The following is a 216,081-nucleotide window of genomic DNA, read 5'->3' as shown; positions in this document are numbered from 1 at the left end:
ATAGCCCGCCTCAAACGCCACCGCGGCGTCGCCACTCGCTACGACAAGTTAGCCGTCCGCTTCCAAGCCGTCCTGACCATCACCATCATCAGCGAGTGGCTCTGACCGGCTTTTGAAACACGCCTTAGGTGGGTTTCTCAGCGGCGTCACAGCACGCCCGGAGCACGATGGCTGCACACAACGGGAGGTGGACATCGTGAGTGTCTTCAAGTCGAGGCCGGCGCTGCGCTGGCTGGTTCCGACTGCTGCGGCGGTCGTCGTCATCGGGGGTGGCGCCGCGGCGGGCACGATCGCGGCGAGTGCGGATCCGACGTTGCCCGAGCGCAGCGCGGCTCAGCTGCTGGTGGATGTGCAGAACGCGAAGGTCGAGGGGCTGTCCGGCACGATCGTGCAGACCGCCGACCTGGGACTGCCGTCGCTGCCGGGGGTGACCGGCGGGGCCAACGGCGCCGAGCTGATGAAGCTCGTGGCCGGGAGCAACACCGCGCGGGTCTGGTACGCCGGGGAGGACAAGGTCCGTCTCGCGGTCCTGGGCACGCTCGGTGAGACCGACGTGATCCGCAACGGTTCGGACGTGTGGCTGTGGCGCAGCAGTGCCAACTCGGCCACGCACTTCACGCTGCCGGCCGACGCGAAGGAGAAGCGGCGCACCGCGCTGCCGCAGGGGGTGCCGTCGACGCCGCAGGAGGCCGCCGACGCCGCGCTCGCCGCGATCGACCCGACCACGGCGGTCAGTACGACCGGCGCGGCGAAGGTCGCCGGGCGGGACGCGTACGAGCTGGTGCTCACCCCGCGTGACACCGCGTCGCTGGTGGGGCAGGTACGCCTGGCGATCGACGCCGAGCAGCACATCCCGCTGGGTGTGGACGTGTACGCCAAGGACGCCACCAGCCCGGCCGTCCGCATCGCGTTCCAGCAGGTGAGCTTCGAGACGCCGGACGCCGAGCAGTTCACCTTCAACCCGCCGCCGGGTACGAAGGTGGAGACGCCCAGCCAGGCCGAGATCGAGAAGGAACAGCAGAAGGCGATCCAGGAGCACGAGAAGGCGCTCAAGCGGGGCCCGGGCGGCAAGCCCGAGGCGCCCGAGGGCACCAAGGTCGTCGGCAAGGGCTGGACGTCCGTCCTGGTCGCGAAGCTGCCCGCCGGCGACGCCGGCAAGCAGGACGGGAAGGGCGTGCAGCAGCTCGAGGCCATCTCCGGCGCGCTGCCGAAGGTCAACGGCGCGTGGGGCAGCGGCCGGCTGCTGCAGAGCGCACTGTTCAGCGCGCTGCTCACCGACGACGGCCGGGTCCTGGTCGGTGCGGTCGCCCCGGAGAAGCTGTACGAGGTAGCGGGTCAGTGACCGACCTCGCGGTCGCCTCGCAGGGGCTGACCAAGCGGTTCGGCAGCCAGGTCGCGGTGGACGCCGTCGACCTGGCTGTCCCCCGCGGCGCGGTGTACGGCTTCCTCGGCCCGAACGGCTCCGGCAAGACCACCACGATCCGGATGCTGCTCGGGCTGATCAGCCCCACCGCCGGCGGTCACGACCTGCTCGGGGCCGCGATGCCCGACCACGCCGCCGACGTGCTCCCCCACGTCGGCGCGCTGGTCGAGGGTCCGGGGTTCCACCCGTACCTGTCGGGGCGCGACAACCTGCGCCGCCTCGACGCCGCCGACCGTACGGCCGAGGCCCGTACCTCGGGCGCGCGCATCGACGCCGCGCTGGACCGGGTCGGGTTGTCCGCGGCGGCCGGCAAGCGCTACCGGCTCTACTCGCTGGGCATGAAGCAGCGGCTCGCGATCGCGGCGGCGCTGCTGCAGCCCCGGCAGCTGCTGGTGCTGGACGAGCCGACGAACGGTCTCGACCCGCAGGGCACCCGCGAGGTGCGCACGCTGGTCGGCCAGCTCGCCGCGGAGGGCGCGACGGTGCTGCTCAGCACCCACCTGCTCGCCGAGGTCGAGCAGGTCTGCACCCACGTGGGCGTGATGCACCGGGGCCGCCTGGTGGCTCAGGAGCCGCTCGCCCAGCTGCGCTCCGACGCGGCACCGCGGGCCCGGGTGCTCACCGACCAGCCGGCCGAGGCGGCCCGCGTGCTGCGCACGCTGGGGCTCACGGAGATCGCGGAGAGCGCCTCGGAGGCCTCCGGGCAGCTGGGTGCGGTGGCGCCGGAGAAGGTCGTGGCGTCGCTGGTGCACGACGGGGTGGCGGTCCGCGGTTTCGCCGTGGAGGCACCCAGCCTCGAGGACGTGTTCGTACGCCTGACCGGGCGGGGGTTCGATGTCTCAGGCTGACGTGCGGCGGCGGGTGTCGTCGCGCTTCCTGACCTCCGAGCTGCGCCTGATCGCCGTACGCCGGCGCAACCAGGTGGGTCTCGCGGCGCTGGCCGCCGTACCCGTGGTCCTGGCCGTGGCGATGAAGGTCGCCTCCCCGGAGGGACCACCCGACCGGGGCGACGGCCCCAACTTCTTCTCCCAGATCCTCGGCAACGGCTTCTTCGTGGCGCTCGCCGCGCTGGGTGTCGAGCTGACGCTGTTCCTGCCGATCGCGGTGTCGATGCTGGCCGGCGACGCGGTCGCCGGCGAGGCCAACCAGGGCACCCTGCGCTACCTGCTGACGGTCCCGGTCGGCCGCACCCGGCTGCTGGCGGTGAAGTACGCGGGCATCGTGATGGGCGCGTTCGTGGCGCCGCTGACGGTGGCGGTGTCCGGGCTGGTCGTGGGCCTGCTGCTGTTCGGCGGCGGGGACGTGACGACGCTGTCGGGCACGCAGATCGGCTTCGGCACGGCGGTGCTCCGGCTGCTGCTGATCTGCCTGTACCTCGGGGTGTGCCTGTCGGCGCTCGGCGCGATCGGCCTGTTCCTGTCCACGCTCACCGAGCAGCCGATGGGCGCCACGATCGCGCTGGCCATGCTGACGGTGACGAGCTGGATCCTCGGTCAGATCCCGCAGCTGGACTGGCTGCACCCGTACCTGCTGACCCGGCACTGGACGGACTTCGGCGAGCTGCTGCGCGACCCGGTGTCGCCCGGCGGGCTGACGCCGGGGCTGCTCAGCGCGGGGGCGTACATCGTGGTGTTCCTGTCGGCGGCGTGGGCACGCTTCGCCGGTCGCGACGTCACGAGCTGACCCCGGCAGTCTCCGCGCGGACCCGGGCCAGGATCTCCACGAAGCGGTCCGGGCGCTCGAACATCACGCGGTGACCGGCGCCCGCCACCACATCCAGGTGGCGGGCCGGGGCCTGCAGGCGCGCGTACCAGTCGGCGAAGACCACGGCCAGGCCCCGCATCTCGTCCGCGCCCTGCACGAAGTAGACCGGCACCTGCAGGCGCAGGGCGTCGGTGCGCAGGTCGATGTCCTGCATGCGCGGGTACAGCGCGTCCCAGGTGTCGAGGATCGCGGTCAGCGTGTGCGCCTTCTGCAGCAGCGTGTACTCGGGCACGCCGACCGTGAACGCGCCGGGGCGCTGGCCGTACGCCTCGGGCCCGAAGGTCATGATCGACTCGTAGCCGTAGACGCCGCCGTAGGGCGGTGGCCCCTGATCGGCCATCCGCCGCGCCAGGCCGGTGCGGCCGGTCGCCCGGGCCCACGCGAGGATGTCGGCGTAGAAGAGCCGGTCGCTGTCGGTCAGGTCGACGGCCTGGCCGGTGCCGATGTACGCGCGGTAACGCTCCGGACGGTCCCGCACGGCCAGCACGGCCAGGACCGAGCCGCCGGAGTGCCCGAGCAGGTAGATCCGGTCCTGCCCGAACCGCTGCCGCAGGTAGTCGGCGACCACCCCGATGTCGTCGACCGCGCTGCCGACGGTCACCGTCGACGTCGGATCGAGAGCCGGGTACGAGGACCCGCCGCCGCGCCGGTCCAGCGTGGCCACGACGAAGTGGCGTTCCAGGCCGGCGAGGTGCCGCCGCATCGCGCCGAACTCCGAGCCCCCGGGCGCCCCCGGCACGAAGAGCAGGACGGGCAGCCGCCGGGAGGCGCCACGGATCATGACGCCGAGGTGGCGCTGCCCCACGGTGGCCAGCTCGGCGACGCCGCCGGGGATCGGTGCGGTCCGGGCGGGCACCGCCACGGCCACGGTGAGCAGCGCCATCGCGGCGGTCAGCACGCCGATCACCACGTATCGCCTCTGCCTGGCCGCGGCCGCTCCCACGATCATCGGCACGACCGTCAGCAGCGCCTGCACTCCTCGCCCGGTGACGAACGCGAGCACCCCGAACGGGCTCGGGTGGAAGGCGTCCACGGACGGCCCCCGTACGCCCGTCCGGGAAAGCTCCATCGCCACCCAGAACGCGGCCGGCGCGGTGAGCATCGCCCACCGGGACCGGCCCACCCGGCCGGCCAGCACCCCCACCCCGGCGCTGACCAGGATCGACGTCACGGCCTGCCCGCCCGTCAACGGCCCCCGCGGCATGACCCACGCCGCCCCGATCCCCCACACCGCGCCCGCCAGGACGCCCCACCATCGATGCATGGGCCGACCCTGCCGGGCCCGCAGCACCCGCACATCGGGCCGGGGGCGGGGCCGCGCACCCTACTTTGGTCGTTGTCCACAGGGCACTCATGACGCTCCCCGGGCGGGCCCGGGGAGCCGTACGCTCCTTCGCATGCCCGGTCTGCCGCTCGCCCTCCTGGTGCCGGACGCCGCGGGTCCGCGCGGCGTGGTGCTGCGGGACCGGGTGGCCGACGGGCTGGCGGTGGCGTGCGCCCTGGGGTACGGCGCGGTCATGGTGCCGCTCGGCGACGCCCTGTCGCCACGGGCCGCGATCCCCTGGCAGGCCGACGTGGTGCTGGGCGTCATCTGCTGCCTGAAGCTCCTGCTGCGGCGCCGCTACCCGGTCGCGCTCGCCGCCACGATCACGCCGGTCGCCGCGGTGTCCGTCATGGCGACGGGGGCGGTCGCGGTCGCGCTGTTCACCGTCGCCGTCCGGCGCCGGGCGAGCGTCGCGCTGGTGCTCTTCGTGGCGTACGTGGCGACCGGACCGGCGTACCACCTGCTGCACGGCGACCCGGGCTTCCCGGCCTGGGTCGACGTCGCGGCCCGCGTGGTCACCGGGGCGGCCGCGCTGGGCTGGGGCATGTTCGTGCAGGCGTACCGCAGGCTCACCGCGTCGCTGCGCGAGCACGCCACCCGCCTCGAAGCCGAGCAGGAGATGCGCGTCGACCAGGCCCGGCTCACCGAGCGGGCACGCATAGCGCGGGAGATGCACGACGTGCTCGCGCACCGCATGTCGCTGGTCAGCCTGCACGCCGGCGCGCTCGAGGTGCGCCCCGACGCGCGCCCGGAAGAGATCTCCATCGCGGCCGGCGCCATCCGCACCGGCGTCCACGAGGCGCTGCAGGAGCTGCGTACGGTCATCGGCGTGCTTCGCGAGGGCGCGACCGGCCCGCCCGAACCACCCCAGCCCGGCCTCGCCGACCTGCCCGCCCTCATCGACGACGCCCGCTCGTCCGGCATGACGGTCCGGTTCGACGACCCCGTGCCGGCCCCCGGACCCCCGGTCGTGGCCGGCCGCACGGCGTACCGGGTGGTCCAGGAGGCGCTGACCAACGCCCGCAAGCACGCCCCCGGCCAACCGGTCACCGTCCACCTCGCCGGTGCGCCGGGCACGTCGCTGCGGATCACGATCACCAACCCTTTGCCGGGTACGGGGGTGAGCGCGGTTCCCGGTTCCGGGCTGGGCCTGGTCGGCATCGAGGAACGGGTGGGGCTGGCGGGCGGCCGGGTGGAGCACGGCGCCGGTGCGGACGGGTTCAGCCTGCGGGCATGGCTGCCGTGGCCGGCGTGAGGACGGGCCCCGCCCGCGGGCAGGGCCGGCGTGTGGCCGCCGGTGGGCGGTCGCCCGGCGTGGTCGTCACGCCCGACGTGGGGTCGCCCGTCGGCGCTCAGCTGCGGGCTTGGTCGCGGTGACCGGGATGGGGCGGCCCGTCCGGCTGGCCATCGTGGACGATGACCCGCTGGTCCGCGCCGGGCTGCGGATCCTGCTGGGCGGCTCCCCCGACATCGAGGTGGTCGCGGAGGCCGGGGACGGCGCGCAGGCCCTGACGGTCGCCGACACCCACGGGCTCGACGTGGTGCTCATGGACCTCCGCATGCCCCGCGTCGACGGGCTCGCCGCGACGCGACGCCTCCGGTCCCGGCCCTCGCCGCCGCAGGTCATCGTGCTGACCACGTTCCACGCCGACGAGCACGTCCTCGACGCGCTGCGCGCCGGGGCCAGCGGCTTCCTGCTCAAGGACACCCCGCCGCGCGAGATCATCGAGGCCGTCCGTACGGTCGCCGCCGGCGCCGCGACCCTGTCCCCCACGGTGATCCGCCAGCTGATCGACCACGTCGCCGACCCGGCCGCCGGCCCTCGCCGCGACCGGGCTCGCGCCAGGCTGACCCGCCTGACCGGCCGCGAACACGAGGTGGCGGTGGCGGTGGGACAGGGACGCTCCAACGCGGAGATCGCCCGGGAGCTCGGCATGAGCGTGGCGACGGTGAAGGGGCACGTGTCGCGGCTGCTCACCAAGCTGGACCTCAACAACCGGGTGCAGGTGGCCCTGCTGGTGCACGACGCAGGCCTGGTCTGACGAGCCGGCGCGGGTCAGTGGTCGTGGCGGGTCCACTGCATGGAGATGCCCGTGGCGGCGCGTTCCGTGCGGATCTCCATGACCGTGCCGAGGATCGTGGCGCGGTCGTAGAGGATGGGGCGGTTGTCGAGGCCGTACGTGACCCGTTCCGACACGAACACCGGCTGGCCCGCGGCCTGGTGCAGGTGCGCGGCGGTCGGTTCGTCGAGCAGTGCCGGGCGCAGCACCTCCGACGCCCGGTGCACGACGATGCCGTGCGCGGCGAACACCGCGTACAGGGAGGCGCCGCTGTAGTCCAGGTCCGCCAGGGGAAGGCCGGGGCGGCCCGGGGCCCAGGACAGCTGGTGGACCGCCGGGCGCCCGGACAGCAGGCGTACCCGTTCCAGTCGCAGCACGCGCCGGGTCGCGGGAACCTCGAGGTGCGCGGCGATCGCGGCCGGGGGGCGGCGCAGCTCCTGGCCCAGGATCAGCGTGCTGACCTCCTGACCTTGGGCTTTCAGGTCCTCCGCGAGCCCGCGCAGCGAGTCGAGCCGGTACATGAGCCGGGGAGACGCCACGAAGGTGCCGCGGCCGGGTTCCTGCGAGACCAGGCCGTCGTCCTCGAGCTGCTGCAGGGCCTGGCGGAGCGTCGCGAGGGTCACCCCGTACCGGGCGCTGAGGGTTTTCTGGGGTGGCAGCATCGTGCCCGGTGCGAGGTCGCCGGCGCGGATCTTCGCGGTCAGGTCATCGGCGATCACCTGATACTTCGGCGTACGGCGTTCCAGAGGACACCCCCAGGTCGAGTGCGGTGCGCAGGGCCGCGACGGCGACGCGCAGGTCGTCCGGGGTGGCCCCGTCCAGCACCCTACGCATCAGGGCCGACGCGACGATCACCCCGTCCCCGGCGCGTCCCGCCTCGGCGGCCTGTTCCGGCGTCGACACCCCGAACCCGATCAGCACGGGAAGCCGCTCCGGACCGTCCGGATCGGGCTGGTGATGCTTGACGCGGCGGACCAGCTCCACCGCCGTCGCGGGGAGCGTGTCCCGTTCGCCGGTCGTGCCCATGACGCTCACCGCGTACACGAAGCCCCGGCTGCGCCGGCGGATCTCCCGGAGCCGGTCGTCCGGGGTGGACGGCGCGGCCAGCAGGATCAGGTCGATGCCCGCCTCGGCGGCGGCGGCTTCCAGCGCCGCGGACTCCTCGAGCGGCAGGTCGGGCACGATCAGGCCGCGGACGCCGGCCGCCGCGAGGCGGGGCGCGCCGAGCCGCAGAGCCAGGTTGGCGTACGTCATGACGATCAGCGGGACGCTCAGCCGCCGGGACGCGGCCTCGATGCCCGCGAGGATGCCGCCGATCGTGGCGCCGCGGGCGAGGGCGCGGTCCGACGCCCGCTGGATGGTGGTGCCGTCGAGCATCGGGTCGGAGAACGGCAGGCCGATCTCGATGGCGTCCGCGCCGGCGTCCTGGCACGCGTCCAGGTAGTCAGTCCAATTGGCGGTCAGGCCGCCCGTGACGTACGGGATGAGCAGCGGTCGCCCGGCGGCCCGCAGCGTCGCGCCCAGCGTGCTCATGCGGGGCCTCCCGTCAGCGCGGCCATGTCGCTCAGCTGGATCATGTCCTTGTCGCCGCGGCCGGAGAGCGTGAGCAGCACCGTCGACCCGTGGGGCAGCTCGTCCGTGCCCGCCGCGCGCAGCACCCACGCCACCGCGTGCGCCGATTCGAGCGCGCAGATGATGCCTTCGGCGCGGGCGAGCCGGCGTACGGCCGTCAGCACCTCGCCGTCGGTGACGGTCTGGTACTCGGCGCGGCCCGCCGCACCCAGCTGGGCGTGTTCCGGGCCGATGCCCGGGTAGTCCAGACCGGCCGCGATGGACTGTGCCTCGGCGATCTGGCCCTCGTCGTCCTGCAGCACCATGGACCGGGAGCCGTGCACGATGCCCGGGGTGCCGTGGGTCATCGCCGCGCCGCCTGCCGCCTCGACGCCGACCAGCCGGGCGCCGGTGCCGACGAAACCGGCGAACGTCCCGGCGGCGTTCGACCCGCCGCCCACGCAGGCCACGACGACGTCCGGGACGCCTGTGCTGAGCTCCGCGGCGCATTGCCGCCGCGCCTCCTCGCCGATGACGCGCTGGAATTCCCGGACCATCCACGGGTACGGGTGGGGCCCGGCGACCGACCCGAGGCAGAAGTGGGTGTCCTCGACCGCCGCGACCCACTGCCGCAGCGCCTCGTTCGTGGCGTCCTTCAGCGTCCGGCTGCCGCTGGTGACCGGCACGACCTCGGCGCCGAGCAGGGTCATCCGGAACACGTTGAGGGCCTGGCGTTCGATGTCGCGTTCGCCCATGTAGACGGTCGCGCGCAGGCCGAAGAGCGCGGCGGCGGTGGCCGTGGCGACGCCGTGCTGGCCGGCCCCGGTCTCGGCGATGAGCCGGGTCTTGCCCATCCGCCGCGCGAGCAGCGCCTGCCCGAGCACATTGTTGATCTTGTGCGAGCCGGTGTGCGCGAGGTCCTCACGCTTGAGGAGCAGCGTGATGCCCAGCTCGGCGGAGAGGTTCCAGGCGGGGGTCAGCGCGGTCGGCCGGCCCGCATAGACCGTACGGAACATGTCGAGCTGACCACGGAACGCGGGGTCGGCCCACGCCTCGCGGAACGCTTCCTCCAGGGCCTCGCAGGCCGGCACCAGAGACTCGGGGACGAACCGTCCGCCGAAGGCGCCGAACCGGCCCGCCGCGGCCGGATCCCGCATCACGCTCATCGTCATCGCGACTCCAAGTGTTCTAGAACTGTGTGGCCATCATGCCACAACTCTGCCCATCGTTCTAGAACTCTTTATCGGTATACTGCACCCGTGCAGCCCGTTGAGCTGGTGTGCGACGAGTCGGGGTACGAGGGCGAGAAGCTCATCGGCACCACCACGGACGTCTTCGCCCACGCCGGTGTCCACCTCTCCGCAGCCGTGGCCGCCGGATGCCTGGCCGAACTGCGCCGCCGCATCCGCTCCCCCGCGACCCAGTACAAGGCGAACCACCTCCAGCGCGAGAAGCACCGCTCGGCGCTGGTGTGGTTCCTCGGCCCGTCCAGCCCGCTGTTCCGCGCCGCGCACGTGTACCTGATCGACAAGGCGTACTTCCTGATCGGCACCCTCGCCGAGGTCCTGCTGGGCCCGCCGGGCGGCACGGGGACCGGGTGGTGGCAGTCGGGCCCGGACGGCGGCCGGGCGCGGGAGGTGTCGGACGAGCTCTACCGGCGGCACGCCGCGGACGGCCCGGAGCCCGCGTTCCTCGTCGCGGCGAACAACCTGATGCGGGGCAAGGATCGGCGGGATCTGGCGGGGCCGGTGGACGCCTTCTTCGACGTGGCGGGCGGCTCCGACGGCTTCCGGAGGGACAGCGCGGAAGCTCTGCGCGTACGCCTGCAGGCGGATCCCTCGCTGTCCGTCCTGGACCCGCTGATCCCGGCGCTGTTGCGTGCCGTGGCGCGGTGGGGTGACGGCGGGCGGCCGGTCACGATCGTGCACGATCGGCAGACGATGCTGCCCGCCGAGCGGGTGGCGCGATTGCAGCGGGCGTTGCGGCATGCCGGTCTGGTGCTCACCCGGGTGGAGCTGGCCGCGGCCGAGTCGGAGCCGAGGGTGCAGCTGGCCGACATCCTCGCGGGGACGGTACGGCAGATCGCGCAGGACGAGCTGCACGGCCGGGGCGACGCGGAACTGCTCGCGCTGGCCCGGCCGTACGTGGACCCGCTCTCGATCTGGGGCGACCGGCGCAGCTGGGCGACCATCACGGGCACGGCCCGCAGCTGACCGCAGCCGTCAGGCGCCGACCGGCGGCCTCGGGGTGCGGGCCAGCAGATAGGCCTGCGGCAGCTGCTCCGCCGCGCCCTCCTGATCGGGCGCCCGGACCGATTGCAGGCACAGGTCGAAGCCGGCCTCCCGCAGCACGCCGGCGACCCGCTCGGGCTGCCGCCGCAGGAACGTGATGTCCCGGACGTGCCGCGCCTCGTCACCCACCTGGAACGCCAGGAAGACGTACCCGCCGGGGCGCAGGACGCGCCGGAATTCCGTGAGGACCGCGGGGAGCTCGTCGTCGGGGACGTGGATGATCGAATACCAGGCGAGGACCGCGGCGAGGGCGGCGTCCGGGTGGGCGAGGGCGGCCATCGTGCCGACATCGAAGGTGATCGACGGGTGGTCACGGCGGGCGGCGGCGACCATCTCCGGTGCCAGGTCGAGACCCGCGATGTCCAGACCGAGGCCGTGCAGGTACGCGGTGATCGTGCCGATGCCGCAACCCACCTCGAGGACCGGGCCGGGCTCGGCGCGCACGAGCTCCGCGAAGCCGCCGAGCATGGTGCGCTCCCACACGTTGCGGGCCAGGACATCGCCGAAGAGGTCGGCGTACTCGGCGGCGAAGCGGTTGTAGCCGTCGCGGGTCTCCGTGAGGTACGCGGGCTCGCGGAGCCGGTCGCGCACCGCCTCCCGCTCGGCCTCGGTGATGCCGATGCGGCTCAGGTACGCGGGCACACCGCCGTACGCGCGCTCCAGATGCTCGAAGGTGTTGAGCATGACGGCGGCCGGGGAGTCCCCGGTGAGCGCGTAGTCGCCGGCGATCACGTCGGGCGCGACCCCGGCGACGCTGAGCGCGAGGGCCACGAGGACGCCCGTACGGTCGCGGCCGCCGCGGCAGTGCACGAGGACACCGCCGGGCGGGGCCTCGGCGATCGCGCGGAAGGCCGCCGCGACACGCGGCTGGTTGTGGTCCAGCAGCGGACCGTACGAGTCGTCCGGGTACTCGTACGTGACGACGTCCAGCAGGACCGGCGTGGGCAGGTAGCCGGGGTCGCCGGCGAACGGGCTGGGGTACGCGTCGCGTTCCACGTCCCGGCGCAGGTCCAGCACGCGGCTGATCCCGGCCGCGCGGACAGCGGCGATGCCGGCGGGGGTGAGCTCGGTGTGGTGGCCCGAGCGCAGCAGGGCGCGGGGACGGATGGCCGAGCCGTCGACGGTGGGCAGGCCGCCCACGTCGCGGGCGTTGTGGCAGCCGGGCCAGTCCAGGGTCACCATGCGCACTCCATCTCTGCGTCAGCCGCGGTGTCTCTGCGTCAGCCGCGGCATCTCTGCCTCAGCCGCGGTGGCGGGCATGCCGGACCGGGCGACCCGGCGGGTTCGCGGATCCGGAGGCCGGGCCGCCGTGGGCCGGGCCACCGGAGGACGGGCCGCCGGACGCCGGACCACCGCCGGGTTCGGCGACGAGCGCGGCCAGGGCGGTGGTGATCGGGACCGAGGCGACCAGCCCGATCGTGCCCACGGCCGTGCGCAGCACCTCCTGGGCGAGGAACTCGCCGGTCAGCAGCTCCCCCACCGGTTCGCTGCCCGCGGCGATGAGCAGCAGCAACGGCAGCGACGCGCCCGCGTACGCCAGCACGATCGTGTTGACCGCCGACGCGACGTGCGCGCGGCCGACCCGGATGGCCGAGCGGTACAGCGCCCAGCGGCTCGTCGCGGCGGGCGTCATCTCGGCCACGGTCACCGCCTGGGTGACCGTGACGTCGTCCAGGACGCCCAGCGCGCCGATCACGATGCCCGCGAGCAGCAGGCCGCGCAAATCCAGCCCAGCGCGGGTGACCGACAGGTACGAGCTGTCGTCGCTGCCCGCCCCGGTCAGGTGCATCGCGGCGGTGAACAGCGCGCCCAGCAGCCCGGTGAGGACGAGGCTGGCCAGGGTGCCGGCCACCGCCACGGAGGTGTGCACGTTGACGCCGTGGGTGAGGTACAGGGCGGCGAACATGATCGCGGAGGCGCCGACCACGGCGACCAGCAGCGGCGGCGAGCCGTCCAGGATGGCCGGAACCACGAACAGCAGGAGGAACCCGAAGCTGACCGCCAGGCCGGCCAGCGACGTGACGCCGCGCAACCGGCCGAACGCGAGGATCACCACGACCGCGAGCGCCACCAGCCAGATCATCGGCGTGGACCGTTGCCGGTCGACCACCGAGTACGCCCGGCCGCCGGGCACCGCGTCGGGGAAGTACAGCAGCACCACGTCGTCGCCGGCGTGCAGGCCGGTCGATCCGGGTCCCTGGGGCAGGTCGACGGCCTGCCGGGTGCCGGTGCCGGGGCCGTCGGTGACGCGTACGGTGGCCGAGCCGCACCTTTGCTGCGGGGAGCCGGCGGGGCAGGTGCGCTCGTCGACGGCGGTGACCGTGCCGAGGGCGCGCTGCCCGCCGGCGAGGTCGGCGGTGCCGCGGACGCTGCCCGGCCACAGCAGCACCAGCGCCACGAGCGTGACCAGGGCAGCGGGCACGAGCACGGCCGTCACGACGCGCCGCGTACGCCGGGACGACGCGGGCGCCGGCCCGTGGTGGTGCCCGTGGCTCATCGCGGCGGTTTCCCTGATTCCTTGTCGGCCGCCTCCGGGTCCTTCCACGCCTCGCGGAGCTCCCGCTTCGAGTCGGTCCACCACTTCTTCAGCTCGACGCGGAAGTTCTGCAGGTCGCGCCCCAGCATCTTCACCGCGTGCATGTAGCCGGGGTCGTCCAGGCGCGCCCCGAGCAGCTCGGCGAACCCGCCCGCCCACAGCACGGGGACGCCCGCCAGGGCCGGCACCGTGAGCCACCAGACGCCCGTCGCGGCGTACGCGAACAGCAGCGCGACCATCACCGCCACCGTGGCCGCCCCCGTGAGGGTGGCGCGGCGCAGCAGCCAGGGCACCAGCCGCAGGCAGCGCCACGGCAACCGGCCGGCCGGGACGAGCACCCGGACGGCGAACCCGGCCACGACGAGGCCGATCAGGACAGCGAGGACGCGCGCCGGCAACGCCGCCGGGGCCCACACCGTCGCGACCACCGCGGCGGCGGTGACGAGCAGGACCGCCACGGAGAACCAGCGGCGCAGCGCGCTGAGCAGGCTGCGGATCGGCCACGTCATCGAGATGACGTCGGGGCGGGCCGGGTTCTCGTGGGCCACGTCGCGCAGGGCCCGCATCGACCGGCGGACCCGTAGCCGTTCCGCGTCGAGCATCGCGAGCAGCCAGCGGCCGTACGAGTTGTCCGGCTCGAGGGCGAGCGCCGCCCGCGTCGCGCGTTCCGCCTCGTCGCGGTTGCCGGCGTCGCGTTCCAGGTCGGCGATCGTCAGCAGCGCCTCCACCGACTGCGGGGCGAGCGACTGGCCGTGCCGCGCGGCGGCGCGGGCCGCGTCGTACCGCTTGGCGGAGGTCAGCGCGCGGGCCAGCACCAGGTGGCCGCCCGGGTCGTGGGGGCGCAGCCGGATCGCCTCGCCGGCGGCGACGATGGCCTCCTCGTCGCGGATGAGGGCGATCAGCGACTCGGCGCGTTCCGCGTGGGCGTCGGCGAGGCCGGGGTTCGCGGCCAGGGCGGCGTCGCACGCCTGCAGCGCCGCCACGTAGTCGCGCTGCTGGCGCAGCACGTACCCGAGCAGGGTGAGCAGGTCGGCGTCGCCCGGCTCGGCGCTCAGGGCCGCGCGCAGCTTCGCCTCGGCGTCGCCGTGCCGGCCGACCTCGGCCAGGTGCCGGGCCTGACGGTACGCGTCCAGCCCGGTCACAGGAGCTTGCGCTGCTTCAGGTACGCCGCGAGGTCGTCGTAGTCGCCGCTCGCGTTGCCGAACAGGGCCACGTTGCGCGCGGTGGCGAACCAGGCGTCCGTGGAGGGCCGGACCTCGCGGACCGCCGCGGTCATGTCCGCCTGGCTGATCATGCGGACCTCGCCGGTGCTGATGGCGTCGCGCATCGCGAACTCGGCGGCGGTCTCGCAGACGTGCGCCAGGTCGGCTCCCGAGAAGCGGTCGGTGGCGGCGGCGAGCCCGGCCAGGTCGATCCCGGCGACCGGCCGGTCCCGCAGGTGGTACTCGAGGATCGCGGCGCGTGCCGGCTCGTCCGGCGGCAGCACGAGCAGCGTCCGGTCGAGCCGCCCGGGCCGGCGCAACGCGGCGTCGATGTCCCACGGCGCGTTGGTCGCGGCGAGCACGAACAGCCCGTCGTTGTTGCCGTCGACCCCGTCCAGCTCGGTGAGCAGCTGGTTGACGAGCGTCCGCATCGCCGACGAGCCGAGCTGGCTGCGCTTGTGCCCGAGCGCGTCGATCTCGTCGAGGAACAACACGCACGGCGCATGCCCGCGCGCGGCGGCGAACAGCTCGTGCAGGTTGCGCTCGGAGCTGCCGATCCACATCGCGAGCACGTCGGTGATCGACAACGACACGAACGCGGCGCCCATCTCCCCCGCCACGGCCCGCGCGAGGAACGTCTTGCCGCAGCCGGGCGGCCCGTACAGCAGGAGCCCGCCGCGCAGGCTCTTGCCGAACAGCGTGCGCAGCTTCGGGTTGCGCAGCGGTCCGAGGAAGGACAGCTCGAGGCGGTTCTTGACCTCCTGCATGCCGCCGACGTCGGCGAGGGTGACGACGGACCGCTCGACGTCGAACGCCCGGTCGTCGTGGCCACGGACCGGCTCGGGCTCGTCGGCCGCGGTGAAGCGCGGCGGGACGACGCCCTCCAGCTCGCTCTCGAAGGCCGCCCAGTCGACGCCGCCCGGCGGCCGGGCGGGCGGCTCCCCGGACGACGTGGGGCCGGGACCGGGCGCGGCGGGCCCGGCGGGCGACGGCGGCGCGGCCGGGCCGGAGGACGGCGGCGCGGTGGAATCGGGCGGCGACGGCGGCGCGGCCGGGCCGGAGGACGGCGGCGCGGTGGGCTCGGGCGGGGAAGGCGGGGCACCGCCCGGCGCGGTGCCGAGGGCGGCGGCCATGATGCGCTGGGCGGCCCGGTCGTCCGGGTCGCGGGCCAGCAGCTGGGCGGCGTGCCCGATCGCCTCGGCGGGCCGGCCGGCGGCGACGAGCAGCTCCGCGAGGTGCTGCCGCAGGGGCAGGTCGTCCGGCCGCGCGCCGACCGCCGCGGTCAGGCTGTCGATCAGGGCGTCGCTCATGAGAGGCGATTATGCCCGGCCCCGTCGACACTTCCGACGCCCACGCGGTCCGTCGCCCCGAGCCCGCCGCCGTCCCGATTTTCCGCGCCCCTTTCTTGGATGCCCGGCAACCCGGCCGAATGGAGGACCGGCACCCGGTGACCGGGCGCACCGCCGGACGACGAGGGACAGCAGCGTGAGCCATCCGACGATCGCGAGGGCCGTACGGTTCGCGTGCGGGGACGGCGCCTGGTGGCGCATCCCCCTGTCCGTGGTGCCGTTGACCGCCGTCATGTACGCGGCCGGCTGGGGCGCACCCCTGGCCGTCCTGCACCTCGGGCTCGTCACGGCGTACGTGTCGGCGTGCGGTTCCCGGGCGTGGAAGCCGGTGGCGGCGGCGGCCGTCGCGGCGATCGGCGCCGGGCAGGCGCTGATCGCCGGCGGTGTACTGGACAGCCGTCTCGACGCGCCGCAGTCGCACGTGCTGGCGGCCCTCGTGGCCGCCGTTGTCGTCGCGGGCGCGTGGACCCTGGGGCGGTTCGCCGAGGACCGGGAGCGGGCCGAGGCGTCCGCGCGGCGTGGCGAGGAGCGGCTCCGGGCGCTGGTCCGCGACGGCTCCGAGGTGATCACGCTGTGTGACGCCTCCGGCGACGTGACGTGGGTGAGCCCCGCGGCGCGGCCGGTGCTCGGGTACAAGCCCGAGGAGCTGCGCGGGCAGGTGCTGCGTGGCCTGTTCCACCCGGAGGACGAGGCCGCCTCGGTGGAGCTGTTCGCGCGCCTGCTCACCTCGGACAGCACCGTCGAGCACTCCGCGGAGCTGCGCGTACGGCACGCGAACGGGTCGTGGTACTGGCACGAGATCGTCGCGCGCAACATGCTGGCGCACCCGTCGGTGCAGGCGATCGTCACCCATCAGCGCGACATCACCGACCGGCGGGCGGCGCAGGACCGGATCGCGTACGCGGCGTCGCACGATGCGCTGACCGGCTTGGCGAACGGGGCGACGCTGGAGCGGGACCTGGCCCGGGCGCTCGCGCAGGGCACCCGGTACCAGCACCCGGTGGCGATGCTGCTGTGCGACCTGGACGGGTTCCGCGCGATCAACGAGACGTACGGTCACGATGTCGGCGACCGCCTGCTGCAGACGGTCAGCGGCGTGCTCAAGCGCACGACGCGGGAGACGGACACGGCCGGCCGGCGCGGCGGCGACGAGTTCGGCGTGCTGCTGACCCACGTGCGCGGCGCCGACGAGGCGATGACGGTGGCGCGGCGGATCATCGAGGGCGTCTCGGCCAGCGCGGCGGTCGCCGGGCTGCGGCTCGAGGTCGGCTGCACCGTCGGGGTGGCGCTGGCCTACCCGGGCGGTACGGACGCGAAGACGCTGATCCGGCACGCGGACCGGGCGATGCACCGCGGCAAGGACACGGGCCGCGACACCGCGGTCCTGTACGTCGAGGACGAGATCAGCGCGCCCTGGGCCTAGGGTCTGCTTCGTACCCGGGGTCGGAGCGAGGCGGAGTCCAGATTTCGTCTGCGTGCGGCCCGGGGAAGCCTGGATACCGGTGTTGTATCCCGGCTTTCGCGGGACGTGCGCAGGCGGGATCTGGGCCCGCCGCAGCCCGGCCTCCGGGTGCGAAACAGACCCTGGCGGGTGCCCGGTCGTACGATCGGGGCTGTGACCAGCGAGCACCGCCGCGATCTGGTCCGGCTGCGCCGCGTGCGGGACCGGATCGACCGCGAGTACGCCCAGCCGCTGGACGTGGCGGCGCTCGCCCGTGGCGCGCACATGTCCGCCGGGCACCTGAGTCGCGCTTTCCGCGCCGCGTACGGCGAGTCCCCGTACAGCTATCTGATGACGCGGCGGATCGAGCGGGCGATGGCGCTGCTGCGGGTGGGCCGGCTCAGCGTCACCGAGGTCTGCTTCGCGGTGGGCTGTTCGTCGCTGGGCACCTTCAGCACCCGCTTCACCGAGCTGGTCGGCATGCCACCCAGCGCGTACCGGAAGCGGGCGGCCGAGGCGCCCGCGGACCTGCCGCCGTGCCTGGCGAAACAGGTGACCCGGCCGGTCAGGAATCGAGAAGCGCCGGCCCTCGCGCCGCCCTAGCGTGAGCCCATGGACCTCACCATTTCCGCGAGCTTCCTGCCGCACGACGACCCCGATGCCGCCCTGGCCTTCTACCGTGACACCCTCGGTTTCGAGGTGCGCGCCGACGTGGGCTCGGGCCCGATGCGCTGGATCACCGTGGGCCCGCCCGGGCAGCCCGGCACGTCGATCCTGCTGGCGCCGCCGGCGACCGACCCGGGCATCACCGACGACGAGCGGCGCCTCATCACCGACATGATGGCCAAGGGCACGTACGGCTGGATCCTGCTGGCCACGAAGGATCTCGACGGCACGTTCGAGCGGCTGCGCGCCGCCGACGCCGAGGTGGTCCAGGAGCCGGTCGAGCAGCCGTACGGTATGCGCGACTGCGCCTTCCGGGATCCCGCCGGGAACCTGATCCGCATCCAGGAGCTGCGCTGAGCCCCCGGGCGGTTCAGGACAGCCGGGACCGCAGCGCCAGGGCCACCTCGAGGGCGCGGCCGGGCCGGGGCACGCCGCCGTCCGCGGTCCACACCTCCGACAGCACCGCCTGCGCGAAGCCCCAGGCCACGACGCGGTCGAGCGGCATGCCCAGGCCGTCGGCGAACTGTTCGACGCGGCGCGGGAGCAGCCGGAGCGTGGGTTCGTCGCCGTCGAGGGGGTTGTAGAGCGCCGGGCCGAGCTCGGCGCCCGGATCGCCGGCCACGCCGTGCGGGTCGATCACCAGCCACGGTTCTCGCCCGGCGGCGAGGACATTCTCGTGGTGCAGGTCGCCGTGCAGGACGACGCGGCCGGTCGCGGACGCGCACAGGTCGGCGTGCAGGCTCATCGCCTGGTCGACGAGGCCCGGCGGGAAGGGGTCGAGCCCCCGGTACCGCTCCTTGTGCCCGGCGAAGTCCTCCAGGCGCTGTTCCAGCGGTTGCAGGCTGATGCCGGGCGGCGCCGGCCGGTGCAGGCGGCGCATGGCGGCGATGAGGACGGCCGTGGCCTGCTCGTCGTGCTCCCGCACAAGGGTGCGCAGCGTGGTGCCCGGTTCGGCGCGTTCGATGAGCAGCGCCCCGCGCTCGTGGTCGCGGCGCAGCAGCCGCACCGCGCCGGCTCCGCCGAACGCCTCCAGCGCAATCGCCTCGCTGCGCAGATGCCCGGATTCGGGGACGCCGAGCTTCAGCACCGCCGCGGAGCCGTCGGCGCGGCGCGCGGGGGCCACCCAGTTGAAGGTCAGCGGGTACGGGTCACCGACCGTGAGGTCCCACTCGTGGGCGACGGCGGCGACGAGGTCCGGCAGCGTGGCGAGCCATCGGCGGCCGATGTCGCCCCAGGCGCTGGTGACGTTGCGGGTGAAGACGGCGGGGTGCACGCCGGACAGTGTGCCGGAAAGGAAAAGCCGCCACGGGCGGTGGCGGCTCTCCGGTGGTGCGGTGGTGGTCGGCCGGCTCAGCCCGGTCGGCGGATCGCTGTGATCGCGCCGCTGCGGTCGATGCTGGCCATGCGGACGTGGTCACCGGTGTGGGGTGCGTGCACCATGGTGTTGCCCCCCACGTAGATGCCCACGTGGTGCACCGGGCTGCCGTAGAAGATCAGGTCTCCCGGTTGCAGCTCGCTGCGGCTGACGGCCCGTCCGGTGTGGACCTGGTCGCCGGTGAAGTGCTCGAGGTGCACTCCCACGGCCGCCCACGCCACCTTGGTCAGGCCCGAGCAGTCGTACCCGTTGGGTCCCTCGGCACCGAAGATGTACTTGATGCCGATCAGCGAGCACGCCTTCTGGGCCGCGCGTCCGCCCTTGTCGTTGGTGTAGTCCACCGGACACGGGCCGGTCCGCAGCGGACCGTCGCTCGCGCCGCTCTGACCGTAGGCCCTGATCCGCAGTTTCTGCAGATCGTCGACCTTCTTCTGGATCTCCTTCTTCCGCGCGGCGAGGTCCTTGTCGCGTGCCGCCACGGCGTCGGTGAGAGTGGTCAGAGCCTGCTGGTCCTTCGCGTACTTGTCGCGCAGCTTCGCCACGCCCGCGATCTGCTGCTGCTGGTGCCGGGCGATCTGATCGAGGAACGTGAGCTTCTCGGTCAGGCCGGTGGGCGAGCCACTGACCAGCATCGCCTGCATCGCGCCGGGCGATCCCTGCTTGTACGCGTCGGCCGCCATGCCGCCCACCTGCGACAGGGCGAGATCGACCTGCAGCTGCAGGGGCTGCAGCCGCTTGTTGATCTTCTTGAGCTGTGCACGGTTCTTGATCAGCTGGTTGTGCACGTCGTTGTACTGCTCGATGACCGGTTCGAGCTTGTTCCACTGCTCGTCGATCTGCTTCTCGATGCTCGAGGGCGACGGTGTCGCGTGTGCCGCGGTGGGGACAAGCATCACCCCGGTCGCGGCGATGACACAGAGCAGGCTGCGCAGAATCGCGGCGCGTCGCGTCCCGATCCGTTTCACGTAGGTGCAGTGTCCTTTCTTCCCTCGGCCGCCGACCGGGTTAGCTGTCGGGTTCGGGCGGGAAGCGCGCCCGGCCGCGATGGTGCCGCGGCTTCACCCCGGGGTCGTGGGTCCCCGGCTCGTGCTGGGCACGATTAGGCGGTGACCCGCCGGGTCGCCCGGTTTGGACGAGGGGGGACCGACGAGCCGGGCACCACCGTACTCCCGATCACGGCGGAACTGAACCCGGCCTCCCCGTTACGGAGGGTCATTAAGGAAGACTTAAAGGGGCCACGCCGAGAGCGCCCGGTCGAGCCAGGGCACCACCAGGATCACTGTGGGTAACACCAACAATGCGATGGCGGCGGCCACCGCACCGGCCGCCACGGGCGCCGAGCGGGGATCGTCGCCGGTCAGGCGGGACAGGCGTCGCCGCCGCTCCTCGCCGGCGTCCCCGGCCGCTTCCGCGGGCCCGTCGGGGCTGACGGCGTCGCCGAGCACCGCCAGCGCGCTCCTCAGCGGCGCGGCTCCGCAGCGGCGCCGGGCCGCGTCGTCGGCCACCATCTCCAGCAGGAGGTGGACGGCGTCCAGCGGCGCCCGGCTGCGCAGCGGCCCGGGGACCGCCCGGTAGAACGCCGTGAAGGATTCCATCACCAGGTCGTGCCGGTGCCGGAGGTGCGCCTGCTCATGGGCGATGACCGCGCCCACTTGAATCCGGTCGAGGACGCGCAGCGCTCCCCCGCTGAGCACGACCCGCGGGCGGCGGCCCGGCAGGCAGTACGCGAACGGCAGCGGGCCGTCGAGCACCCGCAGCCCGGCCGGCACCTCGTCGGGCAGCTCGCCGTGGCGCTCCGCGGTGTCGAGCAGGTCGACGAGCATCCGGTGCCGGGCCCGGCGGGTGCGTGACCGGTGGGTCACCCCGGCCAGCGAGGCCAGCAACCGGATGATGATCACCGCGGCCACCGCCAGGGCGGCGAGCAGGGCCGCGACGCCGGCCGGGGTGCCGGAGCCCAGCGCGCCGACCAGCTCCTGCGGGGCGGCGAGCACGACGCCGAGCGCGCACAGGATGCCGGTCAGGGTGATGCTCTGCCACAGCACGACCGCGGCGGCCGGCGCGCGGGCCGGCCAGCGGGCGGTGGCGAGGACCCCCGGCACGACCAGCGACAGCGTCAGGCCCAGCGCGCCGAGCAGCAGCGCGGTCACGACTCCGCGGCCGATTCCTTCCGGGCCGCCTCGATCGCGGCGGTCAGCGCCGAGGGGTCCAGGCGCCCGACGAAGTGGGCCAGCGCCGCGTCGCGTACGCCGTCGGGCGCGGCGCTGAGCGCGTCGAGCATCAGCGCGGCCGTCATCTCCTCGCGCGACTGCGCGGGTGCGTACCGGTAGGCGCGGTCGGCCTTCTGCTGGGTGACCACACCCTTCTTGGCGAGGCGGTCGAGCACGGTCATGACGGTCGTGTACGCCAACTCCCGCCGCCGGCTCAGGCGCTCGTGCACCTGCCGCACGGTCAGCGGCTCACCGGCGTCCCACAACTGCTGCATGACCTCGCGTTCGAGGTCCCCGAGTGCCATGTGACCCACTCTACTCACGACGTCGTACTACGCGCCGTAGTATCTACTACGAGACGTCGTAGAAGGGGACCCGGCATGGACGTGCTCGACCTGACCCGGCTGCAGTTCGCGGTCGTGACGATCTACCACTACTTCTTCGTGCCGCTGTCGATCAGCCTCGCCGCCACGGCCGCCGGCCTCCAGCTCACCTGGCTGCGCACCGGCGACGACAAGTACCGCGACCTCACCAAGTTCGTGGGCAAGCTGCTGATCGTCACCTTCGCCGTCGGCGTGGTCACCGGGCTCGTGCAGGAATTCCAGTTCGGCATGGGCTGGAGCAGCTTCGCCCGCTTCTACGGCGACGTCTTCGGCCCCACGCTCGCCATCGAGGGCATGCTCGCGTTCTTCCTCGAGGCCACGTTCCTCGCGCTGTGGTACTTCGGCTGGGACCGGCTGCCCCGCAAGGTGCACGCCGCCACGATCGTCGTCGTCGCGCTCGGCACCGTCATGAGCGCCTTCATCATCCTCGCCGCCAACTCGTTCATGCAGAACCCGGTGGCGTACACCCTGGACCCGGTCACCGGGCGCGCCCGGCTCGACGACTTCGGCGCGCTGCTGCTCAACAAGGTCAACCTCGCCGCGTTCCCGCACACCCTCGCCGGCGCGCTGATGGCCGGCGGATCGCTGCTGCTGGCCATCGGCGTGTGGCGGCTGCGCGCCGCCGGGGAGGCCGGATTCCGTACGCTGGCCCGCCTCGGTGCCTGGCTCACCGTGGCCGGTGGGGCGCTGACCGCGCTGACCGGCGACCACCTCGGCAAGGTCATCACCGAGGTGCAGCCGATGAAGATGGCCGCCGCCGAGGCCCTGTACGCCACCACCACCGGCGCGCCCTTCTCCGTCTTCGCCCTCGGCAGCCCGGACGGCGGGGAGCCGTTCCTCAGCGTCGAGATCCCCAAGCTGCTGTCGATCCTCGCCGCCGGCAGCCCGGGCGCCACCGTGCAGGGCCTCGACGACCTCCAGGCCCAGTACGCCGCCCAGTACGGCCCCGGCAGCTACATCCCGATGGTCCCGGTGGCGTTCTGGACGTTCCGGCTCATGATCGGCATCGGCATGCTCGCCGCCGCCGTGGCCGCGTACTACCTGTGGAGCACGCGCAAGGGGCGCAGGACCCACCCGCTGGTGCTGCGCTTCCTGCCGCTGATCCCGATCCTGCCGGCGGCCGCGAACACCTTCGGCTGGATCTTCACCGAGACCGCCCGGCAGCCCTGGCTCGCGTTCGGCATCTCGCGGGTCGCCGACGGCATCTCCCCCGGCCTCACCCGCGGCGAGGTCCTCGCGTCGCTCATCGGCTTCGCCGTCGTCTACGGCATCCTCGCGGTCGTCTGGCTGCGCCTCGTCCGCCACCTCTCCCGGCAACCCCTCGCCCCGGCGCCAGCCGCCGAGCCGGCCGCCGAGAAGATCCCCGCCCCGGTCTACTGAGGAGCGTCACGATGGTCACGGTCTGGTTCTCGCTCGTCGTGCTCTGCTGGGTGCTGTTCTTCGTCCTGGAAGGCTTCGACTTCGGCGTCGGCGTGCTGGGCCCGGTGCTCGGCCGCGACGACCACGAACGCGGAGCGATCGTGCGCACGGTCGGTCCGTTCTGGGACGGCAACGAAGTGTGGCTCGTCGCCGCGATCGGCGTCACCTTCGCCGCCTTCCCCGACTGGTACGCCGCCCTGCTGTCCGGCCTCTACCTGCCCATGACCGTCCTCCTGCTGCTGCTGGCCGTCCGCGGCGTCGCCCTCGAGTTCCGCGGCAAGGGCGACGGTGAACGGTGGCGCCGCCGCTGCGACACCGCCCTCGCCGCCAGCTCCACGGCCATCGTGCTGCTCTGGGGCGCGGTGCTCGGCGTACTCACCCACGGGCTCGCGCTGGGCGCGGACGGGCAGGTCACCGGCAGCGGCCTGAACCGCAGCCTCGGCCCGCTGCTCTCCTGGCCCGCGCTCGCGGGCGCCGGCCTCGCGCTCTACGCCGCCCTGCTCATCGGGGCTGCCTTCCTCGCGTTGCGCACCACCGGGCCCGTGCATGCCCGGGCACGCCGGTGGAGCGTACGCGTCGCCGCCGTCGGGACGGTCTCCCTCGGCGGGGCCGGCTTCGCCACCGGGAGCCGGCTCGTGCTCGCCGCGGCGGTGCTGTGCATGGGCATCACCCTGGTGGCCCGGCACGGCCGCGAGCTCGTCGCGTTCGGCGGCACCGCGCTGGGCGTGGCCGCCGCGGTCGTCGCAGTGTTCACCGCACACGGCGACGTCGTCCTGCGCAGCACGCTCGACCCCGCCTGGTCGCTCACCATGACCGGAGCGGCGGCCACGGATTCGGCGCTGCGGCTGCTCAGCGTCGTCGGGGTCGTCGTGCTGCCGGGCGTGCTCGTCTACCAGGCGTTCTCGTACTGGGTGTTCCGCCGCCGGGTCGCCAGCGAGCGGGTGCCCTCGTGAGCCGCGCGCCCCTGGACCCCCGGCTGCTGCGGCACGCGCGCTCCGGGCGTACGGGAATCGCGCTCCTGTCCCTGATCGGCGCCGGACAGGCGGCCGTCACCGTGACCGTCGCCGTCGCCCTGACCCGCATCGTCACCGGCCGCGACGCGATCGGAATGCTCGCCGCGGCGCTCCTGGCGCGGGCCGCCCTCACCTGGGCCGAGCAGATCGCCGCCCAGCGCACCGCCGCCCGGGTCACCGACGAGCTGCGGCGCGGCACGCTCGCGGCGGCGCTGCGACACGGGCCGGCCTGGGTCGCGAGCTACGGCAGCGGCCGGCTGAGCGCCGTGCTGACCGGCGGGCTCGACGCGCTGCGGCCGTGGTTCACCGGATACCTGCCCGCCCTGACGCTGGGCGTGCTGCTGCCCCCGCTCGTCCTGACCGCGATGGCCGTCGTCGACCCGCTCTCCGCCCTGATCGCGCTGCTCACGCTGCCGCTGGTACCGCTGCTCGGCGCGCTGGTCGGCTGGGCGACGCAGCAGCGCGCCCGGCAGGCGTGGCAGGCCGACGCCCGCCTGGCGGGCCACTTCCTCGACGTCGTACGCGGCCTGGCGACCCTGCGGGTGTACGGCCGGGCCGAACGCCAGACCGCCGTCGTGCGCGACCTCACCGACCAGCACCGGACCGCGACCGTACGGGTCCTGCGCGTCGCCTTCCTGTCCTCCACCGCGCTCGACCTCGTCGGCACGCTGTCCGTCGGGCTGATCGCGGTGGAGGCCGGCCTGCGCGTCGCGAGCGGCGGCATGGGACTCGGCGACGCCCTGCTGGTGATCCTGCTGGCCCCGGAGGCGTACCGGCCGCTGCGCGAGATGGCGGCCCGCTACCACGCGAGCGCGGACGCGTCCGCGGTGATCGGAGAGGTGGACGAGGTGCTGAGCGACGACGCGGCGTACCTGCCCACGACCGGCGGCGGCGACCGCCCCGCGGTGTACGCGACCGCCCTGCGCGCCCGCTACCCCGGCGCCGGGCGGGACGCGCTGGTCACCGGCCCCCTGGCGGTACGCGACCACGAGCTGGTGGCGGTGCGCGGCCCTTCCGGCGCGGGCAAGACCACGCTGCTGCGCGTCCTCGCCGGGTTGCAGCCGGCCGACGAGGGCCACGTCGAGCTGTCCGGCCCCGGCGTGCTGTACCTGCCGCAACGGCCGACGCTGCCGCACGTCCGTACGGTCGCCGACGTCTTCCCGGGCGCGGCGCCCGCCGAGGTCCGGGCCGCGCTGCGCACGGTCGGCCTGGACGACGAGGTCACCCCGGAGACGATCCTCGGGGAGCTGGGCAGCGGCGTGTCCGCGGGACAGCGCCAGCGGCTGGCACTCGCCGCGCTGCTGCGGGCCGCGTCCCGGCGCCCGGTCGTACTGCTGCTGGACGAGCCGACCGCCCACCTCGACGCGGAGACGGAACGACTCGTCGTGGCCCAACTGCGCACGGCAGCGGCCCAGGGCTGCGCGGTCCTGGCGGTCGCGCACCGGCGGGCGCTGCTGACCGAGGCGGATCGGGTCATCGACGTGGCCGCGCCCGCCCAAGCAGTCCCGTCCCCGGCCGGCCGAGAGACGCGGCCTGCCGCACACCCCGTAGAGCATCCTAGGAAGACAGCCTGGTTGCCGCGGCGAGCGGGCACCGCCGTCGCGCTCGGTACGGCGTCGTCGCTGGCCGGGCTGGTCCTGACCGGCGCCGCCGCCTGGCTGCTCGTCCGTGCCTCGTTCCTGCCGCCGGTTCTCACCCTCTCCACCGCGGTCGTGCTCGTCCGCGGCTCGGCCGTCGCCCGGCCGCTGCTGCGCTACCTGGAACGGCTCGTCGCGCACGACGTGGCGTTCGCGCGGCTCGGCGAGTGGCGGTCGCGGGTGTTCGCCGACCTCGTCCCCCGGGTGCCCGGACCGCGGCTGCGGCGCCGCGGTGACCTGCTGGGCCGCGTGGCCGGCGACGTGGACCTGCGGGTCGACGGGCTGCTGCGCGGACGGCTCCCCGCCCTGTCCGCCGCGGTGACGGTGCTCGCCGGGGTCGCGGTGGCGGCCGGGGTGTCGCGGTGGACCGCCGTACCGCTGGGCCTGGGCGTCCTGGTCTCGGTGGGTCTCGCTCCCGCGCTGGCCGGGTGGCAGGCGGGGCGGGCCGAGGCGGCGACCGGAACCGCCCGTGCCCGGCTACGGGACGCCATGGTGGAGACCGTGGACGGCGTGGAGGAGCTCGCGGTGCGGGGCGGGGACGCGCTGGGCGTACCCGACCGGCGGAGCCGGGCCCTGGCCACCCTCGAAGCTCGAGCCGCCCGCGCTGCCGGCGCGGCGTCGGCCCTGAGCCTCGCGGGGTGGGCGGTGGCCGTCGCCGGGACCGCACTCGTGCTGCGCGACGCGGGCGGGCTCTCCGCCGAGTGGTCGGCCGTGCTGCTGCTCGGCGTCGTGGCGCTCGGCGAGCCGGTCGCCACGTTGCCGGACGCCGCGGTGGCGAGGCGGCGCGCGGACGGTGCCCGGCACCGGCTGGACGAGATCGCGACGCAGCCGCCGAGCGCCACCCGTACGGTCCCGCACGCCGACCGGCTGACCGTCGGCGGCCTCGTCGCGGGGTGGGACCCGGAGCGGCCGCCCAGCCTGCGGGGCGTGGACCTCGACGTGCCGCGCGGCGCGAAGGTGGCCGTGCGGGGACCCTCCGGCGGGGGCAAGTCGACGCTGGCCGCCGTGGTCGCCGGGCTGCTCGACCCGCGCGCCGGTACGGTGCACCGTCCACAGCGGACGGTCCTGGTCGGCGACGAGGCGGACCACGTCTTCGCCTCGACCGTACGGGAGAACCTGCGCCTCGCCGACCCGGCCGCGACGGACCCGCAGCTGGCCGCGGCCCTGACCCGGGTGGGCCTCGGCCCGTGGCTCGCCGGGCTGGACGACGGCCTGGACACCCTCCTCGGCGCCGCGGGCAGCACCGTGTCGGGCGGTCAGCGCCGGCGGCTGGCGACCGCACGGGCCCTGCTCGCCCGCCCGGAGCTGCTCATCCTCGACGAGCCCACCGAGGGGCTGGACGAGGCGGCCGCCGAGGAGCTGATGACCGACCTGCTCGGCGCCGCCGACGGGCGTACGGTGCTGCTGCTCACCCACCGCACCGAGGGGCTCGACCTGGTGGACGCCGCCTACGAGCTGCGCGACGGGCGGTTCGCGCCGGTCTCGTTGACGCCGGCATTGCTGCTGCCGTGCGCGGGCGTGGTCGGCGCCGGCGCCTCGTCGGTCAGGAAGGAGCCCTCCTCCTCGTAGCCGGAGATCTGCTGGTCGGTGCTGCTGCCCGAATCGGTCACCGTGGTGGGCACGTTCTCGTTCTGCTCGCTGGTCATGACCGTCCGAGTACCCGCGGACGGCCGGGTGATTCGGCGCCACGCGGGGTGAAAGACTGATCGTCATGGGACTGTTCACGCCCGATGAGGCGCAGGCCGAGCTGGCCCGGCTCCGGCCGGTGCTGGACGAGCTGGTGGCCGTCCGCGCCGACATGGTGGAACTGTCGGCCGCGCTCACCCCGGGCGGCCAGCCGTCCCCGCTGGGCGGGCTCGCGGAACGCAAGGCGGCGGAGGCCCGGCTCGACGAGCTCATGACCGAGGTGCAGCAGACGGGCGCCGAGCTCAAGGGCGTGGCGCCGCTGCTCGTCGACTTCCCGGCGACGCTGGACGGCGTACCGGTGCTGCTGTGCTGGCTGGAGGGCGAGGCCGAGCTCGGCTGGTACCACCGCCTGGATCTCGGGTTCGCCGGCCGCCGCCGCCTGCCCTGAGCAGCGGGTCATGCGGCGAGCTGGGACATCCCGGCGGTGACTGTGAAGATCTCGGCGCGGCAGGCGGACGTGGCGGTGAAGAGGCAGGCTCGCAGGCCGAGCGCGGCGGCGGCCGCGACGTTGTCCGCCCGGTCGTCGACGAAGACGACGTCGGCGGGTGCGGCGCCGAGCGCCCCCAGCGCGGCGGTGAAGATGGCCGTATCCGGCTTGACCAGGCTCAGGTCGGCGCTGAACAGCAGGTGCGCGAAGGGCCTCAGGGCGGGGTGCCGCTCCAGCTCGCGGGCCAGCTCCCGCGGTGCATTCGACAACAACGACATGGGTACGCCCGTAGCATGCACCTGGTCCAGCAGGGCGAGCGTGCCGGCGTCGAGGTGCAGCCAGCTCGCGACGTCCCGGGCGACGAGGCGGCGCAACTGCGCTTTTCCGGGCTCATGGCCGAGCACGGCGGTCCAGTAGCCGAGCGCGCTCGCGCCACGGTCGTAACCGGGCCGGTGGGCCCAGTAGCGCGCGGTGAACTCGGCGGCGGGCAGCCCGGCGTCGACCGCCAGCGCGGCGACGGCGGCGGCCGGCTGGGCGAGGCTGATGACCTCGCCGAAGTCGATCAGCAGCTGCCGGGCTCGGATGGCGGGCATGGCCTGCTCATCGGCCGGCCCCGACCGTCTTGTAGTAGAAGCTGCAGGCCTTGAGCCGGCCCTCGGGCCCCGCGGCATAGTCCGGGACGACGCCGTACCGCTGCCAGCCGGCCGAGCGGTAGAGGTGGTCGGCGGGGCTGTCCGTCTCCGTGTCCAGCAGCAGCAGCGTGATGCCCTCAGCCGCGGCGGCCTCCTCCGCGGTGGCGAGGAGTTCGCGGCCCACCCCGCGGCCCCGCTCGACGTGATGCACCGCGAGCTTGACGATCTCGGCGCGATGGCGGGCGTTGGGCTTGCCCGCGTACGCGAGACTGATCGTCCCGGTGATGCCGTGCGGGTCGCGGTGCACCCACACCGCGAGGCTCCCGTCCGCGACGGCCGCGGCCCGCTCCTGCCACCACGCCGTGGCCGCCGGGCGGTCGAAGCCGGCGAGGAAGCCGACCGAGGCTCCCCCGGCCACCGCGTCGACCAGGAGGTCCGCCAGGTCCGGGACGGCGGCAGCGAACGTGACGGACGTCAGGCGTTCGATCACGGCAGGACCACCACGACGGCGTAGCGGACCGGCTCGGAGCCCGGGTTCCGGAAGCGGGTCGGCCCCCACAGGCGGAACCGCAGGCAGTCGCCGGTCTCCAGGTCGTGGGTGGTGTCGCCGTCGGTGAGCTGCAGCGCGCCGGCGAGGACCCAGACGTGCTGTTCGAGGCCGGCGACGGGCGGGGCGTCGTACCGGATGTCGGCGCCCGGGTCGAGCACCCCTTCGATCAGCTCGCCGCGCAGCCCGGCGTGCGGCGGCGACACCACGCGGCGGGTGAAGCCCGAGGCGTCGTCGCGCCAGACGCTCTGGTCGCCGGCCCGGACCACGGGCGGTGGCGCGGCCTCGACGTCGGCGAGCAGGCGGGACATGGTCCAGCCGTACGCGGTGCACAGCTTGCCGAGCAGGGACGCGGTGGGGCTGATCTCGCCCCGTTCGAGGCGGGACAGGGTGGAGCGGCTGACGCCGGTCCGGCCGGCCAGGTCGTCCAGCGACCAGTCCCGTTGCACCCGCAACGCGGCGAGGCGCGCGGCGAGGCGGTCGTCCAGGGCTTCTCTCACATGCGGGATGCTATCCCATATCTGAGAGGCAGGTCTGAGCGGCTCAGTCGGTGAGGAGGTCGAGGACCGCTTCCTCGGTCGGTTCGTCGACCGTCTCACCCTTCTCGTACGCCTCGACCACGCGCGGGTCCACGTACGAGGCGCGCGCCACGGCCGGGGTGTTCCCGAGCAGCTCGGCGACCTCTTTCATCGCGTGCGACACGGCCTTCTTGCGGGCGGTCTTCGTCTTCTGCGGTCCCGCCTCGGCCAGCTCCTCGGCGGCCTTGACGGTGCCGTGCCACGTACGGAAGTCCTTCGCGGTCATCTGCGTACCGCTGATCTCGCGCAGGTACTCGTTGATGTCGTCGGCGCGGACCTCCCGCCACCGCTTCTGCCCCTTGTCGTAGTACGCGAACAGCCGGTCCTCGCCCGAGCGCCGCTTCCGCAGGTCGCGCAGCACCTGGCAGACCTCGCCGTCCTCCACCGGCCGGGCGTGGTCCTTGCCGGACTTGCCGACGAACTCGAGCACCACGCAGCCGCGGCCGGTGCGCACGTGCTCGGGGCGCAGCGTGGACAGGCCGAACGACGGGTCCTCGTCGCGCTGGGCGTACTGGTCGCTGCCGACCCGGAACATGCCCATGTCGAGCAGCCGGGTGACGGCGGCCAGCACCCGGGCGCGGGTGAGCCCCCGGCTGCTCAGGTCCGCGCAGAGCCGCGAGCGGATGTCCGGCAGCTTCTCGGCGACCTCGAGAGCGTGGTCGAACTTCGCCTCGTCGCGGGCCGTCCGCCACTCGGGGTGGTACACGTACTGCTTGCGGCCGGCCGCGTCGACGCCGGTGGCCTGGACATGCCCGCGCGGGTCCGGGCTGATCCACACGTCGGTCCACGCCGGCGGTATGACGAGCGCCTTGGCCCGCTCGACCTCGTCGGCGTCCTTGAGCGGCTTGCCGTCGCGGTCCAGGTAGGCGAAGCCCTTCCCGCTGCGGCGGCGGCCGTACCCGGGCTTGGTGAGATCGCTACGCCGCAGCCGCATGGCGTTCCACCTCGCCGGCCGCCTCGAGGACCTCCTCGACCCGTACGGCGAGCAGCGCGGGGTGCACCGGTCCCGGCCGGTCCCCCGGCTCGGAGCGCGTCCCGTGCCAGATCGCCCGGTGGTACGCCCGCTCCGGCGGCGGGCCCCATCGCGCCGGCGACATCGGGCCGAACAGCACCACCGACGGCGTCCGGTACGCGGTCGCGAGGTGCGCGATGCCGGTGTCGCCGCTGATCAGCAGCCGGGCGTGGGCGACCAGCCCGGCCAGCTCGCCGAGGCTGGTCCGCGCGACCGCCTCGGGGCCCAGGCCGGCCCGGGTGGCGACCTCGGTCGCGATCTCCCGTTCCCCGCCCGAGCCGGTGACCACCACCCGGTGGCCGGCGGCCGTGAGTTCGCGGGCCACGGCGGCGTAGCGTGCCGTGGGCCAGCGCCGCGACGGCGACTTCGCCCCCGGGTGGACGACCGTCACACCCCGCGGGACATCGGCGTCCGGGACCCGCAGGGCCAGGTCGGACGGATCGGCGGGAACGCCGTAATGGCGCAGGAGCCGGCACCAGCGATGCACCTCGTGGTCCTCCTCGGCCCAGATCGGACCGTCGTGATGCCCCGCCGCCGGGCTGGCAAACGCCCACAGCTTGGCGGGTTCCGCCGCCCGCAGCAGCCGGTGCGACTGCGGGCCGCTGCCGTGCAGGTTGACCGCGACCTCGATGCCGCCCAGGTCCGGCAGCGGCTCGTCCAGCCCGTTCGCGGGCACGACCCGGTCCACCCCGCCGACCAGGTCGATCAGCGGGGTGAGCCAGGTGGGCGCGGCCAGCGCGAGGGTCCGGCCGGGAAAGGCGGCGCGGGCCGCGCGGATGGCCGGTACCCCCGCGGCGAGATCGCCCACGCCGAGGGCACGCAGCACGAGGATCACGGGTACGAGCTCTCCTGCTCGGCGGCGATGACGAGCTCGCGCACCGATGAGCCGGCGGGCTGACTGAGCGCGAACATGACCGCGTTGGCCACGTTGGCCGGGTCGTTGAGGATCGCGTCCGGGCCGGGCTTGTACTGCGCGTCCCGGTCGTCGAAGAACTTCGTCCTCATCCCGCCCGGGATCACCAGTGTGACGTTGACCTGACCGGCCAGCTCGGCCGACAGCGCCCGGGTGAACCCGACGACGCCGAACTTCGCCGCGCAGTACGCCGTGGCGTCGCTGACCGCCTTGACGCCCAGCGTCGAGGCGATCGTGACCACCCCGCCGTGCGACTGCTTGAGGGCGGGGATCGCGGCGCGGATCACCGCGGCCGTGGCGAGCAGGTCGATCGTGACGATCCGGTCCCAGGTCTCGCCGGGGATGTCGGCGAGCGCACCCGGCACGTCCATGCCGGCCGCGGTGACCACGCCGTCGATGCTGCCGCCCGCCTTCTCGATGAGCTCGCGGGTGGCGGCCTCGGCGGCCCGGGTGTCGGCGAGGTCGCACTCGACCCATGCGACGCCGTCGCGGGGCGGCTGCCGGTCGATGACGAACGGCCGGCCGCCGGCCTTGACCACCGCGTCGACGACGGCGGCGCCGAGCCCGCTGGAACCGCCGGTGACGATGACTGCGTCCATGTGTGACTACCTCCTGGTGGCGGCGGACTGCGCCGCGGCGATGGTGTTGGTGGTGGAACGGCCGTCGAGATAGGGGACGATCACGGTCTGGCCGCCCCAGCGGTGCATGAGCTCGGCCTCCGGCAGGTCCGGGCCGCCGTCGGCGTAGTCGCCGCCCTTGACCCAGACGTCCGGGCGCAGCCAGGTCAGCACCGCCTCGGGCGTCGGCTCGTCGAAGATCACGACGGCGTCGACGCAGTCCAGGGCGGCCAGCAGCCGGGCCCGGTCGGCCTGCCTGGTCAGCGGGCGGTCCGGCCCCTTGAGCGCCGAGACGCTGCTGTCGGAGTTCAGGCAGACGATGAGGCAGTCGCCCAGCTTGCGGGCGGCCTTCAGGGTGGCGAGGTGTCCGATGTGGAGCAGGTCGAAGCAGCCGCCGGTGGCCACCACCGTGCCCCCGCGGGCGCGGACGTCGGCCAGCAGCCGGCCGGCCTCGGCGGCACCGATGCGCTCCTGATCGTCCGGCTTCTCCTCCGGGGCCAGCGCCGCAGTGACACCGCCGGCCGCGACGTACGCGGTGGCCGCGGCGACCGCCTCCTGCACAGCCTCGGACACCAGGGCGCCCCGGGCCAGCGACAGTGCGGCGGTGGCGGCGAACCGGTCCCCCGCCCCGCAGGTGTCCCCGTCGGCCTCGGTGGGCGTGGGGACGACGAGCGGCGTCGGTCCCGCGTGGCACAACACGGCGCCCGCCGCGCCGACGGTCACGGCGACCGCCCCGGCCCGCCAGCGCTGGCGCAGCTGGTGCCCCGCACGCTGGACGGTCGCCAGCATGGAGCCGGCGCCGGCGTCACCGGTGAGCCGGCGTACCTCGGACTCGTTCGGGGTGACCAGGCGGACGTTGGGCACCGGTGCCGGCCCGTTCGGGTGCGGGTCCCACACGATCGGCGCCTTGGCCGCCTCGAGCGCGCGGCGCAGCTCGGGGTGGCGGGCCACACCGCGGCCGTAGTCGCTCACGAGGATCGCGGTGGCGTCCCGCAGCACCTGCAGGGCAGCGTCCGGTGCGGCGCCGGGCGCGACCGGGTCACCGCCGCGGTCCAGGCGCACGAGGACCTGGCTGCCGGCACGCAGGCGGATCTTCTCCGGGGTGGCGCCGGGCAGCGGGAGCGCGTACACCTCGATGCCCGCGGCGGTGAGCAGCTCGCTGAGCCGGGCCGCAGCGGGGTCGTCGGCGAGCGCCGTGACCAGCGCGACGTCGTGGCCCTGACCGGCGGCCAGCAGGGCGGCGAGCCCGGCACCGCCGGGACGGTCCGAGACGGAGCGCTCGTCGAGCACGGGCGCGGGGGCGTCGGGCGCCACGCGGTTCACCGCGCCCTCGATGTCGCGGTCGAGCAGGGTGTCGCCGACGACGACCAGCAGGGGACGGCTCATGACACCAGCACCGCCTCGCGCCGGACCGCCGCGGCTTTTCCCAGCACCACCGGCAGCGCCCGGTCCAGGTACTCGCACATCACGTGCACCGAGATCAGGTGCAGCTCCTGCACGACCTGCGAGTCGTCGGCGGGGCAGCACAGCGCCTCGTCGCACGCCTCGGAGAGCGGGCTCGGGCCCTTGCCGGCCAGCGCCCACGTGCGGACGCCGATCTCGCGGGCGGCGTGCGCGGCCCGGACCAGGTTGGGGCTGCGGCCGCTGGTCGACATCAGCATGAGCACGTCGCCCGGGCGGCCGTGGGCGCGTACCTGCCGGGCGAAGACCTCGTCGTAGCCGTAGTCGTTGCTGATCGCGGTGACCGCCGACGAGTCCGGGGTCAGCGCGATCGCGGACAGCGGCATCCGCTCGTCGCGCAGCCGGCCGACCAGCTCGGCGGCGAGGTGCTGCGCCTCCGCGGCGCTGCCGCCGTTGCCCGCGACGAGCAGCCGGCCGCCGGTGCCCAGGTGCTCGGCGAGCTCGGCGCCCCAGTGGGAGAGGCGACCGGAGGCCACGGCCCGGTACGGCCCCAGCGCCTCCGCCATACCGCGCAGGTGAGAGTCCAACAGGTCCATCACACAACCGCCTCTCGGGGGGAGTCCGTGGTGATCGGGGTACGGCCGGCCACGGTCGCGTAGACCGCCGTCAGCCGCGCGGCGATGCGCCGCCACGAGTACGAGTGCAGGGCCCGGTCGGCGGCGGCGGCCGCGTACGACACCCGCCGCATGTCGTCGGCGAGCAGCCGGCGCAACGCCGAGCCCAGGGAGCGGAAGTCGCGGGCCGGCACGAGGTCACCGGTCATGCCGTCGACGATCGTGTCGGTCAGTCCGCCGACAGCCGTGCCGACCACCGGTACGCCGCACGCCATCGCCTCGAGGGGCGTCAGGCCGAACGGCTCGTACCAGGGCGCGGCGGCGAGCACGTCCGCGGAGCGGTACCAGCGCGGCATGTCCGCGGACCCGGCCGGGCCTGCGAGGTGGAAGCGGCCGGACACCCGGCAGCTGTCCGCGAGGGCGCGCAGGCGGCGGGCGTACGGGTCGTCGTCCAGGCGGCCGTCGGGCGGGCCGCCCACCACGACCAGCTCGGCGTTCGGCACCGACGGCAGGGCGCGGATGAGGTCCTCGTAGCCCTTGCGCTCGACGAGGCGTCCCACGGTGAGGATTCGCGGGCGGTCGGCGTCGCGCGGCTCCGCGGGCCCTTCCGGACGGAACCGGTCGGTGTCCACCCCGGACGGCACCAAGGCCATCTGCGAGCGGGGTACGCCCATCCGGACCAGCTCCTGGACCTCGTCCTGGCACTGCACGACGACGCGGTCCACGACCCGGCCCAGCTGGCGCTCGTACCCGACCCGGTGCGGCGGGCTGGTGTCGTTGGCGCCCTGGTGGCGGCGCTTGACCGTGCCGAGCGCGTGGTACGTCTGCACGACCGGCACGTCGCAGGCGCGCCCGGCGGTGACGGCGGCCAGCCCGCTCATCCAGAAGTGCGCGTGCACCACGTCGGGCAGCCAGGCCGAGCGCCAGTCCGCGGCGGTCCACTCGGCGAAGTCGCCCATGTACGGCAGCAGGTCGTCCTTGGGCAGCGTCATCGCCGGACCGGCCGGGACGTGCACCACCTCGAAGCCGTTCATCGCCACCACCGGCGGCAGGTCCGGGTCGTCGCGGCGGGTGTAGACGCGGACCTCGTGGCCCTGCTCCGCCAGCGCCGCCGACAGCTCGGCGACGTGCCGGTTCTGCCCGCCCGCGTCGACGCCGCCGAGGGCGGACAGCGGGCTGGCGTGCTCGGAGATCATCGCTATGCGCATGTTTCCTCCTCCAGGAGGCGGTCCCAGTCCGCGAGGAAGCGGTCGAGGCCGTAGCGTGCCAGGGCGACCTGCCGGGCCCGCTCGCCGAGCCGCCGGGCGGCCTCCGGCTCGTCGATCAGCCACTGCGCCGCCTCCACGAGGGTGTCGGCGCGGGTGGACAGCACGCCCGCGTCGTTCGGCACGGCGGCGATGGCCTCCGTGGTGGCCAGGGCCAGGACCGGCATGCCGATCTGCATGGCCTCGATGAGACTGAGCCCCAGCGAGGTCCAGCGGCACAGGTGCAGGTACGCGCGCCGCTTCGCGATCTCCTCGTGCATCCGCGCCTGCGGCGGGTCGTCGTACGCGGTGACCCGGTCGAGGTCCAGGCCGGCGACGCCCATGCCGTACACGTCGAGGGGCGCGACCGGCGTGAAGCGCGGCATGAGGTCGGTGCCGGTGACGCGGTGGCGGCGTACCGGCTCGTTGGTGACCACGGCGAGGCGCTCGAGTTCGCCGGTGTAGCGCGCCTTCGGCTCCACGACGCCGTGCTCGATGACCGCGGTGCGGGTGCCGCCGGTGTCCCAGAACAGCTCGTTGAAGTGGGTGACGTGCGCGACGACCAGGTCGTCACGGTCGGCCATCGGGTGCCGCGAGTTCGGTACGTCGCCCTTCGGCGTGTTGTGCTCGACGTAGATCCTCGGCGCGGGCAGGTGCGCGACCCGCTCGAGCTCGTCGGGGCGCTGCAGAATGATCACGTCGACGTCGTCCGGCGTCAGCGCGCCGACGTCGACCTCCTCCACCGTCTCCGGCCAGTCGAAGGTCCGGGCGCGGCCGAGGCCCCACGGATCGCGGGCCGCATTGATGGGCACGAGGTAACGGTGCTTGCCGTGGACGAACGACGTCGTCCAGGACCCGTGGACGTGCCAGAGCAGGATGTTCACGCGGCGACCTCTTCCGTTCGGGGGTGCTGCGCCCGTACGCCCAGCAGCCGCAGGGCGGCGAGCACGTCGGCGGGCGCGATGCTGGACAGGCACGGGTGGCCCGGCACCGGGCAGCGGGTGGCGCGGGTGTCCCGGCAGGGTGCGGCGGCGTCGCCGAGGCGCACGTACGGCACCCGGTACGGCCCCCACTGCCCGAAGGGGACGGTCGGGGCGTAGAGGCTGACGACCGGGGTGCCCACGGCGGCGGCCAGGTGCGCGGGCCCGGTGTTGGCGACCACCACGGCGGACGCCCCGGCCAGCAGGCCCGCGAGCTCGCGCAGGCTCATCAGGCCCGCGTCGGTGCCCGCGTCGCCGGCCACGTACGCGGCCAGTTCCCGCTCGTCCGGCCCGCCGGTGACCAGCACCTCGTGCCCGTCGGCGGCGAGCGCGGCCACGATCGCGCGCATCGTCGCGGGCGGGCAGGAGCGCGCCTCGACGGACGCGCCGGGGTGGACGACAACGTAGTCATGGCCGCCGCGCACGGGTCCCGTCTCGACACGCAGCCCGCCGTCGTCGGTGGCGGGCAGGGCGAACCCCGCGGCGGCGGCGACCGACCGGGCCCGCTCGGCCTCGGGCAGCCCGGCCGGTACGCGGTGCCGCACGTCCAGCAGCGATCCCGGGTAGTCGTCGCTGATCGCGGTGATCCGGCCGACCCCGGCGGCGCGCAGCAGCAGGGCGAGCGGCAGCGCGGACTGGTGGAAGGACGTGAAGATCACGGCCTCCTCGGCACCGGTCGCGGCCAGCCGTTCCGTGAGGTCGCGGACGAACGCGGCGTCCACGGGCGACGGCTGCGGGTCGATCCACGGCAGCCGCGCCTCGATGATCTCGTCGACGCCGGGCAGCAGCTCGGCGGCGGCGCGGCCGCGGGGGCCGCACAGCAGCACGACCCGCTCGGCGCCGGCGGCGACCGCCCGGATGCCGGGCCCGGTGATCAGCATGTCCCCGGCCGAGTCGGACCGGACCACGAGGACCGTGCCCGCCCGCTCGCGCGTCACGACGGGGGTGACGAGGGCCTGCCGTTCGAGGATGAGGCCGACCGCGCCGGCGAGGTCCGCGGCGCCCGCGGGGGCGGCGGCGACCTCCGGGGTGAGGGTGACGTCGGTGGGCACGATGATGCCGGTGGCACCGGCGGCGCCCGCGGCGACCATGTCGCGGCCGATGTCGCCGACGACGACGCAGCGCTGCGGGCTGGTGCCGAGCGCGGCCGCGGCGTCCTCGATCAGGCCGGGCGCGGGCTTGCGGCACCGGCAGCCGGCGGTGTCGTCGTGCGGGCACATCTGCCAGGTGTCGAACGGCCCGAGCAGCTCCTCGACCCGCGCGTTGACCGCCGCGAGCTGCCCGGCCGTGAAGTACCCACGGGCCAGGCCGGACTGGTTGGTGACCACGCCGAGCTTGATCCCGGCGGCGCGCAGCCGGTCGAGGGCCTCGCGGGCGCCGGGCATGGGCTCCACGAGCGCGGGGTCGCCGTTGTACGGCACATCGACGATCAACGTGCCGTCTCGGTCGAACAGGACGGCCTCGTAGAGCCGGCTCACCGCTGCGGCTCCACCGGGCGGGACCCGCGCCACCGTACCCAGCCGCGCAGCCAGTGGACGGTGGCCACGGGCGGGATGACGGCGCTGGTCAGCAGCATCGTGGCGACCTCGCGGGCGTCGCGGGGCCCGGGCGCGATCCGGGCGGCGGCGAACTCGGCGGTCCCCGCGGCCCACAGCGCCGTGGCGGCGGCCGCAGCCACACCCCAGCCCCGCCGGCGGGTGAGGGCCGCCGCGACGGCGAACGCGCCCGCGACGGTCACCGCGACGTGCCGCGGCCGGCGGCCGGGCGGAATCTCCAGGGCGGTACGCCAGCCGGGGCCGTACAGGTGCCGCAGCAGCGCGTCGTCGGCGTTGCCGCGCTGGGTCCGTACGCTGACCCACCGGTTCTCCGGGCGCACCGGGTGGGTGACCGTCCGCGCCCCCTTGACCAGCTCGAACCCCGCGTTGCGCACCCGGTGCGCGAGCTCGGCGTCCTCCCGGAACGCCCGGGGCAGGCGCTCGTCGAAGCCGCCGGTGGCCTCCAGCGCCGAGCGCCGGTACGCCATGTCCGCGGTGATCCAGGCACCGTCGGCCAGCCCGGCGGTGACCCGCTCCCAGTCGGTGGGGCGCCGGTCGGAGGGCAGCGGCACGCGCAGGTTGCCCTGCACTCCCCCGACGTGCGCGGCGGCGGTGCCGAGGTCGGCGTGCAACCGGGCGAGCCAGTCGGCGTCGGGCAGCACGTCGTCGTCGAGGAACGCCACCCACTCGTGGCTCGCCGCCTGCCAGCCCACGTTGCGCGCGGCGGCCGGCCCGGCGGCCCGCCCGGTGAGCACCTTCACCTCGATGCCGGGCGGTATGGGCAGCTCACCGTCGGCGTCGGCCCGGTCATCGACCACCAGGTACTCCACCGGCATCGGCGCCCGGGTGCCCGCGGCCAGGGCCGTCAGCAGCGCGGTCAGGCTCGGCCGTCCGAGGGTCGGAACCACCACGGAGACGCCGGTCATCGACCGTCCCCGAAGGCCGACGCGCGGTGCACGGCGAACGGCCCGAGGGCCAGCAGGTCCACCGGCGCGGAGCCGAACAGCTCCATCGCCTCCCGCGGAGTGTCCACCATGGGCCGTCCGGCGGTGTTCAGCGAGGTGTTGACCACGACGGGCAGCCCGGTGAGGCGCTCGAACTCGGCCAGCATCTCGGCGACGACCGGCTCGGTCTCGGTGTGCACGGTCTGGACCCGGGCGGTGCCGTCGACATGGGTGACCGCCGGGATGCGGTCCTTCCACTCCGGCTTCACCGTGTGCACGAACAGCATGTACGGGCTCGGGTAGACGCCCTCGAAGATGTCGGCGAAGCGTTCGGCCCGGACCATCGGCGCGATCGGCCGGAACTGCTCGCGGCCCTTCACGTTGTTCATCCGGGTCTGGGTGTCCTGGTCGCCGGGGTGCGCGAGCAGCGAGCGGTGGCCCAGCGCGCGGGGGCCGTACTCGCTGCGGCCCTGGTACCAGGCGACGATGCCGTTGTCCGCGAGCACCTTCGCGGCCTCGGCGGCGATCGAGGCGGGCCGGGTGTACGGCAGTGCCGCCCGCTTCAGCTCGGCCTCCAGCTCCTCGTCGCTCCAGCCTCGGCCGAGGTCGGCGCCGGCGAACGGGGCGACCGGGCCGCCGCTGCGGGCGACGGAGAGCGCGGCGCCGAGCGCGGTGCCGGAGTCGCCCGCGGCGGGCTGCACCCAGACCCGGTCGAACGGGCCCTCGGCGGCGATGCGCGCGTTGGCCACGCAGTTCAGCGCGGTGCCACCGGCCATGGTGAGCGTCTTGACGCCGCCCGAGGCCTCGTACGTCCACCGGGCCAGGTCGAGCAGCACCTCCTCGAGCCGTACCTGCACGCTGGAGGCGAGGTCGGCGTGCGCCTCGGTCATCTCCCCGTCGGCCGTGCGGGCCTTGGTCAGCGCGGACCAGTCGATGCGCTCCACGGTGAAGCCGCCGTCGGCGTTGGCGTGCACCCACTCGCGGAACAGGTCCAGGTACTTCGGCTTGCCGTACGAGGCGAGGGCCATCACCTTGTATTCGTCCGACGAGTGCATGAAGCCGAGGTGGCGGGTCAGGTCCTCGTACAGCAGCCCCAGCGAGTGCGGCAGCTGCTGGCTCGCCAGGGTGGTCAGCTGCCCGTCGCGGTACACGCCGGCGAGGTGGCTGGCGACCTCGCCGCGGCCGTCGAGCACCAGCACAGCGCTGTCCTCGGGCACCGACAGCCCGGCGGAGGCGGCGTGGGCGACGTGGTGCGGCACGAAGCGCACCTGCTCGGGGTCGAGCCCGGGCAGCGCGGCGGCGAGGAACTGCGGCGCGCGCCGGGCGTAGTCGACGCGCAGGTGGTCCCACGGGTCGTTGAGCCCGAGCTCAGCGGCGTCGCGGGCCATCCCCGGGTCGAAGGAGTAGGCGACGGCGTCGAGGTCGCCGGGCTTGAGGCCGGCCTCCTCGAGGCACCAGGCGGCGGAGAGGTCGGGCAGTTCCCAGGCCGAGAAGGGCACCGGCCGCTTGCCGTGCTTGCGGCGGCTGAAGCGCTCCTCCTCCGCGGCGGCGACGACCTGACCGTCGACGATCAGAGCAGCGGCCGGATCGTGGAAGATCGCATTGATTCCCAGGACTCGCATGGGCCGCCGGATACCCCTGGATCACCCGGCTAACCGAGTGATCATCGACTTCTTCTCCACTTCTTGAGATCACGCTCTAGCTGCACTGATAGCTGATCTCAGCAAGTTTGTATCGGCCCCCGCGGGGAAAGCGGCGGCCATGAATGACGTGGAACAGCTGATCGGTGGCACCTGGGGAACCGGCGGCTCGGACCGTACGCTGACCGTTTCGAACCCTATGACCGGCGGGCCGGTGACCACGGTGCGCGTGTCGTCGGAGGCCGATGTGGCGGCGGCCGTCAAGGCGTCCCGGGACGCGGCGGCCGGTTGGGCGCGAACGGCGCCGGCGGCCCGCGCGGCCGCCCTGCACGCGGCGGCGAACGCCGTCGAGGCGGCTGCCGACGAGCTCGCCGAGCTGATGAACCAGGAGATGGGCAAGCCCGTCGGCGGCGCGCGGGACTCGATCGGCGCGGGCGTCGGCACGCTGCGCCAGTACGCCGAGCTGGGCCCCGCCCACCGCGGGCGCAGCCTGGCCGGCAACGACGAGGCGATCGACCTGATGGCGTACGGCCCCCGCGGCGTCGTCGCCGTCATCACGCCGTGGAACGACCCGGTGGCGGTGTCCTGCGGCCTGCTCGGCGCGGCCCTGGTCACCGGCAACACGGTCGTGTACAAGCCCAGCGAGCGCACCCCGGCCACGGGCTGGCGGCTCGCGCAGATCCTCGCCCCGCACTTCCCCGCCGGCGTGCTGTCGCTGGTCAACGGCGACGGCCCGGTCGGCGCGGCGCTCGCGTCGTCCGAGGTGGACGTCGTCGCGCACGTCGGCTCCACCGCGACCGGCCGGGCCATCGCGGCGGCCTGCGCGACGACCGGCGCCAAGGCGCTGCTGGAGAACGGCGGCAGCGACCCGCTGATCGTCGACGCGGACGTGGACCCGCGGTGGGCGGCCGAGCAGGCGGCCCTCGGCGCGTTCGCGAACTCGGGGCAGATCTGCGTCGCCGTCGAGCGCATCTACGTGCACCGCGACGTGACCGGGCCGTTCCTCGAGGCCCTCGCAGAGCAGGCGCGTACGTGGGCCGGCGACATCGGCCCGCTCGTCGACACCCGGCTGCGCGACGGCGTGCACGCCCAGGTGGCGGCGGCGGCCGAGGCGGGCGCGCGGGTGCTCACCGGCGGTGAGGTGCCGGACGGGCCGGGCGCGTACTACCCGCCGACCGTGCTCGCCGACTGCACCGACGACATGGCCGTGCTACGCGAGGAGACGTTCGGGCCGGTGGCAGCGGTCGCGACCGTCGACTCGTTCGGCGAGGCACTGGCGCGGGCGGCGGACTCGCCGTACGGGCTGGCCGCCACCGTGCTGACCGGCTCGATGAGTCACGCGCAGCAGGCGTGGCGGGAGCTGCCGGCCGGCACGGTGAAGATCAACGCGGTGTTCGGCGGGGCGCCGGCCGGCGCCGCGCACCCGCGCCGGGGCAGCGGGCAGGGCTTCGGCTACGGCCCGGAGCTGCTCGACGAGATGACCGTCACCAAGGCCGTGCACATCGAGGCCCCGCCGGCCGGCTGGTGACGGGGCTCAGCACCCGAGCGTGACGAGCTCGCGTTCGACGTCCTGGGGCAGCGCCCGGCGTTGCCCCAGGACCCGCGGCAGCAGCCTGACCGCGTCGGCCAGGCCGCCCCGGTCCGCACGCCACGCCGCTGCCATCTCCCGCCGCACGACCGCCGGCGGGCGCCGCAGCATCGCGGTCAGGACGCGGTTGCGCACCTCCATGCGGCGCCGGGCCCCCGGGTTCCGGCCGCTGGGCAGCGGCAGGTGCCGCACCGTGAGCTCGGGCGCGTACGCCAGCCGGTGACCCGCCGCGGCCAGGTCCATCGCGAGCAGCGCCTCTTCGCCGTACACGTGCAGCATGGGGTGGAAACCGCCGGCCGCGAGGTAGGCGTCGCGCCGGACCACGACGGCGCAGGCCAGGAAGCCCAGGATGGACGGTCCGGGCGCGTCGGCGCGGACGCCGAGCGGCGCCGCGGCCATGGCCGCCGAGACCGGGTCCTCCCGGCCGTCCGCACCGACCAGCACGCGGGCCGAGATCAGCGCGGTCCCCGGGTACGCGTCCAGCAGCTTCGCCGCCGTCGCGAGCGAGCCGGGCTCCCAGTACGAGTCGTCGTCGGCGAACGCCACATACGGGGTGCGCGCCCGCTCGACCCCCACCGTGCGCCCCGCCGCCCCGCGGTTCTCGCCGAGCCGGACGATGTCCACGCCGGGCGCCTCGTCCGGCCCGCCGTCGTCGGAGCCGTTGTCCACGAGGATCACCGGGGCGGCGTGCCGGGGCAGCGTCTCGCGCAGCCGCTCCCGCCGGTTGCGGGTCGCCACGACAACGGTGATGTCCTCGGTCTCCGGCGGCGTCGCGGCCCCGGCGGCTCCGGCGGGGTCCAGCTGGATCGTCATGGCCCGGCCATACCCCCGATCCGGTGTGTCAATACACTTACTCTCAGTGATCGGGCGTGCTGGTGCCGATCAGGACGGCACGGCCGGCGGTGTGCGGGATCAGCAGGATGTTGAGCATGGCGAGGCTCGCGCCGGGCGGTACGTCGAGCCGGTCGACCGTCAGCGCCGTCACGCAGACGAACATCCGGTGTGTACCCGTGCCCGGCGGCGGCTTCGCCCCCGAGTACCCGGCCACACCGAGGTCGTTCGGCAGGTGCACGGCACCCGGCGGCAGGTCCGAAGCCGCGCCGCGGGCCAGGCCGGGCACGGTGGCGGGGATGTCCTTGACGGCCCAGTGCCACAGCCCGCCGGGAATGGGCGCGTCCGCGTCGAACGCGGTCACCACCAGGCTGCGCGTCCCCTCCGGCAGCGGACCCCACGTCAGCTGCGGAGACTCCCCCGCCGACCCGCCCGTGGCGTAGGCCCCGGCCGGCAGCGGACCGCCCATCGCGAAGTCCTCGCTGCTCAGCGGGAAGGAGGCCGCCGGGAAGGCCAGGGCGTACGGGTCATAGCTCATGCGTGTCTCCCGAATCGATCTACAGGCTTGCTGTACAACTGTGACTGTACAGCAAGCCTGTATTGTTCTGCCATGAGCGTGAGCGAGAACCCGGTTCGGGCCGCGGAGGAGTTGCGGTCCGCGATGGGCGACTTCGTCCGGTACGTCCGCGAGCACGACACGATGCCGCGCAGCCAGACGGCGGTGCTCGGGCATCTCGACCGCAGCGGGGCGCTGCCCATCGCCGAGCTCGCCCGCCGCGAACGGGTGCGCCACCAGTCCATGACGCGGACGGTCGGGCTGCTCGCCGAGCAGGGCCTCGTCGCGCTGGCCCCCGGCGAGACGGACCGCCGGCAGGTCGTCGTCACGATCACGCCCGCGGGGGTACGCCGCCTCGACGCCGAACGGCGGCACCGGGCGGCGTTCATCGCGGCGGGCCTGGACACGCTGAACGGCGAGGAGCGGGCCGTGGTGGCGCGCATCCCCGCCGTTCTGCGGAAACTGATGGGTGACTAGAGGGCGCGGAGCTTGTCGCCCAGCTCCTTCTGGAAGAAGTCGATGAAGCCCTCCGGGTCGGGCCCGGCGTTCTGCAGCACGATGTGGTCGTAGCCCGCCGCGAGGTACTTCTTGACGGCCTCGACGTACGGCTCGGCGTCCGGGCCGACCGCGAACTGCTCGCGGATGTCCTCCTCGCGCACCGTCTGCGACGCGGCGTCGAAGTTCACCGGGTTGGGCAGCTCACTCATGACCTTCCAGCCGGTCACCGCCCAGCGGGTGGTCTTCAGTGCCTCCTGCACGGCCGCCTCCTCGGTGGGAGCCCAGGCCATCGGCACCTCGGCGTAGCGCGGCCCGCTTCCGCCGGCGCCCCGGTACGTCTCCACAAGGTCGCTGCGGGGCTCGGTGGCGAACAGCCCGTCGCCCAGTTCGGCGGCCATGGTCGCGGCGCTCTTCCCGCCGGCCGCGACGGCAATGACGGGCAGCTGGTCCGGCAGGTCGAAGACGCGGGCGTCCTCGAGCTGCAGGTGCTTGCCCTCGTACGACTGGTAGCCGCCCTGCCACAGCAGCTTGATGATCTCCAGCGCCTCGCGCAGCCGCTCGTGGCGGCCGCGCACGCTCGGGAAGCCCTGGCCGACGACGTGCTCGTTGAGCCGCTCCCCCGCCCCGATGCCGAGCGTGAAGCGGTTGTCCGAGGTGATCTGCAGCGTCGCCGCGGCCTGCGCGATGATCGCGGGGTGGTACCGCACGGTCGGGCAGGTGACGCCGGTGGCGAGCCCGATCCGCTCGGTCCTCGCGGCCATGGCACCGAGCACGGTCCACGCGAACGGCGAGTGGCCCTGCACGTCCAGCCACGGGTGGTAGTGGTCGCTGATCTCCACGAAGTCGAACCCGGCGCGCTCGGCCTGGACGGTCTGCTCGATCAGCTCCTTGGGGCCGAACCCCTCGGCGGACAGCTTGTATCCGAACTTCATGCTGGCTCCCTCGTCGTCTGCTCCCTGCCAGGTGCCCCCGGCAGGGAGCGACAAACGTGGGGCGTACGCCCTAGGAGCGGGCGTCGGCGACGGCCTGCTTGCTCTGCTCCTTGGCGTCCTGCGCCGAGGACTGAGCCTGCTGCTTGGTCGTCTGGGCGGCGTCCTGCGCGGTCTCCTTCAGCTGGCCGGCGGCCTGCTGCACGGTGCCCTGGACGTCGTCCTTCAGCTCGCTCGCGACGTCCTTGACCTTGTCGGTCAGGTCGCCGCTGTGCTCCTTGAGCTGCGCACCGGCGCGCTTCTCGGCGTCGGTGGCCGGGATCAGCGTCGCGGCCAGCATGCCCACGCCGAACGCGATGATGCCGGCGGCCAGCGGGTTGCCCTGCGTCTGCTGGGTCACCGCCTGCGGGGCGCTGCGCACGGACTCGGCCACGCCGTGCGCCTTGTCCTGCACGGTCCCGGCGACGTCGTGCGCCTTGTCCTGCACCGTGCCGGCCACGTCGTGCGCCTTGTCCTGCACGGTCCCGGCCACGTCACGCGCCTTGTCCTGCACGGACCCGGCGGTGCTCGACGTGCTGTAACGGGCCTGTTCGGTGCTACCCATGACCTTCTCCTTCACCGCGGTCCAGCGCCGCTTCGCGACCTGCTTGGGGCTGGTCTTCTCGGCCAGCATGTCCACGTCGCGCGTCAGCGAGGCCCGCGTCGCCTCGATCTCCTGCCTCAGCCGGTCGGGTTCTTCAGCCATTGCGCGTCCTCCTTGAGCGTCTCGACGGTGCGGTGCGGGGTGGGGTCGACGGTCTTGAGCTTCTTCCGGCCGTTCGCGTAGAGAACGCCCGCGATGATCGCCCAGATGGCGGCGACGATCAGCGCGGCCCAGCCCGGGTCCATCACGTTGCTCAGGGCGGCCACCAGCGCGAAGCTGAGCAGCACGACCACGAGGTAGCCGGCGAAGGCGGCGCCGCCGAGCATGCCGCCGGCCTTCCCCGCCTTCGACGCCTCCTGCTTCAGCTCCACCTTCGCGAGCTCCACCTCCTGGCGGAACAGCTGCGACAGGTCGTTGCTGATGTTGCCGATCAGCTCGCCGACCGAGGTCTCGGAGACCTCCTCGGAACGGCTCTCACCGGTGGGGTACGGCGCGGTCATCTCGTGCCGCCCGGGTACTCCTCTTCCACGACCAGCGGCGTGCCGGTGCCGGTCGAGGCGTACTCCGTGCCGGAGGTGGTGTAGCCGGGGTCCACGCTCGGGTCGACGTAGCCGGTGCCCGTCGTGGCCGGCGTACCGGTCGTCGTCGGGTACTCCCCGCCGGTGGTGCCGGTCGCGTACCCCGTGCCGGTCGTGCCGTAGCCCGCACCGGTCGTGGTGGTGTCGTACCCGGTGCCGTACGAGGTGCCCGTCCCGGAGACGAAGCTGTCGGTCTGCGGCTTGCCGGCGGTGTCGTCCGCCTTGGCGACGCCCTTGCCGAGCCGCCCGACCACGAAACCGGCGGCCAGGGCGCTCGCGAGGAACGCGCCGGGACGCCGCCGGGCGAAGTCGCTGACCTCGCGCAGCACACCCTCAGGCCCGTTGCGGTCCAGGTAGTCGGCGAACTGCCGGCCACTGTCGGCGATCCGGGAGACGACCGTCGCGGCCGGCGAGTCCTGCCGGTCCCCGCGCATCTCGTCGAGGTGGTCGGCGGTCTGCCGGATCGAGCTCACGAGCTTGTCGTTCTGCGTACGGGCCTGCGTACCGACCCGGTCGCGGACGTCGGAGGCGATGTTGCGAGCCTGCGCCTTGGCCTCCGAGCCGACGCGCTGCGCCTGCTCCTTGGCGGTGTCCTTCACCTCGGCGGCGGCCTGCTTGGTGGCGCCTGCCGTCTCCCCCGCAACCTGCTTGGCCTGCTCCTTGGCGCCCGAGGCGTCACTGGAGCCCGTCGTACCGCCGAAACCGCGGTCGTCGCCGGTGGTCAGGCTGTCCTGGGTCACACCCGTGGCCGGGTAGGTCTCCCCGGCCGGGTAGGTCTCGACCGGCTGAACCGGCACCTCGCCATAACCGGGCGTGGCGTCCGGGGCGCGTGCACCCGTGTAGGGGTCACTCATCGCTACCTCCATGATGGTTCGTCCGTTGGTGCATCACCACCTGAGCTACCCCCGCCACCCCACGCTCATACATCTTCGTCGCTGCACAATGAGGCGAATTTTCCCTGCATAGATCCGCTGGAAGCGGGTATCCACGCGGGCCGGCCCTTCTCCTACAGCATCGATCGATTCAGCACGTTTTACCGATCACCGAGGGTGTACACAGAGGAGCGAAGGTCCCCCGCCGGCCGGGCCCGAAAACTGGCCGGGCACACGACTCATCCCATCGGGACCCCGCCGGCTGGACCGGAACCGGCGGGCCGGACACACGCTTTCCCCCGCCGCGACCACCGCCGGCTTCGCCGAGACCGGCCGGCGGACACACTTCCTTCCACCGCAACCCCCACCAGCCGGGCCGGAACCCGCCGGCCGGACACACGCTTTCCCCCGCCGCGACCACCGCCGGCTTCGCCGAGACCGGCCGGCGGACACACTTCCTTCCACCGCAACCCCCACCAGCCGGGCCGGGACCCGCCGGCCGGACACACGTTCCCCCCGCCGCGACCACCGCCGGCCGGGCCGGGACCGGCCAGCCGCGCACACTTCCTCCGCCGCCGCAACCGCTCCGGCTGACCGCCACAGCCGCGTCCACGCCCGCGGCCGCCCGGCCCGCTCGGCCCGCTCGGCCCGCTCGGCCGCAATGGTTCCCCTCCCGCGGCACCGACCCGCCTTGGCTGACCGGTCGGCCGCGGGACTCATCGTCAAGCGCTGCCGCAAGATGTGTTCTCCGTATTCGCCACGAACGCCTGGATGCGCGATTTCTCGACCGCGTGTGATTCCGCGATGTAACGCCTTCCCGGGCTTTTCCATGCGCGGCCGACAGTGGCGATTCGAACTCGCTCGAAGAACATTTCCATGAGCAATTTCAACCGCCGCCACCAGCGACTGTGCCGAATCGGCGGGAGTAACGGCCTCAACCGCCGCTGACTCACCCAATGTTCCGCCCACCACCACCGCCGACCCACCCGCCGCCACCGCCGGCCCACCCGCCGCCACCGCTGACCCACTCGCCGCTACCGCCGGCCCGACCGCCACCACAGTCGACCCACTTGCGACCACCACCGGCCCGACCGACAGCACTACTGATTCACCCGCCGCCACCACCGACTCGCCGGTGGCCGCACTCGACACCACCGAATCGCCCGCGGCCCCAGTCGACACCGCCGCAGGCTCCGCCGTATCGGCGCCCGGCATCGCCGTCACCTGCGCAGGACCGCGCGGAGCCGCGACCGGAACGGGCCGCACCGCCCCACGCTCCGACCCGGACGCCCCCACCAGCCCGCCGCCGCCGCAATCACCGCGCAGGCGACGCAGCTTCGCAGCGTGCCGTTGCGCCAACCCCCACACCCGATGGCGCGCGTGCTCGCGGCGAAACTCCTCCCGCGCCGGAGAATAGCGACGCGACGCCGACCGGTCGCGCATTGTGGCCAATTCCGCGGCGGAAAACAACTGGAGCTGCTGCATACGGAAATTGTCCCGCAACCGCGTCCATCACTCCACTGAACGATCACCGCAGAAAAGCGACGATCGCCACATCAAAATAGCCAGACCCCGCGTGGACGATATTGAATGGACCCCGGTATAAATTGTGCCTCCGGAGCACCGGCAGCGATCAGGAGCAGCCACCTTGCTCTCCACCTGAGCCGCGTAATGAAGGGGGCGACGTGACCGCATCGACAGGGCGGCTTTTGCGATGCTTTGGGAGGTCCACCGGTGGACGCCGGCGCCGTCCGGATCGCCGCGCGTGGACGGGAGCCTCCGGACCGGCTCGGTTCGACGATCACCAGGGCAGGGCCGTGCGCACGCCGCCGGATGGTGCGCCGCCAAGCGGATTCGGGCATGCCGGGGTCAGCCGTCGCCCGCGCAATCGCCCCAGCACGGCCATCTCGGCCGGCCCGGCACCGAGGGTCACAGCCCAGGTCAACCGCCGTCGTGCGACTGGCCCCGACTCAGCCGTGCCAGGTACGCCACAGTGCCGCGTACGTTGCGCCTGCTGCGACCAGTTCGTCGTGGGTGCCCAGTTCGACCAGCCGGCCCGCCTCCATCACCGCGACCCGGTCCGCGTCGTGTGCCGTCTGGAGGCGGTGGGCGATGGCGATCACCGTACGGTCGTGCAGCACCGCCGCCAGCGCGCGCTCCGCGTCGCGGGCCGTTGCCGGGTCGAGCAGTGCTGTTGCTTCGTCCAGGACCACCGTGTGCGGGTCCGCGAGTACCACCCGGGCCAGGGCGAGCTGCTGGGCGTGGGCCCCGTCGAGGGCGAGGTCGTCGCCGCCGAGGCGGGTGTCGAGGCCGTACGGCAGCTCGGTGACCCAGTCCGCGCCGACCACCGCGAGGGCCGCCAGCAGCTGCTCGTCGGTGGCGTCCGGGGCGGCGATTGTCAGGTTGTCGCGGATGGCGTCGCGGAAGACGTGCTGTTCCTGGGTCACCAGCACCACCTGGCGGCGCAGCAGGTCGGGTGGGAGGTCCGCGATCGGGACGCCGCCCACGGTGACGGTGCCGGCGCCCGGGCGGTCCACGCCGGCGAGGAGGCGGCCCAGCGTGGACTTGCCCGCGCCGGACGGGCCGACGACCGCGAGGCGTTCTCCCGGCCGTACCGTCAGGTCCACGTCGCGCAGGACGGCGCGGCCGCCGTCGTAGGCGTACCGGACGCCGCGGACCTCGATGCGGTCGCCGGCCGGGGGCGGGCCGCCGACCGGGACCACCGCGGGCAGGCCGGCCAGGCCTTCGACGCGGGCGAACGACGCGCCGGTGCTCTGCAGCTGCTCGAGCCAGATGAGGATCGCGTCGAGCGGCACCGCGAGCTGCCTCAGGTACAGCGCGGCGGCCGCGACGGCGCCCAGCGTGATCCGCCCGTCGGCGTAGAGCGCCCCGCCGAGCAGCAGCACCGCCACGACGGGGACCACGTAGGACAGGTCCACCACCGGGAAGAGCACGCTGCGCAGGAACAGCGTGCGCAGCCGGGTGCGCCGGGCCCGGCCGATCGCGGCGCGGCCGGCGGCGAGGCGGCGGTGCTGCAGGCCGAAGGCTTCGACGGTACGGGCACCCGCGATCGTGGACGCCAGCTCGTCGGCCAGCACCGACCCGGCCGCGCCCTCGTCGAGGTACGCGCTGCGGGCCCGGCGCAGGTACCAGCGGGTGGCGACCGCGATGCCGGACAGCCCGGCCACCCCGACCGCCCCGAGCAGCGGGTTCAGCAGGAACACCGCGGCCAGCACGAACGCCGCCTGCGCCGCGGCGATGAGCACCTCCGGTACGGCGTCGCGCAGCGTGAAGGCGACCGCGCCGACGTCGGCGGTGCCGCGGGCTGCCAGGTCACCGGCCGGTACCCGCTCGACGACCGCGGCGGGCAGGGCGAGGACCCGGTCGAGGAAGCGTTCGCGGATGCGGGCCGCCGTACGTTCGCCGAAGCGGTGACCGGCCACGAGCGCGGACCGGGACAGCAGGATCTGGCCGAGCGTGCACAGGAGGATGCCGAGGGCGAGATGGTCGACGGCGGCGACCGAACCGGTGCCGGCGGCGACCGTGTCGATGACCCGGCCGAGCAGCCACGGTCCGGCGAGCCCGGCGACGGCGGCCAGGCCGTTGAGCGTGATCATCAGCGCGACCGCGCGGGCGTCGGCGCGCATCAGCCCGGCGGCCGCGCGGCGCACCCGGTCGCGCCCGGCGACCGGAAGCGCGGTCACCGCCCACTCCCGGCGACCGCCCCGGCCGTCATCGCACGACCCCGGCGACCGCCCCCGGCCGTCACAGCACGGCTCCGGCGACCTCCCCCGGCCGTCACAGCACGGTCCCGGCGACCGCTCCGGCGGTCATCGCACGGCCCCGGCCGGGGCGTCCTCTCCGGCGGCGCGGGTGACCAGCGCGCGGTAGCCGGGCTCGGCGGCGAGCAGCTCGCGGTGCGTGCCGGTCGCGGCGACCCGGCCGGCGACGAGGTAGTGGACCACGTCGGCGAGTTCGAGCAGCGCCGGCGACGTGGTCGTGATCAGCGTGGCCCGGCCGATGCGGGCGGCGGCGAGCCCTTCGGCCACCGCCGCCTCGGTGTGCGCGTCCACTGCCGAGGTCGGCTCGACCGCGAGCAGGATCTCCGGGTCGGCGTGCAGCGCGCGGGCGAGGCGTACCCGCTGGCGCTGGCCGCCGGACAGGTTGCGGCCCTGGGTGTCCAGGACGGACGCCGTGCCGTCGGGCAGTCCGGCCACGATGTCGCCGGCCGCCGCCGCGGCGAGAGCGCGCGCCACGGCGTCGTGGTCCACCTCGTCCCGGCCGGCGACGACCTCGGCGAGGGTGCCGGTGAACAGGTACGCGTCGTTGTCGGCGACGAGGATCCGGTCCCGGACGTCCACCCCGGCCACCGGCACGCCGTCCCAGGTGACGGACGTGGGGCCGTACCGGCCGAGGCGGTCCACGACGGCGGCCGCGTCACCGGGGCGGGCGGTGGCGAGCGCGGTGAGCCGGCCGGGTGCGACGTGCACGCCGGACTCGGGGTCGTGCAGGGGCGCGGGTTCGCCCGGGCCGCGGCCGCGGGCGGGCGGGTCGGCGGGCAGCCGCAGGAAGTCGAGCACGCGCCGGCCGGCGACCAGCGCCCGGCCCACGTCGAAGCCGCCCTCGATGAAGAAGGCAACGGGGACGACGAGCATCGCCGCGTACCCCCAGACCGCGACGAGCTCGCCCAGGCTGATCGTGCCCTGCGCGGCCATCCGGGCCGCCAGCCAGATCACGACGGCCAGGAAGAGCGCGGGCAGGCCGGTGCCGAGAGCCTGGATCCAGCTGGTCACCGCGCCCACGCGGTAGCCCTCCTCGACCACGAGCCGGGAGTCGCGCCGGTAGCGGGCCGCGTACGCCTGCTTGCCGCCCAGGCCGTTGAGCACCCGCAGGCCGGCGACGATGTCGACGAGCCGGTCGGCCAGCCCGCCCTGCCGTTCGCGGTAGCGGGCGCCGGCGCGGTGCAGGCGGCGCAGCATCGGCCCGACCACCAGCGCCAGCACCGGCACGCCGGCCAGCACCACGACGGCGAGCAGCGGGGAGATCTTGAGCAGCAGCACGGCGACGACCACGTACGCGACCGCCGCGCCGAGCCCCGGCCCGGTGACGGTCAGCGCCTGGGCAAGCACCCACACGTCGGCGACGCCGATGGTGACGACCTCGCCGGCGCCGATGCGCCGGGGCAGGGCGGCGCCCAGCCGGGTCGCGTGGGCCAGCACCGCGCCGATCGTGCGGTACCCGCCGTCGAGCCGGATCTTGGTCATGGTCCGGTGCCGCAGCATGGCCAGCACCGCGTTGACCGCGCCGGCCAGGAACAGGGCGCCCACCCAGGCGGCGAGCACGGCCAGGTCGCGCCGGCGCAGGCCGTCGTCCACGGCCTGCGACAACAGGTACGGCGGGAGCGTCAGCCCGACCATCCACGACGACCCGAGCACCGCCCCGGCGACGATGCGTCCCTTTTGCCGCCGGATCAGCCACCACAGGTACCGCAGGGGACTCCGCAGGTCGGCAACCGCGAGTCCCGCTTCCGTCACCCCTTGCACCCTAGAGCGCCGCGATCATCAGCGGGAGCCCCCAATTCGCGCACTTCAGGTGCCGGGTTAGTCTCCGGGCGTGAGCCACTACGCACCCCCGCTGATCAGTGCCGAGCGGGTCATCGGCGGCCGTGCCTACGACTTCTCGCAACGGGTGGCGGTGATGGCCATCGTGAACCGCACCCCCGACTCCTTCCACGACCGCGGCCGCACGTTCGCCCTGGAGAAGGCGACCGAGGCGGTCCGCGCGGCGGCCGAGGCGGGCGCCGACTGGATCGACATCGGCGGCGTCCCGTTCGCGCCGGGCCCGTACGTCTCGGCCCAGGAGGAGCTCGACCGGGTGCTGCCGGTGGTCGAGGCGGCGCAGGGCCTGGCGGTGGTCTCGGTGGACACGTACCGCCCGGAGGTGGCCCGCGAGGTCATCAAGGCGGGCGCGGGCGTCGTCAACGACACGTCGGGCCTGCGCGACGTCGCGATGGCCGACGCGGTGGCGGGCACGGACGCCGCCCTGGTGATCACGCACAGCCTGGCGGAGCCGCGGACGCCGTACCCGGGCCCGAGCTACGACGACGTCACGGCGGAGGTCTCGGGCTTCCTGCGGGACCGCGTACGGCTGGCGCTGGAGCACGGCGTCCGCCCGGAGCAGATCATCATCGACCCGGGCCACGACCTGAACAAGAACACGTACCACACCCTCGAGGTGACCCGCCGGCTGCGCGAGATCGCGGACATCGGGCATCCGCTGCTGGCGGCGGTCAGCAACAAGGACTTCATCGGCGAGACCCTCGACCGTCCGCAGGGCGAGCGCCTGCCCGGGACCCTGGCCGCGGTGGTCTTCTGCATCCTGCAGGGCGCGCGGATCGTCCGGGTCCACGAAGTACGGGCGGCCGTCGAGGCGGTGCGGATGACGGAGGCCATGCTGGGGTTGCGCGAGCCGGCGTACACCCGGCACAACATGGCCTGAGCTCAGCGCTCCGCGAGGGTGAGCAGGTAGTCGAACCCCCACGGCCGCGCCCGGCCCACGGCCGGGACCTCCCACGACCGGCCCGCCTGCATCCGGACGACGCGCTCCACCACGAATGACCGCTCCGCATCGGCCACCATCGGATCGCCGGGATCGAACTCGTCCACGACATGCGGCTCGGCGACGCTGAGGCAGCCCCGGACGAGAAGCGGGGAACCCGGCGACGGCGGGCCGGCGGTCGCCTCCGTGACGAAGACCGTCAGGCCGCCGGCGGTGAAACCCCAGGCGCTCCAGGAGCCGACGCCACGGGAAACCCCCACGAGGTCGTACCGGCCGCGGCGCGAGGGATGGTCGTACGTCCCGCTGCGGAAGACCACCGGCTCGGCCGGGTCGTCACGCCACCTCACCCGTCAGCGCTTCTTGGGGCCGAGCAGCTCGGTCATCCACGGTTCGGGCGGCACGGCGTGCGGACCGGCGATCCCCATCGCCCCCAGCACCGTGAGCAGCATCCCCATCGCCAGGAACTCCCGCGCCTCGTCCTCGCCGGCGCCGGTCAGCTCCCGCACCGCCAGGTAGATCCGGCCGAAGCACTCGCGCACCACCGGACCGATCGCCGGGTCCGCCCCGGCTGCGAACCCGTGCAGCAGCACGGTGATCAGCTCCCGCTCGGCCAGCAGGTCGTCGTACGCCTCCCCCAGGCTCTCCAGGGTCGCCTCGCGGGCGGCGGCTTCGCGGAAATGCGCCTCCACCCGGGCGCCGGCGTGCTTCACCGTCGCCAGGAAAAGCTCCTGCTTGCTGCCGAAGAGCCGGATCACGTACGGCTGGGAGACACCGGCGATCCGAGCCACCTGGTCGGTGGTGGTGCCCGCGTACCCGCCGGTGGTGAACGCGGTCAGGGCGGCGTGGAGCAGCTGGTCGTGGCGTTCCTCGGCGGTGAGGCGGGAACGGGTGCGGGGCGGGGACACAAGCGCCAGGTTATCAGCCGATAACTTCCGCGGCGGCGTGCGGTTGACAAGTTATCAGTCGATAACTACTTTGGCGGACAGCTAGTTATCAGTTGATAACAACAAGGAGTTCCGATGACCACCCTCGCCTCGCCGCCCCCGGCGCCGGCCGTCGCGCCGCCGCGGTCCCGGCCGCTCGCCGCCGTGCTGGCCGCCGTCGGCATTCCGATCTTCATGGTCACGCTGGACAACCTCGTGGTCACCACCGCGCTGCCGGTGATCCGTACCGAGCTGGGTGCCTCGCTGGCGGACCTGCAGTGGTTCGTCAACGCGTACACGTTGCCCTTCGCGGCCTTCCTCCTGACCGCCGCCGCGCTGGGCGACCGGATCGGGCGCCGGCGGATGTTCCTGGCCGGGATCACGCTGTTCACGCTGGCGTCCGCGGCGGCGGCGCTGGCGACCGAGCCGTGGATGCTCACCGCCGCGCGGGCCGTGCAGGGGCTGGCCGGCGCGGCCGTCGCGCCGCTCTCGCTGACCCTGCTGGCCCAGGCCGTGCCCGACCGGATGCGCAACGCCGCCGTGGGGATCTGGGGCGGGATCAGCGGGCTCGGGGTGGCCGTCGGGCCGGTGGTCGGCGGGGCGGTCGTCGAAGGGCTGCACTGGTCGTGGATCTTCTGGCTGAACGTGCCGGTCGGCGTGGTGGCGGTCGTGCTGGCCGCGACGGTGCTGCGCGAGTCGCACGGTGGTGCGCCCCGGCTCGATCCGCTGGGTCTGGTGCTGTCCGCCGCCGGGATGTTGCTGCTCGTGTGGGGCGTCGTGGACGGGCCGGACCGCGGCTGGACCTCGGGCCGGGTGCTCGGCATGCTGATCGGCGGCGGCGTGCTGCTGGCCGCGTTCCTCGCCTGGCAGTGGCGCAACAGCACGCCGATGATGCCGCTGTCGCTGTTCCGGTCCCGCGGGTTCGGGCTGGTCAGCATGGTGACGCTGACGTTCTCCGCCGGCACGTTCGGGTCGGTGTTCCTGCTCGCCCAGTTCTTCCAGGTGGTTCAGGGGCTCAGCCCGCTGGACGCGGGTGTCCGTACGCTGCCGTGGACGATGGCGCCGATGGTGGTGGCGCCGCTCGCCGGGATCTTCGCCGACCGGCTGGGCGTCCGGAACCTCATCGTCGCCGGCCAGGTGCTGCTCGGTGCGGGCGTGCTGTGGATCGCGCTGGCCACCACCGCGACCGTCTCGTACGGCGACCTCGTGATCGCGTTCGTCCTCGCCGGCGTCGGCATGGGCCTGACCTTCGCACCGATCAGCACGATGGCGCTGGCCAGCGTCACCCCGGGCGAGCGCGGCGTGGCGTCGGGCGCCAACAACACGATCCGCGAGCTCGGCGTCGCGGTCGGGGTGGCGGTGCTGGCGTCGGTGTTCAGCTCGTACGGCGGCTACACCAGCGCCCAGTCGTTCGTGGACGGTCTCGTCCCGGCCGTCGTCGTGGGCGCGTCGGTGATCGCGGCGGGGGCGGTGGTGGCCCTGTGGCTGCCCCGTAAGCCCACGCCCGCCGACAACTGAGAAGTTATTTCAACACTTCGTTCGAATCTTGCGACAATGTGTCGCATAATGCCACGATGACCGTCCCCCCGCGGCTTTCCCGCCGTACCCTCCTGACCGCAGCCGCCGCCGGAACCGCCGCGCCCCTCATCCCCGGGGGCGCGGCGGCCCTGGCCGCATCCCCGCCCGGCGACGTCGTCGGCGCCGTCACCGCCGGCTACCAGGGCTGGTTCTCCTGCCCCGGCGACGGCGCGCCGATCGGCGGCTGGTGGCACTGGTCCCGCGACCGGTTCCAGCCGCCCTCGCCGTCGAACACCACGATCGTCAGCTGGCCCGACCTGTCCGACGTCGATCATGGGTATCCGACGGCGTACCCGAACCTCGGCAACGGGCAGCCGGCCCGGTTGTTCTCCTCCTACGACCAGCAGACCGTCGACACGCACTTCCGGTGGATGCGCGAGCACGGCATCGACACGGCCGCGCTGCAGCGCTTCAACCCGTTCGGCGACGAGGGCCCCACCCGCGACGCCATGACGGTCAAGGTGCGTGCGGCGGCCGAGGCCACCGGCCGCAAGTTCTACGTCATGTACGACGTGACGGGCTGGACGTCGATGCAGTCGCAGCTCAAGCAGGACTGGTCGGCGAAGATGTCGGCACACACGGCGTCCCCGGCGTACGCGCGGCAGAACGGCAGACCGGTCGTCTGCGTCTGGGGCTTCGGCTTCGACGACCCCGGCCGCCCGTTCGAGCCGGCCGCCTGCCTCGACGTGATCGCCTGGCTCAAGGCGCAGGGCTGCTACGTGATCGGCGGGGTGCCGACGTGGTGGCGGCAGGGCATCAACGACTCCCGCGCCGGCTTCTCGGAGGTCTATCACGCGTTCCACGCGATCTCGCCGTGGATGGTGGGCCGCGCGGCCACCCCCGAGGACCTCGACTCGTACTACGCGAACGTCAACGTGGGCGACATGGCCGACTGCGCCGCCCATGGCATCGACTACCTGCCGTGCGTACTGCCCGGCGACCTCTCGGCGGGCCACCGCCGGCACGGCGACTACTACTGGCGCAGCATCTACAACATGGTCCGGCTCGGCGCACAGGGCCTGTACGTGTCCATGTTCGACGAGTTCAACGAGGGCAACCAGATCGCGAAGACGGCGGTCTCGGCGGCCTGGGTGCCGGCGGGCTCCGGCATCCGCGCGCTCGACGAGGACGGCACGGCCTGCTCGGCGGACTACTACCTGCGTCTCACCGCCGACGGCGCCCGGATGCTCAGGAAGCAGATCCCGCTGACCGCGACCCGCCCCACTCCCCCGGTCGCGGGCACCCCGCCGCCGGCGGACCTCGCGCTGCGGCGGCCGGCGACGGAGAGCAGCCACACCCAGGCGTACGGCGCGGCGAACGCTGTCGACGGCGACGCGGGCAGCTACTGGGAGAGCGCCAACAACGCGTTCCCCCAGTGGCTCCAGGTGGACCTCGGCGCGGCGGCCACCGTGTCGCGGGTGGTGCTGGGCCTGCCGCCGGGCTGGGAGCGGCGTACGCAGACCGTGCAGCTCCAGGGCAGCACCGACGGCAGCTCGTTCAGCACACTGGCGGCGCCGGCGGGACGCACGTTCGACCCGGCGAGCGGCAACCGGGCGACGATCTCGTTCGCCGCGGCCACCGCCCGCCACCTGCGCGTCGTCTTCACCGCCAACTCGGCCTGGCCCGCCGGCCAGGCGTCGTCGCTGGAGGTGTACGCGGCCTGACGTCAGCCGATCTGGACCCAGGCGTCGTCGAGGCGGCCGTGGAACTGGTCGTTGTCGGTGCCCGTGCCCTTGCCGCCGAGGCTGAGCGGCTGGGTGGTCACCACCGACAGCGCTGCCGGGATGGTCCGGCTGCCCTGGGCCTTGGCGTCGACCAGGATGCTCAGCGTCGTGCCGGTCCGCCGGCACTCGAGCGTGTGCCATGCGCCGTCCGCCATGGACACCGCGCTCTTCGCCACGTAGATCGTCGTCGAGGACTTGTCGCTCATCACGCAGCTGGGCCGGCCCGAGACGCCGTCGACCTGGAGCTTGTACTGGCCGCCCGAGGTCGAGTAGCCCTTCTGGAGGATGTTCTCGCCGGTCGAGGTCTCCGCCGCGGACAGCAGCACGTACGCGCCCCAGCGCAGGTCCTTGGCGCCCGGGTTGAGGTCCGGCGCGTCGGCGGCCTGCAGCACCACCCGCGGGCAGTCGGTGCCGCTGCACTTCGGCGGGAACTCGACGGCCTGCCCGCTGCCGTGCGTCACGGTCTTGAGGACCGCGCCGTTGACGGCCTTGGTCCGCAGCACGTGCCCGTTGCCGGAACCGTCGTCGTACGTCCCGTCGGCCACCGTCGAGTCGAAGTTGTACGAGGCGACGTACGGCGACGGCGGCGCGGGCGGCACCGAGGCTCGGGACGTCGGCCCGCCGAAGGAGGCGTAGCGCTTCTGCGTGACCCCGGCGACCGTGGTGAAGTCGCCGCCGACGCTGAGCAGCCCGTTCGCCGGGTTGGCGACCACGGTGCGTACGCCGACCACGCCGTTGGCCTGCGGCGCCCACGAGGTGAGGTTGCCCGTCCCGTCGACCGCGGCGAGCTTGATGCGCGACACGGACCCGTCGGTGCACACGCCTAGGGTGCCGTTGTTGGTGGTCGTGCAGGCGTTGTCGAAGTGCCCGCCCACGTAGGTGATGCCGCCGAGGGTGGCGATGGCCTGGGCGTCACCGTCGAAGACCCGGGTCCACCGGGCCAGCCCGGCGAACGTGTACGCGATCGCCCGGCCGCCCTGCCCGCCCAGCGCGGCGTAGACGCCGTTGCCGTCGGTGGCCAGCGCGAACACCTGCGAGACCGGCTTGGGCAGGAACCCCTTGTCGAGGACGCCGGTGATCCCGTCGACCGCGGTGAGGCGCAGTGTCGAGCTGATCCCGTTGGTGCGGTGGAAGCTGCCGCCGAGGTAGACGCGGCTGCCCTGCACGGCGAGCGCGTTGACGGTGTCGTCCGTGGTGGGCGCCCAGCCGTCGAGCGCCCCGGAGGCGGTGCTGAAGGCCGCCAGGTTGCTCCGCGGCGAGCCGTCGACGCCGGTGAGCCGGCCGCCGACGTACACCCGGCCGTTGCCGACGGCGAGGGCGTTCGGCTGGCCGAGCACGGTGTGCTTGAGCGTGCCGGGGGTGCCGGTGGTCGCGTTGAGGTCGGCGACCGAGTCGCGGGTCAGCCCGGCGATCTTGGTGAAGTCACCGGCGGCGTAGACCGTGGTGCCGTCGGCGGCGAGCGCCCGCACGGTGGAGTCCGCGCCCGGGTTCCAGTCCAGCAGGGCGCCGGTCTGCGCGTTGAACGCGGCGAGGCGGGCGCGGGGGATGGATTTGCCGCCCACCACCGCGCCGGTGAAGGAGCCGCCGACGTACACCACGTCGCCGAGGTGGGCGACCGCGTACACGGGGCCGTTGAACGACGGGGCCGGGCTGGGGGTGCTGGAGACCACCTCGGCCAGCGCGGCGCCACCGGCGGCGACAAGCACGGTCGCGGCGCCGATCATCACCAGCCGGCGACCGGCGGATTTCAGGCCATTTCGGTTATTGAGCACACCAGCGGCAACGGCGCTCGCGCCCCGGAGGACGCGAGCACCGGTACGCAATACCGCTATGGAGTGACAGTGAAGGTACGGCTGGCGCCGGTGAACGGGGTGATCGCGCCGGTGACGCCCTTGGCGTCGCCGTGGTGCACGATCCGGTACGTGCCGGGCTCGGCGTCCGCGGGCACCGTCCAGGTGATCTGGGCCGTGGAGACGCCGAGGTACTCGCGCTTCCAGCGGTAGATCGTCTGCCATTCGGCGTCGGTGGAGACCGTGGTCCAGGTGCCGCCGGTCTGCCGCTGCACCTCGAGGAACGTGCCCTCGTCGCGCAGGTTGTTGTTGGGATGGCCGGTCACGAAGTCCACCCGGACCGTGGCGCCGCGGGCGTACGACGCGGCCGGCTGGGTGATCACGCTGCCGAAGGACTTGCCCAGCGGCGGCGTGTCCAGCACCACCCCCGGCCGCACGCTGATCCGGTTCTGCGGCAGCGCCGGCGGCTGGACCGCGCTGGGCGTGGGCTGCCCGTCGCGCAGCGCCGCCGCCAGCTTCGCCAGCTCCTGCTGGTACGCCGGCCCGGTATAGCGGCCGAAGTGCGTGGCCGCGCCCTCGTAGTGCTGCAGGTCGTACTCCTCGGGGGTGGCGACGTAGCCCGCGTAGGCGTTCGCGTACCCGGCGAGGATCTGGTGCGTCACCGCACCGGGGAGCTGGGCGCCGACCGCGTCGCGCACCCGCTGGCCGGCCACGATGGTGAACTCGCCCGGCGCGGTGGTGATCGCGAGCTGCCCGATGCGCAGCACCTGCAGCGGCATGATCTGCGGGGTCCACGGCGGGTTCTGGCTGCCGCTGCCGAGGAAGACGTCCTTGGGCGCCTGGCACACCCGGACCTCGGCCGGGGTCGGGTTGACCACGATGCCGGCGACCAGCAGCAGCGGGTTGGTGCTCAGGTCGCCCTCGTCCACGATCGGCGGCCCGGGACCGTCCTCGGCGCCGGCGGTGAAGTTCTGCCCGAGCGCACCGGGACAGGTACGGTGCGGCTGCCCGTCCGGCGTGTACGCGCCCGCGACCTGGACGGCGGAGAAGTCGACGTAGCGGCCGCGGGCGTCGACCGGTCCGGTGAGCTCCTCGGTCGCGGAGTCGAAGAGCTGCTGCGCCTTGTCGGCCTGGAGCTTGCCGATGATGCGGGTGTTCTCGAACTCGTCGTCGGTGGGGCCCTGGGCGCCGCCGTTGCGCAGGTTCGGCGACATGTCGCCCGCGTTGGTCTGCGCGAAGGCCGCCACGAAGCCGCCGCGGTGCGCCCAGTCGACGCCGTGCACGCCGTCCTCGATGAGGTGGGCGGCGTACCCCTTGTTGTCGGCGCTGATGAGGTGGTTGGCGGGCGTCATCGAGGTGCCGTGGGTGGCGAAGAACGAGAGCAGCCCGATGGGCCGGCCGCCCTGCTCGAAGCGGAGCACGGTCATCCGGGTGTCGACCGCACCGGGGAACCGGGCCCTGTCGGCGGCCGGGTCGGCGTTGAACGCCGGGAGCGAGCGGTTGACGTTCGCGCCGGTCAGCGTACCCTCGGCGATCTTGACCGTGCCGGGCGCGAGCCGGGCGTCGGCGGCGTCGATCGCGCGCACGATCCCGGAGACGATCGCCTCGAAGATCGGCGCCTCGAAGCCGAGGGTGGTCAGGTTCCACATCGTGTACTCGGAGAAGCCGCCCGGGCCGGAGTGCGTGTGGGTCGCGGTGAGCACGACGTTCTGGTCGGTGTACGTGCTGCCGTGCCGGGCCCGCAGGCGCTTGAGCACCTCCATCTGGACGGCCTGGGTGACGAAGTCGATCTCGGCGCTGACGAAGGCGACGTGGTGCCCGGCGGGGTCGGCGACCACGAAGGCGCGCGCCCATTGCCGCGAGGCGATGCCCGAGGTGGTCTGGGCCGGATCGGCGTAGCCGAGCATGCCCACCTCGGCGGCCTCGCCGGTGATGTCGCCGATGCCGGCCCCGACGGAATATCCGGCGGACGGCGCGGCGGCTTCCGCGACGGATGCGGGAGCGGGTAGGAGGAGGAGAAGACTCGCGGTAAGGCCTGTGAGCAGGCGTCGAGCGGACAAGGGCACCTCCGGGCAGCGACAGAGGTCGATGGATATCCGGAGATGCTAATGCGATTCATGTTTTCCCGCAGCGGGTGTGGAATACTTCCGAGACTCGATCCCGAAACTTACGTAGGAGGCGTCCGTGGCCCGCGTGACCATCGCCGCGATCGCCCGGGAGGCCGGCGTGTCGGTTCCCACCGTTTCCCGTGTCCTCAACGGGCGCGCCGACGTCGCCCCGCAGACCCGCGAGCTGGTGGAGAACCTGCTCAAACAGCACGGGTACCGGCGGCGCGCGTCCCGCCAGCCGACCGGCAAGGCCGCCCTGGTCGACCTGGTCTTCAACGACCTCGACAGCCCCTGGGCGGTCGAGCTGATCCGCGGCGTCGAGGACGTCATGCACGCCGCGGGAGTCGGCACGGTCGTCTCCGCCGTGCACCGGCGCTCCGCGGCGACCCGCCAGTGGATGCAGAACCTGTACGCCCGCCAGTCCGACGGGGTCATCTTCGTGACCTCGGACCTGACCACCCCGGTCTACGCGGAACTGCAGCGGCTCAACATCCCGGTCGTGGTCATCGACCCGGCGGGCGGCGCGCCCCTGGACATCCCCACCGTGGGCGCCACCAACTGGGCGGGCGGCCTGTCGGCGACCCAGCACCTGACGTCGCTGGGCCACCGCCGCATCGGCTTCATCGCCGGCCCGAAACACCTCATCTGCAGCCGGGCCCGCCTCGACGGCTACCGCACCGGCCTCGAGTCGGTCGACGAGTCGCTCATCCGCCAGGGCGACTTCCTGTACGAGTCCGGCTTCGCCGGCGGCATGTCGCTGCTCGAGATGGACGACCGCCCGACCGCCATCTTCGCCTCCAGCGACACGATGGCCCTCGGCGTGTACGAGGCCGCCCGGCACAAGGGCCTGCGCGTGCCCGACGACCTCAGCGTGGTCGGCTTCGACGACCTGCCGGAGGCCCGCTGGGCGTCCCCGCCACTGACCACGGTGCGCCAGCCCCTCGCCGAGATGGGCGGCCTGGCCGCGCGGACCGCGCTGCGGCTGGCCCAGGGCGAGGACATCCAGACCCCCCGCGTGGAGCTGGCGACGGAGCTCATCGTGCGCGACAGCACCGCCCCGCCCAAGAACGCGCCTCAGGACTGAGGGTCAGCGGAACGGGAAAGCGACGTCGCAGACGAGGTCGTCCGGACCGGCCGTCCCCGGGTCGGCGGGGTAGCCGTACACCTCGCGGGGCGGGGCGACCACGGTGTGGCCGTGCTCGCGGACCCAGCGGGCGACGGTGTCGTAGACCGAGAGGATCTGCGGCGGCTCGAAGTGACCCTTGACCACCGGGATGTACGCCTCCCGGTGGGCCGGTTCCGTGCGGACGGCGGCGTCGGGGCGGACCGGTACGCACACCTCGACCGGCCCGTCGGTGTCCTCGCCGACGTCGCCGTGGAAGACCACGAAGCGGGGACCGGCCGGTCCCCCGCAGCGCTCGGCCACGCCGGTCAGCCGCGCGGTCGCCTCCCGGATCCAGCCGAGGTCCGGGGCGGTCACGTAGCGCATCTCGCTCAGGACGTGCTGCTCGGCGACGTCGCGGACCGACACCGGCCAGGCGCCGTCCGGGGCCGGCGTCTCGGCGGCGAGGTTGCGCACCAGGCGGTCGGCGAGCTCGCGCTGCGCGGCGAGCCGGCGTTCCACCGCGGTCCAGTAGCCGGCGAGCCGGTCGGCGGCCTCGGGGCCGGGCGCCCCGACGATCTCGGTGATCTGGGTGAGCGGCATGTCGAGCCGGCGCAGCAGGGCGATCAGGCGGGCGGCGTAGAGCTGACGGCCCGCGTACCGCCGGTATCCGGTGGCCGGCACCACCTCGGCCGGCTGCAGCAGCCCGATCCGGTCGTACAGCCGCAGGGCCCGGATCGACAGCCCGGACCGGCGGGCGAACTCGCCGATGGTGAGCAGGCCGGGCCCGGCGGCCATCAGGCGACCGGGAAGGCGACGTCGAAGACCTCGTCGTCGCCGGTGGCGGCGCCGAAGTCGGTCCAGTAAATCTCGCGCGGCGCGTGGGCCACCGTCAGCCCGTTGTCGAGAACCCATTTCTCGACCGCCTCGTAGACCCCGCCGAGCTCCCCGGTGACGACCTGGGACTTCGTCACCCGGGCGTACGCCTCCCGGTGGGCCGGAACGGTCCGGTCGCCACCGGCCGCGACGGTCGCGCAGACCTCGACCTCGGTCGGCGCCTCGTTCGGGTTGCCCTCGTAGATGGTGACGAACACCGGCTCGTCGGGGTGGGCGGGCCGCTCGAGGAAGGGCCAGTCCCTGGTGCCGAGCAGCCCGCCCGCGGCGCGGGCCCGTTCGGCCACCCGTGCCATCGCACCGGGCAGCCACGCCTGCAGGTCGGCCTGGCCGACCACCCGCATCTCCGTCACGACGTGCTGGTCGGGCACGTCCCGCAACCGGATCTCGACCATGAGCCACCTCCGCGTCCCCGGCGGCGCACCGTGCGCCGCCGGAGATCAGGATGGAGTCTCCACCAGGGTCCGGGTCAAGCGAACCTGCCAGGATGTCAATCGGTGACCCGCGGTGCGGTCTTCGCCGCTTCCTTCAGGGCCTTCGCCGCGCTCGAGTACGGGTTGTATGTGTACGACCGCGCCGGCGTCCCCGGCACGGTGAAGTACTCCACCGAGAGCTTCGCCGGGTCGGTGGCGAGCTCGCCGCGGCCGGGCAGGTCGTCGCCGTCGTCCCAGCCCCACGGCGCGTTGGCCGAGTTGGTGCCGCAGGAGAACGTGCCCACACCGCAGCCGCCCGAGGTGTCGCCGGCGAACGTGCCCAGGTTGGCGAAGAGGTCGGCGTTCGCGCGCTGGGCCCACAGGCCGCCGTCGGCGAAGATGTCGATGAGGGCGTACTGCACGTCGCGGTCGTTGGTGCTCGAGGGCGTCTGGGCGGTGGTCGACGGGTAGTAGACGAGCCCGTCGCCGTTGATCGTGTACTGCGGGTACGCCTTGAGCCCGTGCCCGCGCGCCTCCTGGGCGGTCACCGGGTGCTGGAACGAGTCGTGCGGCGAGCTCTGCATCTGCAGGGTGCCGTCGATGCTCTCCCGGCCGCTGGTCCAGGTGCTGCCCGCCGGGGCGTACGAGTAGAAGTTGGTGTGCGCGACCGTGACGGCCGAACGCAGCACGCCGTACTCGGTGTCGTTCTTCTCGATCGCGAGCATGACGCCCTCGCCGTCGTTCTCGTGCTCGGTCTCGAAGAACGGGTGGTCGATCCAGTCGCGGGGGTGGAAGAAGAAGTACGTGATGTACCAGTGGCTGCCGGTCTCGACGAGGGAGTAGTAGACGTGCGCCGCGAACGACGCGCCGGACTGGGCGGCGTTGTCCCAGTTGTTGCGCCCGCGGAGATCGCCGTCGAAGTCGACCCTGGTGAGGTAGTCCGACTTCCCGCCCAGCGCGTGGCTGCCGGTGGCGTCGACGTCCTGGTAGTGGATGGGGGCCCAGCGCAGCGCGAGCTCGGCCCGGCTGACCGCCGCGTGCGCCGGGGCCGGCGCGAAGAGGCCGGTGGTGGCGAGTGCGGCGGCCAGCGCGGCCGCGATCCTGCCGACGGACATGTGTTCTCCCGCGATCGAAGAGATAGATCGCGAGCAATCTATGAGATCAGCGGCTTCCGGTACATGTCCGCTGGACGACGTACGGGTGGAGCCCTGCCGACAAATCCGCGGCGGCCTCCGCGCCGAGGTCCTTGCGCACCAGATGCAGGCACAGGTCGACCGCGGCGCGCTGGTCCGGCGCGGTGAGCACCGGGTCGTCGTCGACGAACCGTACGCCCGCCGCGACGCGAACCCGCGGGAACCGCCGGGTGAACGCGGCCGCCTGTCCCTCGTGGACGGCGACCCGCCGGCCGTCGAGCAGGCCGGTCGCCGCCAGGCTCGCGACGGCCGGCCCGGCGGCCAGCACCCGGCAGCCGCGCCCGGCAGCCGCGCGGAGCCGGGCGGCGAGCCCGGGCGCGCAGCAGCCGGCCGGCGCGACCGCCACGATGTCGGCCTCCTCCAGCACCGCCGTGGCGGTGAACAGCGGGCCGGCGAACACCGTCCGGTAGACCGCCACGAAGTCCGCGCGGGTGGCCGGCGGGGCGAGCACCGCCACGGTGGTGGTCATCGGCCGTACGCCCGGCTCTCCGGCGGGCCGAGGTAGCTGTACTTCACCCCGCCGGTGTCGACGACGAGCTTCTGCAGGATCACCGTCGGGTCCACCATCCAGAACTTGAGGGTGTGCGTACCCGCGCGGTCGATCGTGTGCGTGGTCGTCGTGACGTTGACATTGTCGGACGTGTTGCGTTCCCACTGCCGGTTCATCGTGGTGGCGTTGGCGCCCGTGGCGGCGGTGATGTCCACCGTCTGCGGCGCCTGGTCGTCGACCGAGATCGCGTACCGCAGGCCGGGGGTGGGCAGCGTGTCGTTGCGCGGCGAGAGCACGGCGGAGACACGGACGGGTCCGGTGGTGGTCAGCGTCATCGCGTACTCGAGCCGGGCACCGTCCCCGCCCAGCGGTGTGAGGCCGTCGCCGGTCTTGGCGATGCGGGGCAGCAGCTGCCACTGGCCGACCTTGCGGGTGTAATGCGGGGCGAGCATCGACACGTACCCGTTGGCCTCGGCGAAGCCGGACGGGCGCAGCGCCGGCTTGCGGACCGGGGCCTGGACCACGACCTGCTCCCCCGCCCCGCTGATCGTGATGGGCACGCTCGTCGTGCCGGCCGGGGCCCGGGACCAGTCGACGCGGACGGTGGCCCGCACCTCCTTGCCCACCCGGCCCGCCGCGGGCGTCACGCGCACCCACGGCTTGCCCGCGGTGATCCGGTACGCGAACGGCGTCGTGCCCTTGTTGAACACGTCGATGTACTGCTGCGGCTGCGACTGCCACGGGCTGAACTCCGGCAGCACCTGCGCGTCCCCGCCGTCGAGGGCGACGCCGAGCCCCGCCGCCGCGGGCACCTCGATGCGCTTCAGGTACGGGTAGATCTCGTCGGGCAGCGCGACGTTGTCCTTCTCCGGCTGCTGCCAGGGCGCGTTGGGGCCGTACCGTTCGACGTTGCCGTACCCGATCTTCGGTTGCAGCTGCCAGTTCTTCCACTTCCCGCCGGCCAGGCCGGTGTTGTAGTAGTCGTTCATAGCCTGGTCCTCGGCGAAGCGCGCCTCGGCGACGTCGGCCAGGTCGTTGGTGGACGCGCGGCCCTGCGCGGCGTAGAGGATGTTGGTGAACTCGGCGCGCCGCAGCGCGTACAGATTCGCCGTGCCCTTCACCTGGTAGTACACGAGCTGGTAGAAGGCGTCCTGCCAGGCGGCCGGCACGAGGCGGCGCAACCGGTCGGCGCGGGCTCCGAGCACCTGCCACTCGGCGGTGACCCGGTCCATCTCGCGGTAGTCGGTGAGGCTGAACGGGGTGCCCTGGTCGTCGTACACGATCTCGTTGGTCGTGGGGTTGAAGGTGATCCGCCGGTTCAGCAGTTCCGGCTTGCGGCGCGACTGCAGGTAGCCGTAGTCGGCGAGCAGGTCGGCGATGGCCGGGGCCAGCGCGGGACCGAAGTTCTGCGCCGCGTACTGCCGCTCCCACTCCCCCAGCTTGTGCAGCGGGATCGCGTTCGGGTTCCAGGCGTAGTCGAGGAAGAACTGCAAGGGTTCCTCTTCGTTCTTCATGTCACCGACGTTGACCATCCAGAGCCGGTCGATGCCGGACGTGTACGCCCGGTGCAACTGCTCCCACGTGTTCGTGAGGTTGACGGTGTCGACCCACTTGTAGTTGCGCCCGCCACCGACGTAGTCGAAGTGGTAGTACATGCCGTACCCGCCGCTGCGCTCCGGCATCGACGCGTCCGGGAACTTGCGCATGTTGCCCCAGTTGTCGTCACAGAACACGACCGTGACGTCGTCCGGCGGGCGGTAGCCCTGGTCCCAGTAGCGCTGGACCTCCTTGTAGAGGGTCTGCACCTGGGGGGCGCCGATCAGGCCGGTGTCGCGCAGGATCTGCCGCTGGGTGTCGATGATGGAGCTCATCAGGTCGATGCCGTCGCCGTCGGGCAGGCTCACGTCGCCGTTGCCACGCATGCCGAGGGTGATGACGCCCTCGATCTTGTCCCGCGCCATGCGTTCCGCGCCGTCGCGCCAGTACGCCTTGATCGCGTCGGAGTTGCGCCGGAAGCTCCACTCGCCGTTGCCGCCGTACGGGTCGGTGCCGTTCTTGGCGTGCCGGTTCCACTCCTCGATGCCGCGCATCATCGGCGCCTCGTGCGAGGTGCCCATGACCACGCCGTAGTACGAGGCGGTGGCGTGGTTCTGCGGGTCGTCCTCGGCGAACGCCCGGCCCCACACCGCCGGCCACAGGTAGTTGGCGCGCAGCCGCAGCATGGCCTCGAACACCCTGGCGTAGTACGCGGCGTTGAGCCCGCCCGGATAGCCGGGCGCCTTGCCGGGGCCGAAGTAGCCGGGAGCCCAGGTGCCGGTGGCGGGGTTCTCGTCGTTGATGAAGAAGCCCCGGTACTTCACCGCGGGGGTGCCCTGGGTGTGCCGGCCGGGCAGGGCGTACAGGGCGTCGCGGTGGCGCACGGGGACGTCGTCCCAGAAGTGCCACGGGCTGATGCCGATCCGCTTGGACAGGTCGTACGCGCCGTAGATGGTGCCGCGCTGGTCGCTGCCGGCGATGACGAACGCGCGCCGCACGCCCGGCAGCGGGTGCTCGACGATCTGTTCGACCGTGGTCTCCCACTTGCCCGCCAGGCCGCGCACGTCGAGGCGGCCGGCGGCGACCATCCGGTCGATCAGCGGGCTCTTGCCGACCGTGCCGAGGATGATCGGGTCGCGGCCGGCGGGCAGCGTGTCGTGCCCGACGGCCGGCCGGACGCCGGTGACCTTCTCGAGGTCGGTCTGCAGGTCGTCGGCGACGCGGATGACGCCCGCGTGGTCGCCGGCGCTGACCACGATCGGGGCGACCCGGCCGCGGTCGGCGATCGGGAAACGGCCGGGGCCGGGGTGGGTGGAGACGTAGCCGCCGAGGTCGTCGGCGCCGGGCCTGCCGTGGGCGGACGCCGCGGACGGTACGGCCACCAGCGGCAGCAGGAGGGCGGCGAGGGCGAGGAAAGGTCTCATGGCGCGTCCTAACGGAAGAAGCGCAGGGGCACGGCCGCGGCCATGGCCGCCATGCCGGCGTCGTTGGGGTGCAGGTGGTCGCCGCTGTCGTACGCCGGGTTCAGCCGCAGCGGCTGGGCGGGATCGCGCATCACCGCGTCGAAGTCGATGACGCCGTCGTACTCGTGGCCGTGCCGGATCCAGGCGTTGAGCTCCTGACGCTTACGCTCGTTCTCCGGCGTGTAGAAGCCGAACGTGTCGCCGTAGAAGGGCAGGATCGTGCCCGCGTACGCCCGCAGCCCCGCCTGGTGCGCGCGGGCGACGAGCTGGCGGTGGCCGGCGATGAGGTCCGCGGCCGACACGGTCTCCGAGGCGGGCGCGGTGGTGCCCGGGTGCCCGAGGTCGTTCACGCCGAGCAGCACGATCAGGTACTGGGCGCCGGGCTGGGCGAGCACGTCACGGTCGAAGCGGCGCAGCCCGCTCTGGCCGAAGTACGCCGCGTACGCCTCCGCGTCGCTGCCGGCCGGGGGGTTCGGGTCGTGCAGCAACCGGTTGCCCGACACGCCGAGGTCGACCACGCCGCGGTCGACGCGCGCGGCGCGCAGCCTCGCGGCGAGCAGGTCGGGCCAGCGGTGGTTGGCGTTGGTCTCGGTGTTGGCGCCGTTGGTGATGGAGTCGCCGAGCGCCACGATCGCGCCGGAGCGGCGGCGGACGCTGACCCCGGTGAGGAACAGGTCCTGGGTGACCGTGGACTGCGCGGTGACCGTACGCGCCGCCGTGACGTTGCCGGCGGCGATCACGTTCTCCTGGTACGAGAACGCGGCCAGCGTGGTGACCGGGGTGCGCTGCGGGAAGTAGATGCTGATGAGAAGCTCGGACCCGTCCTCGACGCGCAGCGGCACCGGGTCGCTGACCAGCGGCGCGCCGGCCGGCACGGTCGCCGAGGCGTGACCGCTGAAGGTGACGCGCCGGTCGGTGCCGGGGACGGCGGCGGTGCTCGCGCCGGCGCCTTGGCGGCGGGCGACGTGGACCTCGCCGACGATGAGCGGCGCGGTCCCGAACTCGTTGGAGAGCCGGATCCGCAGCTGGTCGCCGCCGAGGCTGAGGTGCGCCACGTGCCGGACGGTCTGCCGCTCGAGCACGGCCGGCGCACCGGGCGGGATGGTGGTGGGCACCGCGGCCCAGCTGGCGGTCCAGCCGCCGGCTGCGGGGGTGTCATGCGCTAGCGCGGGCCGCGGCGCGGCGGCGACGGTGGCGGCGCCGGCGGCGGCCACGAGGACGGTGCGGCGGGAGGCGCGACCGCCGGTCGGGGATGCGGGCATGGGGTCTCCTGGCCTCGGTCACGCCGGAACGGACCGACTGTCGCGGTCGGAAGTTTCGGAAATGAGGTGGCAACTTCCCGCAACATAGACGTCCATCCAAGTCCGGTCAAGAGCGCCAACCACCTGCCCATCGGCCTTCTTGATCAGCGATTCCACCGGTCAATGGTCCACATTGTTACCCGTTGACCACTCCGGCATTGCTGGCCTATGTTCCGGGCACGTAACGGAAACTCCCGAAAGTTTCGGGGCCGAGCCCGTGAGGACATCAATGATGATCAAACCTTTACCGGTCCTCGTGTCCGCCGCGCGCCCCGCGGTCCCCACGGCAGCAGTCGGATCATGATCGTGGACGACAACCGGCGGGTCACGATCTCCACCATCGCCCGTGCCGCCGGCGTCTCGGTGCCCACCGTCTCCCGCGTCCTCAACGGGCACTCCGACGTCTCCGCGCAGACCCGGGCCCGGGTCGAGCAGCTGCTGCAGCAACACGGCTACCGGCGGCGCAACTCGCGCCAGCAGACCGGCCGCACCGGGCTGCTCGACCTCGTCTTCAACGACCTCGACAGCCCCTGGGCGGTGGAGATCATCCGCGGGGTGGAGGACGTGGCGCACGCCTCAGGGGTGGGTACGGTCGTCTCGGCCGTGCACCGGCGGCCCATGGCGACCCGGCAATGGCTGCAGAACCTGCGCGCCCGCTCGTCGGCCGGGGTCATCTTCGTCAACTCCGAGCTGACCGCCACGGTCTCCACCGAGCTGACCCGGCTGGGCATCCCGGTCGTGGTGGTGGACCCGGTGGGCAACTCCGAGTCGGACGTGCCGACCATCGGGGCGACGAACTGGGCCGGCGGGCTGAGCGCCACCGAGCACCTGGCGAAGCTGGGGCACCGCCGGATCGGCTTCATCGCCGGTCCGCGGCACGTGATGTGCAGCCGGGCGCGGTTCGACGGGTACCGCGCCGGCATGGAGGCGGCCGGCCTGCGGGTGGACGAGGACCTGATCCGGCAGGGCGACTTCTACCACGAGTCCGGGTACGTCCGCGGCGCCGAGCTGCTCGCCCGCCCGGACCCGCCCACCGCAATTTTCGCCGCCAGCGACCAGATGGCCCTCGGCGTGTACGAGGCTGCGCGCCGGCGCGGGATGCGCGTACCGGACGACGTCAGCGTGATGGGCTTCGACGACCTGCCCGAGGCGCGCTGGTCGTCACCGCCGCTGACCACCATCCGGCAGCCCCTCGCGGAGATGGGCGGGCTGGCCGCGCGGACCGCGTTGCGCCTCGCCCAGGGCGATCGCGTGTCGGCCCCCCGGGTCGAACTGTCCACCGAGTTGATCTTGCGCGACAGCACCGCACCGTACCGGAAGTTTCGGGGGTCGACCGACGCCTAGGAGAGACCCGTTCGTGACCTTGTCGAGACCGGCCGTGGGAGCGATCCCACCCGCACTGGAGTCGTCTTTCATGTTGCGGGAGGAAGGGCGTTGAGACCCTTGACACACCACTGCTGAAACCCTACGTTAACGAAATCTCTCGATAACTTACGAGCTCTTTTCGAAACTTCCGGTACAGGTCGGCAAGCCGTGTCAGAGCGGCTAACGAGTATGGAGACAACCGTGGAGCTATCCCGTCGTAACTTCCTCAATCTCGCCGCCGGGGCGGGCGCCGCGTCGGCGCTGGCCGCCTGCGGCAGTTCCGGGCCCGGCACGTCCAGCGGGGGCGGCTCAGGTTCCGCGACCTACTGGTACCTGACCGGCCAGCCCGGTGAGGGTATCCGCAAGAACACCGTGGACCGGTTCAACAAGGCGAACCCGGACAGCAAGATCACCGGTACGGCGTACCAGAACGACGCGTACAAGACGAAGATCAAGACCGCCATCGGCGCCGGCCAGGCCCCCACCGTCATCTGGGGCTGGGGCGGCGGCGGCCTCAAGAGCTACGTCGAGGCCGGCCAGGTCGAGGACCTCACCGACTGGTTCGGGCAGAACGCCGCGATCAAGGACCGGCTCTTCCCGTCCTCCTTCGGCCCGGCCACGATCAACGGCAAGATCTACGCGATGCCGGCCGAGACCGTCGCCCCGATCGTCCTCTTCTACAACAAAGAGGTCTTCGAGAAGAACGGCGCCCAGCCCCCGCAGAGCTGGGGCGACATCATGAACCTGGTGACGCTGTTCAACGGCAAGGGCATCGCGCCGTTCTCCCTCGGCGGGCAGTCGCGGTGGACGAACATGATGTGGATGGAGTTCCTCTTCGACCGCATCGGCGGCCCCGAGCTGTTCCAGGGCGTCTTCGAGGGCAAGCCGAACGCGTGGTCGGCCCCGGGTGCGAAGGAGGCGCTGACCGAGCTGCGCAAGCTCATCGACGCCAACGGCTTCGTCAAGGGCTTCTCCTCCATCACCGCCGACTCCAACGCCGACCAGGCGCTGCTCTACCGCGGCAAGGCCGCCATGATGCTGCACGGCACGTGGACGTACGGCAGCATGGCCAACGACGGCGGCAAGTTCGTCAAGGACGGCAAGCTCGGCTGGATGAACTTCCCGGGCGTCGACGGCGGCAAGGGCGACCCGACCAACACGGTCGGCAACCCCGGCCAGTACTACTCCATCTCCTCCAAGGCCACCGCGGAGCAGAAGGAGACGGCGAAGAAGTTCTTCAAGGACGCCGTGCTGTCCACCGAAGAAGTGAAGGAGTGGGTGGACTCCGGCGCCGTCCCGGTGGTCAACGGCACCGAGGCGACCCTGGGCGCGTCCAAGGACGCCGAGTTCCTCAACTTCGTCTACGGCATCGCCAGCAAGGCCAAGACGTTCGGGCAGTCCTGGGACCAGGCGCTGAGCCCGACCGCCGCCGAGGCGCTGCTCGACAACATCGCGAAGTTCTTCCAGAAGTCGATCGGCCCCGACCAGTTCATCGCGAACATGAACGGGACCATCGGCAAATGACAACTGTTGCTCCGCCGCCGCTGCGGGTGGACCGGCCCACCTCCAGCGGCGGGCGGAGCGGCGGCGTCGCCTGGATGGCGGTGCCGGCGCTCATCATGTTCCTGATCTTCGGGGTCGTCCCGCTGGTCGGCGTGCTGGCACTGAGCTTCGCCCAGTGGGACGGCATCGGCGAGATCAAGCCTGCCGGGCTCGACGCCTGGCAGTCGGTGCTCTCCGACCCCGGACTGCCGCACGCGCTCTGGGTCACGTTCCTGATCATGGCGTTGTCCTGGCTGTTCCAGACGCCGCTGAGCCTGCTCATCGGCGTCTTCCTGGCCGGCCACGAGCGGTACCGCGAGTGGCTGGCGGTGCTGTACTTCATCCCGCTGCTGCTCAGCTCGGCCGCGCTGGCGATCACGTTCAAGGCGCTGCTGGACCCGAACTTCGGGCTCGGCTCGGGCCTGGGCATCGAGTTCCTGAACCAGGACTGGCTGGGCGAGAGCAAGCTGGCCGTGGGCGTGGTCGTGTTCGTGGTCTCCTGGCAGTTCATCCCGTTCCACTCGCTGATCTATCAGGGTGGCGTCCGGCAGATCCCGCGGGCGATGTACGAGGCCGCGCAGATCGACGGCGCGGGCCGGATGCGGCAGTTCTTCAGCATCACGCTGCCGCAGCTCAAGTACACGATCATCACGTCATCGACGCTGATGGTCGTCGGCTCGCTGACGTTCTTCGACCTCATCTTCGTGCTCACCGCGGGTGGACCGGGCGACGCGACCCGGGCGCTGGCGCTGGACATGTACCAGCGCGGCTTCATGGCCGGTCTCATGGGCCCGGCGAGCGTGATCGCGGTGATCCTGGTCCTGGTCGGCCTCGGGCTCGCGCTCGGGCTGCGGCGACTGGGCGGCCGTGGTGACGAGAGCCAGCTGGAAGGGGCCTGACATGACGACGCTGACGACCGGCGCCCGCACCGCGGACGCCCAGCAGCAGCAGGAAGCCCCGCGCCGCCGCGGGCGCCGCGGGATGGCCCGCAACTGGATCGGCGGCACGCTCGGCTGGCTGTGGCTCCTGATCGTGCTGGTGCCGATCTACTGGATCGTCATCACCAGCTTCAAGACGCAGAGCACCTACTTCGTCGAGAACCCCCTGGTGCCGGCGAAGGACCCGACGCTCGAGAACTACCGGCTGGTGCTCGAGGCGGGCTTCGTCCGGTACTTCATGAACAGCGTGATCATCACGATCGGCGCGGTCGTGCCCGCCGTGGCGATCTCGTTCATGGCCGCGTACGCGATCGTGCGCGGCAGCGGCAAGCGCTTCCTGCGCTGGACCAACTCGCTGTTCCTGATGGGCCTGGCGATCCCGCTGCAAGCGGTGATCATCCCGGTGTACCTCATCATCATCAAGCTGAAGATGTACGACACGCTGGGCGCGATCATCCTGCCGTCCATCGCGTTCGCCATCCCGCTGTCGGTGCTGGTGCTGACCAACTTCATCCGCGACGTGCCGAAGGAACTCTTCGAGTCGATGCGGATGGACGGCGCCACCGAGTGGGGCACGCTGCTGCACCTGGCGTTCCCGCTCACCCGTCCGGCGCTGGTCACCGTGACCATCTACCACGGCCTGACCATCTGGAACGGGTTCCTGCTGCCGCTGGTGCTCATCCAGAGCCCGGACAACCGGCCGCTTCCCCTGGCGCTGTGGAACTTCCAGGGACAGTACGGCACCAACTTCCCGGCGATCCTCGCCTCCGTGGTGCTGACCACGCTGCCGATCCTCGTGATGTACGCGGTCGGCCGCCGGCAGCTCCTCAGCGGTCTGACGGCGGGCTTCGGCAAATAAGGACCACCCCACCGCACCTGGGGCAATCGGGTGGGCGCGGAGGGGTGGCGGTACCCGGGGCGGACCGGGACCGAAGTCGCGGGGCGGGGGGGGGGGGGGGGGGCCCCCCCGGGGGGGGGGGGGGGGGGGGGGGCCCGGGGGGGGGCGGGGCCCCGGGGGGGGGGGGGGGGGGGGGGGCCCCCGCCCCGCGACGCTTTCTCAGGCGTTCGCGCCGACGGGCCGGTCCACGGGGGCCGGCCCATCGGCTTCCTCGTGCTCGTCCAGCATGGTGGCCTCGTCGAACGGGTCCTCGCCGGCCAGCACCGCAAGGGCCCGCTCGCGGTCGAACTCCTTCGTCCAGGTGCCGATCAGCACCGTCGCGACCGCGTTGCCGGCGAAGTTCGTCAGCGCCCGCGCCTCGGACATGAAGCGGTCGATGCCCACGATCAGGCCGACGCCGTCGAGCAGCTCCGGGCGGTGGCTCTGCAGGCCGCCCGCGAGCGTCGCCAGGCCCGCGCCGGTCACGCCCGCCGCGCCCTTCGACGCCACGATCATGAACAGCAGCAGCGACACCTGCTCCCCCACCGACAGCGGGTCGCCCATCGCCTGGGCGATGAACAGGGACGCCATCGTCAGGTAGATCGCCGTCCCGTCCAGGTTGAACGAGTAGCCGGTCGGCACGGTGATGCCGACGACCGGCTTGCTGACGCCGGCGTGCTGCATCTTCGCGATCAGCCGCGGCAGCGCCGACTCCGACGACGAGGTCGACACGATCAGCAGGAACTCGCGGCCCAGATAGCGCAGCAGGCTGAGGATGTTGATCCGGGCGACCGCCCACAGCAGCGCCCCGAGCACCACGAAGACGAAGATCGCGCAGGTGGCGTAGAAGCCGAGCATGATCTGCGCCAGGCTCTTCAGCGCGTCGACGCCGGTCGCGCCGACCACCGCGGCCATCGCGCCGAACGCCCCGATCGGCGCCAGCCACATGATCATCGCCAGGATCTTGAAGACCAGGCGCTGGATCGTACCGATCGCGCGGAGCACCGGCTCGCCACGCGTACCCATGGACTGCAGGGCGAAGCCGACGAGCAGGGCCACCAGCAGGGTCTGCAGCACCTCGCCGTCGGTGAGCGCCGACAGCAGCGAGGTGGGGATGATGCCGAGCAGGAAGCCGGCCGTACCCTCCGCCGGGGTGTCGCCGACGGCCTTCTGTCCCTGCGCGGCGGCGGCCGCGTCCAGGTGCAGCCCGGAACCGGGGTGGATGAGGTTGCCGACGACCAGGCCGATCGCCAGCGCCACCGTGGACATGACGAGGAAGTAGCCGAGCGCGAGCCCGCCGACCCGGCCGACCTTGGCGGCCTGGCGGACCGAGCCCACGCCGAGCACGATCGTGCAGAAGATGACCGGGCTGATCATCATCTTGATGAGGTTGACGAAGCCGGTGCCGATCGGTTTGAGCTCGACGGCGACGTCCGGGAAGAGGAGACCGACGGCGATGCCGAGCAGGACGGCGGCGATCACCGCCAGATAGAGGTAGTGGGTGCGGTCCCGCCTGGCCCGCGGGGCGATCTGGGTGTCCATGCCGCAGACTGTGGCCCGCGTCTCACCTTCGGGGCACCATTACGTTCATTCTGTTCATGCCCCTCACTGGCAGGAGCCCATGAGACGACGCTGGAGCATCGCGGGGCAGCTGTTCGCGCTGCAGGTGCTGGTGGTGACGCTGCTCGTCGGCAGCGCGACCGCGGGCGCCGTGCTGCTCGCCCGCCGCGACGCGCGCAGCGCCGCGATCGAGAAGGTGACCGCGCTGGCCGAGGCGATCGCCCGCTCCCCCGCCGTGGCGGACGCGTTGCGCTCGCCCGACCCGGTCGGGGCGCTGCAGCCGTACGCGGAGTCCACCCGCCTGGCCACCCACACGGACTTCATCGTGGTGATGGCCCCCGACCGGACCCGCTACACCCACCCCACCCCGGCGCTCATCGGTCAGCGCTTCGCCGGGTCGGTGGCCGGGGCGCTCGCCGGCGGCAGCGTCGTCGAGGAGTACCGCGGCAGCCTGGGTGACTCCTGGCGCACGGTCGTCCCGGTGCGCGGCGAGGACGGCGCGATCATCGGGCTGGTCGCGGTCGGCATCACCACCGAGGCCATCAACCGCACGCTGCTGCGGCAGCTGCCGATGGTGGCCGCCGCGACCGGCATCGCCCTGCTGCTCGCCGCCGCGGGCTCCTGGCTGCTGAGCCGCCGGCTGCGGCGGCAGACCCACGGGCTCGGCCCGGCCGAGATGACCCGCATGTACGAGTACTACGACGCGGTGCTGCACTCCGTCCGCGAGGGCCTGGTGGTGGTGGACCGCGACGGCACCGTGGCCCTGGTCAACGACGAGGCCCGGCGGCTGCTCGGGCTGAGCGGCGACGCACCGGCCGAGGGCCCGGCGGCCGCGCTCGGCCTGCCGCCGGGTGCCGCCGAGCTGATCGCGTCGCGGCGGCCCACCTCGGACGAGCCGGTGCTGGCCGGGGACCGGGTGCTGGTGGCCAGCCAGCGCGAGACCCGCTTCGAGGGCCGCACGCTGGGCACGGTGCTGACCCTGCGGGACCACACCGAGCTGCGCGAGCTCACCGGCGAGCTGGACTCGGTGCGGGGCCTCACCCAGGCGCTGCAGGCCCAGGCGCACGAGGCCGCCAACCGGCTGCACACCGTCCTGACGCTGGTCGAGCTGGGCCGCGCCGACGAGGCGATCCGGCTCGCCACCGACGAGCTCGCCGCCGCCCAGCAGCTCACCGACCGGGTGGTGGCCGCCGTGGAGGAACCGGCCCTGGCGGCCCTCCTGCTCGGCAAGTCCGCCCAGGCCGGCGAGCGCGGCGTGGAGCTGATCGTGGACGAGGACTCCCGGGTGGACGGTGAGCCGGTACCCGCCCGGGACCTGCTGACCGTGGTCGGCAACCTGGTCGACAACGCGCTCGAGGCGGTGGCCGGCACCGAACCGCCCCGCAGGGTCCGCGTCCTCGTCCGCCAGGACGGCACCGGGGTGCTGATCCGGGTACGCGACACCGGTCCGGGCCTCACCCCGGACCAGGCCGCCGCGGCCTTCCGCCGCGGCTGGTCCACCAAGCCGGGCCAGGGGCGTGGCATCGGCCTGTCGCTGGTCCGGCAGGTCGCCGAGCGGTACGGCGGCACGTACGCGATCACGACCGACGCCGAGGCGGGCGGGGCGGTGCTGACCGTCCGGCTGCCGGTGCCGTCATGAGCGTCATCCGGGTGCTGGTGGTCGACGACGAGCCGTTGATCGCCGAGGCGCACCGCGCGTACACGGAGAAGGTCGAGGGTTTCGCGGTGACCGGCGTGGCGCACACGGCCCGCGACGCGATGGCGGCGCTGCGGGCCGGCCCGGTCGACCTGGTCCTACTGGACCTGAACCTGCCGGACAAGCACGGCCTGGAGATCGCCCGGGCGCTGCGCGCGGCGGGCAGCGGCACGGACGTGCTCGCGGTGACCTCGGCGCGGGACATCGCGATGGTCCGCCAGGCGGTCGCCCTGGGCGTCACCCACTACCTGCTGAAGCCCTTCACGTTCGCGGCCTTCCGCGACAAGCTCGACCGGTACGCCCGCTACCGCAGCCAGCTCCGCGCGGCGGCCGAGGTGTCCGCGCAGCACGAGATCGACCGGGTCTTCGCCACCCTGCGCGGCGCCCCGCCGGACACCCTGCCGAAGGGGCTCGACGCCCGGACCCTGGACCTGGTGCTGGGCGCGCTGCGCGAGGCGGCCGCGGAGGGCCTGTCGGCGGCGGAGGTGGCTGCGCGGATCGGCGCCTCGCGGGTCACCGCCCGGCGCTACCTGGAGCACCTCGCCGACGCCGGCCGGGTGGTGCGCAGCCCCCGGTACGGCGGCCCGGGCCGCCCGGAGGTGGGCTACCGCCCGGCGAATATATCGACTGCGGGCGACGCGCCACCGGCCTAGGGTCGCGGGATGACCAGCGATCTGGACGCGATCTGTTTCCGTGCGCACGATCCGGCGGCGCTGGCGCGGTTCTGGGCCGGCCTGCTGCGCCGGGAGGCCGAGGGCGACGGCACGCTGGCGCCGGCGGCCGACGGCGGCTTCCGCCTCAGGTTCGTGCGCAGCGACGAGCCGAAGATCGCTCAGAACCGGGCACACTTCGATCTCACGAGCGAGTCGCTCGAGGAGCAGCGGGAGACCGTGGCCCGCGCGCTCGAGCTGGGCGGGCAGCACACCGACGTCGGCCAGCTGCCCGAGGAGGAGCACGTGGTGCTCGCCGACCCGGAAGGCAACGAGTTCTGCGTGATCGAGCCGGGCAACAAGTTCCTCGCCGGCTGCGGGTTCATCGGGGCGCTGTCCTGTGACGGTACGCCGCAGGTCGGCCGGTTCTGGGCCGCGGCGCTGGGCTGGCCGCTGGTGTGGGACCAGGACGAGGAGACCGCGATCCAGGCGCCGGGCGGCGGGCCGAAGATCACCTGGGGCGGGCCGCCGTACATGCCGCGCCGGGGCGCCGACCGGCTGATCCTCGAACTCACCGCTGCCGACTCCGACCGGCTGATCTCGCTCGGGGCGACCCGCACCGGCCCCGGGACGATGACCGACCCCGACGGCAACGAGTTCCGCCTGCTGACGCGGTAGCGCTACGCCAGGTCGCGCAGACCCTGCTCCCAGCGTTCGCGCCGCTGGTCGAGGGTTTGCTCCCACCACGGGGTGCCGCGCTCGCCGAGGGCCACCTTCGCCGCCTGCACCCGGGCGCGGGCCGGCGCGGTGTCCTCCCCCGCCCGTAACGCCGCGCCGACGTCCCGGCGGGCCGCCATCAACGCCCGGCGCAACCGTGCCGCCTCGTCCTCGGGGATGGCGGGGTCGGTCGCGCGCCAGCGACGGCCCTCGATCACCACGAAGTGACCGTCCTCGGTGGTCTCCACTGCGCCATCGTGCCCCTTCCGCCGGCCACCCTCCATGATCGCCGCGCGCGGGCCGGCCGGCCCGGCAATTCAGACATGTAAATTCTTCACTTCATGGCTGTTCAACCTTCAAGCTCTCCGCCAAGCTATTGAGATCAATGGATGGATTGCCATCCGGATCCGGGGAGGAACTCATTTCCAGAAGAGCTCTCGCACTGGCCTGCACCACCATGCTGGCCGGTAGCGGCGCAGCGGTCACCGCCACGAGTGCGTCCGCCGCGCCACCGCCCACACCGTCCACCTCGCTGCCGGCCCAGGCCACCGCAGCCCTGGAGCACCACCGGGCCGCCGTCGACGGCTCGCCGCAGGACCGGTTCACCCTCTACAGCAGCAAGAAGGACGCCCGGGGCGACGGCGTCGTGCGCTACACGCGTACGCACCGGGGCCTGCGCGTCTACGGCGGCGACATCGCCGTCCGGGTCGACGCCCGCGGCGACTACACCGGCAGCTCCGACGGGCTCGCGGCCCCGCTGACGCTGAACGTGACCCCGAAGGTCGGCGCGCCCCGGGCCCGCGCCGCCGCCGAACGGGCCTTCTCCGGGAAGATCACCTCGGTCGGCTCGCCGGAGCTGTTCATCGACGCCGGCGCGGGTACGCCCACGCTGGCCTGGGAGACCGTCGTCACCGGCCGGGCCAAGGACGGCCAGACCCCGTCCCGGCTGCACGTGGTCACGGACGCGTCGACCAACGCGGTCCGCGGCTCGTTCGACGAGATCGAGACCGTCGACGGCACCGGCAACAGCATCTACTCGGGCTCCGTCCACCTCGACACCACGGAGTCGGGTACGGGCTTCAGCCTGGTCGACTCCGCCCACGGCAACGGCCGCACCTGCGACCTGAACAACGGCACCTCGACGTGCACGACGTTCACCGACGCGGACAACGTCTGGGGCACCGGGACGAACGCGGACCGGGCCTCCGCCGCGGTGGACGCCCACTTCGGCGCCGCCACGACCTTCCGCTACTTCCAGGAGGTGCACGGGCGCAACGGCATCTTCGGCACCGGCGCCGGCGTGCCCTCGCGGGTGCACTACGGCAACGCGTACGTCAACGCGTTCTGGGACGGCGCCCAGATGACGTACGGCGACGGTGCGGGCAACGCCAAGCCGCTGGTCGCCCTCGACGTGGCCGGGCACGAGATGTCGCACGGCGTCACCGAGAACGTGATCCCCGGCGGGCTGACGTACTCCGGCGAGTCCGGCGGGCTCAACGAGGCCACGAGCGACATCTTCGGCTCCATGGTCGAGTTCTACGCCGGCAGCACGAGCGACCCCGGCGACTACGACATCGGCGAGAAGATCGACATCCGGGGTACGGGCGCACCGCTGCGCTACATGTACAACCCGGCCCTCGACGGCACCTCGCACGGCTGCTGGTCCTCGTCCACCAACAACGTCGACGTGCACTACTCCTCCGGCGTGGCCAATCACTTCTTCTTCGACCTGGCCGAGGGCACCGGCGCCACGGCGTACGGCACCTCGCCGGTGTGCGGCTCGGCGGACCCGGTGGTCGGCATCGGCCGCGACAAGGCCGAGAAGATCTGGTTCCGGGCGCTCGACACCTACTTCGTGTCCAACACCCGGTACGTCAGCACGGCCACGCCGGCCAACACCGCCCGGGCGCACACGCTCGCGGCGGCGGCGGACCTCTACGGCCTCTGCGGCACGGAGTACAAGACGGTCCAGGCCGCCTGGACCGCGGTCAACGTGGCCGGCAGCGACTACTGCCCCACCGGGGACGACTTCTCCCTCGCCACCTCTCCGGCGACGGCGACGATCGACCGCGGCGAGACCGTCACGACGACGCTGGCCAGCACGGTCACCAACGGCACCGCGGAGACGATCGCGCTCACCGCCACGGGCGTGCCGGCGGGCGTGACCGTGTCGTTCAGCCCGGCCGAGATCACCGCGGGCGAGTCGGCCACGGTCACCGTCAGCACGCCCGACGGGCTGGGCACCGGCAGCTACCCGATCACCCTGACCGGCACGTCACCCTCGGTGGCCCACTCGACCCAGCTGACGCTGACCGTACGCAGCCCCGACGGCTGCTCGGGCGGCAACGACACGGACGTCGCCATCCCGGACAACACCACAGTGACCAGCACGGTCGCGATCAGCGGCTGCACGGTCACGCCGTCGGCGACGAGCACGGTGGAGGTGCACGTCGTCCACACGTACATCGGTGACCTGGTGGTCAGCCTGGTGGCGCCGGACGGCACCGCCTACGTCCTGCACAACCGGGCCGGCGGCAGCACGGACAACCTCGATCAGACGTACGCGGTGAACCTCTCCGGCGAGACGGCCGACGGCACCTGGACGCTGCGCGTGCAGGACGCGGCGTCGATCGACACCGGGTTCATCAACAGCTGGAAGCTGTCCCTCTAGCTGAGATCCGTGGGGCGCCGGCCGGTCAGCGTGGACCCGCCGGCGCTCTGCGGCCGCCTTGCCGTTCGCGCCGGCTCAGCGGGCCGCCTTGCGGTCGGCCGCCGCGTAGGACGCCGCGGCGGTGAGGGCCGAGACGGCGAGCACGGACGGCCACGAGCCGATGCGCTTGGCGAGCGGGTGCGACAGCCCGAACGCGCCGACGTACGTGGCGACCAGCCCCGCGGTCACGGCCGGGCTGGTCCGCCGGGCCCACTCCCGGCCGGCCAGCACACCGCCCGCCGCCAGGACCACGCCGCCCAGCGGGCGGATGCCGGTCCGGCGGGCGAGCTGCCAGCCGCCGATGAGGGAGCCCGCGGTGACCGCTGCAGTGGGAACACGCATGCGACCGACCGTACACCGGCACCGGGCCTGCCATCCTGGGGGACATGGCGAACTCGACACGGGTGTACCTGCGCGAGACGACCGGCGGCCACGAACGAGTGATGATCATGGCCTACCTCGGGGCCGGCGACGGCGACGCGGACGAGATTCGCCGCATCGTCGAGCGGGACGGCACGGTCGTGGAAGACACGATCGCCTCCTTCGGGGCGGCGGGTGAGCAGTGGCTGCGGGAGCAGGACGAGGGTTACCAGGCGGCCGGGTTCGCGCCGATCTCCCCCTGACCCTGCTCGAGCCGAACAATGACCGCAGCGCTTGTGGCCGGCGGATCGCCGCGGGTCCTCTCGCCGGCGGAGTCGCTCAGCAGGCAGGGACGCCGTCGGCGACAATATCGGCTCGGTTACCGTCGTTGACATAATGCGCGTTGAGGTAGCCGGCGTTCGTTCGTCCGCCCACGCTGGTGCGCGATTGGTTGGTCACCTTGCACCAGAGCCGATTCTCGTAGGCGCCGACCGACTCTCCCCAGGCGTAGCAATCCAGTCGTACCTGTTCATTGACGTAGACGCCGAGTCCGGTGATGCGGTCGGTGTCGCTGGTCTGTGGACTGTTGCGGAACCACACACCGTCGGGCGGAGCTTCGCTGGTATTCATGACGGTGAAGATCGCGGGCGCCGCGGCGGCAGGCTCGGGTCGAACAGGCCCGGGGTTCTCGGGCTGCGGCGGCATTGTCGACGTGCCTTTGCCGTCGACGCCGGGTCCGTCGGTTGACTTACCGTCGTGGTCACCGCCGGTGTTGTGGGCAGGTTCGGGCACCGACACCGCGGCGGCATGGCTGATGGTGATGGCGTAACGGTCGCGATGGTTGAGCTGATCGCCCATCACATTGAACTGAGTGCGGAAGAAGTCCAACACCGGGGCGAACACCATCAGGGGAATCACCAGGAAGGCCCAGCCGCCAAGTGCCCGGTACAGGCTCTCCGGCGAGAAGCACTTGGCAAGGAGGTCCGCCGGCCCTTTGCCGAGAGCCTCCAGGCAGTCGTTGAGCTGCAGGACGTCACCCAGAATCTCGGCGGCCTGAGGGCCCCCCTTGCCGAAGCGGGTAAGGATGTCGCTCAGCGCCTTGAGCCCGGTGTACAGAGCCACCAATGACTGGCCGAATCCGTCGTAAGCGGTGACGAGCTGTGCCCGGTCGCCCGGCGGCATGGTGACGGCGAGCGTTGCCGTCTCCCGGGGTCCGATCACCACCGGTTGTCCGGAGGAATGCGAAGACAGGCTGCGCCAGAACGAGCCTCCGGTGAGGCCGGTGACGCTGAGACCGCCGCGGCTGAGCAGCAAGGGATAGCGGCGGTTGTTGACCACCTTCACCATCCGACCGGAGTCCGACTTGCCCAGACACCAGTAGACCGTCGAGCCGGAGTCGGAGCCGATCGCATACCCGTCCGTGCGCGCACTGGATTCGTCGCTGCATGCGGGCTTGGCGGCTTCGGCGAAGGCGCCGTCACTGAACGGGTCGATGAACTGCTTGCGGAACTGATCCGGGCTCTCTGACGTCGCGACCGCTACGCCGGTACCAGCGGAGACCACCTCGCGCAGAGGCAGAGAGATCTTTGCCGTGGCCGGCAGGGCTCCTGATGGCGCCAGATCGAAGGTGTCGGAGAGCTCCTTGGTGTACGCGATGCCCGGCTGCGCATTTGCCTTCGACGCCTTCAGCTGGGAGGGCAATGCGCTCGCGGACACCGAAACCCCGTCGAGCAGCTGCACCGCTTGATCGGCCTGCCCGTCACCCATCGTAGCTGCGCCGCACCCAGAGGCGGCATCTTCACTCCATCGTGGCCGCGCGGATCATTGCGGCGCTGCGATGAGTTCGAGCGCAGTGAGGTGTTGGTGCTGCCCTCCCACCGGACGCCATGCCCCGGGCCGGTCACCGGCGCAGGCAACCGCTCGCCGCCCGCTCCGCCCGGTCCCGGACGTCCGGGAACGATCCGTCGCCGAACAGGATCCGGGCCGCGGCCGCCCTGCCGGCACGGCTGCGGAGCACGGCGAACGCCGCCTCCGCCGCGACCGGCGAGGGCAGGCCGGCGAACAGGCGCCGCAGCATCAGCCGTCCCCGGAAACGCGCCCGCAGCGCGCCGCCCGAGTAGCCACGCAGCACGCACTGGTCGCCGGTGCGCAGATAGCTCTCCGTGACCGCCGCGGCGAGCTCGGACATGCGCAGGCAGGGGTCGAGTCCACCGGCGGTCAGCGGCGACACCGCGCCCGCCGCGTCGCCGACGAGCAGGCCGCGCGGGCAGGCCAGCCGGCGCAGCACGCCGCCGACCGGGATCGGACCGCCGCGCCGCTCGACCGGACCGGTCGGCGCTGCCCGGCCCGGGGCTCCGGCGGCGAAATCGTCGAGCAGATGACGTACGCCGGCTCGCATCGCCCGCGGATATCCGGCGACTCCGACGTGTGCGTGCCGCCCGTCAGCGATCACCCAGCCCAGGTAGCCGGGGGCGATCCGGGGATCCAGCACGCAGTGGAACGCCGGGGCGTCGGGACCCTCGGCGATCGGGTGCGCGTACTCCGCCCCGACGAGCAACCGCCGGTTCACGTCCAGCCCGAGGTCACGGGCGACCCGGGACCGGGCGCCGTCCGCGCCGACGACGAACCGGGCGGTCACCGGCTCCGCGCCCTCGAGCCGGACCACGGTTCCGGCCACCCCGGCGTACCGGACGCCCAGCAGGACCCGGGCCCCGGCGGTCTCGGCCGTACGCCGGGCGTGCTCGTAGACGCCCGCCATGTCGGCGACGCGGTACTCGTCGCGGTCGCTGGTGAGGTGGACCGGGGCCCGGCGCGACGGCGGGTACAGAAGGACGTCGCGGACGCCGGGGCCGAGCAGGTGCTCCGGCAGGTCGAAGTCGTCGAGCGTACGGCGCACGAAGATGCCGGTGGTCCGGATGCCCGCCGCCAGCGACCGGCGGCGCTCGACCACCGTGACGGTCAGGCCCCGGCCGGCGAGAAGGCGGGCGGTGTGCAGGCCGGCCAGGCCCGCGCCCACGACGAGAACGTCAACGGTGTGCACAGAGGCGACGGTAGGCGCGGTTCAGCGCCGGGGCGGCGGGTCACATACGACCTGCCGGAGACCTTCACACGCCGGACACACCGGGCGCCGGGAATGACGTCGCGGCCCGCAGCAGGGAGAGAAGCCGCGGGCCGCGACGAGACGGGGTGGGTCAGGCCGGCTCGATGACCACCGGGGTGTGCAGGACCCGGTCCCGGCCCACCGTGCGCCGCTCCCCGGTCAGCCGTACGGTCGCCCGGCACGGCAGGTCCGTGGCGGAGGCGCCGACGTGGATCTCGACCTCGCCCGGGTCGACGACGCGGAGCAGGTCCCGGCCCACGAACGCGGTGCGGTCGGCGTGCAGGGTGAACTCCACGCGGGCCGCGGCGCCGGCGGCGAGCGGCACCCGGGCGAACCCGGCGAGCTGCAGCAGCGGCCGGGTGACCTCGGCCTGGACGTCGTGCAGGTAGAGCTGGACGATCTCGGCGCCGTCGCGGGGGCCGGTGTTGCGCACCCGCACCGAGACCGTCACCGTGCCGTCGGTGGGCAGCTCGGTGGCGCTGACCGTCAGGTCGTCGTACTCGTACGTGGTGTACGACCGCCCGTGGCCGAAGCCGAACATCGCCGTGGGGTCGAGGTTGCTGACGCCCTCGCTGTTCGCGCCGTACGGCGGCTGCAGGTACGTGCCGGGCTGGCCACCCGGGAGGCGCGGCACCTGCACGGGCAGCTTGCCGCTGGGGTTGAGCCGCCCGGAGACGACGCCGGCGATGGCCGAGCCGCCCTCCTCGCCGGGCATGAACGCCTGGATCATCGCGGCCGCCCCCTCGTAGTCGCCCAGCGCGTACGGGCGGCCGGACACGACCACCACGACGACGGGCGTACCCGTCTCCAGCAGCTTGCCCAGCAGCTCGCCCTGCAGGCCCGGCAGCTGGAGGTCCGGTGCGTCGCAGCCCTCGCCCGACGTGCCACGGCCGAACATGCCGGCCCGGTCGCCGACCACGGCGATGCAGACGTCGGCGTCGCGGGCGGCGGCGACCGCCGCGTCGAAGCCGGAACGGTCCTCGTCGCGGATCGGGCAGCCGGTCTCCAGCGTGAACCGGTCGTCCGGCAGCTCGGCGCGCAGCGCCGCCCACAGCGACGGCGCCTCGAGGCCCATCCCGTACTCGGGGTAGTCGCCGAGGATGTGGTTGGGGTACGAGTAGCAGCCCATGAACGCCTGGGCGTCGTCGGCGCACGGGCCGACGACCGCGATCCGGCGCGGGGCGGTGCCCTCCGTCAGCGGCAGCACGCCGGAGTCGTTGGCGAGCAGCACCACCGAGCGGTCGGCCACCTCGCGGGCGATCGCGCGGTTGGCGGGCGAGTCGAAGTCGATGCCCTCGCCGGCCGCGACGGAACCCTCGGGGGTCCAGTCCGGGTCGAGCAGGCCGAGCTCGGCCTTCTGCCGCAGCACGCGGCGGGCGGCCCGGTCGATGAGCTCCTCGGACACCTGCCCCGAGCGCACCAGCTCGATGAGCCCCGCGCCGTAGCCGATGGCGTCGGGCAGCTCGACGTCGATCCCGGCGGTCAGCGCCAGCGCCCCCGCCTCGGCGGGAGTGCCGGCCACGCGGTGCATCGTCTGCAGGAACGGCACCGACCAGTAGTCGGACACGACGACGCCGTCGAAGCCCCATTCGTCGCGCAGCACGCCGGTGAGCAGCGACGGGTCCGCGCCGACCGGCACGCCGTCGATCTCCGAGTACGAGTTCATGACCGAGCGCGCGCCGCCGGCCCGGATCGCCGTCTCGAACGTCGGGAGGATGTATTCGCGCAGCTCACGCGAGCCCATGGCGACCGGGCCGTGGTTGCGGGCGGCGCGCGAGGCGGAGTAGCCGGCGAAGTGCTTGAGGGTGGCGACGAGGCCCTGCTTCTCCAGCCCTCGCACGTACGCGGCACCCAGCGCGCCCACCAGGTACGGGTCCTCGCCCATGGTCTCCTCGACGCGGCCCCACCGGTAGTCGCGCACGACGTCGAGCACGGGCGACAGGCCCTGGTGCACGCCGACCGCGCGCATGTCGGCGGCGATCGCCGCGGCCATCCGCTCGATCAGCTCGGGGTCGAACGTGGCGGCCCACGCGAGCGACGTCGGGTAGACGGTGGCGCCCAGCGTGGTGAAGCCGGTGAGGCATTCCTCGTGCACGATCGCGGGCACGCCCAGGCGGCTGCTGTCGACGACCTGCCGCTGCAGCTCGACCACGCGGGCGCGGCCCTCGTCGGCGGTGACCGGCCGGGTGCCGAAGGGGCGGGTGAGGTGACCGATGCCGTCGCGCACCGCGGTGTCGAAGGGACGGGAGCCGGCGGCGAAGACGTCCTGCATCGGCGCGACCTCACCGGTGGTCTCGACCGCGTCCTGCTGCCAGACGCTGCCCAGCTGGGCGACCTTCTCCTCGAGGGTCATCTCCTCCAGCAAGGCGTCGGCGCGCTCGGCGCTGGTTCGAGCGGTGTCGGTCCACGGTTGCGGGCCGGCCTTCAGCACGGTCATGACTCCTCCTGCTTCGCCGAAACTTCCGGTGCTCTTCCGGACGGCACAGGCAGTCTCTCCCGGCCCGTCTTCCCGACGCAAGCCGGAAGTTGCGACTAATGCCAGTTCCGCAGGCGGGACATGCCCCGGTAGCACTCCGGAAGTTTCAGAGAACCCGGAAACGACGATCCCGCCGCCTCCGCTGCGGGAGACGACGGGATCGTCGAGAGCCGGCCGGGGTCACTCCCCCGGTTTCTTGAATTGCTCCTCGGGCTTGCCATCCATGTAGTCCGCCACCGTCCGGTACACCGCCGGGTTCACGATGCCGTGCTGCATCCGGTCGTAGTGCCCGGCCCAGTCCGGGTTGACCAGGTAGCCGGCGACGACCAGGGACTGGGTGCCCACCACCAGCGCGGCGGTCTTGTCTGCGTCCGTCGTACCGGTCTTGCCGAAGATGGGGTGACCCACCGCGTTGCGCGCGTTCGGCTCGGTGGCCCCGGCGCAATTGCCCAGCTGGGCCTGGTCGCCGACCGGGCAGCGTGCCGCGTCGAGCGCCCGGCGCGCCACGTCCTTGCTGGTCGCGCGGGTGCAGTCCGGCTGGCCCACGTTCAGCTTCGTGCCGTCGGCCGAGGTGATCCGCTGGATCGGCGTGGGCTTGCAGTACATGCCGTCACCGGCCAGCGTCGCGTACGCGTTGGCGATGTCCAGCGGCGTCGACGCCGACACACCCAGCGTGAACGCGCCCCACTGGTGCGCCGAGGCCGGGTCGTTGGCGAACTCGGCGTCCTGGCGGGCCCGGAACTGCACGCCGAACCGCTTCGCGACGTCCACCACCTTCTCCGCGCCCACCTGTTCCTGCAGCGGCACGAAGTACGTGTTCACCGACTTGCCGAAGCCGGTCCACATGTTGAAGGTGCCCTGCTCGCTCTTGGACGCGTTCGACGGGCAGTAGAAGTGCGTGCCCGGGCAGGCCGCGTCGGAGCTCGGGTCGATGATGTAGCCCGACTTGTACGTGGAGCCCGACGTGATCGAGTGGTCCAGCCCGAGACCGTTCTCCAGCGCCGCGACCATCGTGAACATCTTGAACACCGAGCCGGCCTGGTAACCGACGATGTCGCCGCCACCGGTGATGATCGGGTTGGTGGTGTTCGGGTACGTGCCGCGGATGCCCTTCTCCGCCAGGTCCGGGTTCGAGCTGAGCTTGTTCTTCGGGTGCTCCGGGTCGTCCAGCCTGTACTTGCGGTTGGCCGCCAGCGCGCGGACCCGGCCGGTGCCCGGCTCGACCCCGGCCAGCAGCAGCGCGTTGCGGTTCTTGTCGCTGATCTGGTCGGTGATCTCCTTGCGTGCCGACGCCTGCGCCTTGATGTCCAGCGAGGTCACCACGCGGTAGCCGCCGCTCTTCAGCTGGCGCTCACGGTCGTACGAGGTCGCGCCGAACTGCTCCTGGCTCAGCCACCAGCGGTAGAAGTAGTCGCAGAAGAAGCCCCAGTTGTTCTTGGCGACCGACACGCAGCCGTTGCCGGGGCGCTTCGTGGTCTTCGCGAGCTTCACCGTCTTGGCCTGGGTGGCCTGCTGCGGGGTGATGTAGCTGAGGTCCCGCATGTTGTCGATGATGTAGTTGCGCCGGTCCAGCGCCTGCGGGTAGCCGCTGGGCGTGGTCGGGTCGAACGAGGTCGGCGCCTTCACCATGCCGGCGAGCAGGGCGGCCTCGGCGATCGTCAGGTCCTTCGGCTTCTTCTGGAAGTAGACCTGGCTGCCGGCGTAGACGCCGTACGCGCCGTTGCCGAACGGGGCCATGTTGAGATAGCGCTCGAGAATCTGCTCCTTGGTGAGCTCCTTCTCGACCTGCATGGCGTACTTCATCTCGGTGAGCTTGCGCTCCGGGCTGTCCTTCGTCGCGTCGATCGCCTGCTGCGGCGTCTTGGCCGAGTACGCCAGCGACATGCGGACGTACTGCATCGTCAGCGTGGACGCGCCCTGCTGGGAGCCGCCCTGCTTGTTGTTGACGAAGGCCCGGGCCACACCCTTGAGGTCAACGCCGTTGTGCTCGTAGAACTGGTGGTCCTCGGCCGCGACGATGGCGTGCTGCATGTTGACCGAGATCTCCTTCAGCGGCACGTCGCTGCGGAACTCGTCGTACATGACCGCGAGCTGCGTCTTGCCGTCGGAGGCGAAGATCCGGGTGACCTGGGGGGCCGACTGCTGCTCCAGCTCGCTGGGCAGCTCGGCGAAACCCTGCGAGCCCGCCTTGGCCGCCAGGCCCGACATGGCGACGGCCGGGAACGAGGCCGCCGCGACCACGACACCGGCGAGCAGGCCACAGATCACCAGCGATCCGCCGTTGGCGAAGAGGGAGCGATCGCGTTTTCGGGTCCAGAAAGTCACCCGATCCACGTTAGCCACGGAGATCCAGCACCACCTCTCGAGGGGTTGCCTCGTTCGTGTCGACCGCGCCCGCCGTCCGGGCGCCCTGAACAGCCAGGGGATCAGCCCGGCGGCGGCTCCCCTTTACCCAACGACGCGGTCCGCGTCACGCTCCCGGGGCCAGTGGATTACGTCACACAAGCTGATCTTCGAGGGTGGCGACCCCGCCGCTGGCGGCTGCCTGAGGGACGCGCGAGCGAGCCGCGGCGTCGCCGTACAGGGCCCAGCGCAGGAACTCCGTCGACGTGGCGGTGGTGGCCTCGAAGTCGGCGCCCGTCGTGACGTGGCCGCCCTCGGTGATCGACAGCATCGCCCGCGACCAGGGCACCGCCGCGAAGACGGCATGCCCGGCCCGGTACGTCACCGTGTCGTCCTCGCGGCCGTGCACGAACAGCATCGCCGCCGGCGGCCCGGTGAACGGCGTGCCCTGGAAGTCGGTGCCGGCCAGCACGACCCCCGCCTTCAGCCGCTCGTCACGGCGGGCGCTGAACAGGCCCGCGGTGGTGATGCCGCCCGCCGAGTGACCGGCCGCGGCGAGCCGGTCCGGGTCGATGACCACGCTCAGCGGGCCACCGGCCGCCAGCAGCTGGTCGATGACGTGGGAGGCGTCCGCGGGCTGGTTGACGATGTCGAGCGGATCGAGGTCCGCGGCGCCGTACGACGTGTTCGGGTACGTCGGCCCGGCCGCCACGAACCCCGCCTCAGCCCAGCGGGTCAGCATCGCCGCGTAGTCACCCGGCTGGGCGGTGAGGCCGTGGCTGAACAGCACGAGCGGGAACCGCCCGGTGGCCGCGGGGGCGTCGGTGGCGGTGCTCGTGGCGGGATACCAGACCGTGGTCGGCAGCGCCCGCCCGTCCCGGCTGAACTCCAGCACGCGATTGCCCACGGCGTACGCCTGTGCGGGGGCGCTGCCGGCCGGTGGCGCGTACCGGGCGGTGATCGACTGCGGCGCGAGCGAGGAGGCCGTCGTCGAGGCGAGGATGGGCGCGGCCGACGCGGAGGCGCTGGTCGCCCCCGCCATCCCGACGCCGGTACCCGTGTCGGCGGTGCACGCCGCGAGGCTCCCGGCCCCGGCGGCGCCGGCCAGCCCGAGCAGCAGTGTCCGTCTACGCATGGTGACATTGTCCGGGGCGTACCTGTGATGACCTTGAGAAACGTACGAGCCGAACATCACATCCGGTCACGTCCCCGGCGTGCCGCGCGGCGCGGCCTAGGCTTGACGACCATGACGACCAGGCCTGTGAGGATCGGGCTGCAGCTGCAGCCTCAGCACGCGGACTACTCCACGATCCGGCGTACGGCCGCCGAGGCGGAGGAACTCGGCGTCGACGTCCTGTTCAACTGGGACCACTTCTACCCGCTGTACGGCGACCCCGACGGCCTGCACTTCGAATGCTGGACGATGCTCGGCGCGTGGGCGGAAGCCACGTCGCGGGTCGAGATCGGCGCGCTCGTGACCTGCAACAGCTACCGCAACCCCGACCTGCTCGCCGACATGGCGCGTACGGTCGACCACATCAGCGACGGCCGGCTGATCCTGGGCATCGGCTCCGGGTGGTTCGAGAAGGACTACCAGGAGTACGGCTACGAGTTCGGCACCGCCGGCGGCCGCCTGAACGACCTCGCCGACGCCCTCCCCCGGATCGAGGCGCGGCTCGGCAAGCTGAACCCGCCGCCGACCCGCAAGATCCCGGTGCTGATCGGCGGCGGCGGCGAGAAGAAGACGCTGCGCCTGGTGGCCAAGCACGCCGACATCTGGCACAGCTTCGGCGACGCCGCGACGGTCGCGCACAAGCTGGGCGTGCTCCGGCAGCACTGCGCCGACGTGGGCCGCGACTTCTCGGAGATCGAGGTCTCCGGTGGCCTGTCGGCCGAGGGCGGCGTGGCGGCCGCCACGGCGCTGCGCGAGCAGGGCGTCTCGCTGTTCACCGTCGGCGCCGGCGGCCCGAAGCCGGACCTGGGCCCGCTGCGCGACTGGCTGGCCTGGCGCGACGAGCAGAACGCCTGACCCACGGCACGCGGCCGGGCCCGTCACCACGACGGGCCCGGCCGCCCGCAAGCGGACCGAAGGCTGCCCGTCAGACGAAGATGTCGAGGATCATCACGCAGCCGAAGCCGACCACCGAGATGATCGTCTCCATCACCGACCACGTCTTGATGGTCTGCCCGACGGTCATCCCGAAGTACTCCTTGACGAGCCAGAACCCGGCGTCGTTGACGTGCGAGAAGAACAGCGACCCGGCGCCGATCGCGAGCGCCAGCAGCGACACCTCGGGCTTGTCGAGGGTGGCGGCCAGCGGCGCGACGATGCCCGCGGCGGTGATCGTGGCGACCGTGGCCGAACCGGTGGCGATCCGGATGCCGACCGCCGCGAGGAAGCCCAGCACCAGCGCCGAGATGTTCGCGTCCTTCGCGGCGTCGGCCACGACGTTGCCGACGCCCGCGTCGACGAGCACCTGCTTGAAGCCGCCACCCGCCGCGACGATCAGCAGGATGCCCGCGATCGGCGGCAGCGCCCCGCCGAGCACCGACGAGGTCTGCGCCCGGTCGAAGCCGGCCCGCTTGCCCAGCGTCCACATCGCCAGCAGCACCCCGAGCAGCAGGGCCACGACCGGGTCGCCCAGCACCTCGAAGGCGCTCCGCACGCCGTTGCCCTTGTCGAGGGTCAGCTCGGCGATCGCCCGCAGCAGCATCAGCACGATGGGCAGCAGCACGGTCAGCACGGCGGGCCAGAAGCCCGGGTTGCGCCGCCGGGCCGGCAGGCTGCCGTCGACCGCCTCGTCCGGCTCGCGGGTGCCCGCGTTGGCCAGGTCGTCGCGGTCCACGAAGTCCTGACCGCCGGCCGGGCCCGAGGCGGGACGGTCGCCCTCGGGGCCGGAACCGCGACGATCTCCGGCCGGGCCGGAACCCACCCGGTCGGCCGCCGGGGCCCCGGCGCCCACCAGCGCCCGGCCCGGCACGGCGACGGGCACCCGCTTGGCGATGAAGTTCCCGAAGACCGGGCCCGCGATGATCACCGTGGGGATCGCGCAGATCAGCCCGAACGCCAGGGTCAGGCCCAGGTCGGCGTTGAGGTTCGCGATCGCCACCAGCGGGCCCGGGTGCGGCGGGACCAGGCCGTGCAGCACCGACAGCCCCGCCAGCGCCGGGATGCCGATCTTCAGCAGGGGTACGTCCGTACGCTGCGCGACCAGCAGCACGATCGGCACCAGCAGCACGACGCCGACCTCGAAGAACAGCGGCAGGCCGATGAGCGCGGCGACGCCCGCCATCGCCCACGGCAGCGCCGACCCGGAGAACTTGCGCACGATCGTGGCGACGATGCCGTCCGCGCCGCCGGACTCCGCCAGCAGCGCGCCGATCATGGAGCCGAGGGCGATGAGCAGGCCGACGCTGCCGGCCGTACTGCCGACGCCCTTGGTGAACGAGGTGACGGTGTCGGCCGGCGCGACCCCGGCGACGATCCCGAGCACGGCCGCCCCGACGACGAGGGCCAGGAAGGGATGCCATTTCGCCCAGGCGATGAGCAGAATGACGGCCGCGATGCCCAGCACGGCGGCGAGGACGAGTTGGCCGGTACCGGCGGAGGTGATCGCCTCCGCGGCCAGCGAGGGAGCGGCGTGCGCAATCATGGGCGAGCCGTACCCCGATCGTGGGAAAACCAATCCCGCGCCGATCAGCCCTGCAGCGCCGTCGCCAGCCCCCGCTTCACGCTGCGGGTGAGCTCGTCGGCGAGGATCTCCGGCCGGCCGGCGGCCACCTCGTCCAGGGCCAGGGCCGCGACCACGGCCGGGTCCACCTTCTGCTCCGCCGGCACGTGGACGGCCATGTCGGTGTCCATGTAGCCCACGTGCAGCGCGGCGACGTGGATACCGCGGGGGGCCAGCTCCTCGCGGACCGCGTCGGTCAGCGCCCATTCGGCAGCCTTCGCGGCGACATAGCCGCCGACCCGGCCCGGGTGGTACCACGACAGCACGGACAGCACGTTGAGGACGGCCCCGCCGCCGTTGCGCTCGAGGACCGGGGCGAAGGCGCGCGTCATGGCCAGCGTCCCGAAGAAGTGGGTGTCCATCTCCAGCCGGATCGCGTCGAGGTCACCGCCGATGAGGGCGGCGCCCGTGCTCGTACCGGCGTTGTTGACGAGGAACGTGGCGTCCCCGGCGATCTCGGCGGCGCGCGCGACGGCGGCCGGGTCCGTGATGTCCAGCGGCAGGCGGATGACGCCGGGCAGGTCGATGGTCTCGGGGCGGCGCGCCGCGGCGTAGACCTTGGCGCCCCGTTCGACGAGCTGGGCGGCGAAGTGACGGCCGAGGCCGCGGTTGGCGCCGGTGACGACGGCGACGGAGTTCTCGATGTCCATGCGTTTAGATTACGTTCGACATCTATAGCCTCCAAGGTTAGATGACGAGCGTCATACAATGGCCGGCATGGCACGTGCATCGCAGGCTCAGGCCCGGGAGAACCGCGACCGGGTTGTCCGTACGGCGGCCCGGCTCTTCCGCGAACGCGGGGTCGGCGGCGTCAGCGTCAGCGACCTCATGGCCGAGGCGGGGCTGACCCACGGCGGCTTCTACAAGCAGTTCCCGTCGAAGGAGGCGCTCGTGGCCGAGGCGACCGGCCGCGCGTTCGGCGACCTCGGCGCCCGGCTGACGGACCTCGACGAGCGGCACGCCGGCGATCACGACGCGGCCCGGCGCGAGTTCGTCGCCGGCTACCTGTCGGCCGGGCACCGCGACGACGCGGGGAACGGCTGCCCGGTCACCGGACTCGGTCCCGACGTGGCGCGCGAGGACGGCGCGGCCCGGGAGCCGTACGCGCACGGCGTCGAGGAATTCGCCCGGTGGATGGCCGGCGCGGACGGCGACCAGGACCTGGCCGCCGTCGCCACGATGGTCGGCGCGCTGCTCATCGCCCGCGCGACCAGCGGCACGCCGCTGTCCGACCGCGTCCTGGCCGCGGCGAAAGACGCCCTGAGCCAGGGGTGACCCTAGGCGGTGGCGCGCTGGTCGTTCCAGAGCGAGACGCCCAGGCCGATCAGGGCCACCCCGGTCGGGACGGCCAGCGGCCGGTTGAACGACTCCGGCAGCACGGCGAGCGCGAGCGTGGCGACGGTGCCCGCCGCCAGCAGCGCCGCGGCCCACCGGGCGAGGACGCGAGCCCGGAACAGCGCGACACCGAAGACGCAGCCGCCCGCGAGATAGCCGATGGAACCGAGCACGATGACCGTCTGCAGAGCCCCGATGCCGTGGACGGCGGTGCCGCCGAAGGCCACGGCGAGCACGTCCGCGACGTAGTCCGGCGCGGTGTCCGCCAGCGACGGGAGAACGGTCGCCGCGACGATCTCGATGCCCAGCATGAGCAGGTAGCCGGCCGCGAACACCGCATAGCCCGCCAGGCCGAGAATGCCCGCCTGGCGGACCTGGCGCAGGTACATGCCGGTGATCCCGGCGAGCGCGAGCGCGGCCATGACCGCCTTCGCCGTGCTGCGGACCACCCAGTCGGTGGTGGTCACCGCTGCGAGGCCCATGGGTGGGTGGCCGACCTGGACACCGACGAAGAGCAGTCCGGCGATCGCGGCGCAGATGCCGGCGGCGCGCAGCAGCGTAGGTGCCCACGAGCCCTGCGACCACGAGCCGCGAACGGCTGAACCGTGCCCGGGTGCTGGCGGCCGCCGTCGAGGTCGCCGACGCGGGCGGCTTCGACGGGCTCACGATGCGGCGGCTGGCCGACCGGCTGGGCGTGGTGCCGATGGCGCTCTACAAGCACGTCACGGACAAGCACGACCTGCTCGACGGCATGATCGACCTGGTCTTCGCCGAGGTCGCGATCCCGGCCGGCGAGGGCTGGCGCGCCGCGCTGCACACGCGCGCCTCATCGATGCGCGACGCCCTGCTGCGGCACCCGTGGGCGGTCGGCCGGATGGAGACGGGCACGCCCGGGCCGGCCAACCTGCGGCACCACAACGCCGTGCTCGCTTGCCTGCGCCGCGACGCGGGTTTCTCGTTCCGCGCTGCCGTGCACGCGTCCAACCTGATGGACGCCTACGTGTACGGGTTCGCCCTGCAGGAGAAGACGCTCGCGGGCGACATCCCCGCCGAGGCGGCCCGGCGCCGCAATGCCGTCGCGCACCGGGGCCCGTCGGAGATGGAGGAGTACCCGTTCCTCGCCGAGGTGGTCACCGAGCTGGCGAGGACGGGGTTCAGCTTCCCCGACGAGTTCCGCTTCGGGCTCGACCTCATCCTCGACGGCCTCGCCCGCCTGATCCCCGGGACCACCGGGGACGGCCCGGACAGCCCCTAACGCCGGCCCAGCGGCAGACCGGCCCGCAGCAGGTCGAGGGCGCGCTCCATGGAGGAGAACTCGTCGTGGTCCAGGGCGGGCTCGTCGACACCGCGCGGCAGCGTCGCGAGCAGCGATCCGATCACCGCGCCGGCCAGCACCCGGGCCGGGAAGTCGTCGGCCGGCACGCCGGCCCGCTCCGCCACCACCGTGGCGAGCAGGTCGACGGCGGCCGCGTACTGGTGCAGCGAACGGGCCCGCAGCTCGGGCACCGACTGGATCAGCCGCTGCCGCCGCCGCTCCTGCCGGCGCTGCTCCTCGCTGACGGCGGCGAAGACCTGCCGGATGCCGCGCTTGATCGCCTCGATCGGGTGCAGGTCGGCCGGCTGATCGCGGACCGCCTGCACGAACAGCGGGTCGAGGTCGTCGGCGAGGACCACGTCCTCCTTGGTCGGGAAGTACCGGAAGAACGTGCTCTGCGAGACGTCCGCCGCCTCGGCGATCTGATCGACCGTCGTGGCGGCGTACCCCTGCTCGTCGAAGAGCCTCATCGCGTGCTCGCGGATCGCGGCGCGCGTTCTGGCTTTCTTGCGTTCCCGCAGTCCCGGCGGCGTCATACCGTCGATTCTGCCGCCGCCGGCGGCGAGAGCGGCGTGCGGGGGACGTCCGGCGCGTCGCCCGCCCGCGCCGGACGGCCCGGCAGGAAGATCATCGAGAGTACGGCGCCACACACTGCCACCACCGCGGCCACCAGCATCGTCAGGGCCATGCCGTCGGTGAACGCCGAGCGCACCACGTCCAGCAGCCCGGGGTCGCCGAGGCGGCGGGCGACCGCGACCCCCGCCGAGACGCTGTCACGGGCGGTGTCCGGCAGCGCCGAGCCGTCGACGCCGTCGCGGTACGCGGAGTTCAGCACCGTACCGAGCACCGCGACCCCGATCGCGCTGCCGACCTGGCGCATCGCCTGGATCAGCCCGGAGCCCACCCCGCTGCGCTCGCGCGACAGTGCGCCCAGCGCGGCGTTCATCGCCGGGGGCATGGTGAGCCCGAGGCCGATGCCGGCGAGCGTGATCCAGATCGCGACGAACCCGTACCCCGAGTCCGGGCCGGTGGCCGTACCCAGCAGCAGGCCGCCGGAGATCAGCAGCAGCCCGGCCGTCACGACGGCCTTGGCGCCGAGCCGGTTCTCGAGCTTCCCGCCGATGCGCGCGCCGACCATCAGCCCGCCGATGACCGGCAGCAGCCGCAGTCCCGTGCCGAACGCGTCGTTGCCGCCGATCTCCTGGAAGAACAACGGCAGCGCGAACAGCAGGCCGAACATCGCGAAGCTGGCGACCGTGGCGAGCAGCGCGCCCCAGGTGAAGGCCCGCGAGCGGAACAGCGCGAGGTCGACCAGCGGCGCCTGCGCGCGGCGCTGCCACCAGCCGAAGATCACCAGGAGCACCACCCCGGCCACCGCGGTGAGCACGGCACGGGCGTCGGTCCAGTCGCGTTCGCCGGCCTCGATCACGCCGTACGTGACGGCCACCAGCCCACCGGCGGACAGCAGCACGCCGAGCGGGTCGAAGCGCCGCTTGCGGTCGCCGTGCGACTCGGGGACCCACAGCGCGACCGCGACGACGCCGGCGATGACCAGCGGCACGTTGATCAGGAAGACCGAGCCCCACCAGAAGTGGTCGAGCAGGTAGCCGCCGACCAGCGGGCCGAGCGGGATGCCCAGCGTGTTGGCGGTGACCCAGACGGTCAGCGCCCGGCCCCGCTCCTCAGGGTCGAAGATCACGGTGAGCACGGCGGAGCTGAGCGGCATGATCACCGCCGCGCCGAGGCCGAGCACGGCGCGGGCGGCGACGAGCTGGCCGGAGGTCGTGGCGTACGAGCACGCGGCCGACGCCGCCCCGAAGAGGACCAGGGCGCCGAGCAGCATCCGCTTGCGGCCGAACCGGTCGCCGAGCATCCCGGCGGGCAGCAGCGCGGCGGCGAGCACGAGCAGGTAGGAGGTGGTGAACCACTGCAGGTCACCGGTCGTCGCCCGCAGGTCTCCCGCGAGCGTCGGCAGGGCCACGGACAGCACGGTGCTGTCCAGCCCGATCGCGATGGTGCTGAGGGAGAGCGCCGCGAGCGCCCACCAGCGTGAATTGGAGGTAGCCATGAAATGAGGGTAACTGTCAAAAGCCAGAAGCCCTCGGTTTGTGACGTACGCCATCATCGGACGGTGACCGCCTTCGCCACCGCGCTCGGCCTGCCGGGGCTCGCCGACGTGCACACCCACTTCCTGCCCGAACGGATGCAGCGCCGGGTCTGGGCCCACTTCGACGAGGCGGGGCCCCTCATCGGCCGGAAATGGCCCATCCACTACCGCGGCACCGAGGCCGAACGCGTCGCCACGCTCGGCGAACTCGGCGTGCGCGTGTTCACGGCGCTCGCGTACGCCCACCGCCCCGGCATGGCCGCGGACCTCAACACCTGGACGCTGGACTTCGCCGCCCGTACGCCCGGCTGCCTGCCCAGCGCCACGTTCTTCCCGGAGCCGTCGGCGGCGCGGGACGTCCGTACGGCGCTGGAGCGCGGGGCGCGCATCTTCAAACTGCACCTGCAGGTCGGCGGCTTCGACCCGCGCGCCCCCGAGCTGGACGAGGCCTGGGGCATCCTCGCCGACACCGGCACCCCGGTGGTCGTGCACGCCGGGTCCGGCCCGGTCCCCCACCGCTTCACCGGCCCCGGCCCGATCGGCGAGGTCCTGCGCCGCCACCCCCGGCTGGCCATGATCGCCGCGCACCTCGGCGCCCCGGAGTACGAGGGCTTCCTCCAGCTGGCCGAACGCCACGAGCGCGCCGGCCTCGACACGACGATGGCGTTCACCTCGTTCTTCGAGGACATGGCCCCGTTCCCCCGGGACCTGCTCCCCCGGCTGCGCGACCTCGGGCTCGCCGGCAAGGTCCTGCTGGGCAGCGACTTCCCGAGCATCCCGTACCCGTACGCCCACCAGCTCGACGCGCTCGCCGCCCTCGGCCTCGGCGACGCCTGGCTGCGCGCGGTGTGCTGGCAGAACGCGGCCCGCCTTTTCGATCTCTGACGGCGCGTCCGGCCCCCATGACCTGCTCCGCCGTGTCACGATTCGTTTCGATCAATCGCGCCGGGGAGGTGGGCCGGATGAAGAAGGTCGTCGGCTGGATCGTGCTCGCGCTGGTCATCTTCTACATCGGGACGAACCCGGGCCCCGCCGCGGACATCGCCCAGGGCATCGGCGACGGCGTCGCGGAGGTGTTCCGCAACATCGGCGTCTTCTTCTCCGACCTCGCGTCCTGACGCCGTGCGGGTCGTCTGCGTCGGGCTGGCCACGGTCGACCTGGTCCAGCGCGTCGACCGCCTGCCCGGCCCGGACGACAAGGCGGAGGCGCTGTCCGCGGAGGTCGCGGCCGGCGGCCCGGCCACCAACGCCGCGCTCACCGCCGCGGCGCTCGGCGCCGAGGTCACCCTGGTCACCGCGGTCGGCGCCCACCCGCTCGGCGACCTCATCCGGGCCGACCTCGCCGCCCACGACGTCACGCTGCTGGACGCGGCTCCGGACACCCCGGAACCCCCACCGGTCTCGGCGGTCACGGTGCTCGACGCGACCGGCCAGCGCACGATCGTGAGCCGTAACGCGCGGGGCGTCGCTGTGGCCGTACCGTCTGCCCTTGCGGAAACCCTGACCACCGCGGACGCGGTGCTGGCCGACGGGCATCACCCCGCGCTGGCCCTGGCCGCGGCGCGCAGCGGGCGGCCGCTGGTGCTGGACGCGGGCACGTGGCGGCCGGTCTTCGCGGACCTGCTCCCCCACGCGGCGGTCGCGGCCTGCTCGGCGGCGTTCCACCCACCGGGCGACCTCGACACGGTCTCAGGGCTGCGAGCGCTCGGCGCCCACCACGGCGCGATCACCCGCGGGCCCGAACCGGTCGCCTGGTGGTCGGGCGGCGAGTCCGGCGAGCTCGACGTGCCGCCCGTAGCCGCGGTCGACACGGCCGGCGCGGGAGACGCTTTCCACGGCGCGCTGACGGTCGCAATCGCCCGCGGAGCGGAGCTCACGGAGGCGCTGCGCTATGCGATCGGCGTCGCCGGCATTCGGGTCCAGTACCGCGGCCCCCGCACCTGGCTCACAGCGCTCCGCTGACGCATCGATCTCCGCAAACCCACTGCGTACGCTGAGGGCATGGCCGACCGATCCACGGCGCCGCCGGCCCGCCTGACCAGCCGTCCGGGACGTCCGGTCGTCGTCGCACCTGACCTGAGCGCGCTGCGCGGCCCATTCTGCGGCGTCGTTGAGCTGCCGCACCGAATGGTGTGGCACCCTCCCGACGACCGCCGGTTCGACCTCGACGATTCCTTCGAGGTTCTCCGCGTCTACGAGATCGTGCTGCGGGAAGCCGTCCGGCGCGACGAGCTGGCGGCCTGGCTGGACGATGGCACCCTGCGGCGGCTGTGGCCGGACCTCTACCTTCCTCGCGGTGTGCGCCGGGCCTGGGAGCTGCGCCATCGGAGACCTGGCCGGACACTGAGCAGCCGCTCAAGCTCGTCGGACCGCCCCGCCGCGCGGCGTCAGCTGCGGTCGAGGGCGGCGAGGATGCGCTGGTGGTGGGCGTCGAGGTCCTCGGACGGGACGTTCGCGTCCGCCCGGGCGAAGTCGAAGTCGGCCATGTCGTGGGCCGGGAACACGTGGACGTGGGCGTGCGGCACCTCGAAGCCCGCGACGATCAGCCCCACCCGCGGCGCGTCGAACGCCCGCTTGAGCGCCGCGCCGATGGTGTGGCTGACCGTCATGAGGTGACCGAGCAGGTCCGGCTCCAGGTCCGTCCACTCGTCCACCTCGGCGCGCGGCACGACCAGCGTGTGGCCCGGCGTGAGCGGCGCGATCGTCAGGAAGGCCGCCACCCGCTCGTCGGACCACACGATGCGCCCGGGCAGGTCCCCGTTGATGATTTTCGTGAAGACGGTCGGCATGCCCCTATGAGATCACGCACCGCGACGGTCTCAGGCGACCAGGGTGCCGCCGTCCGCCGTCAGCACGGTCCCCGTCGAGTACGGCTGCGTGAGCAGGTAGAGGTACGCCGCCGCGACCTCCTCCACCTCTCCCACCCGGCCCAGCGGGAGGCCGGCGCCGGCCTGGGCGTACAGCTCGGCGGGGTCGTCCATGCGGTCCCACAGCGGTGAGCGGGTGACGCCCGGCTTGACCGCGTTGACGCGGATCGGCGCCAGCTCGGTGGCGAGGGCACGGGTGAGCGAGTCCATCGCGCCGCAGATGCTCGCGCCGAGCAGCCAGCCCGGTCCGGGCCGGTCGGCCGCGGTGCCGGAGGTCAGGGTGATCGAGCCGCCGGGCCGGATCCTCGGTACGGCACGGTGCACCGCACCGAGCAGGCTGAAGTACCGCAGCTCGAAGAAGGCGCGGGCGCGCGCCGCGTCGAACGCCGCCACGGGCATCAGCGACAGCGGCTCCCCGGCCGTGTAGACGAGGTGGTCGAAGTCCCCCACCGCGGCGAAGAAGGCTTCCGTCGCGGCCGGGTCGGTGAGGTCCACCGCCGCACCGCTCGCTCCCGGCAGCCGGCCCACTGCCGCGTCCACCTTCGTCTTGCTGCTCGACACGACCACCACATCCGCACCGCGGCCGGCCGCGCCCTGCGCCACCGCCGCGCCGATCCCGGAGGTGCCGCCGAGGACGACGACACGCTGATTCTGCATTTCCATGACCACCACGATCCGCCCGGCCGCCCGCGCCCGTCCAAGACCTGTTCCGGCCGCTGTCATACCCTGCGGGCATGAGCGACGTCGACCTGCGCAAGCTGCGGTACTTCGTGGCGGTCGCCGAGCAGCTGCACTTCGGGCGGGCCGCGGCGCTGCTGCACATAGCCCAGCCGGTGCTGTCGCGGCAGATCCGCGCGCTCGAGGACGAGCTGAAGGTGGAGTTGTTCGTCCGGACGAAACGGGCCACCGAGCTGACCCCGGCGGGACGGCAACTGCTGGCCGACGCCGTACCGTTGCTCACGAATGCCGCCGCCCTGCAACGGCGGGTGCGGCGCGCCGCGGGCGGGACCGACTCCTTCACGGTGGCGTTCATGCCCGGGCTGACCGTCACGGCGGCCGTCCGGGCGATGCGCGACAGTCACCCCGGGCTGTCCGTGGACGTCCTGCGTACCGACTGGGACGACCAGGGCGAGGTGCTGCGCGACGGCCGCGCCGATATCGGCTACGTGCGCCTGCCCCTCGACCGGCGCGGCCTGACCGTGCAGCCGCTGACGACCGAGCCGCGGGTGGCCGTGGTGCCGTCGGACCATCCGCTGGCGGGCAAGGACGAGATCGCGATCGGGGACCTCGCCGGGGCGACGCTGCTGCAGAATCCGGCGGCGGTCCCGGAATGGCAGGGCCGGGCGGTTCCGGTGCCCGCCGCCTCGGTCGAGGAGAAGCTCGAGCACGTCGCGGCGGGCCGCGGCGTCGCGGTGCTGCCGTTGTCCACCGCGGCGTTCTACACCCGGGCGGACGTCGCGTACGCCCGGATCACCGGCATCTCCGCGAACACGGTGTGCCTGGCGTGGGCGAGCGACCGCGACGACAACCCGCTGCTCCGCGACTTTGCCGCCCTGGTGAGCGCGCTCAGCCCAGCTTGACGAGGGTCTTGCCGATGCCGTCGCCGCGCAGCATGGACAGGAACGCCTCCACTGCCTGGTCGATGCCTTCGAGGACGGTCTCGCGGTAGCGGATGCTGCCGTCCGCCACCCGCGGGGCGACCTCGGTGTGGAACTGGTCGCGCAGGTCGCCGTGGTCACCGACGAGCATGCCGCGGATGGTGAGGCGCTTGCCGATGACCTGGGCCAGGTTGCGGGGCGCCGGGACCGGCTCGGTGGCGTTGTAGACGCTGATCATGCCGCAGACGCAGACCCGGCCGTGCACGGTCAGCGCCGAGATCGCCGCCTCGAGGTGGTCGCCGCCGACGTTGTCGAAGTAGACGTCGATGCCGTCCGGGGCGGCGGCCTTGAGCTGGTCGCGTACCGGCCCGTCGTGGTAGTCGAACGCCGCGTCGAAGCCCAGCTCCTCGCGCAGGTAGGCGACCTTGGCCGCGGAGCCGGCGCTGCCGATGACCCGGGCGGCGCCCTTCAGCTTGGCGAGCTGGCCGACGACCTGGCCGACCGCGCCGGCCGCGCTGGAGACGAAGACGACGTCGCCGGGCTTGAACTCCGCGGTGCGCAGCAGACCGGCGTACGCCGTCAGCCCCGGCATCCCGAGCACACCCAGGTACGCCCCCAGCGGCGCCCGGGACGGGTCGACCTTCGCCGCCGAGCGTGCCTCGACGAGGGCGTACTCGCGCCAGCCGAGCCCGTGCAGCACCGTGTCGCCGGGCTGGAACCCGTCCGCCTCCGACGCGACGACCTCGCCGACCGCGCCGCCCTGCAGCGCCTTGCCCAGCTCGTACGGCGCCACGTACGACTTGCGGTCGTCCATCCGGCCGCGCATGTACGGGTCGACGCTCATCAGCGTGTTCCGGACGAGCAGCTGCCCGGGGCCGGGCTGAGGCACCTCGGTCCGCACGGTCTCGAAGTCGGTCGGCACGGGGGTCCCGTGCGGGCGGGCGGCAAGCCGGATCTCTGTCGAGGTGGTCATGCCGCCCACCCTAGGGGTCGTTCAGACGGTCCTGGCGAGGCGGTCGGCGAGGAGCTTGGCGAAGCGGGCCGGGTCGGCCAGGTCCCCGCCCTCGGCCAGCAGGGCCGTGCCGTACAGCAGCTCGGCCGTCTCCGGCAGGTTCGGGTCGTCGGCGCGCTGGGCGTACGCGTCGCGCAGGCCCGTGACCAGCGGGTGGTCCGGGTTCAGCTCGAGGATGCGCTTGACCGGGGGCACCTCCTGGCCCATCGCCTTGTACATCTTCTCCAGGGTCGGGGTGATGTCGTCGGCGTCGCTGACCAGGCAGGCCGGCGAGGTGGTGAGCCGGGTGGAGAGCCGGGCCTCCTTGACATCGGCGAGCGTCTCGCCCAGCCAGGTCAGCAGCGGGGCGAACTCGCCGGTCTGTTCCTCGGACGGCTTCTCGTCGGGCTTGAGGTCGACGTCGCCGCGGGCGATGGACTGCAGCTTCCTGCCGTCGTACTCGGGCACCGCCTCGACCCAGATCTCGTCGACCGGGTCGGTGAGCAGCAGAACCTCGTACCCCTGGGCCTTGAACGCCTCCATGTGCGGGGAATTCTCGACCTGGGCGCGGCTCTCGCCGGTCATGTAGTAGATCGCGTCCTGGCCGTCCTTCATGCGCGACACGTAGTCCGCCAGGGTGGTGAGCTCGTCGCCGGCCGTGGAGGCGAACGACGACACGTCCAGGATCGCCTTCTGGTCGTCGGCCTCGCCGAGCAGGCCCTCCTTGACGGCCCGGCCGAACTCGCGCCACAGCGTGCGGTACTTCTCCGGCTCCTTGGTCATCAGGTCCTTGATGGTGGACAGGACCTTCTTGGCGAGGCGCCGGCGGATCAGCTGGATGTGCCGGTCCTGCTGCAGGATCTCGCGGGAGATGTTCAGCGACAGGTCGGCCGCGTCCACCACGCCCTTGACGAACCGCAGGTAGTCGGGCATCAGCTCGCGGCTGTCGTCCATGATGAACACGCGCTTGACGTACAGCTGGATGCCGCGCCGGCCGTCGCGCTGGAAGAGGTCGTGCGGGGCGCGGGACGGGATGAACAGCAGGGCCTCGTACTCGAAGGTGCCCTCGGCCCGCATCTGGATGATCTCCAGCGGGTCGGTCCAGTCGTGGCTGATGTGCCGGTAGAACTCGGTGTACTCCTCGTCCTTGACCTCGGAGCGCGGCCGCGCCCAGAGCGCCTTCATGGAGTTCAGCGTCTCCGGCTCGCCCTCGCCCTTGAGCAGGCGGATGGGGAACGAGATGAAGTCCGAGTACCGCTTGACGATCTCGCGGATCTTCCACTCGTCGGCGTAGTCGTAGAGCGCGTCCTCCTCGTCCTTCGGGCGCAGGTGGACGGTGACGGCGGTGCCGGTGGGCGCGTCGGCGACGTCCTCGATCGTGTACGTCCCCTCGCCGGCCGACCGCCAGCGCGTACCCGTGTCCTCGCCGGCCTTGCGGGTGATCAGGGTGACCTCGTCGGCGACCATGAACGTGGAGTAGAAGCCGACGCCGAACTGTCCGATCAGCTCGGCCGACTCGTTCTCCTTGCTCTCCTTGAGCCGGCGCAGCATCTCGGCGGTGCCGGAGCGCGCGATCGTGCCGATGAGGCCGACCACCTCGTCGCGGGACATGCCGATGCCGTTGTCGCGCACGGTCAGCGTGCGCGCGTCCTTGTCCGCCTCGATCTCGATGTGCAGGTCGTCGGTGCGCAGGCTGTCGTCGGTGAGCCCGGCGAGCCGCCGCTTGTCCAGCGCGTCGGAGGCGTTGGAGATGAGCTCACGCAGGAAGATGTCCTTGTTCGAGTAGATCGAGTGGACCATCAGCTGCAACAGCTGCCGCGCCTCGGCCTGGAACTCCAGCGTCTCGGTGCCCATGTCATCCCTCCGTGCGTCGATACGTTCCGCCGCTGATCGTATGACCCTGCGGTGATCTACTCGAAGGGGTTCCCCGAGGGCACGGCCGGCGGCCAGGTCAGCGCGTCCGGGCCGGCCGGCAGACCGCCCGCGCCGGGCTCCCAGGGGAAGTCGTGGCCGTGGTCCTGGTCCTGGTCGTGGTCCTCGCCGCCGTCGTCCTGCGGCTGCGCGGTCGTGGGCTCGGGTTCGGCGGGCTCCTGGGGTGCCTCGGTGACCGGCGGGGTCGTCGGCTCGGGCGCAGGGGTCGTCGCGGGCGGAGTGGTCGCCGGCGGCGTCGTCGCGGGTGGCGCCGTCGTGGCCGGCGGGCGGGTCACCGGAGGGCGCGTCGCCGGAGGCCGGGTCACCGGAGGGCGGGTCGCCGGGGGCCGGGTGGACGGCACGGTGGCCGGGCCGGGCTTGGTGGTCGCCGGCGTGGTGGTCCGGGCCGGTGTGGTCGGCGTCGGCAGCGGGGGGCGTACCAGCGGCGGCGGCAGAGCGGGGGTCCACTGCGGCGTGAGAGCCGGCACGGTGGTGCGGCCGGGCGTCGCGGCGCTCGTCGTCGCCGGGAACCCCGGCCGGGGCGTGAGCGTACGGATCTCCGCCGGCGCTTCCGCCGTGGCCTGCGGGGCGGCACCGCCGGTCCTGCCGGGCGCCGGCCGCCGCGCCGGACCCATCTCGGCCTCGGCACCCGCGATGACCGTCCGTTCCGGCGGCGCCGTGGCCGGGCCGTCGCGGTCGGCCTCCCCGCTGAGCACCAGCGCTCCCCCGCCTGCGACCAGGAGCGCCACCATGCCGCCGACGACCTGCTTGTCCCGCCTCGTCAACTCACCCATGAAACCGTCATACAGGTACGAACGGGACTTCGGCGCCCGATCAGGCGGATTTCCCTCCGTGTCGCCCGACCGCGAGCAGCGCGAGGGCGGCGGCGCTCAGCACGGCGGCGACGACGTACGGCATCCGGTAGCCCGCGTGCTGGGCGAGGCCGAGCACCGGTCCGGCGAGCACGGCACCGGCCGGGAAGGTGTTGGTGAACAGCGCGCACCGCCCGAGCAGCAACCCGGCGTCGGCCGGGTGACCGCTCGTCGTGTCGCGGCTCACCTGCTCAGCAGCCGGGTCCCGCTGCCCGCCCGCCGACGATCCGGTACGCCGACACATCGCCCCGCACGTACGGCCGCAGCTGCGCCATCCCCGTGGGGGCGGAGCCGTACTGGGCGGCGTACGCGGTGATCGCATCCTCCACCGTCCGGCAGCTCACCTGGTCCGCGACCTTGACCGTGACCGCCGTCAAACCGTGCGTGTTGAACGCAGCGTAAGAAACACCGGCAACACTCACAGTGATGGCAGCGGCCATCGCAACCTCGGTCAAGTTCACGACCTCAGCTTATGCACGTACCGTTCAGCAACGAACCGGCCGATCGGCCAAGATCGCATCACCCTGAGTAGTGGTTACCGATCCCCGAAGGCGGCGCGGTGCTGACCCGGGGTGACGCCGCGCAGGCGCCGGAAGTGGCGGCGCAGGGTGTCGGCGCTGCCCAGGCCGCACCGGCGCGCCACCGCTTCGACGGGCAGCCCGTCGCGTTCCAGCAACTCCTCGGCGAGGCGCAGGCGCTGGTCGCGGACCCAGGCGGCGGGGGTGGCGCCGGTGGCGGCCACGAACTGGCGGGCGAAGGTCCGCGGGGACATCGCCGCCCGGGCCGCGAGCGCGGACACCGACAGGTCGGCGCCGAGGTGGCTCGCCGCCCAGTCCAGCACCGGGCCGAGGCCGGACTCCGGGAGCGGCGGGACGGGCGTACGCGTGAACTGGGACTGCCCGCCGCTGCGATGGGCGGCGAACACCATCTCGCGGGCCACCCGGTTCGCGACCTGGGCGCCGTGGGCCGTACGGATCAGGTGCAGCCCGAGGTCCAGGGCGGCCGTGGTGCCGGCGCTGGTCGCCACCGGGCCGTCGACCACGTACAGCTCGTCGGGGACCACGGTGACGGCCGGATGCCGGGCGGCGAGCTGGGCCGCGTACGCCCAGTGCGTGGTGGCCCGGCGCCCGTCCAGCAGCCCCGCCTCGGCCAGCACGAACGCGCCGGTGCACACCGCGGCGACGGTCGCTCCCCGCCCCACGGCGCCGATGAGCGCGGCGCACAGCTGCGGCGAGGGCGGGGGCACCGGCGGCGCGGCCCCGGTGACGACGATGAGGTCCGCCGAGGCCAGCCGGCGCAGCGAGTGCGTCGGGGTGACCGTGAACCCGGTGGAGGTCGCGAGGGGCTTCCGGGCCTGCGCGCAGACCGCGTACCGGTAGCGCGGTAACGCCGGGTCCATGCGCGGCAGGCCGAAGAGCTCGCTCATGATGCCGAGCTCGAACGCGGGCACCGGCTCGGCGACGACCACGGCCACGTCCTCCACGTCGCCCAGTTTGGCAGAAACTGCCGCAGGGATGGCATCGCTGCCACCTCGCGATCGGGCAGAACAGCATCATGCGGATCTCAGCTTTGCTCGTCGTGTACGTGGTCTGGGGCTCGACGTACGTCGCCATGAAAGTCGGGGTCGAGCGGATGCCCCCGCTGGCGATGAACGCCGTCCGGTTCTTCGTCGCGGGCGCGCTGCTCTGGTGCTGGTGCGCGTGGCGGCGCCGGGGCGGGCGGTGGCACCGGCCCACCGCGGCGCAGTGGCGCGCCGGTGCTGTGCAGGGCCTGCTGCTGCCGGCCGCCGGGACGGGCGGCGCAACCTGGGCGGAGCAGAAGCTGCCGGCCGGGACCACGGCGCTGCTGCTGGCGACCATCCCGCTCTGGATGGCGCTGGGCAAACGGGTCGCGGACGGCGAGCGCATCGCCTGGACCGGCATCGCGGGGATCGTCGCCGGCTTCGGCGGGGTGGCGCTGCTGACCGGCACCGGCGAGCGGCCGGACCCGCTCGCCACGGCGGTCGCGCTGGGTGGCGCGCTCTGCTGGGGCCTCGGGTCGGTGTACGCGACCCGCGCGCCGCAACCCGAGCAGCCGCTGCTGGCCAGCTCGGTGGAAATGCTGTGCGCCGGTGGGATCCTCGCCGTCGCGGCGGCCGTGGGTGGCGAGTTCGGCCGGTTCGAGGCGCCGGGGCGGTCGGCGTGGGCGCTGGCGTACCTCGTGCTCTTCGGCAGCCTGCTCGCGTACAGCTGCTACCAGTACTTGCTGCACCACATGCCGGCACGCATCGTCGGCACGTACGCCTTCGTCAACCCCGTCGTGGCTGTCCTGCTCGGGTGGTGGCTGCTGGGTGAGCAGGTCGGGGGGCGTACCGCGCTGGCCACGGCGGTCATCGTGGCCGGGGTGGCGTTGATCGTCATCCCGTCACGGCGCGGCGCGCGGGGCGTTGAGGACGGTGATGAGACGACGGACGCTGCTGACGGGGGCGGGCGCGGCGGTGGCCCTCGCGGCCGCCGGGGGCTACGCCCGGAACAGGTACGCCGCTGAGCCGGTGATCCCGGACGCGCCGCTGGGCGACGAGCGCCTGGAGACCCGGCGGTCGCGGGCGCGGGGCAAGGACGTCGACTTCTACACGGCCGTGCCGGCGGGACACGGCGACGGGCGTGGGCTGCCGGTCTGCCTCGTGCTGCACGGCGCCTCCAAGACCGCCGCGGACTATCCCGCGCTGGGCCTCGGCCGGTTCGTGACCGATTCCGTACGCCGCGGCAACGCCCCCTTCGTGCTCGCCGGGGCGACGGGCGGGCGCCTGGCGTGGCGGCCGTCCGGCGGTGACGACCCGCAGGCGATGGTGCACGAGGAGCTTCCGGCCTGGTGCGCGGAACGGGGCTTCGACACCCGCCGGATCGCGGCCTGCGGCTGGTCCATGGGCGGGTACGGCTCCCTGCTGCTCGCCGAGACGTTCCCCGGCTTCGTCCGGTCCGTGGCCGCCTTCTCCCCCGCCGTCTCCCCGGGCGACGAGGTGTTCGCCCAAGCGGGCCGGCTGCGCGGCGTACCGGTCGGGCTCTGGTGCGGCACCGGCGACGGGCTGCTCGACGACGTGAAGGCGCTGGAGAAGGCGCTGCCCGAGGGCCGGGCGGCGGGCAGCTACCGCGAGGGCCGGCACAACTTCGCGTACTGGAGCACCTGCCTGCCGGAGGCGTTCGACCTCATCGCGCGGACGCTGGGATAGGGCAGACTGACGGACCATGCGCCTGGTCTCGCTGCTGCCCTCCGCCACGGAGATCGTGTACGCCCTCGGCCTCGACGCCGACCTGGTGGGCGTGACCTTCGAGTGCGACGAGCCGGCGCGGGCCCGGACCGACAAGGCGGTGGTGGTCGGCGGCCGGGACACCCGCGGCCTGAGCCCCGCCGAGATCGACGAGTACGTGAAGTCCCAGCTGGCGGCCGGCGGCGACCTGTACACGCTGCACGAGGACGCGCTCGCCGGCCTGTCCCCCGACCTGATCCTCACCCAGGACCTCTGCCGCGTGTGCGCGCTGCCCTCCGGCGACGTCTCGGACGCGTTGGAGCACCTGGGCTGCCGGGCGGACGTGGTGTCGCTGGATCCGTACACGCTGGAGGAGGTGCTCGGCACCTTCCACACCGTGGGCGAACGGGCCGGGGTGCCGGAGCGCGCGGCGGCTCTGGTGACCTCGCTGCGCGGGCGACTGGACGCGGTCGCCGCGGCGGTGGCGGGCCGGCCGCGACCGCGGGTGGTCGTCGTCGAGTGGGTCGACCCGCCGTTCACCGCGGGTCACTGGGTGCCCGACCTCGTCACCGCGGCCGGCGGGGAGCCCGTCGCGGCCCGCCCCGGCGCGCGTTCGGTCGAGACGTCGTACGCCGAGCTCGCGGCCGCCCGGCCCGACATCGTGCTGGTCACGCCGTGCGGATTCCACCTCGACGGCGCCGCGGACCAGGCCCACCGCGTGGTGCCGCACTTCCCGGGAGCCGCGGTGTGGGCGATCGACGGCGACGGCCTCGTGGTGCGTCCCGGGCCGCGGCTGGTCGACGGGGTCGAGGCGATCGCGGCGGTGCTGCACCCCGGCGCGGTGCCCGACGCGCCGCCGGGGAGCGTACGGCGGATCTCCTGACGCTCAGGCGCTGACCGAGGCGGGGCGCCGGGTCCGCCGCATGCCGGGGACCGTACGCCGCAGCACGCGGTCCCGGTGCGCCGCGGCCACCGAGGCGCGGCGCTCCTGCTCGGCGCGCCACAACCAGGCGATGTCCTTGCCGAACGACCAGACCAGCGAGGCAAGCGCGGCCGCCACGACGACGCGGGTGAGCGCGACCGGCAGCAGGCCCGCGGTGGCCACGACCAGCACGACGCCCTGGGTGGCGGCGACGACCTTGCGGGAGAAGCGCGGCGGCAGCGCGGCGAGGATCCAGGGCGCCACCGCCGCCGCCGCGACGAACAGATAGCGGGCGGCGCCGATGAGCAGCGCCCACCAGCCGACCGTGCCCGCGACGTAGACGCTCAGCACGAGCGCGAGGAACGAGTCGACCTCCATGTCGAACCGCGCGCCGAGCGAGGTGACGTTGCCCGTACGCCGGGCCACCTGACCGTCGACGCCGTCGAGGGCGAGCGCGACGCCGACCAGCGTCACCAGCACGGGCAGCGGCACGGTGTGCTCGAAGGACGTGACCACCAGCGCCGTCACCGCGCCGACCAGCGTGGCCCGGCCGAGTGTCACCGCGTTGGCGGGACCCATGGCGCGCATCCCGGCCCGGCCCATCCCGGAGCGCAGCAGGGAGCACAACACCACGGCGTACGCGAGGCCGGCCAGCCAGCCCGCCACGCTCAGGCCCGCCGTGACGGCGAGCGCCGCCATGATCAGGACCTGCGCGGCCACCCCGGCCAGCGGCCCCCGGCCGGAACGAGCCGTCATGGTGTCGATACTGAGTGTCACAGTGCCTCCGGGTGGGCAAGATCGGGTCCCGCGTATGGTTGCCGCTGTCCAAGAACACGCGTCCCCGGCGCGTTCGGTTCAGCGGCCGGAGGAGAAACCCCCATGACGGGTACGGCGGAAGCGTTCTGGCTGGCGCGTCCCGGGGCGGGCGAGATCCGGCCGGTGGACGTCCCGGAGCCCGGTCCGGACGAGGTGCTGGTCCGCACGCTGCACTCCGGCGTGAGCCGCGGCACCGAGACGCTCGTGTTCCGCGGCGGCGTGCCGGAGAGCCAGCACGGGGCCATGCGCGCCCCGTTCCAGGACGGCGACTTCCCCGCCCCGGTCAAGTACGGCTACCTCAACGTCGGCGTCGTCGAGCAGGGCCCCGAAGAGCTTCTCGGCCGTACGGTGTTCTGCCTCTTCCCGCACCAGACCCGCTACGTCGTCCCGGCCGACGCGGTGACCGTCGTACCGCCGCAGGTCCCGGCCCGGCGCGCCGTGCTCGCCGGCACCGTGGAGACCGCGCTCAACGGCCTCTGGGACGCCGCGCCGCTGATCGGCGACCGGATCGCAGTCGTCGGCGCGGGCATGGTCGGCGCGAGCGTGGCCGCGATCCTTTCCCGCTTCCCCGGCGCCCGCGTCCAGCTCGTCGACACCGACCCGGCCAAGGCCGCGATCGCCGCCGCGCTGGGCGTGGACTTCGCATCGCCACCGGACGCGCGCGACGACTGCGACCTGGTGGTGCACGCCAGCGCGACCTCCGCCGGGCTGACCCGCTCGCTCGAGCTGCTCGCCGCCGAGGGTACGGTCGTCGAGCTCAGCTGGTACGGCGACCGCGAGGTCAGCGTCCCGCTCGGCGAGTTCTTCCACTCCCGCCGCCTGACGGTCCGGAGCAGCCAGGTCGGCGGTATCGCCCCGGCCCGGCGCGGGCGCCGCTCGTACGCCGACCGCCTGGCGGTAGCCCTGGACCTGCTCGCCGACCCGGTGTTCGACACCCTGATCACCGGGGAGTCGGCGTTCGCCGAGCTGCCCACGGTGCTGCCCCGGCTCACCGGCGGGGAGCTACCCGCCCTGTGTCACCTCATCACCTACCCGACGGGAGAGTGAATGTTCAGCGTCACCGTCCGTGACCACATCATGATCGCGCACAGCTTCACCGGTGAGGTCTTCGGACCGGCCCAGAAGCTGCACGGCGCCACGTTCGTCGTGGACGCCACGTTCAAGCGTCCCGAGCTGGACGCCGACAACATCGTGGTCGACATCGGGCTGGCGAGCCAGGAGCTGCACGCGATCTGCGGCGGCCTCAGCTACCGCAACCTCGACGACGAGGCCGACTTCGCCGGGATCAACACCTCGACCGAGTACCTGGCCAAGGTCATCGCCGACCGGCTCGCCGGGAAGGCGGCGAGCGGGGCGCTCGGCGCGGGCGCGGGCGGGCTCACCGGCATCGCGGTCACGCTGCACGAGTCGCACATCGCGTGGGCGACGTACGAGCGAGACCTGTGACCGATCCGCTGTACGCGGTGCTGCCGGGCGACATCGACGACCCGGCGGCACCGAGCGGCGGGAACACGTACGACCGGCGGGTGCTCACCGGGCTGGCGGCGGACCGTACGGTGCACGAGATCGCGGTCGCGGGGCCGTGGCCGTACCCGGAGGCGGAGCAGACGCGGGAGCTGGACGACGCGCTGCGCGGGCTCCCGGACGGCGCGACCGTGCTGATGGACGGCCTCGTGGCGTGCGCGGTCCCCGGGATCGTCGAAGCCCACGCCGCGCGGCTGCGGCAGGTCGTGCTGGTCCACCTCCCGCTGGGCGACGAGGTCGGGGCGGCACCGGAGCTGGCCGCCCGGGAGCGCCGTACCGTACGGGCGGCGGCAGCCGTGGTGGCGACCAGCGAGGGCGCCGCCCGCCGCATCGAGGCCCTGCACGGCCTGCGGCCTGGCACCGTGCACGTCGCGCCGCCCGGCGTGGATCCCGCGCCGCTCGCGCAGGGCAGCCCGGAGGGCCACCGCCTGCTGTCCGTCGCCGCTGTCACCCCGCGAAAAGCCCAGGACGTGCTGGTTGAGGCCCTCGTCAGCCTCGACGACCTGCCCTGGCAGTGCGTCTGCGTGGGGGCGCTCGACCGCGACCCCGCCTTCACCGCACGGGTGAGGTCCCGGAGTGAGCGCGTGCGCTTCGCCGGCACCCGCACCGGCGCGGCCCTCGATGCCACGTACGCGGCCGCCGACCTGCTCGTCCTGCCGTCGCGCGCGGAGACGTACGGGATGGTCGTCACCGAGGCGCTGGCCCGTGGCATCCCGGTGCTCGGCACCGAGGTCGAGGGCGTGCCGGAGGCGGTCGGGCGGGCACCGGACGGCACCGTGCCCGGTGGGCTCGTCCCGCCCGGCGACGTAGAGTCCCTGGCCACGGCCCTGCGCCGGTGGCTGACCGACGCCGAGCTGCGCGCCACCTGGCGCACCGCGGCCCGCGCCCGCCGGGAGAAGCTGCGCGGCTGGGACGAGACGACCCGACGACTGAGCGAGGTACTTGACCTATGACCGGAGAGTTCAGCACCGAGTGGCTGTCGCTGCGCGAGCCCGCGGACGCCGCCGCCCGCTCCACCGACCTCGTCGGCCTTCTCCGGCCGGCCGGCGGCGAGCTGGTCGTCCGGGACCTCGGCTGCGGGACCGGCTCGCTGGCGCGCTGGCTCGCTCCCCGGCTGCCCGGGCCGCAGCGGTGGATCCTGCAGGACCGCGACCCGGCGCTGCTGGCGTACGCGGCCGAGCACCTGCCCACCGCGGCGGCGGACGGCAGCCCGGTCACCGCGGAGACGGCCCAGGGCGACGTCACGGACCTGACCGCCGCGGACCTCGCAGGGGTGTCGCTGGTCACGTGTTCGGCGCTGCTCGACCTGTTCACCGCGGACGAGGTCACCGCGCTCGCCGAGGTGTGCGCGGCGGCCGGTGTGCCCGCGCTGTTCACGCTCTCGGTCACCGGCGAGGTCACCTTCGACCCGCCGCACCCGCTCGACGCGGAGGTGGCCGCGGCCTTCAACGAGCACCAGCGCCGCGAGACGGACGGCCGCCGGCTGCTCGGCCCGGAGGCGGTCGGCGCCGCGGCCCAGGCCTTCGCCAGCGCCGATGTGACGGTCACCACCCGATCGAGCCCGTGGCGGCTGGGCCCGGAAACTGCCGGGCTGCTCGCCGAATGGCTGCGGGGCTGGGTGGCCGCGGCCGCCGACCAGCGCCCTGAGCTGCAGCTTGACGACTATCTCGCGGCCCGGCTGGCCGAGATCGAGGCCGGCTCGCTGCGCGCCACGGTGGATCACCAAGATCTTTACGCGCGGAAGGACTGAACCGCCCACCGCCGGCCGGACGTATGAGTGTCAGGACGGCAAGCTTCGAGGGGGCGGCATGAACCGATCGATCTGGGCGTGGGCACGGCTGCTCGGCGGGGTGGGAATCCTCGCCGTGCTGCTCTGGCGCCTGGGCACCGGGGCGTTCGTCGACGGGCTGCGGGTGATCGACGCCCCCACCCTCGGCGTCGCCTTCGCGATCGGCGTCACCACCACGGTCTTCAGCGCCTGGCGCTGGTGCCTGGTGGCCCGCGGCCTCGGCCTGCGGCTGTCACTGCGGGGCGCGGTCGCCGACTACTACAAGGCCCTGTTCATCAACGCGGCCCTGCCCGGCGGCGTGCTCGGCGACGTGGACCGGGCCGTGCAGCACGGGCGGGACGCCGGTGACGTCGGCAAGAGCGTGCGGGCGGTGGTGCTGGAACGCACGGCCGGGCAGATCGTGCTCGTCGGCGTGGGGCTCGTGGTGCTGCTGACCGTACCGTCGCCGGTGTCGTCGCATCTGCGCGAGCACGGGCAGGCGGTCGCGGTGACCGCCGCGACCCTCGCCGCGGCCGCGGTCCTGCTGGTGGTGGCGGTCGGCCGGCTGCGCAGCGGCGCGTCGCGATGGGCCCGCGCGGCCCGGACCGCGGTCGCCGAGATCCGCGCCGGGCTGCTCGCCCGCGGCAACTGGCCCGGCGTGCTCCTCGCCTCGACGGTCGTGCTGGCCGGGCACCTGGCGACCTTCGTCGTCGCGGCCCGCGCCGCCGGCTCCGACGCCTCGCTGCTGCGCCTCACGCCGCTCATGCTGCTGGCCCTGCTGTCGATGGCGCTGCCGGTGAACGTCGGCGGCTGGGGGCCGCGCGAGGGGGTCACCGCCTGGGCGTTCGGCGCGGCCGGCCTGAGCGCCACCCAGGGCCTCACGATCTCCGTCGTCTACGGGCTCTTCGCCTTCGTCGCGGCCCTGCCCGGCCTGGTGGTCATCGTCACCCGGGCCGCGGGCCGGGCCCGGGCGCGGGCTGCGGCGCGGACGGCAATGCCCGCCGTGCCGCTCGTGGAGATTGTGGAGATTGCACCGGTCCGTCCGGCCGCCCGCCCCGTCCGGGAGTTGGTCGGCAGCGGTGCGTGAGGGTGCCGCCACCCTCGGCGCGGATTATGTTGGTCCGGTGGAAGATCGGCCGTACGTCCTGCTGAGCTGCGGCATGTCCATCGACGGATATGTCGACAGCGCCGATGACGAGCGGCTGCTGCTCTCCAACGACGCGGACTTCGACCGGGTCGACGAGGTCCGCGCCGGCTGCGACGCGATCCTGGTCGGCGCGGGGACCGTACGCCGGGACAACCCGCGGCTGCTGATCCGCGACGAGACCCGGCGCAAGGCCCGCGAGGCGCGCGGGGAGTCCCCGGATCCCGTCAAGGTCACCGTCACCGGCAGCTGCGACCTGGACCCGGAGGCCCGGTTCTTCACCCTCGGCGACACCACCAAGCTGGTGTACTGCGCGACCCCGGCGATGCCGTCCGCCCGGCGCAAGCTGGGCCGGCTCGCCACCGTCGTCGACGGCGGCGACCCGGTCGACCTGCGCCGGGTGGCCGGTGATCTGGCCGCCCGCGGCATCGCCCGGCTCATGGTGGAGGGCGGCGGCACCGTCCACACCCAGTTCCTGACCGCGGGGCTCGCCGACGAGCTCCAGCTGGTCGTCGCGCCGTTCTTCGTGGGCGACTCCAAGGCGCCGCGCTTCGTCGGTGACGGCGACTTCCCGTGGTGCGCGCAACGCCGCGCGCAGCTCGCCGGCGTCCGCCGGATCGGCGACGTGGTGCTGCTGCGCTACGCGCTGTCCGACCGGTTCCAGGACTGACCCCGGCCGCCACCGGGAAAGCACACAATGACCATCGAGAATGGGGGGCCGATGTCCGAAGCGCCGGGCTGGAGGGACGTTCCGGGGGCGACGGTACGCACGCGCGTCACGGTGCCGCTGCGCTTCGCCGACGGCTACGCGACCACCGCCCGGGTGCTCACGTTCGACGGGCTGATCGACGGGCGGGAGCACCTCGCGCTGGGGCTGGGCGACTGGGAACGGGCGGTCCTCGACGCGCCCCTGGTCCGCCCGCACAGCGAATGCCTCACCGGCGACGTCTTCGGCAGCCAGCGCTGCGACTGCGGGCCGCAGCTGCGCGAGGCCGTCGAACGGATCGCCACCGCCGGCGGGCTCCTGCTCTACCTGCGTCAGGAGGGCCGCGGCATCGGCCTGTACGCCAAGCTCGACGCGTACGCGCTGCAGGAGGCGGGGCTGGACACGTACGAGGCGAACGTGGCGCTGGGCCGGGGCGAGGACGAGCGCGACTACACGGCGGCGGCACAGATGCTGCTGGCGCTCGGCGTGGACAAGGTCCGCCTGCTCAGCAACAACCCCGACAAGGCGGCGCAGCTGCAGGCGTGCGGCGTCGAGGTCAAGGAGCGCATCCCGACGGGCGTGCACCTGTCCCCGGCCAACCTGCGCTACCTCGCCACGAAGGCCACCCACACCGCGCACACCCTCGACCTGCCCGGACTCTGAGGCGGCCGCACCCGCCGGGCGACGTGCGGCTCCGGCGGTCGGGCACGATGATGGCTTGACGGCGTCGAGGTGGGAAGCGCGGTGGGATGGACGCAGGGCGGGCCGGTGACCCGGAGATGGTCACCTCGGCGGCGGAGCAGCTGCCGTTCATCCTCATCGTCTGCGAGGGCCCGGACCTGCGCCTGGCGTACGTCAACGCGGCCACCCGGGCGCTGATCCCGGGCCGCGAGACCCTGGGCCGGCCGCTCGGCGAGGTGTTCCCCGACGTCGGCGGGCAGCAGTGGATCGACCTCTACGCCGAGGTCCTGCACTCCGGCGTACCGATGCGGGGCGTCGAATGGCGGGCGACCCTGACCCGCCCCGACGGCTCGGTGCACGAGATCTACACCACCTTCTCCATCAGCCCGTGGCGGCACGCCGACGGCAGCGTCCGCGGCGTCATCGGGGCCGGCTTCGATGTGACGCCGATGGTGCAGGCCCGGCTCGACGCCGAGAGCCGGGCGGACCATATGCAGGAGCGCTACGAGAAGACCCTGGACGTCGTCACCGCCCTGCAGCGCGAGCTGCTCCCCCGCGGGCTGCCCGTGCTGCCGGGCGCGCAGATCGGGGCGAGCTACCTGCTCGCCGACACCGACCGGGCGGCGGGCGGCGACTGGTTCGAGGCGGTCGCGCGGGAGGACGGCACGGTCGCGCTGGTCGTCGGCGACGTCGTGGGCCACGGGGTTGCCGCGTCGGGCGTGATGGGACAGCTGCGGGCGGTGCTGCAGGACCGGCTCGCCGGCGGGGCGGACGTCGCCGAGGCGCTGGATGCCGCGGACCGCTTCGCGCGGCGCAACCCCGCCGCGCACGCGGCCACCGTGTGCCTCGCCGTGCTGGATCCGCGCAGTGGTGACGTCGCGTACTGCACTGCCGGGCATCCTCCGCCGCTGCTGATCCGCGCCGGCGGTGACACCCGTTACCTGTCGCCCAGCGGCGCCGCACCGCTGGGCACCGGCAGCGGTTTTGCGGTCTGCGAGGAGCGCCTGGAGATCGGCGACCTGCTGCTGCTGCACAGCGACGGCATTCTGGAGCGGCCGGGCCTGACCGTGCCCGCCGGCCGGGCCGAGCTCGCCCGGGTCGCCGCGTCGGCGGCCATCGGGCAGGCCCTGCACGCCCCGCACGACACCGCGGCCGAGCGCGTGTGCAGCCAGACCGTCGAGCTGCTGGTACGGATCAGCGGGCACAGCGACGACATCACCCTGCTCGCCGCGCAACGGGTCCCTCCGCCGCCGGAGCTGACCCTGGAGCTGCCGGCGGAGCTGTCCTCGCTGCGCGCCTCGCGGGCGGCCGTCACGGACTGGCTCGCCGCCGCCGGCGCGACCGACGACGACGCGTTCGTGCTGCAGCACGCGCTGAGCGAGCTGGTCACCAACGCGATCGAGCACGGGTACGAGGGCCGCACCGGCGGGCCCGTCCGGATGACCGTCCGGCTCGACCCGGGCGGCGAGGTCGTCGCCGAGGTCCGCGACCAGGGCACCTGGCGCGAGCCGGCCCGCAAGTCGCTGCGCGGGCGAGGGCTGGCGCTGACCGCCCAGCTCGTCGGGGACCTCCGGGTGGAGCCCGGCCCGGCGGGCACGGTCGCGACGCTGCGGCACATGCTGACCCGCCCGGCCCGCAAGCCCGGCGCCGGTCGCCGCCCCGACGGCCGCCCGGGCCGCGCCGAGCCGATGCGGCTGGAGGAGGCCGGCCCCGACGAGGTCCGGGTCACCGGCCCGGTCGACGCGACCACCGCCACCCACCTGCGGCAGGACCTGCTGCGCCGCAGCCGCGGCGGCGCGCTCCCGCTCGCGGTCGACCTGACCGGGGTGACGGTGCTGGCCAGCGCCGGGGTGTCCGCCCTGCACCAGGTCGCCGAGCGGCACCGGCGGCAGGGCGCCCCGCTGGACCTGCACGCCGGCCGCGGCAGCGCCGCCCAGCTCGTCCTCGACCTGGTGGCGCTGCCGCACCGGATCACTCAGGCCGGGCACACCGCCCCGCGCTGAGGAACCACCAGATCGATCAGGTACGCGTCCACGGCCGCCCGCATGCACCCCGAGCCGCTGTTGTACGAGCCGTGCCCGGCGCCGGCGTACGTGAGCAGCACCCCGGACCGGCCGAGCTGGTGCGAGACGGACAACGCCCAGTTGTAGCCGCTCGCCGGGTCGTGCCGCGCGTTGATCTGCAGCAGCGGCGTACGCGTGTGCACGTCGAGCCGGTGTTGCGGGTTCGCCACGGGCCGCGGCCACCCGAGGCACATGCCGACCGCCATGACGCCGGCCGAGTAGCGCAGGTCCCGGGTCTGCGCCCGCTTCAATTCCTGGGCGTACCGGCGGTAGTCGCGGACCGGCAGCGCCCAGTCGTTGCAGAACACGGCGGAGACGGGCGGGGGCGGCGCGGCCCGTTCCGCCGGCTCGTGGTCGAGCAGGGTCCGCATCGTCGCTGCGAGCGTCGCGTAGTCCGGGCCGTAGAGGTAGCGGTGGGCGGTGACGGTGAGGTCCCAGGCCGACAGGTTGATCGCGCCCCGGTCGGCGTCGGCCATGAGCCGGGCCCAGGCGGCGTGAGCGTCGTGCCGCGGCAGATCACATGCGGTCTCGGCGCACCACCGGGCGAACGCGTCGAAGGAATCCTGCAGCGCCCACGCCTGCGTCCGCAGGAAGCCGCCCGTGTCCTGGCTGTGGTCGACCGAGCTCTCCAGCACGATCGCCCGGACCCGGGACGGGTAGCGCTCGGCGTACTCCTCGCCGAGGAGGGTGCCGTACGAGCTGCCGTGGAAGGTGAGCCGGGACTCGCCCAGGGCGGCGCGCAGGGCGTCGAGGTCGCGGACGGTGCTCGCCGTGCCGGCGTGGTCGAACAGGGCCCCGTACGTGTCGCGGCACCGGTCCCAGAGGGCGCGGTTGTCCTTCACGCGCTGATCGAATTCGGCCTGACTGTGCACCACCGGGTCGGCGTACGCGGGCCCGCACGGCATCGCGTGGCTCCGGCCCACCCCGCGGGGGTCGAAGCTGACGATGTCGAAGCGGCGCTGCAGCTCCGCGCTGAACCGGCCGATCCCCGTCTCGATGCGGGCGGTGCCGGAGTCGCCGGGGCCGCCCGGGCCGAAGACGAGCGTGCCGGCGCGCGCGGCCGGGTCGGTGGCCCGGCGGCGGGCGACGGCCAGGTCGAACGTCTCCCCCGCGGGGTCGGCCCAGTCGACGGGGAGCCGCAGCGTGGCGCATTCCGCTCCGCTCGTCGCACAGGGGTGCCAGTCGAGCGTGGGCGGGCGGGCATGGGCGGGGGCGGCCACGAGCATGCCGGCCGCCATCGCCAGGACCAAGGGTCGGGCAATCATCATGCGTCGATGCTTCGGCCCGGCCGCCGCACGGTCATCAGGGTGTTTCCCGGAGCGTCCCCCTAAGACAGTTGACGGCGCTGGCTAATGGCAGTAGCTTTACGGCTATGAGACTTCAGACCCCGCTCGGCTCCCTGGCGTACGACGACACCGGCAGCGGCCCGCTCGTCGTCTGCCTCCCCGGGATCGGCGACAACCGCCAGTCGTACCGGCACCTCACCCCGCTGCTCACGGCCGCCGGGCACCGGGTCGTCACGCTGGACCCGCGCGGGCAGGGCGAGAGCGACGCCGTCTGGCCCGACTACTCCCCCGACGCGACCGCGGACGACGTGCTCGCCCTGCTGCGGCACCTCGACGCCGGTCCGGCGCTGCTCCTGGCGAACTCGTACACGGCGGCGTCGGCGGTGCGCGTGGCCGCCGTCGCCCCCGAGGCGGTGTCGGGCCTCGTCCTCACCGGGCCGTTCGTGCGGGTCATGCCCAGGCCGAACGCGTTCCTGCGGCTCGCGGTCGCCGCGGTCGGCCGCTTCCGGCCGCTGTGGATGGCGTACTGGGCGTCGTCGTTCAAGGCGCGCCGCCCCGCGGACTTCGCCGCCGCGCGCCGCCGCCTGGCCGCGCAGATGGCCGAGCCGGGCCGGATGGCGGCGCTGCGGGCCCAGTTCTCCGGCGACAAGTCGGCCTGCGAGGCGCTGCTGGGCGACGTCCACGTCCCCGCCCTCGTGGTCATGGGCACCAAGGACGCCGACTTCCCCGACCCGGCCGCGGAGGCGCAGCTCATCGCGGACCGGCTGCACGGCACGGTGATGATGATCGAGGGCGGCGGGCACTACCCGCACGCGGAGTTCCCCGAGCGGACCGCGGCCGCCGTACGGTCGCTGTCCACAGGGCCCGGAGCAGGCGGCGACGGAGTCACTAAACTCGCGGGGTGACTTCCGCTCCCCCGCTCACCGGTCCCGCGTTCGACGTGCTCAGCCGGGTCTTCGGCTACTCCGGGTTCCGTGGCGGGCAGCACGAGATCATCGAGCACGTCATCGCCGGTGGCGACGCGCTCGTGCTCATGCCCACCGGCGGCGGCAAGTCGCTCTGCTACCAGATCCCCGCGCTGGTGCGCCCGGGCACCGGGGTGGTGATCTCGCCGCTCATCGCGCTCATGCAGGACCAGGTCGACGCGCTGCGCACGCTCGGCGTGCAAGCCGGCTTCCTCAACTCGACGCAGGAGGCGCACGAGCGGCGCCGCACCGAGCAGCAGTTCCTCGCCGGCGAGCTGGACCTGCTCTACGTCGCGCCCGAGGGCCTCGGCTCGCACGCCACCCAGCGGCTGCTCGACCAGGGCCGGATCGCCCTGTTCGCGATCGACGAGGCGCACTGCGTCGCCCAGTGGGGCCACGACTTCCGCCCCGACTACCTCAACCTGTCGATGCTGCACGAGCGCTGGCCCGACGTGCCGCGCATCGCGCTGACCGCCACCGCGACCAGCGCCACCCGCGAGGAGATCGCGACCCGGCTCGACCTGACCGGCGCGCGGCACTTCACCGCGAGCTTCGACCGGCCCAACATCCAGTACCGCATCGTGGGCAAGAACGAGCCCCGCCGGCAGCTGCTCGACCTGCTGCGCACCGAGCACAAGGGCGACGCGGGCATCGTCTACTGCCTGTCACGCGCCTCGGTGGAGAAGACCGCCGAGTTCCTCACCCAGCAGGGCATCGCCGCCCTGCCGTACCACGCCGGCCTCGACGCGCAGACCCGCGCGTCGAACCAGAGCCGGTTCCTGCGCGAGGACGGCCTGGTCATGGTCGCGACGATCGCGTTCGGCATGGGCATCGACAAGCCGGACGTACGGTTCGTGGCGCACCTCGACCTGCCCAAGTCGGTGGAGGGCTACTACCAGGAGACCGGGCGGGCCGGGCGGGACGGGCTGCCGTCGACGGCGTGGCTGGCGTACGGGCTGCAGGACGTGGTCCAGCAGCGCAAGATGATCGAGACCTCGGACGGCGACGCCGCGCACCGGCGCAACCTGGGCGCGCACCTCGACGCGATGCTCGCGCTGTGCGAGACGGTCCAGTGCCGCCGCGCGCAGCTCCTGGCGTATTTCGGCCAGGCCGCGGATCCCACCTGCGGCAACTGCGACACGTGCCTGAACCCGCCGGAGTCGTGGGACGGCACGGTCCCCGCCCAGAAGCTGCTCTCCACGGTGCTGCGGCTGCAGCGGGAGCGGGGACAGAAGTTCGGCGCCGGGCAGTCCATCGACATCCTCCTCGGCAAGACCACCGAGAAGGTGACCCAGTTCCGCCACCACGAGCTGTCGGTGTTCGGCATCGGCACCGAGCTGCGCGAGCAGGAGTGGCGCGGCGTGGTCCGGCAGCTGCTGGCGCAAGGGCTGCTCGCGGTCGAGGGCGACTACGGCACGCTCGTGCTCACCGACGCCAGCGGCAGCGTCCTGCGCCGGGAGCGGGAGGTCATGCTGCGCCGCGAGCCGGAGCGCACCCGCGCACCCCGGGCCCGGCGCGCATCCTCCGGCAGCGGCGGCGCGGCGCCCGCGGCGGACCTCGACGCGGCGGGCGCGGCGGCCTTCGAGCGGCTGCGCGCCTGGCGCGCCTCGGCGGCCAAGGAAGCCGGCGTCCCGGCGTACGTGATCTTCCACGACGCGACCCTGCGCCAGATCGCCGCGCTGCAGCCCGGCTCGCTGGCGGAGCTGTCCACCGTCAGCGGCGTCGGCGAGAACAAGCTCGCCAAGTACGGCCAGCCGGTCCTCGAAGCCCTCGCCGCGGGGTGAAGCAGCCGGGAAATCGGTGACCGGGCCGGGGCCCGGCGTGGCATGCTGCGGCATCGCTTCGAGAGGTTCGAGAGGGAAGAGCATGACGCATGCAGTTCGGTGAGGCCGTCGACCACCACCTGAGCACCATCGCCGCCCGTGACCTGGACGCGTTCCTCGCGACCGTGCACGACGACGTGAGCCTGATCGCCCCGAACGGACGGCTGCTCGCCGGCCGGGACGAGGTGGCCGCCTTCCACCGCGACTGGTTCGGCGACCCCGACTGGAGCTGGACCCTCGAGCCGCTGCGGCGCACCGAGGCGGGCGGCACCGGCATCGCCGTCCACGGCGTGACCTACAGCGACCTCGACGCCGAGGGCCGGCCGTATTCGATGACGTACGTGCTGACGCTCGTCTTCGCCCGGGTCGACGGCGCGTGGCTTCTGCTGCACGACCAGAACACGCTGACCTGAGGTCATGACGACCGATTTCGACGACGCGACCCGCGACCGGATGGCTGCCATCGAGGCCAACTGGGACGAGCGCACGCCCATCCACCTGGTGAGCCGGTTCTACGACGTGGCCGGGCGGGACCCTGAGGACTGGTTCGCCGCGTACGAGTGGGCGGACCTCGGGGACCTGACCGGCAAGGACGTCCTGCACCTGCAGTGTCACCTGGGCACCGAGACGGTCGCGTTCGCGCGGCGGGGAGCGCGGACGGTCACCGGGCTCGACCTGTCCGGCGCCGCTGTCGAGGCCGCCCGGCGCATCGCCGCGGACGCCGGGGCGGCGGTCGAGTACGTGCGGGGCAACGTGTACGACGCGGCGGCGCTGCTCGGCGGCCGCCGGTTCGACGTGGTTTACACCGGCAAGGGCGCGCTGTGCTACCTGCCGGACCTGCAGCGCTGGGCCGCGGTCGTCGCCGGCCTGCTGCGGCCCGGCGGAGTCGCGTACGTCGTGGAGTTCCATCCGGTGCTGCGCTCCCTCGGGCTGGTCGATCCGGAGCCCGGCGAGGCGCTCACATTGCGTCACGACATGCTGGGCGGCCGGGGTGCGGCGGAGCTCGACGCCACGCACACGTACACCGACGGGCCCGCGCTGACCTCGGCCACCACGAGCTACGAGTGGGAGCACGGGCTGGGCGAGGTGGTCACGGCGCTGAGCCGGGCCGGGCTGGGCGTACGGTCGCTGACCGAGAGCGACGAGCTGCCGTGGCCGCGGTGGCCGCACATGGAGCGCACCGCGCGGGGATGGTGGCGGCTCCCGGGCACCGCACCGAAAGTGCCCCTGTTTTACGCCCTGCTGGCAGAAGCCTCAAGCGCAGACCCGGGCGGCCGATCAGTCACGGCGTGAACCCCATGGTGCCGTTCCCGCTGCCGGGCACTCAGCTCGTGCACGTCGGCCGGCAGCCGATCTTCGACGTGCGGGGCGACGTCGTCGCCTACGAGCTGCTGTTCCGCGGCAGCATGGACGCGGTCGAGGCCGGACGCCGCGACACGTACGCGACGAGCCAGGTGATCGTCAACACGTTCACCGAGTTCGGCATCGACGAGGTCGTCGGGGACCGCACCTGCTTCATCAACATGACCCGGGAGTTCCTCACCGGCGAGCTGACCCTGCCGTTCGGCCCCGAGCACGTCGTCCTGGAGGTCCTCGAGAGCGTCGACGTCGACGACGAGGTGATCGCGGGCATCACCGCGCTGGTCGCGCAGGGCTACCGCATCGCGCTGGACGACTTCGTCTGGGGTTCCGGGCACGAACGGCTGCTGCCGCTGGCCTCGTACGTGAAGCTCGATCTGCTGCAGGGCGACCTATCGCACCTCGACGAGATCGTCAAGGAGTGCCGCGAGTTCCCCGACATCCAGATCGTCGCGGAGGGCCTGGAGACCGGCGAGCAGCTCGCGCTGAGCAACCGGTACGGCTTCGAGCTGCGCCAGGGGTACGTGCTCAGCCGCCCGCAGGTGCTGACCGCCACCAGCCTGACCCCGTCGAAGCTGCGCCGCCTCGAGCTGATCGGGGAGCTGAGCGCCGCCGACGCCGACCTCGAGAAGATCCTGCACATCATCGCCGGCGACCCCGCGCTCACGATGCGGGTGCTCCGCGCGAGCAACTCGGCCGCCGTGGGGGCGACCAGCCGCGTGTCCTCCGTACGCCAGGCCGTGGTCATGCTCGGCCTCGCGCACATCCGGCAGTGGGCGATGCTCATGGTCGTCGACGACGTCGCGGAGGCCACCGAGGCCCAGATGGCCGAGGCGCTGACCCGGGCCCGGCTCTGCGAGAACGTCGCGCCGGCCTTCGGTGCGAGCGCCGACGCCGCCTTCATGGCCGGCCTGATCACCGCGGTCGCCGGCCTGCTGGCGATGAGCCCGGCGGCGGTGGCCCACCAGCTGCCGCTGAGCCCGGAGGTTGCCGCGGCGCTGGAACGCGGCACCGGCCCGCTGGGGCAGGTGCTGCGGGTGGTCAACGCGTACGAGCGCGGCGACCTCAGCGAGGTGTCGGCGGCGTACGCGGGCGAGGACCTGTCCGGCACCGTCATGGCCGCGATGCGCTGGTCGACGATGGCCGTGGCGGCCACCCAGCCCGCCGTTGCCTAAGTCCTACTGAAAAAGTAGGCTTTTCGGTATGGTCAACCTGCCACCGGCCACCCGCCTCGCCGGCCCCGTCGACACCGCGACCTACGGCGAGTACCGCATCCCCGACACCCCCGGGCCGCTGCTGCGCTTCACCGGCCGCATCACCGACGACGGCGAGTTCACCCCGCGGCCGCAGCGCTACCACGTGTACGGCGGCTGGTTCTGCCCCTGGTCGCACCGCGTCGCGATCACCCGTACTTTGGCGGGCCTCGACGACATCGTCAGCATGTCCTTCGTGGACGGCGAACGCGACGGCCGCGGCTGGGCGTTCCGCGAGCAGTACGGGCCCGACCCGGTCAACGGCTTCGCGTTCCTGCGCCAGGCGTACGAGGCCAGTGAGGAGGGGTTCGACGGGCACGTGTCCGTACCGGCCCTGTGGGACCGCGTGCACGCCCGCCTGGTCAGCAACGACAGCCACACCATCGGCATCGACCTCGCCACCCGCTTCCGCCACCTGGCGACGCCGCTCGTGGACACGTACCCGGAGCACCTGCGCGACCGGATCGAGGAGCTGGACCGCCGGCTCGGCCCCACGGTCAACCACGGCGTGGGCGCGGCGACCCGCCCCGGCCCGGCCCGCGCGGCGCTGCTGGAGGCCTTCGAGCAGCTCGACGACCGACTGTCCCGCTCCCGCTACCTGCTCGGCGACGCGCTGACCGAGGCCGACATCCGCCTCTGGGTCACGCTGGTCCGCTACGACGTCGGCGCCAACGCGGCCCGCACGATCAACCCGGGGCTGCACGTGTACCCGCACCTGTGGTCGTACGCCCGGGATCTGTACACGATCCCGGCCTTCCGCGACACGACGGACTTCGCGGCCTTCAGCCGCCCGGACGCGAACCTGCCGGACTGGTCCGCCCCGGCCGACCGCTGACCGCCGCACCCCAGCCACCCGCTACGGTGCAGGCCGGCGATCGACGGAGGGCACATGACGGAACCCCGGGCGAGCGCCGGTGCGTGTCTCGTCCGCACCTCCCTCTCGCCGTCGGAGATGGCGGAGATGTTCGAGAACCGGCGGCGGAACGGCGGTGCCGAGGCTTCCTAGGTGGGCTCCGCCTGCCGGGCCGCGGAGGCTTCGCGGCGCTTGCGGACGATGCGACGGACCACGGCGACCGCGACCGGTACGCCGAACCAGAAGTTGTACGCCCGGTCCCCCACCGCGAACACCGCCGCGATGGACAGCAGGAACCCCAGCGCCAGCGCGCCCTGGCCCACGTACGCCCGGCGGAACAGGTCCGGCGGCGTCCCCGGCCGGTACAGCGCGTGCGCCTGGACCTGGCGCACCATCAGCATGAAGAGCAGGCCGGCGAGCGCCTGCACCGACGCGTACAGGATGAACCGGAATTCGAACGCCCCGTCGGCGCTGAGGACCTTGGTCACGAACGGGGTGAGGATCTGCATGAGCAGCCAGCCGAGCGTGAGCAGGGTCAGCGGGCCGCGGGTGCGGTCGACGTGGCGGAAGACGCGGTGGTGGCCTCCCCAGTGGGCGCCGATCACGACGAAGCTGATGAGGAACGCGATGTAGTCGCCGCGTTCCTCCGATATCTGGTCGAGGACGCCGTGGGTGGTGAGCGCGCCGGGGACCGGCAGTTCCAGGGCGAGCAGCGTGATGGCGATCGCGATGACGGCATCGCCGAAGAACGTCAGGCGTTCGGCCGCGACGGCGTTCGGCTCCGCCTCCGCCGCCTCCTCGAGGGGTCGTGCATGATCCATGAGCGCGAAGCGTAGTGGTCAGCGCCGATTCTCGCGGACCTCGGTGAGGCGCCCGGCCAGGAACGCGCGTTCCGCGTCGTTGCCGGACAGGGCCAGGGCTTCCTCGTACGCGGATTCCGCCTCGTCCCAGCGGCCGAGCCGGCGCAGGAAGTCGGCGCGGGCGGCGCTGAGGTAGCCGTACGTGGCCAGCGCCGGCTCGTCGCGCAGCGGTTCCAGCGCGGCCAGTCCCGCCTCGGGGCCGTCGCGCATGCCGATGGCCGCCGCCCGGTTCAGGTCGACGACCGGGTTGGGCCACAGGGTGCGCAGGACGTCGTACAGGCCGCAGATCTCGACCCAGTCGGTGTCCGCCCAGGCCGGGGCCTCGGCGTGCACCGCGGCGATCGCCGCCTGGACGGCGTACCGGGTGGGTGGCCGGCCGCTGAGCGCCTCGGTGAGCAGCGCGGTTCCCTCGGCGATGCGGCCGGTGTCCCAGCGGCCGCGGTCCTGGTCGGCCAGCAGCACGAGGCGTCCGTCCGGGGTGGCGCGGGTGTCGCGCCGCGCGTCGGTGAGCAGCAGCAACGCGAGCAGCCCCGCCACATCGCCGTTGCCGGGCAGCAGCCGGTGCAGCATGCGGGCCAGGCGCAGCGCGCCGTCGGTGAGGTCGCGGCGCACCAGCCGCTCCCCCACCGGCGCGGTGTGGCCGGTGGTGAAGACCAGGTGCACGACGTCGAGGACCGCGCCGACCCGGACGGGCAGATCCTCGGCCGACGGCACCCGGTACGGGATCCGCGCCGCCGCGATCTTCTTCTTGGCGCGGGTGATCCGGGCCGCCATCGTGGCCTCCCGGACCAGGAAGGCGCGGGCCACCTCCACGGTGGACAGCCCGCACAGCAGGCGCAGCGTGAGCGCCACCTGGGCGTCGCGGGCCAGCGCCGGGTGGCAGCAGGTGAAGATCAGCCGGAGCCGGTCGTCGTCCACCACCGGCCGCTCCTCGTCGGCGGGAGCGACGACGGCTTCCTCGGTGACGAGCAGCGGGAGCGTGCGGCGCAGCACGGTCTCGCGGCGCAGCAGGTCGGTGGCGCGGTTACGGGCGACCGTGGTGAGCCAGGCGCCGGGCCGGTCGGGGACGCCGTCGCGCCCCCACACCTGCAGGGCGCGGGCGTACGCGTCCTGCGCGCACTCCTCGGCGAGGTCGAGGTCGCGCGTGACGCGCACCGTCGCGGCGAGCACGGAGGCCCACTCGCGCCGGTGCGCGTCCGCGACCGCCTCGGCGATCGCGTCGGTCAATTCCGCTCCACGAGCGGGCGGATCTCCACGCCGCTGTGGCTCGCGGCGACCTCGGGCAGCCGGCTCGCGAGGGCGATGGCGGCGTCGAGGTCGGGCGCCTCGATCAGGTAGTAGCCGCCGAGGACCTCCTTGGTCTCGACGAACGGCCCGTCGGTGGGCACCGGCCCGCTGTCGCCGGCGCGCAGGCTGGTCGCCGTGGACGCGGGCTGCAGCTGGGCGCCGCCGAGGTTCGCCGGTCCGGCCGCGGCCGCGAAGGCCCCGTGCGCGGCGCCGTGCCGCTCCCACTCCTCCGGCGTCATCGCGTCCCACTGCTTCTCGTCGCCGTAGATGAGGATCAAGTACCTGGCCATGTGTTCCGTCCGATCTCGCGGGGCCCTTGCGGCCCGTTCATCAGATCCGACGAACGGGCCCGCCGCGCATCGACACTACGGGGTGGCCGTTCCCGGGCCCCCGTACCAGCGGATCAGCGCGGCGCCCACGGACATGCCGCCGCCGAAGCCGGCGACCAGGACCAGGTCGCCGTCGGCGAGCGCGCCGGAGCGCGCGGCGGTGTCCAGGGCCACGCCGGCCGATCCGCTGCCGGTGTTGCCGTACCGGTCGAGGACCAGATGGGTACGCGCGGTGCTGAGCCCCGCCGCGTCGACCAGCTCCTGGATCATCACGCCGTTGGCCTGGTGCGGCACGAAGTGGTCGATCTGCTCGGCGGTGACCCCGGCCCGCTTGAGCAGGTCGGCGAGCACCGGGGGCACCCCGGCCATGACGAAGTCGCGGACGCCACGGCCGTTCATCCGGAAGAAGTGGTCGCCGTCCGCGACGGTCTCGGCGGAGGCGGGCAGGCGGCTCCCGCCGGCCTTGACGTGGATCAGCCCGTGCCCGTCGCCGCGGGTGACCAGTTCGAGGTCGACCAGCCCGTACGGCGCCGGCACCGCGCCGACCACGGCCGCGCCGGCCCCGTCGCCGAACAGGATCGCGGTCCGGCGGTCGTCGAAGTCGAGGATGCGCGAGTACACGTCGGCGGCCACGACCAGCACGACGGCGTCCGGCTTGACCGCGATCAGGCTGTTGGCCAGGGCCAGGCCGAACACGAACCCGGCGCAGACGACGTTGATGTCGAAGCAGGCCGCCCGGTGGGCGCCGAGCGCATGCTGCACCAGCGAGGCGGTCGGCGGCTGCGGCGAGTCGCCGGTGGAGGTCGCGACGATGATGTAGTCGACCCGGTCGGCGGCGATCCCGGCGCTCTGCAGGGCGGCGACCGCCGCCTTGGTGGCCAGGTCGGAGGTGGCCTCGTCGGGGGCGGCGAAGCGACGGGCCTCGATCAGGGTCTTACGGGAGATCCACTCGGGGGTGGTGTCGGTCACCCGCTCCACGAGCGCCTCATTGGTGACCTCGTGCTCGGGCACGTACGAGCCCGTGCCGAGGATCCCGACGTGCGGTATCGACTGCATGCCCGCACTGATCGGCGCGCGGGCGGCCCGGTTGAGGAACTCTCTGCCCGTTGGGGCCGCGTCACAGGCTTTTTACGATCAGGCCTTCCTATTCTGAGCTTGATTCACAATGCTCTATCTCAACCCGGCCCGACCACGGCCGGGACGAGAGGAGAAACGGTGCGCACCAGAGCCATCGTCACAGCGACCACGCTGGCCGCCTCGGCCGCGCTGGCCGCCCCCGCCACGCTCGCCGCGGCAGCGGAGCCGGCACCCGTCACCCCGGCCCTCGCCACCAGCCGCGCCACGAGCGCGGTCGCCGGGCACAAGGCCGCCTTCGCCGCGGGCGCGTCCGACGCGTTCTCGCAGCGTGACGTGCTGATCGAGAAAAGCGGCGCGAGCCACGTGCACTTAAACCGCGCGTACCGCGGGCTGCCCGTCATCGGCGGCGACGTCATCGCCCACCTCACCGGCACGGGCGCGCTGAGCGCCGTGACGAAGACCCAGAAGGCCCCGCTCACGCTGTCGGCGACCCCGTCGCTGAGCGCGGCCAAGGCGGTCGGCGCGGCGACGAAGGCCCTCGGTGGCACGGCGATCGCCGGCGCCGCCCCGAGCCTGGCCGTCGACGCGCTGCCGGCGACCCCGGTGCTGGTGTGGCGGACGACGATCACCGTGCCGGACCCCGCGGGCGGGGACGGCGTGACGCACGTGCTCATCGACGCGCACAGCGGCAAGGTCGTCGACAAGTGGAGCGAGGTGCAGACCGTCGAGGGGTCCGGCACCGGCTACAACGTCGGCACGGTGCCGCTGGACACCACCAAGTCGGGCTCGACGTACCAGCTCAAGGACCCGGTCCGGGGCGGCACGTACACCACCGACATGAACAACCGGCGCATCGGCAAGGGCACCCTGTTCACCGACGCCGACAACGTCTGGGGCACCGGCACCCTCGCCAACGACCAGACGGTCGCGGTGGACGCCCAGTACAGCGTCGCCGAGACGTGGGACTACTACCTGGAGACCTTCGGCCGCCAGGGCATCGCCGGCGACGGCGCGGGCAGCTACAACAAGGTCCACTACGGCAACAAGTACAACAACGCCGGATGGTCCGACAGCTGCTTCTGCATGATCTACGGCGACGGGGACGGCACCAACTTCGGCCCGTTCACGGCGCTGGACGTCGGCGGCCACGAGATGACCCACGGCGTGACCTCGCGGACCGCGGGCCTGGTCTACAGCGGCGAGTCCGGCGGCATCAACGAGTCGATGAGCGACGTCTTCGGCACCCTGGTCGAGTTCTTCTCGAACAACACCACGGACGTCGGCGACTACCTGATCGGCGAGGAGATCTCGGTGGACGGCACGCCGCTGCGCTTCATGGACGACCCGTCCAAGGACGGCGCCTCGGCGAAGTGCTGGAGCAGCACGGTGGGCAACCTCAACGTGCATTACTCCTCCGGCGTCGGCAACCACGCCTTCTTCCTGCTCGCCGTCGGCAGCGGGGCGCACACCGTCAACGGCGTCTCGTACAACAGCCCGACGTGTGACGGCAGCACGGTCACCGGCATCGGCAACGACAAGGCGGGCGCCATCTTCTACAAGGCGCTGACCACGTACATGACCTCGAACACCAAGTACGCGGACGCCCGTACGGCCACGCTGAACGCCGCCCGCGACCTGTACGGCGCCGGCAGCGCGGAGTACAACGCCACGGCGGCCGCCTGGTCCGCGGTCAACGTCGGCTGACAAGTCTCACCGCGGGGCCGCGCGCCACGGTGCGCGGCCCCGCACCGCGCAGAGATAATCATGACTGTGACCAACTGGGAGTACGCACGCCTCGAGTACCGTGCCGCGGGCACGTTCGGCGCCGACCGCTTCATGGACTGGACGGCCACCTTCTACCACCCGGGTGGCGTCCTGCGCTGGGGCACCGACGAGCGCTTCGACGACCTGAAGCACCTCAACCGGGCGGGCTCAGCCGGCTGGCAGGCGTACGACCGGGCCGCCATCCACGTCGTGAACGAGCCGCACCGGCTGCACGGCGTCACGTACTCGATGCGCCGCCCGATCCCGTAGCCCCGGCCGCCGCGGCCGCAACCTGCTGGGCGATGAAGAGGCCCGCGCGGTCCAGCGCCCGGTCGGCCTCGTCGAGCGTGCCGGCGAAGGCCTGGAACACGTGCGGCACGCCGGCGGTGACGTCGAGGATCACGTCGACCTCGGCGGCCCGGGCCCGCTCCGCGATCCGCGTCGAGTCGTCGAGCAACAGCTCGTTGGTGCCCACCTGCACCAGCATCGGCGGGAAGCCGGTGAGGTCCGCGCAGACCGCCGGGCTGAGCAGTTCCTGACGTGGATCCTGCCCGGCCAGGTACATGGCGCCGGTGCGGGCCAGCCCCTCGCCGGTCAGCAACGGGTCGGCGGCCGCCCTGCTCCGCATGCTCTCCCCGGAACGGGTGGCGTCCAGGCCGGGCGAGAAGGCCACGAGCGCGGCGGGCATCGGCAGGCCGGCGCGGCGCGCGGCGAGGCAGGTCGTCACGGTGAGGCCACCGCCGGCGGAATCGCCGGCGAGGACGACGGTCGCCGGGTCCGCGCCGTCGTCCAGGAGGGCACGGTACGCACCGACGGCGTCCTCGATCGCGGCCGGGAAAGGATGCTCGGGAGCGAGCCGGTAGTCCAGCGAGTACGCCCGCAGCCCGGTCCGGACGACCAGGTTGGCGGTCAGCGACAGCGCGGTCCGGGGCGAGCCGAACACGAACGACCCGCCGTGGAAGTAGAGGATCGTCCCGGCGCGCGGGCCGTCCTCCGGCTCGACGAGCAGCGCGGGCCGCCCGCCCAGCGAGCCCGGCGTGGTCCGTACGCCGCCGGGCACGATCATGCCCGCCATCAGCGCCTCGAACCCGGCGCGGATCTCCTCGACCGGCCGCGGGCCCGCGGGCGCCGGCCGGCGCAGCAGCGCGTCGATGCGCGCGCGTTGTGCCATGCTCATGAGCTAGAGTATATGCCGTGGAATACACCTCCCGGGACGGCCTGCTGGGCTTCTTCGACGACCTCGTGCGGTGCGAGACGCGGCTCTACAACGCGCTCAACGACCGGCTCCGCGAGCGGCACGGCATCGTGACGTCCCAGTACGAGTTCCTGCGGCACCTGCGCGACCATCCGCGCTCGCGGGTCGGCGACCTGGCGGTCCGGTTCGCGATCGGCGTCGGGGCCACCAGCAAGGGAGTCGATCGGCTCGAGAGCCGCGGCTGGGTCAGCCGGGAGCCGAACCCCACGGACCGCCGCTCGTCGGTGCTGGTCCTCACCGACGGCGGCCGGGAGCTGGCCGACGCGGCGGAGAAGACGGTCGCCGAGGGCCTGCGCGAGCTCGTCGCGGGCCATGTCGGCGCGCCCGCCGCGCGTTCGCTCGCGCGGTTGCGGGCGGCACTGGAAGAGGACCAGATCGGCATCCCCGCGGGCTGAGGCCGCGCGATCCCGACCGGCAGCAGAGGCGCGCTTGAGGCCCGCTTGAGCCCGGCCGCCGATGACATCTTCCGCGAGCGTCACGAGGGAGTTGAGCATGTCGACGGCAGCAGCAATCAGTGACGGGCCGAAGGGGACCGACGCCCTTCTCTCGCTGGCGCACGCCACGGTCTCGTGCGCGGGTGTGGTGGGGCGGCCCGGCCCGGCGCTGGACGTCCACAGACGCGCCGTCATCGGCCTCGAGGAGGTCCGGAAGCTGGTCAGCACGTTGCGGTACTGAGCCCGCTCCGGGCAGGGCCGGCCGTCAGACGTAGTCCTCCAGCAGCGCCGGGGTCAGCCCGGCCTTGTGGATCGCGCGCAGGGCGGCCAGGAAGTCGTCGACGAACGCCTCCCGGAAGTGCATGAGGATGATGTCGCCCGGCTGGACGCGGTGCCCCTCCTGGTAGCGCACCTTGCCCTTGTGGACGGTCTCCTTCCACATGAACGCCGCCTTCATGCCGCAGTCGTGGGACGCGGTGAGCGTGGTGGCGTCCTTGTTGCCGAAGGGCGGCCGGAAGAGCACCGGGCGGCGGCCGTACCACTGGGCGAGGCGGTCCGCGGAGCCGCAGATCTGATGCTTCTGCACGGCGTACGGCTTGCCGCGCAGGTTCGGGTGGCTGATCGTGTGCGCCTCGACCACCGCGCCCGCCTCGATCATCGGCTTGAAGTAGCCGGGGTCGTCCTTGACCGCGTCCGTGGTGAGGAAGAGCGTGACCGGTACGTGCGCCGCGGCGATGAGCTTCGGCGCCTCGGGATGCTTCACGAAGCCGTCGTCGATGGTGATGAAGGCGACCTTCTGCGTCGTGGGGATGCGCAGCAGGTACGGCACCTTCCCGCCGGCCGCCGGGGCGATCTTCTGCGCGGGCGGCGCCGGCGGGAATACAGGGATGTCGGAGTCACGCCAGCCGTCGTGCTGCCGGTCGGGACGGCTGCTCGCCGGCGCGGGGCTGCTCGGCGCGGCCGCCGACGGTGAGGAGGAACCGGCGTGGAACTGCGGGGCGGCGGTCGTGGAGCAGCCCGCCAGGGCGAGCACCACGGACACGGCTGTGACCCTTCGCAAGATCGACATGGTGGGACATGGTCATCCCCGGCATGTCAGACCGAGGTGAAGTACCTGTCGGCGCGCGTACCGCGACTGGCGGTCACCGATCGGCGGCCGCGCCAGGCCATCACGGACAGCACCGAGGCCGCCGACAGCAGCGAGCCCGCGCACAGGACCGAGCCGACCGAGAACACCGAGGCGAACGAGCCGACCGAGCCGATGGACAGCCCGGACCCGACCGACCCGATCGACAGCACGGAGTCCCTGGAGCAGATGCTGAGCACGGAGTTCTCCGAGCGGATGGACCACTTCGAGTTCATGGCCCGCGATTCTGCCGTACGCGCGCCCGCGGCGGGGGGCACGCCGTGGCGCACCCCCCGCCGGTGGGTCAGCTGCTGAACACCTGGAACTCGGCGGCGACCGCGTTGTTCGCGGCGGCGGAGCCGGTGGCGCAGTCGCTGACGCTGCGCGGGTCGTTCTCCTGCTCACCGGCGTAGAGCGGGTTGCCGGTGCACTGGTTGGTGAGCACGCGAAGCTTCACGTGGGTGGCCAGGGCCGGCCGCACCGCGAACGACTTCAGCACCAGGTTGGGCACCTTCGGCCGGAACTGGCCGGTGTCGAAGGCGTTGGCCGGGCTGGTGAACGCCACCCGGTACCCGGCGTCGCTCGCGCAGTCCGCGCCCGCGGCCGCGTTGCAGGTCAGGATCTCGAACTGGCGGACCGTGCTGAACATCGTGCTGGTGGCCGCTCCGGCGCCCGGGAAGGCGCTGAGCTGCACCCGGGAGACCAGCTTCGCCGCGTCGGTGGGCAGGTCCACGGTGACCTGCCGGCCGGCCGCGCCACCGGTGGCGGTCCACGCCGTGCCCTCGGCCTCGTCGGTGAGCCGGCCGAGGTTGGTGCCGTCACCGGTGATCGTCGCGCCGGCCGCGGCCGAGGCGAGGTTCGTGGGCATGACCACGCCGACCTGGGAGGTGACCCCCGGGTAGATGGTCTGGGTGAACCGCTTGTGGCCGAAGCCCGCGCCGATGGCGAGGAACCGGTACGTGCCCGGCGCGAGCGTCACGGTGTCGGGCAGCGCGGTGGCCGGGTCGGTGTCGGCGATCGGCACGGAACCGAAGTCGTAGTCGCCGACGTAGAGCCGGACCGGCTTGCCCGCGGCCTCGCCGAGCGCCTTGAACGTGACCTCGGAGTTCTCCACGTACGGCGACGCGAAGCTGGGCACCGGGTCGGCGTCGGACGGGCCGCTGGCGGCGCCGGCGCCCATGCCACGGGCGGCGAACGCGTTCCACAGCAGCTCGGCGTTCGCCCCGTCGAAGCGCAGCGCGTCCGCGGTGATCATGTTGTCGCGCATGTCCAGCATGCTGATCTGGCCGGTGGCCGCCAGCAGGTACGAGTCGAACACCAGCTGGATCCAGCGCCGGTTGCCAGGGCACTCGGTCGCCGGGGTGGTGCCCGCCGCGCAGCTCTCCTGCTGCGCCCGGGTGCCCGAGCCGTACCTGGCGATGAGGGCGCGGCGCACGTCGAAGTTCGTCGCGCTCCAGATCTCACCGTCGGGGTGCACGGCCGAGCCGCGGTCGTACCCGTAGTTGGAGTAGTTGAGCGGGCTGTTGCTCATGTCGTAGTTGCGGATGCCGGTCGCGAGGTCGCCGGTGACGTAGCCGCCGGTGACGTACGGCGTGTTGCCCCGCGGGGTGTAGCCGCTCTCGAACAGGTACTCCATCGCCGTGAGGTCGGACCAGCTCTCCCCCATCGCGCCGCCCTGCGTCGAGCTGATGCCCGCGTCGGGACCGGCGACCATACGGTTGCTGATCGCGTGGGTGTACTCGTGCCCGATGACCGTCATGTCGAAGTCGCCGTCGACGCACGGCGGGTACGCGGCCCCCGCGAACGGCTGCCACATGTACATGTTCGTGGTGGGCTGCATGCCGTCCGGCGGGGTGGCCTGGTTGGCGTTGTTGCGCGTGGTGGCGGTCGCGGCGCCCTGCTGGGCGTTACCGCGCTCGGCGTCGCCGCCCTTGCCGTACGGCAGGGTGTTCGCCTTCTGCAGGTTCCAGGTCGCCTCGGTGAAGCCCAGCTTGTACGACCAGTCGTGCATGCGGTTGTGCATCGCGAACAGGTTGGCCGTGGCGGCGTCCACGTCGGCCTGCTGCGGCGAGCTCAGCGTGGCCGGGTCGCACTTGCTGGTGTTCCACTGGTTCGTGAACGGGTAGACGTACTCGCGGTCGGTGCGGGTGGCCGCGGGCGTCGCCGGGCTGCCGTCGCCCCACAGGCGGACCGACTCGGCGGAGTTGCCGGTCGTGGTGAACGTCGGCGTCCCCGTGGCGGCGTCGACGTCCCAGGGCTTGCCGGTGGCCGGGTCGAGCACCTGCCGCGCGCAGCCGGTCGCCGCGGTGGCGCACCACAGCTGGCGGGTGTCGGCACCGCCGGCCGGCGGCGTGGCCGGGAAGACCTTCCAGTGCGGGTCGTCCTCGGCGAAGTTCACGAGGTTCTCGCGCATCAGCACCGAGCCGTCGACCGCGTCGACGTACGTCGTGTAGGCCAGCGGGTGGTCGGCGCTCTTGCCCATCACGACGACCTCGTAGGCCGCACGCGGGTCGGCACCGGGCATCGGCACGGCCACCAGCCGGACGCGGGAGTCGGCCAGGCCGGCCCGGGCGATCTTCGCGTCGGTCAGCGCGGCAGCCAACGCGTCGGCGGCCTTGAGGCGAGCGGCGGCGGGCCTGGCGGTGCGCGGGCTCAGTGAGGACGTGACGCGCAGGACGTCGCCGTCCTTCACCGCGACCGCGACCAGGCCGTCGTGCGCGGCGGGCAGGCCGCCGTACCGCTGGCGCAGGAGCACGACCGTGCCCTTGCCGATCCTGGTCTGGGCGACGGTGTCGAGCTCGTCGACCGCGGCGGAGCGCAGCGAGAAGAGGCCGGCGCTGTTCTTGAGGTAGCGGCGGGCGACGGTCTCCGGGGTGCCGGCGAGCCCGGTCGCGAGGCGGCCCTTCGCGGGCGCGACCGAGGCCGGGGTGCCGAGCCTGTTCCAGCGGGTGACGAGGTTGTCGTCGCGGACGAGCGACCGCTGGCCGGCAGTGGGAGCTGCACTGCCGCCGCGGTTGTCGACGAACTCGTAGTCGGGATCGAGGTCCTCGCCGGTGAGCGGCGTGGCCGCGGCCGGCGAGGGGTCGGCGGGTGCCGCGTTCGCGCCGATGGGCGCGGTGGCGATGATCGTGGTGGCGGCGATGATTCCGGCGACGGCGGACCGTCTGCGTATGCGCACGCATGCCTCCTGCAAGTCGTCCCAGGGATCTCCCGGACGCCCGAGACACTACGGGAAGATCGACATACGTGGATACCCTCCGCGGACGTCTCGACTCCGCCCGTGACCGCGGCTAAGTAAATTGCCTTCAGTCCTTTCGTGGGCGGCGGCGGGGCGGTTGGATGGGGCACAGGAGGTCGCTCATGACTTCGCTGGAAGAACTCGCGGCCGGGCTGCGCACGGCGCTGGGCTCGGACCGGGTGGTGTCCGACCGGGTCGAGCTGCGGACGTACGAGTGCGACGGCCTCGCCCACTACAAGGTCACGCCGGGGCTGGTGGTGCTGCCCCGGGACGCCGGCGAGTGTGCCCGTACGGTCGCGGCCTGCGTCGCCGCCGGCGTGCCGTTCGTCGCCCGCGGGTCCGGCACCGGGCTGTCCGGCGGAGCCCTCCCGCACGCCGACGGCGTGCTGATCGTGACGGCGAAGATGCGCGACATCCTCGAGGTGGCGCCCGCCGACGAGCGAGCCGTCGTGCAGCCGGGCGTCATCAACCTGCAGGTCACCCGGGCCGCCACGGCGCACGGCTACTACTACGCGCCCGACCCGTCGAGCCAGCAGATCTGCTCGATCGGCGGCAACGTGGCCGAGAATTCCGGCGGCGCGCACTGCCTGAAGTACGGCTTCACCACCAACCACGTGCTCGGCGCGGAGATCGTCACGCCGGACGGCGACCTGGTGGAGCTCGGCGGGCGGGCCCCGGACACCCCCGGCTACGACCTGCTCGGCGCGTTCGTCGGCTCCGAGGGCACGCTGGGCATCGCCACGCGGGTCACCGTACGCCTGACCCGCCTGCCGGAGTCGGTGCGTACGCTGCTCGCCGCCTTCGCGACCACCGACGCGGCCGGAGCGGCCACCTCCGCGATCATCGCGGCCGGGGTGGTGCCGGCGGCGGTCGAGATGATGGACGCGCTCGCGATCGAGGCGGCCGAGGCCGCCGTGGCCTGCGGCTATCCGCCCGGCGCCGGCGCGGTGCTGATCGTCGAGCTGGACGGCCCGGCCGCCGAGGTCGCCGCCCAGTTCGCGCAGGTCACCGCGCTGTGCGAGGCCAACGGCGCGACCGAGTTGCGGATCGCCGCGGACGACGCCGAGCGGGCGCTGTTCTGGAAGGGCCGCAAGTCGGCGTTCGCCGCGGTCGGGCGGATCAGCCCCGACTACATCGTGCAGGACGGCGTGATCCCGCGGACCGCGCTGCCCGAGGTGCTGCACCGCATCGGCGAGGTCGCGGGCGCCCACGGCGTACGGGTGGCCAACGTCTTCCACGCCGGCGACGGCAACCTGCACCCGCTGGTGCTGTTCGACGCGGCCACCGACGGCGAGGCCGAGCGGGCCGAGGAGGTCTCCGGCGCGATCATCGACCTCTGCATCGAGTACGGCGGGTCGATCACCGGCGAGCACGGCGTGGGCACCGACAAGGCGAAGTACATGCCGCGGATGTTCACCGACGACGACCTGGAGACCATGCAGCTCCTGCGGTGCGCGTTCGACCCGGCCGGGCTCGCCAACCCGGGCAAGATCTTCCCGACGCCGCGGCTGTGCGGCGAGGTGCCCCGGCGGCACAGCGCCTCCGACGCGCCCGCCCCGGCGGAGATCTTCTGATGGACTGGCGGCCGGCGACCGAGGACGACCACGTGGCCGGCGTGCCGGCGCGCTTCGTCGCTGCTCCCGGGAGCACCGAGGAGGCGTCGGAGCTGCTGCGCGCGGCGGCCGCGCATGACTTCGCCGTCGTGGTGCGCGGCGGCGGCACGAAGCTCGGCTGGGGGCCGCCGCCCCGGCGGCTCGACCTGATCGTGGACACCCACCGGCTCACCGGCGTCGTCGAGCACGCTGCCGGGGACCTCATCACCGTGCTGCGCGCCGGCACGCCACTGTCCACGCTGGACTTCGGCTCGCAGCAGCTCGCGCTGGACAGCCCACTGCCCGGCGCCACCGTCGGCGGCAGCGTCGCGGCGAACATCAGCGGCCCGCGCCGGATGCTCTACGGCACCGCCCGCGACCTGCTCATCGGCATCACGGTGGTGCGGCCGGGCGGGACGGTCGCGCACTCGGGTGGCAAGGTCGTCAAGAACGTCGCCGGGTACGACCTGGGCAAGCTCTTCACCGGCTCGTACGGCACCCTCGGGCTGATCACCGAGTGCGCGTTCCGGCTGCACCCGGTGCCCCCGGCGCGGGCGGTGGTGACGCGTACGGTCCCGGCGTCCGGGCTGGGCGCCCTGCTGGCGGCGGTCCGCGACGAGCAGGTCGTGCCGTCCGCCGTGGAGGTGGACCGCCCGCCGGACGGCGAGGTCACGGTCGCCGTGCTGGTCGAGGGCACCGCGGAGGGCGTCCGCGACCGCGCGGCCCGGCTGGAGAAGGTCCTCGGCGGGCAGATCGGCGAGCCGCCGTCCTGGTGGGGCGCGTACCCGTGGCAGCCCGGCGGCACCGGCCTGAAGCTGACCGCCGCGCTGTCGAAGGTCCCGGACCTGGTCGAGGCGGCGGCGGAGACCGGCATCCGCGGCTCCGCCGGCACCGGCGTCCTGTACGCCGCCGTCGGCAGCGATCAGGACGCGCCCCGCATCGTGGAACGGCTGCGCGCCGAGACGGTCCGCGCGGGCGGGCACACCGTCGTGCTGACCGCGCCGGCCGAGGTCCGGCAGGCCGTCGACATGTGGGGGCCGGTGCCGGGTCTCGACCTCATGCGGCGGGTGAAGGACCAGTTCGACCCGGGCCACCACTTCGCGCCGGGACGCTTCGTGGGAGGCATCTGATGGTCGACAGCACCTGGGGTACGCAGGACGGTCCGCGCGATGTGCTGGGGCCGGTGGCCGGCGAGCCAGCGTTCGACGACCACCGGCCCCCGCGCTCCGACATCGTCGACGACTGCGTGCACTGCGGCTTCTGCCTGACCACCTGCCCGACGTACGCGCTGTGGGGCGAGGAGATGGATTCCCCGCGCGGCCGGATCTACCTCATGAAGGAGGGCCTGGACGGCGAGCCGATGACCGCGTCGATGGTCCGGCACTACGACCGCTGCCTGGGCTGCATGGCGTGTGTGACCGCGTGCCCGTCGGGAGTGCGCTACGACCGGCTCATCGAGGACACCCGTGCGCAGGTCGAGCGGCGCTTCGACCGTACGCCCGCCCAGCGTGCCCTGCGTGCGGCTATCTTCTCGCTGTTCCCGTACCCGCGGCGGTTGCGGCTGCTGCGCGGGCCGCTGCGGGCGTACCAGGCGTCGGGCCTGCAGCGCCTGGTCGCACGGACCGGCCTGATGGAGCGGCTGGGCCCGACGCTGGCCACGCTGGAGTCGCTGGCGCCGCGGCTGGGCCGGGTGCCCGCTCCCCCGCGCCTCATCCCGGCCCGCGGCACGCGGCGGGCGGTGGTCGGCGTGCTGACCGGCTGCGTGCAGGGCGCGTTCTTCCCGGACGTGAACTCGGCGACGATCCGGATCCTGGCCGCGGAGGGCTGCGATGTCGTCGTCCCGCGCGGGCAGGGCTGCTGCGGCGCGCTGAGCGTCCACAACGGACGCGAGCGGGAGGCGCAGCGCTTCGCCCGGCGCCTCATCGACACGTTCGCGCGCGCCGGCGTGGACCACGTGGTGGTCAACGCGGCGGGCTGCGGCTCGTCGATGAAGGAGTACGCCGACCTGCTGCGTGACGATCCACGGTACGCCGAGCCCGCCGCCGCGTTCGCCGCGAAGGTGCGCGACCTGTCGGAGATCCTGGTCGAGCTGGGCCCGGTCGCGCCACGGCACCCGCTGCCGCTGACGGTCGCGTACCACGACGCCTGCCACCTCGCGCACGCCCAGGGCGTACGGGCCCAGCCCCGCGCCCTGCTGTGGGGAATCCCCGGGCTGACCGTGAAGGAGATCGCCGACCCGGAGATTTGCTGCGGTTCGGCCGGCATCTGGAACGTGCTGAACCCGGAGCCCGCGGCGGAGCTCGGCGACCGCAAGGCCCGCAACGTCCTGGCCACCGGCGCGGAGCTGCTGGTGACCGCCAACCCCGGCTGCCTGATGCAGGTCGCCGCCTCGGTACGCCGCCTCGGCGGTGAGATCGCCCTCGCGCACACCGCGAAGGTGCTGGACGCCTCGATCCGTGGCCTGGATCCGGGAGCGCTGCTCCGGCGGTCGTAGCGCCGTCCACGGCGGCAGCGGGGCAGCTCGCCGCCGCCGTGAAGGGGCGGCGGCCGGGCCCTCTCCTCCCGGCCGCCGCCCACGGCACCCGCCGGCGGTCGTCCCACTCACCAGGCACCGGCGGGCACCTGCGCGGCCGGCCGCGATGGGCCGGCCGCGAGGCCTTCGTTCCTCAGCGGGCGGCTACCGGCCGAGGAGGGGTCGCCATGCCCGAACCGATGAAGAAGCTCGGGTGCGGCGGCTGGTTGTACGCGGTGTTCTGCCACGCGAGCGCGGTGCGGTACTGCGAGTCCTGCAGCAGCGTGGTGATCCGCCGGTCGGTCGGCACCGGGGTCGAGTAGATCCGCAGCGCCGTGTTGTCGCTCGTGGGCCAGATGACTTCCTCGCGCCAGTCGCCGAGCAGGTCGCCGGAGAGCGAGGGCGTCGATTTGGTGCCGTTGTTCGAATGCACGCCCGAGGCCGTCAGCAGCCGCGTGTCACCGGAGGTGCCGTACTTGTCGATGTGGGTGCCGTCCAGCAGTTCCCGTACCGGGTCGGCGTCCCACCAGGCGAGGAAGTTGGTGGAGCCGGGTTTGCGCGACGCCACCACCGCGCCGGACGGGCTGCGGACGCCGTCGGGGATCGACGACCACGACTCCGCACCCGGGCTGCCGGCCCAGATGTCGCCGGAGACGCCACGGCCGTTGTCCCCGGCGGCCGGGGTCGACCACAGGATCTGACCGGTACGGGCGTCGGCGAACCAGGACGACGGCTTGCTCGCGTCCTCGTCCACCTTGAACACCTCGAGCCCCGGGCGCGCCGGGTCGAGATCGCCGACGTGCAGGGTGTCGCCGTGGCCGTAGCCGGTGTTCCACAGCCGGGCGCTGTTGTCGTCGATCGCCAGCGAGCCGTACACGATCTCGTCGCGGCCGTCGGCGTCCACGTCCGCGATCGCCAGCTGGTGGTTGCCCTGCCCGGCGGTGCCCGGGTTGGTCGAGCTGTTGCTGTCGAAGGTCCAGCGCCGGGTCAGCGCGCCGTTGCGGAAATCCCAGGCCACGACAACGGTACGGGTGTAGTAGCCGCGGGCCATGATGAGGCTGGGCCGCTGCCCGTCCAGGTACGCGGTCCCCGCCAGGAACCGGTCGACGCGGTTGCCGTACGAGTCACCCCACGACGAGACGGTGCCCCGCGGCGGCACGTAGTCGACGGTGGACAGCGCCGCGCCGGTACGCCCGTCGAACATCGTCAGGAATTCGGGGCCGCTGAGGATGTACCCGCTGGAGTTGCGGTAGTCGGCGTTGGCGTTGCCGATGACCTGCCCGGTGCCCGAGACCGTGGCGTCCGCGGTCTTCATGGCCACCTCGGCGCGCCCGTCGCCGTCGTAGTCGTACACCTGGAACTGGGTGTAGTGCGCGCCGGCCCGGATGTTGCGGCCGAGGTTGATGCGCCACAGCCGGGTGCCGTCGAGCCGGTACGCGTCCACGTACACCGGGTCGGTGACGCCGGACTGCGAGTTGTCCTTGGCGTTCAGCGGCTCCCACTTGAGCACGATCTCCAGGCGCCCGTCGCCGTCCAGGTCGCCGACGCTGGCGTCGTTGGCCGCGTACGCCGAGGAGTTGGGATTCTGGATCCGTACGTCGTAGTAGCCGTTGGTGAAGCTCAGCGACGGTCCCTCCGCGGCCTGCTCGACGCCGCCGACCACCGCTCGCACCGTGTACGAGGCGCCCGCGGCGGCCCCGGCGTCGAGGTAGTTCGTGGAGCCGGTGACCGGCGCGGAGGTGATCCGGGTGCCGCCGCGGTAGACGTGGAAACCGACGTCGGACGGGTCGGTGGCGAGCCAGCGCCAGCTGACCAGGTTGCCGCTGCCGGAGCGGACGCTGACCAGGCCGCGGTCGAGCCGTTCCAGCTGCCGTGCGGCGAGCGTGCCGGCCGCGCCGGTGGACGGCGCGGCGGCATCGGCGGGGATGACGGTGAGACCGGCGCCGAGGACCACGACGGCCGGGACGAGCAGCTTTCCGAGTAGCGACATGTGGGCGTCCGCCAATCGGCAATCGGGGGTTTGGGAGCGTTCCCACCATGCCTCGCCCGCCGATCCGAGTCAATCGATTCACGTCTTTTTTTGGGAGCGCTCCCATGTCAGAATGCGGCATTCCCCTTTCACGGTTCAGCTCCCCACCCGGAGGATCCCCATGCATCGACGAACGATGGCTGTCCTGGCCGCCGCCACGGCGCTGCTCGGCGCGGCGGCCGTGGCCGCCGCGGGGCCGGCCCAGGCGGCGGCGGGGTGCCGGGTCGCCTACAGCGTGACCAACCAGTGGCCCGGCGGCTTCGGCGCCTCGATCGCGATCACGAATCTCGGCGACCCGGTGACCGCCTGGACGCTCGGGTTCAGCTTCCCGTCCGGGCAGACCGTCACCCAGCTGTGGAACGGGGTGGCGACCCAGTCCGGCGCGAATGTGACCGTGCGCAACGCGGGCTGGAACGGCTCGCTCGGCACGAACGCCACCACGAGCGTCGGCTTCAACGGCTCCGGCTCCGGCTCCTCCCCCACCGCGTTCACCCTCAACGGCACCGCCTGTACGGGATCAGTGCCCAGCACGCCGCCGTCCACGCCGTCCACGCCGCCGTCGACCCCGCCGCCCGCCGGCCGGGCCGTGAAGACCATGCCGCTCGGCGACTCGATCACCGGCTCCCCCGGCTGCTGGCGGGCGTTGCTGTGGCAGCAACTGCCGGCCGAACGCGTGGACTTCGTCGGCACGCTGCCCGCGCAGGGATGCGGGTTCCCGTACGACGGGGAGAACGAGGGCCATGGCGGCTTCCTGGCGACCAACGTGGCCGACCAGAACCAGCTGCCGGCCTGGCTCGCGGCGACCGGGCCGGACGTGGTGATGATGCACTTCGGCACCAACGACGTGTGGAGCAACCGGCCCACCGCCACGATCCTCGCGGCCTTCACCAAGCTCGTCGGCCAGATGCGCGCGCAGAACCCGGCCATGAAGATCCTGGTCGCGCAGATCATCCCGATGAACCCGCCCACCTGCCCCGAGTGCGCGGCCCGCGTCCGCGACCTCAACGCGGCGATCCCGGGCTGGGCGGCCGGGCTGTCCACCACGGCCTCGCCGATCACGGTCGTCGACCAGTGGACCGGCTTCGACCCGGCCACCGACACCGGCGACGGCGTCCACCCCAACGACGCCGGCAACCGCAAGATCGCCGGCCGGTGGCTGCCCGCCGTGCAGGCGGCCATCTCCTGACCCCCGGTGGGGGCGCGGCGCCCGCCGCGCCCCCGGCTCACTTGACCGCGAGCTCGCCCAGCTCCGACCAGTCGTCCTGCTCGATGGTCTGGCTGACGATGCGCGGCGTGGACCGCAGGTGCGGCGGCAGGTCCTGCTGCGCCTGCTTGAAGTGCGCGGAGTTGACGTGCGCCGCGCCCGCCTCGCCGTCACGGAAAGCCTCGACGAGCACGTACTCGTTCGGGTCGTCGACGCTGCGCGACCAGTCGAACCACAGGCAGCCCGGTTCGGCGCGGGTCGCGCGGGTGAACGCACCGGCGATCTCCGGCCAGCGGTCGGCGTCCTCCGGCTTGATCTGGAACTTCGCGGTGATGAAGATCATCCTTGGTCCTCTCCTCGTGCCGTCGCCCGCACCACGGGCCCCGCGGGCGGGGCGACGGGCCGCCACCCGCTCCATCTTGCCGAGGAGACGGCGGACGCGCTCGGCTGCCCCATGGACGGCCCGCCGCCGGCAACGCGAGACGCTCCCCGCGTGGACGGCCCGCCGCCGGCAAGGCGAGACGCCCCGCGAGGCGCCACCGCGCGGACGGCCCGCCGCCGGCGGTGCGACATGGCCGGGTCGCGGGCAAATCGGTGGCCGGGTCGTAGGCTCGCACGGTTGACTCGAGCGTCACGAGGAGCCGCCCGGCACCGGCCGGGCCGACGTGAGGGGGCCGCATGCCGAGGGAGACCGGTCGCACGGTCATCGCGTCCAACCGCAAGGCGCGCCACGACTACGCGATCCTCAAGACGTACGAGGCGGGCATCGTGCTGGCCGGCACCGAGGTGAAGTCGCTGCGCGCCGGCTACGCCTCGATCGTCGACGCGTTCGCCCAGGAGCACGAGGGCGAGCTCATGCTCTACAACCTGCACATCGCCGAGTACGGCTTCGGCTCGTGGACCAACCACGCGCCGCGGCGTACGCGCAAGCTGCTGCTGCACCGCGTCGAGATCGAGCGCATCCTCGACAAACTGCGCGAGCCCGGCATCGCGCTCGTGCCGCTCTCGCTGTACTTCAACGACGGCTGGGCGAAAGTCGAGCTCGCGCTGGCCAAGGGCAAACGGGAGTACGACAAGCGCCAGGCGATCGCCGAGCGCGACGCCAACCGGGAGATCGCGCGGGCCCTGGGCCGCCACCTGAAGGGGCGCGGACGGCGCTGATCCGTGACATCCTGGGCAGCGTGCCGGCGGCGGATCTCTGGGAACGCGCGGTCACGGCCGGGGCGCCGCTGGTGTCCGCCGTCGACGCCCGCGGGCTCGTCGAGGTCACCTTCGTGTGGCGCGGCGAGGCGGAACGGGCCTCGGTCGCCGGATCGATCCGCCTGCCGCTGCGGCGGCAACCCGGCACCGACGTGTGGCACGGCACCGTACGCCTGCCCGCCCGGCTGCGGACCGTGTACTGGCTCTCCCACGTGCCGCCGGAGCAGGCCCGGATCCCGCCCGACGACACGGGCAGCGGGCCGGCGCACATCGACCTCCTGAACCCCGGCCGCCTCCGCTTCCCCGGCGACCCGGGCGACCCGACCGACCGCGACTGCTGGGTCTCCGTGCTGACGCTGCCGCACGCCGACCCGGAGACCTGGTCGGTGCCGGACCCGGACGTCCCCGCCGGGGAGCTGGCGGAGGCCGTCGTCGGCGGGCGCCGGGTCAGCGTGCACCGCCCCGCCGGCACCGACCGGGCGGGCGCGCCGGCGCTGATCGTCTTCGACGGGTACCTGGCCCGCACCGTGCTGGCGAACCCGGTGACCGTCGACAACCTCGTCGCGGCCGGACGGATCCCGCCGCTCGTGACGCTCTTCGTGCACGGCACCGACGCCACCCGCGACGCCGACCTGGCACCGTCGTCGCCGGTGACCACCCGCTTCGTGCTGCGCGAGCTGATGCCGTGGGCGCGGCGGGCGTACGGGCTGAGCCCGTACCCCCGCGACGTCGGCGTGGCCGGGGTGTCCCTGGGCGGGCTGGCCGCCGCCCACCTGGCGCTGCGGGCACCCGAGGCCGTCGGCGCGGTGATCGCCCAGTCGGGCAGCTTCTGGTGGCCCGGCCCGGGCGCCGGCGAGCCGGAGTGGCTCACCCGCGAGTACGCCGCCCGCCCCCGCGCCGACCTGCGCTTCTACCTGGACGCCGGGGACCGCGAGACACAACCGGCCGCCGACGGGACGCCGAGCCTGCTGGCGGCCACCCGCCGCTTCCGCGATGCCCTGCGCGCCAAGGGCTACCCGGTGACGTACGCGGAATACCCCGGCGGCCACGACTACGTGAACTGGCGCCGCACCTTCGCCGACGCGCTGATCGCCATCTTCGGCACCTGATCGGGACGGTCGGAGCCGATGCGGCCACCGTGGCGGTCAGGCGCCGTCCAGGGGCAGTTCGGCGGCCTCGCCGGTCACCGGTCGCGCCGAATGCTCCGGTGCCGGACGCTCCGGCGCTGCCGTGCGCGTGTAGCGGCCTTGCTGGCGGGTCACCGGCAGCGCGATGAGGTGGATCGGCGGGGGCGGTTCGGCGATGCTGCCCGGGCCCCACCGGATCCAGCACGGGATGCGGCCCTCCTCGGCCTCCGCCAGCAGCTTCTCCACGGTGCGCCGCCGGTCGGTGTGGTCCACCTCGACCACGATCGGCGGCGCGGACGGGCGGGCCAGCGCCACGTCGAGCACGGAGTGCTGCCGGTCCAGCGGCGGCGGCAGCCGGACGACGCTGGGCGCCCGGCGGTAGACGCGCCAGCCGCGCTCCTCGCCCCAGGCCACGACCGTGTCGATGATCAGGGCGGTGACGCGCTCCTGGGTGAGGTCCCGGAACTCCAGCGCGGCGAGGCGGGCGGCCAGATCCTCCATCCCGGCCAGCCTAGTGCCCGGCGCGTGCGGCCGATCGCCCGGCGCCGAACCATCGGGCCAGGGCGTCGTGCAGGCCGGCGCGGTCGTCACCCTCCCAGGCGACGTACGTGTCCGGCCGCAGCAGCATCGCCGTCCCGAGGCCCGGCATCGCCACCACGTCCACCCGATCAGCCCACGCCCCCACGGAAGAGGCGCCGAGCCCGCCGGACGGGTCGAGCAGCAGCAGCGGCCGCCCGGTACGGGTCAGCTCGCTCAGCCCGGGCAACTCCGGCGCCGCGCGTCCGACGTACGCGCCCATGGCCGTACCCATGTCGTAGCGGACGTCCGTCCCGGCCAGCAGGTCCGCGATGTGCTTGCGGGTCGCGGGCAGCGTGAGCAGTTCCCCGAAGAGCTTCCGCAGCGCGGTGACCTGGCTGCCGGGCGCGATGAGCGCCGACTGGGCCTGGGTGTGCATCGTGACGCGTTCGGCTACCGGGCGGCGCTCCGACTCGTACGTGTCCAGCAGCCCCTCCGGCGCCCGCCCGTGCAGGTGGGCGGCCAGCTTCCACCCGAGGTTCAAGGCGTCCTGCAGGCCGAGGTTGAGGCCCGGGCCGCCGATCGCCGGGTGCACGTGCGCCGCGTCGCCGAGCAGCAGGACCCGGCCGTCCCGGTACCGCTCGGCCAGCCGGGTGTTGCCCCCGGACAGCCGGCGCAGCACGTGCGGCCCCTCACCCGTGGGCGGCCCGAGGGGCACCTCCGCGCCGAGGACCCGCCGTACGCTGGCCGCCAGGTCCGCAAGGGACGGCTCGCCCTCGGCCGGCTGATCCCACTCCATCGTGGACAGCAGCGGCGCCCGGCCGGGCATGATGCCCCACACGACGAGGCCGCGCTCCGTACGGAGGTGCCGCAGCGGGGGCACCACCCCGTAGCCGGGCACGATCAGACTGCCGTCCTCGCCGATCAGCTCCGCCGGCACGCTGACGTGCGCGGCGCGGGAGACCACGCGATCGTCGGTCGCGCCGGGGAAGCCGATCCCGGCGAGCTTACGGACGACGCTGCGGCCCCCGTCCGCGCCGACCAGAAAGCGGGCCTCGAGCGGCGGACGGTCCCGCAGCTGCACCGTGACGGAGGCGTCGGCCCGCGCGAAGCCGGTGACCTCGTGCCCGTGCCGGATGTCGACGCCGAGCTCCGCCGCCCGCTCGCAGAGCATCTGCTCGATCCGCTGCTGTGGCACCATCAGCGTGAAGACGGCATTGTCCGGCACGTCGTGAAGGTCGAGCGGGAACGCCCCGAACAGGAAGCCGGGCGCGGGCTGCGGTGGCCCGCCGTTGTCTGCCAGGCGTTCGTACAGGCCGCGGCGGTGCAGCATGCGGACGACCTGCCCGACCAGGCCGTTGGCGCGCTGTTCGGCGCCCGGCTCGGTGCGGCGCTCCAGCACGACCGGCCGGATGCCCGCCAGGGCGAGCTCGCAGGCGAGCATGAGGCCGTTCGGCCCGGCGCCGGCGATGAGAACCTCCATTGTGGACCCCTTTCGAAGGTACGGGTCATCCGCCCGTGGCCGGGCTTCGCAGCGGCCGCCCTCGGAGCGGCCGGCATGATCCCGCCGCCCCGCAGGCTCAGCCGACTCGGGAGTCCGCCGGCAGCGAGGCTCGGTTCAGCGGGGCTCGGGCAGTCCCGCCGCGACCATGGCGAAGCCCTCGGTGAGCAGCCGCTCGACCGGGGCGGATGCGCCCGTACGCAGGTGGTGGGTGGTGACGGTGTCGACGACGGCCAGCACGGCCGCCGCCACGAGGTGCGGATAGAGGTCGATGGCCGCGTCGGTGCCCGTACGCTCCGCGACCGCCGCGGCGATCTCGTCCCGCGCGGCCGCGCCCGCCCGCAGCATCTCGCCCTGCAGTGCGGGCTCGGAGACCATGACGCGCAGGCCGGCGGCCCACTGGACCGGGTCGGGCACCGGATGCGCGATCACCTCGGGACCGGGCTCGAACCCGGCCAGGGCGGCACCGGCGAGCGCGTCCCAGAGCGGTTCGGCGGGCGGGCGGCGCCGGACCTCCGCCGCGAAGCGTACGAGCCGGTCGAGGTGCCGGGACGTGATGGCCTCGGCCTTGCTCGAGAAGTAGTTGTTGAACGTCCGGGGCGAGACCCCCGCCGCGGCCGCGATGTCCTCGACCCTGAGGGCCTCGTACCCGCGTTCCACGGTCAGCCGGATCGCCGCCCAGCTCAGGGCGGCCCGGGTCTCGGCCTTCTTCCGTTCGCGCAACCCCATGCCGCCGACCGTACGCAGTAATTGCGTGACCCGCAATGTTTCGTGGCACGCAACTTTTACGGCTGACCCGGCCCCGGCGGCGCCGGCGCCCGTACCGACGGGTGCACCGACATGGAGGGACCGCCATGCAGGGATCCACCGGACCGGAATCCGACGACCCGGCCGCGCAGGCCGCGCCGCCCGACTGGCCCGCACCCGACACACCCCTGCCCGGGGACGAACCCACCCAGGAACTGCCGGTGATCAGCGCAGCGACGGCGCCGCCCGAGGCCACCTGGACCGGACCGACGCTGTCCCGGGCCGCCCTGTCGCTCGCTCTCACCGGCCGCCCGCCGGGCCCTCCCACCGCCGGACCGGCAGGCACGTCGCCCTCAGATCCGTCACCCGCCGCCGAGGCTCCGCCGGCCGCCCACCCGTCGCCGGAACCGGCCGCAGTGGACCCCTGGCCCTCGGTCACGCCGGCAGACCCGCCGGACCCGGGCCTCTCATCCGCCGACCTTCCCGGCGCGGTCGCCGGACCGCCGGGGCGCCGGTGGCTGGTCGCGGCCGGGATCGCCGCCGTCGCCCTCGTCCTCACCGGCGCCACGGTGCTCGCGCTGAGCCGCCACGAGCCGGCGCCGCGTCCGTGGGGCCCGCCGGCGGCCGCCGCAGCCGCGCACACGGTGACCGGCGCGCTGGGCGGGCGTACCGCCGCCGCCTTCGATCTGGTCGACGGTGCCAGGACGATCACGCTGCGGACCGCCGATCTGGGCGATTCGCTCTACCGGGTCAGTACGCCGGCGGGCAGCGCGGTGGCGCCACGCGCGGAGGAGCGGGACGGGCGGATCCGGCTGAGCCTCGACGGGGACGCCGACGCGGTGGACGTCGCGCTCAGCACGCGGGTGCGGTGGGACCTGCGGGTGGCCGGCGGCGCCGACAGCAGCACGATCGACCTCAGCGGCGGGCGGGTCGGCGGGGTCGACCTCAGCGGCGGCGCGAGCCGGATCATGCTCACGCTGCCCCGGCCGGACGGGACGCTGACCGTACGGATGTCCGGCGGCGTCAGCCTGTTCGACGTACGGACCGCCGGGGCGGCATCGGTTCGCGTGCAGGTGGGACGCGGGGCGGGGTCGGTGATGCTCGGCGGGCGTACGCACCGCGGCGTGGCAGCCGGGCAGACCTTCACCACCCGGGCGTGGACGGACACCGCCGACCGGGTCGACGTGCAGGCGGTGGCCGGTCTCGCCGCACTGACCGTCGCGCCTACCGGCGGGTAATGACAGGATGCGGGGATGACATCCCTCGATCCGGCGGTCGCCCGGGAGGCCTGGCGGCTCGCCGAGCCCCTGCACTCGATGGTCTACTTCGTCCCCGAGGCCGCGGAGCGGTACGAGGCCCTCGGCATCTCCGCCGGCGCCGGCTACTTCGCCAGCCGGGGCGGGGTCTTCGGCGCGGTCGGCCCCGGCCCGGTCGTCGCGACGTTCTACAACTTCCGGGCCGACCGGGTGGCCCGGTTCCTCCCGGCGATCTGGGCGACCGTGACCCCGGCGGCGGCGATCGAGGCCCGGCTCGCCGCGGCGGACGCCGCCCTGCACCGGGGGCTCGGCGACACCCTGCGCAGCGAGGAGGTCGCGGAGGCGGCGGCCCTGGCACGACGCGCGGCCGAGTCGGCGACGGCTCACCTGGCGGGCCGCCCGCTGTACGCAGCCCACGCCGAGCTGGAGTGGCCCAAGGAGCCGCACCTGGTGCTGTGGCACGCCCAGATGCTGCTGCGCGAGTTCCGCGGCGACGGTCATGTGGCGGCGCTGCTGCTGGCCGGGGTGACGGGCCTGCAGTCGATGATCCTGCACGCGGCGTCGGGCCAGGCCGACGGCGGATTCCTGCGCGCCAGCCGCGGATGGAGCCGCGAGGAGTGGGCGGCCGAGCAGGAGTCCCTGCGCTCCCGCGGCTTGATGGCCGGCGACGAACTCACCGACGAGGGCCGCGAGCTGCGCGCCCGCCTCGAGGCGGAGACCGACCGGCTGGCGGCGCCCGCGTACGAGGTTCTCGGCACCGACGGCTGCGCCCGGCTGGCCGAGCTCGCCCGGCCGCTCAGCCGCACGCTGGTGAAAGCCGGCTTCCTCACCGGCGCGGCACCGGCCCGCCCCAGCTAGACATCGATGTGACCGCCGGTGACGGCGGTTCAGGTGTGGGACCCGTGGGGCACTCCCCTATGATGCGCGCTACATCTTCACCCGAAGCCGTCCGGAGGCATGCAGTGGCATCGTTCCTCTCCTTCGTTGCCGGGCTGGTGGTCGGCGTGCTCGCCGGCTGGCTGCTGCGGGGACGCCAGGTCACCGCCCAGTCAGCGGAGCCCGGCCCCGCCGCGGTCGCGCAGCCCGCCGAGCCGCCCGCCGGGGAACCGGCCGGGTCCGCGGTCCCGGAGCCGCGCGCAGCGGTGGCCGACTCCGAGCCGGAGCCGGAGCCGGAGCCGGAGGCCGAGGCCGAGCTCGAGCCGGTCGCCGCCGAGCCGGCGGCCGCCGCGGAGCCGAAGCCGTCCCCGGTCGCCGTGGCCACGCGGCCGCAGCCGACCGCGGTGTCCGTCGCACCCGAGCCCGTCGCCGTCACCACCGAACCGGTCGCGCCGGAGCCGGTCACCCCGGCGCCGGCGGCCGTAGCCGTGGCAGAGCCGGTCGCGGAGCCTGTCGCCGAACCGGTTGCCGAGCCGGCACCGGCACCGCTCACCGTTCCCACGCCCGAGTCGGTCGCCGCATCCACGCCCGAGCCCGTCGCCGCATCCACGCCCGAGCCCGTCGCCGCCGCCGTCGCGGAGCTCGCGGCCGAACCGGTCACCGAGCCGGTCGGGGCCACCGGAACCGCGGTGGAGGCCGAGCCGGTCGGCGCCGGGCCGGACCACGAGCCCGACGACCTCACCCGGATCGCCGGCATCGGCCCGAAGATGGCGATGGCGCTGGCCGCCGGCGGCATCACCACCTTCGAGCAGCTGGCCGCCGCCGACCCGGCGACGCTGAAGTCCACCATCACCGCGGCCGGGATGCGGCTCGCGCCGAGCCTCGGCACGTGGCCGGACAAGGCGCGCGCTCTCATCGGCAGCTGACTCCACCGCCGACGCACGACCCGTGCCCGCCCGGAGAACCGGGCGGGCACGGTGCTGTACGGGCGTGGGAGGCCGCCACTGTGACCTAGTTGCCAATACTATGCAATAACCATGGGCTCCCAATATGCTGGCCCGTACCGAAGGCAGCCTGGGGAGGCTCGATGGACACAGTGGCGATGCACATCGCCAACGGGATCGTGAACGGCCCGGTGTCGGCGGTGTTCGCCGCCTTCGCCGCCGCCGCGCTCGCGTTCTGCGTGTGGCGGGCCCGCGCCGACCTCGACGACCGGCTCGCGCCGATGGCGGGGCTCGTGGCGGCGTTCATCTTCGCCGTGCAGATGCTCAACTTCCAGGTGCTGCCCGGCGTCTCCGGTCACCTGCTCGGCGGCACCCTGGCGGTGATCCTCGTCGGCCCGTGGGTGGGCGCGCTGTGCGTCTCCACCGTGCTGATCGTCCAGTGCCTGCTCTTCGCCGACGGCGGGCTCACCGCGATCGGGCTGAACATCACCAACATGGCCCTGCTCGGCACGGCCGCGGGCTACCTGCTGGTGGCGGCGCTGCTGCGGATCCTGCCGAAGACGCCGGCCGGGCTGGGCGTGACGGCGTTCGCCGCGTCGGTGGTGAGTGTCGTCATCGCCTCGCAGGGCTTCGTCGCCGAGTACTGGCTGGGCGGCACCACCCAGCTGTCGCTGCCGGCGATCGCCGGCACCATGGCCGGCGTGCACACGCTGATCGGCATCGGCGAGGGGCTGATCGCGGCGACGACCGTCATGACCGTGGCCCGCGTACGCCCCGACCTGGTCTACGCGCTGCGCCGGTTCCGCAAGGTGCCCGTGGCCGAGCCCGTACCCGTGGGCGGAGGTGCCGCATGAGCAGGCGACTCGGATGGTTCCTGGCCGGCGGCCTGCTCGTCGCCCTGCTGCTGGCCGGCGTGGTGAGCTCGTTCGCCTCCGGCAGCCCGGACGGGCTGGACGCCACCGCCCGGCAGGGCTGCACGTTCGACGCCGAGGGCCGGATCACCGGCGGCACCTGCATGGCCCAGAAGGAGCAGGACCACCAGCTGGACGACAGCCCGCTGGCCGGCTATGGCATCCGCGGCCTCGGCGACGGGGCGCTGTCCACCGGGCTGTCGGGCGTGCTCGGCGTGCTGGTCACGTTCGGCATCGGCGCCGGCCTCTTCCGGCTGGCCCGCCGCCGCCCGGACCCGAAGTCCAGCCCACGCCCCGCCGACGCGCCGACGGAAGCTGAGGTCTAGTGGGTGCCGGTCACGCCCATCCGCTGCACCTGGACCGCCCCAGCGTGGTGCACCGGCTCCCACCCGAGGTGAAGATCCTCGCCACGCTGCTGTTCACCATCGTGGTCGTGCTGACCCCGCGCGAGGAGTTCCTCGCCTTCGCCGGCTTCGCGCTGCTGCTGGCGGCCGTCGCCGTGCTGGCGCGCGTACCCCTGGGGTGGCTGGCCAAGCGCGCGAGCATCGAGCTGCCGTTCGTGCTGCTCGCCGTCGCCCTGCCGTTCGCCGGGCACGGCGAGCGGATCGGCTGGCTCGGCATGTCGCTGTCGGTCGACGGCCTGTACGGCGCCTGGAACATCGTCGCCAAGGGCACGCTCGGCGTCGTGGCGTCCCTGCTGCTCGCCGCCTCGACCACCATGCGCGACCTGATCCTGGGCCTGGACCGGCTGCGCGTGCCGTCGGTGTTCACCCAGATCGCCACGTTCATGCTGCGCTACCTCGACATCCTGGCCGAGGACGCGCGGCGGATGCGGATCGCCCGGTTGTCGCGGGGCTACGATCCGAGGTTCCTGTGGCAGGTCAAGGCCTTCGCGGTCAGCGTCGGGTCGCTGTTCCTGCGGGCGTACGAGCGCGGTGAGAGGGTCTATCTGGCGATGGTGTCGCGGGGATACGACGGGCGGCTGCCCCGTCCCGAGGCCGGGGGCGCGACGGCCGGCCAGTGGGCACAGTCGGCGGCTCTGCCCGCGGCGGCGGTCGCCATCGCTCTGACGGCGGCGCTCCGGTGACCGCCGGGCTGCAGGTGTCGGGGCTGACGTACGCGTACCCGGACGGCAGCGTGGCCCTGCGCGGGGTGGACCTGACCGTCGCGGAGGGCGAGCGTGTCGCGCTGCTCGGGCCGAACGGGGCCGGCAAGACGACGCTGGTGCTGCACCTCAACGGCGTGCTGCACGGCGGCGCCGGCACGGTCGAGGTCGGCGGCCTGCGGGTGGAGGCGCGCGACCGGGCCCGGCTCGCGGAGATCCGCCGCCGGGTGGGCATCGTCTTCCAGGATCCCGACGACCAGCTGTTCATGCCGACGGTCGCCGAGGACGTGGCGTTCGGCCCGGCCAACCTGGGACTGCGCGGCGCGGAGCTGAGCGAGCGGGTCGACGAGGCGCTCGCCGCGGTCGGCATGGCGGAGCACCGCGACCAGGTGCCACACCACCTGTCGTTCGGGCAGCGGCGGCGTGTCGCGGTCGCCACGGTGCTGGCGATGCGCCCGCAGCTGCTGGTGCTCGACGAGCCGTCGTCCAACCTCGACCCGGCGAGCCGTCGTGAGCTCGCCGAGATCCTGCAGCGGCTGCCGGTGACCGTGCTGATGGTGACGCACGACCTGCCGTACGCGATGCAGCTCTGCTCCCGCTCGGTGATCCTCGACGGTGGCCGCATCGCCGCCGACGGCCCGACCGCGGACCTGCTCGCGGATGAGGAGCTGCTGGCGGCGCACCGGCTGGAGCTGCCGTACGGCTTCCATCCCGTCCGCCCCTGAGCCGATTGCGGACGGGAAGTGGCCGGAAGCCGCCCTACGGTCGGCGCATGACTTCGACGACTCCCGCCGGATACACCACCGTCGCCCCGTGGATCGTGACCCCCGACACCGGGCTGCTGCTCGATTTCGTCGCCGCCACCTTCGAGGGCGTGGAACTCGCCCGGGTGCCGCTCGAGGACGGCTCCATCGGGCACGCCGAGATCCGGGTGGGCGACACCGTCCTGCTCGCGTTCGACCGGCGGCCCGGCTGGCCCGAGATGCCCTCGCTGCTGCGGGTGTTCGTGGCGGACGCGGACGCCACGATGCGGCGGGCGGTCGCGGCCGGCGCTCGGGTCGTCACCGCGGCGGCCACCCACGCGTTCGGCCAGCGCGGGGGCCGGGTGCGGGACCCGTTCGGCACCATCTGGTGGGTGAGCTCGGTGGTCGAGGACGTCGCCCCGGAGGAGGGCATGCGCCGGCTCGGCGAGCCCGCGTACGCCGAGGCGATGCGCGACGCCCAGGAATCCCTCGACCGGGAGCTGGGCGGGGTGTCCGGCGCCGTCAGCCGGGTCCGGGGCGTCCGCCCGGCCTGACGGCATCCGGCCCCCGGTCAGGCCGCGGTGGTCCCGTCGGGGTCGGCGGCGCCGTCGTGGCCCGCCGGGGCCGGCTCGAACGGGTGCCGCAGCCGCCACATGGCCTCGTCGCTGTGGTCGGTGGCGACCGCCGGGGCGCCGTCCTCGCCGGATGCGTTGGCGCGGAACTGCGGGTTGATGCTGTGCTCGGTGGCCATGAGGTCCTGTCTGTTTCGTGGATGGTGGAACGCGTCGTGATACCCGGCCGCCGGCGGCGCAAATCCGGGCCCTCGCGTCACCCGTTCGGGGGAGACGCCGGGGGCCCGCTGCTAGAAAGAACCATGCGGCCGGAGCATTTCAGAATCATTCGGGTCATGGTCGACGGAGGCAGGGAAGTGTGCCTGCGGCTCTTCGGCGACCTCGACGCGGACTGCCGCGACGAGCTCCGCCATGAACTGTACGACGCCGTGCACGACAACCGCGCACCGCTGCTCGTCGTCGACCTGCACGACACCGCGGTCCTCGGCAGGGAGGCGATCGGCGCGCTGCTCGAGGGCTTCCTGCTGGCGCGGCAGGCCGGGAAGACGCCGCAGATCATCAACGCGCGGGGCGTGGTCCGTACGGTTCTGCAGGTCACCGGCGTGCTGGAGCTGTTCGGGGCGACCGCCGAGTCGTCGGCCCGGCTGGGCGCCGGCCCGGGCGCGCCGGTGCTCCCGCTGCCTCCGCGGGACGGCACCGGCACGGCGGGCGGGTCACTGCGGCAGGTCACGTAGGAGGTCCAGCAGGGGCTCCCGGCGTACGCAACGGTCCAGGCGGAAGGAATCGGCCAGGTCCGCCGCCTCCGCGGCGGTGAGGCCCGCGAAGCACGCGGCGAACTCGTCCACGAGCGGCTCGGCGAACATGATGTGCCGCATCAGCTGGTGGATCCACCGCTGCGCGTTCCACGGGTACGGCTGGAAGTCCGGGAACTCCCGCGCGAACATCTCCTCGACGGGCCGGACGAGGTCGCGGACGCCGGCGTCGGTGCTGCCCCACGAGTCGGCGCCCAGCCGGGCCTTCTTCTCGAGGAACGCCTGGATGCGGGTCAGGTACGGCGAGTCCGGCGCCGCGTACGCCAGCCCCTGCAGGCCGATGTCCTTGTACGTCCACAGGCTCCACCCGGCGCCGTGCCGCCCGTAGATCTCCAGCTGGTCCTGCAGCACCTGGTAGCGCATGGCGTCGCGCTCCGCGTCACCGGTGTAGACGGGCCCGAACTCGCCGATCCAGATGGGTGTGCCGGTGCGCCGCATGTACTCCGTACGCTGCAGGAACGTCTCCTCCAGCCGCGCCTTGTCCACGTACTGCCCCCGCGACTCCCCCGGGTACGGCCCGCCGTCGACGAACCCCGGGAGCGCGTAGTCGTGCGTGGTGTACACGGTGTTCGGCAGCGGCTCGTCGAAGGCGCTGAAGTCCGTCGAGTAGCGGTTGCCGTCGAGGAACAGCACGTGGCCGGCGTCGATCGCGCGGATCGCCGCGGCCACCCGCTCGTAGAACGGCCCGATGGCAGCGCCGGTCACGTCGGCGGGCTCGTTGAGCGGGTTGTACCCTGCCACCCACGGGTCGTCGCGGTAGCGCTCGGCGAACGCCTCCCACAGGTGCACCGCGCGGTCCTGGAAGTGCCGGTGGGTCCAGAAGCTCGCCCAGTGCGTCGGGTTGTCGCTGTGCCAGTGCTGGTTCTGCGCCCCGGGCACGGTGTGCAGGTCGATGACGGAGTACAGCCCATGCTCCGCGCAGGCCCGGATCGCCGCGTCGAGCCGCGCGAAGCCGTCCTCCTTGAGCTCGAACGGGCGATCGTCGTCCTCGAAGTGGTGATAGTTGACGGGGATCCGTACGCAGTTCAGCCCCAGCGACGCGAGGAAGGCCGCGTCGTCCGCGCCGAAGAACGCCGGGAAGAACCGCTCGAAGAACGCCTCGTACGCCTCCTCGCCCAGCACCCGGCGCAGCGCCCGGCGCTGCTGCGACTCGCTGGCCGCGTACCCGGTGATGAAGTTCTCCATGTTCATCCACCCGCCGAGCCCGACCCCGCGCAGCACGACCGGCGTGCCGTCGCCGCGGACGAGCCGGTCCCCCTGCACCCGCAGGCGCACATCGTGATCCATGCAGCAACCCTCTCCCGGACGGGCCTCCACCGCCAGAGGCGGAGATCGACCCACTATGGTTGTCTGCACGATCGGCTCGACAGGGGTGGGCGCGTGGACGGTGTCGACATGGGCAGGTCCGGGATCGACTCGTCGGTGCCGCACCCGGCCCGCCGCTACAACTACTGGCTCGGCGGCAAGGACCACTTCGCGGCCGACCGCGCCTCCGGCGACCAGCTCGAGGCGGCGTTCCCCAACGTCCGCAAGGGAGCGCTGGCCAACCGAGCCTTCCTCCAGCGAGCGACCCGCTACCTGGCCGCCGAGGCCGGCATCCGGCAGTTCCTCGACATCGGCACCGGCCTGCCGACCGCCGACAACACCCACGAGGTCGCCCAGGCCGTCGCGCCCGAGAGCCGCATCGTGTACGTGGACAACGACCCGCTCGTGATGGTGCACGCCCGCGCGCTGCTGACCACGAGCCCGCAGGGCCGCACGTCGTACATCGAGGCGGACCTCAACGACCCGGGCACGATCCTGGCCGACCCGACCCTGCGCGAGACGCTCGACCTGGACCGGCCGGTCGGGCTCATGCTGATCGCCGTCCTGCACTTCGTCCACGGCCACGGCGCGGCCCGCCCGATCGTCGCCGAACTCCTCGCGGCGCTGCCGCCGGGCAGCTACCTGGTCGCGACCCACGCCACGTCGGACTTCGGCACCCCTGAGCAGCAGGCGCTCTACCAGCAGATGGTCGAGGACGGCAAGAGCGATGTGTGGACGCGCGGACGCCCGGAGTTCGCCGAGCTCTTCGACGGCCTCGAGCTGATCGAGCCCGGCGTGGTCCCGGCGAGCGAGTGGCGCCCGCAGCCGGGCGACCCGGTGTTCGCGAACAACGAGGTCAACGTCTGGGCGGGGGTCGGCCGCAAACCCTGACCCGGCGGCTCACCGGCCGGGGCTCGTGCCGCCGCTTCAGCGCCGCGAGCCGGTCGGCCCGCTGCGGACTCACCGCCACGAGATGCGCGTCCAGGCCGTCGAGCACGAGCGCGAGCTTCTCCCCGTACGCCACGAGCGCCGCGTCACAGCCGGCCGAGGCGGCGTGCCGGAAGAACACCCCATTGGGCGACATTCGCCTGTCGGGGCCGGCGACGTGCCGGCCCCCGCCTCGGCCGCCTTCACCGCCGCAGCGGCCTGCTCGGGCGACAACTGCTGCCCGTCACTGCTCCTGGCACAGTCCCATTCAGTCCCGTGTGTCACACGGGTAGTTGGTTGTGGTCGTTGAGTGTCGCTCGTGTGCGGAAGTGGCGGCTTCGTAGACCAGCAGATGGCATTCTCAAGTTCTTGTGTGCTGCTGACACGGGGTGAACACACCAGAGTCTGGTGATCTGAGCCGCCGGTCAGCCGAGGACAGCAAATGGGCTGGCGCGACGAATATCGGGAGGGGCGATGCGGGTGCCAAGGGTCCTACGGTGGATTGCCGCCTGCGTTGTCGTGCTCGCGGCCGGCACGGCGTGCGGCGGCCCGGAGATCAGCGTCGCCGCGCCCGACCGGGGCACGGTGGGGATCGTCATGCCCACCACGAAGTCCCCGCGCTGGATCAGCGACGGCAAGAGCATGGAACAGCAGTTCCAGCTGCTCGGCTACAAGACCGACCTGAAGTACGCCGAGGACGACGTCAAAAGGCAGATCAGCCAGATCCAGGCCATGATCGACGCCAAGGTACGGGCGTTGGTGATCGCCTCGGTCGACGGCGGGGCGCTCAAGGACGTGCTGGCCTCGGCCGGGGCCGCGCAGATTCCGGTGATCGCGTACGACCGGCTGATCCGGGACACCCCGAACGTGGACTACTACGCCACTTTCGACAACTTCAAGGTCGGCGTGCTCCAGGCCCGCTACATCGTCAAGAGGCTCGGGTTGCCGCGGTCGAAAGGGCCGTTCACCATCGAGCTGTTCGCCGGCTCCCCGGACGACAACAACGCCGGTGTCTTCTTCAACGGCTCGATGAGCGTTCTGCGGCCGTACCTGAGCTCCGGCACGATCCGCGTGCTCAGCGATGAGACCGATTTCAAGCAGGTCGCCACCATGCGGTGGGACGGTGCGCTGGCCAAGCAGCGGATGGCGCGGCTGCTCCGCGGGCCGCTGAACGGTAAGGCGCTGGACGGCGTGCTGTCGCCGTACGACGGTCTCAGCCGCGGCATCCTCGAGGCCGTGCAGGCCGACAGCGGCCGGCAGCCGCCGGTCATCACCGGTCAGGACGCCGAGCTCGACTCGGTGAAGCTGATCGCGTCCGGCAAGCAGGCCGAGACGGTGTACAAGGACACCCGGGAGCTCGCGAAGGTCGCCGTGCAGATGGCCAGCTCGCGGCTCTCCGGCGGGACCCCCGAGGTCAACGACACCAAGCAGTACGACAACGGCGTGAAAGTCGTGCCGGCGTTCCTGCTGCAGCCGGTGGACGTGGACAGGACGAACTACCGGCGCGTCCTGGTGGACGGCGGCTACTACACCGCCGACCAGCTGGCCGGCTGACGTCAGGGCTACGGAGGAACTGACCGTGAGCACAGTCGTGCGTTTCTTCTCGGACCTGCCGGTCCGCGCCAAGCTGGCGACGCTCGTCGTGGCGAGTCTGGCCGCCCTGGCCATCTGCCTGACGGTGTCGATCGTCAACGACCGGGCCACCACAAGAACCGTGGACCAACAGAAGACCATCAACGCCGCCAGTACCCTGGTCCTGCAGATCGACCAGAAGGCGACCGAGCTCAAGTCGATGGGCCAGCAGTCGGTCATCCGGGAGAATCCTGCCGAACAGCAGGAGTCCCTGAAGGCCGAGATCGCCGCCACCAACAACCTGGTCGCCGAGCTGGAGAAGATCGAGCTGCCGGCCGGGCTGTCCGACGCGGTGACCCGGGTCAAGTCCGTGACCGCCGATTACACAGTCACGCTGGAACGGTTCGTGGCCGGAGCGGCGGCCGACCGAGAGGGCGCCCGCGCCGCCTGGGAGCAGGTCGGTGTGGACAACTATCTGATCGCCGCGGTGCTCGACAACGAGCGCAGCCTGTTCATCGACACGGTGAACCAGGCCCAGAAGGCCGCCGACCAGTCCCGCTCCAACGCCCAGTACGTGCTGTGGCTGGTCATCGTGCTGGCCGCCGTCATCATCTGCGTGCTGGCCCAGCTGGTCGTCGTCTCCATCACCCGGCCGCTGCTGCGGGTGCGCGGCGCGCTGCAGGCGATGGCCGGCGGCGACTTGACCGTCGCTGCCGGGGTGCACAGCCGCGACGAGGTCGGCCAGATGGCCCGTGCGCTGAACGAGGCCCAGTCCAACATGCGCAGCGTCGTCGCCTCGGTGACCGCATCGGCGCACTCGGTGGCCGCGGCCGCCGAGCAGCTCACCTCGACGTCCGGGACGATGATGTCCTCCGCCGAGCAGGCCGCGCAGCAGGCGCAGGGCGTCTCCCAGGCGGCAACGTCCGTGTCCGACAACGTCCGGACCGTCGCGCAGGGCACCGAGGAGATGGGCGGCTCGATCCGGGAGATCTCGCACAACGCGACCGAGGCGGCCCGGGTGGCGGCGCGGGCGGTCGAGGTGGCCGATGCGACCACGGCGCAGATCGGCAAGCTCGGTGAGTCGTCGACCGAGATCGCCACGGTCATCAAGGTGATCACGAGCATCGCCGAGCAGACCAACCTGCTGGCCCTGAACGCGACCATCGAGGCGGCCCGGGCCGGCGAGTCCGGCAAGGGCTTCGCGGTGGTCGCCGGCGAGGTCAAGGAACTGGCCCAGGAGACCGCGCGGGCCACCGACGACATCTCCCAGCGGGTGCAGGCCATCCAGACCGACACGGCCGGCGCAGTCACCGCGATCGGGGAGATCACCTCGGTCATCGCCAGCATCAACGGCTTCCAGGCGACCATCGCCGGGGCGGTGGAGGAGCAGACCGCGACCACCGAGGAGATCAGCCGCAGCGTCGCGCTTGCCGCCTCGGGCGCCAACCGGATCGCCGACAACATCACCGGTCTGGCCCACGCCACCCAGGTGAGCACCGAGGGCATCAAGGACTCCCAGGGCGCGGTCGCCGAGCTGAGCAAGATGGCCCAGGAGCTGCAGTCGATGGTCAGCCACTTCCGCACCTGATCAGCGGTTCATCAAACCGACGTGACCGGCGCGGGCAGGCGCCCACGCCGGTCGCGACGATCGATTCACCGCGATCGCAGCACTGTGAGCCCGTACTGCGAGGTCTCCTGGTTCACGACGAGCGTGCCGTGCCGGTCGATGCCGAGGAGGAGGATTTCGATGTTGGCGTACGGCTCGGGATACAGCGTGGTCCGGCCGTGCCGCCAGCGGAACGGAACGGCACCGTGGTCGAACCGTGCCCACGTGAGGCCGGCGACGTCACCGCGATCGTTGATGGCCTCGGCGATCGCCAGGTATCCGGGAACGTCGAGCACCCTCATCCGGCCGTTGCGCCAGATCACCGGCCGAGCCTCGCCGCTGCCCACGTCGGCGTTGCCCGTCATCAGGCCGGTGTCGCTGAGGGCGGACACCCCTCCACCGGTCGCCTTGGTGTGCGCGAGCAGGTCGGTCATCCGGCCGTGCCACCACCGGAACGGGTGCTCGGCGGACGAACGGCGGACGGCGCTGTTACCGATCACCTGACCGCGGTCGTTGATCGCCACGGGCCTGCTGGTGGCGCCGCCCAGGGTGCCCAGCCGGATCATCCGGCCGCGCTGCCACAGCACGGCGTGTTCGGCGGTGGTACCGCGGCGCGAGACAACACCGATGATCTGCCCGCGGTTGTTGATCCCGACCACGGCGCTGTCCATGCCACCGGGCACGGGCAGCAGCCGGTAATGCTCCCGCTCCCACAGGAAGGCGCGCCTGTTGCCGTTGTCGTAGGTCGCGGTCCCGACGACTTGACCGCGGTCGTTGACACCCCTGGGCTCGAGCTCGGTCGCCGCGGGCGGCCGCAGGAACGTGGCCTTGCCGTTACGCCAGACGAACAGCTGACCGGTGCGGTGCACATAGCCGGCGATGTAGCCGTTGTCGCTGATCGTGGTGGGTGACGCGGGTTTGACGAACAGCACCGTGGGCGTCAGGCGGCCGTGCCACCACACGACGGGCAGCCGGTTGCCGGCGGCATCGAAGCTGCCGCCGATGACGTCACCGCGTTCGTTCATGCCCTGCGCCCAGTCGTCTCCGCCGGGCAGACCGCGCAACGGGATCAGGCGGCCGTTCGTGACCGGCGGTCCCGCCGGGTTGGCCGGGATGGCTGGGGTGGCCGCGATGGCTGGGGTGGCCGCGGTGGCCAGGACCGCGGCGGCGGTGGCGACGAAGACTCTCGATCTTCGGATGAAACTCATCGTCATCCTCCTCTCGTACGGGCCGATACGGCGGAGGGCGGGCGGCCGTGTCCAGGCGGGGCACGGCTGGGCCCTCCGACGCTCGGTTCGCTGCGTCCATCGTCAGGCGGGCGCCGTACGGACGGCCAGGGCCGCGAGTCACGAGGTGCGGGGACGGCCAGCCTCGGTCGCCCGCCGGCCCCGCGAAGTCGCCTCCGACCCCGCAAAGCAGCACTTACCATGACCTTTCGGACGCGTACGAGTCGGGACGGTCGCCATGACGCATGCACACCCGGAGCCGCCGGTGCCGGAGGAGCTCGAGTGGGCGCTGGACGAGGCGAACAAGGAGGTCGTCGCCGTCGCCCCGGGGTGGTTCCGCGCCTGGCCCACCGGGGACGAGAAGTGGTCGGCCGTCAACGTGCGCGCCGCCACCCAGCTGATCGTCAACCACAGTCGCGAGGACGAGCGGCATCCGAACGCCTGGACCGTACGCGCCCTGTTCGGCGACAAGGCCGTCGAGCTGCGCGTCGGCCCGTACGACTCGAAGGCGCAGGCGATCTGGGTCGCGCACGCCATTCTCAGCCTGGCATTCGCCGACGGCGAGGGTACCGTGTGAGGATCCCCGGACCACGGAGGTGACGACGTGGCCGACCCCGCGAACAGCAGCTCCTCCGACGACAACCGCAGCTTCGACGACATCGTCCGGCGGCTGCACGCGGAGGATCCCGGCTTCACGGCCGCCTTTCACGAGCCCCGCAAGCCCCCCGGCCGCACGCCCCTGATCATCGGCGCGGTGCTCTGCCTCGGCGCGATCCTGCTGCTCGCGTTCGGCGGGGTGACCGGGGCGGTGCTCGCGGTGTTCCCCTGGCTCGCCGGGATGGCGTTCGCGCTCAAGGGCCGCGGCTGACCGACTGCAAATTTCCTGCACATCGCTATGCGTTGACTCGCGCCATCGGGCGTGTGACGGTGGCCAGGCAAGCGCTTTCCTGACCTCCCCCAGGAGCATCCCCATGCTTGGACGCCTGGCCTCCGCAGCCGTCATCCCCACCCTGGTCCTCGGCACCATCGGCGCCGCGGCCGCACATGCTCGCGGCCCGGCCGCCGCGCACGCCGGTGGCCGGGCGGTCGCGCACGACGGCGTCCCGGCCGGCGCGTTGCGGCTGGCCCGGCAGACGCTTGCGCCCGACGACGGCTGGGCCGCCGCCGGGGCCGGCACGACCGGCGGCGCCGCCGCGGACGACGCGCACATCTCCGTGGCGCACAACCGCGCCGAGCTGCTGACCGCGCTGGGCGGGGCGGCCAACGACGTACCCAAGATCGTGTTTGTCAGCGGCAAGCTCGACCTGAACGCGGCCGCCGACGGGACGCCGCTGACCTGCGCGGACTACGCCGACCCTGAGTACGACCTGGACGCCTTCCTGCGTACCTATGATCCGGCGGTCTGGGGTCGCAGCGCGAAACCGGCCGGGCCGCTCGAGGACGCCCGCGCCCGGTCGGCGCAGCGGCAGGGCGCGCAGATCCGGATCCCGGTGGGCAGCAACACCACGCTGATCGGCATCGACGGGGCGCGCATCACGCACGGCAGCCTGACCCTGACCGGCTCGAGCAACGTGATCGTGCGCAACATCGCGTTCACCGACGCCGCGGACTGCTTCCCCGCCTGGGATCCGACCGACGGCTCCGCCGGCAACTGGAACTCCCTCTACGACCTCGTGTCGCTCAGCGGCGCGACGAACGTCTGGGTCGACCATGACACATTCAGCGACGGCAACAACCACGACGCGGACCAGCCGCTGTACTTCGGGCGGCCGTACCAGGTGCACGACGGCGCGACCGACATCATCCGCGGGTCCGACCTGGTCACCGTGTCCTACAACGACTACTACGACCACGACAAGACGATGCTGATCGGCTCGACCGACACCGCGGGCGTGGACGTCGGGAAGCTGCGGGTCACCGTGCACCACAACCGGTTCGGCAACGTGCTGCAGCGGGCTCCGCGGGTGCGGTACGGACAGGTCGACGTCTACGACAACGCGTACACGCTGACCGATGACGATTACTCGTACTCGTGGGGCGTGGGGGTGGGCTCGGCGATCTACGCGGAGAACAACTACTTCGTGCGCAGCGCCGACGTCCCCGACGCCGACATCATCAAGGACTGGAAGGGTACGCGGATCACAGCCGTGGGCTCCCTCGTCCGCGTCGGCAGCGGTCCGGCCGTACCCGTCGACCTGGTGGCCGCGCACAACGCCGCCTACGACCCGGACCTGTCACCCGATGCGGGCTGGGTGCCCGCGCTGCGGCCCCGGCTGGACCCGACAGCGGCCGTACCGGGCCTCGTCGCCCGATCCGCCGGCGCCGGCAAACTCGGCTGCTGAGGAGGCGGCGGCTGACGATGCGGCTCAGCCCGGACCGTACGCGGTCAGCCCGCACCAGGCCACGTACTCCTCCGGGCCGCCCGCCGCGAGCGCCTCCCGCGCGTGCCACACCGCCGTCGCCAGCGAGTCGCCGCGGGCGAGGCTGCGGTGCAGCACGGTCATCGACGGCTGGCACGCGCCGTCCGGGATGGGCAGTCCCGCCGCGGCGAGGCCCGCGCTGCCGTTGGACATCATGGCGCCGACGAAGCCGAGCACCTCGTTGCCGCCGTACGCGCGCTGCACCCCGGAGTTGCACGACGCCAGCACCACCCGCCGGGGCGCGATCCCCCGCGCGAGCAGCTCGTAGAGGGTCAGCCGGCCGTCGCTGAGCTCGAGGGCCGAGAAGAGCGGGCTGTCCGAGCGGAAAAGCCCGTGGCACGCGAAGTGGGCGAGGTCGGCGTCGCGCACCAGGCTCAGCGTGGCGTCCACGGTGCTGGCCGGCGGCAGCAGCGTCCGCGCCCCGGCGTGCTCGGCGGCCACCGTGCCGGCCTCCTCGATCGCGCCCTCCAGGTCGGGGCCGGCCACGACGGCGACCCGCGAGCCCGGTGCTGCCCCGCCGCGGTGCGCGCGGGCCCACAGCCCACCGGACGGGGTCACCGAGACCGGCGCGGGGTGCAGCGGCGACCACGGTACGTCCAGCAGCTGCGCCGACGGCACCACGACCAGCGGCACGTCGGGCGGGACCCCGAGTGGTACGACCAGCAGCCGCGCGAGCCCGTCCAGCGCCTCCTGGGCGGCGGCCCGGGCGACGGCGCTGAACCGGGTGCCCTGCAGCAACCGGCGCAGGCCGAACGCGGCGGCCTCGGACTCGTGCCGGATCGGGCCGATCGGCCCCAGGTCGACGATGCGGGTGCGGCGCGGCTCCACCACGACGGCGAGGGTGCGCTCGCCGATCACCGCGTACTCGGCGAGCCAGGCGCCGTCCAGGGCGCGTCGCAGGCCGGCAGCGCGGACCGGGGACGCCGCCTCGCCGCCGGTGTCCTCGGCGGTCCACGACCGGCGCCGGATGCGAGCCTCCAGCGCGCTCTGCCGGGCGAGCAGCTGCGGCGGTTCCTCGCCGCGTTCCAGCCGGGCCGCCCGCAGCTCCTGCTCGACGCCGCGCAGCGCGATGACGTCCTCGTCGATGCCGGTCGCCGCCGGGTGCACGCGCAGCAGGGCCGCGGCCCGGGTGCGTTCGAGCCATTCCAGGATGCTGGTCGCCGAGCCGGCCGGTACGAGCGTGCGCAGGCCGATCTCGCCCAGCTCGGCGCCGTGCCCGGAGGCGAGCACGCGCAGCTCCAGCGAGGGCAGGGCGGCCCGGTGGCGGGCCAGGTCGCGCAGGCCGCGTACGCATTCGCGCAGCACCGGCGCGGTGTCGCCGGGGCCGCTCACCTGGGCCTCGGCGAGCAGCGCCCGCGCGAGATGCCCGCGGAGCCGGACCAGCAGCGAGTGGCCGTCCGCGAGCGCGCCCACGGCGGTCAGCTCCCGCCCGGCGACGGCGCGACGGCCCAGGGCCAGGGCGGTGCGGCCGGCGGCCAGGCGGGCGTACGCGGCCTCCGCGCGCAACCCCAGCCGTTCCAGGGTCGCCGCCGCGGTCCGCAGGCTGCGCAGCACCTCCGGCGTGGGCCCGTCGCGGTGGGAAAGCGCCTCGGCTGCGGCCACGGTGGCCCGCGCGGCCCAGGCCGGCCGCCGCTGCCGGCGGAAGTCGCGCCCGGCAGAGGTCGCCTCGGCCAGGGCCGTCGCGGGATCCCCGAGCTCCAAGGCGAGGCGGGCGCAGCGCAGGCGCGCCTCGGCGGCCATCAGCCGGGCGTCGTGGCGGACGAAGTCGGCGGCCGCGGACCGGGCCGCCGCCATGGCCTCGTCGAGCAGGCGCAGGTCGCGCAGGACGTCGGCGTACTCGAGGTGGTGCTCGCCCAGGGGCAGGCCGGCGGCGGCGTGCAGGCGGCCGGCCTCCTCGAAGCGGCGTACGCTCTCGGCCAGCCGTCCGGCGTGGTAGCTCGACCAGGCCAGGCTGTCGGCGATCACCGCGGGCAGCCGCGGCCCGAGGCCCGCCGCGAGCTCGGCCGCCCGCTCGAGGTGGCCCAGGGCCTCCTGCGGCCGGCCGAGCAGCGTCTGCACGTTGGCGAGGTTGTTGGCGGCCTTGACCCAGACGAACGGCGGGCAGTCCGGGTCGTCGAGCAGCTCCCGGTACGCGCCCGCGGCGGCGCCCAGGCGGCCCCGGTTGTGATCGAGCACGGCCAGCTGGAACCGCACCTCGGGGCGCTCCCCCGGCTCGATCAGCGGCTCGGCCAGCCGCAGGTCACGGGCGGCGGCGTCGTACCGTCCCAGCTCGTGCAGCGCGACGGCGCGGGTCAGCAGCAGCTCGCCGAGCCGGCGCGGGAGCCCGTGCCGGCGGGCGAGCCGTACGCCCTGGTCGAGCAGCTCGCGCGCGCCCTCGTTGTCGAGCGCTACGTGCCGGGCCCACGCCACCGCCTTCAGGGCGACGACCAGCGCCTCCACGTCGCCGGCCGAGCGTGCCCTCGCCACGGTGACTTCCGCCTCGGCGGCGTATCTGGCCGGATCGAGCACGACTCTTCTGTACGCGGCGTCGGCTTGCTCGCGAAGGTCCAGCTCTGTGTCCATGTCACACCGCCCGGGAAGACGCGAGCACGTCGACGTCAGCGTACCGACGGAAGGGGAGAGAGATCCATGACCATCGCAGCACAGTGGCCGCTGCCCGACACCCGTACCCCCGCTCAGCTGGAGCACGACAGGCAGGACGTCCGTGGTCAGGTGACCGTCCTCGAGACGGACGGCGCCGCCCAGGAATCCACCTTGGAGAGCATCCGGGCCCGCCAGGTGTTCGCGGGCCGGGGGCGGGGCCTGCCCTTCGTCCGGTTCACACCCAACGGCAGCCCGCGGATCGTGCTCGCCGCCGAGAACCAGCTGGTGGTCGACGCGGACCCGCAGCGGCTGGCGCAGCTCGGCGGCCTGCTGGCCGGTTACGAGCCGGCCGACCGTCCGGGCCGCAGCGACCGCCGGCGCACCCGGGTGCTGCGGTACGCGCAGGGCCGCTCGGCGGAGGCGCTGCGCGCGGACGCCAGGCGCCTGCGCCAGGCCGGGGTGCCGGCGAACGTGAACTCGATCGTGCCGCTCGGCTACGTCATCAAGGGCAGCTCGTACCCCGGGCTGACCGTGGCACCGCGGCCGTTCGCCACCAACGGCGCCAACCAGCCCGTACGCGTGGCGATCGTCGACACCGGAATGGCGCCCCAGCCCCGTACGGACGCCTGGGACACCGGCGTGGTCGCCAAGGGCACCGACCCGCTCAACGTGATCGAGCCGCTGGACCGCAACGACTGGTTCTCCGGGCACGGCACGTTCGGGGCCGGCATCGTCCGGCAGATCGCGCCGGACTGCGAGGTCGTGGTCTACCGGTTCACCGCCGCCGACGGGCTGGGCACCGACGAGTCGGCCGCGGACATGCTCATCCGCGCCGCCGACGACGCCGCCGGCAAGCGCCTGGTGATCAACGCGTCGTTCGGCGCGCCGGCCGTGGACGGGGTCCCGCCGCTGGCCATGCAGGAGGCGGTCGCCTACATCTCCGCCACGTACCCGGACGCCCTGATCGTCGCGAGCGCCGGCAACGACGGCCGTGACCTGCCGCTGTACCCGGCGGCGTTCCCGGGGGTGAAGGCGGTGGGCGCGCTCACCAGCGACCTCACCCCGGCGTCGTTCTCGAACCGTGGCAGCTGGGTGCACTGCTCGACGGTGGGCGTGGGGATCGTGTCCACCTTCGTGGAGGGCCTGCTGCCGCCGGAACCCCGGATCGGCACCGACGTCCACTTCGCCCCGGACGCGTGGGCGACCTGGAGCGGCACGTCGTTCACCGCACCGCAGATCAGCGCCGCGGTGGCCGCCCTGTGCGGCGAGGACGCGACGTTGACCCCGCAAGCCGCGTTCGACCAGCTGATCGCCGGCCGGCCGACGGTGAACGGGTTCGGCGCGGTGGTGCACCTGCTGCCCGGCACGCCGACGAGCTGAGAGCTAGACCAGGATCCACTGGGTGGCCACCACGGGCGCTCCGGCACGGTGACAGGTCAGGCTCATCGGGCCGGGCAGGACACCGTCGATGACGAACAGCCCGCGGTGGTCGGCGTCGACGCGGTGCGGCTGGGCGGCGGCGGGCTGGCGTACCTCGATGCGGGCGGGGCCCTGCGGCGCGAGGTGCCCGGTCAGCCGCCGCCGCGCGCCCACCGGCTCGACCTGTACGGCGATGACGATCTCGTCACCGCCGTGCGGGCCGATCACCTGGAACGTGAGCTGGCGGGGCTGCGGGAGGGTGCCCGGGCTGCGGACCGGCACCGGCCCACGGGTCGCCGTGTCCACGGACTGCTCGGAGTCCTCGACGAGGTGGGCCAGCTCGGCGTCCAGGTCCCGCAGCACGAAGCTCTGCCGGGCCAGCTCCACGAGCTCGGGCGGCGGAGGGTCGGCCTGCTCGAACATGGCCCGGAGCCGGGACAGGAGACGCTCGTCCGGGTCGGTGGGGTCGGTCACGGGGTCTCCTCCCGGGGCGAAATTGCGTTGCGTAATGTAAACATCACTGCTACGACTCGCCGCCGGACCCGTGGATACCTTCTGTCAGGAATCTGCGCAGCTGCGTCAGGCACCGGCCCCGCGTCGGTCCCAGACTGCCGATCGGCATGCCCAGCGCGGCCGCGGACGACTCGTACGACGGCCGGCCGTCCTCGGCCTCGACGACGAGCACCCGCAGCACCTCCTGGCAGCGCCGCCCGAGCCGGCGGAAGGCCCGCCACAGCTCGGCGTCCCGGGCGGCGATCAGGAACGGCACCTCGGGATCGTCCGACGGGTCCCCCGGCCGCTCGGCCAGGACCGAGTCCTCCACCGGCGTGGCCCGCCGCGACCGGCGGATGGTGGCCAGCGCCTCGTTGCGGCACGTGGTCCCGATCCAGGCGCCCAGCTTCGTGGGATCGCGCAGCGAGCCGAGGTTCTCCAGCAGCCGCAGCCACGTCTGCTGGAAGACGTCCGCCGAGTCGGCCGCGCCGAGCCGGTGTGCGCGGCAGACCGCCCACACCCGCGGGCTGAACCGGCCGACGATCTCCTGCCACGCCGCCGGGTCACCCTCCGCGGCCTTGGCGACGAGCACGGAGACGTCCTCGACCAGCTCGTTGCCGCCCATCGCGCCCCGCAATCGCCGACTTGAATGCGTCGATTCACAATAGGCCACCAGCGGCCCCGCTCCCCCGGACACCACGCCCGGGCCCGGCCGCGGCCGGTTGCGGCGCGGGGGCCGATCATCACGCCGGCGCCGGGGTACGGTGCGTCGATGTTCGCGATCGATCTCGGCGACGGCGCCCAGCTGCGCCCGCTGGAGCCCTGGCAGGCCGGCGAATTCCTGGAGCACATGGACCGCGCCCGCACGTACGTGGACCCGTGGATCCCCTGGGCCGCCCGCAGCACCGACCTCGACTCGGCCACCGCGACCCTGCAGCGCTACGCCGACCTCGCCGCGCGCGACGCCGGCCGCATCTACGGCATCTGGCTGGCCGGGACGCTGGTGGGCGGCGTGATGCTCGTGTCGTTCAGCACCCGTACGGGGGTGTGCGAGGTCGGTTGCTGGCTGGAACCGGCCGGGACGGGACGAGGCCTGATCACCCGCGCGGTCGGCCTGCTCCTCGACTGGGCGCTCGGCGAGCGTGGCCTGTACCGGGCGGAGTGGCGCTGCCGCCCGGACAACACGGCCAGCTCGAACGTGGCGCGACGGCTCGGGATGACCCTGGAGGGGACGCTGCGCGGCGAGTTCGCGTACGGCGGGGTCCGCCACGACACGCAGGTATGGGCCGTGACCGCGCCGGAGCGGGCCGCGGCGGCTACAGGGTAGGGAGCTTCTGGGTGTGGTCGAGGACGTCGCGGAACAGGTCGCCCTTCTGCGCGAGCCGGTCGGTCAGGTCGCGGATCGTGAAGCCGTCCGGGCGCAGGGACGGGTCGTCGAGCTCGTCCCAGTCGATCGGCGCGGACACCGGCGCTCCCGGTGCCGGGCGGGTGCTGTACGGCGCCACGAGGGTCTTGTTGATCGCGTTCTGCGTGTAGTCCAGGCGGGCCAGGCCACCCCGGTCGCTCTTCTGCCATTTCCAGCTGACCAGCTCGGGGATGACCGCGCCGACCGTACGGGACAGCCGCTCGACCCAGGCGCGGGTGTCGTCGAACGTGGGCCCCGGCGCGATCGGCACCCAGATCTGGATGCCGCGGCGGCCGGTGACCTTGGGGCGCGCGCGGATGCCGAGGTGCTCGAAGGCCGTACGGTGCAGCCGGGCCAGCGTGAGCAGGTCCTCCCAGCTGGTGGTGGTGCCCGGGTCCAGGTCGACGAGGGCGTACGTGGGCAGCTGCGGCGCCTCGGTCAGCGAGGTCCACGGGTGCCACTCCAGGGCGCCGAAGTTCGCCGCCCACACCAGCGCCGCCGGCTCGTCCACGACCAGGTACGTGCGCGTCTCCCCCGGGGCCGCGCCCGGGTTGTCCCACCGCGGCAACCATTCCGGCGCGTGGCTCGGCAACTCCTTGTGCCAGAAGCCCTTCGTGCCCGCGCCGTTCGGATAGCGGTGCAGGTTGAGGGCGCGGCCACCCAGGTAGGGCAGGGAAATCGGGGCTATGCGGGCCGCGTACCGGAGGAAGTCGCGTTTGGTGACCGGCTCCTCGCCGGGGCGGGCCGGGAACAGGACCTTGTCCAGATTGGTCACCCGCAGCTTGCGGCCGAAGACGGTCCACGAGCCGGTCGCGGGCAGCTCGTCCAGCTCCGCGACCTCCTCCTCGGTGAGGTCACGCGCCTTCAGCGCGACGGACGCCCGCGCGGCGGGACGGTCGGAGCGCCACAACCGGTCCGGGTCGGCTTTCACCTCGTCATTGGTACGGCCGCTGAGCACCGAGTGCGGGTGATCCTCGGCGTCCCACCCGTCCACGGCGTACTCGTCGTGTTTGTGCAGCAGGAGCCATTCCTCCCGGCCGGACGACCCGGTTCGGGTACGGACCAGCACGAACCGGCCGCACAGCTTCTCGCCGAACATGTCGAGGTGCAGCTCACCGCCGGCGACGTCGCGTGCCGGGTCCGCCGCCCGCCCGGCCCGGTGCGCGTGCGGCTCCCAGGTGCCGGCGTCCCACACGATGACGTCGCCGCCGCCGTACTGGCCGGCCGGGATCACGCCCTCGAAGTCGAAGTACTCGAGCGGGTGGTCCTCGACGTGGAACGCGGCCCGGCGGACCCCGGGATCCAGCGTCGGCCCCTTCGGCACGGCCCAGCTGACCAGCACACCGTCGATCTCCAGCCGGAAGTCGTAGTGCAGCCGGCGCGCCCGGTGCCGCTGCACGACGAACCTCCGCACGCCGGCGCCGGCCGCGGGCAGGGGACGGCCGGCGGGTTCCGGCGTACGGGCGAAGTCCCGCTTGCGCCGGTACGTGCTCAGCCGGTCCGACGGCACCCGCGGCCCTCCCGCCGTATCAGGAAGCCCGCTTCCGGACGGTCTTCTTGGCGGCCGGCGTCTTCTTCGCCGCGGCCGTCGTCTTCTTCGCAGCCGCCTTCTTGGCAGGCTTCTTGGCAGCCGCCTTGTTGGCAGGCGCCGCCTTCTTGGCGGGCTTCTTGGCAGGCGCCGTCTTCTTGGCCGTCTTCCTCGCCGGGGACGACTGGCGGCTCTTCGCGGCCTCGACGCTGCGGCGAAGCACCTCGAGCAGGTCCGTGACGTTCGTGGGCTCCGGCGCGTCCTCGGCCGCCGTGACCTCGCGGCCGGCCTTCTTGGCCTCGATGAGCTCGTTGACCCGGTCGGTGTAGGTGTCGCGGTACTCCGACGGCTTCCACGGCCCGGACATCGAGTCGATGAGCTGGGCGGCCATGCTCAGCTCGGCGGGCTTCGCCTTGCTCGTCCCGGGGACCCGGTCCAGCTCCTTCTTCGGATCGCGGACCTCGTCGGCGAAGTACATGGTCTGCAGCACGAGCAGGTCGTCGTCGGGGCGGATCGCGGCCAGGTACTCCTTGCCCCGCATCACGAGCGTCCCGATGGCCGCCCGGTTGGCGTCGGCCATCGCATCGCGCAGCAACGCGTACGTCTTCATGGTCTCGTCGCTGCCCGGCGCGAGATAGTAGGTCTTCTGGTAGTAGAGCGGGTCGATCTCGTCCAGGTCGACGAACTGGTGGATCTCGAGGCTGCGGGACCGGCCCGGCGCGACCGATTCAAGCTCCTCCTGGTCGAGCATGACGAGCTCACCGCCGCCGACGTCGGTGCCCTTGACGATGTCGTCGTACTCCACGTCCTTGCCGGTCCGCTCGTTGACCCGGCGCAGCCGGATACGGTCGGCCGTACCCTTCTCGAACTGGTGGAACGACACCTCGTGCTCGTGGGTGGCCGAGTACAGCCCCACCGGCACCGACACCAGGCCGAACGTGATCGAGCCCGTCCAGATCGGTCGCGCCATGACAGCCCCTCCCCGCTCTACCGCCGCCCGAGCCGCCGCTCGCCCGACATCCCCGGCTGGTACGTCAGCCCGTAGTGCGCGTACAGGGCGGGCTCGTCCGTGGCGTTGAGCTCGCCGTCCAGGTCGATGGAGGGCGCCTCGGAGACGAGCTTCTTCGCGAACTGCACGCGTACGGCGCTCGGGCTCACGGTCGCGCCGGTGACCGGGGCGAACACCAGCCGGTGCCGGCCGATCATGCCGACCTTGACCGTCACGAAGGCCGGCTCGTCGGTGGCGGTGTCGACGTACACGGCCTCCAGCTCCCCGATCTTGTCGCCCTCGGGGTCGATGACCTTCTCACCACGCCAGTCACGCAGGTTCTCAGCGGCAAACATACGACCGTATTCCCGCCCCCCGCGCGCCGAAACCCCAAGATCACGCAACCGGGCGACCCGGGCTCGCGGGCCGGCGGGCGCCTGGCTCGCGGGCCGGTGCGGGGCGGTGTCGCGGCCGGTGCGGGGCGGGGTCGCGGCCGGCGCGGGGCGGGCGTGGCGGGTCTCGAGGGGCCGGGCGCGGCGGCGTGCGGGGAAGCGGGCGCGGTTTGCTTCCGGGCGGGAGGGGCAATCCCGCGTCCATGGCGATCGGTGTCGATGTCCCGCCACTTCCGGAGCACCTGCAGCTCGAGATCACCTCGGCCTGCAATCTGCGCTGCATGATGTGCCTGGTCCGGTACCGTCCGCCGGTCAACAAGCTGGCCGGCGCCATGACGCCGGAGCTGTTCCACCGGGTCGTGGACGAGGTGCCCGGCCTGCGCCGGCTGACCCTGCAGGGCCTGGGCGAGCCACTGCTCTCGCCGCACCTGCCGGGGATGATCCGGACGGCGGTGGACCGCGGGGTCACGGTGGGGTTCAACACCAACGCCACCCTGCTCACCGCGCGCCGGGCCGCCGAGCTGGTGGCGAGCCGGGTGGACTGGCTGCACGTCTCCCTGGACGGGGCGCATGCCGGGGCGTACGAGGCGATCCGCGACGGCGCCTCGTTCGACACGGTGGTGGCGAACCTGGCCGGGCTGGTACGGGCGAAGCGGGCGGCGGGCAGCGCCACCCCGTGGATCCGGGTGGTGTTCGTGGCGATGCGCGACACCGTCGGCGAGCTGCCCGACCTGGTGCATCTGCTGGGCGACATCGGCGTCGACGAGCTGCACGTGCAGAACCTGTCGCACAGCTTCTCGGACACCGACCCGGCCGGCCGGTACGAGGGCATCCGGCAGTTCACCGCCGACCAGGCTCTGTGGACGGGCGCCGACGAGGACCGGGCCCGGCAGGTGTTCGCGGAAGCCGGGCTGGCGGCCGCGGAACGGGGGCTGCGGCTGCGGCTGCCCGCCACGAGCTCCCCCACGGGCGGCGGCCGCGGGTGTTCGTGGCCGTGGGAGGCCGCGTACATCACGAGCTCGGGTGTGGTGCAGCCGTGCTGCATGGTGATGGGCGACGACCGGGTCTCGCTGGGGGTCGTGGGTGAGCAGAGCTTCGCGGAGATCTGGCACGGCGAGCCCTACCGCGATTTCCGGCGCCGGCTGGCCAGTGCCGAGCCACCCGACGTGTGCCGCGGCTGCTCGCTGTATCACCGCACGTTCTGAATCCGTCCGTCCACCGGCAGCGTGGGCACCTCCACGGGGATCGTCTCCGGGTACTTCAGGCCCGTACCCGTGTTGAGCACGACCACCCGGTCGGACGCGCCGATGAAGCCGGTGTCGCGCAGGTCGCGGGCGGCCGCCAGGCAGGCCGCGCCCTCCGGGCAGATGAAGGCGCCCTCGTCGGCGGCCAGCCGGCGCTGCTCGGCGAGCGTCGCCTCGTCGGTCACCGCGATCGCCGTGCCGCCGGTCTCGCGGACCGCGCGCAGGACCAGGAAGTCGCCGAGCGCCTTCGGCACGGTGATGCCGAACGCCACGGTGGCGGCGTCCGGGAACGGCTCGCTGACGTCGGCGCCCTGCTCGTAGGCACGGACGATGGGCGCGCAGCCGGTGGCCTGGACCGCGACGAGGCGCGGCAGGCGGTCGCCGATCCAGCCGAGCTCCTGCATCTCGCGCAGGGCCTTGTGGATGCCGATGAGCCCGACGCCGCCGCCGGTGGGGTACAGGATGACGTCGGGCACCTGCCAGCCGAGCTGCTCGACGAGCTCGTAACCCATCGTCTTCTTGCCCTCGAGCCGGTACGGCTCCTTGAGCGTGGACACCTCCTGGTAGCCGCCGCGCTCGCGGACGGCGGCGTTGATCAGGCGGCCGGCGTCGCCGATCAGGCCGTCCACCAGCCACAGCTCGGCGCCGGCCGCGACGCACTCGGTGCGGGTGATGGCCGGCGCCGCGACCGGCATGGCGATCAGGCAGCGCAAGCCGGCGCGGGCCGCGTAGACCGCCCAGGCCGCGCCCGCGTTCCCGTTGGTCGGCATCGCCACGCCCTTGACGCCCAGCTCGGCCGCGCGGGACACGCCGACCGCGGCGCCGCGGGCCTTGAACGAGCCTGTCGGTATCAGCCCCTCGTCCTTCATGAGCAGGCCGGGCACGCCGATGCGGGCGCCGTACCGTGGCAGCGGCAGCAGCGGGGTCATGCCCTCGCCCAGCGACACGATCGACGCGGGGTCCCGCACGGGCAGCATCTCGTGATAGCGCCACAGGGTCGCCGGCCGCGTGGTCAGCGCCTCACGGGTGAGCGTGCGCCCGGCCAGCTCGGTGTCGTAGCGCGCCAGCAGCGGCACCCCGGCCTGGCTGACCCCCTGCACGGCGTCGGCGTCGTAGCGCTCGCCGGTCCGGGAGCATTCGAGGTGGCTGAGGGCGGAGAAGCTCATGCCGCCGACCCTAGGGCAGGGGTCTGACAGCCCGCGCTCAGTCGCCGGTGCCGTAGAAGTCGTACGCGGTACGCAGCGCCTCGGCGGCGGCCTCGCCGTCCATCGGGCGGTAGAAGTGGAAGCCCTGCCCGAAGCCGCAGCCCATCGCGGCGAGCCCGCGCGCCTGGTCGGCCGTCTCGATGCCCTCGGCGACCACGTTCATCCGGAACGCCATGCCCAGGCGTACCACCGCCTCGGCGACCGTACGCGCCTCCGGGTCGTCGGCGATCCCGGTCACGAACGAGCGGTCGATCTTGAGGATGTCGACGGGCAGCCGCCGCAGGTACGTCAGCGCCGAGTAGCCGGTGCCGAAGTCGTCGACGGCGATGCTGATGCCCATGGCCCGCAGCTTCTCCAGGCGCGCCACGACGGCCGCGTCGGGCTCGAGCATGACGCCCTCGGTCAGCTCCAGGATCAGCCGGTGCGCCGGGAAGCCGGTCTCGTCGAGGATGTTGCTGACGGTGTCGACGAGTTCGGGCTGCAGCACCTGGTTCGGCGACAGGTTGACCGACAGGCGGACGTGCTCGGAGCCCGGGACGGTGCTCTGCCAGCGCACCACCTCGCGGCACGCGTCGCGCAGCACCCGCTCGCCCAGCGGCACGACCGCGCCGGTCTCCTCGGCGAGCGCGATGAAGTCGCCCGGCATCAGCAGGCCGCGCTCGGGGTGGTTCCAGCGCACCAGCGCCTCGACCGCCTCGATGCGGCCGCCGCCCAGCTCGACGGCCGGCTGGAAGAACACCACCAGCTCGCCGTTGTCGATCGCATGGCGCAGCTCGGCGTCGCGCGCCCGGGAGTCCAGCTCCGGCTGGTAGACGGCGTACCGGCCGCGGCCGGCGCGCTTGGCGCTGTACATCGCGGTGTCGGCGTGCCGCATCAGTTCCTCGCCGTCGACCGTGCGCTCGTCGCGCACGGCGACGCCGATGCTGGCCTCGACGGCCAGCAGGCGATCACCGAAGATCACGGGGGTACGCAGCGCCTCGACGAGCCGTTCGGCGATCCGCGCGGCGGTGTCGGCGTCGGGCAGGTTCTGCAGGATGACGGCGAACTCGTCGCCGCCCAGGCGCCCGGCCGTGTCGCCGGCCCGGATCACCGAGCGCAGCGCCGCGGCCGCCCCGGAGAGCACGGCGTCGCCGGCATCGTGGCCGTACGTGTCGTTGACGCGCTTGAAGTGGTCGAGGTCCACGATGAGGACGGCGGCGTGCCGGCCCGCGCGCAGCGGCTGGGCGCTCAGCTGGATCAGGCGTTCGCCGACGAGCGTGCGGTTGGCCAGGCCGGTCAGCGGGTCGGTGACGGCGAGGTCGCGGTTCTCGCGCAGGGCGTACATCTGGCGGGCGACGACCAGGCCGGTCAGCAGCACGGCACCGATGATCATGCCGCCGAAGGGGTACATGCCCTGCTCGCGGGCGAGCGTGCCGAGCAGGCCGTACGCCAGCGCGATGGCGCCGTACGGCAGCCAGGTGCTGACCGCGCGGCGGTGGCGGGCCGCCGCGTCGCCGTCGCCGGCCCGCCGGCACTGCCGGTACGCGGCCAGCGTGAACAGATAGCAGCCGAGCAGCCAGAACAGGTCGGGCCAGGTGCCGCCGACAAAGCCCTCGTGCAGCTGGATGTAGCCGTAGTACACGTCGGCGATCACGTACGTGACGACGCCGGCGGCGAGCAGCCGTACGGGGGTGCCGGCCGCCGTGGCGCGCCGCAGCAGGACGGTCGCCAGCGCCAGCACCAGCAGCAGGTCGCCGACCGGCAGCGCGGCCGAATAGACGATCTCGCTGAGCCCCGCCCCGTCGGTCACCAGGATCGGGCCGAGCACCAGGTACCACAGCACCATGAACGTGCTGGCGCCGACGATCAGCGCGTCCAGCGCCAGCTTGATCTTGTCCCGCCGGGTGCGGCGGACACCCGCGAGCAGCAGCAGTGCGACGAACATGAACGGTACGAAGGCCAGGAACCAGTAGTCGGCGAACGACGGGTACGTGGTGGAGTGCAGGATCGCATCCTCGACGAACCACGAGGTGTGCGCGACCAACTGGCAGGCGAACGCCAGCGCGATGAACGACCAGGCCGCCCGGGTGCGGGCGTCGGCCCCGGTCCGCACCGCCCGCACGGCGAGGACGGTGAACAGCAGGGCGAGCGGCGGGTAGATGCCGTCGGTCACGTACGCCCGCAGCGTCTCCCCGCCCCAGCCGCCGACGTACCAGATCAGGTACGCCGCCAGCAGGGCGCCGCCGGCCGCGACGGCACCACCGGCCACGCGGTCACCCAGGTCCCGACGACTCGTCACGACGCGAACATCGGCCGGACAGGCGTGCGCCTTGAGAAAACCTTGAGTACCGGCACCCCGTTTGCCGCGTGAGGCCCCGCGGTAGAGGAGAACCATGACGACCCAGGAGCGAACCCCGGAACGGACCTTCTTCGGTCAGCCGCCGGTGCTGGCCAACCTCTTCGGCGTCGAGCTGTGGGAACGGTTCTCGTTCTACGGCATGCAGGGCATCCTGCTCATCTACCTCTACTACACCGCGGCCCAGGGCGGGCTCGGCCTGTCGGAGGCGACCGCGACCAGCATCGTCGGCGCGTACGGCGGAGCGGTCTACCTCTCCACGATCCTGGGTGCCTGGACGGCCGACCGGCTGCTCGGCCCGGAACGGGTCCTGTTCCTCAGCGCGATCCTCGTCATGGCCGGGCACATCAGCCTCGCCGTCCTGCCCGGCCTGACCGGCGTCACGGCCGGCCTGATCCTCATCGCGGTGGGCAGCGGCGGCGTCAAGGCCAACGCGACGTCGCTGGTGGGCACCCTCTACGACGAGCACGACGAGCGGCGTGACGCCGGCTTCTCGCTGTTCTACCTCGGCATCAACCTGGGTGCGCTGCTCGGCCCGCTGCTGACCGGCCTGCTGCAGAAGACGTGGGGCTTCCACTGGGGCTTCGGCCTGGCCGCGGTGGGGATGGCCGTCGGGCTCACCCAGTACGCGCTGGGCCGCAAACGCCTCACCGGCCCCGCCCGGGTCGTGCCGAACCCGCTGCCCGCCCGGCGCCGCCTGCCCGTCGCGCTGGCGCTCGCCGCCGCGGTGGTGCTCGTCGTGGTGCTCGCTGTCACGGGCGTGCTGCGGGCCGCGTACCTGTCGAACGTGGTGGTCGTGCTGAGCGCGCTCGCCGCCGTCGCGTATTTCGTGGTCATCCTGACCAGCGGCCGGATCACGGCCGTCGAGCGCCGCCGGGTGTACGCGTTCATCCCGCTGTTCGTGGCCAGCGCGGTCTTCTGGTCGCTGTACCAGCAGCAGTTCACGGTCGTGACGATCTACTCCGACCAGCGCCTCGACCGGAACCTGTTCGGCTGGGAGATGCCGGTGTCGTGGGTGCAGTCGATCAACCCGGTCTTCATCATCGTGCTCTCCGGCGTCTTCGCGGCCCTGTGGACCCGCCTCGGTCCCCGCCAGCCCAGCACGCCGATCAAGTTCGCCGCCGGTACGGTGATCATGGGTCTGGCGTTCCTGCTGTTCCTGCCGCTGGCCGGGGGCGGTCCGAACAGCGCGCCACTGCTGGCCCTCGCCGGCATCCTGCTCGTCTTCACCGTCGCCGAGCTGCTGCTCTCCCCCGTCGGGCTCTCGCTGTCGACGAAGCTGGCGCCGGAGGCGTTCCACACCCAGATGGTCGCGCTGTTCTTCCTGTCCGTGGCGCTCGGCACGGCCGCCTCGGGCACGCTGGCCAACTACTACGACGAATCGCACGAGACGGCGTACTTCGGCATCCTCGGCCTGATCGCCATCGTCATCGGCGTCGCGCTCGCGCTGGCCGCCAAGCCCATCACCCGCCTGATGAGCGGCGTCCGCTGACCCCGCCGCGACAGCCACCTGCCGCGGACCGGCACTCACCGGCCGCACGCAAGCAACTCCTTGATGCGAGCGGAGGTCTCCAGCGCCGTGTGCGAATAGCGCATCGACGGCGTCCTCGGGAAGGGCAGGTCGACGACGACCTCGGCGAGGACGGTGCCCGGGCGGGCGGAGAGCACCAGGACCCGGTGGGACAGATAGACCGCCTCGTTGATGTCGTGGGTGACCAGCACCGTGCTGGACCCGTGGTGGTGGACGCGGCGCAGTTCGTCCGACAGCTGCATGCGCGTCAGCGAGTCCAGCGACCCGAACGGATCGTCGAGCAGGTATGAGTCCGGCTCCAGGGCCAGAATCCGGGCGATCGAGATCAGCGAGAGCTGCCCCGGGGCGACGGTGTGGATCGGGCGTGCGGCGATGTCGGTCAGGTTCAGCAGCTCCATGCAGCTCCATGCAGCGCTGGGAGCGCCGCCTGCGCTCCACGCGGGGTACGCCCGCGAGCTCCATCGGGAGCTCGATGTTGCCCCGTACGGTTCGCCACGGCGCGACGGCCGGTTGCGGAGGCACGTACCCGAGGCGTCCTGCGCGGCGCCGCTCCAGGACGCCTTCCGACGGGTCGATGAGCCCGGCAGCGATCCGCAGCAGGGTCGTCTTGCCGCATCCGCTGGGCCCGACGACTCCGAGGAACTCCTTGTCGCGCACGGAGAACGTCACCCCGCGCAGAGCGCGCACCTTGCCGGCGTACACCTTGCCGACACCGGTGACCCGCAGAACCTCGGAGTCGAAACCGCGGATCGCCAGATACTCCCTCGCGGACTCCGTGCCGCGCCGGACAGCCGGGCCGAGATCCGGCGCCAGTTCCTCCGTCGGCATCTCCGCCAGGTGCAGGACGTGTGGTGCCAGGAACTGCCACGAGTGCCAGCGGCTCCGGTCCTGCGGGCTTCCGGCCGTCTCCGCGGCACGGCTCAGCAGACGAGCAATGATCGGCACGATGTCCTCCGAGCGGGAGTCTTCCGCCCCGTGTGCCCGGCTGGCGTCCCGGATGAGCGGGTGCAGCGTGAGGAGAGCCTCCCGGCGATGGGCCTCACGGGACCGCCCGGTCTGCTCGTCGAGGTCGATGAGCCCGAGGTCCGCCATCGCCTTGACCGAGTGCCACAGCTCGGTGGCGTCGATCCCCGCGAACGTGGTGGTGCCGGCAAGGATCTGCTCGTCGAGGATGAGACGGTACGGGATGGGCGCGGGCGCCAGGGACGCGAGCAACCGCAGCAGGTCACGGGATCTGCTGGCCCGGCCGTGGTCGAGAAGACTCAGCGAGAGCTGCCACGGATGGCCCACGAAGAAGTGGGCGTCGTCGCCCTCCTCGGCCGGCGGCCCCGCCGACAGCACACGGTCGATCAGCCCCTCGTCGAGGGCCTGGCGGTACGAATCGAACGTGTCGCCGGGCAAGGCCCACGGTGAGCCCGCCGCACTGGCGATGTACGACCCCGCCAGGCGCAGCGCGAGCGGCAGCCCGCCCAGCCGCTTGGACAGCGCCTCGGCGTCGATACGCCCACCGGCGGCGTCGCCCGCGAGCATCATGAGCACCCGGGCGCCCGCCTCGCTGTCCAGCAGCGGAACGGGGTGCAACCGGCACCAGCCGGGCCACCCGCCGCGCGCCCCGTTGCGTGAGGTCACGAGCACCGCCCCGTTGGCCGAGCGGACGTCGCGCAGCCATCCCCGGCCGTCCTGGAGTCGCGCCGATCCGGCCGCCATGGCCGCCGGGTCGTCGACGTTGTCCAGGACGAGGAGCCAGCGGTCCTCTCGGGCGTCCAGCATCCGCCACAGCAGATCGGCCGCACCGCCCGTGCCCGACCAGGCGTCCTCGAGGGCCTGAGGAGCCGCGCCGAGGGCGGCGGTGACCTCCCGCAACGCGGCGAGCAGCTCCGAATCGCTGGCCGCCGAGATCCACCAGACGCTCGCACCGGCACGTTGCACGCGGTGCGCGACCGCCGCGCACACCGCGGTCTTGCCCGAGCCCGGCATCCCGAACAGGACATGGACGCTGGGCTCACCGTCCCGCCGGGCGCGCGGCCCGAGCCGGCGCACCAGCTCGTCGACGAGATCGTCCCGGCCCACGCACTCGCCCTCCGCCTGGATCGGGACCACGAGCGACACCGTGCCGGGCTCGTTCAGCGGGGTCCAGCCGCGCCGGCCGGCGACCGCAACCCGCCGTCCGGCCGGCGTCGTCGCCGCTGCCAGGGCGAGCCCGGCGACCGCCGCCACCCAGCTGACCCGTTCCGTCCAGGTCCAGAATTCCGAGGAGCGTCCGGTCACCGCGCTGATGATCAATGCGGCAATTCCCGCGGCCGACACGACGACGCCTGTGGCCGATTGTGCTTTCCGCAACGCAAGGGACCCCAGGTCTGTCGACGAATCGGGCGCGGCGCCCCCACCACCTGGCACGGGGATGCGATCCGGGGCTTCGCATTCTGCGATGCGCGGACGATAGCTTGTATCAGTCCTCACGAATGTCGGTCAACTTGTCGATCGATTCTTTCGCCAACCGAAAGAGGCGTCCGGGTGGGCCCGCCAGAAAACCATTTCCCGGCCGGCGAACCGCCGTCCCGCACCGACCGGCTGCGGACCGAGGCCACCGTGCGGCCCCGCCCACCCCCGGCCCGCAGCCGCCCGGAGGCCATCCGGGAAAATGGTGGCCGAGGGTACGAGGACGGAAGTTGGGGATCGTGGCTGAAGTTGCAGGAGCCGTCGACTGGGTGAGCCGGTTCGCCGACGAGGTGATCGCCGAGGCGCAGCGCCGCTCGCCGGGCAGGCCGGTGGTGTGCGCGTCCGGGCTGAGCCCGTCCGGGCCCATCCACCTGGGGAACCTGCGTGAGGTGATGACGCCGCACCTGGTCGCCGACGAGATCCGCCGGCGCGGCCACGAGGTCGTGCACCTGATCTCGTGGGACGACTACGACCGGTTCCGCAAGGTGCCGGCCGGCATCGACGCGTCGTGGGCCGAGCACATCGGCAAGCCGCTGACCGCCGTGCCCGCGCCGCCCGGCAGCCGCTTCCCCAACTGGGCCGAGCACTTCAAGGCCGCGATGATCGACTCGCTGGCCGAGCTGGGCGTGGAGTACCGCGGCATCTCGCAGACCGAGATGTACACCTCGGGGGCGTACCGGGAGCAGATCCTGCTGGCCATGCGCGAGCGGCACCGGATCGACGCGATCCTGGACCGCTACCGCACCAAGGGCCGCACCGCCGCGCCGAAGGCCAACGCGAAGCTCGACGCCGACGAGGCCGCCGCTGCCGCCGAGGCCGCCGCGGGCTCGGGCGCCGCCGACGAGGACGACGGCGGCGCGGGCAGCGGCTACTACCCGTACAAGCCTTACTGCGGGTCGTGCGGCAAGGACACCACGACGGTGACCGCGTACGACGACGAGACCACCGCGATGACGTACGTGTGCGCCGACGGGTTCACCGAGACCGTGCTGCTCAGCGAGTTCGACCGGGGCAAGCTGGTGTGGAAGGTCGACTGGCCGATGCGGTGGGCGTACGAGGGCGTGCACTTCGAGCCCTCCGGCGTCGACCACTCGTCGCCGGGCTCGTCGTTCGTCGTCGGCGGGCAGATCGTCACCGAGATCTTCGGCGGCGAGCAGCCGATCGGCCCGATGTACGCGTTCGTCGGCATCACCGGCATGGCCAAGATGTCCAGCTCCCGCGGCGCGGTGCCCACCCCCGCCGACGCGATGGCCATCATGGAGGCGCCGCTGCTGCGCTGGATGTACGCCCGCCGCCGTCCCAACCAGTCGTTCAAGGTGGCGTTCGACGCGGAGATCCAGCGCCTGTACGACGAGTGGGACGCGCTCGAGGGCAAGATCGCCGCGGGCACCGCCGCCCCCGCCGACGTGTCCGCCCACGACCGCGCCGTACGCACCGCCGCGGTCACGCTGCCCCGCACGCCGGTGCCGATCGCGTACCGGACGCTCGCCTCGATCGTCGACATCACGACCGGCCACGACGAGCAGACCCTGCGCATCCTGCGCGACATCGACCCGCAGCGCCCGGTCACCGACCTGGCCCAGGTGCGCCCGCGGCTGGACAAGGCGCAGACCTGGGTCACCACCCAGCTCCCGGCGGAGGCGCGCACCCAGGTGCTGGCCGAGCCGGACAAGGAGCTGCTCGCCTCGCTGGACGACGACCAGCGCGAGTCCCTGCGGCTGCTCGCGGCGGGCCTCGACGACCACTGGTCGCTCGAGGGGCTGACCACGCTCGTGTACGGCGTACCCAAGGTCATGGCCGGCCTGCCCCCGGACACCAAGCCGACGCAGGAACTGAAGGTCGCGCAGCGGTCGTTCTTCGTGCTGGTCTACCGCCTGCTGATCGGCAAGGAGACCGGGCCGCGCCTGCCCACGCTGCTGCTCGCGGTGGGCGCCGACCGGATCCGCACGCTCATCGGCGGCTGAGCGCCGGCACCCGGGCCGGGAGTCCCCGGGCCGGGAGTCCCCGGCCCGGCGTTTCCCCGGACCCGGCGTTTCCCCGGGCCCGGCGGGCGGTCAGGACGATTGGGACGCCAGCAGGGCGATCAGGACGACCAGCGCGAACGGTACGGCCAGGCCGATGATCGTCATCGGCCGCTGGAGCAGGCGCGGGCCCGGGTCCATCGGCGGGCGGCTCGGCCCGAACGGGTTCGGCTGCGGCGCGCCGAGGTTCGCCACCCGGCCCCGGCGGACGAGGTTGATGAGCACGGTGATCGGCGTGATGATGAACGACGCCCAGCCGTACCAGCCCTGCACCAGCGTGCGCGAGGTCATCCGGCGGAAGGTCGCCAGCCCGCAGTCGCGGCAGAACGGGCCCTCCAGGCTGAGGAAGCGCATCACGATGATGAAGCCCTGGTGGCCGCGGAAGGTGGCGGCCGCCGCGGGCACGCTGCCGCACATCCGGCAGGCCGTGACCGTCATCGCCCCGTAGCCCGCGGCCGACCCCGCTCCCGGCCCGGGCGCCGGCGCATACGGGGCAGGCGCCGGCGCGTAGGGGGCGGAGGCCGGCGCGTAGGAGCCGGAGGCCGGCGCGTAGGGGGCCGATGCATACGGCGCGGGCGAGGAGGGCGCGCCGGCGTAGGGGTCGGCGGCGGGAGCCGATGCATGCCAGCCCTGCCCGGGATAGGGCGCGGCCGGCGGGGGCGCGCCGTACGGCAACGGGGGCGGGGGCTGCTGGGGGTAGGACACGACTCACCTCGGGGATCGGGCACGGACGGCGGAGCCGCGTCAGGGTACTGGTCCGGACCCCGTCCGCGCTGCCCCGGCCGCCCGGAGATGCCCCGCGAGCCGGAGGAGCTTCAGCCGCCCGAGCTGGAGAGCGCGAAGGCGACCAGGAACCCCGCCACGGTGACCAGCCCGATCAGCAGGTGCGCGTTCTCGAACGCCTCGGGGATCATCGTGTCGGCGACCATGGCCAGGATCGCGCCCGCCGCCACCGCCGTCACCGCGGCGAGAACGGCGGCCGGCGCGCCGCCCAGCAGCGTGTAGCCGGCGACCGCCGCCAGCCCACTGATCACCGCGATTCCCGTCCAGAGGCCGAAGACGTAGCGGGCGCTGCGGCCGGCGTTGCGCATGCCGGCCGCGCTGGACAGCCCTTCCGGCACGTTGCTGATGAAGACCGCGGCGACGGTCACCGCGCCGACCGCTCCCCCGCCGAGCAGGCTGGTGCCGATCACGATGGATTCCGGGATGCCGTCGAGCAGGGCACCCAGCGCGAGGGCGGTGCCGGAGCCGCCCTGTTCCTCCTCGGAGGGCTGCTGATCGCCGGACCGCTTGCGGTGCCGGGCGCCGCGGCGGGCCAGGATGACGTTGCAGCCGGTGTAGGCGATCGCGCCGCCGGAGGCGCCGAGCACGGTCGGGACCAGGCCGCCCTTCTCGTTGGCCTCGGAGATCAGCTCGAAGGAGACCGCGGAGAGCAGGACGCCGGCCCCGAAGCCCATGATCGAGGCGACCACATGCCGGGGCACGGGCGCGAGGAACCCCACCGCGGCCCCCACCAGCAGGGCGGACCCCGCCAGCAGCCCCCATCCCCCGGCCTGCAACCACTCCGGCATTGCCTCAGCCTCCCGCGCTCCGCGCTGACGTCGTGACCGCTGCAATGCCCAGATCCGGCGATTTCAGCCCTTCACGGCTCCCGCGGTCAGCCCGGTCACGATCGCACGCTGCAACACCTGGAAGACCAGCACGGTCGGTACGGCGGTCAGCAGCGTACCCGCGCAGAACATGCCGAAGTTGCTGTTGCGTTCGCCGGCGACGAGGCCGTACATGCCGACCGGGAGGGTCTTGGCGCCGGTGTCGGTGAGGAACACGTTGGCGATGAGGAACTCGTTGATCGTGCCGATGAACGCGAGCATGCCGGACACCGCCAGGATCGGGGCGACCAGCGGCAGCAGGATCCGGAAGAACGTCTGGGCGTGCGAGGCGCCGTCCATCGTGGCGGACTCGTCGAGCTCGCGGGGCACGGTGTCGAAGAAGCCCTTCATCAGCCACGTGTTCACGCCGAGCGCCCCGCCCAGGTAGAGCAGGATGAGGCCCCAGGACCGGTTGAAGCCGATCGGCGGCCACAGCTCGGTGATCGTGGAGAACATCAGGAAGATCGCCACGATCGCGAGGAACTGCGGGAACATCTGGATCAGCAGGAGGGCCAGGAGGCCGGGTCGCCGGCCGCGGAACCGCAGGCGGCTGAAGGCGTACGCGGCCAGCGCCGACAGGAACACCGACGCGGCGGCCGACACCCCGGCGATCAGCACGGAGTTGAGAAACCAGTGCGGGAACGGCGTCTCCGTGAGCAGCCGCGAGAAGTTGCCGAACGAGGCGCCGCGCGGCAGAACGGTGGTCGACGAGAGCGTGCCCAGCGGGTTCAGCGCCGCGGACACGACGAAGACGATCGGGAAAAGCGAGAACAGCAGCGCGACGACGGCCACCCCGTGCCGCCACCCCACGGCGGAGAACCACCTCATGCTGAGCCTCATTTTCATGCCCTCCTGGCCCTCACCGCCACGGCCGTCGCCCGCCCACCCTGGGCGTGGCTCGGTGCAGTCGGTCATGAATAGACCTCTTCCTGCCGGCGGGTACGGCGGAAGCTGACCACCGAGATCACCGCGACGATGACGAAGATGAACACCGAGACCGCGGCGGCGAAGCCGTACTGGGCCCCCGAGCCGCCGAAGGCCAGCCGGTACGTGTACGTGATCAGCAGGTCGGTCGCGCCGTTGGCCGGGTTGTCAGCGGCGAACGGGGCGCCGTCGGTGGTCAGGTAGATCGCGTTGAAGTTGTTGAAGTTGAACGCGAACGAGGAGATCAGCAGCGGGGTCAGCGCGACCAGCAGCAGCGGCAGCGTGACCCGGCGCAGCGACTGCCACGGGCCGGCGCCGTCCAGCTTCGACGCCTCGCTGAGCTCCGCCGGGATGGCCTGCAGCGCGCCCGTGGCGACCAGGAACATGTACGGGTACCCCAGCCACAGCTGCACGAGGATCACCGCGATCCGGGCGGACGTGGCGCCGCCGAACCAGTCGACGCCGAGGCCGGACAGGTTGTTGATCAGGCCGAAGTCGGTGTTGAACATGTCCCGCCAGACCAGCAGCATGGCGAACGACGGCATCGCGTACGGCAGCACCAGCAGCGTCCGGTAGAGCGCGCGTCCGCGCATCCGGGGCGAGTGCAGGGCGAGCGCGCAGCCGAGCCCGAGCACGAACGTCCCGCCGGTCGAGGCCAGGGCGAAGATCAAGTTCCAGATGAGCGTACGGGCGAACGGCCCGGAGATCGCCGGGTCGGTGATCAGCCGGGTGAAGTTCGCGAGGCCGACGCCGACCCGCCAGCCCTGCGCCAGCCGTTCGCCGTCGGCGGCGATGAACGCGCCCCGGCCGTCGTCGGCGGTCCAGGTCTTGCCGGTGGCCGCCTCGCGGATGCAGTCGCAACCCTCGTCGTACGCGCGCCCGGCCCGGCCCTCGTACGCCCGGGTCAGGCCCTGGGAGCGGATCGCACCGCCGGCGGTGGGCACCACCAGGCCGGTGATCTCCCGGCCGCGGGCGGCGGCCTGCCCGCCGGTCAGCACGGTGTAGCCCGCGGCGGCGGTGACCCGGCCGGCCGGGTTCACGGTGACCTCGCCGGGCGGCAGGGTCCGCAGGCCGCCGGCGGTCCCGGCGGACACCCGCCCGGTCGCCGGGTCGGTGACGAGGAAGCTGAGCGGCCCGGTCGCCGGGTCGCCGGTGGTGGCCACCGTGAGGACGTACTCCGCCGAGCCGGGCACCCGGGTGACCGAGGCGGTCTGGATCGCCACGACGGCGTCCCGCTTGTCGCCGCGGTGGCCGTCGCTGAAGTTCGTGAAGGCCGTGGACGCGGTGTAGAGGACCGGGAAGAGCTGGAAGATCAGGAGGAAGAGCGTGCCGGGCACGAGGTACTTGGCCGGCACGTGGCGCGGGCTCAGGTAGAGGTAGAAGAGTCCCGCGGTGGCGGCGGCCAGGACGCCGAGGGCGATCCAGTGGCCCTGTTCCAGCAGCGGGAACGCTGCCCAGAGGGCGATCGCGGCGACCGGCCCGAGCAGCAGGACGGTGAGGAGGCGGCCGCGGGCGCCGCCCCGGCGCGGCCCACGCGGGGCCACGGCCGGGGCGGTTTCCCGCTCGAGGAGAGCGGTCTTCACTTGATCTGGCTCGAGATGGTCTTGGCGGCGGCGGACAGGGCGGTCTTCGGGTCGGCACCGCCGATGACGGCGGACTCGGCCTTGCCGAACGGGTCCCAGATCGTGGCCATCTCGGGTACGGCGGGCAGCGGCACGGCGTTCTTCCCGGCGTCGACGAACTTGGCGAGGTCCGGGTCGGTGCCCTTGACCTGGTCGAACGCGGCGGTGAGCGCCGGCGGACGCGGCTCGGCCTCGTACAGGGCGACGGCCAGTTCCGGGGCGGTCACGTAGTTGGTGACGAACTCCTGCGCGAGCGCCTTGTTCTTGCCCTTGGCCGCCACGTAGAAGGTCTGCACGCCGAGGAACGGCTGGGCCGGCTTGCCGCCCGCGAAGCCGGGTACGGGGCTCACGTCGTACGCCATCTTGGCTTTCTTGACGTCGGTGACCGCCCACGGCCCGGAGACGAGGTACGCGCACTTGCCCGCGGTGAAGGTGGCGATCGAGTTCTCGACGGTGATGGAGCGCTTCAGCGCGCCGTCGCCCTTCTCGCCGAGCTTGCGGATCTTCTCGAAGGCCGCGATCGAGGCGGGCTTGCCGACGCCGAGATCCTTGGGGTCGTAGTCGCCGGCCGCGGTCCGGCCGAACAGGTAGCCGCCCGCCGAGGTGAAGAACGGGTACAGGTGGTACGCGTCGCCGTTCTGCCCGACCTGCAGGCAGAGGATCTCGCTCGCCTTCTTCTGCGACCGCAGCTTCCTGCCGGTGGCGACGAGGTCCTCCACGGTGGCCGGGGCGTCGGGCGCGAGCTTGGTGTTGCGGATCAGCGCGAGGTTCTCGGTGGCGTACGGGACGCCGTACACCTGGCCGTTGAAGGTGACGGCCTTGAGCGCGTTCGGGGCGATGCCCTCCTGCTGGGCGGCGGTGAGCTGGACCGGGTCGACGGCGCCGTTCTGCACCAGGTTGCCGATCCAGTCGTGGGCGCCGACCATCACGTCCGGTCCGCTGCCCTGCTGGGAGGCGGTGACGAAGGTGGTCTGCTGGTCCTTGGAGATGGCCTGGACCTCGACGGTGACGCCGTTCTCCTGGCCGAACCGCTCGGCGAAGGGCTTGAGCGCGGCGGCGCGCTTGTCGTCGCCCCAGATGACGAGCTTGCCGCCCGCCGCCGGTGCGGAGCTGCCGGGGCCGGGCTTGTCGCCGCCGCTGCTGCTGCAGCCGGCGGCAAGGGCGATCAGGGCGATCGCGGCTATGGCTTTAGTGCGCATTTCTACTCCTATCGGGCAGCACGAAGCGGCCCGCTGCACAGAGAGGGTGTGGGAAGAGAGGGGCCGGAGAGGCGTCAGTACGTTGCCGGGACGTTAGCAAGACGTTTCGATGAATGGAAGAGCTTGCAAGCCGTCCGCAAGAAGTTCCAGGGTCTACAGTGACGCCCATGCGCGCACGACTCTCCGACATCGCGCGCCAGGCCGAGGTCAGCGAGGCGACGGTGTCGCGGGTGCTCAACGACCGGCCCGGCGTGTCCGCCGACACCCGCCAGGCGGTGCTGACGGCCCTCGACGTCCTCGGCTACGAACGCCCGGAAAGGCTGCGCAAACGCAGCGCGGGCCTGGTCGGCCTGATCGTGCCGGAGCTGGAGAACCCGATCTTCCCGGCGTTCGCGCAGACCATCGAGTCCGCGCTGTCGCAGTCCGGCTTCACGCCCGTGCTGTGCACCCAGACCCCGGGCGGCGTGACCGAGGACGAGTACGTCGAGATGCTGCTCGACCGCCAGGTCTCCGGCATCGTGTTCGTCTCCGGCCTGCACGCCGACACCACCGCCGACCACGACCGCTACCGCCGCCTGGTGGACCGGCCGCTGCCGATCGTGCTGATCAACGGCTTCGCCGACGGGCTGGACGCCCCGTTCATCTCCTGCGACGACCGGCTGGCCGGCGAGCTCGCGGTCAACCACCTGGTCGCGCTGGGGCACCGGCGCATCGGTTTCATCTCCGGCCCGGACCGCTTCCTCAACGTGCAGCGCAAGCTCGACGGATACCGTACGGCGATGCGCCGCGAGCTGGGCGTGCGCGACCGCGACCTGGACGAGCTCGTCGCGCTGACGCTGTTCGGGGTGGAGGGTGGCGAGGTGGCCGCGGGCCAGCTGCTGGCACGCGGCGTCACCGGCATCGTGTGCGGCTCGGACCTGATGGCGCTGGGCGCGATCCGGGCGGCCCGGCGGCGGGGCCTGAGCGTCCCGCGGGACGTGTCGGTGGTCGGGTTCGACGACTCGCCGCTGATCGCGTTCACCGACCCGCCGCTGACCACGCTGCGCCAGCCGGTGGCGGCGATGGGCAACGCGGCCATCCGCCAGCTGGTGGACGAGATCAACGGCCATGGCGCGCCGCGCTCGGAGTACGTGTTCCCGCCCGAGCTCGTGGTGCGCGGCTCGACGGCGATCAACCGCTCGGACCGCGGGCCGGAGTCCGTCGGGCCGGAAAGTATGAAGTTTTCCGCGGCTTGAGTCGTACTTGTTAAGTTGATCTTCTGAAAGTTGTTGCGGGCCTTCGCGGCGGGAGCCCGGGCCGCTGGCTGCACTTTCGCGGCGACACGCCGCACGACGGTCGGCCGTTTCTGCAAGGAGAACCGGGTAACTCGGGCATTTCTCCCCGCCGCATCGAGGCGCTTCTCTTTACCGTGACGAAACACGCTGCTAACTTTCCTCGGACTTGCGCAAGAAGTTTCACACCCCTCCCCCGCGTCCCCGGAGGCTTCCCATGCGTGTCCGTCAGGTCGTCGCCACCGCAGCGACCGCCGTCCTCGCCGCCGGCCTGGTAGCCGTCGGCGCCGTCCACACACGCGACCAGGCCGAGGCGTCCACCGCCTCGCCCGGCGCCAAGGACGTCATCGTCCACCTCTTCGAATGGCCCTGGGCCTCGGTCGCGAGCGAGTGCACCGGCGTGCTCGGCCCCAAGGGCTTCGGCGGCGTGCAGGTGTCGCCGCCGCAGGAACACGTCGTGCTGCCGGGCAGCGGCTATCCGTGGTGGCAGGACTACCAGCCGGTCAGCTACCAGCTCACCACCCGGCGCGGCGACCGCACGGCGTTCGCGAACATGGTCAGGACGTGCCACGCCGCGGGCGTCAAGATCTACGTCGACGCGGTCGTCAACCACATGGCCGGCGGCGCCTCCACCGGCACCGGCAGCGGCGGCTCCACGTACTCGCAGTACGCGTACCCGGCTGTGCCGTACGGCAGCGGCGACTTCCACCACTGCGGGCGCAACGGCAACGATGACATCGTGAACTGGGGCGACCGCTGGGAGGTCCAGAACTGCGAGCTGGTCGACCTGTCGGATCTCAAGACCGAGTCCTCGTACGTGCGCGGCAAGCTCACCGCGTACCTGGACGACCTGGTGTCGCTGGGCGTGGACGGGTTCCGGGTGGACGCGGCCAAGCACCTGCCCGCCGCCGACCTGGCCGCGGTCGTCGACCCCGTCGCCGGTGACCCGTACGTGTTCTCCGAGGTCATCGAGGGCGGCTCCGGCGAGCCCGCGCCCGAGGAGTACGCGGGCATCGGCGACGTCACGGAGTTCCGCTACGGCGACGTGGTGGGCGGCGCGTTCAAGGACGGCAACCTGTCGAACCTCACCAACCTTGCCGGCCAGATGCGGCTGGGCTCCGGCGATGCCGTGGCGTTCGTGGACAACCACGACACCCAGCGCAACGGCCGCGCGAAGCTGACCTACAAGGACGGCACCTCGTACGCGCTCGCCGAGGCGTTCATGATCGCGTTCCCGTACGGCGTCCCGCAGGTCATGTCGAGCTTCACCTTCTCGAACAACGACGCCGGCCCGCCCGCCTCGAGCAACGGCACCACCACCGCGGTGAGCTGCGGCAACGGCTGGCAGTGCGAGCACCGTGCGCGGACCACGGCCAACATGGTGGCGCTGCGCAACACGGCCGCGGGCGCCGCGGTCAGCAACTGGTGGAGCAACGGGTCCAACCAGATCGCGTTCGGGCGCGGCAGCGCGGCGTACGTGGCGTTCAACCGCTCCGGCTCGGCGCTGACCCGGACGTTCCAGACGTCGCTGCCGGCGGGCACGTACTGCGACGTCATGGCGGGCGACGCGGCGAACGGCTCGTGCACCGGGCCGGCGTACACGGTGAACTCCGGCGGCCAGGTGACCGCGACGGTGGCGGCGAACTCGGCGCTGGCCCTGCACATCAACGCCAAGGGCAGCGGCGGCACCACCGGTTGCAGCACCGCCCCCGTGGCCTTCGAGGCGAACGCCACCACGACCTGGGGCCAGAACGTCTTCGTCACCGGCAACACGGCGGCCCTGGGCAACTGGGACCCGGCGAACGCGGTCGCGCTGTCCTCCGCGTCGTACCCGGTGTGGAAGGCGACGGTGTCGCTGCCGGGCGGCACGGCGGTGCAGTACAAGTACATCAAGAAGGAGGGGTCCACGGTGGTCTGGGAGAGCGACCCGAACCGTACGCGGACCACGCCGTCGGCCTCCCCGTGCAGCGCGACGTGGAGCGACACCTGGCGGTGACCGTCAGCCGATGAGCACCTCGCGGAGCTCGCGGGTGGCCATGCGGACCATGCCGGGGTTGGTGTCCCAGTAGTACGGCAGCGCGCCCACCGCCTGTCGCAGGGCCCAGCCCCGGCCTCGCAGCCACGACGCGTCGTCCGCCTCCAGCTCCTCGCGGTACCGTTCGCGGCTCGCCCGGTCCAGGATCGTCCAGGCGGCCAGCAGGTCGCGGGCCGGGTCACGCACGCTCAGGCCGCCGAAGTCGATGGCCGCGGTTATCCTGCCGCCGGTGACCAGCACGTTGCCCGGCAGCAGGTCGCCGTGGACCCACGCGCCGGGCCCGTCGTGCGGCGCGGCCTCCATGGTCTCCTCCCACGAGCGCAGCGTGGCCGGCCCGTCGATGCGGTCGCCGAGCTGCGCGATCGAGCGGCGGACGTCCTCGTCGCCGGACTGAGGTCCGGGCAGGTCGCGGCGCATGTCGTCCGGCGCGAGGGCCGGGTCGAGGCGGCGCATCGCCCGGACGAAGCCCGCCAGATCCGCGGCGGCCCGGTCGAGGTCGTCGAGGGTGCCGTCGGCGTTCTCCCCCGGCAGCCAGGTACACACCGACCACGGGAACGGGTAGTCGTCCTGCGGCTCGCCCAGCCCGACCGGCTCGGGCAGCGCCAGCGGCACCTGCGGCGCGAGCCAGGGCAGCCACCTCGCCTCCCGGGCGGCCTGCTGCGCGGCCCAGCCGATCCGGGGCAGGCGTACCGCCAGGTCGGCGCCGAGCCGGTAGACGTCGTGGTCGGTCCCGTACGACGGCACCAGCCGCGCGGGCAGACCGGCCCACTGCGGGAACTGTGCGGCGAGCAGGCGGCGTACGAGCGTCTCGTCGGTGGCGACCTCGTCGGCGTGCATTCTCATGGCAGGCATCCCGGCGATCTTCGGGCCGCGGCCACGCCGGCGTCCACCGAATTTGCCCCCGCCTGACAGACTCCCGCGGATGACCCACGTGCTGCGGCGCAACCTGCGGGCGCGCCTCCTGCTCGGCTGGTTCGCGCTGCTCACGCTCGGGTTCCTGGCCTCCGCGTACGCGTGGGACGTCCTGCACTGGATCGACCAGGGCCCGGGCTGCGCGCTGGCGTTCCTGCCCGCCTCGATCGAGCCCTGCAACCAGATCCAGGGCGACGCCAGCTGGAAGCTCCGCGCGATCGTGTACGCCCTGCTCCTGGTGGTGCTGGTGGCCGGCGCCCGCGCCCTCGCCGGCTGGAGCCTGCGCCCGGTGCGCGACATGGTGCCGGTGATCGCCCAGGTCGGACCCCAGAACCTCGGCCTGCGCGTCACGGGCGGCGGCCGGCGCGACGAGCTCGCCGCGCTGTCCGGCGCGCTGAACACGATGATGGACCGCATCGTGGCCGGGTACGAGGGCCAGCGCCGCTTCGCCGCCAACGCCTCGCACGAGCTGCGGACGCCGCTCGCCGTGCAGCGCACGCTGATCGAGGTGGGCATGTCCGGGACGCTCACTGAGGATCAGTTGTCCCTGCTCACCGCGCAGCTGCTACGCGCCAACGAACGCAACGAACGGCTCATCGAGGGCCTGCTCGTGCTGACCGAGGTGGACCAGGCGCGCATCGGCAGCACGCCGCAGCCCCTCGAGCGGATCGCCGGCGGGGTGCTGGCCGCGTACGAGGAGCAGGCGAAGAAGGCCGGCGTGACCGTCACCGCCGAGCTGCGGCCGCGCGAGGTCCCGGGCGACGAGGTCCTGCTGGAGCGGCTGATCACCAACCTCGTGCAGAACGGGATCAAGTACAACCGGCCGGGCGGCACGCTGCACGTCACGGTCGGCGGCTCGCCCGCGCTGGCCGTCGTCAATACCGGGTCGCCGGTGCCGGCCGAGGCGGTGCCCGGGCTGTTCGAGCCGTTCAAGCGCCTGGGCTCGGACCGCATCGACCACAGCGGCGGCGCCGGGCTGGGCCTCGCGATCGCCCGGTCCGTGGTCCAGGCGCACCACGGCACCATCGCGGCCGAACCGGGCCCGGACGGCGGCCTGCGGGTCTCGGTCGACCTGCCGCCGTTCTGACGTCTCAGTAGCGGAAGGTGGACACCAGCTCGGTGAGCTCGCCCGAGGCGGCGGCGAGGCTGCGGGCCGTGTCCTGGGTGCTCTTCGCGCCCGCGCTGGCCTGCTCCGCGGTCTCCGCCACCCCGACGATCGTCGAGGCGATCTCGCCTGCGCCGGTCGCGGTCTCGCCGACGTTGCGCGACATCTCCTGCGTGGTGGCCGTCTGCTCCTCGATGGCCGACGCGATCGTCGTCTGGGTGTCGCTGATCTCGGTGACCACCTCGGAGATCCGGCCGATCGCCGCGGCGGCGGCACCGCTGCCCGAGCGGATGGCCTCGACCTTCCCGGCGATCTCCTCGGTGGCTTCGGCGGTCTGCTGCGCGAGCTGCTTGACCTCGTCGGCCACCACGGCGAAGCCGCGGCCGGTCTCGCCCGCACGGGCCGCCTCGATCGTGGCGTTCAGCGCCAGCAGGTTCGTCTGGTGGGCGATGTCGGTGATCAGCTTGACCACGGTCTGGATCTCGGCGGACGACTCGGCCAGCCGGGCGACCGACTCGTCGGCCTCGCCGGCGGCACGGACCCCGCCGCGGGCGATGTCGCTGGCTCGGGTGGCGCTGCGCGCGATCTCCTCGATGGAGGCGTTCATCTCGTCGGCCGACGCGGCCAGCGACGACACGATGGCGGAGACCTCCTCGGCGCTGGCGCTCACCGCACCGGCCTGCGCGCTGGTCTGCTCCGCTCCCCCGGCGAGCTGCGTGCTCACCACGCTCAGCTCGGCGGCGGCCACGGAGACTTCCCGGGCCTTGGCGGCGACCGCGGCCACCAGCTGCTGCATCCGGTCGGCGAAGCGGTTGAACCCGCCGGCCGCCCGGGTGATCTCGTCCCGTCCGGTGTCGGCGATCCGCTGGGTCAGGTCGCCGTCGCCGTCGGCGATCTCCGCGAGCCGGGTGTTGAGCGTGCGGAGCGGCCGGATGATCGAGCGGATCAGCACGGCCGCCATGAGCGCGCCGATCAGGACGGTCAGGACGCCCACGACCACCATGACCGCCGAGGCGTTGTCCGACGCGGCGTCGGCGTCGCGTGTGGCTGCCGCCGCGTCCGCATCCACCGAGGCGACCAGCGTGTCGACGTCGGCGGCGATCCCGTTGAAGATCTTGATCTCGTCCACCGCGACGAGCTGGTCGGCCCGCGCGAGCTGCCCGGCGACGCCGGAGCGGTAGTTCTCGACGATCTGCTTGTCCAGGTCCATGAACTGCTGGAACGCGGTCTCGATGCGGTCGGCGTACCGCCGCTCGGCAGCGCTGAGGCGCCCGCCGCGCAACGCCGCGAGCTCCGTGCGGAACGCGGTGGCGGAGGCGAGGAAGGAACGGCGCGCCTCGGCCGTGTCGTCGGCCGCGCCGGTCACGCCGCGGCTCACGTCGAAGGCGTACGCGGTCTGCCAGCCGTTGAAGTCGCCGGAACGGAACTTGACCTGCATGGCGAGGCGGGTGGTGCGCTGGTAGTCGGCGACCGTACCGGTCGCCCGCGCCTGGTTCGCGATCGCGGACAGCCCGATGACGACCACCGCACCGAGCAGGGTGAGCAGGATGCCCATGGCCGCCACGAGACGGGTGCTGATCCGTACGCGCCTGAGTCCTGCAGTCACCGCTCCACCTCGACGTCCGTCGTGTTCGTCCTCGATGTACGTATCGGCCCACCGGGCGGCTTCTTGAGCCTCCGTTGACCTTTCGCGGGACCGGGGCTAGCGTTTCCGCCACGTTACGGCGCGAACATGTGTTCGCATGCCGAACTTTGGGAGGTGGCGGCGTGTCGGTCAACCGGTCCCTGCTCATCGGCGGCGACGAGGTTCCCGCGGCGGACGGACGTACCACCGAGGATCTGAACCCGCACACGGGCCACGTGTTCGCCGAGGTCGCCGCCGCATCCCCGGCGGACGTGACCCGCGCCGTCGATGCCGCGTCCGCGGCGTTCCCGGCATGGTCGGCCACGCCGCCGACGCAGCGGCGCCGGGTGCTCTCCCGGGCCGCCGACCTGCTCGAGGAACGCGCCGCCGACGCCGCGGCGCTGATGGCCGGCGAGACCGGCGGCGCCTTCGGCTGGTCGATGTTCAACGCTGGCCTGGCCGCGGCGATGCTGCGCGAGGCCGCCGCGGCCACCACCCTGCCGATCGGCGAGGTGCTCGCCTCGGACAACCCGGACGTGCTGTCGCTGGCCGTCCGCCAGCCCGCCGGCGTGGTGGCAGCCTTCGCGCCGTGGAACGCGCCGCTCATTCTCGGCACCCGCGCCGTCGCTGCGCCTCTGGCCGGCGGCAACACCGTCGTGGTGAAGGCCAGCGAGGAGGCGCCGCTGACCTGCGCGCTGTTCATCGCCGACGTGCTGCGCGACGCAGGCCTGCCGCCTGGCGCGCTCAACGTGCTGACCAACGACCCGGCCGACGCGGCACGCATCGCCGAGACCCTCATCGCCGACCCCCGCGTACGCCGGGTCAACTTCACCGGCTCCACGAAGATCGGCCGGCGCATCGGCGAGCTCGCCGCCCGCCACCTCACCCCCGCCGTCCTCGAGCTCGGCGGCAAGAACTCGATCCTCGTGCTCGACGACGCCGACCTCGAGTACGCCGTGGACGCCGTGGCGTTCGGCGCGTACCTCAACTCGGGCCAGATCTGCATGTCCGCCGACCGGGTGCTGGTCGACCGTACGCTCGCCGACGAGTTCGCCGCCCGCCTCGCCGAGAAGGCGAAGACACTGCCCGGCGGCGACCCCACCGACCCGCACACGGTGATCGGCCCGCTCATCAGCGCGGACGCGGCCCGGCGCGTGGCCGGCCTGGTCGACGACGCCGCCGCGGCCGGCGCGCGGGTGCTCTCCGGCGGCGGCGCACCGGACGGCGCCCACTACCCCGCCACCGTGCTGACCGGGGTCACCCCGGACATGCGCATCCACACCGAGGAGATCTTCGGGCCGGTCTGCACGGTGCTGCCCGTGGCCGGCGAGGACGAGGCCGTGGCGGTCGCCAACGACAGCCCGTACGGCCTGACCGCCGGCATCGTCACCCGCGACGTCACCCGTGGCCTCGCCGTGGCGCGGCGGCTGCGCACCGGCATCGCCCACGTCAACGACCAGTCCGTCGACGACGACCCCATCGCGCCCTTCGGCGGCCTCGGCGACTCCGGGTACGGCCGCTTCGGCGGGCGCGCGGGCGTGGAGGCGTTCACCGACCTGCGGTGGATCACGGTGCAGCAGCGGCCCAAGCAGTTCCCGATCTGAGGCTTGCCCTCAAGCGCTTGAGGGGTGCCAGGCTCGTCGCATGGACGTGTTCACCATCCAGGAGGCGGCCCGGCGTACCGGGCTCACCGAACCCACCCTGCGCTACTACGAGGAGATCGGGCTGCTCGGCCCGATCGAGCGCGACGAGCGCCACGGCCACCGCCGGTACGGCATCCGCGACCTCGACGAGCTCGAGATCCTGGCCTGCCTGCGCGCCGTCGGCATGGGCATCGAGGACATGCGCTCGTACCAGGCCAACCGCGGGCGGGGCCGCGCGGCCGCGGGCGAGCAGCGCGACCTGCTGCTGCGCCACGCCGGCCGGATCGAGGCCGAGATCGAGGCCCAGCGCGCCCGGCTCGGCTACCTGCGCGCGAAGGCGGCGATGTGGGACGCCCGGGACCGCGGCGACGAGCAGGCGGAGGCCGACGCGATGCGGCAGCTCGCGGGCGCGTTCGAGGGCCTGGCGGTGGCGCGATGAGCCCCGTCCTGGTCACCGGCGGCTCCGGCTACCTCGGCACCCACCTGATCGCCGCGCTGCTGCGGGCCGGCCGCCCGGTCCGCGCGGTCATCCGCTCGGCGGCGGGCGAGGCGGACGTCCGGGCCGCGGTGCGCCGCGGCGACGCCGACGACACCGGCCTGGAGTTCGCCTTCGCGGACCTGACCAGCGACGACGGCTGGGCCGAGGCGGTGCGGGGCTGCGCGGAGGTGCACCACGTCGCCTCCCCCATCCCGGCCGTGCAGCCCGACGACCCCGACGAGCTGATCGTCCCCGCCCGCGACGGCACCCTGCGGGTCCTGCGCGCCGCCCGTGACGCGGGAGCCCGCCGGGTGGTGCTGACCTCGTCGTTCGCGGCGGTCGGCTACACCCCGAAGCCCACCGCCGACTACACCGAGGACGACTGGACCGATCCGGACACGCCGGGGCTGGCGCCGTACCCGCGTTCCAAGGCGATCGCCGAGCTCGCCGCCTGGGAGCTGATGCGACGCGACGGCGGCGGCACCGAACTGACGGTTGTCAACCCGACCTTCATTCTCGGGCCGGCCCTGGCCCCGCGCGTACGGTCCTCGGTCCAGCTGATCAAGGCGATGCTGGACGGGACGATGCCGGCCGTACCCCGGCAGCGCTTCGGCATCGCCGACGCCCGCGACGTGGCCGACCTGCACCTGCGGGTCATGGCCGCCCCGGAGGCCGCGGGCCGGCGCTTCCTCGCGCTCGCCGACGGTCCGACGCTCAGCTTCCTCGACGTGGCCCGCACGCTGCGCCGCCGTCTCGGGCCGCTCGCGGACCGCATGCCCGACCGCGAGCTCCCCGGCGACGAGCCGCCGGACCTGGTCATCCACAACGACCGGGCCAAGGCGCTGGGCTGGCGGCCGCGCCCCGCCGAGACCACGATCGTCGAGACGGCCGAGAGCCTGCTGACCGGTCCGGGAGTCAGCCCCGCATGAGCCGCTCCAGGATCGTGCGGGCCGCGAGGAGCCCTTCGACGGCCCGCGTGATCCGGGCGTGTTCCTCGCCCAGGGCGTCCAGCAGCTCGGGGCAGGTGGGCGCCAGCACCGTCGTGTCGTCCGGGATGCAGGGCAGGATCTCGGCGATCGCCGCGGTGCTCAGGCCGGCGGACAGCAGCAGCTGGATGTGCCGTACGGTGCGCAGCGCCTGCTCGTCGTAGTGGCGGTACCCGCTCGCGAGCCGGGCGGGCCGCAGCAGGCCCTGCTCCTCGTAGTAGCGCAACGCTCTGGGGGTGGTCCCCGCCTGACGAGCCAGTTCGCTGATCCGCACGGGGACAGCACACCAATGGCTTGACCTTCACGTCAACGTGAACGTTTACGGTCGGCTCGTGACCGACCTTCTCCCCCTCGCCGTCCTGGGGCTGGGCCCGATGGGCCGCGCCCTCGCCACCGCCGCACTCGCCGCCGGCCATCCGACCGTGGTGTGGAACCGCACCCCGGACAAGGCCGCCCCGCTCGTGGCGCAGGGCGCGACGCTCGCGCCCACCGCCGCCGAGGCCGCGGACCGGGCCCGGCTCGTCATCACCTGCCTGATCGACTACGAGGCGCTCCGGGCCACCGTCGCCGCCCCGGCCGGCAACCCGCCGGCGACCCTCGTCAACCTCGGCAGCGGCCCCGCCGCCGAGGCCCGCGCCATGGCATCCTGGGCCGCGCAGCACGGCACCGACTACCTCGACGGCGCCATCCTGACCCCGGCGCCGACAATCGGCACACCGGCCGCGACCATCCTGTACAGCGGCCCGCGCGCCCTGTACGACCGGTACAGGGCGGTGCTCGCCTGCTTCGGCGGCACCAGCACCCACGTCGGCGACGACGCCGGCGCCGCGGCCGCGTACGAGATGGCCCTGCTCGATCTGTTCACCATGTCCGTCGGCGGGCTGGCGCACGCGTACGCCCTGGCCACCGCGGAGGGCATCGCACCGGCCGCCTTCGCCGCGTACGCCCGGGCCATCGGCGGCCTGCTGCCCGGCATGGCCGACCGGTTCGCCGGCCACCTCGAGGCCGGCACCTTCCCCGCCGACATCTCCAGCATCGCCTCGGCGGCATCGGCGGTGACCCACGTCCGCGCGGCGGCAACCGCCCGCGGCCTCGACACGGCGGCGCTGCGGGCGGTGCAGGCGCTGCTGGACCGCGCGGTCGCTGCAGGTCACGGCGGCGACAACTACGCCCGCCTCACCCACCTGCTCACCCGGGAGAGCGAGTCGATCTCGTGAGGGTGCGGGCCGCCGCACACGGCCGACGTCGCTACCCTTGGCCCATCGAGGTCTTTCGCTGGACGTGAAGAGGTAGGCGAAGCTTCTTGGCTCGATCCAGACCGCACGGCACCGGCCACGGTGACGGGGAGAGCTACGGCGACTCGCCGTCGGGCCGTCCGGGAAGGCCGCACGGTGGCGACGCCGGAAGTGTGGCGTCCGCACAGGAGATGGCCGCCGCGTCGGCCCGCCGGGGACGGCCGACCGGCGACACCGGCACGCACCCTTCGCGGCTGCCGGGCGACGAGCCGGCCGGCCCGACCTCGGCAGGCCCGGAGGCGGCTTCCGCCCGGTCATTCGTCGACAACATCACTGGCCATCCCACGTCCGTCGCTGGGCGGTCGGCGCAGGACATCGCCGATCAGTTCACCACGGCCGGATACCGGGCGACCGTCGAGCAGAGCCGCAAAAAGGGCACCTCGGGCCACGCCGTGCAGGTGCGCGTCGAGGGACATCCCGAGATCACCAACATCCAGGTCCATCCCGGCGGGGGCCGCCACACCCCCGACGGGTCGCCATACTGGAAGATCTCGACGAATACGGCCGGCAAGACGTGGGTGATCCCCCGGGACTTCCGGGGAGCTGAGGAACTGGGCGGGAATGTCGTTCGGTATGACGAATGAGCTGATCTTCGTAGATCGCGCTGGGTCGGTGGCTGAGGCGGCCGAGCTGGAACGGGCCGGGGCCGATCTGGTCGGCGTCTCTCTGGCCCCCGACCCTCGCTTCTTCGACGAGCGCACGGTCACTGCCGAGAACGCCGCCCGGATCGCGAGGACGCTGCAGCGGGCCACCCTGGTCGCCGCGATGGAGCTGTCCGGCGATCCCGGCCGGATTCTGCGGACCGTGTCCGCCGTCGGCGCCCGGAGGGTGCAGCCGATCACCGGGGCGATCCCGCCTGCCGGCGTACGGGCCGCGCTGGACGAGGCAGGCGTGGGCATCCTCTACGGCGGCATCGAGATCTCGCACGACGACGATCCCGGGTGGGTCTTCAGTGCGTACGCCGACACGCCCGGCCTCAACGCCGCGCTGTTCCGCGCCGACGTGCTGCCCGAGTATCGCGATTCGTGGACGTTCCTGCGGGACAAGGCGCCCGAGTTCGACGAGGAGTTCCAGGTCGGCGATCTCGACGCGCTGGCGCGGGAGCGGCCGTTGCTCGTGGGCCTGGACTTCACGCCGGGCAATGTCGCGGAAATCATGGCGGCGCTGCCGGCCGTACGCGGGATCGCGTTGACGCTGGGTGGCCAGGCGCGACGGGGCGATGTGCGGTTCCACTCGTACTCCGATGCTCTTGACGTGGTGCGGGCCGCCGCGCCTCGGGGGGCTCCGGGTCGTTCTGTTCGACGATGAGATCTTCAGGCCGTAATGTCCGATGCATGGGTCTTCGGTATCGGGTCGGCGTGCTGGCCGTCGTGGCCGTGCTCGGCCTGGCCGGCGGGTGCACCTCGCGGTCCGGCCCGGGGCCGGTCACGCCGTCGTCGGGCGCAGCGACGCCGGCCGCGGCGGGGGCGGTGACGACGACGCCGGCGGCCGGGCGGCCCAACATCGTTCTGGTGCTGACCGACGACCTGTCCATGAACCTCGTGCGGTACATGCCGCACGTCCTGGCGATGCAGCGGCGCGGTGCGAGCTTCGCCAACTACACGGTGACCGATTCGCTGTGCTGCCCGTCGCGGGCCTCCATGTTGACCGGGAAGTTTCCGCACAACACCGGGATCTTCACCAACCACGGCGCGGACGGCGGGTTCCGGCTGTTCCACCGCAAGGGCCTGGAGAAGTCGACGTTCGCCACGGATCTGCAGGCTGCCGGGTATCGGACGGCCTTCTTCGGCAAGTATCTGAACGAGTACCAGCCGAAGGGCCGGTTCGTCCCCCCGGGCTGGACCGACTGGCATGCCGGCGGGAACGCGTACCGCAACTTCGACTATGACCTCAACGAGAACGGGCAGGTACGTCACTACGGCACCGCACCGGCTGACTACCTGACCGACGTGGTCGGCGCGAAGGCGTCCGCGTTCATCCGGGACGCCGCTGCCGCCCGTACGCCGTTCCTGGTGGAGGTGGCGACGTACGCGCCGCACTCGCCGTACACGCCGGCCCCGCGGGATGCGCGAGCCTTTCCCGGGCTGACCGCGCCGCGCAGCCCGGCCTTCGAGGCTCTGCCCAGCGACGCCCCGGCGTGGCTGGCCGGGCGGGCGCCGCTCGGCGCGCAGCAGCGCGGGTGGCTGGACGTCATCTTCCGCCAGCGGGTGCAGGCCGTGCAGGCGGTCGACCGGATGGTGGCGTCGCTGCAGCGGAGCCTTTCCGCGGCCGGGGTGGCCGGGTCCACGATGCTCGTGTTCACCTCGGACAACGGCTACCACCTCGGCGAGTACAGGCTGGCTCCGGGCAAGCAGACGGCGTTCGACACCGACGTGCGGGTGCCGCTGGTCGTTTCCGGGCCGGGCGTGCCCGCCGGGCGGGTGGTGCGGGAGCCGGTGACGAACATCGACCTGCGGCCCACCTTCGGCGAGCTGGCGGGCGCGTCCGTACCGGCCGACGTGGACGGTCGCAGCTTCGTGCCGCTGCTCGCGGGTGCCGGGCCGGTGCCGTGGCGCAAGGCGGCGCTCGTCGAGCACCACCACCCCGACCCGGATCCCCGCGACCCGGACAGCCCGTCGCGGCTCAGCGGTAACCCGCCGGACTACGCCGCGCTGCGGACGGCGACGTACACGTACGTCGAGTACGCCGACGGCGGCCGCGAGTTCTACAACCGGGCGTCGGACCCGTACCAGCTGCGCAATGTCGCCGGGCGGTTGTCGCCGGCCCGGGCCGCGGCCCTGCACGCGGCCCTCAAGGGCCTGACCACCTGCCACGGCGGCGCGGCGTGCCAGGTCGCGGACCGTGCCGGCTGAGCTCACCCCAGCGCGAGGGTACGGCGGGCAGCGACGTCCCCGATCAGCGCGATGGCCTCCGCGGCCGGCATGGCGGGCAGCCGGCGGCCGTCGCGCAGGCGCAGCGCCACCTCACCGCCGGACGCCTCGCGCTCGCCGATCACGGCGACGTACGGCACCTTGCGCCCCGCGGCACTCCGGATCCGCGCCCCGAGCGAGCCGTCGTCGTCCACCTCGGCCCGCAGCCCCGCGTCCATCGCCGCGCGGCGGAACGCTGCGGCCGCGTCCCGTTCCGCGGCTCCCACCGGGAGCGCGACGACCTGCACGGGCGCATACCAGACGGGGAAGGCACCGGCGTGGGCCTCGAGCAGCGCGGCGAAGAGCCGTTCGAGCGAGCCGACGAGGCTGCGGTGCACCATCACCGGCCGCTCCAGCGCGCCGGACGACGCCCGGTACGCCAGCCCGAACTGTGCGGGCTGATGCAGGTCGATCTGGATGGTGGCGAGGGTGGACTCGCGGCCGGCCGGGTCGGCGATCTGCACATCGATCTTGGGGCCGTAGAAGGCCGCCTCCCCCGCGACCGCCTCGTACGCCACCCCCTCCGCGTCCAGCGCTTCCTGCAGCAGGCGCTCGCCCTGGGCCCAGCCCTCCTCGTCGCCGGCGTACTTCTCGCCGGCGCCGCGCAGTGACAGCTGGTACGACGACACGGCGATCCCCAGCGCCGCGTGCGCCTGCCGCATCAGGGCGAGGACACCGGCGACCTCCCCGGCGACGTCCCGCAGGCCGCAGAAGATGTGCGCGTCGTTGAGCGAGATGGACCGTACGCGGGTCAGCCCGCCGAGCACCCCCGAGCGCTCGGCCCGGTACATGCCGCCTATTTCGGCGACGCGCACCGGCAGGTCCCGGTACGAGCGCTGCCGCGAGCGGAACACGAGCGCGTGGTGCGGGCACAGGCTGGGCCGCATGACGAGGTCCTCCTCGCCCAGCCGCATCGGCGGGAACATGTCGTCGCTGAAGTTGTCCCAGTGCCCGGAGAGCTCGTACATCCGGCGTTTGCCGAGGACCGGGGAGTACACGTGCTGGTATCCGGCGCGGCGCTCGAGGTCGTACAGATAGGACTCGACCTCGTGCCGGGCGGCGGCGCCGGCCGGCAGCCAGAACGGCAGGCCGGCGCCGATGAGCGGGTCCGAGTCGAAGATGTCGAGGTCGCGGCCGAGCTTGCGGTGATCGGCGGGCATGGCGGTCTCCCTGTCCGGCACCCGGGCGCACCCGCCCCGCGGGCACGACGAAGGCCCCGGGCGAGCTCGCCCGGGGCCACGTTCGTCGCTGGATCAGATCAGCGCGACGGTACGCCGGGACGTCCCGGCGTCGTCGTCACAGACCTGAGGTTCATGCGCCGATCCTAGGAGCGCCGCCGGCGGCGGGCCAACCGATTTACGATTCGCAGGATGGTGCCGGCGCCGTCGCGGGTCCCAGGCCATGCTCAGCTGAAGCCGAGGGTGTAGCTGTTGGTGGTGAACGACGACTGGCCGGCGGTGCCGGAGATCTCGTAGCCGAACTGGAACTGGCCGAGCGTCACGTCACCCCACCAGCTGTTGGTCCGCAGCCAGTTCAGCATCGCGAGCACGTCGAGCGTGCCGGAGGTGCTGTTGCTCGTCCGTACGAACGAGAACACCGCGTTGGCGCCGTTCGAGCCGCGGTAGATGTTCCACGTGGCGCCGCCGACCGTCACGTTCGCGGCCGTCGGGACCGCGCCGTTCGCGTCGTACTTCTCGGCGATCGGGCCCACCGCGCCCTGCTTGTTGGTCCAGATCATGATCTCGTACGCGTTGTTGTTGGCCCAGATGTCGTACGCGGTCTCGTAGTCGCCGGAGGCCGGCACGGTCACGTTGTACGAGCTGGTGAGCGTCCGCAGCGAGCTGAGCGTGCGGTTCAGGGTGTAGCTGGCGTTCGGGTACGACTTGATGCCGCTCGTCCGCGGATGGTTGGCCACCACGCCCCAGTTGCTCGGCGTCCTGGCCCACGTCGTCTGGGTCCCGGCGCCCGAGCCCCAGATGTTGTTGTAGATCGTGTAGCCGTTGCTGGTCCAGCTGTCCCACTGGCCGGAGCCGGCCCAGACGGCGTCCGACGGCACGCCGCCGGTGGGCGGGGGCGTGGTCGGCGGGGGCGTCGTCGGACCGGTCGGCGGGGTCACGCCGCCGGTGCAGGCGGTGCCGTTGAGCGTGAACGCGGTGGGCGCCGGGTTGCTGCCGGTCCACGAGCCGTTGAACCCGAACGACACGGTCCCGTTGGTCGCGATCGACCCGTTGTACCCGGCGTTCCTCGCGGTGACAGCCGACCCGCTCTGGGTCACGGTGGCGTTCCACGCCTGGGTGACCGTCTGACCGGCCGCATAGGACCAGGCCAACGACCACGAGCTGACCGCATCACCGAGGTTGGTGATCGTGACGGAGGCGCCGAAGCCGCCCTGCCACGAGTTGCTGACCGTGTACGCGACGCTGCAGCCGGCGGCCGCGTTCGCGGGCAGGGCGGTGACGGCGCCCGTCCCCGCGGTGACCGCCGCCGCGGCGGCCACGGAGAGCGCGATTCTTCGCTTTCGCATGGTGTTCCCATCGTCGTAGGGTGCCCTCGCACGACATCATCGAAGCGCTTCGACGGTGGCGCGAAGACGTCGACGGATGTCTATGCGGTGTGCGCAGATGCTAGGCGCCCCGGCGGCCGGTGTCCATGGCGGCTACCGTGCGCTTCGTGACCGTCGCCCGGCCGGCAGCACGGCGCTGATGAGGTCTCGCGCGGCGGCGTCCAGCTGCGCGGCGTCCAGCGGCTTGGCCGACTCCGCCCCCGCGATCGCGTCGAAGAGGATGCCGTCGATGCAGGCCACGAGCCATCGGGCCTGGCGGGGCGGGTCACCCGCACCGAGCCCGGCGAGCACCTCCGCGATTCGCCGGCGCAGGCCGTCGCCGGAGCGGTGGAGGTCCGCCGCCACGTCCGGACGGCGTACGGACTCCAGCGTCAGCTCGTAGCGGGCCAGGTGGCGCCGCCGGCCGCTCGTGAGCCACCGGTGCAGGAGCTGGGCGAGGGCCCGGCTCAGAGCCTCCGGGTCGGCCGCCGTGACCACGGGCGCCAGGGCGTCCAGCTCGGCGTGATCGTCCTCCACCAGGCGCTGGACGCACGCGCTGAGCAGGGCCGCGCGGGAGCGGTAGTAGTACGAGGTCGAACCGGGCGGGAGGCCCGCGGCGGTGTCCACCGCGCGGTGCGTCAGGCCCCGGGAGCCGTGCTCGGCCAGCACGTCGAGGGCGGCGTCGGCGACGAGTCGGTGCCGCGTGGAGATCATGACCACACTCTACCGGCGTAGAGATCCACCCTCTACACCTGTAGGGTTCCCTCTATGGATGTAGAGGAACGACGATCTGCCGCGGTGGTCGGCGGGGGCGTCGGAGGACTCGCCGCGGCCGTCGCCCTGCACCGGGCGGGCTGGGACGTGGCGGTTCACGAGCGGGCGCCGGCCCTGGAGCCGATCGGTGCGGGACTGATCCTGTGGCCGAACGCCGTACGGGCCCTGGAGGTCCTCGGGCTCGGCGACGGGCTGAAGGCGCAGGCGGTGGCTCTGAGCGGTTCGGGCGTACGCCGCCCCGACGGTCGATGGCTCTCGCGCACCGACGGCGACCGGGTCGTCTCCCGTTACGGTGGTCCGCAGCTGGCGATCGTCCGAGCCGGCCTGACGGAGCTGCTCGCCTCCGCGCTGCCACCCGGCTGCCTGCGGCTGGGCACCACCGTCACCGACGTCGACGAGGGCGGCCCGGACCGGCGTGCCAGCATCCGCTGCGACGACCGGCTCGTTCCCGCGGATCTCGTCGTCGCCGCCGACGGCGTGAACTCGCGGGTACGCCGGGCGCTCTGGCCTATGCAGCCGCCGGCCGAATACTGCGGGTACGTCGCCTGGCGCGCCGTGGTTCGCGCCCCCGCCACCGGGAGCGGCGCGGCCAGTGAGACGTGGGGCCGCGCCGAGCGCTTCGGCGTCGTCCCGGTCGGCCCCGATCAGATCTACGTGTACGCCACCGCGAACGCCCCCGCCCGTACGCCCCGCGCGGACGAGCTGTCCGAGCTGCGTACCCGGTTCGGGCGCTGGCACGACCCCATCCCGGCGCTGCTCGACGCGATCGAGCCGGGTGACCTGCTGCGCCACGACATCCTGGCGGTGCGGCCGTCGCTGCGGGGCCTGCACCGCGGCCGGGTGGCGCTGCTCGGCGATGCCGCCCACGCGATGGAACCCAACCTGGGCCAGGGCGCCGGGCTGGCCATCGAGGACGCCGTCGTTCTCGCGCACGCGATGGCGGGCAGTGCCCCGGTGGCCGCCGGCCTCGCCCGCTACGACCGGGCGCGCACCGGACGTGTCGCCCGGCTCGCCCGCCAGTCGCGTCTGCTCGGCCGGCTCACGCAGAGTCCCTCCGCCACCGTCGCGGCGGTGCGCGACGCCACCGTACGCCTCGCCCCCGACCGCTTCGCGCTGCGCGGATTCGACGCCGCCGCCACGTGGCGTCCGCCCGTACCCACCACACAGGAGCAGTCATGAGGTCGAAGCACGCTTGCGCCGTCGGGGCCTGGTCCCTGGTCGTCACCGGGGTCGTTCACGCCATTGTGGTGGCGGCCGGCAGCGCCGCTACGCCATCGTCCGGCGAACAGGCCGCCCGCCGGACGATGGCCGCCACCCACGTCACCGTCGCCGGTACGGATCGCACGCTCTGGCAGCTCTTCACCGGGTTCAGCCTGGCGATGGCCCTGTTCATCGCCGGCCTCGGGGCGCTGAACCTGCTCGTCCTGCGCCGCGCGCCGCACCTGTTCCTCGACGGGCGGGCCGCCCTGGTGCTCAATCTGGGCATCGTGCTGCCGGCGCTGGTCCTCGCGGCCCTGCTGTTTCCGCCGCCGCCGATCGTGTTGCTCGGCGTGAGCTGCGCGGCGTTCGGCTACGCCCTCACCCGCGACCGGCGCGACGCGGATACCGGAAGATCTGTGACATGGACACGAGGCAGCCGACGCTGTTCCTGATGGTGGGACTCCCGTGCGCCGGGAAGACCACCGCCGCCCGGAGCATCGAGATCGAGCATGAGGCACTTCGGCTCACGAAGGACGAGTGGGTCAAGGCTCTCTACGGGCCGCACAACCCGCCGTCGGCCGGTGACGTGATCGAGGGCCGGCTGATCGAGATCGGGCTGCGCGCCCTCGAGCTGGGCCTCAACGTCGTCATCGACTACGGGTTGTGGAGCCGGGACGAGCGTTCCGCGCTCCGCCGGGCGGCGGCGGATCTCGGCGCGGCGGTGGAGCTGCGCTACTTGGGGGTCACCCTCGCCGAGCAGCGGACCCGCCGCGACCAGCGCCAGGCCGACGCAGCGCACTCGACGTGGCCGATGTCCGACGAGGAACTGACCGGGTGGGCGGCGGCGTTCGAGACCCCCACGCCGGGCGAGGTCGACGGCAGCGAGCCCATCGGCGAGCCGCCGGCCGGGTTCGCGACCTGGCGGGAGTGGCGTACGCACCGCTGGCCTTCCTCGGTCTCCTGACGCCCGGCGCGATCATGCGCTGCGCGGCTGAAGGTCCAGCGACCACGTCTGCCCGACGAGGTCGTGGCCGAAGCTGTGGTGGGGTTCCTCGCCGTCGAGGGTGAAGCCGGCGGCCTGGTAGATCCGGCGGGCGGACACGAGCACGTCGTTTGTCCACAGCACGACCCGCCGGTAACCGGCCGCGCGTGCGAAGGCGAGGCACTCCCCGACGAGCCGGGCACCGATGCCCAGGCCGCGGGCGTCCGGGGTGACGAGCAGGATCCGCAGCTGCGCCGTCCCGGCCTCCTCCCCCGCGACGAGGTAGACGCATCCGGCGCGCCGCCCGTCGACCTCGGCGATCCAGGCAGCCTCGCGGGACAGGTCGTGCCCGGTGGCGTAATCGGCGACGATCTTCGCGACCAGCGCCTCGAAGTCGGTGTTCCAGCCGAACTGGGCGGCGTACACCTCGCCGTGCGCCATGACCGTCCAGCCCAGGTCTCCCGGGCTCCGGGCCGGGCGCACGACGACGCGGGAACCGTGCCGGCGATCCGTGGCCATGGGCGAGCCTCCCGTCTACTGAAACAGTCGTTTCAGTAGACGCTATGCTACGCCGGTGACCCGCAAAGAGGAGCTGCTGGAGGCCACGTACCGGTACGTCCTCGAGCACGGCCTGACGCAGCTGTCCCTGCGACCGCTGGCCGCGGCGATCGGCTCCAGCCCCCGCGTGCTGGTCTTCCTCTTCGGCAGCAAGGAGGGACTGGTACGGGCGGTGCTGGCGCGCGCCCGCACGGACGAGCTCGCTGCCCTGGATCACGTCCGGGCATCCGGAGACGCGGCCACCATCGGCCTGACCACCGCCGTCGAGTGCCTTTGGGCGTGGCTGGCCACCCCGGACCACCGGCCGGTGCTCACGCTGTGGGCCGAAAGCTACGCCCGTTCGCTCGTCGAACCCGGTGGCGTGTGGGGTGACTTCGCCGCGGCGACGGTGCACGACTGGCTGGCGCTCCTCGCCGACTGCCAGCCCGCGCGGGAACGGCACAGCGCGGACGGAAGCGCACGCCGTACCCTCGCGCTGGCCGTTCTCCGGGGTGCCCTGCTGGACCTTCTCGCGACGGGCGACCACAAGCGGGTGTCCGCCGCGATCGCCCACCAGCTCCCGCTGCTCCGGCCGGCGTCTCGCACCGGCCCGCTACCCTCGGCATGACCGCACCCCATCGATCGGAGCGCGACATGACCGCCCTCGAGGAACCCGGCTCCAGCGGCGAGGCAGCCGATCCGGGCCCACCCGGCGACGAGCTGGAGGGCTGGCTGTCGGACCTGCGCACCGACGTGGCCGCCGCCCCGTCCGCGTGGATCGGCGACGAGGCGGCCCAGGACGGCGCCCCCGGCCCTGGCCCCCGCCCCAGCCGGTCGAGCACGCCCGGCCCCCACCTCGGCCGGTCGAGCACGCCCGACCCCGACCCCGGCCGGTCGGCCACGGGCACGGGCGCGCCCGGGCGCAGCGGCGGCGGGCGGCACCGCGCCGAGGATTGAGCGGAGGCACCCGCGACCCGGTGCTCAGTCGAGGCAGAACTCGTTGCCCTCGACATCCTGCATCACGAGGCACGACTCGTTGAAGCCGTCGGCACGCAGCAGCTCCACGCGCTTGGCGCCGAGCGCCGTCAGCCGGTCGCCCTCGGTCTCCAGGGCGGCCAGGCGCTCATCGCCCGTGAGCCCCAGGCCGACCCGGACGTCGAGGTGCACCCGGTTCTTGACGACCTTGCCCTCGGGTACCCGCTGGAAGAACAGCCGCGGGCCGGCGCCCGTCGGGTCGACGCACGCGAAGGCCGAACCCTGACGCTCGGGCGGCAACGCGCTGTTGAACGCGTCCCAGCTCTCGAAGCCCGGCGGCGGCTGCGGTACGACGTACCCCAGCACCTCGCACCAGAACCGGGCGACGCGCTCCGGGTCCGCGCAGTCGAAAGTGACCTGGACCTGCCTGACTGATGCCATCATTCCACCCTAGATCGTTGCGTACGCCTGGCTGACATCCTCACCCGTTCGGCCGCGAACCGATGGCCTGCAGCGACCAGCGGTTGCCGTCGGGGTCGCTGAAGTGGACGAACCTGCCCCACGGCTGCTCGTCGACGGCACTCGCCTCGATGCCGGCGTCCGTGAGCTGACCGCGGGCCGCGTCGGCGTCGGCCACCACGACCTGGATCTCCTGGCTGCCCGGCACCTTCTCGGTGACGCCCTCGCCGATCACGATCGAACAGGCCGATCCCGGCGGCGTCAGCTGGACGAACCGCAGGCCGTCCTGCACCTTGTGGTCGTGGTCGGCGTGGAAGCCGATCCGCTCGTAGAACGCCTTGGCGCGGTCGACGTCGGTGACCGGCACGGGGATGAGTTCGATCTTCCACGAAGAAGTCATGACCTCATCCTGCCGACAATTGCGGTCAGGACACGACCGCATATCCGCGAGGATCAGAATGTGGCGATCGGATTGACCGGGCTGCCGGACGTACCGGCGAGGCGGACCGGCGCGACGGCCAGCTGGAAGTCCCACTGCCCCAGGTCGGAGGCCGTCGCCGCGCACGCCTCCAGGTCGCAGTTGTCGAGCAGCCACAGTCCCATCGCGACGAGGCCCACGGCATGGACCGGCATCAGCACGGCGTCGTACCCGGACGGCTGCACGTCCTGCGGGGTGTCCGCGCCGATCAGCGCCACCTCGCGTTCGCGCAGCCACGGCAGGCAGGACGCGTGCCAACCGGCGTACGTGAAACCGCCGCCGGCGCCGGACTCGTGCCGGAACCGGCCGTGACCGGTCCGCAGGAGCACCGCATCGCCGGGCCCCACCCGCACCCCCTGGCGGCGCTCGGCCTCCTCGAGATCGCCGGGAACCACGCCCTCCCCCGGCTCCAGCCACGGCACCCCACGCACGGCCGCGACGTCCAGCAGGACCCCGCGCGTGACGATCCCGTCCGCGGCCGCCGTGACCGCCGCCCACGCCGATCCCGTGGCGGCGTCGACCAGCGCGTGCGACCGTCCGTTGTACATCGTGCCGTCCCAGAACAGGTGGCACGGCGAGTCGAGATGGGTCACGGTGTTGCCGTGGAACGTCATGCCCAGCCGCTCCGACGAGAAGCCCCAGCGCCGGTCCGCGTGGAAGGCCGCGGGCATGCTCTCCGCACCGGGCATGTCGGCGGCGCGCGGGCACGACGTGGTCGACCGCTCCATCTCCCCCGGTACGGCAACCTCCCACCCACACGACACGCTCCGCCCGTGACGCACGGCTCGCGCCGCCGCCAGCCGTACGGCGTCGGTGATGTGGTTCAGCGTCCCGCGCTCGTCGTCGGCACCCCACCGCCCCCAGTTCGACAGCGTCTCGAAGTACCCGAGCACGTCGTCCTGCGTCGTCATCCCAGCCCCGATCCGATGACCACGTAGATTGACCGGGACCGGCCGCCGTCGGCCGCGGCCGTCCGCATCATGGTCAGGACGACCTTCCGGGGCCACCACCGGGTCGGCTCCCGCCACGCGCACTCGACGATCACCGCGTCGGCGTCATCGGCGCAGTCCCCGAGCTGCTCCCAGTGGTCGAGCTGCGTGGCGACGACCTTCCGCGCCTGCAGCCACGGCGACCCGGACGGCAGCGCGTACATCCGCACGGTCGCGTCCCCCCGGTCATTGCGCAGGCCGAACGCCACGATGCCGGCGCGGTCGATGACGTCGCCCGGGAATCTCGGGCCGTCGGGGGTGGGCGCGACCGCGCCCGCGGGCGGGGTGACGGCATGGGCGACGCCGGCCGCCTTCCACCGCAGGAAGGCGACCCCGCCAAGAGCCAGCCCGAGGACGAGCAGAAGCACCGCCACCACGACACCCAGCCGCCGCCCGCCGATCCGCATAG

At 73.1% G+C, this 216,081-nt stretch carries 207 protein-coding genes, 3 pseudogenes and 1 riboswitch; of the genes and pseudogenes, 100 read left to right on the top strand and 110 right to left on the bottom strand.

Going from position 1 to position 216,081, the window contains the following annotated elements; genetic code table 11:
* The 4 genes and pseudogenes from IT780_RS42205 to IT780_RS28605 all read left to right on the top strand — a co-directional run.
* Positions 1–105, top strand: a pseudogene (locus IT780_RS42205) (IS5 family transposase); the annotation flags it as partial.
* A 91-nt stretch (positions 106–196) separates the two neighbouring features.
* A complete protein-coding gene (locus tag IT780_RS28615; protein WP_199514885.1) occupies positions 197–1,342 on the top strand; it encodes a LolA family protein in 1,146 nt (381 codons plus the stop codon).
* Positions 1,339–2,271: an ABC transporter ATP-binding protein gene (locus IT780_RS28610; protein ID WP_199514884.1), complete on the top strand. Its 933-nt coding sequence runs from the start codon at positions 1,339–1,341 to the stop codon at positions 2,269–2,271. Before IT780_RS28615 ends, IT780_RS28610 begins: the two co-directional genes overlap by 4 nt.
* Positions 2,258–3,106 carry an ABC transporter permease gene (locus IT780_RS28605; RefSeq protein ID WP_199514883.1) on the top strand — a complete coding sequence of 283 codons (849 nt, stop codon included), beginning with the start codon at positions 2,258–2,260 and terminating at the stop codon, positions 3,104–3,106. Before IT780_RS28610 ends, IT780_RS28605 begins: the two co-directional genes overlap by 14 nt.
* Here the strand turns inward: IT780_RS28605 and IT780_RS28600 are convergent.
* Positions 3,096–4,451, bottom strand: a complete 1,356-nt coding sequence (locus IT780_RS28600) for an alpha/beta fold hydrolase (protein WP_199514882.1) — start codon at positions 4,449–4,451, stop codon at positions 3,096–3,098. The genes IT780_RS28605 and IT780_RS28600 overlap by 11 nt on opposite strands.
* Positions 4,452–4,584: 133 nt before the next feature.
* Here IT780_RS28600 and IT780_RS28595 point away from each other — a divergent pair, with 133 nt between their 5' ends.
* Both IT780_RS28595 and IT780_RS28590 read left to right on the top strand, forming a co-directional pair.
* Positions 4,585–5,766, top strand: coding sequence for a sensor histidine kinase (locus tag IT780_RS28595; protein ID WP_233413633.1), 1,182 nt, complete (start codon positions 4,585–4,587; stop codon positions 5,764–5,766).
* Positions 5,767–5,893: 127 nt separating this feature from the next.
* Complete coding sequence (locus IT780_RS28590; RefSeq protein ID WP_199514881.1) at positions 5,894–6,553, top strand: response regulator; 660 nt, start codon at positions 5,894–5,896, stop codon at positions 6,551–6,553.
* A 14-nt stretch (positions 6,554–6,567) separates the two neighbouring features.
* Here IT780_RS28590 and IT780_RS28585 read toward each other — a convergent pair whose 3' ends face one another.
* The 3 genes from IT780_RS28585 to trpB are packed head-to-tail and all read right to left on the bottom strand — an operon-like array spanning position 6,568 to position 9,294.
* Positions 6,568–7,290 carry a GntR family transcriptional regulator gene (locus IT780_RS28585; RefSeq protein WP_199514880.1) on the bottom strand — a complete coding sequence of 241 codons (723 nt, stop codon included), beginning with the start codon at positions 7,288–7,290 and terminating at the stop codon, positions 6,568–6,570.
* A complete protein-coding gene (gene trpA, locus IT780_RS28580) occupies positions 7,277–8,104 on the bottom strand; it encodes a tryptophan synthase subunit alpha (RefSeq protein WP_199514879.1) in 828 nt (275 codons plus the stop codon). Before trpA ends, IT780_RS28585 begins: the two co-directional genes overlap by 14 nt.
* Positions 8,101–9,294 carry a tryptophan synthase subunit beta gene (gene trpB, locus IT780_RS28575; RefSeq protein WP_199514878.1) on the bottom strand — a complete coding sequence of 398 codons (1,194 nt, stop codon included), beginning with the start codon at positions 9,292–9,294 and terminating at the stop codon, positions 8,101–8,103. The genes trpA and trpB overlap by 4 nt, the downstream gene beginning before the upstream one ends.
* An 87-nt stretch (positions 9,295–9,381) precedes the next feature.
* Here trpB and IT780_RS28570 point away from each other — a divergent pair, with 87 nt between their 5' ends.
* Positions 9,382–10,335, top strand: a complete 954-nt coding sequence (locus IT780_RS28570; protein WP_199514877.1) for a hypothetical protein — start codon at positions 9,382–9,384, stop codon at positions 10,333–10,335.
* Between the two features lie 9 nt (positions 10,336–10,344).
* Here IT780_RS28570 and IT780_RS42200 read toward each other — a convergent pair whose 3' ends face one another.
* The 4 genes from IT780_RS42200 to IT780_RS28550 are packed head-to-tail and all read right to left on the bottom strand — an operon-like array spanning position 10,345 to position 15,461.
* Entirely contained in the window at positions 10,345–11,595 is a 1,251-nt protein-coding gene (locus IT780_RS42200) for a tyrosine-protein phosphatase (RefSeq protein WP_233413632.1), read from the bottom strand.
* A gap of 58 nt (positions 11,596–11,653) precedes the next feature.
* Entirely contained in the window at positions 11,654–12,910 is a 1,257-nt protein-coding gene (locus IT780_RS28560) for a YibE/F family protein (protein ID WP_199514876.1), read from the bottom strand.
* Complete coding sequence (locus IT780_RS28555; RefSeq protein ID WP_199514875.1) at positions 12,907–14,091, bottom strand: tetratricopeptide repeat protein; 1,185 nt, start codon at positions 14,089–14,091, stop codon at positions 12,907–12,909. The genes IT780_RS28560 and IT780_RS28555 overlap by 4 nt, the downstream gene beginning before the upstream one ends.
* Positions 14,088–15,461, bottom strand: coding sequence for an ATP-binding protein (locus tag IT780_RS28550; protein WP_199514874.1), 1,374 nt, complete (start codon positions 15,459–15,461; stop codon positions 14,088–14,090). Before IT780_RS28550 ends, IT780_RS28555 begins: the two co-directional genes overlap by 4 nt.
* A 175-nt stretch (positions 15,462–15,636) precedes the next feature.
* Between IT780_RS28550 and IT780_RS28545 the strand changes: the two genes are divergently transcribed.
* The 3 genes from IT780_RS28545 (at position 15,637) to IT780_RS28535 (ending at position 17,964) form a co-directional block, all read left to right on the top strand.
* A complete protein-coding gene (locus tag IT780_RS28545; protein ID WP_199514873.1) occupies positions 15,637–16,923 on the top strand; it encodes a sensor domain-containing diguanylate cyclase in 1,287 nt (428 codons plus the stop codon).
* A gap of 168 nt (positions 16,924–17,091) precedes the next feature.
* A complete protein-coding gene (locus IT780_RS28540) occupies positions 17,092–17,544 on the top strand; it encodes a helix-turn-helix transcriptional regulator (protein ID WP_199514872.1) in 453 nt (150 codons plus the stop codon).
* Between the two features lie 9 nt (positions 17,545–17,553).
* Positions 17,554–17,964: a VOC family protein gene (locus IT780_RS28535; RefSeq protein ID WP_199514871.1), complete on the top strand. Its 411-nt coding sequence runs from the start codon at positions 17,554–17,556 to the stop codon at positions 17,962–17,964.
* Positions 17,965–17,977: 13 nt separating this feature from the next.
* Here IT780_RS28535 and IT780_RS28530 read toward each other — a convergent pair whose 3' ends face one another.
* The 4 genes from IT780_RS28530 to IT780_RS28515 all read right to left on the bottom strand — a co-directional run bounded on the left by IT780_RS28530 (position 17,978) and on the right by IT780_RS28515 (position 21,494).
* Positions 17,978–18,730 carry an aminoglycoside phosphotransferase family protein gene (locus tag IT780_RS28530; RefSeq protein WP_443678592.1) on the bottom strand — a complete coding sequence of 251 codons (753 nt, stop codon included), beginning with the start codon at positions 18,728–18,730 and terminating at the stop codon, positions 17,978–17,980.
* 227 nt (positions 18,731–18,957) lie between these two features.
* Positions 18,958–19,947 carry a C40 family peptidase gene (locus IT780_RS28525; RefSeq protein WP_199514869.1) on the bottom strand — a complete coding sequence of 330 codons (990 nt, stop codon included), beginning with the start codon at positions 19,945–19,947 and terminating at the stop codon, positions 18,958–18,960.
* A gap of 14 nt (positions 19,948–19,961) precedes the next feature.
* Positions 19,962–20,098, bottom strand: a riboswitch (cyclic di-AMP (ydaO/yuaA leader).
* 110 nt (positions 20,099–20,208) lie between these two features.
* Complete coding sequence (locus IT780_RS28520; RefSeq protein ID WP_199514868.1) at positions 20,209–21,129, bottom strand: M56 family metallopeptidase; 921 nt, start codon at positions 21,127–21,129, stop codon at positions 20,209–20,211.
* Positions 21,126–21,494 (bottom strand): BlaI/MecI/CopY family transcriptional regulator, encoded by a 369-nt coding sequence (locus IT780_RS28515; RefSeq protein WP_199514867.1) that lies wholly within the window; start codon positions 21,492–21,494, stop codon positions 21,126–21,128. The genes IT780_RS28520 and IT780_RS28515 overlap by 4 nt, the downstream gene beginning before the upstream one ends.
* Positions 21,495–21,569: 75 nt before the next feature.
* On the opposite strand from IT780_RS28515, the gene IT780_RS28510 reads away from it, so the two are divergent.
* The 4 genes from IT780_RS28510 to IT780_RS28495 all read left to right on the top strand — a co-directional run bounded on the left by IT780_RS28510 (position 21,570) and on the right by IT780_RS28495 (position 27,715).
* Complete coding sequence (locus IT780_RS28510; RefSeq protein ID WP_199514866.1) at positions 21,570–22,952, top strand: cytochrome ubiquinol oxidase subunit I; 1,383 nt, start codon at positions 21,570–21,572, stop codon at positions 22,950–22,952.
* Positions 22,953–22,963: 11 nt separating this feature from the next.
* Positions 22,964–23,944 (top strand): cytochrome d ubiquinol oxidase subunit II, encoded by a 981-nt coding sequence (gene cydB, locus IT780_RS28505; RefSeq protein WP_199514865.1) that lies wholly within the window; start codon positions 22,964–22,966, stop codon positions 23,942–23,944.
* Positions 23,941–27,210: a thiol reductant ABC exporter subunit CydC gene (gene cydC / locus IT780_RS28500; protein WP_199514864.1), complete on the top strand. Its 3,270-nt coding sequence runs from the start codon at positions 23,941–23,943 to the stop codon at positions 27,208–27,210. The genes cydB and cydC overlap by 4 nt, the downstream gene beginning before the upstream one ends.
* A gap of 142 nt (positions 27,211–27,352) precedes the next feature.
* The gene (locus IT780_RS28495; RefSeq protein WP_199514863.1) at positions 27,353–27,715 is read left to right on the top strand and encodes a DUF2203 domain-containing protein; all 363 of its coding nucleotides are present in this window, start codon (positions 27,353–27,355) and stop codon (positions 27,713–27,715) included.
* An 8-nt stretch (positions 27,716–27,723) separates the two neighbouring features.
* Here the strand turns inward: IT780_RS28495 and IT780_RS28490 are convergent, their stop codons facing one another.
* From IT780_RS28490 to IT780_RS28430, 13 genes are read right to left on the bottom strand one after another with little or no spacing between them, the layout of a single operon-like run.
* Positions 27,724–28,347 (bottom strand): HAD-IA family hydrolase, encoded by a 624-nt coding sequence (locus tag IT780_RS28490; RefSeq protein ID WP_199514862.1) that lies wholly within the window; start codon positions 28,345–28,347, stop codon positions 27,724–27,726.
* Positions 28,348–28,354: 7 nt separating this feature from the next.
* Positions 28,355–28,876 carry a GNAT family N-acetyltransferase gene (locus IT780_RS28485; RefSeq protein ID WP_199514861.1) on the bottom strand — a complete coding sequence of 174 codons (522 nt, stop codon included), beginning with the start codon at positions 28,874–28,876 and terminating at the stop codon, positions 28,355–28,357.
* Positions 28,873–29,433 (bottom strand): helix-turn-helix domain-containing protein, encoded by a 561-nt coding sequence (locus IT780_RS28480; protein ID WP_199514860.1) that lies wholly within the window; start codon positions 29,431–29,433, stop codon positions 28,873–28,875. Before IT780_RS28480 ends, IT780_RS28485 begins: the two co-directional genes overlap by 4 nt.
* 43 nt (positions 29,434–29,476) lie before the next feature.
* Entirely contained in the window at positions 29,477–30,445 is a 969-nt protein-coding gene (locus IT780_RS28475; RefSeq protein WP_199514859.1) for a DNA topoisomerase IB, read from the bottom strand.
* Entirely contained in the window at positions 30,429–31,358 is a 930-nt protein-coding gene (locus tag IT780_RS28470; RefSeq protein WP_199514858.1) for a glycosyltransferase family 9 protein, read from the bottom strand. Before IT780_RS28470 ends, IT780_RS28475 begins: the two co-directional genes overlap by 17 nt.
* Positions 31,355–32,035, bottom strand: a complete 681-nt coding sequence (locus tag IT780_RS28465) for an SDR family oxidoreductase (protein WP_199514857.1) — start codon at positions 32,033–32,035, stop codon at positions 31,355–31,357. The genes IT780_RS28470 and IT780_RS28465 overlap by 4 nt, the downstream gene beginning before the upstream one ends.
* 6 nt (positions 32,036–32,041) lie before the next feature.
* Complete coding sequence (locus tag IT780_RS28460) at positions 32,042–33,439, bottom strand: PfkB family carbohydrate kinase (RefSeq protein WP_199514856.1); 1,398 nt, start codon at positions 33,437–33,439, stop codon at positions 32,042–32,044.
* On the bottom strand, positions 33,436–34,050 hold the full coding sequence (locus IT780_RS28455; protein WP_199514855.1) for a D-sedoheptulose-7-phosphate isomerase: 615 nt from the start codon (positions 34,048–34,050) through the stop codon (positions 33,436–33,438). The genes IT780_RS28460 and IT780_RS28455 overlap by 4 nt, the downstream gene beginning before the upstream one ends.
* A complete protein-coding gene (locus tag IT780_RS28450) occupies positions 34,050–35,276 on the bottom strand; it encodes a glycosyltransferase (RefSeq protein WP_199514854.1) in 1,227 nt (408 codons plus the stop codon). Before IT780_RS28450 ends, IT780_RS28455 begins: the two co-directional genes overlap by 1 nt.
* On the bottom strand, positions 35,267–36,196 hold the full coding sequence (locus IT780_RS28445) for a glycosyltransferase (protein WP_199514853.1): 930 nt from the start codon (positions 36,194–36,196) through the stop codon (positions 35,267–35,269). Before IT780_RS28445 ends, IT780_RS28450 begins: the two co-directional genes overlap by 10 nt.
* Entirely contained in the window at positions 36,193–37,770 is a 1,578-nt protein-coding gene (locus IT780_RS28440) for an HAD-IIIA family hydrolase (RefSeq protein ID WP_199514852.1), read from the bottom strand. The genes IT780_RS28445 and IT780_RS28440 overlap by 4 nt, the downstream gene beginning before the upstream one ends.
* Positions 37,767–38,753 (bottom strand): glycosyltransferase family 2 protein, encoded by a 987-nt coding sequence (locus IT780_RS28435; protein WP_199514851.1) that lies wholly within the window; start codon positions 38,751–38,753, stop codon positions 37,767–37,769. Before IT780_RS28435 ends, IT780_RS28440 begins: the two co-directional genes overlap by 4 nt.
* Complete coding sequence (locus IT780_RS28430) at positions 38,750–40,393, bottom strand: carbamoyltransferase family protein (RefSeq protein WP_199514850.1); 1,644 nt, start codon at positions 40,391–40,393, stop codon at positions 38,750–38,752. Before IT780_RS28430 ends, IT780_RS28435 begins: the two co-directional genes overlap by 4 nt.
* A 139-nt stretch (positions 40,394–40,532) precedes the next feature.
* On the opposite strand from IT780_RS28430, the gene IT780_RS28425 reads away from it, so the two are divergent.
* On the top strand, positions 40,533–41,939 hold the full coding sequence (locus IT780_RS28425) for an aldehyde dehydrogenase family protein (protein ID WP_199514849.1): 1,407 nt from the start codon (positions 40,533–40,535) through the stop codon (positions 41,937–41,939).
* A gap of 6 nt (positions 41,940–41,945) precedes the next feature.
* Here IT780_RS28425 and IT780_RS28420 read toward each other — a convergent pair whose 3' ends face one another.
* Complete coding sequence (locus tag IT780_RS28420; RefSeq protein WP_199514848.1) at positions 41,946–42,812, bottom strand: glycosyltransferase family 2 protein; 867 nt, start codon at positions 42,810–42,812, stop codon at positions 41,946–41,948.
* A 43-nt stretch (positions 42,813–42,855) separates the two neighbouring features.
* The gene (locus IT780_RS28415; protein ID WP_199514847.1) at positions 42,856–43,368 is read right to left on the bottom strand and encodes a YbhB/YbcL family Raf kinase inhibitor-like protein; all 513 of its coding nucleotides are present in this window, start codon (positions 43,366–43,368) and stop codon (positions 42,856–42,858) included.
* Positions 43,369–43,440: 72 nt separating this feature from the next.
* Between IT780_RS28415 and IT780_RS28410 the strand changes: the two genes are divergently transcribed.
* Positions 43,441–43,863, top strand: a complete 423-nt coding sequence (locus tag IT780_RS28410) for a MarR family winged helix-turn-helix transcriptional regulator (protein WP_199514846.1) — start codon at positions 43,441–43,443, stop codon at positions 43,861–43,863.
* On the opposite strand, the gene IT780_RS28405 is transcribed toward IT780_RS28410, so the two are convergent.
* The 6 genes from IT780_RS28405 to IT780_RS28380 form a co-directional block, all read right to left on the bottom strand.
* The gene (locus tag IT780_RS28405) at positions 43,860–44,816 is read right to left on the bottom strand and encodes a TIGR03557 family F420-dependent LLM class oxidoreductase (protein WP_199514845.1); all 957 of its coding nucleotides are present in this window, start codon (positions 44,814–44,816) and stop codon (positions 43,860–43,862) included. The two genes, IT780_RS28410 and IT780_RS28405, sit on opposite strands and share 4 nt — an antisense overlap.
* Positions 44,817–44,886: 70 nt before the next feature.
* Positions 44,887–45,558 carry a DUF3618 domain-containing protein gene (locus IT780_RS28400; RefSeq protein ID WP_199514844.1) on the bottom strand — a complete coding sequence of 224 codons (672 nt, stop codon included), beginning with the start codon at positions 45,556–45,558 and terminating at the stop codon, positions 44,887–44,889.
* On the bottom strand, positions 45,534–45,956 hold the full coding sequence (locus tag IT780_RS28395; protein WP_199514843.1) for a phage holin family protein: 423 nt from the start codon (positions 45,954–45,956) through the stop codon (positions 45,534–45,536). The genes IT780_RS28400 and IT780_RS28395 overlap by 25 nt, the downstream gene beginning before the upstream one ends.
* A complete protein-coding gene (locus IT780_RS28390) occupies positions 45,953–46,888 on the bottom strand; it encodes a hypothetical protein (RefSeq protein ID WP_199514842.1) in 936 nt (311 codons plus the stop codon). Before IT780_RS28390 ends, IT780_RS28395 begins: the two co-directional genes overlap by 4 nt.
* 1,988 nt (positions 46,889–48,876) lie before the next feature.
* Complete coding sequence (locus tag IT780_RS28385) at positions 48,877–50,553, bottom strand: ABC transporter ATP-binding protein (RefSeq protein WP_199514903.1); 1,677 nt, start codon at positions 50,551–50,553, stop codon at positions 48,877–48,879.
* 183 nt (positions 50,554–50,736) lie between these two features.
* Positions 50,737–52,356, bottom strand: coding sequence for an ABC transporter transmembrane domain-containing protein (locus tag IT780_RS28380; protein ID WP_199514902.1), 1,620 nt, complete (start codon positions 52,354–52,356; stop codon positions 50,737–50,739).
* 163 nt (positions 52,357–52,519) lie between these two features.
* Here IT780_RS28380 and folP point away from each other — a divergent pair, with 163 nt between their 5' ends.
* Complete coding sequence (folP, locus tag IT780_RS28375; RefSeq protein WP_307831429.1) at positions 52,520–53,404, top strand: dihydropteroate synthase; 885 nt, start codon at positions 52,520–52,522, stop codon at positions 53,402–53,404.
* Between the two features lie 2 nt (positions 53,405–53,406).
* On the opposite strand, the gene IT780_RS28370 is transcribed toward folP, so the two are convergent.
* Both IT780_RS28370 and IT780_RS28365 read right to left on the bottom strand, forming a co-directional pair.
* Positions 53,407–53,811 carry a hypothetical protein gene (locus tag IT780_RS28370; protein WP_199514841.1) on the bottom strand — a complete coding sequence of 135 codons (405 nt, stop codon included), beginning with the start codon at positions 53,809–53,811 and terminating at the stop codon, positions 53,407–53,409.
* A 3-nt stretch (positions 53,812–53,814) separates the two neighbouring features.
* Positions 53,815–54,369, bottom strand: a complete 555-nt coding sequence (locus tag IT780_RS28365) for a TetR/AcrR family transcriptional regulator (protein ID WP_307831428.1) — start codon at positions 54,367–54,369, stop codon at positions 53,815–53,817.
* Positions 54,370–54,483: 114 nt separating this feature from the next.
* Here IT780_RS28365 and IT780_RS28360 point away from each other — a divergent pair, with 114 nt between their 5' ends.
* Complete coding sequence (locus tag IT780_RS28360) at positions 54,484–55,905, top strand: MFS transporter (RefSeq protein WP_199514840.1); 1,422 nt, start codon at positions 54,484–54,486, stop codon at positions 55,903–55,905.
* Between the two features lie 56 nt (positions 55,906–55,961).
* Entirely contained in the window at positions 55,962–57,629 is a 1,668-nt protein-coding gene (locus IT780_RS28355) for a glycoside hydrolase family 99 protein (RefSeq protein WP_199514839.1), read from the top strand.
* Positions 57,630–57,631: 2 nt separating this feature from the next.
* Here the strand turns inward: IT780_RS28355 and IT780_RS28350 are convergent, their stop codons facing one another.
* Both IT780_RS28350 and IT780_RS28345 read right to left on the bottom strand, forming a co-directional pair.
* On the bottom strand, positions 57,632–59,413 hold the full coding sequence (locus IT780_RS28350) for a LamG-like jellyroll fold domain-containing protein (protein ID WP_199514899.1): 1,782 nt from the start codon (positions 59,411–59,413) through the stop codon (positions 57,632–57,634).
* Positions 59,414–59,517: 104 nt separating this feature from the next.
* Positions 59,518–61,539 carry a neutral/alkaline ceramidase gene (locus tag IT780_RS28345; RefSeq protein ID WP_199514838.1) on the bottom strand — a complete coding sequence of 674 codons (2,022 nt, stop codon included), beginning with the start codon at positions 61,537–61,539 and terminating at the stop codon, positions 59,518–59,520.
* 124 nt (positions 61,540–61,663) lie between these two features.
* On the opposite strand from IT780_RS28345, the gene IT780_RS28340 reads away from it, so the two are divergent.
* A complete protein-coding gene (locus IT780_RS28340) occupies positions 61,664–62,671 on the top strand; it encodes a LacI family DNA-binding transcriptional regulator (RefSeq protein ID WP_199514837.1) in 1,008 nt (335 codons plus the stop codon).
* A 3-nt stretch (positions 62,672–62,674) separates the two neighbouring features.
* Here IT780_RS28340 and IT780_RS28335 read toward each other — a convergent pair whose 3' ends face one another.
* The 7 genes from IT780_RS28335 to IT780_RS28305 all read right to left on the bottom strand — a co-directional run bounded on the left by IT780_RS28335 (position 62,675) and on the right by IT780_RS28305 (position 70,096).
* The gene (locus tag IT780_RS28335; protein WP_199514836.1) at positions 62,675–63,487 is read right to left on the bottom strand and encodes a MerR family transcriptional regulator; all 813 of its coding nucleotides are present in this window, start codon (positions 63,485–63,487) and stop codon (positions 62,675–62,677) included.
* Positions 63,487–63,978 carry a GyrI-like domain-containing protein gene (locus IT780_RS28330; protein WP_199514835.1) on the bottom strand — a complete coding sequence of 164 codons (492 nt, stop codon included), beginning with the start codon at positions 63,976–63,978 and terminating at the stop codon, positions 63,487–63,489. The genes IT780_RS28335 and IT780_RS28330 overlap by 1 nt, the downstream gene beginning before the upstream one ends.
* 95 nt (positions 63,979–64,073) lie before the next feature.
* Complete coding sequence (locus IT780_RS28325) at positions 64,074–65,111, bottom strand: hypothetical protein (RefSeq protein ID WP_199514834.1); 1,038 nt, start codon at positions 65,109–65,111, stop codon at positions 64,074–64,076.
* 46 nt (positions 65,112–65,157) lie between these two features.
* A complete protein-coding gene (locus IT780_RS28320) occupies positions 65,158–65,658 on the bottom strand; it encodes a helix-turn-helix domain-containing protein (protein ID WP_199514833.1) in 501 nt (166 codons plus the stop codon).
* Positions 65,655–68,639, bottom strand: coding sequence for a glycosyl hydrolase 115 family protein (locus tag IT780_RS28315; protein ID WP_199514832.1), 2,985 nt, complete (start codon positions 68,637–68,639; stop codon positions 65,655–65,657). Before IT780_RS28315 ends, IT780_RS28320 begins: the two co-directional genes overlap by 4 nt.
* Positions 68,640–68,647: 8 nt before the next feature.
* Positions 68,648–69,940, bottom strand: a complete 1,293-nt coding sequence (locus IT780_RS28310; RefSeq protein WP_199514831.1) for an SGNH/GDSL hydrolase family protein — start codon at positions 69,938–69,940, stop codon at positions 68,648–68,650.
* An 18-nt stretch (positions 69,941–69,958) separates the two neighbouring features.
* On the bottom strand, positions 69,959–70,096 hold the full coding sequence (locus IT780_RS28305) for a hypothetical protein (protein WP_199514830.1): 138 nt from the start codon (positions 70,094–70,096) through the stop codon (positions 69,959–69,961).
* Positions 70,097–70,279: 183 nt separating this feature from the next.
* Here IT780_RS28305 and IT780_RS28300 point away from each other — a divergent pair, with 183 nt between their 5' ends.
* The 4 genes from IT780_RS28300 (at position 70,280) to IT780_RS28285 (ending at position 74,683) form a co-directional block, all read left to right on the top strand.
* Positions 70,280–71,323 carry a LacI family DNA-binding transcriptional regulator gene (locus tag IT780_RS28300; protein WP_199514829.1) on the top strand — a complete coding sequence of 348 codons (1,044 nt, stop codon included), beginning with the start codon at positions 70,280–70,282 and terminating at the stop codon, positions 71,321–71,323.
* Between the two features lie 222 nt (positions 71,324–71,545).
* Positions 71,546–72,868 (top strand): extracellular solute-binding protein, encoded by a 1,323-nt coding sequence (locus IT780_RS28295; protein WP_307831426.1) that lies wholly within the window; start codon positions 71,546–71,548, stop codon positions 72,866–72,868.
* Positions 72,865–73,785 carry a carbohydrate ABC transporter permease gene (locus IT780_RS28290; RefSeq protein WP_199514827.1) on the top strand — a complete coding sequence of 307 codons (921 nt, stop codon included), beginning with the start codon at positions 72,865–72,867 and terminating at the stop codon, positions 73,783–73,785. The genes IT780_RS28295 and IT780_RS28290 overlap by 4 nt, the downstream gene beginning before the upstream one ends.
* A 1-nt stretch (position 73,786) precedes the next feature.
* Complete coding sequence (locus tag IT780_RS28285) at positions 73,787–74,683, top strand: carbohydrate ABC transporter permease (protein ID WP_199514826.1); 897 nt, start codon at positions 73,787–73,789, stop codon at positions 74,681–74,683.
* A 198-nt stretch (positions 74,684–74,881) separates the two neighbouring features.
* Here IT780_RS28285 and IT780_RS28280 read toward each other — a convergent pair whose 3' ends face one another.
* The gene (locus tag IT780_RS28280; protein WP_199514825.1) at positions 74,882–76,243 is read right to left on the bottom strand and encodes a cation:dicarboxylate symporter family transporter; all 1,362 of its coding nucleotides are present in this window, start codon (positions 76,241–76,243) and stop codon (positions 74,882–74,884) included.
* 79 nt (positions 76,244–76,322) lie between these two features.
* Between IT780_RS28280 and IT780_RS28275 the strand changes: the two genes are divergently transcribed.
* Genes IT780_RS28275 through IT780_RS28265 form a run of 3 tightly spaced genes read left to right on the top strand, consistent with a single transcriptional unit; the run spans position 76,323 to position 79,285 of the window.
* Positions 76,323–77,900 (top strand): sensor histidine kinase, encoded by a 1,578-nt coding sequence (locus IT780_RS28275; RefSeq protein WP_199514824.1) that lies wholly within the window; start codon positions 76,323–76,325, stop codon positions 77,898–77,900.
* Entirely contained in the window at positions 77,897–78,610 is a 714-nt protein-coding gene (locus IT780_RS28270; protein ID WP_199514823.1) for a response regulator, read from the top strand. Before IT780_RS28275 ends, IT780_RS28270 begins: the two co-directional genes overlap by 4 nt.
* Positions 78,611–78,619: 9 nt before the next feature.
* A complete protein-coding gene (locus IT780_RS28265; protein ID WP_199514822.1) occupies positions 78,620–79,285 on the top strand; it encodes a VOC family protein in 666 nt (221 codons plus the stop codon).
* Between the two features lie 2 nt (positions 79,286–79,287).
* Here the strand turns inward: IT780_RS28265 and IT780_RS28260 are convergent, their stop codons facing one another.
* Positions 79,288–79,572, bottom strand: coding sequence for a hypothetical protein (locus IT780_RS28260; protein ID WP_233413631.1), 285 nt, complete (start codon positions 79,570–79,572; stop codon positions 79,288–79,290).
* Between the two features lie 209 nt (positions 79,573–79,781).
* Here IT780_RS28260 and IT780_RS28255 point away from each other — a divergent pair, with 209 nt between their 5' ends.
* Entirely contained in the window at positions 79,782–81,995 is a 2,214-nt protein-coding gene (locus IT780_RS28255; RefSeq protein ID WP_233413630.1) for a M4 family metallopeptidase, read from the top strand.
* A 75-nt stretch (positions 81,996–82,070) separates the two neighbouring features.
* On the opposite strand, the gene IT780_RS28250 is transcribed toward IT780_RS28255, so the two are convergent.
* Positions 82,071–82,376, bottom strand: coding sequence for a hypothetical protein (locus tag IT780_RS28250; protein ID WP_199514819.1), 306 nt, complete (start codon positions 82,374–82,376; stop codon positions 82,071–82,073).
* Between the two features lie 44 nt (positions 82,377–82,420).
* Here IT780_RS28250 and IT780_RS28245 point away from each other — a divergent pair, with 44 nt between their 5' ends.
* The gene (locus IT780_RS28245; RefSeq protein WP_199514818.1) at positions 82,421–82,657 is read left to right on the top strand and encodes a hypothetical protein; all 237 of its coding nucleotides are present in this window, start codon (positions 82,421–82,423) and stop codon (positions 82,655–82,657) included.
* Between the two features lie 76 nt (positions 82,658–82,733).
* Here IT780_RS28245 and IT780_RS28240 read toward each other — a convergent pair whose 3' ends face one another.
* The 5 genes from IT780_RS28240 to IT780_RS28220 all read right to left on the bottom strand — a co-directional run bounded on the left by IT780_RS28240 (position 82,734) and on the right by IT780_RS28220 (position 91,448).
* Complete coding sequence (locus IT780_RS28240; protein WP_199514817.1) at positions 82,734–84,161, bottom strand: hypothetical protein; 1,428 nt, start codon at positions 84,159–84,161, stop codon at positions 82,734–82,736.
* A 133-nt stretch (positions 84,162–84,294) separates the two neighbouring features.
* Positions 84,295–85,434: an NAD(P)/FAD-dependent oxidoreductase gene (locus IT780_RS28235; protein WP_199514816.1), complete on the bottom strand. Its 1,140-nt coding sequence runs from the start codon at positions 85,432–85,434 to the stop codon at positions 84,295–84,297.
* Between the two features lie 151 nt (positions 85,435–85,585).
* Positions 85,586–87,931: a beta-glucosidase family protein gene (locus IT780_RS28230; protein WP_199514815.1), complete on the bottom strand. Its 2,346-nt coding sequence runs from the start codon at positions 87,929–87,931 to the stop codon at positions 85,586–85,588.
* 219 nt (positions 87,932–88,150) lie between these two features.
* Entirely contained in the window at positions 88,151–90,295 is a 2,145-nt protein-coding gene (locus IT780_RS28225; protein WP_199514814.1) for a transglycosylase domain-containing protein, read from the bottom strand.
* 172 nt (positions 90,296–90,467) lie between these two features.
* A complete protein-coding gene (locus IT780_RS28220) occupies positions 90,468–91,448 on the bottom strand; it encodes an alpha/beta hydrolase family protein (protein ID WP_233413629.1) in 981 nt (326 codons plus the stop codon).
* A 111-nt stretch (positions 91,449–91,559) separates the two neighbouring features.
* Here IT780_RS28220 and IT780_RS28215 point away from each other — a divergent pair, with 111 nt between their 5' ends.
* Positions 91,560–92,342: an LLM class F420-dependent oxidoreductase gene (locus IT780_RS28215; RefSeq protein WP_199514813.1), complete on the top strand. Its 783-nt coding sequence runs from the start codon at positions 91,560–91,562 to the stop codon at positions 92,340–92,342.
* A gap of 70 nt (positions 92,343–92,412) precedes the next feature.
* Here the strand turns inward: IT780_RS28215 and IT780_RS28210 are convergent, their stop codons facing one another.
* Both IT780_RS28210 and IT780_RS28205 read right to left on the bottom strand, forming a co-directional pair.
* Complete coding sequence (locus IT780_RS28210) at positions 92,413–93,966, bottom strand: GntP family permease (protein ID WP_199514812.1); 1,554 nt, start codon at positions 93,964–93,966, stop codon at positions 92,413–92,415.
* A 44-nt stretch (positions 93,967–94,010) separates the two neighbouring features.
* Positions 94,011–94,694, bottom strand: a complete 684-nt coding sequence (locus IT780_RS28205; RefSeq protein WP_199514811.1) for an SDR family oxidoreductase — start codon at positions 94,692–94,694, stop codon at positions 94,011–94,013.
* 67 nt (positions 94,695–94,761) lie between these two features.
* Here IT780_RS28205 and IT780_RS28200 point away from each other — a divergent pair, with 67 nt between their 5' ends.
* The gene (locus IT780_RS28200) at positions 94,762–95,319 is read left to right on the top strand and encodes a TetR/AcrR family transcriptional regulator (RefSeq protein ID WP_199514810.1); all 558 of its coding nucleotides are present in this window, start codon (positions 94,762–94,764) and stop codon (positions 95,317–95,319) included.
* 2 nt (positions 95,320–95,321) lie between these two features.
* On the opposite strand, the gene IT780_RS28195 is transcribed toward IT780_RS28200, so the two are convergent.
* Entirely contained in the window at positions 95,322–95,846 is a 525-nt protein-coding gene (locus IT780_RS28195; protein WP_233413628.1) for a hypothetical protein, read from the bottom strand.
* Positions 95,847–95,941: 95 nt separating this feature from the next.
* Here IT780_RS28195 and IT780_RS28190 point away from each other — a divergent pair, with 95 nt between their 5' ends.
* On the top strand, positions 95,942–96,634 hold the full coding sequence (locus IT780_RS28190; RefSeq protein ID WP_307831425.1) for a TetR/AcrR family transcriptional regulator C-terminal domain-containing protein: 693 nt from the start codon (positions 95,942–95,944) through the stop codon (positions 96,632–96,634).
* On the opposite strand, the gene IT780_RS28185 is transcribed toward IT780_RS28190, so the two are convergent.
* The gene (locus IT780_RS28185) at positions 96,631–97,230 is read right to left on the bottom strand and encodes an acyl-CoA-like ligand-binding transcription factor (RefSeq protein ID WP_199514808.1); all 600 of its coding nucleotides are present in this window, start codon (positions 97,228–97,230) and stop codon (positions 96,631–96,633) included. The two genes, IT780_RS28190 and IT780_RS28185, sit on opposite strands and share 4 nt — an antisense overlap.
* Positions 97,227–98,762, bottom strand: coding sequence for a DHA2 family efflux MFS transporter permease subunit (locus IT780_RS28180; RefSeq protein ID WP_199514807.1), 1,536 nt, complete (start codon positions 98,760–98,762; stop codon positions 97,227–97,229). Before IT780_RS28180 ends, IT780_RS28185 begins: the two co-directional genes overlap by 4 nt.
* 3 nt (positions 98,763–98,765) lie before the next feature.
* On the opposite strand from IT780_RS28180, the gene IT780_RS28175 reads away from it, so the two are divergent.
* The 3 genes from IT780_RS28175 to IT780_RS28165 all read left to right on the top strand — a co-directional run bounded on the left by IT780_RS28175 (position 98,766) and on the right by IT780_RS28165 (position 100,763).
* Entirely contained in the window at positions 98,766–99,686 is a 921-nt protein-coding gene (locus tag IT780_RS28175; protein ID WP_199514806.1) for an amidohydrolase family protein, read from the top strand.
* Positions 99,687–99,763: 77 nt separating this feature from the next.
* On the top strand, positions 99,764–99,919 hold the full coding sequence (locus IT780_RS28170) for a hypothetical protein (protein ID WP_199514805.1): 156 nt from the start codon (positions 99,764–99,766) through the stop codon (positions 99,917–99,919).
* Positions 99,920–99,923: 4 nt separating this feature from the next.
* Positions 99,924–100,763 carry a PfkB family carbohydrate kinase gene (locus IT780_RS28165; protein ID WP_199514804.1) on the top strand — a complete coding sequence of 280 codons (840 nt, stop codon included), beginning with the start codon at positions 99,924–99,926 and terminating at the stop codon, positions 100,761–100,763.
* Positions 100,764–101,188: 425 nt separating this feature from the next.
* On the opposite strand, the gene IT780_RS28160 is transcribed toward IT780_RS28165, so the two are convergent.
* Both IT780_RS28160 and IT780_RS28155 read right to left on the bottom strand, forming a co-directional pair.
* Positions 101,189–101,590 carry an HIT family protein gene (locus tag IT780_RS28160; protein ID WP_199514803.1) on the bottom strand — a complete coding sequence of 134 codons (402 nt, stop codon included), beginning with the start codon at positions 101,588–101,590 and terminating at the stop codon, positions 101,189–101,191.
* Positions 101,591–101,620: 30 nt separating this feature from the next.
* Complete coding sequence (locus tag IT780_RS28155) at positions 101,621–102,331, bottom strand: SDR family oxidoreductase (RefSeq protein WP_199514802.1); 711 nt, start codon at positions 102,329–102,331, stop codon at positions 101,621–101,623.
* Between the two features lie 71 nt (positions 102,332–102,402).
* Between IT780_RS28155 and IT780_RS28150 the strand changes: the two genes are divergently transcribed.
* On the top strand, positions 102,403–103,248 hold the full coding sequence (locus tag IT780_RS28150; RefSeq protein WP_199514801.1) for a LysR family transcriptional regulator: 846 nt from the start codon (positions 102,403–102,405) through the stop codon (positions 103,246–103,248).
* Here the strand turns inward: IT780_RS28150 and IT780_RS28145 are convergent.
* The 6 genes from IT780_RS28145 to IT780_RS28120 form a co-directional block, all read right to left on the bottom strand.
* Positions 103,235–104,239 (bottom strand): NADP-dependent oxidoreductase, encoded by a 1,005-nt coding sequence (locus IT780_RS28145; protein WP_199514800.1) that lies wholly within the window; start codon positions 104,237–104,239, stop codon positions 103,235–103,237. The genes IT780_RS28150 and IT780_RS28145 overlap by 14 nt on opposite strands.
* A gap of 21 nt (positions 104,240–104,260) precedes the next feature.
* A complete protein-coding gene (htpG, locus tag IT780_RS28140) occupies positions 104,261–106,111 on the bottom strand; it encodes a molecular chaperone HtpG (RefSeq protein ID WP_199514799.1) in 1,851 nt (616 codons plus the stop codon).
* Positions 106,112–106,167: 56 nt separating this feature from the next.
* Complete coding sequence (locus tag IT780_RS28135) at positions 106,168–106,962, bottom strand: hypothetical protein (protein WP_199514798.1); 795 nt, start codon at positions 106,960–106,962, stop codon at positions 106,168–106,170.
* Positions 106,963–107,002: 40 nt separating this feature from the next.
* A complete protein-coding gene (locus IT780_RS28130) occupies positions 107,003–107,227 on the bottom strand; it encodes a hypothetical protein (protein ID WP_199514797.1) in 225 nt (74 codons plus the stop codon).
* A 4-nt stretch (positions 107,228–107,231) separates the two neighbouring features.
* Positions 107,232–107,417 carry a hypothetical protein gene (locus tag IT780_RS28125; protein ID WP_233413627.1) on the bottom strand — a complete coding sequence of 62 codons (186 nt, stop codon included), beginning with the start codon at positions 107,415–107,417 and terminating at the stop codon, positions 107,232–107,234.
* A gap of 158 nt (positions 107,418–107,575) precedes the next feature.
* Entirely contained in the window at positions 107,576–108,523 is a 948-nt protein-coding gene (locus tag IT780_RS28120) for a helix-turn-helix domain-containing protein (protein WP_307831423.1), read from the bottom strand.
* 71 nt (positions 108,524–108,594) lie between these two features.
* Between IT780_RS28120 and IT780_RS28115 the strand changes: the two genes are divergently transcribed.
* From IT780_RS28115 to IT780_RS28105, 3 genes are read left to right on the top strand one after another with little or no spacing between them, the layout of a single operon-like run.
* Positions 108,595–109,566, top strand: coding sequence for an EamA family transporter (locus tag IT780_RS28115; RefSeq protein ID WP_199514796.1), 972 nt, complete (start codon positions 108,595–108,597; stop codon positions 109,564–109,566).
* Positions 109,478–110,248 carry an alpha/beta hydrolase gene (locus IT780_RS28110; RefSeq protein WP_199514795.1) on the top strand — a complete coding sequence of 257 codons (771 nt, stop codon included), beginning with the start codon at positions 109,478–109,480 and terminating at the stop codon, positions 110,246–110,248. The genes IT780_RS28115 and IT780_RS28110 overlap by 89 nt, the downstream gene beginning before the upstream one ends.
* A 16-nt stretch (positions 110,249–110,264) precedes the next feature.
* Complete coding sequence (locus IT780_RS28105; RefSeq protein WP_199514794.1) at positions 110,265–111,149, top strand: ABC transporter substrate-binding protein; 885 nt, start codon at positions 110,265–110,267, stop codon at positions 111,147–111,149.
* 3 nt (positions 111,150–111,152) lie between these two features.
* Here the strand turns inward: IT780_RS28105 and IT780_RS28100 are convergent, their stop codons facing one another.
* On the bottom strand, positions 111,153–111,944 hold the full coding sequence (locus tag IT780_RS28100) for a CDP-alcohol phosphatidyltransferase family protein (protein WP_199514793.1): 792 nt from the start codon (positions 111,942–111,944) through the stop codon (positions 111,153–111,155).
* Between the two features lie 123 nt (positions 111,945–112,067).
* Between IT780_RS28100 and IT780_RS28095 the strand changes: the two genes are divergently transcribed.
* From IT780_RS28095 to IT780_RS28060, 8 genes are all read left to right on the top strand, one after another.
* On the top strand, positions 112,068–113,051 hold the full coding sequence (locus IT780_RS28095) for a zinc-dependent alcohol dehydrogenase (protein WP_199514792.1): 984 nt from the start codon (positions 112,068–112,070) through the stop codon (positions 113,049–113,051).
* A complete protein-coding gene (locus IT780_RS28090; RefSeq protein ID WP_199514791.1) occupies positions 113,052–113,450 on the top strand; it encodes a 6-pyruvoyl trahydropterin synthase family protein in 399 nt (132 codons plus the stop codon).
* Positions 113,447–114,481, top strand: a complete 1,035-nt coding sequence (locus IT780_RS28085) for a glycosyltransferase family 4 protein (protein WP_199514790.1) — start codon at positions 113,447–113,449, stop codon at positions 114,479–114,481. Before IT780_RS28090 ends, IT780_RS28085 begins: the two co-directional genes overlap by 4 nt.
* A complete protein-coding gene (locus IT780_RS28080) occupies positions 114,478–115,278 on the top strand; it encodes a class I SAM-dependent methyltransferase (protein ID WP_199514789.1) in 801 nt (266 codons plus the stop codon). Before IT780_RS28085 ends, IT780_RS28080 begins: the two co-directional genes overlap by 4 nt.
* Positions 115,279–115,336: 58 nt before the next feature.
* A complete protein-coding gene (locus IT780_RS28075; RefSeq protein WP_199514788.1) occupies positions 115,337–116,383 on the top strand; it encodes a lysylphosphatidylglycerol synthase transmembrane domain-containing protein in 1,047 nt (348 codons plus the stop codon).
* A 37-nt stretch (positions 116,384–116,420) separates the two neighbouring features.
* Positions 116,421–117,110 (top strand): RibD family protein, encoded by a 690-nt coding sequence (locus IT780_RS28070; RefSeq protein WP_199514787.1) that lies wholly within the window; start codon positions 116,421–116,423, stop codon positions 117,108–117,110.
* A 51-nt stretch (positions 117,111–117,161) separates the two neighbouring features.
* Complete coding sequence (locus IT780_RS28065) at positions 117,162–117,809, top strand: GTP cyclohydrolase II (protein WP_199514786.1); 648 nt, start codon at positions 117,162–117,164, stop codon at positions 117,807–117,809.
* A gap of 86 nt (positions 117,810–117,895) precedes the next feature.
* On the top strand, positions 117,896–119,830 hold the full coding sequence (locus tag IT780_RS28060; protein ID WP_199514785.1) for a SpoIIE family protein phosphatase: 1,935 nt from the start codon (positions 117,896–117,898) through the stop codon (positions 119,828–119,830).
* On the opposite strand, the gene IT780_RS28055 is transcribed toward IT780_RS28060, so the two are convergent.
* A complete protein-coding gene (locus tag IT780_RS28055) occupies positions 119,803–121,155 on the bottom strand; it encodes an alpha/beta hydrolase (protein WP_199514895.1) in 1,353 nt (450 codons plus the stop codon). The two genes, IT780_RS28060 and IT780_RS28055, sit on opposite strands and share 28 nt — an antisense overlap.
* A gap of 107 nt (positions 121,156–121,262) precedes the next feature.
* Between IT780_RS28055 and IT780_RS28050 the strand changes: the two genes are divergently transcribed.
* The 6 genes from IT780_RS28050 to IT780_RS28025 all read left to right on the top strand — a co-directional run bounded on the left by IT780_RS28050 (position 121,263) and on the right by IT780_RS28025 (position 127,411).
* Positions 121,263–122,081, top strand: coding sequence for an alpha/beta fold hydrolase (locus IT780_RS28050; RefSeq protein ID WP_199514784.1), 819 nt, complete (start codon positions 121,263–121,265; stop codon positions 122,079–122,081).
* Positions 122,078–123,925, top strand: coding sequence for a DNA helicase RecQ (recQ, locus tag IT780_RS28045; RefSeq protein WP_199514783.1), 1,848 nt, complete (start codon positions 122,078–122,080; stop codon positions 123,923–123,925). Before IT780_RS28050 ends, recQ begins: the two co-directional genes overlap by 4 nt.
* Before the next feature lie 89 nt (positions 123,926–124,014).
* Positions 124,015–124,377: a YybH family protein gene (locus IT780_RS28040; protein WP_199514782.1), complete on the top strand. Its 363-nt coding sequence runs from the start codon at positions 124,015–124,017 to the stop codon at positions 124,375–124,377.
* Between the two features lie 4 nt (positions 124,378–124,381).
* Positions 124,382–125,257, top strand: coding sequence for a class I SAM-dependent methyltransferase (locus IT780_RS28035; RefSeq protein WP_199514781.1), 876 nt, complete (start codon positions 124,382–124,384; stop codon positions 125,255–125,257).
* A 5-nt stretch (positions 125,258–125,262) separates the two neighbouring features.
* Entirely contained in the window at positions 125,263–126,498 is a 1,236-nt protein-coding gene (locus IT780_RS28030; protein WP_199514894.1) for an EAL and HDOD domain-containing protein, read from the top strand.
* A 28-nt stretch (positions 126,499–126,526) separates the two neighbouring features.
* Positions 126,527–127,411, top strand: coding sequence for a glutathione S-transferase C-terminal domain-containing protein (locus IT780_RS28025; RefSeq protein WP_199514780.1), 885 nt, complete (start codon positions 126,527–126,529; stop codon positions 127,409–127,411).
* A 167-nt stretch (positions 127,412–127,578) separates the two neighbouring features.
* Here the strand turns inward: IT780_RS28025 and IT780_RS28020 are convergent, their stop codons facing one another.
* The 4 genes from IT780_RS28020 to IT780_RS28005 all read right to left on the bottom strand — a co-directional run bounded on the left by IT780_RS28020 (position 127,579) and on the right by IT780_RS28005 (position 130,961).
* Positions 127,579–128,250 carry a TMEM175 family protein gene (locus IT780_RS28020; RefSeq protein WP_199514779.1) on the bottom strand — a complete coding sequence of 224 codons (672 nt, stop codon included), beginning with the start codon at positions 128,248–128,250 and terminating at the stop codon, positions 127,579–127,581.
* Between the two features lie 18 nt (positions 128,251–128,268).
* On the bottom strand, positions 128,269–129,516 hold the full coding sequence (locus IT780_RS28015) for an RNA polymerase sigma factor (RefSeq protein ID WP_233413625.1): 1,248 nt from the start codon (positions 129,514–129,516) through the stop codon (positions 128,269–128,271).
* Positions 129,513–129,866: a YciI family protein gene (locus tag IT780_RS28010; protein ID WP_199514778.1), complete on the bottom strand. Its 354-nt coding sequence runs from the start codon at positions 129,864–129,866 to the stop codon at positions 129,513–129,515. Before IT780_RS28010 ends, IT780_RS28015 begins: the two co-directional genes overlap by 4 nt.
* A gap of 75 nt (positions 129,867–129,941) precedes the next feature.
* Positions 129,942–130,961, bottom strand: a complete 1,020-nt coding sequence (locus IT780_RS28005) for a 3-oxoacyl-ACP synthase III family protein (protein ID WP_199514777.1) — start codon at positions 130,959–130,961, stop codon at positions 129,942–129,944.
* A gap of 159 nt (positions 130,962–131,120) precedes the next feature.
* Here IT780_RS28005 and IT780_RS28000 point away from each other — a divergent pair, with 159 nt between their 5' ends.
* Positions 131,121–132,686: a M4 family metallopeptidase gene (locus IT780_RS28000; RefSeq protein ID WP_199514776.1), complete on the top strand. Its 1,566-nt coding sequence runs from the start codon at positions 131,121–131,123 to the stop codon at positions 132,684–132,686.
* Between the two features lie 60 nt (positions 132,687–132,746).
* Positions 132,747–133,016: a hypothetical protein gene (locus IT780_RS27995; RefSeq protein ID WP_233413624.1), complete on the top strand. Its 270-nt coding sequence runs from the start codon at positions 132,747–132,749 to the stop codon at positions 133,014–133,016.
* Here the strand turns inward: IT780_RS27995 and IT780_RS27990 are convergent.
* Complete coding sequence (locus IT780_RS27990) at positions 132,985–133,923, bottom strand: alpha/beta hydrolase (protein WP_199514775.1); 939 nt, start codon at positions 133,921–133,923, stop codon at positions 132,985–132,987. The genes IT780_RS27995 and IT780_RS27990 overlap by 32 nt on opposite strands.
* A 17-nt stretch (positions 133,924–133,940) precedes the next feature.
* On the opposite strand from IT780_RS27990, the gene IT780_RS27985 reads away from it, so the two are divergent.
* Complete coding sequence (locus tag IT780_RS27985) at positions 133,941–134,396, top strand: MarR family winged helix-turn-helix transcriptional regulator (RefSeq protein ID WP_199514774.1); 456 nt, start codon at positions 133,941–133,943, stop codon at positions 134,394–134,396.
* Between the two features lie 97 nt (positions 134,397–134,493).
* Positions 134,494–134,676 (top strand): hypothetical protein, encoded by a 183-nt coding sequence (locus IT780_RS27980; protein ID WP_199514773.1) that lies wholly within the window; start codon positions 134,494–134,496, stop codon positions 134,674–134,676.
* 24 nt (positions 134,677–134,700) lie between these two features.
* Here the strand turns inward: IT780_RS27980 and IT780_RS27975 are convergent, their stop codons facing one another.
* Positions 134,701–135,504 (bottom strand): polysaccharide deacetylase family protein, encoded by an 804-nt coding sequence (locus IT780_RS27975; RefSeq protein ID WP_199514772.1) that lies wholly within the window; start codon positions 135,502–135,504, stop codon positions 134,701–134,703.
* Between the two features lie 36 nt (positions 135,505–135,540).
* Between IT780_RS27975 and IT780_RS27970 the strand changes: the two genes are divergently transcribed.
* Entirely contained in the window at positions 135,541–135,876 is a 336-nt protein-coding gene (locus tag IT780_RS27970) for a hypothetical protein (protein WP_199514771.1), read from the top strand.
* Here IT780_RS27970 and IT780_RS27965 read toward each other — a convergent pair.
* Positions 135,866–138,739, bottom strand: a complete 2,874-nt coding sequence (locus tag IT780_RS27965) for a M36 family metallopeptidase (RefSeq protein WP_199514770.1) — start codon at positions 138,737–138,739, stop codon at positions 135,866–135,868. The two genes, IT780_RS27970 and IT780_RS27965, sit on opposite strands and share 11 nt — an antisense overlap.
* Positions 138,740–138,921: 182 nt before the next feature.
* Here IT780_RS27965 and IT780_RS27960 point away from each other — a divergent pair, with 182 nt between their 5' ends.
* The 3 genes from IT780_RS27960 to IT780_RS27950 are packed head-to-tail and all read left to right on the top strand — an operon-like array spanning position 138,922 to position 142,885.
* Positions 138,922–140,373 (top strand): FAD-linked oxidase C-terminal domain-containing protein, encoded by a 1,452-nt coding sequence (locus IT780_RS27960; protein ID WP_199514769.1) that lies wholly within the window; start codon positions 138,922–138,924, stop codon positions 140,371–140,373.
* Positions 140,373–141,521, top strand: a complete 1,149-nt coding sequence (locus IT780_RS27955) for an FAD-binding oxidoreductase (RefSeq protein WP_199514768.1) — start codon at positions 140,373–140,375, stop codon at positions 141,519–141,521. Before IT780_RS27960 ends, IT780_RS27955 begins: the two co-directional genes overlap by 1 nt.
* Positions 141,521–142,885 carry a (Fe-S)-binding protein gene (locus IT780_RS27950; protein ID WP_199514767.1) on the top strand — a complete coding sequence of 455 codons (1,365 nt, stop codon included), beginning with the start codon at positions 141,521–141,523 and terminating at the stop codon, positions 142,883–142,885. The genes IT780_RS27955 and IT780_RS27950 overlap by 1 nt, the downstream gene beginning before the upstream one ends.
* A 172-nt stretch (positions 142,886–143,057) precedes the next feature.
* On the opposite strand, the gene IT780_RS27945 is transcribed toward IT780_RS27950, so the two are convergent.
* Positions 143,058–144,893 (bottom strand): rhamnogalacturonan lyase, encoded by a 1,836-nt coding sequence (locus IT780_RS27945; RefSeq protein WP_199514766.1) that lies wholly within the window; start codon positions 144,891–144,893, stop codon positions 143,058–143,060.
* Positions 144,894–145,053: 160 nt separating this feature from the next.
* On the opposite strand from IT780_RS27945, the gene IT780_RS27940 reads away from it, so the two are divergent.
* Positions 145,054–146,118 carry a cellulose binding domain-containing protein gene (locus IT780_RS27940; RefSeq protein WP_199514765.1) on the top strand — a complete coding sequence of 355 codons (1,065 nt, stop codon included), beginning with the start codon at positions 145,054–145,056 and terminating at the stop codon, positions 146,116–146,118.
* A gap of 37 nt (positions 146,119–146,155) precedes the next feature.
* Here IT780_RS27940 and IT780_RS27935 read toward each other — a convergent pair whose 3' ends face one another.
* Complete coding sequence (locus IT780_RS27935) at positions 146,156–146,479, bottom strand: putative quinol monooxygenase (RefSeq protein ID WP_199514764.1); 324 nt, start codon at positions 146,477–146,479, stop codon at positions 146,156–146,158.
* Positions 146,480–146,814: 335 nt separating this feature from the next.
* On the opposite strand from IT780_RS27935, the gene smpB reads away from it, so the two are divergent.
* Positions 146,815–147,297 carry an SsrA-binding protein SmpB gene (gene smpB / locus IT780_RS27930; protein ID WP_199514763.1) on the top strand — a complete coding sequence of 161 codons (483 nt, stop codon included), beginning with the start codon at positions 146,815–146,817 and terminating at the stop codon, positions 147,295–147,297.
* Between the two features lie 20 nt (positions 147,298–147,317).
* On the top strand, positions 147,318–148,445 hold the full coding sequence (locus IT780_RS27925) for an alpha/beta hydrolase (RefSeq protein ID WP_199514762.1): 1,128 nt from the start codon (positions 147,318–147,320) through the stop codon (positions 148,443–148,445).
* 36 nt (positions 148,446–148,481) lie between these two features.
* Here the strand turns inward: IT780_RS27925 and IT780_RS27920 are convergent, their stop codons facing one another.
* The 3 genes from IT780_RS27920 to IT780_RS27910 all read right to left on the bottom strand — a co-directional run bounded on the left by IT780_RS27920 (position 148,482) and on the right by IT780_RS27910 (position 151,209).
* The gene (locus IT780_RS27920) at positions 148,482–148,964 is read right to left on the bottom strand and encodes a hypothetical protein (RefSeq protein ID WP_199514761.1); all 483 of its coding nucleotides are present in this window, start codon (positions 148,962–148,964) and stop codon (positions 148,482–148,484) included.
* Between the two features lie 10 nt (positions 148,965–148,974).
* Complete coding sequence (locus IT780_RS27915; RefSeq protein WP_199514760.1) at positions 148,975–150,462, bottom strand: FAD-dependent monooxygenase; 1,488 nt, start codon at positions 150,460–150,462, stop codon at positions 148,975–148,977.
* A 135-nt stretch (positions 150,463–150,597) separates the two neighbouring features.
* Positions 150,598–151,209, bottom strand: a complete 612-nt coding sequence (locus tag IT780_RS27910) for a TetR/AcrR family transcriptional regulator (protein ID WP_199514759.1) — start codon at positions 151,207–151,209, stop codon at positions 150,598–150,600.
* Positions 151,210–151,334: 125 nt separating this feature from the next.
* Between IT780_RS27910 and IT780_RS27905 the strand changes: the two genes are divergently transcribed.
* The 8 genes from IT780_RS27905 (at position 151,335) to IT780_RS27870 (ending at position 157,616) form a co-directional block, all read left to right on the top strand.
* On the top strand, positions 151,335–152,465 hold the full coding sequence (locus IT780_RS27905) for a hypothetical protein (protein ID WP_199514758.1): 1,131 nt from the start codon (positions 151,335–151,337) through the stop codon (positions 152,463–152,465).
* A 15-nt stretch (positions 152,466–152,480) separates the two neighbouring features.
* Positions 152,481–153,341, top strand: coding sequence for an SCO6745 family protein (locus IT780_RS27900; RefSeq protein ID WP_199514757.1), 861 nt, complete (start codon positions 152,481–152,483; stop codon positions 153,339–153,341).
* A 104-nt stretch (positions 153,342–153,445) separates the two neighbouring features.
* A complete protein-coding gene (locus tag IT780_RS42835; protein WP_199514756.1) occupies positions 153,446–154,285 on the top strand; it encodes a helix-hairpin-helix domain-containing protein in 840 nt (279 codons plus the stop codon).
* Positions 154,286–154,446: 161 nt separating this feature from the next.
* On the top strand, positions 154,447–155,157 hold the full coding sequence (locus IT780_RS27890) for an energy-coupling factor ABC transporter permease (RefSeq protein WP_199514755.1): 711 nt from the start codon (positions 154,447–154,449) through the stop codon (positions 155,155–155,157).
* A complete protein-coding gene (locus IT780_RS27885) occupies positions 155,154–155,540 on the top strand; it encodes a PDGLE domain-containing protein (protein WP_199514754.1) in 387 nt (128 codons plus the stop codon). Before IT780_RS27890 ends, IT780_RS27885 begins: the two co-directional genes overlap by 4 nt.
* Positions 155,540–156,301, top strand: coding sequence for a cobalt ECF transporter T component CbiQ (cbiQ, locus tag IT780_RS27880; protein ID WP_199514753.1), 762 nt, complete (start codon positions 155,540–155,542; stop codon positions 156,299–156,301). Before IT780_RS27885 ends, cbiQ begins: the two co-directional genes overlap by 1 nt.
* A complete protein-coding gene (locus IT780_RS27875; RefSeq protein WP_199514752.1) occupies positions 156,298–157,044 on the top strand; it encodes an energy-coupling factor ABC transporter ATP-binding protein in 747 nt (248 codons plus the stop codon). The genes cbiQ and IT780_RS27875 overlap by 4 nt, the downstream gene beginning before the upstream one ends.
* A gap of 47 nt (positions 157,045–157,091) precedes the next feature.
* Positions 157,092–157,616 (top strand): VOC family protein, encoded by a 525-nt coding sequence (locus IT780_RS27870; protein ID WP_199514751.1) that lies wholly within the window; start codon positions 157,092–157,094, stop codon positions 157,614–157,616.
* A 17-nt stretch (positions 157,617–157,633) separates the two neighbouring features.
* Here the strand turns inward: IT780_RS27870 and IT780_RS27865 are convergent, their stop codons facing one another.
* Positions 157,634–157,813 (bottom strand): hypothetical protein, encoded by a 180-nt coding sequence (locus IT780_RS27865; RefSeq protein ID WP_199514750.1) that lies wholly within the window; start codon positions 157,811–157,813, stop codon positions 157,634–157,636.
* A gap of 156 nt (positions 157,814–157,969) precedes the next feature.
* Between IT780_RS27865 and IT780_RS27860 the strand changes: the two genes are divergently transcribed.
* Complete coding sequence (locus IT780_RS27860; RefSeq protein WP_199514749.1) at positions 157,970–158,368, top strand: STAS domain-containing protein; 399 nt, start codon at positions 157,970–157,972, stop codon at positions 158,366–158,368.
* On the opposite strand, the gene IT780_RS27855 is transcribed toward IT780_RS27860, so the two are convergent.
* Positions 158,348–159,733, bottom strand: coding sequence for a glycoside hydrolase family 5 protein (locus IT780_RS27855; protein WP_199514748.1), 1,386 nt, complete (start codon positions 159,731–159,733; stop codon positions 158,348–158,350). The genes IT780_RS27860 and IT780_RS27855 overlap by 21 nt on opposite strands.
* Before the next feature lie 108 nt (positions 159,734–159,841).
* Between IT780_RS27855 and IT780_RS27850 the strand changes: the two genes are divergently transcribed.
* Positions 159,842–160,642, top strand: a complete 801-nt coding sequence (locus IT780_RS27850) for an SAM-dependent methyltransferase (protein WP_199514891.1) — start codon at positions 159,842–159,844, stop codon at positions 160,640–160,642.
* Here IT780_RS27850 and IT780_RS27845 read toward each other — a convergent pair.
* A complete protein-coding gene (locus IT780_RS27845; RefSeq protein ID WP_199514747.1) occupies positions 160,608–160,835 on the bottom strand; it encodes a hypothetical protein in 228 nt (75 codons plus the stop codon). The two genes, IT780_RS27850 and IT780_RS27845, sit on opposite strands and share 35 nt — an antisense overlap.
* Positions 160,836–161,152: 317 nt before the next feature.
* Here IT780_RS27845 and chvE point away from each other — a divergent pair, with 317 nt between their 5' ends.
* Positions 161,153–162,232, top strand: a complete 1,080-nt coding sequence (gene chvE / locus IT780_RS27840) for a multiple monosaccharide ABC transporter substrate-binding protein (RefSeq protein WP_199514746.1) — start codon at positions 161,153–161,155, stop codon at positions 162,230–162,232.
* A gap of 25 nt (positions 162,233–162,257) precedes the next feature.
* Positions 162,258–163,838 (top strand): methyl-accepting chemotaxis protein, encoded by a 1,581-nt coding sequence (locus IT780_RS27835; RefSeq protein WP_199514745.1) that lies wholly within the window; start codon positions 162,258–162,260, stop codon positions 163,836–163,838.
* 65 nt (positions 163,839–163,903) lie between these two features.
* On the opposite strand, the gene IT780_RS27830 is transcribed toward IT780_RS27835, so the two are convergent.
* The gene (locus IT780_RS27830) at positions 163,904–165,064 is read right to left on the bottom strand and encodes a hypothetical protein (protein ID WP_199514744.1); all 1,161 of its coding nucleotides are present in this window, start codon (positions 165,062–165,064) and stop codon (positions 163,904–163,906) included.
* A gap of 256 nt (positions 165,065–165,320) precedes the next feature.
* Between IT780_RS27830 and IT780_RS27825 the strand changes: the two genes are divergently transcribed.
* From IT780_RS27825 to IT780_RS27815, 3 genes are all read left to right on the top strand, one after another.
* Positions 165,321–165,659 carry a hypothetical protein gene (locus tag IT780_RS27825; protein WP_199514743.1) on the top strand — a complete coding sequence of 113 codons (339 nt, stop codon included), beginning with the start codon at positions 165,321–165,323 and terminating at the stop codon, positions 165,657–165,659.
* A 27-nt stretch (positions 165,660–165,686) separates the two neighbouring features.
* Positions 165,687–165,950: a DUF3040 domain-containing protein gene (locus tag IT780_RS27820; protein WP_199514742.1), complete on the top strand. Its 264-nt coding sequence runs from the start codon at positions 165,687–165,689 to the stop codon at positions 165,948–165,950.
* 103 nt (positions 165,951–166,053) lie between these two features.
* Complete coding sequence (locus IT780_RS27815) at positions 166,054–167,424, top strand: pectate lyase family protein (RefSeq protein WP_199514741.1); 1,371 nt, start codon at positions 166,054–166,056, stop codon at positions 167,422–167,424.
* A gap of 24 nt (positions 167,425–167,448) precedes the next feature.
* Here the strand turns inward: IT780_RS27815 and IT780_RS27810 are convergent, their stop codons facing one another.
* Positions 167,449–170,064 carry a CHAT domain-containing protein gene (locus tag IT780_RS27810; RefSeq protein ID WP_233413622.1) on the bottom strand — a complete coding sequence of 872 codons (2,616 nt, stop codon included), beginning with the start codon at positions 170,062–170,064 and terminating at the stop codon, positions 167,449–167,451.
* Positions 170,065–170,130: 66 nt separating this feature from the next.
* On the opposite strand from IT780_RS27810, the gene IT780_RS27805 reads away from it, so the two are divergent.
* The gene (locus tag IT780_RS27805) at positions 170,131–171,465 is read left to right on the top strand and encodes a S8 family peptidase (protein ID WP_199514740.1); all 1,335 of its coding nucleotides are present in this window, start codon (positions 170,131–170,133) and stop codon (positions 171,463–171,465) included.
* Between the two features lie 3 nt (positions 171,466–171,468).
* Here IT780_RS27805 and IT780_RS27800 read toward each other — a convergent pair whose 3' ends face one another.
* Together IT780_RS27800 and IT780_RS27795 are read right to left on the bottom strand one after the other, a co-directional pair.
* On the bottom strand, positions 171,469–171,978 hold the full coding sequence (locus tag IT780_RS27800) for a hypothetical protein (RefSeq protein WP_199514739.1): 510 nt from the start codon (positions 171,976–171,978) through the stop codon (positions 171,469–171,471).
* A 49-nt stretch (positions 171,979–172,027) separates the two neighbouring features.
* Positions 172,028–172,621, bottom strand: a complete 594-nt coding sequence (locus IT780_RS27795) for an RNA polymerase sigma factor (RefSeq protein WP_199514738.1) — start codon at positions 172,619–172,621, stop codon at positions 172,028–172,030.
* 147 nt (positions 172,622–172,768) lie between these two features.
* On the opposite strand from IT780_RS27795, the gene IT780_RS27790 reads away from it, so the two are divergent.
* Entirely contained in the window at positions 172,769–173,323 is a 555-nt protein-coding gene (locus IT780_RS27790; protein WP_199514737.1) for a GNAT family N-acetyltransferase, read from the top strand.
* Here IT780_RS27790 and IT780_RS27785 read toward each other — a convergent pair.
* From IT780_RS27785 to IT780_RS27775, 3 genes are read right to left on the bottom strand one after another with little or no spacing between them, the layout of a single operon-like run.
* Positions 173,313–174,911 (bottom strand): non-homologous end-joining DNA ligase LigD, encoded by a 1,599-nt coding sequence (locus tag IT780_RS27785; RefSeq protein ID WP_199514736.1) that lies wholly within the window; start codon positions 174,909–174,911, stop codon positions 173,313–173,315. The two genes, IT780_RS27790 and IT780_RS27785, sit on opposite strands and share 11 nt — an antisense overlap.
* A gap of 19 nt (positions 174,912–174,930) precedes the next feature.
* On the bottom strand, positions 174,931–175,899 hold the full coding sequence (ku, locus tag IT780_RS27780) for a non-homologous end joining protein Ku (RefSeq protein WP_199514735.1): 969 nt from the start codon (positions 175,897–175,899) through the stop codon (positions 174,931–174,933).
* A 17-nt stretch (positions 175,900–175,916) separates the two neighbouring features.
* Positions 175,917–176,273 (bottom strand): PRC-barrel domain-containing protein, encoded by a 357-nt coding sequence (locus tag IT780_RS27775; RefSeq protein WP_199514734.1) that lies wholly within the window; start codon positions 176,271–176,273, stop codon positions 175,917–175,919.
* Between the two features lie 239 nt (positions 176,274–176,512).
* Here IT780_RS27775 and IT780_RS27770 point away from each other — a divergent pair, with 239 nt between their 5' ends.
* Positions 176,513–177,514 (top strand): radical SAM protein, encoded by a 1,002-nt coding sequence (locus tag IT780_RS27770; protein ID WP_199514733.1) that lies wholly within the window; start codon positions 176,513–176,515, stop codon positions 177,512–177,514.
* On the opposite strand, the gene IT780_RS27765 is transcribed toward IT780_RS27770, so the two are convergent.
* Together IT780_RS27765 and IT780_RS27760 are read right to left on the bottom strand one after the other, a co-directional pair.
* Entirely contained in the window at positions 177,499–178,719 is a 1,221-nt protein-coding gene (locus IT780_RS27765) for a threonine synthase (RefSeq protein WP_199514732.1), read from the bottom strand. The two genes, IT780_RS27770 and IT780_RS27765, sit on opposite strands and share 16 nt — an antisense overlap.
* A 37-nt stretch (positions 178,720–178,756) precedes the next feature.
* The gene (locus IT780_RS27760; protein WP_307831422.1) at positions 178,757–181,036 is read right to left on the bottom strand and encodes a putative bifunctional diguanylate cyclase/phosphodiesterase; all 2,280 of its coding nucleotides are present in this window, start codon (positions 181,034–181,036) and stop codon (positions 178,757–178,759) included.
* A gap of 94 nt (positions 181,037–181,130) precedes the next feature.
* Here IT780_RS27760 and IT780_RS27755 point away from each other — a divergent pair, with 94 nt between their 5' ends.
* A complete protein-coding gene (locus IT780_RS27755) occupies positions 181,131–182,585 on the top strand; it encodes a peptide MFS transporter (RefSeq protein ID WP_199514730.1) in 1,455 nt (484 codons plus the stop codon).
* Positions 182,586–182,620: 35 nt separating this feature from the next.
* On the opposite strand, the gene IT780_RS27750 is transcribed toward IT780_RS27755, so the two are convergent.
* Positions 182,621–183,022 carry a hypothetical protein gene (locus IT780_RS27750; protein WP_199514729.1) on the bottom strand — a complete coding sequence of 134 codons (402 nt, stop codon included), beginning with the start codon at positions 183,020–183,022 and terminating at the stop codon, positions 182,621–182,623.
* 52 nt (positions 183,023–183,074) lie between these two features.
* Positions 183,075–183,452: pseudogene (locus IT780_RS43515) on the bottom strand (ATP-binding cassette domain-containing protein); the annotation flags it as partial.
* A gap of 177 nt (positions 183,453–183,629) precedes the next feature.
* On the opposite strand from IT780_RS43515, the gene IT780_RS27745 reads away from it, so the two are divergent.
* Complete coding sequence (locus tag IT780_RS27745) at positions 183,630–184,037, top strand: hypothetical protein (RefSeq protein WP_199514728.1); 408 nt, start codon at positions 183,630–183,632, stop codon at positions 184,035–184,037.
* A gap of 309 nt (positions 184,038–184,346) precedes the next feature.
* Here IT780_RS27745 and IT780_RS43635 read toward each other — a convergent pair.
* Positions 184,347–184,694: pseudogene (locus IT780_RS43635) on the bottom strand (AAA family ATPase); the annotation flags it as partial.
* Positions 184,695–185,302: 608 nt separating this feature from the next.
* On the opposite strand from IT780_RS43635, the gene lysS reads away from it, so the two are divergent.
* Complete coding sequence (gene lysS / locus IT780_RS27735) at positions 185,303–187,027, top strand: lysine--tRNA ligase (RefSeq protein WP_307831419.1); 1,725 nt, start codon at positions 185,303–185,305, stop codon at positions 187,025–187,027.
* A gap of 90 nt (positions 187,028–187,117) precedes the next feature.
* Here the strand turns inward: lysS and IT780_RS27730 are convergent, their stop codons facing one another.
* The 5 genes from IT780_RS27730 to IT780_RS27710 form a co-directional block, all read right to left on the bottom strand.
* Entirely contained in the window at positions 187,118–187,522 is a 405-nt protein-coding gene (locus IT780_RS27730; RefSeq protein ID WP_199514726.1) for a hypothetical protein, read from the bottom strand.
* A 377-nt stretch (positions 187,523–187,899) separates the two neighbouring features.
* Positions 187,900–188,655, bottom strand: a complete 756-nt coding sequence (locus IT780_RS27725) for a ZIP family metal transporter (protein WP_199514725.1) — start codon at positions 188,653–188,655, stop codon at positions 187,900–187,902.
* Between the two features lie 63 nt (positions 188,656–188,718).
* A complete protein-coding gene (locus IT780_RS27720) occupies positions 188,719–189,561 on the bottom strand; it encodes a sugar ABC transporter permease (RefSeq protein WP_199514724.1) in 843 nt (280 codons plus the stop codon).
* An 83-nt stretch (positions 189,562–189,644) separates the two neighbouring features.
* Entirely contained in the window at positions 189,645–191,240 is a 1,596-nt protein-coding gene (locus IT780_RS27715; RefSeq protein ID WP_199514723.1) for an ABC transporter permease subunit, read from the bottom strand.
* Positions 191,237–192,478 carry a sugar ABC transporter substrate-binding protein gene (locus IT780_RS27710; RefSeq protein WP_199514722.1) on the bottom strand — a complete coding sequence of 414 codons (1,242 nt, stop codon included), beginning with the start codon at positions 192,476–192,478 and terminating at the stop codon, positions 191,237–191,239. The genes IT780_RS27715 and IT780_RS27710 overlap by 4 nt, the downstream gene beginning before the upstream one ends.
* A gap of 167 nt (positions 192,479–192,645) precedes the next feature.
* Between IT780_RS27710 and IT780_RS27705 the strand changes: the two genes are divergently transcribed.
* Together IT780_RS27705 and IT780_RS27700 are read left to right on the top strand one after the other, a co-directional pair.
* Positions 192,646–193,713 carry a LacI family DNA-binding transcriptional regulator gene (locus tag IT780_RS27705; protein WP_199514721.1) on the top strand — a complete coding sequence of 356 codons (1,068 nt, stop codon included), beginning with the start codon at positions 192,646–192,648 and terminating at the stop codon, positions 193,711–193,713.
* Positions 193,714–193,966: 253 nt separating this feature from the next.
* Positions 193,967–195,745: a carbohydrate-binding module family 20 domain-containing protein gene (locus IT780_RS27700; protein WP_199514720.1), complete on the top strand. Its 1,779-nt coding sequence runs from the start codon at positions 193,967–193,969 to the stop codon at positions 195,743–195,745.
* A gap of 3 nt (positions 195,746–195,748) precedes the next feature.
* Here IT780_RS27700 and IT780_RS27695 read toward each other — a convergent pair whose 3' ends face one another.
* Complete coding sequence (locus tag IT780_RS27695; RefSeq protein WP_199514719.1) at positions 195,749–196,627, bottom strand: aminoglycoside phosphotransferase family protein; 879 nt, start codon at positions 196,625–196,627, stop codon at positions 195,749–195,751.
* A 79-nt stretch (positions 196,628–196,706) separates the two neighbouring features.
* On the opposite strand from IT780_RS27695, the gene IT780_RS27690 reads away from it, so the two are divergent.
* Entirely contained in the window at positions 196,707–197,783 is a 1,077-nt protein-coding gene (locus IT780_RS27690) for a HAMP domain-containing sensor histidine kinase (RefSeq protein ID WP_199514718.1), read from the top strand.
* 4 nt (positions 197,784–197,787) lie between these two features.
* Here IT780_RS27690 and IT780_RS43255 read toward each other — a convergent pair whose 3' ends face one another.
* Entirely contained in the window at positions 197,788–199,407 is a 1,620-nt protein-coding gene (locus IT780_RS43255) for a methyl-accepting chemotaxis protein (RefSeq protein WP_199514717.1), read from the bottom strand.
* Between the two features lie 161 nt (positions 199,408–199,568).
* Between IT780_RS43255 and IT780_RS27680 the strand changes: the two genes are divergently transcribed.
* The 3 genes from IT780_RS27680 to IT780_RS27670 are packed head-to-tail and all read left to right on the top strand — an operon-like array spanning position 199,569 to position 202,475.
* A complete protein-coding gene (locus IT780_RS27680; protein ID WP_199514716.1) occupies positions 199,569–201,029 on the top strand; it encodes an aldehyde dehydrogenase family protein in 1,461 nt (486 codons plus the stop codon).
* Positions 201,030–201,069: 40 nt separating this feature from the next.
* Entirely contained in the window at positions 201,070–201,507 is a 438-nt protein-coding gene (locus tag IT780_RS27675) for a MerR family transcriptional regulator (RefSeq protein ID WP_199514715.1), read from the top strand.
* Positions 201,504–202,475: an NAD-dependent epimerase/dehydratase family protein gene (locus IT780_RS27670; RefSeq protein WP_199514714.1), complete on the top strand. Its 972-nt coding sequence runs from the start codon at positions 201,504–201,506 to the stop codon at positions 202,473–202,475. The genes IT780_RS27675 and IT780_RS27670 overlap by 4 nt, the downstream gene beginning before the upstream one ends.
* Here the strand turns inward: IT780_RS27670 and IT780_RS43250 are convergent.
* The gene (locus IT780_RS43250) at positions 202,462–202,806 is read right to left on the bottom strand and encodes a MerR family transcriptional regulator (protein WP_199514713.1); all 345 of its coding nucleotides are present in this window, start codon (positions 202,804–202,806) and stop codon (positions 202,462–202,464) included. The genes IT780_RS27670 and IT780_RS43250 overlap by 14 nt on opposite strands.
* 58 nt (positions 202,807–202,864) lie before the next feature.
* On the opposite strand from IT780_RS43250, the gene IT780_RS27660 reads away from it, so the two are divergent.
* The 4 genes from IT780_RS27660 to IT780_RS27645 all read left to right on the top strand — a co-directional run bounded on the left by IT780_RS27660 (position 202,865) and on the right by IT780_RS27645 (position 206,679).
* A complete protein-coding gene (locus IT780_RS27660; protein ID WP_307831418.1) occupies positions 202,865–203,749 on the top strand; it encodes an NAD(P)-dependent oxidoreductase in 885 nt (294 codons plus the stop codon).
* A 191-nt stretch (positions 203,750–203,940) separates the two neighbouring features.
* A complete protein-coding gene (locus tag IT780_RS27655) occupies positions 203,941–204,411 on the top strand; it encodes a hypothetical protein (protein WP_199514712.1) in 471 nt (156 codons plus the stop codon).
* A 28-nt stretch (positions 204,412–204,439) separates the two neighbouring features.
* Complete coding sequence (locus tag IT780_RS27650; protein ID WP_199514711.1) at positions 204,440–205,135, top strand: beta/alpha barrel domain-containing protein; 696 nt, start codon at positions 204,440–204,442, stop codon at positions 205,133–205,135.
* A gap of 26 nt (positions 205,136–205,161) precedes the next feature.
* On the top strand, positions 205,162–206,679 hold the full coding sequence (locus tag IT780_RS27645) for a sulfatase family protein (protein WP_199514710.1): 1,518 nt from the start codon (positions 205,162–205,164) through the stop codon (positions 206,677–206,679).
* Between the two features lie 2 nt (positions 206,680–206,681).
* Here IT780_RS27645 and thrS read toward each other — a convergent pair whose 3' ends face one another.
* The 3 genes from thrS to IT780_RS27630 form a co-directional block, all read right to left on the bottom strand.
* Positions 206,682–207,896, bottom strand: a complete 1,215-nt coding sequence (gene thrS / locus IT780_RS27640) for a threonine--tRNA ligase (protein ID WP_199514709.1) — start codon at positions 207,894–207,896, stop codon at positions 206,682–206,684.
* Between the two features lie 245 nt (positions 207,897–208,141).
* A complete protein-coding gene (locus tag IT780_RS27635; protein WP_199514708.1) occupies positions 208,142–209,260 on the bottom strand; it encodes a glycoside hydrolase family 12 protein in 1,119 nt (372 codons plus the stop codon).
* 132 nt (positions 209,261–209,392) lie between these two features.
* The gene (locus tag IT780_RS27630) at positions 209,393–209,992 is read right to left on the bottom strand and encodes a TetR/AcrR family transcriptional regulator (protein WP_199514707.1); all 600 of its coding nucleotides are present in this window, start codon (positions 209,990–209,992) and stop codon (positions 209,393–209,395) included.
* 54 nt (positions 209,993–210,046) lie between these two features.
* Here IT780_RS27630 and IT780_RS27625 point away from each other — a divergent pair, with 54 nt between their 5' ends.
* From IT780_RS27625 to IT780_RS27615, 3 genes are read left to right on the top strand one after another with little or no spacing between them, the layout of a single operon-like run.
* Positions 210,047–211,231 carry an FAD-dependent monooxygenase gene (locus IT780_RS27625; protein WP_199514706.1) on the top strand — a complete coding sequence of 395 codons (1,185 nt, stop codon included), beginning with the start codon at positions 210,047–210,049 and terminating at the stop codon, positions 211,229–211,231.
* Complete coding sequence (locus tag IT780_RS27620; protein WP_199514705.1) at positions 211,228–211,704, top strand: LIC_13387 family protein; 477 nt, start codon at positions 211,228–211,230, stop codon at positions 211,702–211,704. The genes IT780_RS27625 and IT780_RS27620 overlap by 4 nt, the downstream gene beginning before the upstream one ends.
* Positions 211,674–212,216, top strand: coding sequence for a P-loop nucleotide/nucleoside kinase family protein (locus tag IT780_RS27615; protein WP_199514704.1), 543 nt, complete (start codon positions 211,674–211,676; stop codon positions 212,214–212,216). Before IT780_RS27620 ends, IT780_RS27615 begins: the two co-directional genes overlap by 31 nt.
* 12 nt (positions 212,217–212,228) lie before the next feature.
* Here IT780_RS27615 and IT780_RS27610 read toward each other — a convergent pair whose 3' ends face one another.
* Entirely contained in the window at positions 212,229–212,753 is a 525-nt protein-coding gene (locus IT780_RS27610; RefSeq protein ID WP_199514703.1) for a GNAT family N-acetyltransferase, read from the bottom strand.
* A gap of 55 nt (positions 212,754–212,808) precedes the next feature.
* Between IT780_RS27610 and IT780_RS27605 the strand changes: the two genes are divergently transcribed.
* Both IT780_RS27605 and IT780_RS27600 read left to right on the top strand, forming a co-directional pair.
* Entirely contained in the window at positions 212,809–213,399 is a 591-nt protein-coding gene (locus IT780_RS27605) for a TetR/AcrR family transcriptional regulator (protein WP_307831415.1), read from the top strand.
* Between the two features lie 26 nt (positions 213,400–213,425).
* Entirely contained in the window at positions 213,426–213,728 is a 303-nt protein-coding gene (locus IT780_RS27600) for a hypothetical protein (protein WP_199514702.1), read from the top strand.
* A gap of 24 nt (positions 213,729–213,752) precedes the next feature.
* Here IT780_RS27600 and IT780_RS27595 read toward each other — a convergent pair whose 3' ends face one another.
* From IT780_RS27595 to IT780_RS27580, 4 genes are read right to left on the bottom strand one after another with little or no spacing between them, the layout of a single operon-like run.
* Positions 213,753–214,187 (bottom strand): VOC family protein, encoded by a 435-nt coding sequence (locus tag IT780_RS27595; RefSeq protein ID WP_199514701.1) that lies wholly within the window; start codon positions 214,185–214,187, stop codon positions 213,753–213,755.
* Between the two features lie 40 nt (positions 214,188–214,227).
* Entirely contained in the window at positions 214,228–214,605 is a 378-nt protein-coding gene (locus IT780_RS27590) for a VOC family protein (RefSeq protein WP_199514700.1), read from the bottom strand.
* A 53-nt stretch (positions 214,606–214,658) separates the two neighbouring features.
* On the bottom strand, positions 214,659–215,594 hold the full coding sequence (locus IT780_RS27585) for a cyclase family protein (RefSeq protein WP_199514699.1): 936 nt from the start codon (positions 215,592–215,594) through the stop codon (positions 214,659–214,661).
* Entirely contained in the window at positions 215,591–216,079 is a 489-nt protein-coding gene (locus IT780_RS27580) for a hypothetical protein (RefSeq protein WP_199514698.1), read from the bottom strand. The genes IT780_RS27585 and IT780_RS27580 overlap by 4 nt, the downstream gene beginning before the upstream one ends.
* Positions 216,080–216,081: the final 2 nt, after the last annotated feature.

The organism is Nucisporomicrobium flavum (genome assembly GCF_016464385.1).
In the GTDB taxonomy this organism is placed as follows: Bacteria; Actinomycetota; Actinomycetes; order Mycobacteriales; family Micromonosporaceae; genus Actinoplanes; species Actinoplanes flavus_A.
This window is presented reverse-complemented; position numbering and strand designations above follow the sequence as displayed.

What these genes read in the sequence shown, in the direction of transcription:
- IT780_RS28605 (WP_199514883.1), top strand. Translation starts at nt 2,258, where the DNA reads ATGTCTCAGGCTGACGTGCGGCGGCGGGTGTCGTCGCGCTTCCTGACC.
- IT780_RS28600 (WP_199514882.1), bottom strand. Translation starts at nt 4,451, where the DNA reads ATGCATCGATGGTGGGGCGTCCTGGCGGGCGCGGTGTGGGGGATCGGG.
- IT780_RS28595 (WP_233413633.1), top strand. Translation starts at nt 4,585, where the DNA reads ATGCCCGGTCTGCCGCTCGCCCTCCTGGTGCCGGACGCCGCGGGTCCG.
- IT780_RS28590 (WP_199514881.1), top strand. Translation starts at nt 5,894, where the DNA reads ATGGGGCGGCCCGTCCGGCTGGCCATCGTGGACGATGACCCGCTGGTC.
- trpA (WP_199514879.1), bottom strand. Translation starts at nt 8,104, where the DNA reads ATGAGCACGCTGGGCGCGACGCTGCGGGCCGCCGGGCGACCGCTGCTC.
- trpB (WP_199514878.1), bottom strand. Translation starts at nt 9,294, where the DNA reads ATGACGATGAGCGTGATGCGGGATCCGGCCGCGGCGGGCCGGTTCGGC.
- IT780_RS42200 (WP_233413632.1), bottom strand. Translation starts at nt 11,595, where the DNA reads ATGGTGACCCTGGACTGGCCCGGCTGCCACAACGCCCGCGACGTGGGC.
- IT780_RS28560 (WP_199514876.1), bottom strand. Translation starts at nt 12,910, where the DNA reads ATGAGCCACGGGCACCACCACGGGCCGGCGCCCGCGTCGTCCCGGCGT.
- IT780_RS28550 (WP_199514874.1), bottom strand. Translation starts at nt 15,461, where the DNA reads ATGAGCGACGCCCTGATCGACAGCCTGACCGCGGCGGTCGGCGCGCGG.
- IT780_RS28535 (WP_199514871.1), top strand. Translation starts at nt 17,554, where the DNA reads ATGGACCTCACCATTTCCGCGAGCTTCCTGCCGCACGACGACCCCGAT.
- IT780_RS28515 (WP_199514867.1), bottom strand. Translation starts at nt 21,494, where the DNA reads ATGGCACTCGGGGACCTCGAACGCGAGGTCATGCAGCAGTTGTGGGAC.
- IT780_RS28510 (WP_199514866.1), top strand. Translation starts at nt 21,570, where the DNA reads ATGGACGTGCTCGACCTGACCCGGCTGCAGTTCGCGGTCGTGACGATC.
- cydB (WP_199514865.1), top strand. Translation starts at nt 22,964, where the DNA reads ATGGTCACGGTCTGGTTCTCGCTCGTCGTGCTCTGCTGGGTGCTGTTC.
- IT780_RS28495 (WP_199514863.1), top strand. Translation starts at nt 27,353, where the DNA reads ATGGGACTGTTCACGCCCGATGAGGCGCAGGCCGAGCTGGCCCGGCTC.
- IT780_RS28490 (WP_199514862.1), bottom strand. Translation starts at nt 28,347, where the DNA reads ATGCCCGCCATCCGAGCCCGGCAGCTGCTGATCGACTTCGGCGAGGTC.
- IT780_RS28475 (WP_199514859.1), bottom strand. Translation starts at nt 30,445, where the DNA reads ATGCGGCTGCGGCGTAGCGATCTCACCAAGCCCGGGTACGGCCGCCGC.
- IT780_RS28465 (WP_199514857.1), bottom strand. Translation starts at nt 32,035, where the DNA reads ATGGACGCAGTCATCGTCACCGGCGGTTCCAGCGGGCTCGGCGCCGCC.
- IT780_RS28460 (WP_199514856.1), bottom strand. Translation starts at nt 33,439, where the DNA reads ATGAGCCGTCCCCTGCTGGTCGTCGTCGGCGACACCCTGCTCGACCGC.
- IT780_RS28455 (WP_199514855.1), bottom strand. Translation starts at nt 34,050, where the DNA reads ATGGACCTGTTGGACTCTCACCTGCGCGGTATGGCGGAGGCGCTGGGG.
- IT780_RS28450 (WP_199514854.1), bottom strand. Translation starts at nt 35,276, where the DNA reads ATGCGCATAGCGATGATCTCCGAGCACGCCAGCCCGCTGTCCGCCCTC.
- IT780_RS28435 (WP_199514851.1), bottom strand. Translation starts at nt 38,753, where the DNA reads ATGACCGGCGTCTCCGTGGTGGTTCCGACCCTCGGACGGCCGAGCCTG.
- IT780_RS28430 (WP_199514850.1), bottom strand. Translation starts at nt 40,393, where the DNA reads ATGCGAGTCCTGGGAATCAATGCGATCTTCCACGATCCGGCCGCTGCT.
- IT780_RS28425 (WP_199514849.1), top strand. Translation starts at nt 40,533, where the DNA reads ATGAATGACGTGGAACAGCTGATCGGTGGCACCTGGGGAACCGGCGGC.
- IT780_RS28420 (WP_199514848.1), bottom strand. Translation starts at nt 42,812, where the DNA reads ATGACGATCCAGCTGGACCCCGCCGGAGCCGCCGGGGCCGCGACGCCG.
- IT780_RS28415 (WP_199514847.1), bottom strand. Translation starts at nt 43,368, where the DNA reads ATGAGCTATGACCCGTACGCCCTGGCCTTCCCGGCGGCCTCCTTCCCG.
- IT780_RS28410 (WP_199514846.1), top strand. Translation starts at nt 43,441, where the DNA reads ATGAGCGTGAGCGAGAACCCGGTTCGGGCCGCGGAGGAGTTGCGGTCC.
- IT780_RS28405 (WP_199514845.1), bottom strand. Translation starts at nt 44,816, where the DNA reads ATGAAGTTCGGATACAAGCTGTCCGCCGAGGGGTTCGGCCCCAAGGAG.
- IT780_RS28400 (WP_199514844.1), bottom strand. Translation starts at nt 45,558, where the DNA reads ATGGCTGAAGAACCCGACCGGCTGAGGCAGGAGATCGAGGCGACGCGG.
- IT780_RS28395 (WP_199514843.1), bottom strand. Translation starts at nt 45,956, where the DNA reads ATGACCGCGCCGTACCCCACCGGTGAGAGCCGTTCCGAGGAGGTCTCC.
- IT780_RS28390 (WP_199514842.1), bottom strand. Translation starts at nt 46,888, where the DNA reads ATGAGTGACCCCTACACGGGTGCACGCGCCCCGGACGCCACGCCCGGT.
- IT780_RS28385 (WP_199514903.1), bottom strand. Translation starts at nt 50,553, where the DNA reads ATGCGCGCCGACGCCCGCGCGGTCGCGCTGATGATCACGCTCAACGGC.
- IT780_RS28360 (WP_199514840.1), top strand. Translation starts at nt 54,484, where the DNA reads ATGACCACCCTCGCCTCGCCGCCCCCGGCGCCGGCCGTCGCGCCGCCG.
- IT780_RS28355 (WP_199514839.1), top strand. Translation starts at nt 55,962, where the DNA reads ATGACCGTCCCCCCGCGGCTTTCCCGCCGTACCCTCCTGACCGCAGCC.
- IT780_RS28350 (WP_199514899.1), bottom strand. Translation starts at nt 59,413, where the DNA reads ATGATCGGCGCCGCGACCGTGCTTGTCGCCGCCGGTGGCGCCGCGCTG.
- IT780_RS28335 (WP_199514836.1), bottom strand. Translation starts at nt 63,487, where the DNA reads ATGGCCGCCGGGCCCGGCCTGCTCACCATCGGCGAGTTCGCCCGCCGG.
- IT780_RS28330 (WP_199514835.1), bottom strand. Translation starts at nt 63,978, where the DNA reads ATGGTCGAGATCCGGTTGCGGGACGTGCCCGACCAGCACGTCGTGACG.
- IT780_RS28325 (WP_199514834.1), bottom strand. Translation starts at nt 65,111, where the DNA reads ATGTCCGTCGGCAGGATCGCGGCCGCGCTGGCCGCCGCACTCGCCACC.
- IT780_RS28320 (WP_199514833.1), bottom strand. Translation starts at nt 65,658, where the DNA reads ATGACCACCACCGTGGCGGTGCTCGCCCCGCCGGCCACCCGCGCGGAC.
- IT780_RS28315 (WP_199514832.1), bottom strand. Translation starts at nt 68,639, where the DNA reads ATGAGACCTTTCCTCGCCCTCGCCGCCCTCCTGCTGCCGCTGGTGGCC.
- IT780_RS28310 (WP_199514831.1), bottom strand. Translation starts at nt 69,940, where the DNA reads ATGCCCGCATCCCCGACCGGCGGTCGCGCCTCCCGCCGCACCGTCCTC.
- IT780_RS28300 (WP_199514829.1), top strand. Translation starts at nt 70,280, where the DNA reads ATGATCGTGGACGACAACCGGCGGGTCACGATCTCCACCATCGCCCGT.
- IT780_RS28290 (WP_199514827.1), top strand. Translation starts at nt 72,865, where the DNA reads ATGACAACTGTTGCTCCGCCGCCGCTGCGGGTGGACCGGCCCACCTCC.
- IT780_RS28285 (WP_199514826.1), top strand. Translation starts at nt 73,787, where the DNA reads ATGACGACGCTGACGACCGGCGCCCGCACCGCGGACGCCCAGCAGCAG.
- IT780_RS28280 (WP_199514825.1), bottom strand. Translation starts at nt 76,243, where the DNA reads ATGGACACCCAGATCGCCCCGCGGGCCAGGCGGGACCGCACCCACTAC.
- IT780_RS28275 (WP_199514824.1), top strand. Translation starts at nt 76,323, where the DNA reads ATGAGACGACGCTGGAGCATCGCGGGGCAGCTGTTCGCGCTGCAGGTG.
- IT780_RS28270 (WP_199514823.1), top strand. Translation starts at nt 77,897, where the DNA reads ATGAGCGTCATCCGGGTGCTGGTGGTCGACGACGAGCCGTTGATCGCC.
- IT780_RS28265 (WP_199514822.1), top strand. Translation starts at nt 78,620, where the DNA reads ATGACCAGCGATCTGGACGCGATCTGTTTCCGTGCGCACGATCCGGCG.
- IT780_RS28255 (WP_233413630.1), top strand. Translation starts at nt 79,782, where the DNA reads ATGCTGGCCGGTAGCGGCGCAGCGGTCACCGCCACGAGTGCGTCCGCC.
- IT780_RS28250 (WP_199514819.1), bottom strand. Translation starts at nt 82,376, where the DNA reads ATGCGTGTTCCCACTGCAGCGGTCACCGCGGGCTCCCTCATCGGCGGC.
- IT780_RS28245 (WP_199514818.1), top strand. Translation starts at nt 82,421, where the DNA reads ATGGCGAACTCGACACGGGTGTACCTGCGCGAGACGACCGGCGGCCAC.
- IT780_RS28240 (WP_199514817.1), bottom strand. Translation starts at nt 84,161, where the DNA reads ATGGGTGACGGGCAGGCCGATCAAGCGGTGCAGCTGCTCGACGGGGTT.
- IT780_RS28230 (WP_199514815.1), bottom strand. Translation starts at nt 87,931, where the DNA reads ATGACCGTGCTGAAGGCCGGCCCGCAACCGTGGACCGACACCGCTCGA.
- IT780_RS28220 (WP_233413629.1), bottom strand. Translation starts at nt 91,448, where the DNA reads ATGCGTAGACGGACACTGCTGCTCGGGCTGGCCGGCGCCGCCGGGGCC.
- IT780_RS28215 (WP_199514813.1), top strand. Translation starts at nt 91,560, where the DNA reads ATGACGACCAGGCCTGTGAGGATCGGGCTGCAGCTGCAGCCTCAGCAC.
- IT780_RS28210 (WP_199514812.1), bottom strand. Translation starts at nt 93,966, where the DNA reads ATGATTGCGCACGCCGCTCCCTCGCTGGCCGCGGAGGCGATCACCTCC.
- IT780_RS28205 (WP_199514811.1), bottom strand. Translation starts at nt 94,694, where the DNA reads ATGGACATCGAGAACTCCGTCGCCGTCGTCACCGGCGCCAACCGCGGC.
- IT780_RS28200 (WP_199514810.1), top strand. Translation starts at nt 94,762, where the DNA reads ATGGCACGTGCATCGCAGGCTCAGGCCCGGGAGAACCGCGACCGGGTT.
- IT780_RS28185 (WP_199514808.1), bottom strand. Translation starts at nt 97,230, where the DNA reads ATGACGCCGCCGGGACTGCGGGAACGCAAGAAAGCCAGAACGCGCGCC.
- IT780_RS28180 (WP_199514807.1), bottom strand. Translation starts at nt 98,762, where the DNA reads ATGGCTACCTCCAATTCACGCTGGTGGGCGCTCGCGGCGCTCTCCCTC.
- IT780_RS28175 (WP_199514806.1), top strand. Translation starts at nt 98,766, where the DNA reads ATGAGGGTAACTGTCAAAAGCCAGAAGCCCTCGGTTTGTGACGTACGC.
- IT780_RS28170 (WP_199514805.1), top strand. Translation starts at nt 99,764, where the DNA reads ATGAAGAAGGTCGTCGGCTGGATCGTGCTCGCGCTGGTCATCTTCTAC.
- IT780_RS28160 (WP_199514803.1), bottom strand. Translation starts at nt 101,590, where the DNA reads ATGCCGACCGTCTTCACGAAAATCATCAACGGGGACCTGCCCGGGCGC.
- IT780_RS28155 (WP_199514802.1), bottom strand. Translation starts at nt 102,331, where the DNA reads ATGGAAATGCAGAATCAGCGTGTCGTCGTCCTCGGCGGCACCTCCGGG.
- IT780_RS28150 (WP_199514801.1), top strand. Translation starts at nt 102,403, where the DNA reads ATGAGCGACGTCGACCTGCGCAAGCTGCGGTACTTCGTGGCGGTCGCC.
- IT780_RS28145 (WP_199514800.1), bottom strand. Translation starts at nt 104,239, where the DNA reads ATGACCACCTCGACAGAGATCCGGCTTGCCGCCCGCCCGCACGGGACC.
- htpG (WP_199514799.1), bottom strand. Translation starts at nt 106,111, where the DNA reads ATGGGCACCGAGACGCTGGAGTTCCAGGCCGAGGCGCGGCAGCTGTTG.
- IT780_RS28135 (WP_199514798.1), bottom strand. Translation starts at nt 106,962, where the DNA reads ATGGGTGAGTTGACGAGGCGGGACAAGCAGGTCGTCGGCGGCATGGTG.
- IT780_RS28115 (WP_199514796.1), top strand. Translation starts at nt 108,595, where the DNA reads ATGCGGATCTCAGCTTTGCTCGTCGTGTACGTGGTCTGGGGCTCGACG.
- IT780_RS28110 (WP_199514795.1), top strand. Translation starts at nt 109,478, where the DNA reads ATGAGACGACGGACGCTGCTGACGGGGGCGGGCGCGGCGGTGGCCCTC.
- IT780_RS28105 (WP_199514794.1), top strand. Translation starts at nt 110,265, where the DNA reads ATGCGCCTGGTCTCGCTGCTGCCCTCCGCCACGGAGATCGTGTACGCC.
- IT780_RS28100 (WP_199514793.1), bottom strand. Translation starts at nt 111,944, where the DNA reads ATGACGGCTCGTTCCGGCCGGGGGCCGCTGGCCGGGGTGGCCGCGCAG.
- IT780_RS28095 (WP_199514792.1), top strand. Translation starts at nt 112,068, where the DNA reads ATGACGGGTACGGCGGAAGCGTTCTGGCTGGCGCGTCCCGGGGCGGGC.
- IT780_RS28090 (WP_199514791.1), top strand. Translation starts at nt 113,052, where the DNA reads ATGTTCAGCGTCACCGTCCGTGACCACATCATGATCGCGCACAGCTTC.
- IT780_RS28080 (WP_199514789.1), top strand. Translation starts at nt 114,478, where the DNA reads ATGACCGGAGAGTTCAGCACCGAGTGGCTGTCGCTGCGCGAGCCCGCG.
- IT780_RS28075 (WP_199514788.1), top strand. Translation starts at nt 115,337, where the DNA reads ATGAACCGATCGATCTGGGCGTGGGCACGGCTGCTCGGCGGGGTGGGA.
- IT780_RS28065 (WP_199514786.1), top strand. Translation starts at nt 117,162, where the DNA reads ATGTCCGAAGCGCCGGGCTGGAGGGACGTTCCGGGGGCGACGGTACGC.
- IT780_RS28060 (WP_199514785.1), top strand. Translation starts at nt 117,896, where the DNA reads ATGGACGCAGGGCGGGCCGGTGACCCGGAGATGGTCACCTCGGCGGCG.
- IT780_RS28055 (WP_199514895.1), bottom strand. Translation starts at nt 121,155, where the DNA reads ATGATTGCCCGACCCTTGGTCCTGGCGATGGCGGCCGGCATGCTCGTG.
- IT780_RS28050 (WP_199514784.1), top strand. Translation starts at nt 121,263, where the DNA reads ATGAGACTTCAGACCCCGCTCGGCTCCCTGGCGTACGACGACACCGGC.
- IT780_RS28040 (WP_199514782.1), top strand. Translation starts at nt 124,015, where the DNA reads ATGCAGTTCGGTGAGGCCGTCGACCACCACCTGAGCACCATCGCCGCC.
- IT780_RS28035 (WP_199514781.1), top strand. Translation starts at nt 124,382, where the DNA reads ATGACGACCGATTTCGACGACGCGACCCGCGACCGGATGGCTGCCATC.
- IT780_RS28030 (WP_199514894.1), top strand. Translation starts at nt 125,263, where the DNA reads ATGGTGCCGTTCCCGCTGCCGGGCACTCAGCTCGTGCACGTCGGCCGG.
- IT780_RS28025 (WP_199514780.1), top strand. Translation starts at nt 126,527, where the DNA reads ATGGTCAACCTGCCACCGGCCACCCGCCTCGCCGGCCCCGTCGACACC.
- IT780_RS28020 (WP_199514779.1), bottom strand. Translation starts at nt 128,250, where the DNA reads ATGGATCATGCACGACCCCTCGAGGAGGCGGCGGAGGCGGAGCCGAAC.
- IT780_RS28010 (WP_199514778.1), bottom strand. Translation starts at nt 129,866, where the DNA reads ATGGCCAGGTACTTGATCCTCATCTACGGCGACGAGAAGCAGTGGGAC.
- IT780_RS28005 (WP_199514777.1), bottom strand. Translation starts at nt 130,961, where the DNA reads ATGCAGTCGATACCGCACGTCGGGATCCTCGGCACGGGCTCGTACGTG.
- IT780_RS27995 (WP_233413624.1), top strand. Translation starts at nt 132,747, where the DNA reads ATGACTGTGACCAACTGGGAGTACGCACGCCTCGAGTACCGTGCCGCG.
- IT780_RS27990 (WP_199514775.1), bottom strand. Translation starts at nt 133,923, where the DNA reads ATGAGCATGGCACAACGCGCGCGCATCGACGCGCTGCTGCGCCGGCCG.
- IT780_RS27980 (WP_199514773.1), top strand. Translation starts at nt 134,494, where the DNA reads ATGTCGACGGCAGCAGCAATCAGTGACGGGCCGAAGGGGACCGACGCC.
- IT780_RS27975 (WP_199514772.1), bottom strand. Translation starts at nt 135,504, where the DNA reads ATGTCGATCTTGCGAAGGGTCACAGCCGTGTCCGTGGTGCTCGCCCTG.
- IT780_RS27960 (WP_199514769.1), top strand. Translation starts at nt 138,922, where the DNA reads ATGACTTCGCTGGAAGAACTCGCGGCCGGGCTGCGCACGGCGCTGGGC.
- IT780_RS27955 (WP_199514768.1), top strand. Translation starts at nt 140,373, where the DNA reads ATGGACTGGCGGCCGGCGACCGAGGACGACCACGTGGCCGGCGTGCCG.
- IT780_RS27950 (WP_199514767.1), top strand. Translation starts at nt 141,521, where the DNA reads ATGGTCGACAGCACCTGGGGTACGCAGGACGGTCCGCGCGATGTGCTG.
- IT780_RS27945 (WP_199514766.1), bottom strand. Translation starts at nt 144,893, where the DNA reads ATGTCGCTACTCGGAAAGCTGCTCGTCCCGGCCGTCGTGGTCCTCGGC.
- IT780_RS27940 (WP_199514765.1), top strand. Translation starts at nt 145,054, where the DNA reads ATGCATCGACGAACGATGGCTGTCCTGGCCGCCGCCACGGCGCTGCTC.
- IT780_RS27935 (WP_199514764.1), bottom strand. Translation starts at nt 146,479, where the DNA reads ATGATCTTCATCACCGCGAAGTTCCAGATCAAGCCGGAGGACGCCGAC.
- smpB (WP_199514763.1), top strand. Translation starts at nt 146,815, where the DNA reads ATGCCGAGGGAGACCGGTCGCACGGTCATCGCGTCCAACCGCAAGGCG.
- IT780_RS27920 (WP_199514761.1), bottom strand. Translation starts at nt 148,964, where the DNA reads ATGGAGGATCTGGCCGCCCGCCTCGCCGCGCTGGAGTTCCGGGACCTC.
- IT780_RS27915 (WP_199514760.1), bottom strand. Translation starts at nt 150,462, where the DNA reads ATGGAGGTTCTCATCGCCGGCGCCGGGCCGAACGGCCTCATGCTCGCC.
- IT780_RS27910 (WP_199514759.1), bottom strand. Translation starts at nt 151,209, where the DNA reads ATGGGGTTGCGCGAACGGAAGAAGGCCGAGACCCGGGCCGCCCTGAGC.
- IT780_RS27905 (WP_199514758.1), top strand. Translation starts at nt 151,335, where the DNA reads ATGCAGGGATCCACCGGACCGGAATCCGACGACCCGGCCGCGCAGGCC.
- IT780_RS27900 (WP_199514757.1), top strand. Translation starts at nt 152,481, where the DNA reads ATGACATCCCTCGATCCGGCGGTCGCCCGGGAGGCCTGGCGGCTCGCC.
- IT780_RS27890 (WP_199514755.1), top strand. Translation starts at nt 154,447, where the DNA reads ATGGACACAGTGGCGATGCACATCGCCAACGGGATCGTGAACGGCCCG.
- IT780_RS27885 (WP_199514754.1), top strand. Translation starts at nt 155,154, where the DNA reads ATGAGCAGGCGACTCGGATGGTTCCTGGCCGGCGGCCTGCTCGTCGCC.
- IT780_RS27870 (WP_199514751.1), top strand. Translation starts at nt 157,092, where the DNA reads ATGACTTCGACGACTCCCGCCGGATACACCACCGTCGCCCCGTGGATC.
- IT780_RS27865 (WP_199514750.1), bottom strand. Translation starts at nt 157,813, where the DNA reads ATGGCCACCGAGCACAGCATCAACCCGCAGTTCCGCGCCAACGCATCC.
- IT780_RS27860 (WP_199514749.1), top strand. Translation starts at nt 157,970, where the DNA reads ATGGTCGACGGAGGCAGGGAAGTGTGCCTGCGGCTCTTCGGCGACCTC.
- IT780_RS27855 (WP_199514748.1), bottom strand. Translation starts at nt 159,733, where the DNA reads ATGGATCACGATGTGCGCCTGCGGGTGCAGGGGGACCGGCTCGTCCGC.
- IT780_RS27850 (WP_199514891.1), top strand. Translation starts at nt 159,842, where the DNA reads ATGGGCAGGTCCGGGATCGACTCGTCGGTGCCGCACCCGGCCCGCCGC.
- IT780_RS27845 (WP_199514747.1), bottom strand. Translation starts at nt 160,835, where the DNA reads ATGTCGCCCAATGGGGTGTTCTTCCGGCACGCCGCCTCGGCCGGCTGT.
- chvE (WP_199514746.1), top strand. Translation starts at nt 161,153, where the DNA reads ATGCGGGTGCCAAGGGTCCTACGGTGGATTGCCGCCTGCGTTGTCGTG.
- IT780_RS27830 (WP_199514744.1), bottom strand. Translation starts at nt 165,064, where the DNA reads ATGAGTTTCATCCGAAGATCGAGAGTCTTCGTCGCCACCGCCGCCGCG.
- IT780_RS27825 (WP_199514743.1), top strand. Translation starts at nt 165,321, where the DNA reads ATGACGCATGCACACCCGGAGCCGCCGGTGCCGGAGGAGCTCGAGTGG.
- IT780_RS27815 (WP_199514741.1), top strand. Translation starts at nt 166,054, where the DNA reads ATGCTTGGACGCCTGGCCTCCGCAGCCGTCATCCCCACCCTGGTCCTC.
- IT780_RS27810 (WP_233413622.1), bottom strand. Translation starts at nt 170,064, where the DNA reads ATGGACACAGAGCTGGACCTTCGCGAGCAAGCCGACGCCGCGTACAGA.
- IT780_RS27805 (WP_199514740.1), top strand. Translation starts at nt 170,131, where the DNA reads ATGACCATCGCAGCACAGTGGCCGCTGCCCGACACCCGTACCCCCGCT.
- IT780_RS27795 (WP_199514738.1), bottom strand. Translation starts at nt 172,621, where the DNA reads ATGGGCGGCAACGAGCTGGTCGAGGACGTCTCCGTGCTCGTCGCCAAG.
- IT780_RS27790 (WP_199514737.1), top strand. Translation starts at nt 172,769, where the DNA reads ATGTTCGCGATCGATCTCGGCGACGGCGCCCAGCTGCGCCCGCTGGAG.
- ku (WP_199514735.1), bottom strand. Translation starts at nt 175,899, where the DNA reads ATGGCGCGACCGATCTGGACGGGCTCGATCACGTTCGGCCTGGTGTCG.
- IT780_RS27775 (WP_199514734.1), bottom strand. Translation starts at nt 176,273, where the DNA reads ATGTTTGCCGCTGAGAACCTGCGTGACTGGCGTGGTGAGAAGGTCATC.
- IT780_RS27770 (WP_199514733.1), top strand. Translation starts at nt 176,513, where the DNA reads ATGGCGATCGGTGTCGATGTCCCGCCACTTCCGGAGCACCTGCAGCTC.
- IT780_RS27765 (WP_199514732.1), bottom strand. Translation starts at nt 178,719, where the DNA reads ATGAGCTTCTCCGCCCTCAGCCACCTCGAATGCTCCCGGACCGGCGAG.
- IT780_RS27755 (WP_199514730.1), top strand. Translation starts at nt 181,131, where the DNA reads ATGACGACCCAGGAGCGAACCCCGGAACGGACCTTCTTCGGTCAGCCG.
- IT780_RS27750 (WP_199514729.1), bottom strand. Translation starts at nt 183,022, where the DNA reads ATGGAGCTGCTGAACCTGACCGACATCGCCGCACGCCCGATCCACACC.
- IT780_RS27730 (WP_199514726.1), bottom strand. Translation starts at nt 187,522, where the DNA reads ATGACGGTCACGGCCTGCCGGATGTGCGGCAGCGTGCCCGCGGCGGCC.
- IT780_RS27725 (WP_199514725.1), bottom strand. Translation starts at nt 188,655, where the DNA reads ATGCCGGAGTGGTTGCAGGCCGGGGGATGGGGGCTGCTGGCGGGGTCC.
- IT780_RS27720 (WP_199514724.1), bottom strand. Translation starts at nt 189,561, where the DNA reads ATGAGGTGGTTCTCCGCCGTGGGGTGGCGGCACGGGGTGGCCGTCGTC.
- IT780_RS27710 (WP_199514722.1), bottom strand. Translation starts at nt 192,478, where the DNA reads ATGCGCACTAAAGCCATAGCCGCGATCGCCCTGATCGCCCTTGCCGCC.
- IT780_RS27705 (WP_199514721.1), top strand. Translation starts at nt 192,646, where the DNA reads ATGCGCGCACGACTCTCCGACATCGCGCGCCAGGCCGAGGTCAGCGAG.
- IT780_RS27700 (WP_199514720.1), top strand. Translation starts at nt 193,967, where the DNA reads ATGCGTGTCCGTCAGGTCGTCGCCACCGCAGCGACCGCCGTCCTCGCC.
- IT780_RS27695 (WP_199514719.1), bottom strand. Translation starts at nt 196,627, where the DNA reads ATGAGAATGCACGCCGACGAGGTCGCCACCGACGAGACGCTCGTACGC.
- IT780_RS27690 (WP_199514718.1), top strand. Translation starts at nt 196,707, where the DNA reads ATGACCCACGTGCTGCGGCGCAACCTGCGGGCGCGCCTCCTGCTCGGC.
- IT780_RS27675 (WP_199514715.1), top strand. Translation starts at nt 201,070, where the DNA reads ATGGACGTGTTCACCATCCAGGAGGCGGCCCGGCGTACCGGGCTCACC.
- IT780_RS27670 (WP_199514714.1), top strand. Translation starts at nt 201,504, where the DNA reads ATGAGCCCCGTCCTGGTCACCGGCGGCTCCGGCTACCTCGGCACCCAC.
- IT780_RS27645 (WP_199514710.1), top strand. Translation starts at nt 205,162, where the DNA reads ATGGGTCTTCGGTATCGGGTCGGCGTGCTGGCCGTCGTGGCCGTGCTC.
- thrS (WP_199514709.1), bottom strand. Translation starts at nt 207,896, where the DNA reads ATGCCCGCCGATCACCGCAAGCTCGGCCGCGACCTCGACATCTTCGAC.
- IT780_RS27635 (WP_199514708.1), bottom strand. Translation starts at nt 209,260, where the DNA reads ATGCGAAAGCGAAGAATCGCGCTCTCCGTGGCCGCCGCGGCGGCGGTC.
- IT780_RS27630 (WP_199514707.1), bottom strand. Translation starts at nt 209,992, where the DNA reads ATGATCTCCACGCGGCACCGACTCGTCGCCGACGCCGCCCTCGACGTG.
- IT780_RS27625 (WP_199514706.1), top strand. Translation starts at nt 210,047, where the DNA reads ATGGATGTAGAGGAACGACGATCTGCCGCGGTGGTCGGCGGGGGCGTC.
- IT780_RS27620 (WP_199514705.1), top strand. Translation starts at nt 211,228, where the DNA reads ATGAGGTCGAAGCACGCTTGCGCCGTCGGGGCCTGGTCCCTGGTCGTC.
- IT780_RS27615 (WP_199514704.1), top strand. Translation starts at nt 211,674, where the DNA reads ATGGACACGAGGCAGCCGACGCTGTTCCTGATGGTGGGACTCCCGTGC.
- IT780_RS27610 (WP_199514703.1), bottom strand. Translation starts at nt 212,753, where the DNA reads ATGGCCACGGATCGCCGGCACGGTTCCCGCGTCGTCGTGCGCCCGGCC.
- IT780_RS27600 (WP_199514702.1), top strand. Translation starts at nt 213,426, where the DNA reads ATGACCGCCCTCGAGGAACCCGGCTCCAGCGGCGAGGCAGCCGATCCG.
- IT780_RS27595 (WP_199514701.1), bottom strand. Translation starts at nt 214,187, where the DNA reads ATGGCATCAGTCAGGCAGGTCCAGGTCACTTTCGACTGCGCGGACCCG.
- IT780_RS27590 (WP_199514700.1), bottom strand. Translation starts at nt 214,605, where the DNA reads ATGACTTCTTCGTGGAAGATCGAACTCATCCCCGTGCCGGTCACCGAC.
- IT780_RS27585 (WP_199514699.1), bottom strand. Translation starts at nt 215,594, where the DNA reads ATGACGACGCAGGACGACGTGCTCGGGTACTTCGAGACGCTGTCGAAC.
- IT780_RS27580 (WP_199514698.1), bottom strand. Translation starts at nt 216,079, where the DNA reads ATGCGGATCGGCGGGCGGCGGCTGGGTGTCGTGGTGGCGGTGCTTCTG.